Raw genomic sequence first — 170,378 nt, 5'->3', positions numbered from 1 at the left:
GAGTGATTCCGCGCTCAAAGTGAGTGATTCCGCGCTCAAAGTGAGTGATTCCGCGCTCAAAGTGAGTGATTCCGCGCTCAAAGTGAGTGATTCCGCGCCCAAAGCGAGTGATTCCGCGCTCAAAGCGAGTGATTCCGCGCCAAAGCGAGTGGTCCCGCGTCCAAAGCGAGGTATCCCGTGCCTCAAAACGGGATCCACGCCCTCTATTCTTCCACTGTTATCCATTTCCTCGACCAATCTTCAATCTCTTTCATTATCGGTGTCAAAGATTTTCCTTTCTCCGTCAATGAATACTCGATACGCACCGGTGTTTCTGGGTATACTTCACGGACGACGAATCCGCGCTGCTCCAAATCCTTTAACCGCTCCGTTAATGTTTTACCGCTAACTCCCAATTTATCGGTCATTGTACAGAAGCGCTGTGGACCAGACAAGAGCTGATATAAAATCAATGCAGTCCATCTTTGGCTCAAGATGGAAACAGCCTTTTCGAAGCGCGGGCAAAGTTCAAATTCATTCATATGCCAAAATCCTTTCACGTAAAATCATTGTTTGTTGACAAATCATAGTATAGCATATAAAGTTAGTTACATAAAGTGAGTAACTTACCAGGAGGGATAGAATATGAATTTTCATCAACCACCACAAATATATACAGGGGAAGTCGTTTTGAAAGTGACTGACCTCGACAAATTGACTAGCTTCTATACGGAGATCATCGGATTTCGCGTGTTAAAAAAGGAAGATAACCGCATTGTGTTAACAGCGGATGGCAAAAATCCGTTGCTCGTATTGGAACAACCAGAACATATAATTCCGAAGGAGCCGAGACGAACGGGGCTTTATCATTTAGCACTTCTATTGCCGACGCGAGCGGATCTTGGAAAAGCGATTAAACATTTTTCAAAGAACCAAATACCTCTCGGGGCGTCAGATCACCTCGTGAGCGAAGCGTTGTACCTGTCGGACCCTGATGGAAATGGCATCGAAATCTATCGTGATCGGGAACCGGAATCTTGGAAATGGCAAAATGATTTTGTCGCGATGAGCACCGACCCGCTCGACGCAAGGGCGATTGTTGAAGAAAGCGGTAATGAGGAATGGAACGGCTTGCCTTCAGGAACGATCATGGGGCACGTCCATCTCCACGTCGCAAGCCTTCCCGAAACGCAAGCTTTCTATGAAGCTTTAGGATTCCGAGTCGTCACTCATTATCCGCAAGCTTTGTTCATGTCGACGGGAAATTATCACCATCACCTTGGACTGAATACGTGGAATGGAGCGGGCGCACCTCGTCCATCCATAGAAAGTGCCGGACTCAAAGCATACACGCTTGTTTATCCTGACGAAGAGACATTGGCTGCTGCAATTGAAAGAATTGAAGGGCTTGGTGCAACGGTGGCATCAAAAGCAGGACAATTCGTGACGGAAGATCCGGCAGGAAATGGAATCATTCTTCGAATCCACGGATAAAAATAATAAAAGATAGTTTAACCAATAAAATTGAAACTTCTTTCGACACGATACGTAAAAAACCGTATACTTGTACTTACTAGTTATCGAACGGTAAAGGACGTGGGAAATTGACGAAGAAGCTCTGGTTCCAAGTTGGCGTCGGCATTTTGCTAGCCATATTAATCATTAAATATTTCATGGAGATCAGTTTCATATTTGCGCCGGTCATCATTATTATTAAAGCGATCATTTTACCGCTGCTGCTCGGCGGCGTGCTCTATTACATGACTGAACCGATTCAGCGCTTCCTGGAAGATCGAAACATACCACGCTGGGGGAGCATTTTGTTCATCTTGGTGGGCCTTGTCGTCGTACTTGGGATATTTATCTCCATCATAGGACCCCAAGTGACGAAACAGGTGAATAATCTCGTTGATAATGCGCCGACGTTGGCGAGGGACTTTGACGTCATAAAGGATAAGTTGTTGCGACAGAAGGAAGATTTGCCAGAAAATCTGCAGAAATCGATTGACAGTGCTGCCGATTCGCTACAGACGATTGCCGTGAATTTTAGTAAATGGATCGTCCAATTTCTGCAATCCTTTTTCCAAGCGATATTCCTGCTCGTATTGGTGCCGTTCTTCTTCATCTTCATGTTGAAGGATCATGAGAAATTCGCCCCCCTCATTTATAACTTCTTCAGCGGCGAACGTCGTGATTGGGTGAAGAAGACTTTGAGTGACATCGACAACGTGTTGCGCTCTTATATTCAGGGCCAATTTCTGATCAGTGCAATATTGGCAGCTCTCATTTTTATCGGATATTTGATCCTCGGTCTGCAATACGCATTGTTGCTAGCGATTTTCGCGCTTTTCATGAACTTAGTGCCATTTATCGGGCCATGGATTGCTGTCGCACCGGCACTCATCATCGCCTATATGGACAGCCCTAAACTTGTCATTGGCGTCGCGATCGTCACGCTTGTCGCCCAGCAGATCGACAGCAACCTTATCACACCGAACGTCATGGGCAAATCTCTCGACATCCACCCGCTCACAGTCATTACAATCATCTTGGCAGCGGGCAACATTGCTGGATTCGTAGGCATCATCGTCGGCGTGCCAGTGTATGCGGTCGGAAAAGTGATTGTACGGAATATTTATGAACAACGAAGAAAAATCAAACATGCCGCTACGAAAAACGTGTCGGGATAACGATAATAATTGCCGGTATTGGAATAAGCCAATACCGGCTTTTTCATTTCCTGCAGCATTAGAAATTTCAAATGATATAATAAAAGCAAATAGGGTGACGACTGGACGTGGGATGATGCAGCATGACGGCTATACGTTAAAAGATCTTCAATTTTGGAAAATCGTAATCGGTTTGGGATTCGCTTCTATTTTCATTTTCGCCTCGATGTACGCGATGCAACCGCTCCTGCCTTTATTCACGACAGAATTCGGCATATCGGTTTCATATGCAAGTATGGCAATGTCGATGACGACGATCGGCCTCATTGTCGGGCTCATTGTCCTCGGTTTCTTTTCGGATCGGAACGGGCGGAATGTATACATCTACCTTTCCTTGATCGGATCGGTCATTCCATTTATCATTATCGCAAATACGGATTCATTCCTGCTTATCGTCATTCTCCGCTTCGTGCAAGGGTTTGCGCTCGCTGGCGTGCCGGCTGCCGCGCTCGCGTATATTAGTGAGGAAATACATAGGCAGTTTACAAGTGTCGCAACAGCGCTCTACATATCTTTTAATGGACTTGGAGGCATGATCGGCCGTTTCATGACGGGGTTCATTGCCGAACAGGCTTCGTGGCAAATGTCTTTATACATACTGTCGATTTTCGGGACGGTTCTATTCATCATCCTGCTATTGACACTGCCAAAATCAAGGAATTTCGTGCCGACCGATACGACCTTCGCGAAAGATATTGAAGGGATCGTTTTTCATCTGAAGAATCCCGCTTTGCTCATCGTATTCGGTTTAGGAATCGTCCTTCAATTATCTTTTACAGGAGTGTGGACGTATTTACCGTTCCATCTAATTGATCCACCGTATTTCCTTTCACTCGAAACAATTTCATACTTATATTTGGCGTATGGGTTCGGAGTCATCGGTGCTCCACTCGCAGGGTGGCTTGCGGGAAAGTTCGGTCTGCGCAACGTCAGGTTTGCAGGGGTTGTTTTACTAGCCTTGGGGATTGGTCTGACAGCACTTTCACCGCTCATCCTTATCATTATCGGTCTCTGTATTGTCTGCTTAGGATTTTTCACCGCCCATTCCTTGACGGCGGCATCTGTCAGCAAGGAAGCGACCCATCATAAGGGCAGTGCGTCAAGCCTCTATTTAGTTTCTTATTATATCGGCGTGGCGATGGGGAGCACGTTGCTTAGCCCGCTGTATGAGACGTTCGGCTGGGCCGGCCTCATTGCACTCGCGGCGATTTTGCCGGTAGCTTATGTAGGGATGATCCGGTATCAACGAGCGAAGAAGGCGTAGGGAATAAAAAACAGGGCTGCCGTAGAATATGGCTAGCCCTGTTTTCAATTCATTCATTTAAACGATTCCGGAATAGTTGTAAGATCGATTCCCCATAGCAGCGGAAGCAAGAAGTAAATGGATGCTGTCACGAGGACAATACCAATAATATTGAGTGCAAATCCTGCCTTCGCCATATCGGGAATCCGTAAATAGCCGGAACCGAATACGACGGCGTTCGGCGGAGTGGCGACCGGCAGCATGAATGCACAAGAAGCAGCAACACCTGCAGCAATCATGAGTGCAAACGGATGGAATCCTAATGCGACGGCAAGTGAAGCCATGATTGGATACATCATGGATGCTGTTGCCGTGTTAGATGTAATTTCCGTCAAGAAGATAACGAGTGTCGCAACGATAATAATGACGACGAGTACATGTACGCCACTCAAACCTGACAATTGCGATCCGATCCAAACGGAAAGTTCCGAGCTGACGAATCCAGCCGCGATTGCAAGACCGCCCCCGAATAGCAATAGAATACCCCACGGCAATTTGACGGCTGTGTTCCAATCCAAAAGATGGTCGCCTTTCTTGTTGACCGAAGGGATGATGAATAAAATAATCGCAAATACCATTGCAATGACACCATCACTTAACCCATCAATGAACTTGGAAAGCAGGAACGTACGAGTAATCCAAGAGAAGGCGGCCAACACAAAAACGGTCAAGACAATTTTTTCTTCCGTAGAAGCTTTGCCCAGTTTCTGCTTTTCGCTATCAATGATGCCTCGTCCGCCAGGCAATGTCTTAATTTTTGACGGATAAGCGAATTTCACTAGATAGACCCAAGTGATTAATATGAAACTCCAAGCAAGTGGTACACCGAACATCATCCACTTCGCGAAAGATAGCTCGATGCCATACATTTTATCGATTGCCCCAGCCAGCAATGTATTCGGCGGTGTCCCGATTAATGTTGCGATGCCGCCCAGTGAAGCCGAATAAGCAATTCCCAACATTAGCGCCTTACCGAATCCGAAGTTCTCTTTCGACGTGTCGACTGAAGGGTCGTCCTTCAGCGCATCCGAGATTTGATAGATGATAGCTAGCCCGATCGGTACCATCATCATTGCCGTCGCCGTATTGGAAATCCACATGGAAAGGAATCCGGTCGCAACCATGAAACCTAAAATGATGCGGTCCATATTCGTTCCAATAGCCGAAATGATCGTCAATGCGATCCGGCGATGCAAGTTCCATTTTTCCATGGCAAGTGCAATCATAAAGCCACCCATGAATAAAAAGATCGTTTCATCTCCGTATGCAGATGCGGTCAATTTCACTTCCATTCCGCCCGACAAAGGAAACAGCACGAGCGGCAATAACGAAGTGACCGGAATCGGAATCGCTTCCGTAATCCACCACGTTGCTATCCACATCGTGCTCGCTAAAATGGCGACACCCGCAGGCGAAAGTCCTTCCGGCTTGAAAAATAATAAAGTAAGAAAGAATAATAGCGGTCCTAACGCTAACCCGACTAATTGTGCAGGTGAATAACTCCGCGGATCCCGCCCGCCCCCTGCATTCCCAACACCGACCTTCTGTCCGCCTCCGCCGCCGGACGCCATCTCTGACGAATCCGGACGGAAAAAGAAACGAAACAGGTCTTTCACCTGATCATGCATATGCCACAATCGATTCCATGTCGATGAAAACATGTCGAATTCCCCCTTTATGTAATTATTAAAATTTTTAATACATTACGAGTATACTATTCAACTAATTGGGGTACAAGACGGCAAAACGTATTCGGAGCTTAAGAGATATCGTACTCTTTGTAAATAAAAAAATGAAAACCCATTTATTGAGTTTTCACTTCGTTTTTATTTTCGAAATACAATCCCCAATGCAACCCACATCCCGGATTGAATTTCGCTTCGCAAGAAGGACAGCGATATCCGCTATTCTTGTATTGATCAACCGTCAACTCATATTTACATTTTCCACAAAGCACAGCCTTCTCACCGAACGTCTCTTTTGGCCATACCTTATGGTCCCCACATCCTGATTCCTCATGGCAAGAAAAGCAAGGATAATAAGTTTGGCAGCAATAAAACTTTATCGCTATAATATCGAGTTCTGAATGGTAATGTGTACACCTTGTTTCTTGGTCGATAATGTTCCCCATAACTTTAATCGCTTTCATTTATTCCTCCTGTAGTCGTGTATATTTAGCACAGAATGCACATCCTTATCTAAAAAAGGACTGATTTTATGCTGAATGAATATCCAATTATCCACACAAATATATGGGATGCAGTTTGGGCAGTGCCGGTTGTTTTGTTAATTGTACTGGCGGCCAAATGGTTATTTCATGTGCGTTCAAGCTGGCTGTCGACGGTTGCGACGGTGTCTGCATTGCTCTTATCCATTTTCATCAGCCACCGCGGCAATTTACCAGCAGGAATTTTCATGGGCTTTTTTTATTCCGGAGCAGCAATTGGCGTCTTATATTCCGTAAAGCAGAGCTTTTTGGCGATTCGTGAAAGTTGATTATTTCAACGGACAAAATCCGCATTGCATTAAACCAGGCACATCCTTGGATAAGCAACATGTCGTCCGGACTGTCGTGTTCAAAAGATCGGACGGCTTTCTTCCTTTTAGAAATGTCGAGAATAGTGAGCGTGGTGCAATACCTTGCCATGTATGGTCATCGTGTAAAATGTTGAAATCGCACTGTGCTTCCTCGCTCGTTCCAGGGTTTGAAAGCAGAACATGGTATTGCCATAATAAGAAACCAAATACATTTTCCCATAGCGTCAAAGGTGAGATAGATGCAACGGTTCGTAATTGGCGGATGACTTTGTCTGCGAACATGAGCAAGTTTCGGATGACTCCCAGGCGTTCGCTATCATCAACGGGGCGCCAGTCCGTTACATTAGCAAATGTACTGACGGTCCTATTTCCGTATTCCTCAACTGCTCCGAATGAAAGACTCTCATCATTTCCGTCCCAAATTGCATCGTAAACCGCCAAATTGTAAAGTTGTGTGTTAATAAACATCCCTAACCTTCGCATGAAAAAAGATGCTGCGACAGTTTTGTTCGGGCTACTGCTCACAGTTTGTATGGCTATCAAACAAGCCTCTGTCTTCTGCTCATCTAACAAATCCTGAAGAGTAAACAAGGGATGTTTGGGTATATCAATGTAAACACTATAACTATTCAATTGTATAATTTGATCGCTTGTTAATTTTGTCATGTTTTTATTATACGTATTGTCCCACTATTCAACAAGTTGAGCGAGCGCTCGGTCTGTAATATACTGAATAAAACAACAGCAGGGAAGTGTGACATATGACAAAGCGTTTGAGTCCGTTGGAGTTCATCGGTTTAGTTGATAAAAATATGGACATTATTATTCCTCTGGCGAATGGCGAGCCACACGGTTTGTTGGATCTACTTGAGGCGCATCATGAGAAGCTGGACAATGTTAAGGTGCACCAAATGTTAGCTTTGCGAAATCGTGATTATATAAATGGTAAGATGAAAGGTCATCTCTCACATATTTCATATTTTCTAAGCGGCGCAACAAGGAAGGCCTATTGGGAAGGCCATGTTGAATTAATTCCTAATGCGTTCCAAGAAGTGTATAGGTTGCTAAGGAAAACGACGAAGAAGCCGATTGTCATGGCAGTCGCTTCGCCGATGGACAAGTATGGCTACTTTTCGCTTGGTACGAACGCGGATTACGCGGCAGAATTCATCGGTGAAGTTCCGTTCGTTTTGGAAGTGAATAAGCATATGCCACGCACTTTTGGAGCGAATCAAATCCATATTAGTCAAATTGCCGGCTTTATTGAAAATGATTTGCCGTTGACTGAAGAGGTATCGCCGGTGATTACAGAGAAGGATCAGAAAATCGCGGAGTATATTACGGAGGACATCCAAGATGGCGATACGCTGCAAATCGGCATCGGCGCGATCCCGAATGCAGTCATGAAGATGCTGAAGGAGCGCAGGCATTTAGGCATTCATACGGAAATGCTGACGGATGGAGTAGTGGATCTTGTTGAAGCTGGTGCGGTGGATGGGATGAAAAAGTCCTCAAATAAAGGGAAGATTATTGCCACGTTCGCTTTTGGTTCCCAACGTTTATATGATTTTCTTGATAACAATCCTTCGGTAGAGTTTTTGCCTGTAAGTGTCGTCAATGCCGCATATGAAATTGCTAAAGAAGATCATATGGTGTCGATTAATGCGACGACGGAAGTCGACTTGTATGGGCAATGTGCTTCGGAAACGGTGGCGGGCAAATATTACTCCTCAAGTGGCGGCCAGGCGGACTTTGCGAGAGGTGTACGATTGTCGAAATACGGCAAAGGGTATGTATGCATGCATTCAACGGCGAAGGACGATACGATTTCAAGAATTAAACTCCATTTGGCGCCGGGTTCTGTTGTAACGACTTCGAAGAACGACGTGGATAATATCGTGACGGAGTATGGGATTGCCAGATTGCACGGGAAGTCGCTATCTGAGCGGGCGAAAGCACTAATCAACATCGCGCATCCGAAATTCAGGGAAGAATTATGGCATGAAGCAACAGAGTTTGGATTGATAGAGTAAGAGGAGGAGCCGATTGGGGCTTCTCTTTTTTTATTGAAACCGATCTAGTCGCTTCCTTTGGGCTGAGTTCAAGACGAATTGTCGTCGAACGGTGATCAATTCACTTAAATCGGTAATAAACAAAATTGTTGCCCTCTACATACCCTCGGAGGTATAGTAATTTACAGGAAGAATACCTCAGTGGGTATTTATTGATTATCAATGTCCCTGAAAAAAGAAGGAGTGACAACCGATGGAATGGATCATCATCATAGCAATTGTCGCATTCTTTGCATGGCGTATGATGCCGTCAAAAGGCGTGAAATCGGTATCGACCGACGAATTGAAGACGGTGTTGAAAGATAAGTCGAAGCAATTCATCGATGTCCGTACGCCGGCAGAATACAAAGGGCGCCATATTAATGAATTTAACAATATCCCTTTGAACTTGTTGAAATCCAAGTTGGATAAACTCGATAAGAATAAAGAGATTGTCGTCATTTGCCAGAGCGGCATGCGGAGTTCTCAAGCCGCAAATATCCTGAAAAAATCGGGATTCACAAATGTCACGAACGTCAGGGGCGGCATGAGCGCCTGGCGCGGATAAGGTAATAAAACACGAAAGCATCTGCTGTTGAAATCGCGGCAGGTGTTTTTTTGCGTCCAAAGCGAGCCATCCCGCGTCCAAAGCAGTCCGTCCCGCGTCCAAACCCACCCATCCCACGTGCCAAACCTCGCCCATTCGCTAAAAACCGCGCCATTTGCCCAACCAAACCCATAGGCATACACATATTATTGTTATGAAGAGGTGGTGAACGTTGAAAAAAGATAAGGCGACTATTGGACGCGATCCGTATGAGGTTGAACAGCGTGAATGGAAGCAGAGACAATCGAAGGAACGATATAAGCAGCTATTGACGATCGCTTCGCCAATCTTCCTTTTACTGTTGTGGGAAGTGATGTCAAGGACGGGAATAATGGATATCCGGTTTTTCCCTCCGCCCTCCGCCATTTTAGGCACATTTGGAAAAATGATTGCGAGCGGGGCGATGGCGGATCATATTGGGGTATCGTTGTACCGGATTTTTGCAGGGTTCCTCGCAGGAGTCATACCCGGGGTAGTCATCGGTTTACTGATGGGGCTTTATTCGCCGATCCGGCATTTTGTTCAACCAATCGTCATGGCGCTTATGCCGATTCCGACGCTTGCGTTGCTACCGATTATCATCATCCTATTTGGAATTGGTGATCTGTCGAAAGTTGTCACGATTGCGGGAAGCGTGTTTTTCCCGGTTGTCATTAATACGGCGGCTGGCGTCTTGAACATCGATCGAATTTATTTGGACGTTGCAAATAATTATGGAGCAGGTAAACTGCAGTTCTTCTTCAAAATTGCATTGCCTGGCTCATTGCCGGTCATGCTGGAAGGGATTCAAATGGGGCAGGCAATCGCCTTGTTGACGATTGTTGCTGCGGAAATGATGGGGGCAACTTCGGGTATTGGCTATTTGATCTGGACGTCGTATAAGGCCTTTCTGTTGAAGGAAATGTATGTCGGCCTCATCCTCATTTCATTTTTCGGCTATCTCTTCTCCTTGATGCTTCGCGGTCTTCAGAAAAAGTTGTTACCTTGGAGGTGATTGGATGAGAAAGAATGCGAAAATCGAAATTAGGAATCTGACGAAAGCATTTTACAAAAAACAATCGAGTGTGACAGCGCTCGACGATATTTCCCTTTCAATCGGAGAAGGGGAATTTGTCTGTATTGTCGGACCGAGCGGCTGTGGCAAAACAACATTACTACGTATACTGGCGGGTCTCGAACAGCCAAGTGTCGGTGAATTCGAAATCCGTTCGGAACAAGAAGGGCGTCCTCTCCAATCAATGGTATTCCAAGAAAGGGGAGTCATTCCCTGGCTGACTGTGAAGGAGAATGTCGCATTTGGGTTGAAAATGCGCAAAATGCCGAAGAATGTCATTCAGGAGAGGACGGACTATTATTTAAAAAAGACGGGTCTTGATCGGTTTGCACATCTTTTCCCGAAAGAACTTTCCGGGGGGATGAAACAGCGGGTGAGCATTGCCCGTGCGTTCGCAAATGACCCGGAAATCTTGCTGATGGATGAACCGTTCGCAGCACTCGATGAACAGAATAAATTCATCCTACAAGAAGAATTGCTTTCCATATGGTCAGAAACGAGAAAAACAGTCATTTTCATTACGCATAGCATCGATGAAGCGCTATTGCTGAGCGATCGGATTCTGCTCATGAGTGCACAGCCCGGTCAAATCATACAACAAATTAAAATCGACACACCGCGGCCTCGGACGATAGAAGATATCCGGAAAGATCCGAAGCTCGCGGAGCAATTTGTCGACATTTGGAAGCATTTGCAAGATGAAGTGCAGCGGTCTAGGAAAGAGAATAGATGAAATGGGGAGAAAAGGTGAAAGGGTTCAAATATGGTTGGATGATGATTTTGGCTGCAATGCTTTTACTTGCCGGAGCATGCGCCAAAAAAGAGCCCGCTCCGCAGACGAAAGTGGAAACACCTCCTGGCGATTCAGTCGTTGAGCCGCCATCCGGGGATTTGGCGCCGCTAGATAAAAGGGTGAAGGTGTTGATTGCCGAAGACGGTGCGGCTTCCGGAGCGGGGTTCTATATTGCGAAGGAAAAAGGGTATTTTGAGGACTATAATATTGAAGTGGAATTTGCCGATTTCGCCAATAGTGATGACATGCTGCCGGCACTTGCCGCTGGGGAAGTCGATATAGCTGGAGGAGTTTCGACCGCATCTTTCTTCAACGCTATCGCGCAAGGCATCGACGTTCGGATCATTGCGGATAAAGGGCATAATATGCCAGGAAAATCGTATTTCACTTTCGTAATCGGCAACCATATGGTAGATGAAATTAAGGATTATCCTGATTTCCGCGGGAAGAAGATTGCCGTGTCTTCCAGAAACTCGATTGATGGATATATTTACGAGGAAATGTTGAAACATGCGGGATTGACAGAGGATGACGTAGAGTATGTCCATATCGCGGATTTCGGTTCGATGCTTGGTGCGATTAACGCTGGAACAATCGACGCAGCGTTGAATATCGAGCCGCTCATAGCGCAAGGGGTCGCAAACGGCTTCCACGTCCGATTCAAAGATGCAACCGATTATGCACCTGAATCGCAGATTGCGATGGTTCTCGCTTCGCCAAAATTCATGGGTGATGAAGAAATTTCGCTACGCTTCATGGCCGCTTATTTGAAAGGTGTCCGGGATTACAACGACGCGTTCTTTAAAGGGGAAGGCAAGGAAGAAATCGTCGATATCATGGTGAAGCATACTGCTTTGAAAGATCCGGAGCTGTGGGATAAAGTGAATGTCACTGGTCTTGATCCGGACGGAAAGATGTTCGTGGATGATATTAAGAAGCAATACGAAACGTATAAAGCGAACGGCGCAATCTTGGGTGATATTGATTTTGATAAAGCTGTAGATACATCATTAGCCGAAGAGGCAGTGGAAATAATCGGGACATATGAGTGACAGGGAAATATGCCCTTCAATGTTGAGAATTTAACTAAAGGAGTGAAATTCCATGGGATATTTCCCGCTCGAGGGTACACCGAGTCCACAATCTCCTCCTCCAACATTCATACCACCAAAACCTTCTGTGTCCTATATCGTCGACTGTCTATATCAAAACACTTATGTATGGCTTATAAATGGCAACCAATTTTGGTTTTATCCTACTCGTGTGGAATTCGGAGAAGTGTCTGGATATAGGTGGAACGGTGCCTTCTGGCAATTCTACGGTATTGACCCCAGATTTATAGATGCTGTTGCCTGTTATCCTACTCCAACCCTATACTAAAATCCAAAAAGCCTTATGGTAATTAAAAACCACAAGGCTTTTTCCTTTGTAATTTGCATGCTTAGTGAGTGCTAATCGAATGTCAAATTGAGTAGGGCATTGTTAGGCAACAAAATAGGACATCAATTCATATGTGAATTGTGTCCCCAATTGGTTGATAGTAAAGTTTCTCTCCATCAACCGAACCTATGCAACGGGCATTTTTTTCTTTGCAATCGATGTATGGTAACTGTGCAGTCCCATGCCGATAATGATGACGGCGATTCCGAAAAGTGAGAGCGGGCCAGGTAGAGCGATATGTAAAATGAGCATTTCACCGATCATCGCGAAAATGAGCTCGGTCGATTGCGTCGCCTCTACGGCAGCGAGCTTGCCTTGGTCATGCTGGACAAGGTCAGTAGCCATGAAGAAGAGTGTAGTCGCAATGACGCCTGAACTGACAGCAACAATCAATGATTGGATCACTTGATTCCCGGATGGCAAGCCGACGGTCACCGTCGCGTAAATGGCAAATCCGATCCACACCGGTATCGTCATCAACGTCATCGCAAGGACCCGTTGAAATGTATCAAGTCTACCTTGCAGTAAATCCATCATCTTCCGATTTCCTAAAGGATAGGCAAAGGCGGCGATCAGCACCGGAAAAATGCCGAGCGACAAAGTTCGCATATCGACACTTTTCGCATTCGGAATTTGAATAAGGACGACGCCAACCAAAATGATCAATGAAATGGCTAATGAAATCAATGGGATCCGTTGTCGAATCTTCCTTTCACCATTCTCGGCCTTTACGACAATAACAAAGAACGGGGCCAATAAAACACCTGCCACAATCGTCAATTGCCATGTCCCAGCAAGCAACCATCCGGGACTATATGCTGCCGAAAAGGTTAAAGGGGCGTAGAAGAGGACGAATGCCACGACACTCCACCCGAAAAAGGGAAGGGGCTTCGTCGCCATTGCCTTGCCTGTATCCCGAAGCCCTTTACGATAAGCGACAATGGCAATTAAAAACGGAACCATGAAAAAATAACGGAGGGAAGCGCTCCATAACCAGCTGCCCCCCGAAATCTCCATCGACCTGTTCAAAACGAACGTCACCGCGAAAAACAAAGATGACAGGATCCCGATCCAAATGACTTTCACAGTGACGGCCTCCTCCTTATGCCCGCTCTTCGAAAAGCTTCACAGCCTCGATGATGACATTCGTCGCCTTCTCCATATTGTCGACGGAGATATATTCGTATTTTCCATGGTAATTCTCTCCGCCCGTGAAGATGTTTGGCGTCGGCATGCCCATATAGGAAAGCTGCGATCCGTCCGTACCCCCACGCACCGGCACAATATCCGGCTTGATGTCGAGCGCTTTGAATGCATCCGAAATAATATCGACAATTTCCATGACAGGCTCGATTTTCTCGCCCATGTTGAAGTATTGATCGTTAAGCTCAAGTTCAATAGCATTATCGCCATGCTCTTTTTTCAATTGTGTCACTGTATCAACAAACAATTGTTTTCGTGCTTCAAACGTTTCGCGATCGAAGTAGCGGATAATATAATGCAACTCGGTCTTCTCGACGGAGCCTTTCACATCCATCAAGTGAACGAATCCTTCATAGCCATCCGTCACTTGCGGAATTTCAACTGCTGGCATCGCCGCTTGGAATTGATTCGCAATCAAAATCGAGTTCACCATTTTATTCTTTGCGGACCCAGGATGCACATTCGTGCCGTGAAAAGTCACTTTCGCTCCGGCCGCATTGAAGCTTTCATACTGCAGTTCTCCAAGAGGTCCGCCATCCATCGTATAGGCGTATTTCGCACCGAACGCTTCCACATCGAATTTATGAGGTCCACGTCCAATTTCTTCGTCAGGCGTGAAAGCAACACGCAGTTTTCCGTGTTTAATTTCAGGATGCTGAATCAAATACTCCATCGCTGTCACGATTTCAGCAATTCCGGCTTTATTGTCCGCCCCTAACAACGTCGTGCCATCCGTTGTGATGAGTGTGTGACCGATATAATTCTTCAGCTCAGGGAAAGTAGAGACAGACATTGTCGTCTGTGCATTCAATTGGATGTCGTTGCCGTCATAATTGTCCACTCGTTGCGGATTGACGTTTTTGCCTGTATAGTCTGTCGCAGTGTCGACATGCGCCAAAAATCCGATTGTCGGGACCTCTTTATCCGTATTGGCAGGAAGAGTTGCAAATAAATAGCCGTTCTCATCCAATGTGATTTCTTCCATTCCGATGTCAACAAGCTCTTTTTCGAGTACATGCAACAGATCCCATTGGCCTGGTGTGGATGGTGTGGATGTACTATTTGAATCCGATTGTGTATCGATTTTCGCATAGCGTGTCAGACGTTCGATCAGTTTTTCTTTCATTCCAAATACCTCCAGTTAGTGAAAAACATAGTTTTACTTATCTTATCAGATTGTTTCGATTCACGGAATACTTGACGACCCGACTTCCGATGCTTGCTGCAATGAAAACTTGTGCAGCATAGTATGTCACCATGACGAAAACATCCCGATAAGGAATGTCGGTGATGAATCGGTCAATGGCGAGCACGGAATCAGAGGACATGAATAGCAATGCACCTATAATAGCGAGTGGCATTCTCGTACGAATCGCCATCCATCCCATCGTCAAAATGACTGCGATATAGGCAAGGATAGCAACGCCTAGAATTGATTGTCCATTTGCGAATTGGGATCCGGCAATCCAGATGGCCATTGCGGTACCGTAAAGCACAAGCAGGATTGCGGCCCACATCGGTACCCGTTTACGGCTAGCAGACTTGAATGCGGAGATGTAAAAAAGATGCCCGATGAAAAAGGTGATTAGCCCTGCCATGAACCAATAGATGACACCATCTGCAATCATGCAGACGAACAATCCGGCAATAACAATTCTTTTATATATCCGTGACACGAGCGGCAGAGTCATCGCAGCGAACATAATAATGAGTGCCATCGGGATGAGCTTCATGAAAATCTTGAAACCGACCGGATCCGGTGGAATGAAAAAAATATAAATGGCACCCATTATGATGATAGCTGTCAATAGAATATTCCTCACTGCATGTACAGCTCCTCTCCAACCCTTCATTTCGATAGGAGGAGGTGGAATCCCTTCTATTTTAGTGTCGTCAACAGCTTTTTTGTCCGTAGGATATCAATGAAAACCTCCAAAGCCTTCGTTTGGAACGGTGTGTTTGTCACAATCGAAAATTGGCGGCGATAGGGGAGTCCTGTAACATCCAGCACCCGTAAATCGCCGTTTTTCAGCTCTTTCTTTATAGACCAATGGGAAAGCAGGCTTATTCCGAGACCTGCCTCGACCGATTCTTTAATTGGTTGGGTGCTGCTGAAATTCATAAGCTTCATTGGTGAAATCCCATGCTGCTCGAATAAGTTATCCGTCGCCTCCCGAGTTCCGGAACCATGCTCACGGACAATCCAAGTCTCTTTCTCCAAATCAGCCATTCCGAGCGGTCCTTTCCTACTTGCAAGTGGATGGTCGACTGCACTGACAATTACCATGGCGTCTTCTGCAAAATCCTCAACGATGAGCCTCGCCGCATTGAATTTTCCTTCCACGATGCCGATATCGAGCTGATGGCTTGCGACAAGATCGGCAACGGTAGATGTATTGCCGATTGTAACTGTCGGTTGGATATCGGGATAAGTCTGTTGCAAATTGGCGATAATGCGTGGCAGCACGTATTCTCCAAATGTATAACTCGCTCCAATCGACAGCGGACCGCTCGCCTTATTCGCCAGGTCGTCGACAAGACTTTGCATTTTCGTATACAAAGCAAGAATTTCCTTTGCATGATGAAAGACGATCTCACCGGCTTTGTTGAGGCGTACGTATTTATTCGTGCGCTCCAAAATTCTTGCCCCAATCTGCTCTTCGAATTGGCGGATATATTGGCTCACAGCCGGCTGGGTCATATGAAGCTCTTCGGCAGCGCGTGAAAAGCTCTCTTTTTCCGCTACCGTAACGAACACTTTAAGTTGTTGGTCCATCTCCATCACTCCTTGCCACCAATTATAAGGGTTTACTTATCATAGTTATTATTATAATTTATTTTACTTATGGAAGGCCGCATATTACGCTTGTACAGGAGGTGTTATATATGAAAGAAAAGAAGAGCACCAGGGACAACGGCATGTGGATCGTAGGGATTGCTTTTACATTTTTTATTGCATTATTAGGTTTTTTATTGGCGAAAGTACCTGGATTCAACCATGTCGGACAATTAGCAAGTGCCATTATCATAGCTGTCGCATATAGACAATTATTCGGTTATCCTGAAGCACTTCGCAGCGGAATCACATTCTCCTCGAAAAAGCTTCTGAGGCTAGCGATTATTTTATACGGATTGAAATTAAACATTGATGTCGTTTTCCGCGACGGGCTCGGATTGCTGGCGCGCGATGTACTCGTCATTGCATTTGCCATCGGGCTTATGGTCCTTCTTGCCAAATGGCTGAAGGCGGATAAAAGCATCTCCATGCTGCTTGGGGTAGGAACGGGGGTATGCGGAGCTGCAGCAATCGCGGCGGTTGCACCGATCATTAAGGCGAAGGATGAAGATACCGCAATCGGAGTCGGCATCATCGCGATGCTCGGGACCGTGTTTGCAATCGGCTATACAGTATTGCGACCGATTGTCCCGTTGCTTCCGACTGAGTACGGGATCTGGTCGGGTATGAGTCTCCACGAATTGGCGCATGTTGCAATTGCAGCGGCTCCTGCAGGAGAAGATGCACTCGCAATTGCACTGCTTGCGAAACTCGGCAGGGTATTTTTATTAGTGCCGTTATGCTTCATTTTCATTTATTTCATGAAACGCAAAAGCAAGGGGGAAGAAGAGGGGCAGAACAAAATCGAATTTCCTTGGTTCCTCGTCGGGTTTATTGCAATGAGCTTATTCGGAAGCTATGTGCTAGGCCACTCGATTCCGGTATCTGACAGCGTAATGGCAGGAATCAGCACCGCAACGACGTGGCTATTGACGGCCGCCATGGTCGGACTCGGCTTGAACGTCAGCTTGAAAGACTTGCGTGAACGCGCGATGCGTCCGTTGATCGCGGTGACGATCACATCGATCTGCTTGTCTGTTTTGGTGTATTTCATAATATAAATAAAAAAGGGCACTCCTTGATGGAGATGCCCTTTTAGTATAAATTAATCTACAGAGTAGTTCTTATGAGAAACAACGGTGAGATTGGATGCGGCGCCGATACGGTCGGCGTCGTCCTCTGAAATTTTAACGATGACCGAGTTTTCAAGAATCTTATGAATCGTCCCATTCACCTCATGATCATTGCGGACGAATGAAATCTCCTCATCGATATGACGAGCTGCGACAAAATCTGAAACAGGTTTCTCCCTGCGTGGAAATGCCAAACGAATCACTCCTACTGTTTATTCTCATCATAATTTCTAATGAAAAATTGCTTAGGCACGTCCTAAGCAATCGAATCATGATGGAAAACAACTAGTTGAAACCGATCCCTATCAAGTTGTCTATAACTAGTATACCATAAATTGTCGAACTTTGCAGAATGCTGAATCGAAGAAGAACAACCGCTTGACATTATACCTGGAGGGGTATACAATCGGTATTGTAATCAACGTGAAAGGAGCTGAACGTAATTGCAATACGATGAGAAGGTCGTAAACCGTTTAAAAAGGATCGAAGGCCAAATCAAAGGAATTCTAAGGATGATTGAAGAAGGAAAAGACTGCAAAGAGGTCGTGACTCAATTATCAGCTTCCCGTTCAGCGATTGACCGTACGATAGGTGTCATTGTCAGCTCAAATATCATTGCATGTATGCAGAACATTGACGAGAACAATTCGATGTCCCCAGAGGATATCGTGAAGGAAGCGGTAGATCTTCTTGTAAAGAGTCGCTAAACAGTTGACTCTTTTCTTTTATCGTCTTAACATACCCCTAGGGGTAGAGGTAATTTAAAAGGAAAGGATGATTGTATTGTCAGAAACGAAAAAGACGACCATTGTTCTGTTCAGTGGTGAATACGATAAAGCAATGGCTGCGTATATCATTGCGAATGGAGCTGCAGCTTATGACCATGAAGTAACAATCTTCCATACGTTTTGGGGGTTGAATGCATTACGGAAAGAGGAACACGTTCCTGTAAAGAAAGGGTTCCTTGAAAAGATGTTCGGAAAAATGATGCCGCGTGGTGCTGATAAGATGGGCATCTCAAAAATGAATATGGCTGGAATGGGCCCTAAAATGATTAAGCACGTCATGAAAAAGCATAATGCGATGACGCTTCCGCAATTGATTGACTTGGCAAAGGAACAAGACATCAAACTCGTTGCATGTACCATGACGATGGATTTATTAGGTCTCGATCAAGTCGAATTGCTGGATGGCGTTGACTATGCAGGAGTAGCAGCTTATTTAGCTGATGCACAAGACGGCAATGTGAATTTATTTATCTAACCAAGGAGGAAATAACGATGAATGAAGTGACAGCAAAAGAAATCGAAGCAAAACTATCCGCGGGACAGCCGCTTAATCTTATAGATGTCCGTGAAGTGGATGAAGTCGCTGAAGGGAAAATCCCTGGCGCCATCAATATCCCACTTGGATTGTTGGAGTTCCGTATGAATGAATTGGATAAAAACGTTGAGTACACTATGGTTTGCCGTTCCGGTGGACGCAGTGGACAGGCGACGAAGTTCTTGGAAAGTTACGGATACAAAGCGGTGAACATGGCGGGCGGCATGTTAGCTTGGGAAGGTCCGACTGAGGGTTTTTTTACAAATAATAATACCCTCAGGGGCATGAAGGAAGATAGTGCAGTTAAACCGATGACTGCTGCAGAGGTCGCAGAAAAGGTTATTAATAAAGAGAGTTTTTTCATTTTGGACGTTCGGAATGAAGATGCATTCGCGGATTGGAAAATTGAAGGGGAAAATATTCATTACTTAAATATTCCCTATTTCGATTTATTGGATGGAGTCGAAGACATCCTCGATCAAATCCCGACAGATAACGATGTTCTTGTCGTCTGTGCGAAGGAAGGCTCTTCGATTTTTGTAGCGGAAATGCTAGCCGAGGCTGGACGCGAAGTTTCCTATTTGCAAGGCGGTATGAGAGCGTGGAGCGAACATTTGGAGCCGGTGAAAGTCGGTGACTTGAAAGGTGGCGGCGCAATTTATCAATTCGTACGAATCGGAAAAGGGTGCCTCTCTTATATGATCGTTTCGAACGGAGAAGCGGCCATTGTAGATGCAACACGAATGACGAATGTCTTCCTTGACTTCGCAAAAAAATTGGACGTAAACATTACGAATGTGCTCGATACACATCTGCATGCGGATCATATTTCCGGCGGACGTCAAATCGCCGAAGCTGTGAACGGAACGTACTGGCTGCCGCCAAAAGATGCAACAGAAGTGACGTTTGATTTCGAACCGTTGGAAGACGGCCGAGTCATAACAGTAGGTACGTCGAAAATTGATATTCAGGCGCTTTATTCGCCAGGCCATACGATCGGCTCCACATCGTTTATTGTGGATGATGCTTATTTATTGTCTGGAGACATATTATTCATCGATTCGATCGGGCGCCCAGACCTTGCGGGTTTGGCTGAAGATTGGGTTGGTGATCTGCGGGAAACATTGTATAGCCGCTATCGCGAGTTGGCGGAAGATCTACTCGTTCTTCCAGCACACTTCATGATCATCGAGGAATTGAATGAAGACGGAAGCGTTTCCGAGAAGTTAGGAGTGCTTTTTGCGAACAATCACGGTTTGAACATCGAGGATGAACAGGAATTCCGTCAATTGGTGACAGGAAATCTGCCTCCTCAACCGAACGCATATCAAGAAATCCGACAAACGAACATGGGGAAAATCACGCCTGACGAGGAAACGCAACGTGAAATGGAAATCGGACCAAACCGCTGTGCGGTCCGGTAATCATACAACAATATAAAGGAGCGATTTATAAATGAATGTATCAAAAGTATTGGACGCAAAAGGGTTGGCATGCCCAATGCCGGTTGTACGTGCAAGGAAGACAATGAAAGAAATGGAAACAGGTGAAATCCTTGAAATCCAAACGACTGACAAAGGCTCAGTGGCTGACTTGACAGCATGGGCAAAATCCGGCGGCCACGAAATGGTCGACCAAAAAGAAGATGCAGGTGTCTTCACGTTCTGGATTAAGAAAGGCTGATTGTAGGGGGGGTATCTGTGTGGATACCCTTTTCCTGATTAAGGAGGTAGGTGTTTTATGGATTTGGCATTTCTTATTACAATTTTCCTCATCGGATTTGTGGGGTCCTTCGTTTCAGGTATGGTTGGAATCGGCGGATCAATCATCAAATATCCGATGTTATTATACATTCCGCCATTGCTCGGAATTGCCGCATTTTCCGCACACGAAGTTTCTGGAATCAGTGCGATCCAAGTGCTATTCGCAACAATTTCCGGGGTCTGGGTGTATCGGAAAGGCGGATATCTCAATAAGACGTTGATCATTTATATGGGCAGCGCCATTTTGCTTGGTAGCTTTATCGGGGGCTATGGCTCCAATATGATTTCAGAAGGGTCTATCAACCTTGTGTACGGGATTTTGGCAACGATTGCGGCTATCATGATGTTCATTCCGAAAAAAGGATTGGATGATATCCCTGCCGATCAGGTGAGCTTCAATAAATGGCTTGCGGCTGTGTTAGCTTTCATCGTAGGGATTGCTGCTGGTATTGTCGGAGCTGCAGGAGCCTTCATCTTAGTTCCAATCATGCTCGTCGTCTTGAAAATCCCGACACGTATGACGATTGCAACTTCACTTGCCATCACATTCATCTCATCGATCGGATCGACCATAGGGAAAATTGTTACAGATCAGGTGCTCTATGGTCCGGCTGCTGTCATGATCGTAGCGAGCATCCTTGCCGCTCCATTAGGGGCAAAAGCGGGGCAGAAGATGAATACAAAAGTGTTGCAAGGCATATTAGCGGTATTAATCTTAGGAACGGCCGTGAAGATTTGGTTGGACTTTTGATTTGAATATAAAAAAACAGAAGCCTCACGCTGAGTGCTTCTGTTTTTTCTTGAATGATGCGCGAATACGAGGCTCCGTCCCTTTGAGAATCCGCTTGAAATTTTCAATATGCTTCCAGATCGACATGAAGAAAAGTATAATGGCAATTAATATTGGCCAATGTCCCTCAAGCCAAACGGCCATAACCAATAGAGTGATGTACAACATGATAACACCAAAGACTAGAATGTCCGATATGAGGGCCACAAGAATGAAGAGGATGAACCCGGCAAGTCCAAATCGCCAATCAATTGCAAAGAGCACCCCGATTACAGTTGCAGTTCCCTTTCCACCATTGAAGTTCATATGGAACGGAAAATTATGACCGAAAATAACGGCAGCTCCAATAGTGAAAAGTAATAAATTGATGTATTCCGTTTGCAGTCCGAAATGTTCGGCAAGCAATCTGACGGCAATGACCGCGAAAACGCCTTTGCCGATATCAATTAATGCAACAAGTGCGCCATACCGTTTCCCAAGAACGATCATTGCGTTTGATGCTCCGGCGTTTTTTACGCCAGTCTCTTTCAAATTAACCCCTGATATCCAATGCGCGACTGTCGATCCGTGCAGACAGCCGACTAAATATCCACAAACTATGGTAACTAAAATCCATAACGTCATAAGGATCCCCCAAAATTAATATATTCATATGAACCAGCGTCCAATGTTGGTTGAATCGCGTCCAAAGCGAGTGGTTGCGCGTTCAAAGAAGCCGGTCCCGCGCTCAAAGAGGCTGCACCCGCGCTCAAAGAAGTCCCTCACGCGCTCAATAAGGCTGCATCCACGCTCAAAGAAGTCCCTCACGCGCTCATCCACGCTCAAAGAAGTCCCTCACGCGCTCAAAAAGGCTGCATCCACGCTCAAAGAAGTCCCTCACGCGCTCAAAGAGGCTGCACCCGCGCTCAAAGAAGTCCCTCACGCGCTCAAAGAGGCTGCACCCGCGCTCAGTCCGACTTCTAAAACCATTATAACACCTCAGATAAAGCGCAAGTTTCAGAAAAAAATAAATTCACCCCTTGACTTTTAAAAAATAGTCTCCTATACTGTTCAACAAGATGAAAAACTGAATACCCAAACTCTTATCAAGAGCGGCGGAGGGACTAGGCCCTGCGATGCCCGGCAACCGGCAAGTGACGAACTTGCAAAGGTGCTACTTCCTACAGATTCGTGCAAACGGTCTGAAAGATAAGAGGAGGAATAAGCGAAAGCGTAACCCTTCTCTTAGCGAAAGGGGTTATTTTTTTATTCCAAAAACCCCCAACGCCTCCGCATTGCCTTTTCATCTTAAAAAATCCACTGGAGGTAATAAAAATGACAAACAAACAACTTCAACCAGAAACTCTTCTCTTACACGGAGGTCAAAAGCCGGATCCTATTACAGGTTCTCGTGCTGTACCGATCCACCGTACTACCGCATTCGTTTTCCGCGACACTGAACATGCCCAAAACTTATTCGGCTTGCAAGAAGCAGGCAATATTTACACACGAATCACAAATCCGACCGTTGCAGTTTTTGAAGAAAGGGTTGCACTACTAGAAGGTGGAACAGCTGCAGTCGCTCTTTCTTCCGGGATGGCCGCTATTGCTTTCTCCATTTTGAACATTGCGGGAGCAGGGGACGAAATCGTCGCTGCCGGCAATCTATACGGCGGTACGTATAATCTATTCGCCGTCACGCTTCCTCGCTACGGCATCAATGTGAAATTTGTCGATGCAGAAGACCCAGAAAACTTCCGCGCGGCAATTACGGACAAAACGAAAGCGATCTTCGCAGAAACGATTGGGAACCCGAGCTTACAAGTGCTCGATATCGAAGCAGTCGCAAATATCGCTCATGAGAATGAAATTCCGTTCCTCATCGATAACACATTCGCATCCCCATACGGATCGAATCCAATCGAGTTTGGAGCAGACGTCGTCATTCATTCCGCAACGAAATGGATTGGCGGCCACGGAACGACAATTGGAGGTGTCGTCGTCGACGCAGGGAAATTTGACTGGACGCGCGGCAAGTTCCCAGGCTTTACAGAGCCGGACGAAACGTACCACGGCCTACGCTACGGCGTTGACACTGCGGCAGCGGCATTCGCTACGAAGCTCCGCGTCCAATTGCTGCGTGACTTCGGGCCTTGCCTAGATCCGGACAGTGCTTTCAACTTCCTACAAGGGCTGGAGACGCTTCATTTGCGTGTGACACGCCATAACGAAAATGCCGTGAAAGTCGCTGAATTCCTACAGGCTCATCCGTCTGTTGAATGGGTTACTTACACAGGACTGGAAGATCATCCGACATATGAAAATGCTAAGAAATATTTGAAAAACGGCTTCGGCTCCATCATCGTCTTTGGCATTAAAGGCGGACGTGAAGCAGGGCGCAAAGTGATCGATAATATTACGCTATGGTCACATGTGGCAAATGTGGGGGATGCTAAATCTCTAATCATCCATCCTGCATCAACAACACATCAGCAATTGTCTGCGGAAGACTTGAAAAAGACGGGGACGCCGGAAGAATTGATCCGTCTGTCTGTCGGACTTGAGTCTACGGAAGATATCATTGCAGACTTGCAGCAGGCGATCGAAAAAGCCGCGCCGGTAGCAGTCCGCTAAGGGACATCATTACTAACATCTAGCTGCGGGCGCCAGACGCTTGGGTCATAAGTCGAAGCTAAAGTCGTAACGAAGAACGGCTTTTGCGAGTAAAAGCGTAGCGTTACGAGCAGCGGTAACAAAGCGCATCTTCGCCTTATGCCTGTCGCATCTAGGCAGGCGCCCTCCGCTTTAGAAATAGAGAGGGTGGTTTCATGCCGTCAATTAAAGTGGCCATACTCGGTTTCGGTACGGTCGGTGAAGGTGTTTACAGAATCCTGCAGGAAAAGCGGGAAGAGATTAAAAGGAGCACTGGTTTCGCCGTTGATGTCGTATCCATCCTTGTAAAAGACAAGGCAAAAGAACGTATGCCGATTACAGGCGCAAAATTTACAGATGACATTCAGGAAATATTGGGGAATCCCGAAATCGATATCGTTCTCGAAGCGATTGTCGGGGAAGAACCTGCGTATACGTATTTGTCGGATGCGATCGAGAAGGGTTGCCACATCATTACCGCGAACAAAAAGATGTTTGCTAAACACGGACCTGCGTTAATGAAACATGCCGAGTTCAGGGATGTGCAAGTTGGGTTCGAAGCGACGACAGCTGGCGGCGTCCCGGTCATCCGGACGGTGTCCAATTTGCTGGCAAGTGATCGTATCAAACGGATCCAAGGCATTTTAAATGGGACGTCGAATTTCATTTTGACGAAAATGCGCGATGAAGGATCTTCATTCAAACAGGCACTTTCTGATGCACAGCAAAACGGGTTCGCTGAAGCGGATCCTGCAGATGACGTGGATGGCACGGACGCCTTCCGTAAACTGATGATTTTGAGCTCGCTCGCTTTCGGCCAGCAGCCCGATTGGGAGGACGTCCCTGTCGTCGGAATCGATCATCTTGAGTCGATCGATATTATCGATGCATCGAAAGGCGATCTCCGTTATCGTCACGTGGCGGATATTTGGAAAGATGAAGAAGGGAAGTTGCAAGCGACTGTAGGGCCGGTTTTGATTGGCGCCGATCATCCGCTGTTCAGCATTGACGGTGTCGACAATGCAATCATTCTAGATACCGAATACCTTGGCTCATTAACTTTGGTTGGCCCTGGTGCCGGAATGTATCCGACTGGAAGTGCAATGGTTGCAGACCTGTTGCATATTATTCGTCAACACGAAGCGGTCATGGTACCGAATTGAAAAAGTGGAGGGGGGAATTTTTAATTCCGTCCTCCACTCAGCCTGTTGACAAACGCTCGCATCCGTTGTTGCTCGTCTCGCTCGTCCGCGCATGAACTTAAGTTCTATTCGCGTCTTCGCTTGACGTCGCGCCTAGGCTGACAAGCGTTTTCAATCAGGCTGAGGAGTTTCTTGCGCATCATGGCTTTCCTTAAAAAAGAGTGTAGACAAAGTCGAAAATTGACTTTGTCTACACTTTTTTATGTCGTTCAAACGTTGTCTTTCGCTTTCCTTCTTCTCGGCCGTTCACTTTTTGGCAGTTCGCTCTTCAACGCTTTGAGTAAAGATATAATCATTAGCAAAATGATGAAAGAGAAAGGCAAGGCGGCAATGATGATTGTATTTTGCAGTGCAGTCAATCCATTGACAGACAGCAAAATGATTGCGATTGCCGACTGGATGACACCCCAAATGATTTTCACGCTATTCGGCGGGGTCAATGAACCGTACGTGGACTGCATGCCTAACACAAATGTCGCCGAGTCTGCTGACGTAATGAAAAATGATGCAATGAGCAGTACAGCTACAATTGAAATAATAATTGACAATGGCATCGCATGGAACATTTCAAAAATCGTCAACTCAGTGTCTGTCTTCGCTAAATCTACAATCCCTTCACGTTGCATATTGATGGCGGTCGTTCCAAAAGCTGAAAACCAGATGGCGCTCAGGACGGTTGGCGCCAACATGACAACGACCATGAATTCCCTGATCGTTCTGCCTTTCGATACACGTGCGATAAACATGCTGACGAACGGTGCCCATGATATCCACCATGCCCAATAGAAGATTGTCCAGCTTTCAAGCCATTCACGATGTGCACCGTTTAATGGAGCCGTGCGAAAGCTCATCGATACGATATTGGCAAGATAGCCCCCGATTGAATCGGTAAACACATTGAAGATAAGCAAAGTCGGTCCTAAGATAAGGACAAAACCTAATAGGGCGAGGGCAAGTATTAGGTTTGCATTCGACAAATACTTAATGCCTTTGCTGAGCCCCGACCAAGCGGACATGACAAATAGCACTGTGACGACCGCGATAATGATCAGTTGTGAAGTGAACCCAATTGAAAAGCCGAACAAATAATTCAGCCCTGCGTTAATTTGAACAGCACCGAAGCCGAGAGAAGTGGCAACGCCAAAAGCTGTTGCAAATACGGCAAGTACATCGATGAGGACGCCCCATGGCCCCTCCATTTTTTTACCGAAAATCGGCTTCAATGTTGCTGAAATTAACCCGGGTTCCTCTTTGCGGAACTGGAAATATGCCAGAGCAAGTCCAACAATCCCGTACATTGCCCATACATGCAATCCCCAATGGAAGAATGTTTGTCGCATCGCTTCTTTAAAAGCAGCGTCCGTATTGGGCTCAGCTGTTGCAGGATTGATCGCATAGTGGGACAGCGGTTCGGCAGCCCCGTAAAAGACTAATCCGATTCCCATTCCGGCAGAAAAGAGCATGGCAATCCAAGTGATCATCGAAAATGATGGACGGTCTGTATCTTGCCCTAAACGCACTTTGCCGAACGGGCTGAAAATGAAGAAAAAGCTAAGCACTAGAAGAAATGAAAGCAGAAGCATGTAATACCATCCGAATGAAGATGAAACGAAGGATTTGATGGATGTTGTAACGGCTTCAAAACTTTCCGCCGCAGCAACCCCATATCCAACGGCCAATATAATTAGACCGATTGTGATATAAAATACATTTGATATTTTTCGCATGTTTCCCCCTATAAATAATGGTTTTTTGAGACGACTACAAACTATACCAATCATGTAGCGGGAATGCAAAGGTGGTGAAAATGTAAACACTTACAAAGATGGTTCGTTTTATTTTTTCATTAACACGTGCAAAATGCATTCTAAAGGTGTCTGTTAGGAATAAATCAAAACTTCTAAATTGTTAGTGATGATTAGATTGAATGAAAAAATTGTGTCTTTCTAACTATGGCGCATCCCTGTTTTCAGTTTACCCTTTACGGGATTTTTTAATCCTCATCTTTGATATCCCGATCCGGAGGAATTGGTTCATTCAAGTAGTCCTCAATCTGCCTTTTCAACGTTTCGAGTTGTGTGAAATAATTACTAAATTGATTTTGGTTGATGAAAAACTGTTCGCCGTCATGGACGGCGCGGATGCGTCCTTCCCATACATACTTTCGGACTTGCTCGGCAGGCATACCTAAATATTCTGCTGTTTCTTCAATCGTCATATACATCAAAAAAACCTCCTTCCGTTATTTATACATTATAATGCATCGATGAGCCTCCTCATATTTTGATCGTACTTGGGCAATGTTAAAAGAAGAGAATGGAGGCAATTATGATGAATGAGGAAACAAACGTGAACCACGGAAGGTCGCTTCTGATTAAAGCAATATTGATTTTTCCGGTTCTATGGATTGTGTTAACGGTTTTTAATGGCGTTTCTTTTTGGCACTCGACTATTTTAGGTATCGCTTTACTGTTAATTTCCTATCTGGGAGATTTGATGATCCTCCCAAGAGTGGGCAATATGACCGCGACGATTGGAGACTTGGCGTTATCGTTTATCGTTTTATGGGGTGGCTTGAATTTGCTTGGATATTCGGAAGCTATGGGAGAAGCATTTTTGGCAGGAGCTATTCTCGCTGTCGGGGAATACTTTTTTCACTCTTGGCTATTAAAAACACAGTACGGCAACACTTATGTATGAGTAAAAGAAAACAGAGAGCGGCGCTTTTAATGCCACTCTCTGTTTTTTAATCCTATATGAGTTTGCTGAAATTAAGTCGTTTATCCAATGCAGCCATAACAGGAATGCCGATTGCCATGACGACGAATTCGCCAACAGCGACGAATAGCCAAGTCAGTAAGAAAGGCCACTCCATTACAATGTTCAATTCCCATGCAATAATGAACATCGTGAACGTAAATACAAGTGTATTGAAAAACATCCGTCGGTATATCCCTTTGATGAATTTTGCGGATAGGATTGTAATTGATAAAGCGAGGATGGATTGTCCAACTCCAAATACGAGATCAATCGGACCTAACTCCGAAAAAAGCAGATTGGCGACAAAAACACCTAATACGACGCCGACGATATATTTTTTATTGAACACAACGAGATGATTGAACATCTCTGACAAGCGAAACTGAATGTTTGTGAACCCGAACGGGGCAATCAAAAACGTCACAGCAACATACAACGCAGCGATGATTCCGCTCGTTGCCATCGTTTTTACTTTCATATTCATTTCTCCTTAGTTTTTTTTCGTGGGATGGTTACGAACCACGCGGCAAAAAAGCCTGCCTATTAGTGTAGCATAGAGCTATTGGCCGTTCAATAGCCATTAATTTCAAGTGAAATTAAGGCTTGTATGATAAACTGAAGGAAACATTGCAACAGTACAGGAGGATACCATATGTCTGCGAATGAAATTAGGAAAACGATACTCATTGGGGCGACTATTGAAACGGTTTGGCCGTATGTGTCAACAGCGGAAGGAATCAGTGCTTGGTTCATGCCGAACGATCTGGAACCGGTCGAAGGGAAGGAGTTCACCTTGCAAGCGGGCCCCTGGGGAGAATCTCCATGTAAAGTGACGCAAGTTCAACCGCCGAACCGTTTGTCATTCAACTGGGGGAAGGATTGGCATGTTCATTTTCAATTGAAGGAAATCGATGGTCAAACCGAGTTGATGTTCATCCATGCTGGCTGGGAAGAAGGTAAGCAGACAGAGTTCGGTGAATCGCATGACGTCGTTCGACCGCGTATGTCTGAGGGCTGGAATGGACTTTTGGCAAAACTTAAAAATGTAATCGAATCAACAACCGAATAATTGAGAGAATTCATACACCCTTCTTCGATATCATGATATATTCATAATATCGGGGGAGGGGATTTCTTTGTCACAGCGAATTGCATTTATAGTTGTCTTATTAGGAGCGGTGCTTTGGGGAACGACGGGCACCGCGCAAACATTCATGCCGCAAACGGTGCACCCATTGGCGGTCGGAGCCTCAAGGCTTGCGGTCGGTGGTTTCACTTTGCTCATACTCATGCTTGCCCTTCGAAAAATTGACTTTCGGAACTGGCCATGGAAAGCGACGCTTCTTTCGGCGCTGGCGATGGCAATCTTCCAATATTGCTTTTTCACGTCAATCCGGTTGACGGGCATCGCCATCGGAACCGTAGTTGCGATCGGTAGTGCACCGATGTTTTCAGGGATTATTGAATGGTTGATCTTAAAGAAGCGCCCGACAAAAATATGGGTAACTGCAACATCCCTCGCCATTGTCGGCTGCGTATTATTGTTTTCGAATAAAGAGGGGCTCGTCGTCAATCCAATCGGCGTCTTGTTATCTTTATGTGCCGGACTATTATTTGCCTTTTATACGTTTTTCAGCAAAGAGGTGTTGGAGAAAGCGGAGGCGATCCCATCCGTCGCTGTCATTTTCTCAGTGAGCGCAATTATGCTAATGCCATTTCTATTCATCTTCGAAACGGAAGGGCTGCTTACTGTTCCTGGCATCTCGACAATGATCTATCTCGGCATCGCGACGACGAGTGTGGCATACGTCCTATTTTCCACCGGCTTACGGCATATCCCCTCGTCATCCGCGGTGACACTCTCGCTCGCCGAACCGCTGACTGCTGCGATTTTAAGCGTGCTCGTCGTCGGAGAAAGGTTGGATGTGATTTCATGGGCAGGAATCGCGCTTCTCTTAGGCGGAATCCTCGTTTTGACGCTAAGTGGTAGAACAGGAAAGGCTGCCGTTCAATAGGCAGCCTTACAAACGCATAAACCTATCAAATTCCGCATAAATTGCCGTATTTACGCATAAAACATCCCACTTCCGCATAAACCGCCGCAAAAGCGCATAAAACGCTAAATCAGCTCATAAATCAATAAAAGTACGCAAAAACTTCTCCAATTACGCATAAATTGCTGCAAACGCGCATAATCGTCTTACTCCGCCTTCATCTTCACATACATCCTCGTCGCGAAATACCCGAGAATAATAAGGAGCGTCGCTAGTAAGCCGCCTTCCAACCCGAACGCTCCGCCCGTCAGCCATGCATTCCCGTTCTCCGCCGAGACAGCATACATTCCATGCGGAGTCATTCCGCTCACCGCAAATCCGAAGACATTTCCTTGAAAGTAATTCCACGTGATGTGATAGCCGATCGGCAGCCATAAGCTTTTCGTTGCGTCAAACATATAGGCGAATAAAATCCCGACCAATGCAATGTTGATCAGTCCTAACACGCTGACGTTCGGATTCATGCCGTGCGCCAAACTGAACACGACAGCTGATACGACATAAATAAGCCACTTCGGATTTCCGCGACTTTCCATCGTCGACATGACATACCCTCGGAAAAAAATCTCCTCAGAAAAGCCGACAAAGATGAACATGACGAGAAATGATATTGAGAACAGAGAAAACTCGGGTTTAGTGAGTGAATTAAGTAACGTTATATTTCCGGTAGCCAATAGAATAAAGAAAATGATTGCAATTGACACCGCTCCAAGCAGGAGGCCGAAACCTAAATCTTTCAACGGACCCCTGAATCCAAGCTCTTTCAATGTCCCTTTATTCACAAAACGCCATAACAAAACCGTCGCGAGCATTCCGCCAACTGTCCCGCCGCCTTGCGTCAAAAGGAAAATCCATGGATGCCTGTCGAATGCGGCCATAATATCCATATCGTAATTTCCGTCTTGAAACGGGAAATCAATGAATGCCAACAAGACTGCGCCGGGCAAGGCGAAAATTTGCTGGGCGATGAACATCGCAACGAACGCCAAAAAAATTAGCCATCCTGCACGAACTTGGTTTGATTCGTTTTTGAACAAATGATAACCCCCTATAGTTCCTAATCTATGCCGCAAATAAGGCTCAAATGAGCGTATTCACCCGTAGTTGTTCGGGGCTGACTCGCCGTGTGGCTCCGACGAGCAATAAAAACAGAATGTCCATCACGAGCACGCCGATTAATGAAATTAATGCAAGAGCGACCCATCCGCCTCCATGTACATTCATGAAAAAGGATTGTATTGCCAAGGCGAAAAGATGGATCGCTACGTAAAATTTGAACGTGTTTTCCGTTCTTTTTTGCAACGCTCGGTCCCCAAAAGCTTTCACCACATCTTTTAACACAATGAACAAGTAATAACCCATAACCATTTTGAGGACTAATAGAAAACCGGAGTAAGTCGACCAGCCAAATGTAAGAGGTATCTCCGAAAGATTCACGAAGACGGAAGGCAATGAAACGAAAGCGCCGACCAATGCGACAAACTTCGCTTTTTTCGCTACTGGATACGCCTCAACAATTTTGGAACATCCTGAAAAAATTAGGATATAGCCGATTGGATCTGCTAATAGATCGATGCCGACATGGAGTCGGAAAAAGATGAATACATACCCCCAGAAGATTTGCCGCAATGCTTTATTCACCCGAATTCCTCCCCGTCTTTTCCTGTATAATCCTGTTGACATCCGCTTGTTTTAAATAAGGGTGCTGCCAATTGTAACCACCGTTGCTCGTGAATGGCTCGCCTGCCGCTGTCGTTCCCGATAGATGGATAGGGAAAGAAGAGGGGATTGAGGCAGCGGTTTGATCCAATTGCATTGCCACCGTGACATGTTCCGCTTCAGCTAAATGGATGGGAAGCTCAATGCCATCCAATGTTTTATCTTTTTGAATATGACTACCTGTAATGGATAGACGGAGCTCGTCTCCTAAGGCGTTGCGGAATGGGATTGAAATCTTTTGGATGGAAAGCGGTTCGGTTGCCCAAAATGTGTGTGAACTCTTGCCATCATTACTTCCCCCGCCTGATGATAGCTTGAGTGGAATCGGATCGTCCGAAGCAATAGATTCTGAAGGGTGGATGATGACTTCGCCGATGGATACGGTAGATGCCTTACCGTCTGAATAGTATACTTGCATCTCATTGAAAGAACGATCCTCGTCTGAATCATTTAATTGTCTTAATTCTACTGTTATACTTCTGAGCTCTTGATGTTTATAAGTGTCCACTGCGTGAGGGCTGGCCTCAGGATAGATAAAGTCACGCTGCGGCAGTCCTTCGACATCCCCTAGTACTATGTAATTGATGTAGGATTGATCATTTTTATTTGCCAAGTAATAAAAAGTGACATTGCTATGATGGCCAATTACCGCTTCAATATAATGATCGAGAAAAATAGGTTCTTTCAACTGTTTTGAGTAGGCGTACAATGAATTCGCAAGCCAACTAATTGAAATAAGACCGATTGCCACCCAGAAATAACGTTCTTTCATAGTCATTCCCCCTCCCATCCTTTTCTTTTGTTTGTTTATTGTCTCAAATGAAGGGAGAGATTGCACCATTTATTTGGAAGAGGAGAGTTTACCACCGCTCACACCATTGTTATCACCGCTCGGTAGGGGTTTATCACCGCTTAGAGTGAGTTTATCACCGCTCAACACGACTTTATCACCGTTCGACCATTTATTGGGTGTTTTCCCGCTGTTGGAAGGTAATTTTCCCTAGTGTACAAGTGGAAATAAATTTATCACCGACTCACTACAATTTCCCTCCACTTTCAAAAGAAAAAGCCCTCTCACAAGAGAAGGCCATAATTTATTTCACCTTAACAGATTGCTCCTTCAACCGTTCCAATTCCACGTCAATCTGCCCGACATCAATCCGTTCGAACAGCGGTTTGACGTCAACCAAAGCTCTACCGCTAAATTGAACTTCTCTCCATTCAAATTTCCTCACTCCTAACATCCTCCCCACGTCCTCACTCGAAAACGGCAGGAAAGGGGAGAGGAGCTGCGCCAAATTTGCAATGACGTAGACACACGTCGCCATTGTCCGCCCACACGCTGCTTCATCCTCTCTAATCTGAATCCAAGGCTTTTCGTCATCAAAGTATTTATTAGCCCGGCGGATAAAATCAAAAATCGTTTCGATTGCTTCTTTGGAATGGCCGTTTTCGATTTTGTCGCCGACAATACGGTAAAGGTCCACAACAGTCTTTTTAATATCCCCATTAACCTCGGCATCCGGCACAACCCCATCATACGATTTCTCGACAAACTTCAACGTCCGGTTAACGAAATTCCCGTAAGCGCCTAACAGCTCTGAGTTATGGCTATAAATGAACTCGCGCCATGAGAAATCGGCGTCCCTGCTTTCCGGAGCGTTCGCCGTTAAAAAATAACGCACTGAATCCGGATGATAGCGTTCCAAAATATCCGGCACCCAAACCGCCCAGTTTTGGCTCGTCGACAATTTTCGCTTTTCCAATGTCAAATATTCATTGGAAATGACATGAGTCGGCAATGCGTCTTCCTTGCCGATCCCCTTAAGGATGGCGGGCCAAATGATCGTATGGAAAGGGATATTGTCTTTGCCGTGCACGTAATAGGAAATCGTATCTTCATTCCAATACTCCTCGAAATCGACACGGTTCAAAGCAGCCCATTCCTGGCTCGCGGAATAATAGCCCGTCACCGCCTCAATCCATACATACACTTTCTTATCCTCATAACCTCTTACAGGTATTCCGACGCCGTTCGCCAAATCCCTTGAAGCCGCTCGGTCACGAAGTCCTTCCCGTAAATAACGTTCGGATTGGTGAATCGCGTTTTCACGCCATCTGCCTTCCGCCTTTGCGCTCCCGACATATTTTTCAAGTTCATTTTGGAAAGCACTTAATTTGAAATAAAAATGCTCCGTTTTCCGCACGGTCGGTTCATTCCCGCAAAGCTTGCACGTACGATCCGACAAATCAAGCGGATCTAAAATCGAGCCGCAACTGTCACATTGATCGCCTCGCGCCCGGCTTCCGCAATGCGGACAAATGCCCTCGACGAATCGATCCGGAAGAAAACGCTCGTCAAACTCGCAATACGTCTGTTCCACTTCCTTTTTGAAAATTAATCCGCGGTCCAATAACGTTAAAAATACATTGCGGACAACTTGATGATGAAACCTTCCATCTGTCCGCGTGTATATGTCATACGAGAATCCTAATCTAGAAAAACAAACGATGAATTCCGTGTGATAACGGTCCGCAATTTCCTTAACCGATATTCCTTCGGCATTCGCCCGGATCGAAATAGGGGTCCCGTTGCAATCACTACCTGAAGCATAAAGAACCTTCTCACCTTTTAACCGATAATACCTCGCCAAAATATCACCCGGCAATAGCGCTGCAATATGCCCAAGATGTAGCGACCCATTCGCATACGGCCAAGCCCCTCCGATAAAAATACTCATGTACCTTCCTCCTCTGAATAAAATAAAAAACCCCGCCCCTATCGATAAAAATCGATAAGGACGGGGTCTATCTCCCGTGGTACCACCTTACTTCACAACCAGCTTACGCTGATTGCCTCCAAAAGTACGCGCCAAAAAAAGCGTTATACTTTGACGTGGATAACAAGCGCCAACCCTCGGCGCATCCTACTAGTCCGAAGACGTTCAGTGCGCGGCTCAAGGATCATGTTCAAAAGATTGGTCCGCTTCATTTCCACCATCAGAAGCTCTCTAGGCGACATCCTCTTTCTACTTTTCCCTCTCATTGCCTTTTGTAAGATGTAATTGAAATAATTATAGTCGTTTGATTCAGAAGAATCAATAGTGTTTACCAATTCGTAGGCGGACGCTTTTGATCGTTGCGATCTTCTGTCGTTTTGTTGTTTTTATTTTTCACGTTGTCATTTTTCCCGATCACACCCAAATCATCGGGACTGATGTCATAACCGTAACCAAATTCCTCGCGATCCAGCGTGTTGTCTTTTTTAATTTTCTTCTCTTTTGCCATAGTCAATCACCTCCCGGTATATGGGAAGCATGGACAACTGGGAGATGATTATTCATTTTGCTTATTCCTCTTTCACCGACAATAAAAACGCATAAACCGCTTCGCCTTTCACATCGCCACTCCATATCGCTTTGACAGACATGAAATACCTTCCTTCAGCCGTGGGCACAATTAATACTTTGTTCTCCACTTCCGCGACCGTTATTTCGCCGTCTTTATGGATGAGCACTTCATATGCATCAGGCTGCGGAAACTTCGCCCATTCATCAGCAGCAAAAAGTCTGAAGTTGATTTCTTCCCCGGGCTTCACTTGATTAGCGCGTACATGTTCCAAAATCTCCTGCGCAGGCGTTGGTTCCAGTGAGCATTTTTTCTCTGCCGTTTCCCAGCAGTGCTTGTCGTAGAATGCCTGAATACTGTCTCTGTCATAGGTAACATTAATTTTAGGTTTCAAAGTGATTACAGTCTCCTCTGCATTCTCCAACTCGGTCGTTTGAGGCAAAGGAGCTGCTATTTCTTCCTCGTCTTTTTCATCATCCACACAGCCGACCAACAATAACCCTATTAGCAACACATATAATAACAACCATTTCTTTATTGCAATCCTCCCCTTTGCACGTTTTTACCGTGTCATTATCCATTTCTATCCACAGTCTATCATTCATACAATTCATAAACAATATGAATTATTTAGATAAATAAAGGGTTTCCTTGGTTTATGTAGTAGTAAGAAAGAAGGGGTAATTTGTAAAAAAATGTACGTGTGTCGAAAAGGAAAGGGCGTGGGGGAATGATTGTGCAAGTGGACGGTTTAAAAAAACGGTATAAGAAGGATTGGGTGTTGAAGGGGATTGATATTAAGATTGAGGAACCGCAGATCATAGCGCTTGTTGGACCGAATGGTTCGGGGAAGACGACGCTGTTGAACTGCATGACAAATCTATTGTCGTTCAACGAAGGAAGTGTCGAGGTTCTTGGGAAATCAAACAAGGATCCGTCCCTCTTCTATGAAATTTCCTATTTGCAGGACAACCGGATCCTTTACGGGAATTTGACGGCATACGATCATTTGAAATTCATTTGCCGTGTGCAAAAACTGCCGGTGTCCCGCATCCAAGAAGTTGCTGAAAGGGTAGGGATGACAAGTTATTTAAAAAGGCGTGTCCGCAATTTCTCGCTTGGAATGAAACAACATTTATTGCTTGCAATGGTCATTCTCAACAAACCGAAGCTGCTGCTCATGGACGAGCCGTTGAATGGCCTTGACCCGACAAGCGCCATCAATATGCGGACTATTTTATTGGAATTGTATAGGGAAGGGACGACGATAATCATCTCGTCTCATAATCTCGATGAAATCGACCGGTTGACGAATACGATCTACTTCATGAAGGACGGGGCTTTATTGAAGGAGTCGCTGGAAGAGATAACCGTCATCCATTACGAGCTGACTGTCAGCAATCTGGTGAAGGCGAAAGAGGTTTTAGAAGAAGCCGGACTACCATTTACGATGAATGAGGAAGGTCAATTGGGCTTCAAGGAAACGGATGTCCCGTTGCAAAAAATCATCGGTCTATTGTACGGAAATGGAATTGACATCCAACATATCGATAATCATAAAGCTGGAGCGGAAAAACGATATCGGGAGCTGTTTGAAGAGAGGGCAACAGTATGATGCAGTTTGCTTTTGAGCTGCGGAAGGTCATCTTCAGCAAGAAACTGCTGTATGTATACTTGTTCATCTTCTTGGGTGTCGCACTTCTTTTCATTCGGAATGTGACGTTCCAGCCGTATATTGAAAAAGAGGAAAATGAACGGATCGGTACACTCATTCAAAAATCGCAAAGTTTGAACAGGATGTATACGGCTGCCTTGGAAAACAACCCGGAAGACAAAGAGATGAACAAGTTGAAGCTGATTAACTCTTCCATGCTGACGAAATTGTACGAAATCCGGGCCATTAGCATGGAAAAATGGAAAAACAAATTACCGATAGAAAATGCTTTTTTAGAGGAAACGCTTCATTTCAAGGAGGAGGGGGGAGAGTATGATCTACCGGTTGGGGAAATCAATAAAATGCTTGCACTAAATCATAAGCACCTCACCGAAAATATTAAACCTCGTCATGCGACATATGGCATCGCCTTGCCGAATTTCTTGAAGCTTGTCGTAGATCTATTTATGAACTTCGGGGCGATCATCATTCTCATTATTCTAATAGGGGAAATCATGACTAGCGAGTTTGAAACCCACTCCATCAATTTCTTGTACACGCAGCCGGTCGAAAAAGGGACTATCATAACGGGCAAGTTTTTCAGTTCGATCCTTGTCTATTTCCTGACGGTTATTGTTTTACTGACGGCAACAGTGCTCGTCGGGCTGTTCGGATTTAAAGGGAAGTACAAGTATCCAATCATGATTGAAAGGAATGGGGAAATCGATTTTATTACGATTGTGCAGTATATAACGCAAGGATTGACGGTAATCAGTGTAACGGCAATTATGGTCGTCGCCCTTCTTTTGGTTTATAGCCTGCTGTTCAAGCATACGTTATCTACCATTTTCGCCTTGCTCGCGACGTTGGTAGCGGGCTATGGATTGTCCGCTTTCATTAAATGGCCATTCTTCTTCTGGCTGAACCCATTTCAATACTTGCTGCCGGAAGAGCGCCTGCTAGTGAGGAATGGAGCCGATTGGTACCAAGGAATCCCGGTCATTTTGCTAGTGACCGTCGTTTTATTTTTCATTGCGAGGAAGAAGATTGAAACGAGCCGGGTCAATTGAGGGAGGTTCTACTTGGAAGGCAAGGGGCAGAGACAGAACAGGTTTGGAGGGGAAAAGATGTTGCGGCTTATTCAGTTTGAGGCGATAAAGGCGTTCAAATCCATGTTTTTCAAAGTGATCTTGTTGGCTTTCACTATTTTCATCATCGCCTATTATGCATATGTCTATATGAATACAACCCGGGTGGAGGATTTGCTGACTGAATCTGAAGATAGTCTTTTCAGGGTCCAAAGTGAATTGGAGGAATTGGAGGCTTCGGTAGCTTCCGGTAAGTTTGACAAGGAAAGCAGGGAATATAAAAATCGGAAAAGTGACTTGGAGGATTTCTGGTTGCCGATGTATAGCAAAGAAGTAGAGGCATATCGAGCGGAAGATTACAACCGGATGCTGGATATGGAAATCGAGCATAGGGCACGATTCTTTCTGCCAAGGCTTGCTGAGGGGGATTTTTGGTCAAGGGAGTGGCGCACATTATTCACGGAACAAACGAGCTATGAACAGTTGAAATTGCTGCGGGAAAGGGAGATTCGCCCTCTTTTGCCGTTGACAATGTTTTCGGATCTGACGGTATATGATCAGTATTTTGGCGAGGATGGTTGGGACAAGTTTATAAAAAAAATGAGCACGAAATATTCGTCAGAAGGAGTCCATTATGCGAATCGTCTGTTGACCCTTCTGTTTAGTGTATTCGGTGCAGGAATATTCATCTTCCTGTTCGGTGATGTCGTGACGAGGGAAGGGCTTGGGGCAAACGGGCCGGTCCATCTGCTTCGGACCCAACCGATCCGTTGGTATCAAGTCATCATTAGCAAATTCATCATGGTTTTGGGCGGGACTCTTCTGTTGCTCGCATTATTCAGCGGCCTAGCTTTGCTGCTTGGAACGGTGTTTGACAGATTCGGAGAGTTAAATTACCCCGTGCTCATTTATGGTGAGGCGAACGGCTTCACTTTTATGGAGATGAGCACTTTCATCTTGAAGTCGGGAGCTCTCTTCTTCTTGGTGCTTGTTTTCTGTTATTCATTGCTCTTTTTATTTTCGCTTGTCGTAAGAAAAACGGCGATTGCCGTCGGGCTGATGCTCATCATTTTATTCGCTGGAGTGAAAATGTCCGAGCAATCGGTTGCGTCCCCTTGGGCGCCTTACCAGCCATTCCAATACTTCGCCGTTCCGAAAGTCGTGACAAATGAACTTGCTGTTATGGCGAAAAACTTTGCATTCTCCTTCTCGAATGGATTGATTGCGTTGGGGGTGGCGAGTGTAGTCGTTTGGATGGCGATTGCTGTTGTGTCGGTTGTGCAATATCGATTTGCACGGTAAGGATTGAATGTGCTGCTCATCGGATAAGGCCGATGGGCGGCTTTTTTTGCGTGGGGGAGTTTATCACCACTCGGAGGAGCTTTATCCACTTACACGACCGTTATCCCCACTCAACCATTTACCAGGCATAAATCTGAAGCATATCAACCACCCATCTTAAGAATTTCTTCATAATTCCCCTCATCGAATGTTAAGATTTAACCACTACAATTGGTATCATAGAGGAAAGTGAGGTGCGGATGATGGCGAAGTTCACAGTGCTCATGGCGGATGATGATAAGGAGATCCGCGATGGGATCGAGATTTATTTAAAAAATGAAGGATATGACGTCTTAAAAGCGGCGGATGGGAAAGAGGCGCTTGATTTGATTCAAACGAATGAAGTCCATCTGCTCATCCTCGATATTATGATGCCGAATATGGACGGGATTACAGCGACGTTCAAAATCCGCGAGGCGCAAAACATTCCGATCATCATGCTCAGTGCAAAGGCGGAGGATTCGGACAAGATTCATGGATTGTCGGTCGGCGCAGATGATTATGTGACAAAGCCGTTCCACCCGCTTGAGCTGATGGCGCGTGTTAAGTCACAGTTGCGAAGGTATGTACAGTTTGGCACATATGACGGCCAGAAAAAGATTGAGATTGACGGGTTGGCGCTCGATGAAGATGCAAAAGAGTTATCGGTCGATGGGAAACCGGTGAAGCTGACGCCGATTGAATATAAGATTACTGAATTGCTCATGAAAAACGCGGGGCGTGTGTTTTCGATAAATGAGATTTACGAGCGTGTGTGGAATGAAGAAGCGTATAATGCGGAAAATATTGTGGCGGTCCATATCCGCAAAATTCGCGAGAAGATCGAAGCGGACCCGAAAAATCCGAGATATGTAAAGGTGGTGTGGGGCATTGGATACAAAATCGAGAAGTGAGTGGGGTTCACTCATGTTATCAGTCATCGCTATTGGAATTGCGGTAGTTAGCATCGTCCTTTGCTCACCCCACATCATCGATATGATTGAAAGCGGATGGGAACGATCAACACGTGCCATCGCCTATTTTTCACGCATTATTAGAGGAGGCGCGGCATGATGAAAAATAAATTTCTCTTATTACTATGGGCTGCGCTAGTTACGATTGTGCTGCTCGCCAGTCTTTCATTTGCAAGGCAGGGTACGGGGCTGATTGGAAAGGGCTTTTCCGATTCGGATGATATGAAGTGGCGGATAAACGAATTTTATGATGTGATCGGTCCTTCCGTGCTAAACCCGATCAACATAGAAGAGGCAAAGAAGAAAATTACAGTATCCGAGAGCGAAATTGAAGAGCATCGGACTCGCTATGGCACACTGGCAGATCAGCTCGCCAATATCCATGATCAATACGCACAAAGAATTGCCGATGCAAAGGATGCTAGTAATGACTTAATAATGGAGACATTGATTGAAGAACGGGATATTAAATTGGAGGATATCCGAAAGAATTTTGAGGGAAATGGACATGTAGAGGCGAAAATCCGTAAAAAGAAAGAAAAGGTTTTAGAGAATTATTTGAATGAAAATAAAACCAAATCCTATTCATTACATGTCGCCTATGAATTAAAGAATGTAGAAACTGGCGAGACGTTTTCTCATGGTGATATTTCGAAGCCTGCTGTATATAAAAAGAGCTTCAATGCAAATAGTGAATACTTAAAGGCAAGCTCATTACCGGGACGCTATTCAGGATGGACAACGCCTTATATTAATTACTACGAAGATGCTCATGTGTCCGATGAAGAAATAACTGCCATGGCAAATCCCGTGCAATCTTTTGAAGGCGTTGTCATCGTTCCGAAGGTGGCCTTTGAGAAAGGCGGTGCTTTATATGCCCAATACAAGGATTTCAACAGAGGCAAATATGGCATGTATACTTTTTGGGTCCTTGGCTTGCTGGCGCTCATCTCCTTATTAACTGTCATGAAGTTTCAGAAGGAATGGGTAACAGGAACACCGATTGCAGATTGGTATTCTGAAGTGAAAATTGATGTAAAGGCAGCGGCATTTTTTATGTCAGCGCTGATTTTATTAGAATACATCAATGGCGAGTCCCACAATCTGTTGAACGTCCTTACGCACCAACGACTGGAAAGATGGGTTATTTGGTTTGGCACCTTCTTTATAGGTGGCGTCGCCATGACTGCATTGCTTGCATTCCAGCTTGTGAATGGCGTGGAGCGATGGAAGCAGGAAGGAGTATTTGCAAAGGATGTAAAAAACAGTTTCACACTTCAATTCTTAAGGGCATGGCGTGAAATGTTCTTGAAAAAGTCGATTGGCGTTCAGTCGTTCATCCTACTTATCGGATTTTTCCTAGCGGGAATCGGATTCTTAGTCGGCCTTATGAATGGGTCCTTATTCATCATCTACGTTTTTTGCGTCCTTTTCCTTGGCCTCCCAGCCCTTTATATTTTCGTCCGGCGTTCCGCGTACTTGAACCGGATCATCGTTGCGACGGAACAGATGGCAGCAGGACGTTTAAATGAAGATATAAAAGTGGAAGGCCGTTCACCGCTTGCGGATCACGCGAAAAACCTCAACAATCTTCGGGAAGGCGTGCGGGTTTCCATGACCGAGCAGGCGAAGAGCGAGCGGTTGAAAACGGAATTGATTACGAATGTGAGTCATGACCTACGGACGCCGTTGACATCGATCATCACGTACACCGACCTATTAAAGGATGAGACGATTACACCTGAAGAACGGGCGAAATATGTCGATATATTGGATAAAAAATCGCAACGGCTGAAGACGCTCATCGAGGACTTGTTCGAAGTGTCGAAAATGGCAAGCGGCAATTTGGAACTACACAAACAGCGTGTCGATTTGACGCAGTTGCTCCAGCAGGCGCTTGCAGAGCATGCCGAAGAAATCGCCGAATCGGGGCTCGATTTCCGGACGACATTCCCTGAAGATATGCTAATTGCCTACGTAGACGGCCAAAGATGGTGGCGCGTACTTGATAACCTGATCGTCAATGCAATCAAATACTCATTGCCTGGCACTCGCGTGTACGTAACGCTGCAAAAAGCAGGGGAGTCTGCAGAATTCGTCGTGAAAAACATTACGAAATATGAGCTTGGTGAAAATGTCGATGAACTGTTCGAACGTTTCAAGCGTGCAGACACATCGCGTAATACCGATGGCTCGGGTCTTGGGTTAGCCATTGCACAATCGATTGTCGATATGCACGGTGGAATCATGAAAATTGACCTGGACGGCGATTTGTTCAAAGTAACAGTATCCGTGTCGACAAAATAAACAATCCGCATGCAATGCCGAGAAAATTGGCAGGCATGCGGTTTTTCTACTTATCGTCATGCATTATTTCAGATTTTTAGGTGTTTCCAATCCGAATTTAATAGCAAGTTCTCGCAACCGGTCTGGATCTGGCTCTTTCAACCAATATTCATTCGTTGGCTGAGTGAGACTCTGTTCTATATTTGTTTCAGTTTCCGGACGATAGTGAAACACTTTTTCTTTGTTATGGAAAGTGATTGTTTCAAAGAACAGAAACCGCTTTTCATCTTCTTGATTCTCGGGAATTAGCTCTTTGAATCATTCTGCTTCAAGATCTTCTTCGTAGAATAAACCGACGGAATGTCCTTCTTTTATGATTAAATCCTCCATCAAACACCTCCTAGAAGAGTCCTGGAATCTGATCTAATTAGCTGGGAACCATTTGTTAAGGACTTGTGCTAAAAAGAAGCTCACCACTATCTTTAGCAATAATGTAATAGACGCGCTCCTTTACCCACCCGTCATCTCCCATAACCCCACCGCCTGTCAGTATGAAACTTTCGGGATTGGAAGGTTTCATTGAATAATAAAGAATGTACACTTTATCTAAGTCCTGATTCTCATGACTATATTCGATACTATCAATCGTAAACGCTGAAATCTCTTTGTCTTTTTTCAGGAAATCATTCGCTTGTGACTCTACTTCTTCCAGAACTGTCCTGTCAGCTTTCGGCTCCATCGACTTTTTTCGGGTGTCTTCCAATTTACTTTCCTGTGCGGATGTATTGTTTTCTTCATTAAAACCTGTTTCGTATTCAAACGTTTTACCATTCACTTCAAGATAAACTATTTCAACAGTCGTTACATCAATGGACGTTTTATCAGAAACAAAAAGAATTCTAACGCGTTCATTTTCCTTTAAATCAATTGGGAACTCGATTCTTTCACTTCTCTCAAAACTCTCCTCTGTATAATCGAGATTATATTCAATTGCCTGAGCTTTAATCCCATAACTCGGATCTAATTCCGAGTTGTTAATCGTAATTGGCTGATTAGGGTCGATGGTAATCCAAAAGTATGAAGTGCCGGCGTCATTTTTATAAATACCCATGTCTGTGACTCCAATGTCATCACGGACAATCTCTTTGTTACAACTAGTCAGAAAGATAAGGATAACCATAAAGACAAGTGCATTTTTAATTGATGAATGTCGTATGCTAATCACCCCTAAATGATTTTTAACCGAGACTGGACCATTCTCCGCTTCACTTCCCATTTTCATCCTAACACAATTAATAAAAATTACTATTCGGAAAATTAATACCCGCTATAATCCTCGGCAACAAAGGTTTACAACCGACCAACCAAAGGAATACAGATAGAAAAACTTTTGCTCGGAGGTGGCCGTTTTGTATAGCCGATGGATGGATTTGGATAGGCGATATAAGCGGGTCATTTTCTTGGTCGGAACAACGGCGCTTCTGCTCGTCGTTGCAACGTCCGGATTTATGTATTTCGAGCATTTATCGCCATTTAATGCATTATGGATGACGATCATTTCAGTTATGACGATCGGTTATGGGGACATTTACCCGACGACCGAGGAAGGCCGGTGGTTTGCACTCTTACTTGTACCGTTAGGAGCGGGAGTCGTGACATATGCACTCGGAATCGGGGCTTCCTATTTCATCGAGCAGCAATTATCGAATAGGGTGTGGGTGAGAAGGATGGAAAAGCAAATATCCAATTTAAACGACCATATAATCGTCTGCGGTTTCGGGCGCGTCGGAAAGCAAGTATATAAGCAGCTGAAGGAGGAAGGTGTTCAGATCTTATTCATTCATGACAATGAAAGCGATCTAATGGAATTCGTTGAACCTGGTACACTCCGAATCATCGGCGATCCGACCGACAAAGCCGTCTTGATGAAAGCCCGTGTAGATCAAGCGCGAGCTCTTATCACTGCACTTTCAAATGACGCCGATAATGTTTTCATCACTTTGACTGCAAAAAGCATCAACGAGGACATTGTCATCGCCGCTCGGGCGGAACGGGATGACTCGGAAGATATATTGGAAAAAGCCGGTGCCACTAGCGTCATCAACCCTTCCGTCATCGGAGGAAGGGAGTTGGCGATGTCTGTCATAAAACCGAACGGCACCGACTTCATAAATGACCTAATCCGTTCGGAGGAAAAAGAGTTCATGGTAGGGGAAGTAGCTCTGGAAGATACGGAACCGTTTATCGGCATGACGATCGAGGACGCGAACTTGCAGAAACACTATGAAATCACCCTCGTCGCGATTTTACGAAATGAAGAATTGTTCAGTAATCCGGATCTGAGTGAGAAATTCCAGCAGGGAGATACGCTGATTGTCATTGGAAATCCGAAAAAAATCGAGCATTTCCGTGTTAATAAAAATAAAGGACATACACCCCGATAAGTAATATACCGAGATCCGCAAACATATGGATGATCCAGGATGGCAGGATGGTACGGCATTTTTCATTCACAAGCTGAAAGATCAGCCCGCCTGCCCAAAGCCCTCCAACAGCTAGCAATAAAATCGGCAATGTAAACCATGGCAAGAAGATGGCGATATGGTATACGGCGAAAAAGAATGGCGGGTAGATGAACCGTATTCTTGATTCGTCAAAGATGTTAGGCAGCAGTCCGCGAAAAAAGAATTCCTCGACAATCGAGTTTCCAATCAAAATGTAAAGCGCGATGAACGGGAAGACGGCAGGCGTGATGCCGGATTGCAGCAAGTCGTCCCGCAAGGAAGCGATGTCGATGACCTGTTGCAATAAAAGGAAGGCTCCAATGATGAGCGCCATTATTGAAATTCCTAAAATGAAGGCAAGCCGAATGCTTTTTCGATCAGCTTTCCTGAACCGAAGAAAAGGAAACTTCGTTGCACGGAATAGCAACAAAGGGATTGCAAGAAATAGGATGACCTTCGCGACTGTTTTGACTCCATATGACACACCGACACTTTGTTCAATCCATAACAACAGTAAAATGCTCAGAATAGGAAAGAAAGTCCCAAACCACTTCTGCATATAATCACCCCGCAATTTTCTTCGTCAATTTCTATGTAACTTTGACGAATTTAATAGGTTGATGTTCCAATTATTTTGAAAAAAGAGGTTTATGGCTAATTATCGTAGGGTATAGATAAGAACTATCTCTCGCCACGCGCGGGATTTCCGTGTTTGATGAGAGAACAAGGAGGAATCCATATGACGATCGTTGATGGTAAATATCCGAATAAAAAGGACTTGGAGCCGAAAATCCTGCATCCGGGAAAAGGGGTAGGACCTACGTATGAACTGCCTTTAGCGGACCCTGCCGACTCGAACTGGACACATGAATTCCGCAAAAACGCGCAAGACAAAACGGGTATGGAAGATCCATCCGCTTATAGTGAAAATAAGCCGAAGGCCAATGAATTCCAAGTGATAGATAATGATTCGCCTGTGAAGTTGCAGTCAAATGAGAATCGGGAATTCAACAGCGTGACCCGTGAAAAATGGAACAGCCAAAAGAGAAACGACAAACCGATAGATCTAACATAAAGTGGACTCCGTAATGCGGATGTCCGCTTTTCCTTTTCCAATCCCTTTTATAGTATGATGAAGAAAAAGGGGAATTGGAAATGGCCACAATTGAACAGTTGAAATTTGCAAGGATGTATACGATGGGGCGTTTATCACAGGCGAAGGAAGATGCATGGGATAAGCAGCCGATGGGTTTCAATAATACGATCCGTTGGAATGTCGGGCATATTTATTGCACATTGGAAAGTTTCACGTCGACGGTTTTGCCGACTTATAAGCCGCAACACCAAGAATGGCAAGCACTCTTTGCTAGGGGAACGAGCCCTGTAAATTGGGAAGGTCAAGTTCCTTCGAATGAAGAATTGATTGCTGCTCTGGAGGACCAGATGCCTCGCGTCGTTGAAGCTTTAGAAGGCAATCTCGACCAAACTTTGCCTGAACCGCTTAAAATTGGCGATATGCTAACGATGGGGACAGTCGACGCGGTTATACAATTCGCTGTTTGGCACGAAGGACTGCATGCTGGGGTCATCCATGGATTGAATCGGGCAATTGGAGAGTAAGGAAAATATAGATAAAAACGCTCTGAAAGCTTGGACAGCTGACAAAGCGTTTTTTTGTTTACTTCATTTCAAAATGTCTCCGCAGTAAAAAAGCGACCCATTTGCAATGCGGGTGTTGGCGGATATTCTCCAATAAACCCTTTACAATCGCGGGATGCATCGACGGCTTCAACAATTCTTGCTTCAACAAGATCAACGACTCTTTTTCGATTGAATCCTCCATATCTTCAATATTCTTTTCCACGATCTCAACAATCTGATCCAATGTGCGCTCTTCATTCAAAGGCTGATCAATCATCTGGATCAAGTCATCGGAAATAAAGGAGATTGTCATGTTTTCAGCAAGCAGATTCGTCTTTTCGACGAGGGACTGCGCGAGCAAATCCAAGTCAATCGGTAATTTATACAGCAAGAATAACTCGGAATAGGTGTTCATGAAGCCTTTAATGCAAAACGCTAAATCATATTTTAAGTCATTGGCTTGTTTGCCATATAGTCGTTCAATCATTAATAAAATCACTTTTTCAAGAGATTTGTTGTAATTATGGAGCTTCGTGAATAGTTCTTCATTGAACGATTGTGTCGGTTCCTTCATTAGGATCTTGGCAAAATCAGAGTGTTTATTGAACGATTGAAATGTTGTGTAATAGAAATTATATAATAAATCCGCGTCATTCTTCTCATGATTGACCACGTAGTCAATGTCTGCGGTGAACTGTCTCATGAAGTGATCGATCAACGCGACAATCAGTTCGTCCTTCGACTTGAACGATAAATAGAAAGCCCCTTTGGATATGCCGCAATGGTCCGTTATTTGTTGGACAGACGTAGCTTCAAATCCTTGCTTTGCAAAGAGCTCCAAAGCCTTATCCATAATTAGTTGTTTTTTGGTCATATATTCAAATCTCTCCTTGTTATTTCTTGACAATTGACCGCATAGTCATTAGTATAAATATCTGAGTCAAAACTGTCAATGTAGGGGAAGGTGTAAGGGTGAAAGGGTTAGTCAATTTTGTTCTAAAGAATAAATTAGCAGTATGGTTGCTCACCATTATTATAACAGTGTCAGGGGTTTATTCGGCAACGCAGATGAAAACGGAGACGCTGCCGGATATTTCGATTCCGTACTTAATGGTGATGGGCGTCTATCCCGGTGCAACTCCGGAGCAGGTGATGGAGGAAGTCTCGATACCTATCGAGAGGGCGGTAGAGAACTTAGATCACGTGAAATCGGTCTACTCCAATTCCTATTCCAATATGTCTAGCATTCAAGTTGAATATGATTACGGTATTGATATGGACGAAGCGAAGCGAGAATTGGCGTCCGCAATGGATTCTTTATCCTTACCGGAAGGCGCGCAGGAACCGGTCATTACAGCAATTAGCATGAATATGATGCCTGTTGTAGCGCTAAGCGTGAGCAGTACAACCGAGGATATCGTTGATCTGACTTCCACTGTTGAAGATATTTTGCTGCCGAAAATCGATAAAATCGACGGGGTTGCTTCCGCGACCATTTCGGGTCAGCATATCGAGGAAGTCGAGCTGACGTACGACGAGGAAAAAATGGCTAAGCTTGGATTGCAGGTCGATTCTGTTAAGCAAATGATTCAAGCGAGCAATATGGAAGTTTCACTAGGTCTGTTTGAGTTTGAGGAAGGCGAGCAAGCAGTAGCTGTCGACGGCAAGTTCATGACGATTGATGAGCTGAAAGGCATGCTCATTCCTGTGACGCCGTCAGAAGCGAATCCATCGCCGTTCGTTAAGCTTGGCGATATTGCAACGATCGAAAAAGTCGGCAAAGTACAGTCCGTTTCCCGTACGAACGGTGAAAATGCGATTGCCATCCAAATCATTAAAGGACAGCGTGCCAACACGGTCGACGTCGTTAATGACGTGAAGAAGTTAATGAAAGATGAAGAAAAAGCAATCAACGGCTTAGTCGTTGATGTCTCACTCGACCAAGGAGAGCCGATTGAGACATCCGTTTCGACGATGGTTGAAAAGGCGCTTTTCGGTGGTTTGATTGCCGTATTGATCATTCTGCTCTTCTTGCGTGATTTCAAATCGACAATCATTTCGATCGTTTCAATTCCAGTGTCCATTTTCATGGCGCTCATGATTCTTCATTGGATGGATATAACGCTCAATATTATGACGCTCGGTGCAATTACTGTTGCTATCGGCCGCGTCATCGACGACTCCATCGTCGTCGTGGAAAATATATACCGGCGGTTGCATTTGAAAACTGAAAAACTATCGGGTCGCGCATTGATTCGTGAAGCGACGATTGAGATGTTCAAGCCGATCATGTCGTCGACGCTCGTCACAGTTGCGGTATTCGCGCCGCTCATCTTTGTAGGCGGCATGGTAGGGGAGCTATTTTTGCCGTTCGCGTTGACGATGTCGTTTGCGCTTGGCGCTTCATTGCTCGTCGCGATTACGATCGTGCCGGCATTATCCCATTTTTTATTCAAGAAAAAACTGTATGGGGAAAAGTCGGAAAGCCAGCATAAAGAAGCCGGTAAAATGGCGAATCGGTACAAAGGCGTTTTAAGTTGGTCATTGAATCATAAGATCATAACATCGATCATTTCTGTCGTATTATTGGCAGGCAGCTTGGCGCTTATGCCGTTAATAGGCTTCAGTTTCTTAGGTAGTGATGAAGAAAAGGTGATGTACATTACGTACACGCCGGCGACGGGTGAGCTTCCGGATGAAACGTTGGCGAACGTCGAAGTTGTCGAGAAGGAAATGCTGAAGCGCGATGATATTGACATTGTTCAATTATCCATTATGGACAGCGCCGACCCGATGACCGCGATGATGGGCGGCGGCTCGAATGGCGCGCTTATGTATCTCATCTTTGACAAGGACATGGAAGACTTCCAAGGAGCCCGTGCAGAAGTTGAAGACTATGTATTCAACATCGGCCAATCCGGAGAATGGAAGAGCCAAGATTTCAGTTCCATGGGGATGTCCACAAATGAAATTAGTTACACGCTATATAGTGAAGATTTAAGCAGCCTGAAGGAAGCTGTCCAACAGGTTGAAAAAGTCATGGGTGCAAACAAAGGCATTGAGGATGTCTCTTCAAGTGCCGAGGATGCATACGTTCAGTACACATTGAAAGCGACGCAGGATGAGTTGCTACAGTATGGGTTGACGACTGGACAGATCATCATGATGCTGAACCCGTCGAGGACGCAGGAAGTCGTCACGACGATCGGTAAGGATCGCAATGAATTGGAAGTTGTCGTGAAGCAGAAGGCAACTGAACAGCCGACATCGATCGATGAAATGCTGGAACAGGAAATTCCGACTGCGCTAGGAACGACAATGAAACTTTCAGATCTCGTGAAAGTTGAAGAAGGATCTACATTCAATACGCTGTCCCGAAGCAAAGGACAATATTATGCTTCGGTTTCCGGTAAGCTTGTTGACGCGGACATTTCGAAAGCAACTTCCGAAGTCGATACGGCGATTGCCGAATTGAAACTGCCAAAAGGTGTGGCGGTCGATACGGCTGGTGTCGCAGCCGATATGGAAGAAGCATTTACGCAGCTCGGAATTGCGATGCTTGCAGCGATTGCGATTGTTTACTTCATCCTTGTTGTGACGTTCCGTGAAGGCGTTGCACCGTTTGCGATTCTCTTTTCGCTGCCATTTGCAGTCATCGGTTCGTTCGTCGGCTTGCTTATCGCAGGCGAAACAATCTCCGTTCCGGTCATGATGGGTCTATTGATGTTGATCGGTATCGTCGTCACGAACGCGATCGTACTCGTCGACCGCATCATCCGGATGGAACGGACCGGTTTGAAAATGCGCGAAGCAGTACTCGAAGCGGGCGCAACACGTTTACGCCCGATCCTCATGACTGCGATCGCTACAATCGGCGCCCTCATTCCATTGGCGCTCGGTAATGGAGCAGGCAGCGGATTAATTTCGAAAGGTCTCGGCATCACGGTTATCGGCGGTTTGATCAGTTCCACATTGTTGACGCTGATCGTCGTGCCGATCGTGTACGAAATCTTGTCGAAAATGTTCAAGAAAAACCGTTTGGATTTGGAAGAGGATTAATAGGTAGAGCAGAAGAAGGAGCAGAAACTTGTTCCTTCTTCTGTTTTTTTGTGGAATCGCGAACGGATAACTCGCCCGGGTCCAATGAGAAGGCTCCCGCGCTCAAAGTGTGGCTCTCCGCGCTCAAAGTGTGGCTCCCGCGCTCAAAGTGAGGCTCTTCGCGCTCAAAGCGACGGCTCCCGCGCTCAAAGTGAGGCTCTCCGCGCCCAAAGCGTCGGCTCCCGCGCTCAAAGCGGTGGCTCTCGCGCTTAAAGCGGTGGCTCCCGCGCTCAAAGTGTGGCTCTCCGCGCTCAAAGCGACAGCCCTCGCTCCCAAAGATACGCATCCCGCGTCCAACCCAATAGATTAATAGGTTTAACCCTCCACGTTTATAGGAATAGTCCTTAAGAGACTACCTAACTGAATGGAGGACACGGAATGTTCAGAGATATGTATTTTGCCAATATGCTAAGCTGGCTGCCCGAATTGATTCTCGGATTAGTCATCTTGCTAATCGGGTTTTTCATTGCCAAAGCAGTGGAAAATGCGGTACACAAACGTTTGAGGAAATCGAGGGTCAATGAAAGGTTAGATGTAAAAGAAGGAAAATGGAATGTGGAAAAGATCATCAGCAAAGTCTTCTTCTTCGGTATCCTACTATTAGCATTCCTTCTCTTCTTTAACATTATGAATGCATCGATGATTGCAACGCCGTTCATGACGATGTATTCGGGAATCGGCGGGGCGGTTCTCAGCATCTTGAAAGCGTCGCTCATCTTGCTTCTCGCTTGGGTTCTTGCATTGATTGTCAAGAAGGTCATTTTGGCAGTCGGCGGTAAGATGAAGCTCAACAAGTTCGTTGCGAAAGTAGGGGGTTCCCCCGATGAAATCGACAAGTCGAAATGGGTCGAGACGGCTGCAAACATTGCGTTCTATGTCGTCTTGCTGCTATTTGTTCCGGCCGTCCTTCACGCACTTGGCTTGAGCGGCATTAGCGGGCCGTTCGAAGGTATGTTGGAAAGCTTCATGAACTTTATTCCGAAACTTGTCGGAGCGGCATTGATTTTTGCAGTTGGTTGGGTTATCGCGAAAATCGTCCGTACGATCGTGACGAAGTTGCTTGAATCGGTTGGTATCGATCGGTTTGCACATAAGCTGAAATCATCTTCGAACGCAAAAGGGACAAGCATCTCAGGAATTATCGGCACGATCGTTTTTGTTCTGATCATGCTACCGGTAACAATTTCTGCTTTGGAAGTATTGGATCTTGAAGGGATTTCACAACCGGCTATCGCCATGTTGAATGACATTATGACGATGCTTCCGAAGATCGCGGTTGCCATTGTCCTCGTTTTAGTCGGAATCTACTTGGCGAAATGGCTCAGGGGGATTGTCGTATCCCTCTTGGATAATCTCGGCATCAATTCAATTTCCGGAAAGATCGGTGTGCGTTCGAGCGCAACGATGCCAACGTTTTCTCAAATTATTGGCGCGATAGTACAAATTGTTGTCATTCTACTGTTCGTCGTTGAAGCGCTTCAAATACTCAACTTGAACTTCATGGTGACGCTCGCAACGGGTATCTTCGCATACTTGCCGATGGTCGTTGCGGCTGTTGTTATTTTGGCAATCGGCTTCTGGCTCGCGAACCTTGCTGAGAAATTTGTCGGAAGCATCATGACGACACAATCTGGTGCTCCTCACGTATTGCGCTACGTAGCGAAATATGCGATTCTCGCCTTCGCGTTCTTCATGGCATTGAGCCAGCTCGGCATTGCGCCGGCAATCATTAATGCGGCATTCATCCTCATTCTCGGAGGCGTCGCATTGGCGTTCGGACTTGCCTTTGGTTTAGGTGGACGTGAACATGCTTCACGCTATTTGACGAAAATGGAAAGCAGCTTGCAAAATGCGGATGTTTCCAAAGAGAAGTGGGAGCAGGAGAAGAGCGAGATGAAGCGTGAGGCGAAGCAATCCGTGAATAAAGCTCAACAGGCCGTGGATCAGACGGCAAATGAAAATCATATGCCTCCTGTTGGAAAAAGCGGAGAATATCCAACTGGTCGGGACTATGAACCGCGAACAGGCAACTTGCCATCGGATGAGCTGCCACTATCCGACCCGGCAGATTCGAATATGACAGAGGCTTTCGATGAAAATGATCCGTCTAGGTACAACCAAACGAACAAAGACGGCTACAATACGACGGATCCGGGCGAAGACTATCCATTCGATCCGAACCGCGGAAATAAATAAACGTAGAACTGCCCCATCCATCGGAAATCCGGTGGTGGGGCAGTTTTTTTATTGTATGAAGGAGGGGTAATGTTGCGCGAGTTCTCGTTTTTCCGTAGAAGTTATCGTTCCTAGGCAAGGAGTTCTCGTTGTTCGATGTAAAGTTCTCGTTTCTGTACAAAGAGTTCTCGTTCTTAGCCGGCAATTTCTCATTCCTGCGCACCAAGTTCTCGTTTACACCAAAAAGCCGCATGCCCATTTCGGAGCACGAGGCCATTCTTCATTCAACGAGATCATTTTTAAACGCATAAATGACAGCCTGCGTCCGGTCCTGCACTTCGAGCTTCGACAACAGATTGCTGACATGCGTTTTCACCGTCTTCAACGCAATGAACAAGTCATCGGCGATCTCCTGGTTCGTTTTCCCCTTCGCCAATAAAAGGAGGATCTCCAATTCCCGCTCCGTCAGCTCATCATGAAGCCTGTGCCCGTTGCCGGACCGCATTTTCTGCATCATTTTCGACGTCACCTCAGGCTCCAACACAGTTTGGCCCTTCAACGTTTCGCGTATAGCTTCCGCAATCCGTTTGGCATTTGAAGTTTTCAATATGTAGCTAATGGCGCCGGCTTCGAGTGCCGGGTACACTTTGTCGTCATCGAGGAAGCTTGTGACGATGACGATTTTCGCTTCCGGCCATTGCTTGATAATCTCGGCAGTCGCCTCCGCGCCGTTCATTTCCGGCATGACCATATCCATCAAAATGATATCAGGGCGCAATGCGAGCGCTTTTTCTACAGCTTCCTTCCCGTTGACCGCTTCGTCGATGACCTCCATATCAGGCTGCGTCTGCAAATAAGCGGACACGCCGATGCGCACCATTTCATGATCATCCGCCAATAGAATCCGAATCATCCGGTTCATCCCCCTTTTTAGTCGGCAATTTCACTTCCACAATCGTGCCTTGTGATGGAACCGAAACGATTTTGCATGTGCCGCCGATTTCAATCGCCCGTTCCTTCACGTTTTGCAGTCCATACGATCCGCCTTTGCCATCCGACTCCTCGAAACCGACCCCGTTATCCTGCACGCGGAAAATGGCGAGTCCGTCACGTTCGACGAAAAGGACATCGACCTCGGTCGCTTGCGCATGACGCAACGTGTTTGACAACGTTTCTTGCGCAATCCGGAATAGATGGTCCTCCGCGCCTTTTGACAAAGACACTTCCTCCAAGCGATAGCGAATATCGAACGAAACCTTCTCTTTCAATTCGACTAACAGCTCTTCAAGTCCTTCCGCGAGTGACTTGTCATTCAACGCGGCTGGACGTAAATGAAGAAGCAAAGCCCGCATTTCGAGCTGCGCCTGCTGCACCATCCGCTCTACTTGCAAAAGTGGTTTTTGCGTCGCCGGTTCGTGCTGCTGCTCATTGATGGCTGACATAAGCATCGAAGCGGCAAATAGCTGTTGGGAAACGGAATCATGCAGCTCCCGGGCGAGACGTTGCCGTTCCTGAACAATCCGTTCCTGTATCAATTTATCTTGCGCCTCTGCGCGTTCATCCGTAATCCGCTGCAAGCTTTTCCGCTGTGTTGTCAAAATGTTGGATACGTCTTCAAGTGTTCTATCAATCTTCGGGGAAAATGATTTTGAGATCTTCACAACCTCGTCATGTTGAATCAACCCTGTCAGTTGCTGTTCAATCGACTTCACTTTGGAACGACCGATGCCGCCCATCCATCCTGCAATGCCCGAACCGAGCGCAATGCACGTGATGAGGATCCAGGCGCCTAACGGTACGTTCGCATATTGGATTTCATAAAAGAAAAGCCAGCTTTCATTCAACGGAATATCAACGAGCGTGTAAAAGTACAGTGCCGCAATTCCGATGAAAATGAACGATAAAAAGAGGCTGCGACCAAAAAAGTTCTTCATTTCCGCACCACCTCGATATCCCCGATCCACGTAGAAAGGGAGATGATCAGCTCTGCCCGGTCCCCAATGTCCGCGTCATAGCCGTCCTTATAATGAAGCGTCTCATTAATCATCCGCTTTGGACTGATGTCGAGAATTTTCGCTTCACCAAATAATGTATTGTAGTGAATGCGGACTGGAATTTCGTAAGGCAGGTCGACTTTAATCCGCCCAAATCCTTGTCGTATGGCAATGAAAGACGTCCCTTTTGGAAGAACTGTGTCAGTCACATCAACATGGATATCTCCGAAAAAGCCTTGAATCTGCACATCTTCCCATTCATAAGAAGAGAAGGGGGAGGACTGTACGGAAAACCATTTATTTTTCCAAATGCCGTTCGGCGTCTCCTTTTGGAACTCTTTCAGCGGGCGCATCATCTGCTCCGCCGGAATTCCTTTCCACAAGTGGAATAAAACATAAATGAACAAGGCGAGCAACAGCATGCGCAAGCTCCACAACGTCATCAATGCCATGATAATGAAGAAGAGCCCTAATAAGGCCATCCATTTCGAACGTCTCTTGAAACCGAAATACGTAAATCCGGCACCAAGGAGGAGGAAGATGATATTGCCATTCGATAGGAAAGTGGCCTCGATGAAAAAGAGCGCAAGAAATGCCACAACCCAAAACGTCATCTTATTCGTATCCATTTGTTTCATTGCAATGCCCCCTTCTTGATGTCAGATGGAAGAGGGAAGGCGAACCTTCCCTGTTTTTGTTTTGCAAGTGATCATATATCGTTGCGAGTGATCATAAATCGTTGCAAGTGATCATAAATCGCTGCGAGTGATCATAAAACGTCGCAAGTGATCATATATCGTTGCAAGTGATCATATATCGTTGCAAGTGATCATAAATCGCTACAAGTGATCATAAAACGTTCCAAATGATCATAAAACGTTCCAAATGATCATAAAACGTTCCAAATGATCATATATCGTTGCGAGTGATCATATACCGCTGCAAGTGATCATAAATCTTTGCAAGTGATCATAAATTCTCGCAAGCGTCCTACGCACTTCTATTGTCCGTCTCCGAGTCGCAGCTAATCGCCACTCTTCGCACTTCTATCTTACACAATTTCCGTCTTAGTTGCGGAATTTTTTTCAAGCAATTCCAATCGACGTTCCATCGATGACACTTCGTACTCGCGATTGATCTTGCCGCCGAGATTTTCGATATACGCATTCATTTCCTCGACGCTTGAAACGTGCTTGTCGCCGTTTTCAGGTGAGATGAATTGGTCCATGCGGCGATGGGCCCGTGTGACGTTTTCTTTCCCCATCAATTGCAACTGGCGGACTTTCATGTCTTTCACTTTATGCTTCATTTCCTCGAATTTACGTTCCAGCGCAATCATTTCCTGCTCTGATTGTGTAATGCTTGTCGCCAACTCGTTTGCACGCGTCTCATAAGCTTGAATCTCATCTTGAGCGAACGCGACCAAATCCTCTTCACCTGTCGACTGGGCGAGCTCTAATTGACGGCGGCGTTTTACGAGCATCGTTTCTGCTTCTGTGAACTCCTTCTCAAGCTCCAGCTTCAACTTCCCTTGACGCTCCAAAAGCTTGCCGACCGATTCAGTTTGCTTTTCCGCTTCCTTTATATATTGATTCAACATTGCAATTGGATTTTTCGCTTCCTTCTTATCAAGCGCCGAATGCAAGTCTGCTTGCACCGTGTATTTCAATCTGTTCCATAACGTGTTCATCTTAGTTTCCTCCTTATTTTGTAATTTCATCCCATTGACGTTCGAAGTTGACGAACGGATCGTCCGAATACTTCGCGTCAATTACATTGTCGTTTGTACGTTCATTCCATTTGCGCCATACATAGTAGACACCGAGTAATGCGATGATGCCGATGAATGCCGGCACGTTTGAAACGGCTGTCACCAATCCGATGAGTAAAACGATCCCCCAGAACAGCTTAAGGAATGTCGAATCACTCTTCCTGTAATAGTGGAACCCTGCAAAAGCGATTGCACCGGAGATGGCAAGCGCCAAAATCGACCCTAAGTTTGCGAGAACAACGATTGCCGCCACTATGCCGAGAATCGCTAGACCAAATTTTTTCATATTGTTGTTCCTCCTTTCGTTGTATCTACATCTTACAATTTCCCGCGACTCCTCCAAACGGCCGCAATGCGGATTTCACTCTACGACTTGAGACCGATTCTGAGCTAGGTACACTCAAAAATGCTCTAGATATTGGGAACGCTTTCATGTAAGCTATAAATATACGAACTATCAATCAATTCAGAGAATGAGGTGCGAGATATGAAGGATGTTGTCATTGTCGAAGGGGTGCGGACCGCGGTCGCAAGACGAAAAGGGGGTTTTTCGGAATATCGTCCAGACGAGCTTGCGGCTGTCGTCCTTGAGGAATTAATTACTCGTGCGGGAATCGATAAAGGTGATGTGGAAGATGTCATTTTAGGCTGCGTCACGCAGTCGGGTGAACAAGGGGGCAATATTGCGCGTACAGCGGCTTTGATTGCAGGGTTTCCAGTCCGTGTTCCTGGCGTCACGATCGACCGGCAATGCGGTTCGAGCCAACAGGCCGTCCACTTCGCCGCACAAGCAATTGCTTCAGGTGACATGGACATCGTCATTGCAGGCGGCGTTGAAAGCATGACGAGGGCGCCAATGTTCTCGAACATGGGAGACGCCAGACCGAGTCCGAAGCTGACGGAGAAACACGAAATCATCAACCAAGGACTATCCGCGGAGCGCATAGCGGAACAATGGGGGCTATCTAGGGAAGAGCTCGACCGATTCGCGTATGAAAGCCATCAGAAAGCGATCCGGGCTATTGAAGAAGGCAAATTCGACGACGAAATTGTGCCGGTTTCTGTGAATCGCGTCGAAGGTGAAGTGGAAACCGTCGCTAGAGATGAAGGCCCGCGTCCAGATTCAACGCCTGAAGTGCTTGCCGGCCTGAAAACGGTGTTCGACGAAAACGGCGTCATTACCGCAGGAAATGCAAGTCAAATGAGCGATGGCGCATCCGCTGTTCTTCTCATGTCAAAGGAAAAGGCGGAAGAAATCGGATTGAAGCCGCTTGCGCGGATCGTCGCCCGTACGGTTGTCGGTTCCGACCCGACATTGATGTTAACCGGTCCGATTGAAGCGACAAAGAGGGTGTTGTTGAAGGCGGGGCTTACGATTGGTGATATGGATATATATGAAGTGAATGAAGCATTTGCACCGGTGCCGCTCGCCTGGTTGAAGGATACTGGGGCGGATCCGGAAAAATTGAACCCGAACGGAGGGGCGATTGCGCTCGGTCATCCGCTTGGAGCGACGGGAACGAAATTGCTCGTGTCGATGGTGAAGGAGCTACAGCGCACGAACGGTCGGTACGGACTGCTCGCCATTTGTGAAGGGATGGGAATGGCGAACGCGACGATTATTGAAAGGATATAACGTTTTACATAAAGGGGGACTGACAGATGGAAATGCATGAAATCATAGCGATTGTCACCGGGGGAGCTTCCGGTCTAGGGGAAGCAACGACGCGGCGGATTGTCGCAGCGGGAGGAAAAGTCGCCGTTTTTGACATGAATGAAGAACGTGGCAAGGCGTTGGTCGATGAGCTAGGGCAAGACCATGTTTTATTTCTGAAGACGGACGTGGCGAACGCTGAAAATGTGGAAGCGAATGTAGCGGAAGCCGCATCTGCATTCGGGAAGGTAAATGCCGTCGTCAACTGCGCTGACATCGCAACGCCCGGGAAAGTCGTATCGAAAGGTGGTCCGATGTTGCTCGACCGCTTCGAGCAAGTGATCCATGTCAATTTGACAGGCACTTTCAATGTCATCCGGGTGGCGGCTGCCGCCATGATGAACAATGAGCCGAATGCGGAAGGCGAGCGGGGCGTCATCGTGAACACCGCGTCCGTGGCGGCATTCGAAGGGCAGATCGGACAGGCGGCGTACAGCGCATCGAAAGGCGGTGTCGTCGGCATGACATTGCCGATTGCTCGTGAATTTGCGGGGTTTGGCATCCGCGTCATGACAATTGCGCCCGGCCTCGTTGAAACGCCGCTCTTCGCCGGACTTCCGGAGCCTGCGCGAAATGCGCTCGAGGAATTGACGTTATACCCGAAACGGCTCGGCCGTCCGGAAGAATACGCGAGGCTCGTCGAAAGTATCTTTACGAATCCGTTATTGAACGGAGAGACGATCAGACTGGATGGAGCAATCCGGATGCAGCCGAGATAAAGTGAAACTTCAATCAGTGGTGGTCTTCCACTGATTGTTAGTTGAAGCGGGATAAAGGGGGAGATAGCTATGAAGCGCTATCGTTATGAAACAGATGAACACGTTTTATTCAGGGAAACACTCCGGAAATTCCTGTCGAAAGAAGCGGTTCCTCATTACGATCAATGGGAAAAGGACCGTCTGATTCCCGTCAGTTTTTGGCGGAAGCTCGGGGAAATGGGGTTTCTTTGTCCGCAAGTGGAAGAACAATACGGCGGTCTCGGTCTCGACTTCAGCTATGGAGTCATCATTGGGGAAGAGATGGAACGGGTCGGAGCGGGCTTGACGGGGGTCGGCCTGCATAATGATATCGTCGTTCCGTACATCGAATCGTACGGGACGGAAGAACAGAAGAAGCGTTGGCTGCCGGGATGCATCACCGCCGATTTTATTACAGGAGTTGCGATGACAGAGCCCGGAACCGGTTCAGACCTTGCCAACATCCGGACGACCGCAATAAAAGACGGCGATCATTATGTCGTGAATGGGCAAAAGACTTTCATTACAAACGGTGTGAACGGAAATCTGTTCCTCGTCGTCGTGAAGACAGATCCGCACGCGGAACCGAAACACCGAGGCATCAGCCTGCTAATGATTGAAGAGGGGACGCCTGGCTTTACGAAAGGACGGAAGCTCGACAAGGTCGGCCTGCATTCGCAAGATACAGCCGAACTCTACTTCGAAAATTGCCGTGTGCCAGTCGGAAATCTGATTGGCGGGGAAGGGAAAGGGTTCAGCTATCTGATGGAAAAGCTCCAGCAGGAAAGGCTGCTCGTCGCATTATCAGCACAGACGGCTTCGGAAGATATGCTCGAAATGACGCTCGACTACGTGAAGTCACGGGAGGCGTTCGGCAAGCCGATCGGTTCATTCCAAAATACGCAGTTCAAGATTGCGGAAATCGCGACGAAGGTGGAGCTCGGCAAAGCGTTTCTCGAATCGCTCATTGAAGATCATTTGGCCGGGAAGGACGTCGTGACGAAAGTGTCCATGGCGAAATACTGGATTACCGAAACGGCGCGTGAAATCTCCGCGGAATGCATGCAGCTGCACGGAGGATACGGCTATATGGAGGAATATAAGATTGCACGGAGATACCGCGATATCCCGGTCGCTTCGATTTATGCGGGGACGAATGAAATCATGAAGATGATCATTGCGAAGAATATGGGGCTATAGGAGGGAATAGCAGGAAGTTTGTCCGCATATGATTGTGTGGGCACAAGCGACTGCTGGGGACGGTTGTAAATGTTTCACACTATAAAAGCGCAAAAGGGGAGCGATTCAAATGATGCAAACACCATTATTACTATCGTCGTTCATTAAAAGAGCCGAGCAATTTTTTCCGAACAAACTGATCATATCGCGTACAGGACCTGACACAATCCATCGCATTCCATATCGTGAATTTGCGAAGCGGACGAGGAAGTTGTCGAATGCTTTGACGAAGCTTGGGATGAAGCATGGAACGAAAGTGGGGACGTTTGGCTGGAACCATCACCGGCATTTGGAAGCGTACTTCGGAGTGCCGAGTACGGGCGCTATCCTTCATATGGTGAATATCCGCTTGGCGCCGGAGCATATTGCGTACGTCATCAATCATGCGGAAGATGAAATCCTGCTTGTGGATGATAATCTTTTCCCGCATCTTGAAAAGCTAGCGCCGATGCTCAAGACGGTAAAGCATTACGTCATCATGGGTGATAGCACGGACGTGCCGGAAACGACATTGGAAAATGTCCATTCCTACGAGGCGTTGCTTGCGGAGGCATCGGATCAGTATGACTATCCGGAGGACTTGGATGAAAATACACCTGCGGGAATGTGTTATACATCCGCAACGACGGGCAATCCGAAAGGGGTTGTCTATTCGCATCGCGGCATCGTGTTGCATAGCTATGCGCTCGGTTTGGCGGATGCGATGGGACTGAAGGAAAGCGACGTCATCATGCCGATCGTGCCGATGTTCCACGTCAATGCATGGGGGATGCCATTTGCGGCGGTCTTTTTCGGGTCGACCCAAGTGCTGCCGGGACCGGGCTTCAACCCGCAGCTGTTGCTTGACTTGATTGAACAGGAGAAAGTGACGCTGACGGCAGGCGTGCCAACGATTTGGCTTGCGGTTTTGAAAGAGCAGGAGCTAAATCCGCGAAATCTCTCCTCACTCCGTGGAATCGTAAGTGGCGGCTCGGCATCTCCGAAAGGGCTGATTCGTGCATTTGAAGAGAAACTCGGAGTGCCGTTCTATGTCGGATATGGCATGACTGAAACTTCGCCTCTCGTCAGCTTGTCGGTCTACACGTCCGGCATGGAGGATTTGCCGATGGACGAACGGATCGATATCCGGGCGTTGCAAGGGTTGATTATGCCGGGGCTTGAAGTGAAAGTCGTGAATGAAGACGGCGAAGTGCCTTGGGATGGTAAGACGATGGGCGAGCTTGCGGTGCGTGGTCCTTGGATTGCAAGTGAGTATTACAAGGACGACCGGACGGCGGAGGCATTCAAGGATGGCTGGCTTTACACGGGCGACATCGCAGTCATGACGGATATCGGGTATTTGAAATTGATGGACCGGACGAAGGATTTAATTAAGAGCGGCGGTGAGTGGATTTCATCCGTCGACCTCGAAAATGCCTTGATGACGCATGAAGCGGTATTTGAGGCGGCTGTCATCGCCATGCCGCATGAAAAATGGGTGGAACGCCCACTTGCCTGTGTCGTATTGAAAGAGGGCAAAACCGCGGACGATGCGTTGAAAGCCGAACTGCTAACCTATTTGGAAGGCCAATTCGCGAAGCTATGGGTTCCGGACGATGTCGTCTTCTTGGACGAAATACCGAAAACATCCGTCGGGAAATTCCTGAAAACCGCTTTGCGCGAACAATTGAAGGGCCATGTATTGGAAGTGTGAATGGATGCCACCCGCTCTTGCAGCGGGTGGTTTTTTATTGGCGTTTTCAAGGGGGAATCTCCATATTTACGGGGGATTGGTGGTAAACACCCTAAGTGGTGATAAAGTGTGCGTGAGTGGTGATAAACCATCTCTAAGTGGTGATAAACTCTCCCTGAGCGGTGATAAAGTTGCCGTGGACGGTGATAACCTCCAGCAAGTCGGTGATAACACCCCGAAAGTCGCTGATAAACTTTATTCGCACACCTTCGCATTAATTTCATCAGAAAAGGGAATAGCGTATAGGGAGCATATTTAATGGAAGAAGTGTTCAATCACATAGGAGGTATTAGCATGCTGAACAGAATTCCGAAATCCGAGACGACAGCTTGTTCCCTTACTGTATACAATGATGGCTTTGCGCTTGTGAAAGATACACGTTCCATTCCGCAATTCAACGAAAATGATTCTGTCCATTTTGTCGGGGTGGCGAAGAAGCTGAAGCCCGATTCCATCATTGTTGAAGGGGTGGACTTGTCGGAACTTGTCTATGAATATGACCTGATGGATGAATTGAGGATTTTTGAGAGATATTTAGGCCGTCAAATATTAATCAAAGATCCGTTCACGAAACAAGATCGGGCATACACATTGCTGCGAGCAAATGGACCGATCGTCATGCAGGACGTCGAGACGAAAGAGCTGATTATCAATCCGAAGGGCGAACTGCGTTTTCCGGAAATTGAAGGCGGGAATCATGTAGAGCCGACACTTGTCTGGAAAGTAGCCGGGCAGCGAAGTGATGAGGTGTGTGTCTCATACTTGACAGGCGGGGTATCGTGGGAGGCGGATTATGTCATTTCCATGCATGGTGACCGTTTCGATTTGTCGGGCTGGCTGTCGATGAAAAACTACTCCGGCGTCTCTTTCAATGATGCTCAACTTCGTCTCATATCAGGTAAGCTGAGCAAGGCGGGCAATGAAAACGAAGAGAAAAGCGCGGAGTTGTCGAGGCGTGAAAAGCAGAAGACGGAAGCTTTTTCCGATTTTCATACGTACACGTTCCCGAAGACTATCGATTTGGAAGACCGTCAACAAAAGCAGCTGCGACTTCTATCATCCACAAATTCAAAAGCACGCATAATCTATGAAATCAACGAACTGACGTCAAATCCGGATATCTTCATCGAATTTGACAATACGGTAGAGAACGGTCTCGGTTTTCCGTTGCCTGCTGGGGTTTTTAAGATGTATCGGACGAACCCGGATGATGGCAGTGCGGAATTCATCGGCGAATACGCGATTAAGCATACTGAAGTGAATGAAAAAGTCCGTTTGAAATCAGGAGAAGCTTGTGACATTGAAGTGAAGGCGAAAAAAGCGGGTAAATATAAAGAAGGCGGATATGAGTACACCGAATACGAATATAGTATTTGCAATACGAAAGGTACCCCGGTCGAAGCTGTCATCCGCCAACAAGTTCCGGGACATTTATGGACGGTGGATGAATCGACGCATGAATGGCAGAAGAAACGTGACAAGATCGTACTGCCTGTCCATGTTCCTGTCAATGTCGAGGAAAAGGTGAAGTTCACAATCCGACATGACCGCTCTGCGAGAAGGACAATCGGTTTCTAAAGAATAACATTCCTAGCTATGTTCATATCGAAAAAATGTGGAAAAGCACCCGGCGCCGGGGATAAAACTGGCCACTGGGTGTTTTTTATTCACATGTGGATAATATTCATTCAAAAACACTCCATAATTCAGAAATTATAAACATATAAACAATCTTACCCACAGCTTTCGGTGTATAAGTCCATTTCGCGCATACTTATCCACTACATTTTCATTCATACTATTCCTTTTTCATACGTACAATCCATCAGGACAGGTTGGAACTTCCAAGTGAATAGGTGCGTCTGATAATATGGATATATAATTGAATTTTTACGACCAGGGAGAGTGTCATGGATAATTGGATAACTGAATTCATAAGTGAGCACGGATATTTTGGAGTGTGCTTTCTGTTGTTGATTGAAAATATTTTCCCTCCGATTCCATCTGAAATCATTTTGACCTTCAGTGGATTTGCGACTGGGTTTACAACGATGACGAAAACAGGCGTCATCATCGCTGCTACAATTGGTTCGGTCGTCGGTGCGATGATTCTTTATAGTATCGGTTTGCTCATCGATGTACCGAGACTCGAGAGATTTGTAGAACGGCGGGGACGCTGGCTGCGTATAACGAAAAAAGATTTAAGGAGAGCTGATGACTGGTTCGATAAATACGGTCCTTGGACAGTGTTTTTTTGCCGTCTTATTCCGCTCGTCCGTAGTCTAATTTCGGTTCCTGCTGGGATGTCCCATATGAATTTTCCGCTGTTTCTTGCATTGACAATTCTCGGAAGCTTCATTTGGAACACCATTCTTGTTACAATAGGGTTTGCAGTCGGTGAAAATTGGGAATCGATCGTCCACTATATGGACGTCTATTCAAACATTGTTTATGTGATGTTAGCAATTGGTGGAATCGCGGTTTGTATTGGTTACATCCGATTCCGTAGAAAGAGGGCTTAGTGGATGGATTTATTTGAATTACTAAAGGCGTTGATCCTCGGTTTTGTGGAAGGGATGACAGAGTTTGCGCCAGTCTCCTCGACAGGGCATCTTATTATCGTGGATGATATGTGGTTGAAGACGGAGGAGTTTCTTGGAAAATATCCGGCCAACACATTTAAGATCGTCATTCAGTTAGGGTCGATTTTGGCGGTTGTCGTCGTGTTTTGGAAGAGGTTGCTCAGTTTGGTCGGTTTGTATAAAATCGATGGGAAGAAGATGACGAGCCGTTTCAATCTGATGCACGTCGTCGTTGGTATGCTGCCAGCAGTCGTTCTTGGATTTGCATTCAAAGACTTGATCGATGATTATTTATTTGGCGTTAAAACGGTCATCTTCGCACTCATCGCAGGGGCAATCCTCATGATAGCGGCAGATAAATTCGGACCGAAAAGACCGAAAGTCCAATCATTGGATCAGATCACATATCGGCAGGCATTCACAGTCGGGCTTGTCCAATGTTTATCGTTATGGCCAGGGTTTTCACGTTCAGGCGCAACGATTTCGGGCGGCGTCCTGTTCGGAATGAACCATAGAACCGCGGCGGACTTCACGTTCATCATGGCGGTGCCGATCATGGCGGGAGCTAGTCTCGTGTCGGTCCTGAAAAACTGGGAATATATGACGATGGATTACCTTTCATTTTATATCGTCGGCTTTATAAGCGCATTTGTCTTCGCGCTCGTTTCGATCCGCTTCTTCCTGAAGCTTGTATCGAAAATCAAGCTTGTCCCGTTTGCGTTGTATAGAATTTTCCTAGCAATCGTCTTAGCAGCAATCGTATTTTTATAATAAAGTTGACGACCCTATTATGGGTCGTTTTTTTATTCTCTAAAACGGTCTTCTGCTACACTAAAGAAAAAACGGCGGTGAGGAACTTGAGTGAGCAAGTACTGATTATCGAAGATGAAGAAGCGATCGCGCGCGTTCTTCAATTGGAGCTTGAGTTTGAAGGATATTCGGTCGGCGTCGCGCATTCAGGGACGGATGGCCTGATCATGTTCAGAGAGCGGGAATGGAATCTTGTGCTGTTGGATCTTATGTTGCCTGGTATGAATGGGTTGGATGTGCTGCGGAGGATCCGGGCGGCGGAAGATGGCACGCCCGTTATTTTATTGACGGCGAAAAGCGATGTGGAAGATAAAGTGACGGGGCTCGACTTGGGAGCGAATGATTACGTCACCAAACCGTTCGTAATCGATGAATTGCTTGCCCGCATAAGATCGGCTCTACGTACTTCTCAAAAGAAAACCGTCGTGAAAGATGAATTTCTTCACGAGTTCGCCGGTTTATCGATCCACGAGCAGTCCCGTGAGGTGAAGCGGAATGGCGAATCGATTGATTTGACACCTAGGGAATATGATTTATTGCTTCACTTGATTCGTCATCCGAATCAGGTGCTTTCGCGTGAACAGTTGCTCGATGCGGTTTGGGGCTTTGACTATTATGGTGACACGAACGTAGTTGACGTCTATATCCGATATGTCCGGAAGAAAATCGATCGACGGAATGAACCTTCCCTTATTCAAACGGTACGGGGCGTCGGTTATGTGTTGAAGGAACCGGTCCATGAAACTTAAAAAGAAGATTCATGTTTTTTCGACCCTATTGATGTTCATTCTTCTTATGCTTGCAAATATCCTCATCTATTTCCTATTCGAAAGGATGTCCCATAATACGGAATATGATCAACTGCTCGGCCGGACGAAGGAACTGACCGCGGCGTTAAGCCAATTGGAGACGGAGGTGGATGCGGGCATCATCCTGCGTGCATTCAACCCGGCGAATGGAGCCATCTCCATTGTCAATAGCAACAATAAGCCGCTCGTTATTGTCGAATCATTAACGGGGCTTAGTAAAGTCAAAGGTCATGTGAACCCGGGCAATTCATATACAATCAACCAATTCGAAGGGACAGAAGCGTTATCCACTTCGATGCCGATCATTTGGCCGACAGGTGAAGTCGTTACAGTGAAAATGACCCAACTGCTGACAGGCGTTGAGGAGAATATGAGGGTTCTGAAGTATGTATTGATTGGCGTTACTGCATTTGCGATGATTCCGATCACCCTTTCCAGCATGACGCTCGGTAGAATTGTCACCCAGCCAATCGAAAATCTCATAACGGCGATGAACAGAAGCCGGCAATCGGGGACGTATGAAAAGATGACCGGGGTCGTACATGGAAATGACGAGCTTGCACAAATGGAACGGACGTTCAATGAAATGATGGAACAATTAGGACAGAACTATATGAAGCAGGAGCAATTTGTCTCAAATGCCTCGCATGAATTGAAAACGCCGTTGACCGTGATCGAGAGCTACTCCCGATTGTTGGCAAGGCGTGGTTTTGAAAACCGGGAAGTCGTCGATGAGGCGTTGAATGCAATTATCTCTGAAACGGGCAGGATGAAGGAAATGATTGCGCAAATGCTCGACTTGGCAAAGAGCAGTGGTTCTCATGCGTTCGAATTCGCACAAGTCGATTTGACTTCCTTGCTGGAAGAGGCAGTCAAACCATTGAGGCAAGCGTACGGAAGGGAAATCATCATCGAAGCAGATGGGCCGGCAATCGTTGAAACGGACGGTAAGTTTGTGAAGCAACTATTGTTCATTCTTCTCGACAATGCACGGAAATATAGCGATCGGGAAATCTTCACTTCTATTGAAAACTTGCAGAACGTAGTGGAAATTACCGTGAAGGATTATGGAAAAGGAATTCCACAATCGGACTTGCCACATATTTTCGACCGTTTTTACCGTGTCGAATCGGACCGTAGCCGTAAGACTGGGGGAACAGGGTTGGGGCTCTCCATTGCGAAGGAGATAGCCGATGGACTTGGCGCCACCTTGACGATTGAAAGTGTCGTGGATATGGGAACTGTTACCCGCATTTTGATTCCGAAAAAAAGAAAGGTTCTCAGTGAATTTTAATGTTGGGGCAGTAAGATGAAGGAAAGGAGGATTTTTGCATGAATATATGGAAAAAACCTTGGTTCATCCCGATTGTCTTGACGATCATCATTGTCGTCGCTGGACAGCTGTATACGGCAGGAAAGCTGACGAAGGCGGAAGCTTTGCCAAAAGAAGAGATTCGCTCCCAAATAGCGATGATTTATGATGGAGAAGTGGAAGATCTCATGTTAGATGGATCTGTGTATAAAGCGATAGTTTCAAGAGCAGGGGCGGAATACGCCGTGGAAGTCGACGCAGGATCGGGCAAAGTCCTTTCGCTCATTCAGACTAAAGAAACATCGAAATCCAATGTCGTTACGGAGATTGATAAAGGAAAAAAAGCTCCAATTGAAGAAGCTACGCCTGACGAATCGGCATACAAGGCGGAAAGCGAAGTTACAGAAGTCCCGAAGCCGAGCGCCAACAAAACAGGCAAGCAGGAAAAACCGCGAAAAACGGTTCTCATCTCCGAGCAGCAAGCAAAAAAAATCGGATTGGCCCAATTGCCGGCTGGGGCGATCGGCGAAGTCGATGATGTGGACTTTGTGAATTCGGCAGACGGTGGTTACTATTTAGTACAAATCGATATCGATACAGAGGATGATATGGATGAAGTCACGTATCAAATCCATGCGATCTCAGGAAAAGTGATGACTGTCACTTGGGATGATTAAAATAAATAATTGATTCTCATCAATTTTAGGTAAAAACACGATAAATAGAACATATCCTCAGCCTGATTGAAAACGCTTGTCATCCTAGGCGCGAAGTGGAGCGAAGACGCGAATAGAACTAAAGTTCATGAGCGGACGAGCGACACGAGCAACAACGGATGCGAGCGTTTGTCAACAGGCTGAGAAATTGATTCTCATCAATTTCTAATATTCCTCTCAATGTCCTCTCATCTTCACAAGGTAGTATGAAGATAGAAGAAAAAAGGAGGAAAACAAATATGAAAAAATGGATGTTGATCCCTGCAATGGCAGGAGTCGTAGCTGTCGGAAGTGTTGCAATGGCGGAGGACTCGGTTCCGAGTGCTTCTAATAAAGCAGAAAACATGATCACTTTGAAGGAAGCAAAACAGGTTGCTACCGAGAAAGTGAAAGGCGGAAACGTGACGGAAATCGAGTTGGATGAAGACGACGGTCGTTACCATTTCGATATCGACTTGAAAGACGAAAAATTTGAGTATGACTTAGAAGTAGACGCGTACACAGGTGAAATCATTAAATTTGAAAAAGAAGTGGTCAAGAGCAGCAAGCAAGCAGTATCCGGCAAGCTGTTGACGGAAAAAGAAGCAATCGCCATTGCTAAAAAGAAGGCAACGGGCACAGTGAAAGAGATTGAGCTGGACACGGATGATGGACGTAAAGAGTACGACATCGAAATGAAAGACGCCAAGTTCAAATACGAAATCGAATTGGATGCTGTGACAGGCGAAGTATTGAAATTTGAAAAAGAGCGTCACAGTGGTGCGAATGACGCTGAACCGACAAAAGAAAAACAGGCAGCGAAATCGGTTGACAACAAGACGATGCTAACGAAGGATCAAGCGATTGCCATTGCGAGACAACATGCAAGCGGCGTAGTAACCGATTTCGAGCTGGACGACAATGTTTATGAAATTAAAATGGAAGACGGCAACATTGAATATGAGTTGGATATCGATGCCTTCACAGGCGCTGTCCTTTCATTTGAACAGGATGAAGATTGAGTAACTGAAAAAATCGTCAAAAACATAAAAACAGAGCGAGCAGCTGTCATACTGCCCGCTTTTTTTGTGCTTGTTTCGCTAACAATAGATGTCTGTTTATATAGTCTGTTCCGGTTCTTTGTCTGTCACATCGAGTATGTCTAGGAGGAAGACAAACACTGGAATCCCGATGATCAATCCCCAGACGCCAAAGAAGTTCTGCGAAAAGATGAGGACGATGAACGTATAAAATACCGGCAAATCCGTTTTGGAAGACATCAGCTTCGGGTTTAATATATAAGCTTCCACTGCATGAATAACCATGATAGCTATAAGCAAATAGACAACCGTTAAAATACCGCCTATCGTAAAACCGATAATCGTCAGTGGTACGAGAGAAATGATGACCCCGGCGACAGGAATGAGCCCCAAGAAGAAAATCATGATGGCCAATCCGATAATTTGCGGGAATCCAAGAATCATCAAGACGATGACAGACAGAAATGTATTGACGAGTGCAATAATGAACTGTGCTTCAATCACTTTGCCAAATGTACGTGAAAATTTCTTGCCGAAAAATTCAATTTCATAATAAAACGGAGCAATCTTACTGTTCTTAAACTTACCTGTGAATTCAATTAACCGAGGTTTTTCAAGAAGGAAAAACAAACTTAAAATGATTGCAAGAAGCACTTGCACACTTGTTTTACTAATGTCAGTAAAAGATTTAAGTAAATATGAAAATCCGTTTTCTACATAACTCTTAATTTGTTCACTGGAAATGACAGACTCAAGAAATCCGAGCAATTGGTTGTCATGTGACTGTGTGGAGAAGTTTTTAATTTGCCTAATGAGCTGGCTTATTTCAAGTGTGATGATCGGTAAATATTTGACGAGGCTGATCGTCAACAAACCGACAATCAATGTGTAGAGGAATATTACAATCAGTTTATGATTAAGTCGAACATACTTGGTTGTAAAACAGACAAGCCGATTCATTAAAAATGAAAAAATAAAGGTCAACAAGATTAAATTCATCATGCTTCTTACGCTAAAGAGAATGATGATGATCAAAGCGAAGATAATGAACCGTTTAACTCCTTTTTTCCGCAATACATCTGAAATCAAATCCATATAAACGAGTACCTCACATATTCAATTATTATGTAAATAATAGTACCATACTGTTAGTATCCACTTGGCATATTAAGATTACAAGCAGGAGCTCTTCGATAAAAAAAAATCGCGGCTCCTGCGCAAGATGGGTGGCTTTTGTTCTTTGTAATCATTGAGTCTAAAGTCTCGATATGATTATATTGGATTCAAACTCGCGCATAACCTTACAAATTAAACCTCATACACCTTTCCGACGACCGCCAATTCAGCATCTCCATCATAAACTCCCTTTGCTGCGTCCAAAATGTCCGTCGGATCGCCGTGCAAAGGCAAATGAGTCAATACTAGTCGGTTCGCGCCTGCCAGCTTGGCAAGTCGTCCTGCCTCACTGCCTGCCATATGTCCCGGTGCTTTGCCGAGATGCTCCTCGTATAAATTAGCCTCGCTAATCAACAGATCCGTCCCGCGTGCAAATTCCACGAGTTTGTCATGCCATTCCGTATCCGCGGTTAACGTGACGGAACGGCCTTTCACCGTGAATTTCATTGCTAAACAATAGACGGGGTGAACTGTTTCACAGAAGGAAACCTCAAAAGGTCCGATATGGACAATGTCCGTTTCCTGAATATCAACGCCAATTGTCTGCTCTTTATACGACAGCTTTTCAAAGTTCTCTTTGTCCTGGTCATGGCCGTAAATCGGCAATGCGGGCGATGGATTTCCAAGATAATAGTTTATGAGCCGGCTATATTGCAGGCTGCCGATGTCCGCGATATGATCCGCATGATAATGGCTGATCACGACTGCATCTAACTTTTCCAAAGGTACATAATTTTGCACGGAAGCGAGCACGCCGCTTCCGCAGTCAACGAGGCAATGGAACCCTTCATGCTCAATCAAAAATGACGAAGTGGCCCCATTTGCTTTCGGATGGCCACCCCAAATCCCAACCGGAATTACGTTCATATTTACCGAACCTCCATATAATCCATATGTTTGCTTTTATACCTAACGGGGTATATCATTGAATTGAGAACTAAACTTAAAAGGAGAGATGAAAATGACGACATCTACAGCTACAGTGTACACTACGAACACATGCCCATACTGCACAATGATGAAAAATTATTTGGATGAACAAAATATCCCATACCGTGAAGTGAACGTGCAAGAGGACGAAGAAGCAGGTCGGAAGCTCGTCGAAACGACAGGGCAAATGGGAGTACCGCAAACCGAATTGAACGGCCAATGGATTTTAGGCTTCGATACGCAAGCTGTGCAGGCAGCATTGAAAGGGTAAGCGGTTGAAAAGGGCCACTCTCATTTCCAGATCGTGCTCAATCAACACCTCTGAACATAAATATCCGAAAACCTGCATCGGCCATATTGCGCTCTTCCTCACAGGAGTTTTTCTTGTGATCATAGAGCTGACGAACTAAATTTACCCTCATTGACACGAAAAGTGTCAATGAGGGATTTTTTTTTGAAGAAATAGAGTACAAAAGGCTTTATAAACAAATAAAAAGAAGGTTCAGTAAAAGGTTACCCAATAGTCTTAGTTCGAGATATTTAGATGCGAGCTTGAAAAAAAGAATAGAAAGACCCAGCCAAAAGTGCCCCGCACCTAATTAGTATGCTATTCATCACGCTTTTTTACTTGGGATTAGCAGATAAGCATTCAATAGATGTACATACATGAAAGGTGGTGCCTTTATACCTAATGCCTATTATCCTGTTTGATGTACGAATTGCTCATGCCCTTTTTTGACAACGAAAAATTGAAATGGTAATCATATACATATAGTGTCAATTATCTATGAATCTTGCACGATGAAGTTGGAGGTAACTTACGATGAAAAAGTTAGTACTAACTGCAATGGCTTCTTTATTAATTGTAATTGCAGGATGCAATAGTGGCGAAAAATCAATAAAGGATATTGAAGGATCTGCAGAGGAAATAAATTCACCGAAGGATGAGGAGGTTGGTGCCGAGAAGGCGAATAGTGTACCGGAGTTCCCTCCAGCACCTACGGAAGCTAGTGACATTATCTCACTAGGAGCTGGAGAAAAGATGAAGGAAATCCAATCTGCAGCTAAGGGGAAATTGACGAAAGAAGACTTTGCGGCAATGAATGATCTACCGGTCGAGAATATGACTGTTGAAGAAATTTATAATGGCATCGTTGATTGGTATGCGATGGATTATTCAAGCGTCCACGATCCTCTCATCAACTTTGAACCGGATTACGGAGAATATGGAATCGATAAGAAAGAAAAGAAGCAATTGAATATTTCAGTGTTAATCGACGCGAGCGGCAGCATGAAAGCTTACGTTGGCGGGGAGCAAATGATGGCTCTTGCGAAGGATGCGGTAAAACGTTTTGGTGCAGGCCTACCGGAAGAATCCATCGTCTCCCTTCGTGTTTATGGACATGAAGGTACGGGGTCAACTGCAGACAAAGGGATGTCATGTGCAAGCAATGAGCTTTTTTACAGCCCGGATTTTTACGAGGAGCAATCATTTAATGAAGCTTTATCCCAATTCGATGCTGCAGGCTGGACTCCTCTTGCGGCTGCCATTGAAACTGGCGGAGAAGATCTACGGGTAAAGGCCTCTTCCAATACACAGAACGTGATTTTTGTAGTCAGTGACGGTGTGGAAACTTGCGGCGGAAATCCAGTAGAGGAAGCTAAGAAATTAGCGAATTCCGACTTGAATGCCGAAGTGAACGTATTAGGCTTCAATTTAGATAGTGAAGGGCAAAAGCAATTGAAGAAAGTGGCGGAAGAAGGCAACGGGAAATATGCCAACGTCAAATCGAGAGTCGACTTTCAAAATACATTCCAATCGATGCTAGCCGAAGCGAATGCCGTCGTTCGCGAATTGAACCAAAAAGCAGTGCATGGAATCGAAATTAACAACCGTACAATTCGCCTGAACGACCAAGTTCTTAAACTTCATTCCAGCTTCTTTGATTTTGCAGCAGAGGAAAACAGCATTATGAGAATGGCTGTAAATGTGCTACGCGACGAGGATCTAATCGACAACGAGACGCAGTTCGCTTTGTCGGATTTGATTGATGAACGCCGTAAAACGATGCGAGAGTACGGCGAATCCATTAAGAAAGAGAAGCTCGAACTCATTAAAAAGACCCGAGAGGAAATATTTAAAGCCCTGCATGAGGAGTGATGGATGGTGCATGTTCTAATCGATCAAACATTGGGGATTCCCGTCCCTCCGGGCATTTCCGCAAGCATACGGAAAATCAGCATGAAAAAAGGCCAGGAGCTGAGGGAATTCCTGTCTAAGAGAGAAAATAGTCTGCTGAAAGCGAAATTGCCTCTCGTTAAGCGGAACCTTGACGTCGAGGTGAAGGAATTAGGAGTTTACCTGAGAAAGCATGAGAGAGTGTTATACATCTTTGATGGCAATTCAACCGATGAGCAATTTCTGAAACGTGTACGGAATTGGTATTTACTCGAGTACGCCCTTCAATTGGTGGACGGTTCGGAACATCGGGCGTATGCCTACTATTTAATGAAGCTGCTGGATGAGGGGTATTCATTGTCATCTTCCCTTCCTCCGCCGAATGGCTACGTCATAAGCGGAAAAGGCAAGATCGGACATTCCTCCTATTACAAAGTAGGAAAGAAATCAAAGGAGAAGAATTTTTACTTTGTACATCCGACGACAAAGAAAATGCATAAAGCCCCGTCTCCGGAAGGGTTGCTAAATAACTTGGTGAATCATCATCCGGATACAGAGTTTGTTGCTGTCGGCAACGTAGACATTAAAGACAATGAAAATGTCAGTTACGAGCAGTTGCATAAGTGGGCTTTACCGAATGCAGTGAGCTATCTTTCCATCTTTCCACTCCCGGAAAGATCAGATGATAAATAGATTGAAAATTGGAGTGGGCGATTGATGATTGATTCAAAGAGAAAAGCAATCATATTTTTAACAATTTCATTCATATTGGCGATTGTGACGGCAGGCGTCGTACTTGTGCAGATCAGCCAAGCGCAAGATCGATTGGGTGAAATGATTGAAGTAGCCTCTGTTGGTAAGGAGGATATAAGTTCCTATTCGGAAATCAATCCGGACAATATCGAGTGGGTGAAGTTTCCGAAAACGAATGCGTACAGTTCATTCATTACGGATGCCAAAGACTTAGAAGACGTTATTTCCATCGTGAATTTGGAGTCTGGCGATATTTTGACAAAAAATCTAGTACGAAAAAAGCTGGATATCCCTGCAAATGAGAGGGTCGTTTGGTTGAACGCAACTGATATCGTCCTTATCGACCAGCAAGTGGCGGAAGGTGACCTTGTAGATGTGATAGTCTCAAGGGAAATTGAAAAAAGCGTGGAGACGAAGAGGCTGCTCTCTAACATAAAAGTTGTTCAAATCGAAAAAGGTAGCGAAAACACCGAAAGCATCAAAATTTCCTTGCCAATTTCGGAAGCTGAGCAATTGATTCATTATCAAAATTTCGCGAAGCAGATCCGGGTTCTCCGTGTCAATCAAGTCGGATATGATGCGAAATCCGATCAGAAATCGACCCCGATCGTCGAGGAAAAACCTGTAGAAAAGGATGCAGAGAAAAAGAAAACGGTCACAGATGTCGAGGTTGAACAGAATAAGGAAGAAAAGAAACAGTCCGAAAATGGCAAGGACGAATGATCATTGGTGAAAGAAGGTTAGAAGCGGATGTTCCAAGTGAATTCACTTTTACTGACAGGTGATGAAGAATGGCAAGCGTGGTTTTCGGAACATGCGAAACAACATGAGTTGAATATGACGATTACGCAGGACATCCGGAAACTGACTGGCCAGCAACATTACAATTTAGTTTTCATTGATGTAGATGCAATACCGCTTGAAGAAGTCGGACCGAAATTTACGTCGAAGAGTGTAGTTGTTGGTTTGACAAGGACGGAAGACTTCGAAAAGTCGAGAGAGTGGCTAGTGAACGGAGCGAAGGATATTATCGTGTTCCCGGCTGAGGAGACACGAGTTATGAGTCTTATCCAAGATGTCGTCCGTCAGTACAAACTTCAAAGAGAGACGGACATGGGGTTCGGCACAGGGGAAGTACATGCCTTTTACAGTGCGAAAGGTGGAAGCGGCTGTACGGTATTGGCAGCAATGATGAGCCAATCCTTGAGCGTCCATCAGTCGAAAAAAGTTTTACTCATTGACTTGAACGCCCAATATGGAGTAACAGATACGCTCTTTTCCATTCAACCACAGCGCACTTATTATGATTTGCTTCCGGTCGTGAACGAAATGGAATTACGTCATTTGCAAAACATTGCAAACGAGCATCCTGAAACAGGAGTCTTTATCATTTCCAGCCCTTCCGATCCGGAAAAGACAGAAGAAATTACAGACGAGCTGATTTCAAAATTAATTCGAGTGGCTCGTATGCATTTCGATCATGTAATCATCGATCTTCCTTCGGCAATGAATTCCATTACATTCACTGCGTTGAATACGGCAACGAATTTGCACTATATATTGACGCCGGATAGCCTTGGATTACGCTCCTACAAATATGCAGATGAATTGTTCAAACGTTTTTCAATCGGCAATGGCATTACGAAAACATTGTTGTTGAATAAAGTACACCCGAAAAATGAAATGACTTCATCGGATATTGAGAAGATCATTGGGCAGAAAGTTGACGCGACATTTACGGATGACTACTTCGGCATGCAGCCCAATATAAACATGGGCACTGGTTTTTTCAGAAGCAGGAAGCATAAAGGTGATTCCAAGGCAGCCCGGGACATGAAGAAATACATAGATTCCTTTGTCACGAAATCGAAGGAGTGATAAAACATGTCATGGATTGAAAAGGCAACAGTTAAAAAGCAGGACCAGAAATGGTCTGTATCCCAATCGCAAGTTGATATATGGGTCCGGCATTATAAAGGTCGTTTAATAAAAGAGGCTAACTTGGAGAGCATCATTGTCCTACAGCCGACAGAACGTAAACAAACGATTGAAAGACTCATCTTGCAAATGATTAATGAAGAAAAAGTAATTATCCCAAGTGAGCAGATAGAAGAAATTATCCAGCAGCTGATCAATGAATCGGTCGGTTATGGCCCTCTTGAGGAACTGCTGAAGGATGACGCCATTACGGAAATTATGGTAAACGGGCCATCTGAGGTGTTCATCGAGAAAAACGGAAAGTTGGAGAAATCTCCTGTCCGTTTTAATAATGAAGAACATATCCGGCACATTATCGATCGAATCATTGCTCCATTAGGGAGGCGAATTGACGAAAGTTCACCAATGGTAGATGCGCGGCTTTTGGATGGCAGCCGTGTCAATGCAATCATTCCTCCAATCAGTTTGGACGGGCCTTCCATTTCCATCCGTAAATTCAAGAAAGACCCTTATACGATTGATGACTTGATGTCGTTTGATAGTTTCTCAGAAGAGATGGGAGCATTCCTGAAAGCGGCGGTCGCGGCGAAAGCGAATATCCTCGTTTCAGGGGGGACTGGAAGTGGAAAGACGACTCTTTTAAATGTGTTGTCCGATTCTATTCCATCAGGCGAGAGAATTGTAACAATCGAGGATATGGCAGAACTTCGTTTTTCATACGAAAACCTTGTCCGATTGGAGGCACGCCCTCCAAATATGGAAGGGACCGGGGAAGTGAAGATCCGCCATTTGGTACGAAATGCACTCCGGATGCGCCCGGATCGAATCATCGTAGGTGAGGTCAGGGGATCCGAAGCAATTGACATGCTCCAAGCAATGAACACCGGACACGAAGGATCTTTGACAACGGTTCACGCTAACACACCGAAAGATGCTTTAGGGAGACTGGAAGCCATGGTGATCATGTCAGGTTTGCCGTTGACCGTCGATGTCATCCGAGGGTACTTTGTCGGGGCGTTGGACCTGATCGTCCAAACTTCTAGGTTCACGGACGGCAAGCGGAGAATCGTCAATATTTCAGAGCTTGTTGAAGAAGACGGCAACATCAAAGTGAAGGATATATTCGTATTCGACAGAACTGCAACTTTACAGGATGGAAGAATCGAAGGAAACTTCCGCTCGACAGGCTATATTCCGAATATGTTGGATCGCTTTAAAAGTTTCGGCATTCCTTTCGAAGAAACAGTCTTTAAGGAAGGTATGTACGTATGAGCTGGACACTGCCTTTATTGACTACGACGATATTTATGTTCTGTATTTCCGTGTACTATATAGCAAAAAGCAAAGGCCAGAAAAACGCCAAAAAGAGGGTCGATGACTGGTTCGATGTAGAGCTGGAGAAGGAGAGGAAAAGTGTCGTCCTTCTATTGGGCGGACTTTTCGACCGCTCCGAGCTTTCCGAAGACTTGCACAGCAAGTTGAAGCAAGCCAACCTTTCCCTCATGCCTTCGGAGTATATGGGAATCTATATATTGCTAATCGCTTTGCTAACTTTTATTAATAAATTTATACTCGGCCTCTACTTCATGATGGCCATTCTGATTGCTTACTTGATTGTGATGGGCAGCTCCAAAGCTTTCCTCAGTACGAGGAAGAACAAACGAACCGAGTCGTTTAACAATCAATTACCGGAAATCTGCCGGACGATGTCCAATGGAATAAAAGCGGGACAAACGATTCCGCAGGCGATTGAAATGGTCGCCCATTCAGTCAAAGCGCCTAACGGACCCGAATTTCAACGATTCAATCAGCGCCTGAAATTGGGCGACAGTCTTGAAAAAGTGTTGAATGAATTTCGTGAGCGTGTCCCGAGCAATGATGTATCCATATTTGTCAGTACGATCCTCATTCAGCAAAAAGTCGGCGGCAATCTATCTCAAGTTTTATCGAATATGGCCGAAACACTTGAGGAACGGAGTCGCGTCCATAAGGAAATTTCAACAGTAACGGCGGAAAGCCGCTCGATTGCATATATTCTCGTCGTCATGCCATTTCTGATGGCCATTATGATGAATTTGTTTATCAAAGGATTTCTAAATGTCCTCTTTAAACCGCTTGGGCTAATCTTGTTCATTATTTTCACGGCAATTGTACTATGCGGTTTCGTCTTGATTAGAAGAATTACGGATATAAGGGTGTAGTGTATGCAAATTATCGGTTTTTTTGCCATGTTGATGTTTACTTTAATATTAATTTTCTTGTTCATAAGCTTTGTCTACTTTTACCTCTATATCGCCAAAAAAGAGAACTTGCTTAAGGCGCAAGGTTATCGAAAAGGGAAAAAGAAGAAGTCATCGCTGAGAAATCGGATTGTAAATCCATTGGTAAGTTGGGGGACAAAAGCAGGTCCGGTCGGTATGAAGTATCCGCTCTTCCTGGACATGCCGAAGCATGAGAGATGGCTGAAAGAAGCGGGAAGACCATTGGGAATGACATTGGAGTCCTTTTTCGGTTTCCGGTTCGTGCTAATTCTGATCGGTTTGGGTTTTGGAAGCCTCTATACATTCCTTGGCATGCCTTTCGCCCTTCCGATCCTTCTTCTTTCCATACTGTCAGGGGTAATGGGGCCGTCCTTATGGCTTTATTTATCGGCGAAACGACGGCAAGAGGCAATTAGCATGATGATGCCGGATTTCCTTGATACTGTCAGCGTCACGCTGCAGGCGGGTGTAAGCCTTGACAGTGCACTCAGCCATGTCACGAATCAATTCGATGGACCGCTCAGCGAAGAAATCGATCGGTTCAATAAGGAAATCGAATTGGGTGTACAAAGGAAAACGGCTTATTTGAACTTGATCGATCGCAATTCTTCGAAAGAATTACAGACGTTAGTGAATGCCCTCATCCAAGGTTCTTCTCTTGGAGTCGCAGTGGCGAGGACATTCAAGCTTCAGGCTGAAGATTTGCGTTTGACACGCGGCTTCAAAGCGAAAGAAAAAGCGGCCAAAGCGAACCCTCAAGTGACACTTGTCACAACGTTTTTTATCGCACCAGCTGTCTTCGGCTTCATTATGGGATTGATTGTGTTGAATATCATTTATAACCCGGAAGCTTTCGGTTTAGATACGTTTTTTAAATAACATATAAAATTTATGGAGGTAAGGAAAATGATGAAGAAAATCTGGTGGAATTTGAATGAGAAGTATTTGACGTACGTAAAAAATGAGAGAGGGGCTCAAGCGTTGGAGTGGGTTGCGCTCGGCCTCGTCGTTATCGCGATTATGTCTGCAATCGCAATGGGAGTCGGGAAATCTGACATCGGAGGGACAATCGTTACGAAATTGGAAGAGATGATTAAAGGAATCGGTGCCGGTTCCTGATAAGTGAACATGGGGTGATGAAAGTGCGAACTCGATGGTTTTCCTATGTTAACAATGAAAGGGGAACGCAGGCCTTGCAGTTTTTAGGGCTTTTCCCCTTGATTTTACTCTCCATGCTGATCATTTGGCAGGTCGGTTTGATTTCCTATTCGGTCGTTGTGGCAGAAGCGGCGGCACGTGACGGTGCAAGGGCCGCTTCCGCACATGATGACAACTGGAAGGAAATTGCAAAGAACTCAGCTTACGGTCTCGAAGTGGAAGTGAGTGGCGGACCGGGAGAAGATGTCGCCACCGTAAAAGTGAAAGCGAAAGCTCCCATCATCAGCTTGCCTTGGATCGAAAACATGAAATTTGAATTTACAGCAGACGCCGTCATGCCAATGGAGAAAAAGAGGGAATGACGATGAAAGTAATGAAGCGATATTTGAACAATGAACGTGGAGATGGACTCATGCTCGTCATTATCGGCATGCTTTTTGTTTCCATCTTCATTTGTTTTCTCTTCTTCGACTTCTCAAATGTATTCATCAGTAAACGGGTGAGTCAAACAGGCGCTGACGCTGCCGCACTCGCTGGAGCGAGAAGCTCATCCGATCATATGAGCGAAGTGCTGAAGGAGAAAGTGGAAGATGAGCTCGACAGTTTAGCGGCCGCGTGGGAAGCCATTAAGGAAGCGTTTGAGCATGCTAGTGGAGATGACGAAGGCGAAACACGGTCTATCGGGGAAATTTTTGACGATTTCATCAGTGCGATTGAAAGCAGCAAAGGGAAATCGATGCCAGGTGATATAAGAAGCTATATTTGGAACGGATCTGGTGAAGTGGAGGGGACACCTGCACTCCTCTTTTTATTCAAAGATCCCCAAATAAGTGAAATGGCCTGCAAAGCGGTCCGTGATCATCTACATACATCACGCCAAGAGGCGGTTTCCTTCGCAGAGAAGAACCAAAATGATCGTCTCGTGGACTATCAATTTTTAGAGGATGAATTCAAAATTTATGCGAAAACGGAACGGGATGGAAAGTATATTACCGTGCCTGATTCATCGCTCAGTGGAATTAGCGCGTCGGCCGCTGTGCAAATTGGTTCGCCAAAAGGTGTAAAGATCAGTTGCTCGTAAGGTAAAGCTATATACTTTAAAAGTTTGTAGGTGAGGAATGAGTGAAGTATTCAACCGCAAGAAGGTTGACGATCATGTTTGCTTCAATTGCTGCTATTTTTATTACATCATATTTTTATTTGGATGCAAAGGATAGGATGATTCCGATTTTGCCTGTTATCATCAAACCGGTTGCAGTGGGAACACTGTTAGCTGCTTGCTTTATACTTATGGCAAACATAATGGCAACAAGAAAAAATGAAGATCGGATAACGAATCAGAACTTTCGGGGTGCGTTTATCGTTCTCATTTGTTTAATTGCCTTCCGGGTAATTACTCATTTTGTTTGAAGAAAATAGGAATCCGAATCAGGGGAGTATCGAAAGGGGTGAAGTTTTGAGGAGCAAGCTGAAAATAGGAGTCATCTTTACAGTCTTTTTGACTTTTTTTCTATTTGACTATTCAAAGCTAGCCATTGCCAATGTCTCTGAAATTGAATATGAATCTCCGTCGTTTGTAGATACGGAATATGACGGTGAGGGGAACAATGACTCTGAAGATACAGGGGACTCGCGTAGTTGGTTTGAAAAACTGTTGGATGATGTAAGGGGATGGGGCGGTGACGCCAGAGATTATGTCCTCGATCAATGGGGGGAATTCCAGGATTGGTCTTCTGACAGATGGGGTGAATTTACTGACTGGGCCGGGAATGCATGGGATACTTCGACCGAGTGGCTTGGGGATCGCCTGACGGATATAGGAGACTTCTTCGTATGGGTTTGGGAACATGAATGGGTGCAAGTTGTTGTCGGGGCAGTCATTTCAACTGGTGTCATACTCGGTGGGCTCTTTCTATTCGGCACACCGATTGGTTGGGGAATCGTTGCTGTTGTTGCGGCAGGCTCTCTCATAGGCGGCGGCATTTATTGGTTAATGTCGGGGGATAACTTCAATTTTTGGGGTTCACTCGCTTCGTCCTTCGGGGGCGGCTTGCTTGGATTGGGAATTTACGGAGGAGTGGTTTCGGGTCTGTTTGCAACAGCATGGAGATTTGCTGGTGGTATTGTCTCCAAGGCGGTCGTAGCTTCGAGGGCATTTATTGCGGATGCAATTGTAAAAGCCAGATTATACGGCCCGATTATTGCGACAAAATTCAGAACCGTAGTTGCGTCTATAGGTAGTTCAATCAAAGCCGTAGTTGGGGCGATAGGACGTGGACTAAGTAGAGCAGGTACATTTATATCAACAAAGTTAGCCAGTGTCCCATGGAAGACCTTCCTTACGAAGGCGGCGTGGGGAGCTGGGGGAGGGGTTGTATTCAATACGTTCAACTACCTCGCTGGAACGCCAGTAGATGAAATAGTATGGAGAGAACTATTTATTGAAGTAACAGTCGGTGCAGTATCAGGAGCGATCTTAAGTCCATTTTTGGCAGTTCAAAATATCACGAAGTGGGGAGTTGGCTTCATTACGGCGTACGCTGGTTTTGAAAACTTTTGGATAGAAGGATGGAAAAACGGCGAGTGGAAATGGGAGAATATCTTGACAGGAGCTGCAGCAGCAGCTGTTCTTGGTTTTGCCACGAAGTATGTAGATATAGGTAAATATTATGGCCGATTGAAAGATGCCATAATAGGTCGAAATGCACCACTTGAACTTGTCGATGAAGTGATTATTGACAATATAACAAACCCTATAGAAGATAGAATTAAGAGTGAGCTTGATAAGCTTGTAGATATGGATAAAGAACCAAACCTATCAGACTCACAACCTGATCCGGAACCGGATCCGAAGCCAGAGCCACAGCCGGATCCGAAGCCAGATCCGAAGCCAGAGCCACAGCCGGATCCGAAGCCAGAGCCACAGCCGGATCCGAAGCCAGAGCCACAGCCGGATCCGAAGCCAGAGCCGAAGCCAGAGCCACAGCCGGATCCGAAGCCAGAGCCGAAGCCAGAGCCACAACCTGATCCGAAGCCGGAACCGAATCCTGGTTCAGATTCAAAAACAGGAAGTGAACCAATTCCTGACTCTTCAAATGGCAGCGATAGCGTTAATGATTCTGAGGTTCATGATAAAAAAAGTAAACATCAGCCAAGACAAAAAAGTGGCAGGATTATTCATAATGAACCAAATCCATCTTTTTTTGATATATGAGAATGAGAGGTATCTATAATGAACTATTCAACCGCAAAATGGCTGATAGCTATACTATCTGTGATCGCGTTCGGGACAATTGCAACTTTGTATTTGTTTGATCAAAATGGGAGCGCACCTCCCCTTTTTATCACTCTATTTAAACCGATTATCTTTATTACATTACTCCCAACGCTTCTGTTGATCATTGGTCTTTTGATCGCGCAGGGAAGGAAGGAAGAAAAAATCTCTTCCAAAAGTCTCCGTCGGTCTACTATTATAATTGCAGCCCTTTTCGCATATCGATGGATGACGGGATATTTCGATTAATGGAAATGGTAATGTAATGTATTGAAGCAGTGCACCGATTACTTGGCGCATTGCTTCTCTTTTTTGGAGTTAAAATGTATTCAACTGATGATAAAGATTCTCTTAAAATAAACCAAATCCATCCTTAGTAGCTATATGGGAATGAGAGGTAACGATAGTGAACTATTCAACCGCAAAATGGCTGATAGGCATACTGGCTTCAGTCGTAATAGCGACAACCGTATTAGTGTTTTACTCGGATCACATAGGGGTTACGTATCCCCTTTTGGAAGTTTTATATAAACCAATTATTTTAATTACTGGGGTACCGGCGTTATTGTTGGCCATTGGTCATGTAATTGCAAAGGTAAAAAAAGAGGACAAAATAACTTCTAAAAGTTTAGGTCGGTCCGCCATCATTATCGCTGCCCTTACCACATACCGGTGGATGACTGGGTACTTTGATTAACGAAAGCGGTAACGAAAAATTGTTGAAGCAATGCACCGATTACTGGGCGCATTGCTTTTCCTTTTTGAAGGTTACTTGTAGTCCAACGGTGATAAATTCATCCGAGTCGGTGGTAACGTGTTGAAAGTCGGTGATAAACTTTGCCGTGCGTGACTTATAGTGACAAATAATGGTCAAACGGTGATAAAGTCCTTCTGAGCGGTGATAAACATGCTATGAACGGTGATAAATCCGGAATAAGCGGTGATAACCTCGCCCGAGTAGGTGATAATCCTGAAAAAATACCTCTTCACTCACTCCTCACTAGCAAGGCAATATGAAATAGGACCGCGTCGCGGAATCGGGTGGGGTTTAATGACGTCAACTCTTTCACTTTCTTCAATCGATAGGTCAGTGTATGGCGGTGGATCGCGAGAGCAGCTGCCGTTTCGCCGATCACTTGGTCGTTTTCGAAGAATGCTTCCAACGTTTCAATGAGCTGCTCGTTCAATCCGGCGAGGATCCGCCTGGCAAAGCGTTTCTTCAATTGGGATGGGCTGCTTTTCAAGAGGGCGATCAGTTCAATGTCATCATAGTAGTAATGGATTAGCTCATTCGAATGTCCGTATTCGATTGCGTATTTTGCGGTTTCATACGAATGGGAGATGCCTTCCAAGTTTTTGACAGGCAACCCGACGCCGATCTCGACGGAGGAATCCTTTTGGAATAAAGAAAGGATTTTCTGCAGCTTCAACTCAAGCACGGACATTTTCACGTCGGACAGAACGATGAACAACTCATTCAACTGTGAGTGTCCGATTAGAGCTGTGTTTCTCTCGAACTGCTCTTCCATCGTTTCAATTAATCGCTGAGGAGATTCAGGCAAATTATTTGTTTGCACTAATAGCGTCACATAAGGCCCGGTCATCTTGAATTCCAGTAAGGCAAGCCGGTCGATGACGATCGGTGTAAGCGGGCCGCTATCAATCAGCTCTTCAAAAACGAGCTCCTTGATCTTCCGTTTCCATTCAGCCTCCGATGTAATGAGTGCCTGATGGACCATCATCTCGGTCGTCAATTGTACGAGCGTTGCAATATCTTTCAATTCTTCAGGATTGCCGGTAATGCCGATGACGCCGATCAATCGGTCCTTATAATAGATGGGCATGTTCACGCCAGGCTTTGCTCCTTGCCAATCCGATGTATTCCCATCATCTATCCAAAGCGGTCGTCTCGTTTTAGCGACATGCGCGGCCCCTTCATGGATGCGGTCAATGCGTACTTTTTCCCCGGAAGCCAAAATCATTCCATTCGTATCCATCACATTCAAATTCCTGTCCAACCTGAACATCGTCTGTTCCACGATTTCCTCTGCCAGCTTCTTCGTAATCAAAAATTCACCCCCGTGTATAAAAAAAAACTTCGTTTTCACGTGAAACTTATACATCAAGTATAATATATTTTTGTTTTCAAAACATATAATTAAATGAAAGCGTTTTATTAACTACTTTGGAGGTGCTTCCCATGAAGGTGATTGTGGCACCTGATTCGTTTAAAGGAAGTTTGACAGCTATCGAAGAAGCAACCCGAACATCGTCTTTTCCACGATTTCCTCTGCCAGCTTCCTCGTAATTAAGAAACCACCTCCATGTATAAAAAACACCTTCATTTTCACGCGAAACTTATACATCAAGTATAATATATTTTTGTTTTCAAAACATATAATAAAATGAAAGCGTTTTAACTTAATCAATCAATTTCGAAGTGCTTCCCATAGTGGTGATTTTGGCACCTGATTCGTTTAAAGGAAGTTTGACAGCTATCGAAGAAGCAACCTGAACATCGTCTGTTCCACGATTTCCTCTGCCAGCTTCTTCGTAATCAAAAAACCACCCCAATGTATAAAAAACACTTTCGTTTTCACGTGAAACTTATACATCAAGTATAATGTATTTTTGTTTTCAAAACATATAATAAAATGAAAGCGTTTTATTAGTCTAGGAGGTGCTTTGATGAAGGTGATTGTAGCACCTGATTCGTTTAAAGGAAGTTTGACAGCAATCGAAGCCGCCGAGGCGATGGCTGCAGGTATACGTGATGTCGATCCGGATATCCAGACTGTGCTGCTGCCGGCAGCAGACGGCGGGGAAGGAACAATGAGAAGCTTGGTCGATGCGACAAAAGGGACATATGTGTCGGTAAGTGTGGAAGACCCGCTTGGCAGGCCGATTAGCGCAACATACGGCATTCTTGGAGACGGCGAGACGTGTGCAATCGAAATTGCTGAAGCATCAGGACTAATGAGGCTACAGGAAAATGAAAAGAATCCTCTTGCCGCCTCTTCCTACGGCACCGGTGAATTAATCAAACACGCATTGGACAATGGTTATCGAAAATTCATCATTGGCCTCGGAGGAAGCGCAACGAATGACGGAGGAGCGGGAATCCTCCAAGCGCTCGGCATGCGTCTGTTAAATAAAGAAGGGATTGAACTGCCGAAAGGGGGAGGCGGACTCGAGCATATTCATTCCATTGATCGTGAAAATTGGGATACTCGCATTGCGGAAAGTGAGTTTCTAATAGCGAGTGATGTGAAAAATCCGTTTGTCGGCGGCGACGGTGCATCGGCTGTTTTTGGACCTCAAAAGGGGGCGTCTCCAGCTGACGTGGACAGTCTTGACCGGAATTTGCGGAAATTCGCCGACGCGATTGAAAAGGAAACGGGCATTGCCCTTCATTCGAAAGAGGGTGCAGGTGCCGCCGGAGGAGCGGGAGGTGCGTTCCAAGCGTTCTTCAATTGTGAAATGCGGCAAGGGATCGATGTCGTGCTTGAAGCGATTGATTTTGAGAAGCATGTGAAAGATGCGGATCTGATCATCACGGGCGAAGGGAAGACGGATATGCAGACGTTTTCCGGAAAAACGCCATTCGGCATTGCGAAGGTTGCGCATCGGGAAGGGAAGCCGGTCATTCTAATTTCGGGAGCCGTGGATGAAGAAAGCCGTGATGCATTGACGCCGCTCTTTACGGAAGTCCACGCAATCATGGATGAACATGTGTCCGTGGAAGAAGCGATTGCAGATGCTTTCAATCTTTTGCGCAAGAAGACAAAAAAGGTGATGGAGTTCATTACAGAAAAAGGGGTGTAGGGAATGTTGTTTGCAATGATTGCGTTGAGTGTTGTCCTCATCGTAGTACTGACAGCTGTGTTCAAGGTCCATCCGTTTTTATCATTGTTAGCGGGAGCGTTTTTCGTCGGCATCACGTCCGGCATGCCGCTGTTGACCGTCGTAGATAATGTGAACGAAGGTTTCGGAGGATTGATGAAGGGAATCGGGCTCGTTATCGTGGCGGGTACGATTATCGGTGTCATTTTGGAGAAATCGGGAGCTGCGTTTCGGATGGCGGAAGTTGTGCTACGCCTGATTGGGGAGAAGCGTCCTCAATTGGCGATGTCCATTATCGGATATATCGTATCGATTCCAGTTTTCTGCGATTCGGGATTCATTATTTTATCCAGCTTGAAGAAAGCTTTGGCGAAGCGGGCGAAAGTTGCAATTGCGTCGATGGCTGTTGCGCTTGCAACAGGGCTTTATGCAACGCATACGTTAGTGCCGCCGACGCCGGGTCCGATTGCCGCGGCTGGTAATATTAATGCGGCAGATTATTTGGGTACGATTATTCTGATCGGCCTTATCGTCGCCATTCCTGCTGTCATTGTCGGTTATTTATGGGCAGTAAGGGTCGGAACGAAAATTTCCGTTCCGGAAGACGTTGAGGATAACGGTCTTGATTATGATGAAATCGTTAAGTCGTTCGGCGAAATGCCATCGACGTTCAAAGCGTTTCTGCCAATCGTTTTGCCAATCGTCCTGATCGGTGTTGGATCCGTTGCGAAGTTGACAATGGCGGATGGCGGGTTCAACAACTTCCTTCAATTTTTAGGGGCGCCTTCAGTGGCCTTATTATTAGGTGTTCTTGCAGCGTTCATGTTGTTGCCGAAATGGAATGAAGAGACGTTGACGAAGTGGATCGGGGAAGGGCTGAAAGAAGCGGCGCCGATATTGCTCATCACTGGTGCGGGCGGTGCGTTCGGAAGAGTCATTTCGAATTCTGGCGTCGCCGATTTAATCGGTGAAATGAATTTCGATGCATTGGCTGGCGGCGCACTCTTCCTTCTCGTTCCGTTCATCATTGCGGCTGCTTTGAAAACGGCGCAAGGTTCGTCAACTGCGGCTTTGGTCATCACGTCGACGTTGGTTGCTCCGTTGTTGCCGGCGATGGGAATCGAGGGAGCAATCCCACTTGCCCTCATCGTCATGGCGGTCGGTGCGGGTGCAATGACGGTGAGCCACGTGAACGATAGCTTCTTCTGGGTCGTCACGGAGTTCAGCGGTATGAAAGTGACGGATGCGTATAAGGCGCAGACGATGGCGACATTGCTGCAAGGCGTGACGACGATTGTCGTTACGATGGTTCTTTGGATGATATTAGTTTGATGGAAAGCGCTGATTCCTTTAGGGGAATCGGCGCTTTTGCATGGGCATGGTCGAATCGGTGGTGAAAGTTGCTTGAGTGGTGATAAACATCGCCTGAGTGGTGATAAAGGTCATCTAAGTGGTGATAACCTCTCCGTGAGCGGTGATAATGTTGCGAGTTGGTGATAACCCCCATCAGCATATGCCGGCCAATTGCATGCATATAGTAAATGCAAGAGTTGTCCATTTGAGCAATTTCAGCATACAACATTTACTGGAAAGGGGATGAACGGATGGGTGAATCGACGATGGATATACGGGAGCTGCGGAATTGCTTCGGGCGGTTTGCGACGGGGGTGACGGTCGTGACATGCAAGCATGCTCAAGGGAAGCATGGGATGACGGCCAATTCATTCACTTCGGTTTCGCTTGATCCGCCGCTTGTGCTCGTGTCGGTGGATCGGAGGACGAAAGCGTTGCCATATTTGAAGAATAATCATTTCACGGTCAATATTTTACGGGAGAGCCAGCAGGGCACGGCGATGCATTTTGCAGGCAGAGCTCAAGATCCCGCACCGTTTGAATGGGATGGCATTCGGATTAAAGGGTCGCTCGCCTATATCGAATGTGAACCTTGGGCGGAGTATGATGGCGGTGACCATGTGCTAGTTGTCGGCAAAGTAATTCGGTTTGAATATGAAGATGGGAATCCGCTTGCCTTTTATGGCGGAAAGTTCATGAAAGTGGCACCACAATAATGTTAATGGCTGGTTTTCGGTAGATAGTTCTATCGGAGAGCCAGCCATTTTTAATTCCAATCGGCATTTTTCCTATGAGACAGGCATACGTATAGGTGTAATGGGACAAGGAGGAGTGAATTCATGCCAGTTGAACAGGAAAAGAAGACGGTATTGCCTTTAACAGGCAAGGAGTATTTGGAAAGCTTGAAGGACGGACGTGAAATTTGGCTGCATGGCGAGAAGGTGAAGGATGTGACGACGCATCCTGCTTTCCGGAATGCTGCGCGGTCGATCGCACGGCTGTATGATGCGCTGCATGACGAGAAGACGAAGGACGTTTTGACGGTCGAGACGGATACGGGGAATGGCGGTTTCACGCAGAAGTATTTCCGTGTGGACAAGAGTGCGCAGGACTTATTGGAGTCCCGTGACGCAATTGCGCAATGGGCGCGCCTGACGTATGGGCAGATGGGAAGATCGCCGGATTATAAGGCGGCATTCCTCGCAACGCTCGGCGCGGACCCGGATTACTATGGGAAATACGCGGACAATGCGCGGCGATGGTACAAAGAAGCGCAGGAGCGGAATTGGTTCTTCAACCATGCGATCATCAATCCGCCAGTGGACAGGCATAAGCCGCTCGATGCTGTGGCTGACATTTTCGTCAGGGCAGTCGGGGAGACGGAGCAGGGGGTCATCGTCAGCGGGGCGAAGATGGTCGCGACGGGGTCTGCATTGACAAATTATAACTTTGTCGCCCATTACGGCGCTGCGCCGATCACGAAGGAGGAGTTCGCACTTGTTTTCGTGGCGGCGATGGATACACCGGGCGTGAAGCTTGTCAGCCGTGCGTCGTATGAAATGAACGCCGCCGTCATGGGAAGCCCGTTCGACTATCCATTGAGCAGCCGCTTCGATGAAAACGACTCGGTCCTCATTTTCGATAACGCGCTTATTCCATGGGAGAACATCATCATTTACAAAGACGTAGAGAAAGCGAACAGCTTTTTCGCGGACAGCGGTTTCCTCCATAGATTCACGTTCCACGGCGTGACGAGACTCGCGGTTAAGCTAGACTTCGTTTCCGGTTTATTGCTAAAAGCCGTCAAAATGAACGGTTCCGACCAATTCCGCGGCGTCCAAGTGAATGTCGGCGAGGTGCTTGCCTGGAAGAACATGTTCTGGGCGCTGAGCGACGCAATGGCGTTGAATCCGGATGAAGGACGGAACGGGACGAAGCTGCCGAATTTGAATTACGGGCTTGCGTACCGGATGTTCATGTCCGAAGGGTGGCCGCGAGTGAAGGAGATCATCGAGAACGTCGTCGCTGGTAGCCTTATTGCACAACCGTCCAGCTCAAGAGACTTCCAAAATCCGGAGCTACGCCCGCTGTTGGATAAACTCTATCGAGGTTCATACGGTATCGGAGCAGAAGAAAAGATCAAGCTCATCAAATTACTGTGGGATGCCCTCGGGACGGAATATGGCGGCAGGCACGAATTGTATGAGCGCAACTACTCCGGCAACCACGAAAACATCCGGCTCGAAAACTTGGTCGTCGCCAATATGAGCGGGCAAGCCGACCAGTTCGAGAAGTTCGCCGAGGAGTGCTTGAATGACTACGATCTGAACGGCTGGACGAACGATACGTGGATCAATCCGGACGATGTGAGCTATTTTAAAGAATGACAAAACGACAATACAAAGTGGAACTGGAAGGGCGTTATTTGCAAATCGTCGATTACCCGGGCGAAAAGGGGACGATCATCGCGCTTCATGGTCTTACCGGCACACATAAGAACATGCTTCATTATGCGCAAAGCTTGCAGGGCGATTATCGAGTCATCGCCTGCGATCTGCGGGGAAGGGGCGACAGTTCGGGGATGGATGTCGCCTCCATCTTTTCTCATGCCGAGGACATAAAGGAACTGATTGCCATTATGGGAATAAAAGACCCGATTTTGCTCGGCCATTCAATGGGCGCTTTCATTTCCGCACTAGTGGCTAGCGAAATGCCATCGGTGAAAGGGCTTGTCTTGCTGGACGGCGCCGCACGGATGTCGGGACGCCAGCACGATATTGTCAGGCCGTCGCTCGGGAGGCTTCGGAAGACGTATGAATCCAAACGGGCGTATGTCGAGGAGCTACGGCAACTTTACAAACGGCTCGGCATCAAATGGACCGATGCCGTACAAGAAATTGTGGAGTATGAAATCCACGGAACGGGCAACGGGTGGATGCATAAATCGGCGTATGAAAATATCGAAGACGACTTTGCGAGCTTTGATTTTTTCAACCCGATCGAAGTGATGGGAAAAATCGCTTGCGAAACGTTGCTTATCCAGGCGGACGGGGGAATTGGATCGTTCCCTCCGTTCTTCACGGATGCCGATTACGAAGAGACGAAAACACACACATCGAAACTGATAACGTTCAATTCGGATAGCAATCATTACACGATGGTCTTTGAAAAACAGGATGACATTTTGGCGGCAATCCGCGATTTCTTGGATGGGGTGATCTTGGATGAGTGAAGGATTGGCTTACTTCAAGGAAGTATATGGCGCAGTTCCTGGGTGGGTCGGAAAAATGCATGCCTACCGACCGGATGCGCTTGATCATTACACGGGCTTGCGCAGCGCCATCATGGGGGACGGGCTTTTATCCGGCAAGGAAAAAGACCTCCTTCTCATTGGAATCAATGCAGCAAGATGCTACGAGCGGAGCATGCTCTATCATACCAAAGGTGCCATCGAGGGCGGGGCTACGATTCCAGAGCTGATCGAGTATTTGCTCGTCGCGTACCGGTATGGTGGGCTCAATTCGATGCAAACCGGCATCCAATCCGTGAAGTATGCACTTTCATTGAAAGGATTGCCGGAAGGACAGCTGCCTTATGGGGTTTGTAACGAGCATATGTTAAGTTATTTTATCTCCATCTTAGATGAAGAGGATGCATGGTTTGTATCGAATATATTGAAGGCGCCGGAGGAACTGTGTAACGATTTACTGTTAGTAAATGGAAACGTCAGTGCGAAGATGAAATCTCTGCTGATGGTCGGCATCCATAGTACTTGCCTGCAAGGAACGGAAGCTGGGAAATGGATGGAGAAGGCGCGGGCGAATGGGGCGACTGAAGGAGAGTTGGCGGAAGTTGGACTTATCTGCCTGTTGACCGCGGGTATCCCGGCTTGGTTCGAGGCGAGCGATTCCTTGCGTGAAGGGGGCGGCTAATATGGCCATCGTCTATGAACGGGTTGAAAATGCTCTTTCGGCAATCAAAAGCGGGATGACAATCATGGTAGGGGGCTTCGGGCTCGTCGGCGCGCCGCTCACATTGATTGAAGGTCTGACGGGGAAAGACGTCGATGGGCTGACAATCATAAGCAATAATCTCGGCGAAGCGGGCGAGGGGCTCGGTGTACTGCTTCGTCAAAGGAAAATAAAAAAAGCGATCGGCTCCTATTTTACGAGCAACCGGGAAGTCGGCGAAGCGTTTCAGCGTGGGGAAATCGACTTGCAGCTGTTGCCCCAAGGGACGCTTGCGGAAGCAATGCGTGCGGGTGGTGCCGGAATCGGGGGCTTTTATACGAAGACCGGCGTCGGAACGGAGCTCGCGCGAGGGAAAGAGGTTCGGGAAATCAATGGGGAACCGTATGTTTTCGAACAGGCATTGAAAGCGGATGTGGCGCTGATCCGCGCACATAAGGCGGACACGCTCGGCAATCTCCTCTATTACAAGACCGCCCGGAATTTCAACCCGGTCATGGCGACCGCCGCAGATCTCGTCATTGCGGAAGTAGATGAAATTGTTGCAGCCGGAGCGCTGTCTGCGGAAGAAATCGTCACGCCGCATCTATTCGTCGACAGGCTGATCGTTGCGAAGAAAATCCTGACGAAGGAAGGTGTCGTCCATCGAAAACAATGTGCAAGAGCTGATTGCGAGGCGTGCTGCCAATGAACTGAAAGGCCCTTCTGTCGTGAACTTGGGCATCGGCATCCCGACAATCGTCGCGAAGTACGTTGAAGACGATCTCATCCACTTTCATACGGAAAACGGTTTGTTAGGCGTAACGGATGCGGCGGAAGAGGATCCGAACTTAGTGAACGCAGGAAAATTGCCGGTCGGCGAACGGGTCGGTGCTTCGTTTTTCAGCAGTGCAGAATCGTTCGGGATGATCCGCGGCGGACATGTCGATGTTGCGATCCTCGGCGCCCTGCAAGTCGATGAAACCGGACGCATTGCCAACTGGGCCATTCCCGGAAAAAGCATTATCGGAGTCGGCGGCGCGATGGATCTGCTCGTAGGTGCCAAGAAAGTGATCGTGACAACTTCCCATTTGACGAAAGACGGCAAAAGCAAGCTGATGAAAGCATGCACATTCCCGCTCACGTCAACCCGCAGCGTCGATATGATCATTACGGAGTTGGCCATTTTCACTGTCGTGAATGAACAGCTAGTGCTCACGGAACTCATGCCAGGCGTAACGATCGATCAAGTGCGGGAAAGTACGGAAGCCCGTTTCGTCGAGGGAGGTTTGAGCTATGAACATTCAAACGCTTGATGTCCTCATTGTCGACCTTCCGACAATCCGGCCCCATCAGCTTGCGATGCATACAATTGTCATGCAGACGATCATCCTCGTCCGGGTGACCGGGGATGGCGGGCTGGAAGGCTGGGGGGAAGTTGCGACGATCGGCGGTGCTTCGTATTGTGCGGAAACGCCGGAAGCGATCAAGATGAATATCGAAAAGTATATAAAGCCTCTCGTCATCGGACGCAATGCAGCCCATTTCGATGCGATTTCGCATACCGTTAACAAGCATGTCGTCGGCAACACGTTTGCGAAGGCGGCGGTGGAAGCGGCTGTAGTCGAGCTTGCGGCGAAGGCAAAGGGTATCCCTGTCCATGAATTGTTCGGCGGACAGATTCACGCGTCTTTGCCAGTCGCATGGACACTCGCGAGTGGGGAGACGTCAAGGGATATTGAAGAGGCGAAGGAAAGTTTGCATGCGAAACGACACAACATTTTCAAGTTGAAAATTGGCATGGGCGATCCGAAACGGAATGTCGCCCACGTGCTGAAGATCAAGGAAGCCGTCGGGGACGCGGCGAGTGTCCGGGTCGATGTCAATCAAGCATGGGACGAGACGACCGCGATGTATTGCATCGAAGCGCTGGAAGATGGCGGTATCGATTTGATTGAACAGCCATTGCCCGTTTGGAATAAAGAAGGGATGGCTCGTCTGACGACAAGGTTCAAAGTGCCGATCATGGCAGACGAGTCGCTTAGTTCGCTCGAGGAGGTTTATCAAGTGGCGAAGCACCGTGCGGGGAATGTGTTTTCCGTTAAGCCAGCGAACGTCGGAGGTTTGACCGCGACGAAAAAGGTGGCGGCAATCGCAGAAGCGGCAGGCATTTCGCTATACGGCGGAACGATGATCGAATCGTCGCTTGGGACAGCCATATCCGCGCATCTCTATTCGACAATCCCTGAAATGAAGTACGGCACGGAGCTGTTCGGCCCGCTTTTATTCACGGATACGGTGACAATAAATGCAATTGTCTATGAAGATTTTCAGTTGAAAGTCCCGAGCGGACCAGGCTATGGCATGGAGATGGATGTGGAGAAAATCTTCCATTACGCAAGAGATTACTAATAAAAACACATATTGAAAGGATGAAGAGATGAATCAAAAAGTGGTGGATGTTTACAATGGAATGGTCGTTAAATTTAAGGAGTTAATTCGGGAGCATGAGCTTGACCATAATGATTACCAAGCGCTCGTCAATTGGGCGGACGAACTTGGACGTGCTGGCGAAATTCCGCTGTTCATGGACGTGTTCTTCGAAACGCACGCCTTACAGGAAATGTATAAAAACGTAGAGGGGACGGAGCCGACGATCCTTGGACCATTCTATCTTGAAAACGCAACGGAAATCGAAAATCCAGGTGTTATGCCAATGCGAGACGATGAAAAGGGCGACGTGTTTTTCTTCAGTGGAACCGTTACAGACGTAGACGGCAACCCGCTGGCAAATACGAAAGTGGACATTTGGTCGGCGGATGCGAATGGCGAGTATTCAGGATTCGCGGAAGGCATTCCTGCCGAAAACTTGCGCGCGGTGCTGTTTACGGATGAAAATGGGAAGTTCGAAGTGCAAACGATCGTTCCAGGCGACTACTCGATTCCAACAGGCGGCCCGACAGGCAAATTCCTGACATGGATTGACTCCCATCCATTCCGCCCGGCCCATCTCCACTTCCTATTCAGACCGCAAAACGGCGATCCATTGATCTCCCAAGTATTCTTCGAAGGAAATCAATACTTGGACAACGATGTCGCAAATGGCGTTCGTGGAACGCTAATTACGAAATTGGAGAAGCATGATGGAGCGGAAAAAGGTCTGGAGACTGATTTCTACACTGCCCATTTGGATTTCAAGCTGCGCCTACAGGATAAGCCTGTTTATAGTTGATAGATGAATGGAGATGCACACAGCGGGGGCTGTGTGCATTTATTATTGCTTGATTGGTGAAAGGCATTTTGGCGTGAGTTGTTATGTTGGTCATAATGGTGTGTTGCCGAGATTATAGTTGTGCGGGATTGCATCATTGTCGCGCCAAATATGGACGAACGGTGATAAACATAGTCTAAGCGGTGATAAAGTACCGCTGAGCGGTGATAAACTCTCCATGAGCGGTGATAAAGTGCTCTTAAGCGGTGATAACCAATTTTAACAATCGCCCGTAGTCCTCTTTTTTTGTCATTTCGCATGCAAGGGATTTTCCATGTTGTGACGAATAGATTGGTAACGAATGAAAAGGGGGTACATTCATGATATTTGTCATTCATTTCACGACAGGTAAAGCATGGGAAGAAGGAAAGCCACATTGGGAGCAAGGGCTTGTTCCTCACCGGGAGTATGTGAGGGAAGCGTTGGCGAAAGGGATTTTGATTGCAGGCGGGCCGTTTATGGATCATACGGGTGGATTGATCATTCTGGATGTGGATAGCATGGAGGAGGCGCAGCGGTTTGCTGATAACGACCCCGCGGTAATTGATAAGAAGTTTGAAGCTATGATTTATCCGTGGGAGCCGTTAGAAGGGATTTTTAATGAATAGTCAGATTTTTATTGACGTTCAGTCGTTCGATTTGTTATGTTTCATTTATAACCAAATGGTTATATGATTTGGAGGCATAGACATGACGGATATTTATCGGGCAATTGCAGATCCGACACGAAGAAAAATACTAACATTATTGTCGTTGCATGAATATACGCAGTCTGAATTGGTTAATCGATTTACCATTTCGCAGCCTGCCTTGAAGAAGCACCTTGCGATTTTAGTCGAAGAGGATTTGGTGGCGGAGAGGAAAGAGGGGAGGTACCGTGTTTATCGTTTAAAAAGGGACAACTTCAAAACCCATTATGAAAAGCTTCAACAGGAAATCGGAAGCGTATTGGACAATAAATTGATGAAGTTGAAAACGTATTTGGAGGGAGAAAGCGATGGAGAAAGTCATTGATTTAGTGAAAAGGGAGATTTTTGTAAAGGCCTCTCCTGAGAAGGTATGGAAAGCGCTGACGATTCCTGAAGAGCGGAATCGCTGGGAAACAAGGCATTGCGAGCTGGATATCCGTATTGGCGGAACGGTTAGTCTCGATTACGGCTGGGGGGTCAGCTATGTCGGCACGATTATTGAACTTGAGGAAAATCGGAAGCTTGTCCTTGAAGGGGAAGACAAGGAATTGACTACTTGGACGATTGTGCCACAAGATGGCGGATCTGTTGTGTCGATTGAATATACAGGCATCTGGTCGGGCGATTTCAAAATGATGCAAGCGGATAATATGTCGTTCGGCACGTATCAGTTCATGAGAAATTTGAAATGTGTCTATGAAGGAGATGAAGATTTGCGCTCGCGCTTTTGGAGAAGCTGGATTGGCGTTTTGCATCGGACGAATCCGAACGGCATTCCCGGGGCAAAAGTGGTCAAAGTTCAACCGAATACTCCTGCAGACGGGTTAGTTGAAGTTGGTGATGTTATAACGAGTGTCAACAACCTCGAAACTGCTTCTTATGATGACGTGGAACTCATCGTTTCAGAAACAGAGCCTAACAAAATAATTATGCTTACCGTAATGAGGGATGGCCGACAGTTTGAGATTGAGCTTATGACTGTTCCCTATGGGCAGACGGTGCAGTGAGTAATGGAAGTTATAGGAGTAGTAAAATGGATAAATTAGAGGGAGTCTTCATAGACCGTGATGGAACAATAGGAGGAACAGGTCATTTTATTCACCCTAGAGACTTTACTCCCTATCCTTTTAGTGAAGAAGCTCTTAAGCTATTGAAGGAACATGATATTAAGACATTCGCCTGTACAAACCAGCACCGGATTAGCAAAGGACAAGCGAGCATTGAAGATTTTTATGAAGAATTCATGGCATTTGGTTTTGATGATGCATTCATATGCCCCCATAGTTCTGCAGAAGGCTGCGAATGTCATAAACCAAGCCCGGGTCTCCTTCGAGAAGCTGCGAAAAAACATGGTTTAGATCTTTCGAAAACGGCTTTCATCGGCGATGTCGGGTCGACAGATATGTTAGCAGCGCATGCAGTCGGTGCAATAAAAATTCTGGTTTTAACTGGGTGGGGTCCAAGTTCGTTAACCCATTATCGACATAAATGGGCAGACATAGAGCCGGATTACATCGCTGAAAACTTGTTGGACGCGGTGGAGTGGCTGCTTCAAAAGGTATAGCATCCAAAATAGGATGCTTTTTTACTTGTATACTTTTCCTCCTATTAGCAACCCTAATCTGAATAAAGGAGGGACTTATGCAATGTTTAATAAACTTTATCTTTTGATACCAGCCATCTTTATATTTCTTGCGAGCAAAGGAGCTGAACAAAATTCACCTCCTTCTTTCGATGAGCTATATAAAGAATTCGGATATACATCCATTGAAGAGGCAGTTAACGAATTTGAAAACCATTTTCACTGTAAGGTGGAGTTGCCTGAAATGACGTCACCGATTTCAATCACTCATCAATTCGGAAGGTTTTATGAAGATAAACGCTACAAGTTGAATGACAATCTTAGAATTATGTTTGTAAATGAAGACCAGAGAAGAAACATGTTCACAATTGATATTCGGCCAGTTCATAATAAATTAATATTCGATGGTAAAGAGTATGTGCTTCAATATGGCGGCAAAGGCATCTATATTGAAGCACATAACTTTCATTTTTATGTTTTCGAAAAAAACAACTTGCAATACTTGCTAAGCGTTCCATTAAAGGCATCTGACGTGGGGATGCCCGACAAGCTCGGGCGGATTGCTGATTCTGTGAAAGGAATTGAAGGGGAAAATGAATGTACAATTTATTGAATGCTGAACGTTAAGGGGCTTTCTTTGGAATAAAAAAACGTGGGAGCATAATCCACATTTTCAAGCCATATCTGTTCTTGTCCATCTAACGTATTTTTCACCCATACATCACCCGTAGCTTGCCCAGCTGTCCTCCGAAACCAAGTAAGGTAAGGTCCGACAACTTGAGGGTCCTCGTCAAGTTCATACTTCCCTGGAAAAGTGATTTGTTTTTGTTCTCCTGTTCTTATGTTTATAGAGTAAAGTGAGGTGAACATAGTCGGGGCAGGCCCTTCTTTCCACTCTTTGTTCTCTATCGCACGCGCTACGATCACCAAGTCTTTGGAATACCATTCAAGATCAAGGTCTACAAACCCTTTAGGTGTATATTCTTTTTGCTCTTGAAGTATCGGGATTTCGGCAATCGTCATTTTCTTGTTCTCGACAAAAAATCTTCCCTCGCCAGAAATATAAGCCAGTTCATTGGCGGAAGGAGCCCACTTAAACCAGTCTTTAAACCATAACATTTTCCCCACTGCTTGAAATTGTTTTCCTTGCGATGATAAAACACTTAATGTATTACTGTCCATGGCCCAAGAAGCGGTAGGAATCACTAAAAAGCTAACCCATTTCCCGTCAGAACTCCACTTAAAATAGTCGGCATTAACCCCGAATAAGTCAGGTATTTCAGTTTGAATCGTATAAAAAGGCTTCATTTTATCTTTATCAAGATTTGCATCTACCGGGATTCTAAAAAGTGGGATAGGACCCCAACCAGTTGGGAGTAAGTTGGAGGATGAGGAGACGATAAATTCTTTGCCATTCGGAAACCACTCAAAGCCACTAACGCCTAACGAAACATTTTCAAATCCATACGGTCGGCCATTCTTCATTTTTGTCACATTTAAGAGACCGTGATCCGTGTAAGCAATCTGATTTTTATCCGGAGCCCATTTAAAGTCCGACGCGACGGAATTAACATAGTGCTGGTAACTTTCCTTTTCCTTTGTGTCGTAAATGAATAAATCCGGTTTCTCTCCCTTTTCATCGCCGTCAATATAGCCGATGAAGCGACCGTCATATGACCACTTAGGACCATATACATAACGGTCCTTTGTAAGTTGTATTTCTTGCCCATCCTTTTTCATCCATAACTGATGATCACGGATAAAAGCAGCCGTTAACGGGGCTTCTGCACGTGCGATTGACGAAAAATGAAAACAGATGAGAGTGAGTAGTAACAAAATGCGAGTTTTCATTGTCAATGCCTCCTTAAAGATTTACGTCTTATTTTGCCCACATCGGTAACAGCTATCCTTAATCAAAAAAAGCGCGAATCCATGGTATGGATATGCGCAAGTTATTTATAGTCACATTCAGTTTCTGCCAATAAACATTTGAATCTCATCAGATAAAATTGAAGTATCCCATGGATTCCAAAAATAAGTGTCTCCATCGAACTGCATATAATATTTATAGGCGATTGGCTCATCAGTATAAAAAATCATTTCATAAAAAATAGGATCTGCGCTTGCACTGTTAGGTTGGAAATTAGGATTTTCTTCACTATCTACTAATAGTTGAAGGAATCCATTGATATCTTCGCTCTTTGTGAATTCAGAAATTAATTGATCGCCTGCTGGGGGATCAGTCTTGTAAACCTCGATCCTCTCGACTTTTTCCAATGGCATATCTCTAAAATGCCATTGGTATTCAATATCATCTCTAGAAAAGTAAACCCTGTATCCATTTACGGAATGAGTATCCTTGACTGCTATTAAATGCGGATGATCCTTGATTTGAAAAATCTCAGTTCCCTTCTCATGGAAGGCAGCATCACCATCTCTGATCTTATAACTTGGATTTTTCACATTGTCGGCCACTTTAAATTTAACCGTGCCAACCCTTTCTCCAATAAAACTTTCGTCGGCTAAAACTCCGGAATGGATTCCGTTGTATTCTTTTCCGTCTAAATGAATAAAATCAACCCAATCAATTACAACTTGAGCACCAAAAGCTGATGGCCGGCAACCCGATAATAATAGCAAAATCAAAATGAAAGTTAACATACTCCTTTTCTTCATTGACATCGCTCCCTTTATCCATAAGACGGAAATTCGGGTATTTCGTTACGACCACATATGTTTTTCTCATCATTCCGGTTTGTCATGCAGTAACGTATCCACTTTCTTTTCCAATTCTTCAATTCTGGATTCTTGTTTGATGAAAAGTGTAATAAACACTGCCAATACGAATGAGAAGACAGTAACAATGCCCCAAATGTTATCTAGAAAAAGGCCGCCAAAGAAAAGCATTGCTGCATAACAAATAACTAGACAAGCCAAAAATATACCTATAAATTCTCTCATCTTGAATCACTCCATAGCCTTTTCTTTAAAACCGGGCGCTACTACTTATTACAGCTGAGGCGATTACCCTTTCTTTCGACTCTTAATAATCAACGTCGTCGGCATCATCTTCGCCTTCTCATACGAATACCACCGATTCGCATGTCTTTCCCGATCCTCTTCCGTCAACGAAGCATCCTCGACGACCTTTTCAATTTCGAATCCACATTCAATCAATGTATTAACATATGTACTCACTTTATACTGCTGCATGATTGCGGGTGCATGCCAAGCTTCGTGATCATAGGCGCCTTCTTGGTGATAGGATTTATTGAAATGAAGTTCTTCACCTACCAAGCTTGCCCGGCTATGCAATGGATGCTCCCAGCTGAAAACAAAAATACCGCCCGGTTTCAAGTAATCGTGGACATTTGCGAGTGTTTGGTGCAAATCAGTCGTCCAACCTAAGGCAAAGATGGAATAGACAATATCAAAATATGCAAGAGGCAGCCCGGGGTTTTCCTCCATTGGCGATTCGAATAAATGAACAGGTGCGTTACAGCCCTTCAGCAACTCCTTTGCCGTTTCAATCTGTGTTTTTGAAAGGTCCACTCCCCATAGTTCCGCAGCATCCCGAGAGTCCATATATTGCAAAGAATGTCCGCTTCCGCAGCCAATATCCAATACCTTCATGCCAGCCACATCGCCAAGTAAATTCAGATCCTCTTCCCGAGGCGCAAGCGGCCCATATTCCGGAAGTGGATTCCGCCCGAAAAACCGCGGTGCCACCTCATCCCAACTTTTTTTATTCAATAATAACGATTCATTTCCCATGTCCATCCCTCCATGGGAATATACATTCGACATTTCAATCTTTTTCTCCTTTATTTAAAATGAAGGAATTAACAATCAATAAAGAGAATGAAGTAAGTGGGGAGGGGAGATAGGTGAATACATATGAGATCCGAAAGGCAACCGAGCAGGAAGCTCCGATTATTATTGCCTTATTAAAAGAAGTCGCTGCTTGTCTGAAAAAGAATGGCATTAACCAATGGGGGTACCTATTGGAAGGTGGAGAGGATGAGGAGATAAGGCAAGCGATAAGGGATAGCGCCACTTATGTCGCCTGTCAGGACGATGAAGTCGTTGCTACTTTTACGCTCTACTCACAGCAAAGTAAATGGGATCAGCATGTTTGGGGGAGTGAAGAAGATAGGGAGGTGCTCTATCTTCATCGATTGGCGGTTCGTCCGCAATATATGAAAAGTGGAATTGGAAGCGATATTTTGAGTTGGATAGATGAAAACGTGTATAAAACAATCAGGCTTGATTGCGTCGCTCATAACCTTAAGCTTTGTACGTACTATGAAGAGAATGGTTTTTCACTCATTGGAACGACAGCGGATGGGCATTGTAAATTTCAGAGAACCATTGGAAAGGAAGCAAAGGAATCAGCCTTCAGCTAATTTTTTCCTTCTTTTATGAAATAGAAACCAAGCAATAAAAATTGCCCATGACCCTATAGATTGGGATAAAGAAATATAAGTTCTAGGGATATCAGTTAAAAATATGAGAAGCGTCGCAAGAATGAAAGAAAGCGCCATGATGATTACCCAGACACGAACTACAGGATTCTTAAAGCTTAATTCAAACTCCATGTCCATCCTCCTTACTTTAATTATTTAATTATTATAACAATATAGGGCATATTATACAAGTAAACCATGGAGGAGATTCATTGAGAAAAGTTGAGGTCAAGCCGTACAGCGAGCTATGGAAAGTTGAATTCCATAAGGAGGCAGCTGTTTTACAGGAGATATTTTGCGCAGAAATGATTGGAATTCACCATATCGGGAGCACTTCTGTACAAGGATTATCTGCAAAACCAATTATCGACATCATGCCTATCGTGAAGGATATTTCGCAAGTCGACCAATATAACGAAAGGATGGCCGTTATCGGGTATGAAGCGAAGGGTGAGAATGGAATTGCGGGACGTCGCTATTTTCAAAAAGGTGGGACCGAGCGGACGCATCATGTTCATATTTACGAGAAAGGTTCTTCGGAAATCGATCGCCATCTTGCATTCCGCGACTTTCTGCGAGAGCATCCGGAGAAGGCAAAGGTGTATGGGGATTTGAAAGAGGAGCTAGCGAAGCAATTCCCCTATGATATTGCATCATACATAAAAGGAAAGGAACAATTTGCTTTGCAGATTGAACGGGAAGCAGTCGTATGGCATAGGGAAGTGATCGGAAAGGGGATGGATTAATGAAAGGGCAGCCTCGATTGCTGATCGATATGGAATTACCATTGATTGACCGGTCAGTTGGAATTCGGGTGGTAGGGCTAAGCAACGGACAGAAGGTGACGGTGAGATTCCAACGAAAATCCTATTGGGGAAAAACAGTATATTATATGGAATCTCATGGGACATATTTGGCGGATGAAGAAGGGATCGTTGATCTTCAGCAAGCTTCTCCTCTTGAAGGTACATATGAAGGTGTCGATGGAATGGGCCTATTTTGGTCTATGCAAGTTCAACGTACAGAGGAGAATTCTGAGGAGGTATTTAATAAACTGCAGCCTCAATCCCTTGCAATCTTGCTCGAGAGTGACGGTAAGGTGATTGACACGGAAGTCATTACTCGCAAGTGGATCGCTAATGACATAATGAGGACGCCGGTGAATGGAAAAGGAGTAGTGGGAACATTTTTTTATACTAGAAATTCCAATCCTAGACCTACGATCATCGTTGTCGGTGGATCTGAAGGTGGAATCTATGAATTTCCTGCTTCCTTATTGGCATCCCATGGGTTCAACGTATTAGCTTTAGGATATTGGGGACAGGCGCCTCTACCGAAACAACTAATTGAAATTCCCCTTGAGTACATAGAAAGCGCTATTCATTGGCTTCAATCCCGACCGGATGTCGCAAAGGGGTGGCTAGGGATTCATGGAACGTCTAAAGGTGGAGAACTTGCATTATTAGCCGCTACTCACTTTGAAGACATAAAAGCCGTCGTCTCGTTAAGTGGCTCACCTGTCGTATTTTGCGGCATTGTACCGTGGACAGAGCAAAAAGAATTGCCTCCTTCATGGACCTATAAAGGTAAAGCAATCCCCTATGCCCGTCCGGACAGTTCCGTTGAGATATCGAATAGATGTCTTGCAATGCGGAAAGCGGGGGAGAATCCGCTTCGAATTTGGTATGACTATCTTTCTTCTGATCCTCAAATAACGGAACAGGCGACCATTCCAGTTGAAAAGATAAATGGTTCGGTATTATTGATATCCGGAACGGATGATGCTTGTTTTGATTCTGTTCAATTGAATGAAATGGCGATGGAGAGGCTCCGGCGGTCTAAATTTGAGTATGAATACAATCATTTAGTATATAAAGGGGCGGGACATGAGATGGGCATCCCTTTCATTCCTGTAGCTGCCAATCAATTTACCGGCGGAACTAAATATGACACAGCTCAAGCGAGTAGGGATTCATGGCAACAGACGATTGGTTTCTTTTGGAGGAGTGTTTCTGAGCATATTGTAAATTATGAACAGGAGAGCGACTGTTGAAGATAGCATTTTTCGATAGGGATGGAACGATTATTAAAGACTATCCTGATGAAAATTGGTCCGCCATTACCCAACCGGAGTTTCTTCCCGGTGCCATTGAAACGTTGCAACAAGTTATGCAAAAAGGATTCAAAATCATTATTATCACCAATCAATATTTGATTAACGAAGGCTTTATTTCATTACAGCAATATGAAGAAATAAATAAAAAAATGTTGAAAGATTTAACAAGACATGAAGTAGACATTTTAGACGTTTTCTACTGTCGGCATGGGCGGCGGGAAGGCTGCAATTGCTGTAAGCCTCAATCGGGAATGATTCAGCAGGCGATTGAAAAGTATCCTGCAATCGATTTAAATGAGTCCTTCATAATAGGCGACTCGATTGTCGATATGGAATTAGCTATTCGAATGAATATTGTCGGTTTTGGAATTAACGTAGAGGTACCTGCCGAAGCTAAAGACATTTATAGAATCGAAGAGGTTATTGGAGTATTGCAGTTCATAAATTGATATTTCAAGAACGGGAATGTTGAATATGAAAATCTTCATAATGGGCATCGTCGCAAGCGGAAAAACGACATATGCAAAAGGCTTGTCGAAGCAAACGGGTTTGCCTTTTATCGAATTGGATGCGGTTGTTTACCATACGGTCGGCGGAGAGCGGATAAAGCGGACGCCCGATGAACAAGTGCAAGTCATTCACCAAATGGATGCCAAAGGAAGCTGGATTGCGGAAGGGGTATACCGCCCGTCTTATCACCTCCTTTTGGACTTGGCTGACATTGTCATTTGGCTGGATCCGCCTTTGTGGAAACGAAAATACCGGATTTTGAGCAGGCATGTGAAGCAGGTGATTGGTGTAGAAGAATGTGCGTATGAGCCGGATTTACAGATGTTGCGGAACATGTATAAATGGACGAAGCAATTTGAAGAGAAACGGGAAGAACTGGATGGGATTCTTCAACCTTATTTGGATAAGGTGCTTGTCGTACGGAATGATCCAGTGAGTAATCAGGCGCTTTCTGAAGCTATTGGTAACTTGAAAGAGAAAGGCAATTTGATTACCGAGTTACAGCTAAAATGATACGAAATGAGAAGAGTGAATGAGCCAAAATACATTTGAACGAAACCTAGAGAAATATGCAAATCCTGAAATGTATGATCATCTGTATGAAGGGTACAAGAAGGATTTGGATCTCATTTTAAAATGGGCGCATCCGGATCAAGTGATACTCGAACTAGCTTGCGGTACAGGCAGATTGACAATCCCAATGGCACAGCGTGGATTTCAAATGATTGGTGTTGACTTACATGAAGGTATGTTGGCACGAGCAAAGCTGAAGGCCGCAGAGCAAGGTGTGGCGATTAAATTTGTTCAGCAAGATTGCACGCAATTGAACATCCCTGTGAAAAGTTCGTTAGTTTTTATGACGGGAAATTCCTTTCAACATTTTTTAACGAATGAAGCACAGGATGCTTTATTGCAATCTGTCCGAAAGCATTTAGTGGATGAGGGTGTTTTCATCTTCGATACACGAAATCCGGTGCTGGGAGAGCTTTCGGATGTTGATGAGTATGAGGAGAAGTAAATGGCGACCTTGTGATTGAAAGCCACCGTGATGTCTATAATCATTTAACACAAATTTTGGATTGCCAAACGCAACGGCGGATCTATCGGAATGGTGCGCTCATAGCAGAGGAGCAAGATAGCATTTCCCTCCGCTATTCATTCCCTCAGGAAATGGAACGATTATTAGACTCAAATGGATTTGAAATTGTACAGGTATATGGTGATTGGGATGAGAATGAATTGCATGCGGAAAGTGTTTCGATGGTGTATGTATGCAGAGTGAAAAGGAGAAGCCATGTCTGAGTTCAAACACAGACATGGCTTTCTGTACTTAGCCTTTGTACTTATCCCTTTCGGCCGTCTCCCGATGATTTGGCGTCATCTTCTCATGATTCGGTTGAAGATTGCCGAGCTCAGCCAATTCCATCGAAATTTCTTCTCGAACTTCCTTGCGATTTCCTGGCGTCTTCGGATTGGAATATAAGTTGCTATGCGCACCTTGTTTCATTATGAAAACCTCCCATATTATTTTGCATTTGCATTCTTAATATGGTCTAGTTTGATTGTTTTGATGTGCCTATGAGGTTTCATTAATTACTTTCAGCAATTCTCTTCAATTCCTTTGCCCGATCAGCAATGAAATTCTTCATATACTTCTCTAAAAATAGGCGGTCAGCAATTTTTCCTATGAGGCCAAAAGGGGATTTATACGAAAAGGTATCTTTCATAATTGTCCCCGTTCCACTTTCAATGAATTCATGTGTGTGCGTAAAAGAGTGAAAAGCACCTTTCACCATGACGTCAGTGAATTTGTGTGGCCGATCCATCTCTATTATCTTTGCGGTCAATCTTTGTCTCACTCCAAGATGGACAGCTTCCCAAGTGACAGTATCACCGTTTTCCATCAGTCCAGTTGTAACTCCGGCAATGGCCTTCTCCTTCGTTTTAGCTGTAGTTTGCGTGTGGACCTCAACATTTCTGGTGAGGTCAAAACAGATATGGATAGGTGCATCGACATATATTTCATATTCAATGATAGGCATGATAAATCCCTTTCGAGAATTTCTCGTTTTTATCATTATAAGTTATAGGGCGTGCAGAATGGTGAATTCATATACTTTGTTGAATCCGACTCGCTACAAATGCCAAATCTTCAACGAATAATCGATAGAGATTGGGGCGACGTCTGACGGCAAATGGGTGGTAGGCGACGGTGGTCGGATATCCCTTAACGTCATGCCAGCTTCCACGCAAACCCTTAACATCCACTTCAGAGTTTTGGAAGAAGGATTGGACGGCTACATTTCCTAAACATAAGATGAGGGTGGGTTGCTGCAGCTGTATTTGTTCATCCAAATGTCGGTGCATGCAGATTTGGCGGGTCGATTCTTTATCATACGCACGAACTGGCCGTCTTTTTAAAATGTAAGTGACATAGATAAGTTCTTTATTCAAACCAACTTCATGAACGGCTTGCTGTAAAGTCTGCCGTGTGCCGCATACTATAGAATTTCCTTCACGATCTTCACGTGCGCCGGGATTATCAAGAATCACCATAATGGGTGCCTTTGGATTCCCTTCTCCCCAAACCATACGTGTTCCTTGCCGATAAAGTCCACAATCCTCGCAATGAATCTGGCTGGTAGGTGTCGGATCTTCCGGCCAACTTTCTGGGCAAAATGACGCCATTTTTATCACCTTCCTGACAGAATAGAATACCCTTTAGTGGATGAATCATGCAGGGTCATCCAATTTAAAATGATTTAAGGAACAGCTCTTACAGTAAATAAACAGCCACCGACTCGATTAAGAAGGTGGCTGTTTTATATTTTGATTCAATAAGAAATTTAATTACTCATCTCGGAGATTGAAGTCACTGGAGAAAATAGACTTTGGAATACTTAATCTATGATATTTTCAACTTTTATAATCGTGTTTGTTGCATCTAAATAAGTGAAACGATACTTCTCCCCTTTATATATTGGAAAATCCTCAAGATAGAGTGTCATTTCGCCTTTATCGGTGTCAATTAGTACAATATTAGAACGAAAAGATCCTTTATGTCCACGAGATCCTCTATATACATCCATAACTAATAAGTCTTTTACTTGCCATTCGCCATTTTCGTAATCCTTCATACTCTGGATAGACTTTTTAGCTTCAGTTCCACCGAAAGTTAATAAAACTATAGTAATAATTAAGGTAAATATCCCACCACATGCAAATTTGATGACCGATGATTTTTTTATCCTCTGAGGATTATAAACAGTAATCAAAAAGACGTGATACAGAATAAATAAACAGAATGTCAAACCAGCAGCAAACAAAAAGGACGTTCCAATAAAGTGATAGACGAACGCTGTATAAAGATCCGTCCCAAACGCATTTAATGTAATAAAACTGCCTCCTATTATAACCAAAACAGTAGTGACCATTAAAAAGAGAAAATGATTCGTAGTCGTTTTTCATTCTTTTCATTATTTAACTTTAAGGATTTCTTCTTCATAAACATCAACCTCTCGTTCGCCTATTGCCCTTAGGTATGGTCTATTGCCAATAAACTCTTACCTATTTTCATAGTGAATACGAATGAAAGCAGTATAAAGTTTCAATTGGAGAAGAATTGCTTGGGCAATCTTTTTTTATTCAACTAACGCAGTTGGTTAAATGAAAAAGGGGAAAATGTTTTTGTATAGAATTTATATATAGTAACACTCTTGCAATTTTGGAATTCGTAAAGGGGATGTACTTATGGTGGAGAGTTTTTTAAAAGTTCAAGACGCACTTGAAAATTACAAAACAGCGGTTTATGAAAAAAATGTTGAAAAGTTCTTATCCATGTATGCTCCCGATATTCATATTTATGATTGCTGGGGGAACTGGGAGGGCAAGGGCATTTCTTCATGGAAGGGAAGTGTGTGCGAGTGGTTTAATGGTTTGAGTGAGGATGGCGTTTTACTTGAAGTTGCCTTTAATGACCTAGTAGTTGAAGAGAATTCACATCTCGCATTTGTGCATTGTGCTGTAACATTTGCTGCCTACCAAGAGGAATCTGGCGAGAAACTTCGCCAATTGACGAATCGGTTCACGTACGGTTTGAAAAAAGTGAATGAATCTTGGGTCATAACTCATGAACATTCATCTCTGCCTATAAATATGGAAACTGGGAAGGGAATTTTTAACTTTAAGTAAAAATTAAACCAACGGCTACTCTAGTTGAATAAGACTTACTGCCGAGGTAAGGGGGAAGATTATGTTACCGCAGGAGTTGGCTGTTGAAAAAATTACTGCCAGTTTGGAGAAGGATCCGCTAGTGCAGGCAGTTTTTCTGAAAGGGTCGATGGGAAGAGGAGAGCATGACGAGCATTCAGACGTCGATCTTTATTGCTTTGTGAACGAGGAGGGGAAGAAGAAATTCCTCGCCAACCGGGTAGAGCATTTGCGGGCGTATCGCGACATTATTTTAATGGATGATATTTTCATCGTCGCCCCTCAAATAATCGCCGTTTTCGATGATCTGCTGCATATTGATTTATTCACGGTGACGAAAGAATCGTTCGTTGGCGGCGACCATTTTAAGGTGCTGTATGATCCTAATCGTTTGATGGATGAATTTGTGGAGACGCAAGGATTGACACTTTCGGAGAATGAATATCGGGATAATGTCATGGACGTAGGGTGGTTTTTATACCAGTACTCGCAGTCAGCGGCCAGGGGGAATGACATTTGGTCGGTGAGGATGCTGACGAACGTTGTGTATCATTTGGGGCGGGTTTTGCTTCATAGATATGCACCCGAACGCGCGAAGCTGGGGTTGAAGACGATTGAAAACTCGTTACCGGATTCTGTTGTATCCGAATTGACGAAAATTCTGGAGTTCATCACACCCGAAAAGCATGCGAAGGCAGTTGTTTTGATTAGCCGATTGCTTGACCGCGAGTATGAATGGATTCGGTTGCAGTGGAGTGAAGAAAGTCAGCAGATGAGGTTTGTGCGAAGGATGATTGATAAGTATGTTGAGGATAATTAACGAGAAGGTGTCTGAGTATTTGAATATTTATTTATGAGTAACTATGATAGACTATCTGCAAGCGGAATAATAGAAGAGGAGTTGAACCACATTCATTCATAAAGAAAGACAAGCGCCACTTTTATTGGAAGGGCTGGAGGCGGCGATGAGGCGATTGCCAAGTCATCATGAAGCGATTCCTTCTTTGCGCTCGAAGCATGCGGCGGTACAAGCCGGATTTGGCGGAGAGCAGGAATTAGACAAGATATTTGAATCGTATTCATTCACCATGAAGCATGGCATCTTTCATGATTTGTCACTAGCCTCCAGTACATATTTCCAAGTGGACACGCTATTCATCACCCCGTGGTATGCGGTTTTATTCGAGGTGAAAAACATTGCGGGTGAACTCACGGTGACGGAAAATCCACCGCAATTGATCCGCGTGCTCGATTCCGGACAAGTGAACGGGTTCAAAAGCCCGATAGCCCAATTGGAAAGCAACTGTGAACTGTTTCATGACTGGCTGTACAGCCGAAATCTCACGTTGCAAGTATACGGCTCCGTCGTCCTCGCGTATGCAAGGCAACGCATTGAAGTATTCGACACGAATATTCCTATTTTATTCCCAAGCGCGGTCCCCACATTTATCCGCAAACTGCCAACAACCTCCCCTATGTTGGATGACGTAACATTCGCCGACCTTTTATCGCAGCTTGGCAGCTCCCATCGTGATTTCATTCCTTCTCCTATTTGTGAAACGTATTCGATTCCACGCAGCGACATTCGTACGGGTGTGATTTGCCCGGGGTGTGGGTTTATTGGCATGGAAAGACATTCAAGAAGTTGGCATTGTAAAGCGTGCGGTCTTGCGGAGAGAGAGGCGCATAAGCAGGCGATTCGTGATTGGTTTTTGCTGTTCGGCGGGAAGATGAGCAATAAGGATTGTCGTGAGTTTCTTCAAATTGAGCGTCAACAAACGGCGAATCGAATTCTACGAGGAATGGGACTGCATAGTGAAGGGGCGAATCGAAACAGGACATATAGCATGCAATTTCTTTCGGAACGAAAAAAGCGCACATGATTTTGTGCGCTTTTTTCTATGAATCCTTTATGAGTTAACGTCGTTTGAACACCTAAAATATGGTCGAACGGTGATAAAGTGCGTCTAAGCGGTGATAAACTCATGCTGAGCGGTGATAAAGTGTGCTTAAGCGGTGATAAACTCCGCCCGAGCGGTGATAACTAGATCCTGAGCGAACACTCTCCAACTTACCTTGAAAAGTCGGTTCAGAAACCATTTTTTATGGATAAAAATGGTCGAACGGTGATAAAGTACGCCTAAGCGGTGATAAACACGTGCTGAGCGGTGATAAAGTCACTCTAAGCGGTGATAAACAGCCGCTGAGCGGTGATAAACCCTGCTCAAGCGGTGATATCGCCGCTCAGAAGCGCTCCCATCACTCCGCCCGAATCAACCCACTCTCCACCAAAAACTCCTCGGCGACCCTTTCAACCATCATGCCGTCGTTGTCGACTTTGGCGTTCATTTTTTGCATCGCTTCTTCGTCGATCATGCCTTCGAGCTGCTTCAGAACCGCTTCGATTTCAGGATACTCCTTCAGCGTTTCCTTCCGCACGAGCGGGAGCGCATGATACGGAGGGAAGTAGGATTTGTCGTCTTCCAACACACGTAAGTCGAATTCCTGCAATTGGCCGTCTGTCGTGTAGGAGTTGATGACGTCAACTTCGCCAGCGTTAATCGAGCGGTACATGATGCCGTGGTCCATGCCTCTTACATTCTTAAATTTCAACCCGTACTCCTTCTGGAAGCCGGGCAGTCCGTCCGGTCGGTCGATGAATTCGAAGACTGCGCCTAATGTGAAGTCTTCGGAATACGCAGCGAAGTCACTGAATGTGACGACGCCGAGTTCTTCCGCTTTTGATTCGTCCAACGCGAGGGTGTACGTGTTGTTGAAGCCGAACGTGTTGAAGGCGATGATGCCGTCTTCATCGACGAGGCGTCTTGTCATTTCCAACGTCTCCTCGGCGTTACCCGGCTCTTCGTGGTAATAGTTGACGACAATCGTCCCCGTGTAATCGGGAACGACGTCAATATTGCCGTTCAGCATCGCGTTCCACACGACGTTGGAGCCGCCGAGGTTCTCTTTATAGATGACTTTGATGTCTGTTTTATTCTCAATCAACTGCCCCATAACGTGGGACAAAATGATGCTTTCCGTATTGTTCCGTGAACCGAGCGTCAATGAGTCTTCTTCGATGAAAATGCATCCGGTCAGCATGCTTGAGACCACTGCAATAAGCAGCAATGAAATGAATTTCTTCCTCATTCCGCTTTCAATCCTTTCGGCGTTGTCCAACGCTCAACCGAGCCGAAGAACACTTCGAGAATGATAGCAAGCAGTGCTGCAGGGATTGCGCCAAGAAGAATCAATCCATCAATTCCACGTGTAATTCCGAGGAAAATGAAATCTCCAAGTCCGCCTGCGCCAATGAATGCGGCGAGGGTAGCGTTTCCGACGTTAATGACAGCAGCTGTCCGAATTCCGGCCATGATGACGGGAATCGCGAGTGGCAGCTCCACTTTGAAAAGAATTTGTGCGCTTGTCATGCCCATTCCTTTAGCAGCTTCCCGCGTAGCCGGGTCGACGTCGATGATTCCCGCATACGTGTTTCGGGCAATCGGCAGTAACGAATAAAGGAAAAGAGCTGCAATCGCTGTTTTCACACCAATTCCGAAAATGGGAATCATAAAGCCGAGCAAGGCTAGGCTTGGAATCGTCTGCATGACGCCTGCGCCGCCGAGTACGAGTGTCGTCAGTTTTGGAACACGCGTGACGAGGATTCCGAGTGAAACGCCGAGAATGATGGCGATCAACATCGAGAAGAACACGAGTTGGATATGGACGGATGTCGCTTCAAGAACTTCTCTCCAGCGCATCTGTGATTGTTCGGTCAATTGTTGCCAGATTGATAAATTATTCATATGGCAACCACCTCCGCTACCGATTCCGTCCATTGGCTGGACAATGCGGATAACAACGAGCCGCGTGTTACAAGACCGACGACCTTATTCTTTTCATCCACAATAGGAATCAGGCCGAATGGTGATTCATCCATCATGATGATGGCGTCTTTTGCGGAAGCGGTGTCTTGTAAGAAGTGTCCGACAGGCTGCATAAGTTCTTCAATGGTGCGGATGTTGTTCACACTTTTGATGACATCATAGGCAGACACGATGCCTTGCAAAGATTTTGAATCATCCACGATGATGAGATCCGTAATTTTCCTCTGACGGATAAGGGAGATTGCCTTTTCAGGAGAACTTTGAGGAAGAGACGTGACGACCGATTCGGACATAATGTCGAGCACCGGCATCAGTTCAGGGTTTTGGATAATTCGATGCTTGCCAATGAACTCCTCGACAAAACCGTGGGCAGGTTCATGAAGTAATTTTTCTGGAGTGTCCAACTGAAGTAGCTTGCCGTCTTTCATAATTGCGATGCGGTCACCCATTTTGAGTGCTTCGTCCATGTCATGAGTAACAAAAATGATTGTCTTATTCAGTTTTTTTTGTAATGAAATGAGTTCGCCCTGCAACTGCTCTCTTGTAATCGGATCCAATGCGCTGAACGGTTCATCCATCAATATGATTTCGGGATCGGATGCCAGTGCGCGAGCGATACCGACACGCTGCTGTTGCCCCCCGGAAAGTTCTTTCGGATAGCGGTTTGCGTAGATTTTTGGATCCAGCCCAACCATTTCAAGCAGTTCGTTGACGCGGGGTTTGATTTTGTCCGCGCTCCACCCATTTAACTCAGGAACGATGGAAATGTTTTTTTCAATCGTATAGTGGGGGAATAACCCGATCTGTTGGATCACATAACCGATACCTCTTCGAAGGTCGGAAGCGACATATGATTTGTTATCCTTTCCATTAATCGAAATCTTCCCGCTTGTATGCGGTTCCATCCGATTAATCATTTTCATCGTAGTTGATTTACCTGAACCACTCGGACCGATGAGAACGAGCAGCTCGCCTTTCGGAATTTCAAAGCTGACAGAATCAACAGCCTTGAACCCGTCTTCATACACCTTGCTAACGTTTTCAAACTTTAACATACGTACCTCCTGTGTTTTTTTACAAAACTGTGTGCCGTTGAATATGGGATGAAAATATTAAACAACGGCTAAAAAAAACAAGACATTATTCTCTCCTGAACGAGCAGGAGCAATGCCTTGATAATTATTATAGCATACTTCGCAGATGGAAGTATTGAAAAACTGGATATTCAGTAGGTTGTTAGTGTATATTTTGGGTGGTTCATAAGTCCTTGGAGGGGGTAATTTGGTGAAAACTTGCGATTCGTTGATAACCTAGGCTGAGTCGGTGATATAGTGCTGAAAGTCGGTAAAAAATTCGTCCAAGTCGGTGAGAAAGTACCGATAGTCGATGATAAAGGAAAACACCTAAGGAAATAATTCTTTTGGACTGTACGATGCGGCGGTATTTAGCGAGTCGGTGGTAAACGACAAACCATTGGAGGAAGTGTCCGATTTTTGCGGATATGGATTATAATACTAACTAGCGAAAGGGCGTGCATCGGGTGGAGATGAATATTTTCATTGTGGAGGATGATCGGGCGATTTTTGATTCATTGAAGGAAAGGCTTGGGCAATGGTCGCTTCATGTTTCGGGACCTGAAGATTTTCATGATGTGATGGGAGCTTTCGTTGAAGCAAAGCCGCATCTAGTTATTTTGGATATCCAGCTTCCCGCATATGACGGGTTCCATTGGTGCCGGGAAATACGAGCGGTCTCAAAGGTGCCGATCATCTTCCTCTCGTCGAGGGATCATCCGATGGATATGGTGATGGCGATGAATATGGGGGCGGATGATTATATTCAGAAGCCATTCCATACAGATGTTTTGCTTGCCAAAATACAAGCGACGCTCCGGCGTACATATGCGTACACGGAGGAGCCGGCGGATGTACTTGAATGGAACGGCGCGATGATTGATATGAAGCGTGGCGTCATTCGGCTCGATGGCAATGAAGTGGAATTGACGAAAAATGAATTTTTTATTTTAACGGTTCTTGTCCAGTCAAAGGACGAAATTGTATCGCGCGATGAGTTAATCCGAAGGCTTTGGGATGATGAACGGTTCGTCAACGACAATACGCTGACGGTCAATGTGACGCGGCTACGCCAAAAGCTTGCGGACATCGGACTTGGTTACGCGATTGTCACGAAAAAAGGTTTAGGTTATATGGCGGTCAGCCTGTAAGGGGGGATTTGATGTTCATTGCATACTTGAAGGATATGAAAAGCTGGATACTCCTGTTTGCAGGATTTCTCGCGGTCACTGACTTATTAATTTTGATTGATAAAGGGCTGGCAATGAGGCTGAGTTCCCTCATTTATCTCAACCTGCTGCTCATAGCGATTTTCATTTCATTCTTCATTTGGCGTTATAAAAAAGAGACACAATATACGAGGGGACTACTACATATATCAGAGGACCGTACGCGGGATTGGCAAGAAGGGCTACCAGAACCGCTTTTCACTGGTGACGAAAAGATCAATGATCTATTGCGGCATGTGGCGAATGACCATTTGAAAGAGTTATCGGAAATGAAAGCTGTAAACCTCATGGAAAGCGATTATATAGCAGCTTGGGTGCATGAAGTGAAGGCGCCGCTGACATCGATGAAAATGACGATTGATGCGAATCGGCAAGATCTGGCCATCCGAAAAATTGAGTCTGATTGGCTGCGTGTCCACTTGCTTATCGACCGGCAGTTATATATTTCGCGGCTGCCATCGCTTGGCACGGACTATGTGCTGGAGAAAATCGGGATGCATCAATTGATTACACCTGAAGTTCGCGAGCTGAGATCTTGGTGCATTGAAAGGAATATCGCGGTTGAAATTGAAGGCGACGATATAGAAGTGACAACGGACAGCAAATGGTGCCGCTTCATCATCCGCCAGCTGTTGACAAACGCTGTGAAGTACAGTCCAGATGGGGGCGTCATCTACATTCAAACCGGTCGATCGCCTGGTGGACATGCAGTTTTATCGGTCAAAGACGCAGGTCCGGGAATCCCGTCTCACGATTTACCCCGTATTTTCGACAAAGGGTTCACCGGGGGCACGGGAAGGCTTCATAATGCGGCGACCGGACTTGGTTTGTATCTTGCCCAACAAGTTGCATCGAAAATCGGGATTTCGCTGTCGGTTGAATCGGAAATGAACGAAGGAACGACGATGAACATGACGTTTTCAACCGAAAATGATTTTGATGCCACCATAACGTGACAAGAATGTCACATTGACCGCCCTGTTTGTCATCTACATCAAACGACCGGAAGAAATTCACACGTTAAGATAAGGATATAGCGAACAGGAGGGGTCAATGATGGAACAACATAAAACGGTTTTATATGCACAAAACGTCCGCAAGTCGTTCGGGGCTCGCGGCAATGTGCAGGAAGTATTGAAAGGGATCGACCTGCGGGTAATGGAGGGGGAGTTCGTCGGAATCATGGGAGCGTCAGGCGCCGGAAAAACGACGCTATTAAATGTCCTCGCGACGATCGACCGCACGACAGAGGGCTCGATTCTTATTGAAGGCGCTGATATTTCGAAGATGAAGGATCGTGAATTATCCGCATTCAGGCGCGATAAATTGGGGTTCATCTTCCAAGATTACAATTTGCTCGATACGTTGACGGTGAAGGAGAATATTTTGCTGCCGGTGTCGCTCGGCAAAATGAAAAAGCGGGTAGCGGAGGACCTATTCAAATCGATTGCTGACATTTTAGGGATCAAGGAATTGGCGTATAAATACCCACACGAAATTTCCGGCGGTCAAAAACAGCGGACGTCTGCAGCACGGGCACTCATCAACAAGCCGTCCATGGTGTTCGCGGATGAACCGACAGGCGCGCTTGACTCGAAATCTGCGTCTTCATTGCTCGGAACACTGGAGGAAGTCAATAAACAACGCGGCGTCACAATCATGATAGTGACGCATGACCCCGTCGCATCGAGCTACTGCAGCCGAGTCGTCTTCCTGAAGGACGGCAACATCTACTCGGAATTGTACCGTGGCGACAAATCGAGACAGGCCTTCTTCCAAGAAATCCTGAAAGTGCAAGGTGTCCTCGGGGGTGACAGCGTTGACGCTCTTTGACCTCGTGATCCGCAGCATGCGGAAAAATATCAAGCATTATTATCTATACTTTTTCGCGCTCATTTTAAGCGTCGTTTTGTATTTCGTTTTTGCGACTTTGCAGCATGCCCCTGCGGTCGAAGCGCGTTCCGGCGGTAGCATGGGCGCGGCCTTCAAAGTGGCGGGCATTCTTCTGTTATTCATTGCAGGAATTTTCGTCGTCTATGCGAACGCGATTTTCTTGAAAAGAAGAAGCCGTGAAATTGGACTCTATCAATTGATTGGACTGACGAAAGGATCTGTCTCGCGTCTGTTGATCATTGAAAACGCTTTGCTGAGCGCAGGTGCTTTGGCTATCGGGATTGGCGTGGGAATCCTCGTTTCGCGTGTGTTTTTATTGTTGTTAATGAAGCTCATCGGATTCGACGGGTTTATCGAAGTGACGTTTTCGACAGAAGCTGTCATCCAGACGGTGATTGTATTCCTTGGCATTACCATCCTCACATCGATGCAAATGCTCGTCGCGGTCTACCGCAACACGCTGCTTGAATTATTCAATGCAGAGAAGACCGGCGAGCATCCGAAAAAGCCGAAAGCATTGAGTTCAGCCATTCTTGCAATTTTAGGTATCGTGCTCATCGCGTTCGGTTATTGGTTGTCCGGCAGGATGTTGAATGCCTTGCTGCTCATTAATATGATCGTCGTTTTGGCTTCAACAATCCTCGGTACGTATTTATTGTTCCGCGTGGCGATCAGCTGGGTGCTTTATCAGATCCGCAAAAGGAAGCAAGGCCATCTTGGGCTGAATAACAGCTTGTCGTTAGCTCCGATCATGCATCGGATGAAGGGCAATGCGAATTCATTGACAATCATTACGGTATTGTCCGCAATGACGCTGACGATGTTGGCGGGCGTATATTCCTTTTATTACTCAACGGAAAAGGAAGTCCGGCTCACTTATCCGTTTGATTTTTCATTTGATGACTTTTGGTATGAAGACGGGCAAGGCTCCGCAGAGAAATTCATCAGCGAGCTTGATAAGCAAAACATTACGTATACGTATTCAACGGTTGAGACGCTAGAATTGGATGGGGAATTTGAAGGTGGCAGTGTATCGGAATTGATGTCCGATTCGTTTGGAGCAAAAGTAATAAGTGACAAACAATTGCAGCAAGCGGGGGGAGATATTCAAATTCCCGATTCCGATGCCGCGTACCTTTACGACGCAAGTATATATTGGCTATTGAGTACAATGGAAGCTCCATTCAATGTCAAGTTATCGAATGCAGAAATAGAATCTGACATGAAAGTTGTGAAAGTAAATGAAGGAAATGCATTAAATTCTGCAGCGGCGACACAACTTATTGTGAAAGATGCATTTTATCAAGAATTAAAAGATCTATTTCTGAATGATGGAAATGAGTGGCGCATTTCAAACACCTATGCCATCGATGTGCTGGACCGAGATCAGCTTGCCGAAGCTTCCGCGATTTTCAAGCAAATTAATGAGGAAGATGATCAGCGTGGATTTGATTACTATTCCCAATACACTTCGGGGATGGAGAATAATGGCCTATACATCTTCATCTCTGGCTTCTTAGGCCTCGTGTTCCTCGTTTCTACAGGCAGCATTTTGTATTTCAAGCAAATGACGGAGGCGGAGCAGGAGAAAAGCAGCTATGCAACGTTGCGCCAACTGGGCTTCACCGTGCAAGACATTATGCGCGGCATCGTCCGCAAGCAAGTATTTGTGTTCGGCTTGCCGTTGATAATCGGCTTGATGCACTCGATTTTCGCGATTAAAGCGGCGTCCTTCATGTTCATGTCCGATATTACATTGCCCGCATCCATCGCCATGGGCATCTACGCGCTCATTTATCTCATGTTCGCCTTTTTGACGGTTGGATATTATCGGAAAACGGTGAAGGCTGCGCTTTAATTGGCGAAATGCCTCTGAAAAAGGGCGAGTCGGTGGTAAAGTGCTGCGAGTCGGTGGTAACGCCCCGAGAGCCGGTGGTAAAGTCGCCTGAGTCGGTGGTCAACTTACGAGAGTCGGTGGTAAACGGGTTCAGGGGATAACCAATATTTTCTGGTAACACTCGATGCCTTTTTTCGAAAAAATAGGTTGAAAAACACAAAGTCGATGATAAAATAGTCAAGTCAGATTAAATATGAAGCGCTTTCACGAAAAGTGGACGATAGCTTCTAGACCGTCTGAGTCCATGTTGACTCAGCGGTTTTTCTATTTTTGAAATGTGAGTTTTTTCCGCGCGACTGGGTAAAGATAGAAAGTGAGTTACGATGATGAAGAAGGAGTGGATAGTGTGGGAGTAGTGGAGTGGCTCGTCGGACCGGCGAATGATTTTATTTGGACATACATATTGATTGGACTTTTATTGCTCATCGGTCTTTATTTTACGATTCGGACGAAGTTTGTCCAGTTCCGTTTATTTGGAGAGATGTTCAGACTCATTTTTGAGAAAAAAGAGGGCAACCGTGGGGTTTCGGCGTTCCAGGCGTTTACAATTAGTGCGGCGTCTCGGGTCGGTACAGGGAACGTAACCGGGGTTGCGCTGGCGATCGGGATTGGCGGGCCAGGCGCGGTCTTCTGGATGTGGGTCATCGCCATTATTGGCATGGCGACTGCGTTTATTGAAAGTGCGCTTGCACAAGTTTATAAAGTCCGGGACGGCGACACATTCCGCGGAGGGCCGGCTTATTATATGGAGAAGGCGCTAGGCCTTCGGAAGCTCGGCATCGTTTTCGCGATTCTCCTCACAATGTGTTTCGGTTTCATCTTCAACTCTGTTCAATCGAACACAATCAGTCAATCGTTCCATGATGTATTCAATCTTCCGTATTGGGTTGTCGGACTGTTTCTTGTCGTGCTGACTGGAATTATTATTTTCGGCGGCGTGCAGCGGATTGTTAAAGTGACACAATCAATTGTTCCGATTATGGCAGTGTTTTATTTGCTTATTGCACTTTACGTTGTTGCCATTAATATTACAGAAGTACCCGCAATGATTGCACTCATTTTTGAGCATGCTTTCGGCATTAAGGAAATGGCTGGCGGCGGTATCGGCGCAGCCATGTTGCAAGGGATTCGCCGTGGTTTATTCTCCAATGAAGCTGGTATGGGAAGTGTGCCGAACGCTGCGGCGACGGCGAGTGCGACGCATCCAGCAAAGCAAGGGCTTGTTCAAAGCCTTGGCGTATTTTTCGATACGATCATCATTTGTTCAGCGACAGCCTTCATCATCATCCTTGCAGGTCTGTATGATAAAGGGGAAGAGAGCGGCATTTTGCTGACACAATCTTCGATGGCTGTTCACGTTGGTTCATGGGCGCCATATTTTGTCGCAATCGCGATTATGTTCTTCGCGTTTAGCTCAATCGTTGGAAATTACTATTACGGTGAAACGAATATCGAATTCATCAACACACATAAGTCGTGGATGACGCTTTACCGAATTCTCGTCCTAGGCATGGTCATGTTCGGTGCTCTCGCGAAAGTGGATATCGTCTGGAGCATGGCGGACTTGTTCATGGGATTGATGGCAATTATAAATCTCCTCGTCATCTTGGCACTTGGAAAAGTCGCATTCCGTGTGTTGGATGATTATACGAAACAACGGAAACAAGGGAAAAACCCCGTGTTTAAAGCATCTCCTAGTTTAAAGGGTGCTGACTGTTGGAAAAATGAATGAAGAAAAGCAATTGTCCTGCCAGTGAATGGTGGGACAATTGCTTTTTTGAATTTACATTTCCTCGGGGGCCTTCATGCCTAACAGGCGTAATGATTCCTTCAATACAATGACGACGCACTCGGTAAGCGCAGTGCGGTACTGCTTGTTGGTTTCGTCGGATAGGACTTGCACATTCCCGTAAAACGAGTTGAACGCCTGGGCTAGGTCAACCGCATATTTTGCGATGACGGATGGATCCAATTCTTCCGCTGCACGTTTGACGGCTTGGGGAAATTGCTCTAGCTGCTTGATCGTATCCCATTCGTAATCATTCACTTCGTCAATCGCGAACTTGCTGGAAGTCCCCGCTTTGCGCAAGATGGAGTTCGCCCGCGCATGTGCATATTGAACGTATGGCCCAGTTTCACCTTCTGTCTGGAGCATCGATTCAAGATCGAATTCGATATCATGTTTCCGGTGCTGCTTCAAGTCGCTGAAAAGGATGGCGCCGACACCGACAGCTTCTGCCACTTCGGATTTGTTAGCTAGTGTCGGGTTCTTTTCCTCGATGTTTTTCTGTGCAAGTTCGATCGCTTCTTTCAAAACTTCCTCGAGCAAAACAATCTTACCTTTACGCGTCGACATCTTCTTGCCGCCTTGCAAGATAAGCCCGAACGGCACGTGCACGATGTCGCTTGCCCAGTCATGGCCCATTTTGCCAAGCACTTGCTTCACTTGAGTGAAGTGAAGGCTTTGTTCATTCCCGACGACGTAAATGGATTTGACGAAGTCGTACTTGTTTTTTCGATAGATGGCAGCTGCCAAATCGCGTGTTGCGTACAACGTCGCTCCGTCCGATTTCTTGATGAGACATGGCGGCATGCCTTCTTCAAGTTCCACGACCATGGCGCCGTCCGATTCGACCAATAGTCCTTTGTCTTGGAGCTCTTGCACGACAGGCTCCATTTTGTCGTTGTAATACGCTTCACCGTTATAGGAATCGAAAGTGACACCGAGCAGATCATAGATCCGTTGAAATTCTTTCAGCGACTCGGTTTTGAACCATTCCCAAAGGGCGAGCGCGTCGGCATCGCCGTCCTCGAGCGCTTTGAAAGCTGCGCGCCCTTCATCGTTCAAAGAAGGGTCTACCTCTGCTTCTTCATGGAATCGGATGTATAGCTTCAGCAATGTCTCGATCGGTGCTTGACGGACCTCTTCCTCGTTGCCCCATTTCTGGTAGGCTGTGAGGAGCTTCCCGAATTGCGTGCCCCAATCGCCGATGTGATTAATTTTCACCGGTTGGTAGCCATTTTTTTCGAGCAATAAAGCGATGGAATTTCCGATGACCGTGGAACGCAGATGCCCCATCGAGAACGGCTTCGCAATGTTTGGTGAGGACAAGTCAATCGTCACGACACCGCCGTTGCCTTCATTGGAGGAACCGTATGTGGCGGATTGATGCAGGACCGTTGGAAGGAGCGTATCTGCAATGACTTTCCGGTCCATGAATAGGTTGACGTACCCATTCACTGCTTCAGCTTTGCTGATTAATGGATGTTCAACGGAAGCTGCGATTTCTTCCGCGATGGTGACAGGTGACTTCCGTAAGATTTTTGCGAATGGAAAACAAGGTAATGCAAAATCGCCTAACTTTGAATTTGCTGGGCGCTCCAGCATATGCTCTTCCAATTGTATTGGGCTGACTGTCTGTAAAGCTTGCAAGATGTCCTTTTTCATTTGCACGAACTCCTTTTTAGGAAAAATAAAAAGCCTTCAATCTCAATAAATGAGACGAAAGCTTGTTCCGCGGTACCACTCAATTTGCCCCTGTTATGTTTGGATAGAGGCCCCTTTCTCCTAACGGCGAGACACCGGCTTCTCCTACTTCATTCAGAAAAGCATCTCAGAAGTGCGCTTCACGAATCTACCCCGCCAGGCTCCCACCAACCCCGGCTCGCTATAGAAGTAAGGAATCACTACTCTCTTCGTCATCGATATTGTAGTTGAATGTATCAAATCGTAGAAAGAGTGTCAATGGGTTTTAGTCGTAACTTTTAAACAAATCATCCGTCTAACTTAGTGAATGGGAGGTTTTGGAATGAAATATAGCGTGTCAATACTATTGGGTGCTGCTTTGATATTGGGAGGATGTGGAACGGATGCGTCCCCGCAAAATAGCTCTGTTGAAGATAGCGAATGGCCAACGTTGAAAAAAGTGAGTGGGCGCGAAATTATTGCCGAACTGAAGCAAACCGTTGAAGAGACGCCTAAGCGGGACAAGAGGGCCACTATAGAAACGCCCCCTGAGTTTGAGGAGCCTACGATAGAAACGGTGGAGGATTTGAACGTTAATACAATTGAGGGACCCGCTGCCATCGAGGCGGTGGAAAAAGTCTACGGCGAAGGTGGCATTCGTCAAGAAGGCGTCATCTTCTTTGAACTACAGACGAAAGGTGCTGAGCAATCCGGCGTGTGGATTGGAGTCAAAGAGCCGGATGAACGTGTTCATCAATTGCTTGATCAGCTGCAGCCGAAAGTGGATGCAGGCGAGATTTTGGCGGAACCGATCTATATATTCCGCAGTCCTCATACGGAAAAGGAGCTTTACGATTTGCAGGATGAAGTCGCGGAAGCGTTAAAAGGAATTGAATCGAAACGGGGTTCATTCGGTCTGTACGTCGATGTCATCACAGGCGATATTGAAGTTACCCATGATTTCCTGAAACCGGGGCAGCAACAGGAGCTACGTGAGCTTTTCGCCGATCATACAATCAATTTTACGCAAGACGGAAGGATGGTTGCGGAGCCGGGGGAATCGACTATCATTGCTCCTGAACAAACATACACGGATACTCCGGTAATAGATGGGGGATTCATCTTGGCCGCCGGTGATGGGAGAATTTTTGTCGCAGGGGGAACTGTAGACGTTGTGTATTATAAATTCCCGGAAGCCGACAAGCTGAAAATCGGCCAACGTGTAAAAGTGGAAAGGTCCGGTCCGATAATGGAATCGTATCCTGGACAGGGAAGCGCGAAGTTTGTCGAGATTATGCCGGACTATAAGCCGGTGAATGCAAAGCTTTCCGAGTCGCAGGCCGTTGCGAAGGCATTAGCATTGGCGGGTGAGAGATTATCCAATGGCTTTGTTGTTATCGAGGAAGTTTCTTTTGACGAGGAAGAAGGGAAGTGGGTTTTCAAGCTGCTGCCGGATGACGGGGAAGGACCGTTGGAAGTTGAGGACCGATAGAAGTTTGGGCAACCGTCTCTTGTAGGCGGTTGTTTTTTATGGGGAAAATCGGGCGAACGGTGATAAAGTCCGCTAAAGTGGTGATAAACGCCTTCCGAGCGGTGATAAACGTCGCTTAAGCGGTGATAAAGTGCATCTGAGTGGTGATAAAGTATGCTTGAACGGTGATAAACCTTTTTGGCATGGAAAAAATGCGCAAACGATAAGCAAATTCATTCAAAAACACCTTGAATTGTAGTCAATCGGTGATAAATTCACGAGAGTCGGTGATAAAGTGCCCCGAGTCGGTGATAAAGGCCCGAGAGTCGGTGATAACCTTTTTGCGCTGCGATGAACACTCCCCCGGTTTCCGACAAGACCCCATGGGTATGCTATTGATGAAGGAGGGATTGATTTGTCGAAAAAACTGATTTCTGCGATACAGGAGCATTCACTCCCGTTAAATGATAAAGCGCTCGATACTATTTTGGACAGAATTGGAGATGCCCGAATTGTCATGCTAGGTGAAGCGACGCATGGAACTTCAGAGTTTTACAAAGTTCGGGCGGCTTTATCCAAACGACTGATTCAGGAAAAAGGATTTACCATCATTGCGGTGGAGGGCGATTGGCCATCTGCTCAGTCGGTCAATCGATATGTGAAAGGGTTTGATGAAGAAGGGAGATCTGCTCGTCAAGTTTTGACGGAGTCCTTCAATCGCTGGCCGACGTGGATGTGGGCGAATGAAGAAGTCGAGGAGCTTGTTGAATGGTTGAAAGTCGATAATGACGGCAAGGAAGAAGCCGAAAAAACAGGGTTTTACGGCATCGATATGTATAGCTTGTATGAATCCATCGATGAAGTGCTTCGCTTTCTGCGGGAGAATCCACAGTATGAAATGGATCTAGAGTTGGCGAAAAAGGCATTCTCCTGTTTTGAGCCGTACAACCGGATGCCGGAGCACTATGCGCTGTCGACCGCCCATTTCACGGAGGAATGCATCCGGGAAGTTACAAACTTGCTGACTACGATCCGCAGTCATGAAGACCTTTATTCGAATGAACAGGAGAAAGACTTGAATGTGACGATGAATGCATTAGTTGCGAAAAATGCGGAATCGTATTATCGAGCGATGATGCAGGACGACGCCATCTCGTGGAATATACGCGATATGCATATGGTGGAGGCGATCGGTGAAATCTTGAATTATCACGGGGAAGACGCCAAAATTATTATTTGGGAACATAACACTCATGTCGGCGATGCGTCCGAAACATCGATGGCCGACCACGATATGATTAACGTCGGGCAGCTCGTCCGGGAGAAATATGGAATGGAAGACACATTTGCCATCGGCTTTGGGACGTATGAAGGGACCGTCATTGCCGGCGAAAGCTGGGGAGAACCGTTTCAAGAGATGAATGTGCCACCCGCCAAGTTCAATTCATGGGAAGGGCATATGCATGCGGCAAAAGCAGAGGATCAAGTCATTCTGTTTACAGAGGAGAACCGTCATTTATTCAACGAATGGATCGGCCATCGCGCCATCGGGGTTGTCTATAATCCGGAATTCGAAGCGTATGGTAATTATGTGTCATCGAGAGTCGGCAGCCGGTATGATGGTTTTGTTTTTATTAAAGAAACTAAGGCATTAACACCAATTGATTTGAGTAAATGAAAGACAGGCATCCGATAACGGGTTCGGTTGACGGGGAGAAAATCGCTATTTGAGTGTAAATAGGACCCTAATCGTTTCTACTACAACAGAAACTAACCAATAGAAATTAAAAACGCTCATAAATTGAACTTCACCCCAATTGTTGGACACCCATCTGACAATTGGAGGTGCAGTTTTACTATGACAATTTGATGATGAACTTCGGCTGTTAGCAGATCAACATTCTTCAAGTAATAAATGAATATCATATTAAATTATTCCCCATCCGCCTCGTTAACAGAATGAACATTCAATGTCTCGCTTGCTAGTGTTGCAAAATCGCTTCCCAAAGCCTGAACAGTAATATGGTCGTGGAATGTCCTATCGCCAAACTCCCATTCAATAGACCATCCATCATTTCCATCTATGTCGTGGCCAATAAGAGTTCTTTCCCCCCAAGTCCCTGTTCCTGTTGGGGTTATCCAAAATAGTATCGTTTCAACATTTTCTACTTCCGCAGAGATAGTCATTGTATGAACACCTTCTGGAGCAATATGCCATCCGTTTTTCACTTCTAAATCTGTATCAACCTTTAGGATTCGAGCCTTATTGTCTCTACCGTCAATTTGATCAGTTGAAGCATCAATACTTTCTTCTGGTTCATTATCGACTACATTATTACATGCAGAGAGAATTAGTATAATCAATAAAAAAGACACAGCTAATGCATTCTTCATATATAGCCTCCATTATTTCCACTAACCTACCTCTTTATTAAATAAAGAAGTGAAGCTATTCAGCGAGACAAGACCATTCCATCTTCGAGTGATTAACTGACCCTATATACACCGATTGTTCATTCGGATCATTGAAATAATGATTAAGCATATGACTAACGGTCAAAGGCATTTCTAAGTTTAAAATCTTCGAAAGGTCTATCCAATGCAGAGCACCTTCATCTGAATTTATAAAATTCAACTTTGATGTATTTCCGAAATAAATATAGTGTTGGCGAATTTCATCTTTGCTTCTTCGCATTAATATATAACGAAGTTTAAGTTGCTCTATTTCATTCCTTCTTATTCCCGTCTCTTCGAAAATCTCTCTTAAACAAGACTCTTCAGGATTATTATGTTCATTAGCTTCGACATGTCCACCAATTCCAGTCCATAAATTAGATGCTAATGCTCTATCTTTGGAACGTTTCAACATCAAAAGTTTATTGTCACAAAAAAGATAGGCCCCAGTCATTATTCGCATTTTTATCATACACACCCGACCTTTTGTTTCAGTTTATTTTTTGTGATAAACTCCATCTTCAACTAGTGTTGATGCAGTAGCAAAAATGAGACACCTAATTTATTTTTGAATTGTGTCTCCGAGTAGTTTGTTATTTGATTTTTTCTCCCTGACAAATGATCCCGTGGATCCAATTGCACGGCTCTGTCATTTAAAGTATGGCATTCGCTATGATTTTATCGAGTTTACGGACATCGACTTTTTTATTCAAATTCAATTTGAATTTTCCTGCCTTCGTCCACAATTCAATTTCAGCATTAAAATCGATCCGTCCTGCATTTTCAGTGGAATACATATTGATCGACTTGAATGGAATTGTGTAGATCTCCACCTTTTTACCTGTTAACCCTTGCTTGTCCGCGATGATAAATCGTTTGTTTGTCACAACCGCAACGTCCCGGATTGTTTTATAAGCAACCTCAGCCACTTCACCGTCAATGAGCAAATCCGTAATCTCGTCGGGAACAGCAACTTCTTCCGTAAACGTCCAAGCCATCATTGCAGTTAAATCAGCCATCATCAATACCTCCTTTTTATGTGTATCATTACATACTAGTCTATGGAAGTATAGAGTGAATTGTAAATTATTTTACTTTTGTAGGATTGAGTCGCAAGACTGCGACCAAAGCGACAGTGTTGGGAGAACCAGCAATACCGGAAATTCCTGTGGTCACCCGAAAATTTAATTAAAACTCATAAAATATCTTTCTACCTATTTACGATTAAAACACAACATGTTAGGGTAGTAGATGTACATAAGGCACAACATATAGTATTGAACGATGGAATGGTACCGTTATCGGTTTAATAGGGAATCCGCAAATCGGAGCTGTCCCCGCAACTGTAAACGCAGACGACCGTCTCAAAACCACTGCAGCTTTGGCTAGCGGGAAGGGAGACGGAAGGAGGAAGCGTTAGCCAGTAGACCTGCCGTCCATCGTCAAGCGACACTTTCTTCGGGGGTTGAGAGGTGGAAGCGAGCGGGTTCTTTGCTTTCATTTTTCAAGCGAATCCCGATCTGTTTCCTAATCAAAAACCATGAGCGATGACTCCACCGAAGAGGTGGAATCATCGCTTTTTTCATTTCAAAGCTAAAAGGAGATGGATTGAATGACACTCATTACTGAAAGAACAGACATTATGGACAAGCTGCAAGCTGAATTTGGGGCGGAGAAGTTGGAAGCGCTTATTTCAGCGAGTCGACGCTGGAGAGAGCGTCATCCTGAAGGTACCGACTCTGACTGGTCGAAAGCAATGATTTTGGAGGCGCTCAGCAATATTGACGAAGCCTCAGCGTACTGGACATTTGTAGCTGCGCGGATCTATTTGCAGGAAGTTTATTCTCGTCAGGAACAGTTGCGGGGCACGAAAGCTTACACGAATTTTGCCGAGCATGTGGAGAGGCTCGTTCAGAAAGGCTTGTATACAACAGAATTGCTTGAAAAATATTCACGTGATGAATTGGAGAAGCTTGGTCAAATCATAAAGCCAGAGCGGGACAAGCTATTCACTTACATCGGGTTGAAAACGTTGATGGATCGTTATGCTGCAGTTGATTTCAACAAACAGCCAGTCGAGCTTCCACAAGAACGTTGGCTCATTATTGCGATGACGCTCATGCAAAATGAAACGGAAAATCGTCTCGATAAAATTGCCGAGGCGTATTGGGCGATGAGCAATCTCTATATGACGGTCGCGACGCCGACGCTTGCGAACGCGGGCAAACCGCATGGACAGCTGTCGAGCTGCTTTATCGATACTGTAGATGATTCGCTGCAAGGCATTTACGACAGCAATACTGATATTGCCAATCTATCGAAATACGGTGGCGGCATCGGCGTTTACATGGGCAAGGTCCGTTCCCGCGGCTCTTCGATAAGAGGGTTCAAAGGGGCATCAAGCGGCGTCCTTCCATGGATCAAGCAACTAAACAATACGGCCGTCAGCGTCGATCAACTCGGCCAGCGTCAGGGTGCAATTGCCGTCTACCTGGATGTGTGGCATAAGGACATCTTCACATTCCTCGATCTCAAGCTGAACAACGGGGATGATCGCTTGCGTGCGCATGATATTTTCACGGGCGTCTGCCTGCCGGATATATTCATGGAGCAAGTCGAAGCACGAGACGACTGGCATTTATTCGACCCGCATGAAGTGCGGACTGTAATGGGGTATTCGCTTGAGGATCATTATGATGAAACTAAGGGAAGCGGTTCATTCCGTCAGAAGTATGAGGAATGTGTCAACCACCCTGAATTGACGAAGGAGACCGTGCCGGCGATTGAAATTATGAAACGTATCATGCGCAGCCAGCTTGAAACAGGGACGCCATTTATGTTTTACCGTGATGAAGTAAACCGCGCCAATCCGAATAAGCATGAAGGGATGGTGTATTCGAGTAACCTTTGCACAGAAATCATGCAAAATATGAGTCCGACTGAGTTTGAAACTGTAACGCTTGAGGACGATATTGTAGTAACACGCTCTAAACCGGGAGACTTCGTCGTTTGTAACTTGTCGTCCATCAACCTTGGACGTGCAGTACCTGCGGACGTATTGGGGCGACTCATCAAAATCCAAGTCCGCATGCTCGACAACGTCATCGATTTGAATAAAATTCCGGTCGTCCAGGCGCAACGGACCAATGGCCGATACCGCGGCATCGGGCTCGGAACATTCGGTTGGCACCATCTGCTCGCTTTGAAGAATATCCAATGGGAATCGGATGAGGCAGTTGACTATGCGGATGAACTATACGAGAAAATTGCCTATTTAACGATCAAAGCATCGATGGAATTGGCGAGTGAAAAAGGGGCTTACCCTTTATTCGAAGGATCGGATTGGCAAAACGGGATTTATTTCGAACAACGTGGATACGATTCGAAGGAATGGCGGGAATTGCGAATCGACGTGGCGACGAATGGCATCCGAAACGGTTATTTGATGGCGGTTGCGCCGAATAGCTCTACGTCCGTCATCGCAGGATCTACAGCTTCCATCGATCCAATCTTCAAAGCGTTCTATCACGAGGAAAAGAAAGACTACAAGCTGCCGGTCATTGCGCCGGATCTCGATCACAACACATATGATGTGTACCGCCGTTCCGCGTATATTGTCGATCAGCGCTGGTCCATCAAGCAGAATGCGGCAAGACAGCGCCATATTGACCAGGCAATTTCTTTCAACGTCTATGTGCCGAACAATATCCGTGCGTCCGTCCTCCTCGATTTGCATATGCAGGCTTGGAAATCAGGCATGAAGACGACGTATTACATGAGGTCGACAGCTTCCGATATCGAGGAGTGCGAATGGTGTCATTCCTGATTGCGTATGCATCGTGGAGCGGCAATACGGAGGAAGTGGCAGAAATAGTGGAGGAGACGCTGCTGTCGGAAGGAATGGACGTAACCATGCATCGGATTGGAACCGGCCCGTTGCCGAATCCACGCGAGGTCGATGCAATGATTCTCGGTTCATTCACATGGGACAAGGGTGCCACGCCTGACGAAGTGAAGGATTTTGTCGCGGATATTGGGTTCAAACCGAGAAACGTCTACGTCTTCGGAACCGGAGATACACAGTTTGGAGGGGATGAGCTCTTTTGCCATGCCGCTGTTAAACTGGCGCGGTTTTATGATTCTGAAGTTGAACCTCTTACAATCGAGCAAAGCCCTCGTGGTACGCAGGAACAAAAAGTCATTGAATGGTCGAAAGGAGTTTTACAACATTGGCGACACTTACACGCGTTAAAGTGCTGAACCCGGCACATCAAAATAAATCAACAGCGATATTCGGGGGGAAAGCGAGCGGCATTCTGAATTGGAATGACCTTGCCCATCCTCATTTCTACACATTGCGACAAAAAATCCGCTCCCTTTTTTGGACGGCGAATGAAGTCGATATGACGCAGGATGTGAAACAATTTCCGAATTTGTCGAAAGCGGAGCAGGAAGCTTTCCTTAAGATCATCGGATTGCTTGCGACATTGGACGGACCCCAAACCGTAATCGCCATGAAAATCGCGGATTTCGCAACCGATCCTTCGGTGAAATCCATCATGGCAACGATCGCCGATCAGGAAAGCGAGCATAACCATAGCTACGCGTACGTCCTGTCATCGGTAACGACGTTGGACAAGCAGATGGCTTCATTTGAAATGGGCCGCACCGATGAAGTTCTTATGAAGCGGAACGAGCGGATTGTCGACATCTACAACGAATTCGCAGAGAATCCAACGATTGAAACGGTGTTGAAGGCGATGGTGTACACGACATTGCTGGAAGGCTTGTTTTTCTACAGCGGCTTTGCATTTTTCTATAACCTTGCACGCCATCAGAAAATGGTTGGCACGTCGACAATGATTTCCTACATCAATCGGGACGAATTGCAGCACGGCAAGGCGATCAGTGACATTTTTCGCGCCGCGCTTGCTGAAAACCCTGCGTACAATACCCAAGCTTTCACGGAATGGATTTATGATCAATTCCGCCATTCGGTCGAGCAGGAAATCATTTGGAGCCGTTATGTGCTAGGGGAGATTGATGGAATCGACCTGGACGAAATGGCAGGCTATGTGAAGTACCGTGCGAATAAAATGCTTAGAATGCTTGGATTGAGTGAGATTTACCCGGAATTCACCGACAATCCGATGAAATGGATCCGAGCGTATGTCGATAACTTTGACGATACGAAAACGGATTTCTTCGAACAGACGTCGAGGCAATATGTGAAAACGAGTGATTTGAATGGCTTTGATGATTTATAATGAAAAAAGAACGCAGCTATTTTTAGTAGCTTGCGTTCTTACTTTTTCCGTCGTTAATGGCTTCAATGCCAGCCAGCCGCTTCAGAAACGTCTTTCTCCAGCTCTCCGATAACTCATCCAACTTCAGCAGATTTTGGATGCTTTCCATATTATCTTTATCATGATACATGAGACGGTTTGCCTCGGTCACAGAGATGGCTAAAGTGGGCCGCGAAATATGGACCAACTCGTCGGAAGGGGAGACGATACCTTCCTTCAGCACACGGAAATAATAACCTGTATAGCCTATGTTTTGCACAAGCACTGGCATGTCATTGCGTTCATGAACGATCGACAGCTTATAACAAGGTTGCCGCGGCTGGCTCACTTGCACGACAGCTTCGCCGATTTGAAATGAATCCCCGATGTAAACTTCATCCTCAGTTAACCCTCTTAAGGTCAAGTTTTCACCAAATGCTCCTGAATGCAGCGGCTTTTCCAATTCGCTCTCCCAATATGAATAATGCTCGAACGGATATACACAAACAGCCTTATCTTTTCCGCCATGATTGACGAGATCGCCTTGCCCATCACCGGTAAAATTCAGTGTAGATAAATAGATGGGCTCTGTAACCGGTTTTTTATTGATTCCGGTAGTTACTTCTTTTTTTCCGAACTGCAAGTCACGTGGCTTGCCTACATTCAATGAATGAATAACAATTCTCCCCACGGTTCATTCGCCCCTTACAATATTTTGTCAATCAAGCAAAAAACATTTTGTAGATGATGATGGCAAGCACACCGACAATGAACCCGACAATAAATCTGAGCGCTTGTTTCAGATTAATCGACCATCCGTTTTCGGTAGATGACAACCGTCGTTATAATAGCTGCAATGACCCATCCTAAAATGATAGCTAGTTCGATAAGCACGCCCGAGAAGCCAGCTCCCGCCTCTACTTTTTTCGCCAATTCGATTAATTGCAAGTTCGGCAAATAAGTAGCCGCTTTTAAAAACGGATATTCCGCCACAATCATCGGAATGAACGAGCCGAGCGAAAAGATGAGGATAACCGGCATGACGATGACAGACGCCTCCAAAACCGACTTCGAATAGAGGCCGAGCAGCGTCCCTAATGCAATATAGAAGAAAGAAGATAAGACGACCGCCACGACAATGACAGCAATATTAGCAGGTTTATATTCTGCCAAATAGGCAGTGAAAAAGACGATAACCATCGTGAAAATGAATGTCAACAAGCTTTTCCCGCCTAGGATTTCGGCTGTGCTAGCTGGGGATAGCATGAGACCGCGCAATGTGTTTTTCTCTTTCTCCTCAGCAATCAAACAACATTGGACAAATGCGGCTACCATTCCAAACGTCATATTGATAAGCATGTAATGGGATTCAATCGAGTCAACTCCCATTCGACCGTAAAAAGCGGCTAAAAACAGGGGGACGAAGATGACTGTCGATACCGCAAAATTCCGTGAAAAATCCTTAAAGTCTTTCTGAAATATCGCATTCATGCGTTTCAATGAAATCATCATGCCAACTTCCTCCCTGTCACTTGTACGAAAATGTCACCTAATGTCGGTTCGTTCGAATGGATTGTAACGACTTGATTCGTATTCATATACTCAAATAATTGATTTGCACCTTCAGAGCCTGCGGGCAAGATCACTTTTTCTTCATTTGTCAATTCTACTGTGATTGTCAAATCGGAATAGCTCTTTTTCAATTTATCCGGTGTGCCCAGAAGCTGGATTTTCCCTTTATTTAGGAAAGCGACCCTGTCACAGAGAGACTCTGCTTCATGCATATCATGCGTCGTCAGGAAAATCGTCGTTCCTTTTTCATTAAGAGCCCGCAAACCCTCATGGATATGAAGAGAATTCGTCGGGTCGAGCGCGGACGTCGGCTCGTCGAGGAATAGCAATTCCGGTTCGTGAATCAAAGTCCTCGCAAGTGTCACACGTTGAGTCATTCCTTTTGATAAAGTCGACACTTTCTTCGATTTCTCTTGTTTCAAATTAACAGCGTCAAGCACCTCATCAATTTTTGAGTGGGGCACTTCGTATAAATCACAATACAGTTTTAAGTTATCGTAGATCGATAGCCTTCCATATAAGCCGCTAGTATCTGTAAGCACCCCGAACCGCCTGCGGTAATCTGATTTCTTAAGCTGTGAAACGGGTTCTCCGAACACTTTCGCAATCCCGCTAGTAGGTGTTAATTGGCCGGTCAAAATTTTTATCGTTGTCGTTTTTCCAGAGCCACTTGGTCCTAGGAATCCGAAGATTTCCCCTTTCTTCACTTGGAAGTCGACACTTTCAATTGCTGTTTGGTTCGCAAAGACTTTTGCTAAACTGTTCACCTCAATAATGTTATCCATTCCCATCCTCCTATTTCTTATTTGTACTTTCAGAATAAGTGAAAATAAAATTAACAACATCAATTCTCGGATGAAAAGAGTCTAGCAGAGGGCGAATAGAGCGAAATTCCAGGTGAATGGATCGTGAATTGTATTCGATTTCCCGCTGCAAATAATGAACGGAGCATTTCCAAGGCTGAATCGTCGGATTCTGTCAAAATATTTCCGAGGAAATAATACAATTTTCTACAAATTCATAATCCAAGCATCTCTTTTAGCTCTACCATCTTTGTTTTCGATAAAGGAATTGTCGATTTATCATTGTTATCCAAAACAAGGCTGTAACTGTTTCTCGTCCAAGTGATTACCTCCCGAACTTTTTGCAAGTTCACGATGTACGATCGGTGGCAGCGGAAGAAGCCGAAGGGGAGTAAGCGCACTTCCAATTCATTCAACGTTGAAGGGGAAGGGAAGGATTCCCCCTTAATATGTAAAAAGGATTGTCCTTCATTGCTTTCAATATAATCTATTTCCGGCGGCTCGAATAAGACGATTTTTTCATTGACCTTCGTAGGAATCTTTTCGAAACGGACAGGTGATATGGATTCTGCGACGGGAGAAGAGTTTTCAATCTCCCTATTTGATTCTTCATCCGCTTCGATTTGGACGGTATGCAGCCCATTTTCGTCCAAGCGGAAGATGTGATCGGCAGCTGTGACTGCACTTTCCATATTTCCCGTTAATATGAATGCGCTGCGGCCCTCTTGTTTCAGCCGTTGCAGTACGGAAAGGAAAATCCGTTTTGATTCCAAATCAAGATTTTGGTCAGGTTCTTCAAAGATATGGATTGCTGCATTCTGCATGAGTGAGCAGGCAAGCTGGACACGTTTTCTTTCCGAATAAGATAAATGCTTTATTTTCACCCGGCGTTTTGAATCCAATTGAACGGTTTGGATAACTTCCCCGATTGGCTTGTTTGATAGGTAAAGCCGCTTCGTGAATTGAATCATTTCTTCAACGGATAACCGTTCATAGAGGCCATCGTGAAGAAAGTAAAAGCCGATTTTCGACTTGCTTTCTGAGATGCCGCTTTCCCCAATTCGAATTTCACCATTCGACAGCTTTGATTTTTCAAGCAACAGTTCAATTAGCTGCTCGCGGACGTTGACACTCGAATAAACGGCAACTAATTTTCCTGGTTCTATCGACAAATCAAATGCAGGAAAGACGACGGAATCATGAATCCGTTTTTCTGCATTAATAAATTGAAGTGACACCCAACATCCCCCGTTTATAAGTCTATTTAGTTAGAAGTATTATACCAGTTATTTCAATTATGAATGAGCAATCATTTAAAATGGACAACAATTTCGAATATGCCTCGATTTTACGGGAAAACCCTTATAAAACTATTCTGATTAGTAGATAACGTGTAGAATAAGGATAAAGAGGTTTAATCCTTATTTCTGTATAGAAGATTGTCCGTAAATACACGTAAAAGATAAAGAGTTGTCCATAGGGAGCAATGGTGATGAAAGATCAGGCAGGATTTAATTACGAGCAAGAAATTGAGCGTTTGAAAGAGTTATTCGGATTTGATTTCGTCGGCATCGCGCTCGTCCAATCGCCGGAACGTAGATTTGAATTGAGATGGACGTATGTGACGGGGAATCGGAACGAGCGCTATCGACGCATTACATTGCAATCGGGCAAAGGACTGGCAGGACTCGTTTTCAAGACGGGCAAGCCGGTGTTTGTCGGGGATGTGGATGAAGAATGGAGCGGCGACAATCTGTTTAATTATCCGATTGTCGCAACGGAAGGACTCAAAAGCTTCGGAGCGATACCCCTCTATAAACACAATCGTGTAAAGGGCGTATTACTTGTCGGATACCGGACGGGCGGGAAGCTGACGGATGTGCAGTTTGAGAAATTCAAGCAGGAGATCGGAGAGGAGTTCGGTCCATTTTACAATAAGGAGATGGTGAACGATGAGTCGGACTGAGAATGTGCAGTTGTCAGATCTGTTAATGAAACTATACGGGAATTCCGATGAAGCCATCTTCTTTTTTGATCGTCAAGGGAAAGTGTTAGCAATGAATTCTGCGGCGGAAGAGATCTTGGATAAAGATGTCTACGAACAGATGATAGCGGGCAGCGCAGGAGCGATATGCAAAGCGTGCAAAGGCTATACGAGCGCCGATGACCCGTTGACGTGTGTCGCGTGCTATATGGCCAACCCGGACGAGGACATCAGTTCCTTCCAAGTATATTTTGATACGAAAGGAAGGGGCGTCATCCCTTATTCCGGGAGCATCCAGACGATTGATGCAAAGACGGGAATCCGTGTATTCATGCTGAGGGATTTGACCCACCAATTCAAAACACAAGAGGAATTGAATCAGAAGCTGATGATGAAACGGGTGATCAAAGCCCAGGAGGACGAGCGAAAACGACTTTCGCGAGAGCTTCATGATAGCGTGGCGCAGGAAATGCTCAGTTCATTGGTCGATTTGCGCGTCTTGAAATATATGAACATCGAAGAGGAAGTCTTGAAGAAAGTGCAGCAGACGGAAGGCTCGCTCATGCGGTTATTGGATGACATCCGCCATCTGTCCGTCGAACTGCGGCCGGCCACGCTCGATGATCTCGGTTTGGAAGCCGCTTTCCGCACACACTTCAAATGGGTTGAAAAGAACTATGGCCTTATAGTCCATTTCCATCCGGAACTTGAATCCAAGCGGTATGAAGGCGAGATCGAGACAATCGTCTACCGCATCTGTCAGGAAGCGGTGTTCAACGCGCTGAAATATGCGGATGTCGATGAACTGGTTGTCCGCTTGTATGAAGCGGAAGGTCTGCTTCATTTAATTGTCATGGATGAAGGAAAAGGGTTCGACTTGAAAAATATGGACCCGAAAGGTACGGGGTTAGGCATCTATGGCATGAAAGAACGGGCGGAACTCGTTGACGGGCGCCTTCAAATCCGTTCCGAAATCGGGAAAGGGACTGTCATCCAGTTGGAAGTCCCGGTTGCTAAAGGAGGAGTTGACGATTGAAGATCATCATTGCCGATGATCATGCGGTCGTCCGCAGTGGTTTCATGCACATATTGAACTTTCAAGACGATATGGAAGTAGTAGCGACCGCGGCGGACGGATTGGAAGCGTATGAACAAGTGGCAAAGCACCGCCCCGACATTCTGCTCATGGATTTGAGCATGCCTCCCGGGGAGAGCGGTTTGATTGCAACAGGGAAGATCAAAGAGGATTTTCCCGAAACGAAAGTCGTCATCCTGACGATGTACGATGATGAAGAGTATCTTTTCCATGTATTGAAAAACGGAGCATCTGGTTATGTATTGAAAAACTCCCCGGACGAGGAATTGTTGTCGGCGATTCGGACGGTCTATGACGGAGGAACTTATATCCACCCTTCCATGGCAACCTCCCTCGTACGGCAATTCGTGAAAAAGGATGTCGATGAAGCCGAGACGGATCCGTATAAAATCTTGTCGCGAAGGGAAATCGAAGTCCTTCCGCTAGTCGCGAAAGGATATGGGAATAAAGAGATCGCTGAAATGCTTTATATTTCCGTCAAGACGGTGGAAGCGCACAAAGCGAAGATAATGGAAAAACTGAATTTGAAAAGCAGGCCGGAACTTGTGGAATATGCGTTACGAAAGAAGTTTCTGAACTTCTAACGTAGGGCGAGTTTGACGACAGGGATGTATGAAATGTGTATTGAAGCTAGATGTGTGAATTTGAAAGGGGATAATCAGGGTGGGTAAGAGATATTCGCGCCAGACGCTTTTCAAGCCGATTGGCGAGGATGGGCAAGCATTATTGAAGAACGCGCACGTAATCGTCATCGGCTGCGGGGCTCTCGGTTCCCCTATCTCTGAGACGCTAGTCCGGGCGGGGGTCGGCAAACTGACAATTGCGGATCGGGATTACGTAGAATTGTCCAATTTGCAAAGGCAACAACTGTTTACCGAACAAGACGCGCTAGAAGGGGTGCCAAAAGTCGTCGCTGCCGAGCGGAGGCTGAAAGAAATCCGGCAAGATTGCGAGATTCGGACAGTACTCGATCATGTGGACGGTTTTTTGCTTGAAAAGCTCGCGGAAGATGCCAATCTGATCATGGACGCGACGGACAACTTTGAAACGAGGCTTCTTATGAACGACGTCGCTTGGAAGAAGGGGATTCCTTGGATTCACGGCGCCTGCGTCGGCAGTTCGGGCACTGTCTTTCCGTTCGTCCCAGGTCGGTCGGCTTGTTTCCGTTGTTTGCTGCCGGTCCTCCCGTCGGTGAATGAAACGTGCGATACGGCTGGCATCATTGCGCCTGCTGTCCAAATCGTGGCGGCAAGGCAGTCCGCGGAGGCGTTGAAGTGGCTGACCGGCAATCATGACGCGATGATCACGAAGCTATTGCATTTTGATGTTTGGAACAATACCCAAGCGGAAGCGGGCATTTCGCGGATCCGGAACGTAAATTGTGAAACGTGTGGCGAGGCACCTACATATCCTTCATTGAATCAACCGGAAGGCACCCATTATGCTGTCCTTTGCGGAAGGGAGACCGTACAGATTATTCCAGACGGTGGAAGACCTTTGTCAGTCACGGACGGAGTACAAGTGGCCGAGCGATTGGGGACGGAATATCGGACGACCCCATTTTTTGTGGAATTCCATGCGGAAGGGTATCGTTGCGTTTTATTCCAAAACGGAAGGCTGCTCATTCATGGGTTGAAAGATATGAAGGAAGGCCGGAAACTGTATCATCAATTTTTTGGGTGAGGGGGTGGATAGGTTGTCACATCTAACAGAAGCGGAAAAGAAGAAATCGATTGGGATTGCCGTGTTGACGGTGAGCGATACGCGGGAAAAGGAAACGGATAAGAGCGGGGGGACGATCATCCGGATGGCGGAAGACGCTGGCCATCATATTGCAGGATACGAGATTTGTTCTGATGAGCGGGAGCAAATCGTGCGGCATGTGGAGCGGTGGCTCGGAAATCCGGCTGTCGAGGCGATCATCATAACGGGCGGTTCGGGAATCGGATATAGGGACATCACGATTGAAACCGTGAAGCCGTATTTTACGAAGACGATCGACGGGTTTGGTGAATTGTTCAGGTTTTTGAGCTATACGGAAGACGTAGGCTCGAAGGCATTGTTGAGCCGGGCAACTGCAGGGGCGATTGAGGAACAAGTTTTATTCGCATTGCCGGGTTCGTCTAAAGCAGTGGAATTGGCGATGGAAAAACTGATCCTTCCGGAGCTTCATCATATCGTCCATGAATTGACGAAGCATCGGAAGTGATCGGTTGGTCGTGAGTTCTCATTCAGCGCAAAAAAGTTCTCGATCTTGAGGTCGGAGTTCTCGTTTAACGCTGATGAGTTCTCGTTTCCGCGCCAGGAGTTCTCGTTTAACGTCGAAAAGTTCTCATTCAGCGTCAAAAAGTTCTCATTCACGCGCCGTCCGTTCGAAGTCGCCGTTTTTCCCGCCAGTCTTTTTCAGCAGCATCGTCGGGCCAATAACCATCTCTTTGCCGGCCGCCTTGCACATGTCGTAAATGGTGAGGGCCGCGGCGGAGGCTGCCGTCAACGCTTCCATTTCGACGCCGGTGACGCCTTTTGTCTTTACTTCCGCTTCGATGAGCACTTCATAATGCTGCTTAGATTCGTCAATTTTCCATTCGAAGCGGACATCTACGCCGGTAAGGGCAAGTGGATGACACATTGGAATGATGGACGATGTGTTTTTCGCAGCCATGACTGCAGCGACTTGCGCGACGGCGAAGACATCCCCTTTTTTATTGGTACCTTCGGTGATTTGCGAGTGGATCAGTTCATTTACAATGATCGATGAAGCGGCGATTGCGGTTCTCGTCGTCACCGCCTTGTCGGAAACGTCAACCATCTTGGCATGTCCCTGTTCGTTGAAGTGTGTCAATTCAGACAATGGATTCATTCCCTTCAAACATAGTAAATTTTAGTATATCAGAAGATAGGAGAGTGTTCGCAATGGTGGAAATGAGAAAACCGATTCCTGTCGCCGAGGCGGTCCAGTTAGTGATGGACCATGCCCAGCCGATCGGGACGGAAATGGTCAGCTTAGAGGTTGCTTACGGAAGAGTGCTGGCTGAACCGATCATCGCAAAGCACGATGTACCGCCTTTTGATCGATCGCCTTATGACGGATTCGCGATACGGTCGCTCGATTCTGCAGGTGCAGCGGGCGACAACCGGATTTCTTTCTCAGTCGTCGGGGAAATCGGTGCGGGTCATGTCGGAGAGAAGCCGATCGGTGAAAAGGAAGCATATCGGATCATGACAGGCGCGCAAATTCCGGAAAACGCGGATGCGGTCGTCATGCTCGAGCAAACGGTCGAAACGGATGGCGGATTCACATTGCGCAAGCCGTTTGAAGCGGGCGAGAATATTTCGTACAAAGGCGAGGATGCGAAAGCGGGCGAGCTGTTGATCGAAACGGGCTCGCTAATCCATCCCGGCACAGTCGCCTTGCTTGCGACGTTCGGCTATGCGGTAGTGAAGGTCGCAAAACGTCCGGTTGCCGGTATTTTATCGACGGGGACGGAGCTGCTAGATGTAGCGGATGAACTCGAGCCAGGCAAAATCCGGAATTCGAACGGTCCGATGATTCGCGGGCAATTGAAGCGGATGGGCATCGACTATAAGTCGTACGGGATGGCGGCGGACGATCTGGATGCTTGTACATCAATTGTTGAAAAGGCGATTGAAGAGACAGATCTCCTCATTACGACGGGCGGCGTTTCCGTCGGGGATTATGATTATTTGCCGGCGATTTACGAGCGGCTCGGCGCGAAGGTTTTATTCAACAAAGTGGCGATGCGCCCCGGCAGTGTGACGACTGTTGCGGTTCTCGGAGACAAGTTCTTATTCGGCCTTTCCGGTAATCCTTCCGCCTGCTTCACAGGGTTCGAACTGTTTACAAGACCCGCAATCCTTGCGATGATGGGGGGAACAACCCCTTATATGCCGCACATGACCGCAAAACTCGGCGAAGATTTCACGAAGCCGAATCCGTTCACACGTTTCATCCGGGCGACGTGGAAGTTGACGTCAGATGGAGTAATCGCAGTGCCTGCAGGATTCAATAAATCGAACGCCGTATCGTCGATCGCACGCGGGAATTGCCTAATCGTCTTGCCGAGCGGGACGAGGGGATATGTCGAGGGGGCCGAAGTCGATATTCTGTTGGTCGGCAGTGAGCAAGGTGTCAGCGAGTGGACGTTGTGAAGACATTACATGTCGTCGGCTATAAAAATAGCGGCAAGACGACATTGATTGCGAGATGGGTCCGTTTATTGAAGAAGAACGATTTGTCGGTTGCGGTGCTGAAGCATCATGGGCATGGCGGTAAGCCGGACTTGGGCGCAGCCTCGACCGATACGTCGCAATTTTTGGCAAATGGTGCGGATGCGACGCTCGTAGCGGGCGGCGGAGCAGTTCAATTCGTTTGGAACGAGGAACCGGAGTTTACCAGAATCAAAGAAATGGTCTCGATGGGCAATCCGGATGTGTTATTGATCGAGGGTTATAAAGGTGAAATTGGGGACAAAGTTGTTCTTCTGAAAAATGTGGAAGAGTGGGAAACATTGTCTCAGTTGGAAGGTAAGCTGCTCGTCATCGGGTGTCCTGAAATTGAGACAGATTGTCCCCATTTTCATTCGCGGGATCATGCGGAGCAGATCGACGAATGGTTTTTGCACTGGGTCGGAAAGGGAGATGGCGATGAAACAATATGAAATCGTTGAAACACCTATAGAGGTTCAAAAATATATGGATTATGTGCTTCATCCTTCAGCCGGCGCTGTCACGGTCTTTACCGGCAATGTGCGGGAGTGGACGCATGGAGTGAAGACACTCTATCTCTCCTACGAAGCTTACGTCCCGATGGCGGAAAAGAAGATGGCGGAAATCGGTGCGGAAATGGAAGTGAAATGGCCGGGCGTCCGCGTCGCGATGGCCCATCGAATTGGAGAGCTGCAAATTTCGGATATCGCCGTCGTCATCGCGGTCTCGTCGCCGCATCGGAAAGCGGCCTATGAGGCGAATGAATACGCCATCGACCGTATTAAAGAAGTCGTGCCCATCTGGAAGAAGGAAATTTGGGAAGACGGGGAAGAGTGGATTGGTGCTCAGAAGAAATATCCTGAAAAGGGGGTTGAACAAAATTGATCAAAGTGAATTATTTTGCGAGATTGCGTGAGTTGACGGGTAAAGGGGAAGAGACGCTCAACCGCGATTCGATGACGGTCGCTGAACTGCTTGATTGGGCGGAGGAATCGTACCCGGGATTCGGTGCGGACAATGTCCAAGTGGCTGTGAATGAAGAGTACGCTTTGAAAGATGACGTCATCAAGTCGGGTGATGTTTGTGCTTTCATTCCTCCGGTGAGCGGCGGTTGATGAAAACGGCTGGCATTGTTCTTGCTGGAGGGTTGTCGAGTCGATTCGGTTCCCCGAAGGCGTTTGCTGAATGGGAGGGGCGTTTTTTCTATGAATGGTCGCTTGCAGCTTTGTCTCCATACTGCGGAAAAATTGTCATCGTGACTCGTCCCGAACTGGTGGACCGTTTTCCTGAAGGCATGCTTGTGACGACAGATGTGGAGCCGTTTGCAGGGCAAGGACCGATAGCGGGAATATTGTCGGGAATGGAGAAGATGCGTGCTGAACGCTATATCGTTCTGCCTTGCGATATGCCTTTCATGACGGCCGACGTAATCGGCCGTTTGCTCGATTGTCATAGGTCGGGTGTGACGGCTGTCGTTTTGGACGGAAAATATCATCCGCTCGTATCGGTATGGGATGCCGCAGCACTTCCGGATTTGCAAGAAGCGCTTAAAAACGGAAAGCGACGGGTCATGGACGTTCAGGAGAAACATGGAGTCCGGTGGATTGAAGGCGAATTGCTGACGGAAGACGACGCTCATCGGATATTCATGAATGCGAATACTCCGGACATCTTAGAAAGGAGTTGACGAAAGTGAATCCGATTGTAGATAAATTAGGCCGGCCGATCCGGGATTTGCGGATTTCGGTGACGGACCGCTGTAATTTCCGTTGCACGTATTGCATGCCGAAGGAGATATTCGGGGATGATTATGTATTTTTGCCAAAAAGTGAACTGCTTTCATTCGAAGAGATGGAACGGTTCGCGAAACTGTTTGCGTCTCTCGGAGTGAAGAAGCTCCGGTTGACGGGCGGCGAGCCGCTAATGCGCAGGGGCCTTCCGGTTTTGATTGCCAAACTCACAGAAGTCGAAGGGATCGAGGACATCGGACTAACGACGAACGGCGTGCTGCTCGGTCAATACGCGCAAGCCTTATATGACGCGGGACTCCGTCGCCTCAACATGAGCCTCGACGCGCTCGATCCCGTCATTTTCGGTGAAATGAACGGACGTGGAATCAAACCCGATCTCATCCTTTCCAATATCGACCGGGCAAAGGATATCGGCTTTACGATCAAAGTGAATATGGTCGTGAAAAAAGGCGTCAATGAAAGTGAAATCCTTCCGATGGCGGCGTACTTCAAGGAGCGCGGCATTACATTGCGTTTCATCGAGTTCATGGACGTCGGCAACGATAATGGTTGGAGCTTCGACAGTGTCGTGACCAAAAAGGAAATCTATGAAATGTTGCGTGCGGAATATGAGATGGAGCCTGCTGAAGAGGACTATTACGGCGAAGTGGCGAAGCGATATCGTTATTTGGACAACGGGGCGGAAGTCGGCTTCATCACATCGGTTTCGGAATCGTTCTGCTCGACTTGCACGCGGGCAAGGCTGTCGTCGGATGGAAAGTTGTATACGTGCTTGTTTGCTTCTAGCGGGTTCGATTTACGGGAGTTGATCCGCAGCGGCAAGTCGGATGAAGAGTTGTTGGATGCAATTATCGGCGTATGGAAACACCGTGCGGACCGCTATTCTGACGAGCGGACGGAACAGACAGTGAAAAACCGGAAGAAGATTGATATGAGTTATATTGGTGGATGATTGAGGGGTGCTTCGCTAGAATGCGGGGCACTTTTTATTGTGTTAGAGATAGGTCAAAGGTCACAAAATGACGATAACTCTCGGGAAATAATCGATATATATTGGGAAATAAACGATAAGTCCGCCCGAATGATCGATAAATGTCGGGAAATGATCGATATCCGCCCGGAAATGATTGATAACTTTTCGGAGCGAAGGGCAAGGGGGAAAATGAACCGACTGAATTGTGCTAAAATAGGTAAAAAGAGAAACTGGAGGGGCTGGAATGAAACCGACTGTGTTTATTACAAGGAAGCTACCGGACGAAATCGTTGCGCCGCTAAAGGAGAAGTACACTGTCCGGATGTGGGATTCGGAAGAGGTGGCGGTGACAAAAGCGGTATTGAGGGAAGAAATTGCGCAAGTCGACGCGCTTTGGACGATGCTATCCGATACGATTGACAGGGGCATGCTGGAAAGTGCGACGAATTTGAAAGTAATTTCGAATTTGGCGGTCGGCTTCAACAATATCGATACGGAAGCGGCGAAGGAGAAAGGCATCATCGTGACGAATACGCCTGATGTGCTTACAGAAACGACGGCGGATCTCGCATTCGGACTACTACTTGCGACAGCGCGCCAGTTCAACTCTGCTGAAAAGGAGTTGCGGCAAGGTGGATGGCTGTCATGGACACCGATGGGCTTCGCCGGTATGGATGTGCATGGGACAACAATCGGCATCATCGGTATGGGCCGGATCGGTGAGGCGGTTGCACGTAGGGCGAATGGGTTCAACATGGATGTACTCTACCATAACCGTAACCGGAAGCCCGAAGCGGAAGAGGAGTACGGGTTTGAGTTCGCCGAATTGGACGACCTCTTGAAACGCTCGGATCATGTGGTGATTCTAGCCCCGTTCACGGAAGAGACAAAAGGGATGATCGGTGAACGGGAGCTGTCGCTCATGAAGAAAACGGCGACCCTCATCAGCGTGTCACGCGGAGGCATCGTCGATGAAGTGGCCTTATATGATGCGTTGAAAAACGAAACGATTTTCGCGGCTGGACTGGACGTCTTTGAAACGGAACCGATTCCGATCCGCCATCCATTGCTCACATTGCCGAACGTCACAGCGGTTCCGCATATCGGCAGTGCAAGCGTCAAAACGCGCCACGCCATGATGAAGTTGAATGTCGATGCAATCACGGATGTGCTGGAAGGAAAAGAGCCGAAAAACCGTGTCGTTTGAGTAAAAAAGCCCGCCGAGCAATCAATGGCGGGCAACTTCTTATCATTTATTTCATCAAACCTACAATCGCTTCATTCACAAAATGAGCGCCGAGCTTCACAGTACGTCCGCCTTCATCCAAAGCGGGATTCACTTCGCAAATATCGAAGGAACGCGTTTTCCCATGCCCAGCTACTTTCCGGATGATGGCGCGCACCGTGGACGGATCCAACCCGAACGGGGAAGGGGCGCTGACGCCGGGAGCGAATGCCGCATTCAACACATCCGTACATAACGTAAGCATCACCGCGTCATGCTGTGCCATGAAATCTTCGAGCGCTTCCATCAGCTTATCGAGATGCCCAGGAATCATTTCGTCTTCGTGCACGTATGTAACGCCTAACAAATCCGCCCGGTCAAACAGCTCCTGCGTGTTTCCGTATCGCTGGATGCCGGCGACGAAATAGCGGGCATTCGGATCGCTTTCTAAAATCTGTCTGAACATCGTACCGGATGAAGGCTGTTCGTCATACGGGCGCAAATCGAAATGCGCGTCGATGTTGATGATGCCGAGCGTTGCATCCTTGCCAATGGCTTTGCGGACACCGAGATAATGTCCATATAACGTTTCATGGCCGCCGCCGAGGATGACCGACTTAGCATCTTTCGCAAGGATTGCCGCCACCGCTTCGCCAAGTTGCTGTTGAGCAGACTCCAAGTCTTCGCCGTCGCAAGCAATATTGCCGACGTCGAAAATCCGAGCGTTTTCCGAGAAACGCCATGGAAGATTCGCAAGCCCGCCGCGCAATGCATTCGGAGCTTCCGCCGCGCCCAAACGCCCTTTATTCCGCCTGACGCCTTCCTCGCATTCGAACCCGATGATGGCGCATCCGCCAGAAACTTGCTCGATATTAGCCAGTTCAACGACTTGATGATAACGGAAACTCGCGCGGTCCCCCGTATCGTCAGTCCGACCCGTCCAAATAGATTCATTGACTTTATTCACGAAACCCATCCTTTCTGAAATGAAAGACTTCTTGCCATCAGTATAATGGCAGTTTCAAATAAATCAAACCCGGAAAAAGGTGATCGCATGAAAATACGACTGCTTATTAAAGATCCACTCGAAGCGCAAGGGCTAAAATGGCTGCTTACTTCTCAATGGAATGACGTCAAAGTGGAGATTGCGGAGGGGGCGGCCTCTGCTGACGACGCCTACCTCTACATCATCGACATGAACTACATCATGACAGCGGAATTCGAACTGCCACCACACGCAATTTGGCTCGGCATCTCCTCCGAAAGGACATTCCAAACAGTCTATAAAGCGCTTTCCCTGAAAGCGGAAGACATCCTCTTCCGGCCGTTCCAGCCCGATCGGCTCGTCAAACAAGTTCAGCAGATCCGTTTCCGCTGGCGGAATGAAAGGACGCAGCTAAAAGGTCCCATCCAACAGCGGGAGGCAGTCGTCACATACGAAGATTTTCTCATCGGCGAAACAAAAGCGGAAACCCCAGTGCTTTTAAGTTTAATCGCGCCATCACGGTTGGAAGAGCTCGACCATCTCGTCCGCGAACTCGAATTGCATGATTTTCCGACTGCATTTGACATCTTCCCGTTTTCGGATTTTGTACTCGTCGTCCATCAATTGAAAGATGTGCACGTGCTACAAGAAGCGTATTCGATCTTTTTCGCGCAATGGAAACGACAGTCGGACGCCTTGCTGACGGTTTATTTGCATGCGGATGAAAGCCAGAACCGTACGTATCGGGAACTTTATAAGAAAATGCGCAAGTATCACGAGCGTATTTTTTATGATGGTTACGATATTTTGACGATCGAACAAGAGGGTTTTCATTGGCGGGATATGGATCCGTTTTTATCGCCGCTCGAGCAGCGGAAGTGGGTGGAGATGCTTGAGAAACGGCAAGTGGCGGAGATCCGGGAGTGGATGGAACAGGATTTCCTTACACTTGAATCGCCATTCCCGGATCCTGAAATGGTCCGTGTCCGGCTGACGAGCATCCTTGCGCAAATCCGCCGGTATATGACGGCGAAATCCTTGAAATCGCAGAAGGTTGAGCACGATTACCATACGGTTTTTGAAACAGTTATCCGGGAGCCGGTCATGTATCATATCATTCGGTCATTCTTATCCTTCATTGCAGAGCTGCTTCAAAGTACTGAAGGAATTGTGGAAGGCAAGAGGTCACTCGCCGATAAAGTGCAAGAACGAATTGCGGCTAATTATTGGGATGCTTCTTGGAACTTGGAGGGATGTGCGGAAGAGTTGAGGATTCATAAAAGTACGTTGAGCAGGAAATATGCAGCGGAAGCGGGCGAATCTTTCAGCGTGGCATTGCTGAAAACCCGCATAGAAGAAGCGAAGCGTTTGTTAAAAGAGACTGATTTGCCGATTGCCGAAGTTTCCCACTCGACCGGTTTCACCCATGCGACTTATTTCAGCCGTCGGTTTAAAGAAGAGACAGACGTGACGCCTTATCAGTTCAGGATAAGATAGATCCTAATTGAAAGAAAAAGCAGCGAAGAAAAGAAATAACTTTTCTTCGCTGCTTTTCTATTTTAGTATTTCTTCCGGAAGAACGGTGTTTTTTTCAGCCCGATACAGAGCGGAATTGCTATCATCAGCCCGACAACGTTTTGAATGATGTCACCTGGTATGGATGCTAATGGCGCCACCCAGTTGTTATACATAATTCCTTGCCCGACATAGTACACCGCCAACATGACCGGCATCGATGCGATAGCTCCTACTATGTTGAGCTTGATGCTATCTCCCCGGCGTCCGTTCGACCAAGCGATTTTACCGACGATATAGCCTTGCAAGGCACGGGCGACAATGGTCGTTGGGGCCCAAATGAGCCAGCCTCCGAAGATATCGAATAAGCCCATTCCGATAGCTCCGGCCAACGCTCCCTTTTTTGGACCGAATAGAATGGCTATGATGAACAGCATAGCTGTCCCTAAATGGATTAGGCCGCCTTGGCCAATCGGAAGTTTAATATTAATGAACATCGTTGAAACAAGGACAAGCGTTGCCAAAATGGCCGTAAGTACTAAGTCAAATGTTTTAGCATGCGTCTTTGCATGGGTTTGGCGTTGTGTAATTTGCATTTGCGCTTCCTCTTCCTCACTAATTAGGATTTTTCGAATAACTTAACTTTATCAAATGACTGACCATCGAAAAAGTATCAGTTCAGGATAAATTGTAGGGGTCAGATGGATTTGTGAAAAAATGATTCGTCATTGATTCTGCGTCTTCCTTGTTGTGGTACGATGTAGAATATAAAAGAATCGACGAGTTAGGTGGGAATTCCAATGAAGAAAGTTGTGGTCATCCAAGATATGTCATCCTTCGGAAAATGCTCGCTCACGGCAGCGATTCCGGTATTGTCCGTCATGGGTGTACAGGCAGTTCCGCTGCCCACAGCCATCTTGACGTCGCAAACTGAGTATCCGAGCTATTATTGCGAAGATTTGACAGCGAAGATGAATCATTTCGTAGACGAGTGGAGCAAATTGGGCGCTGCTTTTGACGGTATTCATACGGGTTTCGTGACAGGAAAAGAGCAGATTGAAAATATCTTTTCATTCTTACATACGTTTTACAAGGAAGGGACATCGCTGCTAGTCGACCCGGTAATGGGCGATCGCGGAGAATTGTATGACGTTTTTACGGATGAGCTGATTGGCTATATGAAGGAACTCGTGAAGCGCGCGGATATCATTACGCCTAACGTAACGGAGTGTTGTTTGTTGACGGACCTTCCATATGACAAGTTGCAGAGTTATCAAGCTAACGAAGATTATATATTCGCGATTGAGGAGGCGGGGCGCCAGTTACAGTCAATGACCGACGCGAAAGTCATCATTACCGGCTTGAACCCGCCAGCCGTTACGGAATCAAGACAAGTTGGCAATATGTATATCGACGCGAACCGTTCGTTTCACAGTCTTCAGGAATATAACGGGGTGAGCTATTCCGGAACGGGTGATTTATTTGCATCCATCATCATGGGGGGCATGATGCGCGGCCAAGATGTTGCAGAGACGATGAAGCTGGCGGAGAGTTTCCTAACCGCTGCCATCGAAGCGACGGCGAAGGAACAGATACCGAGAGAGGCAGGCGTGAATTTCGAATCGTTTTTGAGGATGTTGCTATAACAATAAACAAAGCGGGCAGGTTCTTGATTGAATCAAGAAATGCTCGCTTTTTATTAATAATCATCAAAATAATTCACAAAACAACACGTTGATTGTCAATAAAGTATAAAAATACATTTAATTCATAAACAATTAACTGAACTTTCCTTATAGAATGATAGTAACGAAAGGGAGGTTGTTATAAAATGAAAGCGGATACAGTGGAGAAAGTCGTTCAATATACAGGCACGGAACTACATACGAAAGGGTGGCAGCAGGAGGCTGCGCTTCGGATGCTCATGAACAATTTGCATCCTGACGTGGCGGAGCATCCGGAGAAGCTTGTCGTCTATGGGGGGATTGGCAAGGCTGCGCGTAACTGGGAGAGCTTTGACGCGATTGTCCGTTCATTGAAAGAACTGGAGAACGATGAGACGTTATTGGTTCAATCGGGGAAACCGGTTGCCATTTTCAAGTCGCATTTAGATGCGCCTCGTGTGTTGATTGCCAACTCGAATATCGTTCCAGCTTACGCCAATTGGGATACATTCCATGAGCTAGACAAGAAGGGCTTGATGATGTACGGGCAAATGACGGCGGGAAGCTGGATCTATATTGGGTCGCAAGGGATTGTGCAAGGGACGTACGAAACGTTCGCGGAGCTAGCTAAGCAGCATTTCGGGCAGTCCTTGAAAGGAACGATTACGTTGACGGCGGGGCTCGGCGGCATGGGCGGTGCGCAGCCACTCGCAGTCACGATGGCTGGAGGCGTCTGCATCGGCATCGAAGTCGATGAAACGCGGATCGATCGCCGTATTGAAACACGTTATACCGACGTGAAGACAGATTCTCTTGATGAAGCGATCCGCCTTGCGGAAGAGGCGAAGGCGGAAGGGAAGGCGTTGTCCATCGGTCTTCTTGGGAATGCGGCGGATTTATTGCCAGAAATGATTGCACGCGGATTCAATCCGGACGTATTGACGGATCAGACGTCTGCGCATGACCCGTTGAATGGCTATATTCCATCCGGCATGTCGCTTGAAGAAGCGGCGGAGCTACGCGCTTCGAATCCGGATGAATATGTAAAACGGTCGAAAGCTTCCATGGCGAAGCATGTTTCTGCAATGGTCGAGATGATGGATAAAGGCGCGATCACGTTCGACTACGGGAACAACATCCGCCAAGTAGCGAAGGACGAGGGCGTTGAGCGCGCATTTGATTTCCCTGGATTCGTTCCAGCTTATATCCGTCCGCAGTTCTGTGAAGGGAAAGGGCCTTTCCGTTGGGTGGCGCTTTCCGGAGACCCGGAAGATATCCGGAAGACGGATGAAGTCATTTTACGTGAATTCAGCTACAATACACATCTTTGCAATTGGATCCGAATGGCGCAGGAGAAAATCCAGTTCCAAGGCCTGCCTTCACGGATTTGCTGGTTAGGGTACGGCGAGCGAGCGCGCTTCGGGAAGATCATCAATGACATGGTCGCAAGTGGCGAGCTGAGTGCGCCGATTGTCATCGGGCGTGACCACCTCGATTCAGGTTCTGTCGCTTCCCCGAACCGTGAGACGGAAGCGATGAAGGACGGCTCGGATGTCGTTTCGGATTGGCCGATTCTGAATGCGATGATTAACGCGGTAGGCGGAGCGACTTGGGTATCTGTCCATCATGGAGGCGGCGTTGGCATGGGCTACTCCCAGCACGCTGGCATGGTCATTGTTGCGGACGGAACGAAGGAAGCGGAAGCGCGCCTTGACCGCGTCTTGACGACAGATCCAGGAATGGGGATTGCACGTCATGTCGATGCAGGCTATGACTTGGCCATTCAAACAGCGAAGGAAAAAGGGGTTAACATCCCGATGATGGAAGGTGGAAATTCTTGAAACCAATTTGGATTAAACATGCAGCACAACTAGCGACGATTGCGGGAGAGAATAAGCCGCGTAAGCGCAAGGAAATGTCTGAACTAGGCATCATTGAAGACGGCAGTGTGTGGATTGAAAATGGAGTCATTACAGCGATCGGGACGACTGAGGAATTGGAGCGCCAGTACGGAGACCGGGCATCCGAAGCGGATGTTATCGATGCAACGGGACGTCTTGTGACGCCGGGTCTCGTCGATCCGCATACGCATGTCGTCTATGGGGGCAGCCGCGAGCGTGAGTTTGAAATGCGGCTCGAAGGCGCGACATACATGGAAATCATGAATGCGGGCGGGGGCATCCATGCGACGACGCGGATGACACGCGAGGCGACGGAAGATGAATTGGTGGAGCAATCTTCGCGCCGGCTCGATTCATTCCTGAAGCACGGAGTGACGACTGTCGAGGGGAAAAGCGGCTACGGTCTTGATCTGGAAACGGAGCTAAAGCAGCTTCGGGCAACGAAGCGGTTGAATGAAACCCATCCGATCGACATTGTGCCGACATTCATGGGCGCGCATGCCGTTCCACAAGAATATAAAGGCAATGAAGATGAATATATTAATAGTATTATTAACGACATGCTTCCTGTCGTGGCAGAAGAGAAGCTGGCAGTCTTCAACGATGTGTTCTGCGAAGTCGGCGTGTTCACGCCCGAACAATCGGAACGCATTTTGGAAGCCGGGAAAAAGCTCGGGTTGATTCCGAAAATCCACGCGGACGAAATCGAGTCGTACGGCGGGGCGGAGCTTGCGGCGAAAGTCGGCGCCATCTCGGCGGAGCATCTGCTGAAGGCGTCTGACGAAGGGATCAAGCAGATGGCGGAAGCGGGAGTAATCGCTTGTTTATTGCCGGCAACTGCTTTATTCCTGCGTGAGGAAGCGGCGAAAGGCCGTCAAATGGTCGATGAAGGCGTTGCCGTCGCCATTTCGACGGACTGCAATCCAGGCTCGTCGCCGACGACGTCAATGCCGCTCGTCATGAACTTGGCGTGCATCTCGATGCGGCTCACTCCGGCGGAAGCGCTCGTTGCGGCAACAATGAATGCCGCTTGTGCAATCCGGATGGAGGACAAAGTCGGTTCGCTCGAAGTCGGGAAGCAAGGGGACGTCGTCATGTGGAATATTTCGAACTACCAGGAGCTTCAATATTTATTCGGCGTAAATCATGTCGATAAGGTTTGGAAAAAGGGAGAACAGGTCGTAGGATAAGGCCTTGCCGTGAATGAACAGAGACAGAGTTTCATTCACGGCTTTCTTTCAATGGGAGTTGTTGGAACATTAGGAGAAGGGGGAAAGTTCATGGCACAAATAGGGGAGAAAGTGAAAACGCAATCGAATCCTGGTATGTGGAAGTTTTTTGTCTTTAGCGCAATTGGGGCATTCATGTTTTTCGTTCCGGTTACGATTGGTGAAAAGAATTCCATCATGCTGGATCATATTGTCACATGGATACAAACGCATTTTGGAGGGGCGCTGCCGTATTATGCATTGCTCGTCATCCTAGCCGGGGCGGTTTATCCGTTCGTTTCAGGCACGTGGAAAAAATCGACTGTCGATATGGTCTTTTCATTTTTTAAAGTGATCGGCTTAGTTGTCGGCATCATGCTCGTATTCAACTTTGGACCTGCATGGCTGTTTGAACCAAGCATGGGGCCATTCCTGTTGAATAAGTTAGTCATTCCTGTAGGCTTATTAGTCCCGATCGGTGCGGTATTCCTCGCTTTATTAGTAGGGTATGGCTTGTTGGAATTTGTCGGCGTCCTCGTGCAGCCGATTATGCGTCCTATTTGGAAGACGCCGGGCAGATCGGCGATTGATGCCGTCGCGTCATTTGTCGGTTCGTATTCATTGGGGCTTTTGATTACAAACCGTGTGTATAAAGAAGGGAAATATACGGCGAAGGAAGCCGCCATCATTGCGACAGGGTTCTCGACAGTTTCCGCAACATTCATGGTCGTCGTCGCAAAGACGCTCGACTTGATGAGCATGTGGAATTTGTATTTCTGGACGACATTGGTTGTCACATTTATCGTCACAGCAATCACTGTTCATTTATGGCCGTTGCGTTCAATCAAGAACGAGTATTATGAAGGTTCGACTCCGCAGCCGGAAGTGAAGCCGGAAGGGAAACGCTTCGCTGCTGCTTGGAATGAAGCGATGGAGACCGTTTCAAAGGCGCCGACGTTCGCGCAAAACATTGTTGCCAACGTAAAGGATGGGCTATTGATGGCAATGGCGATCTTGCCTTCCATCTTGTCGATCGGTCTTTTGGGGCTTGTACTAGCCGAATTCACGTCAGTATTCGACTGGCTTGGCTACATTTTCTATCCGTTCACATGGGCGCTGCAGTTGCCGGAGCCGATGTTAGTTGCGAAAGCAAGTGCGCTCGGAATCGCGGAAATGTTCCTGCCGGCGTTGCTCGTCGTGGAATCTGCATTGGTCGTCAAGTTCGTCATTGCGGTCGTATCAGTTTCTTCGATTATTTTCTTCTCGGCGGTCGTGCCGTGTATCGTATCGACGGAAATTCCGATTTCCATTCCACAGCTCATCGCAATTTGGGTGCAACGCGTCATTTTGACAATCGTAATTGTGACGCCGATTGCGTATTTATTGCTATAGGTGAGGTTCAAAACACCCGGTATGGTTCCGGGTGTTTTTATTATCGGTCATTTCCTGACAGTTATCGGTCAATTGAGGCGAGTTATCGGGACGTTTAAAAAGCAAAAACCAGAACGCCCATTTCGGGACGTTCTGGTTTTTTTATTTCCCGCCTAACATATTGAACAACCCGCCTGCAATGCTGCCTTCGTCACGTGATCCGCCGCCTGGAACTTGCGGTGCTGCAGCGAAGACGCGGCTTGCAAGTCTGGAGAATGGCAAGGATTGGATCCATACTTTACCCGGTCCTCTCAGCGTTGCGAAAAACAATCCTTCGCCGCCGAACAATGCCGTCTTGACGCCTTTCACCATTTCGATATTATAATTGACGTCCTGCGTCATGGCGACGAGGCAACCTGTGTCGACACGCAGTGTTTCGCCTGGGGAAAGTGTCTTCTCGATGATCGTTCCACCAGCATGGACGAAAGCCATGCCGTCCCCTTCAAGCTTTTGCATAATGAAGCCTTCGCCGCCGAAAAAGCCGACGCCGACTTTCCTTTGGAATTCGATTCCGACAGAAACGCCTTTTGCTGCCGCTAAAAACGCATCCTTTTGGCAAATGATCTTGCCGTTAAGTTGGCTTAAATCCATCGGGATAATTTTGCCGGGATATGGTGCAGCAAAAGAGGCATGCTTTTTACCGGATCCTTCATTCGTGAATGTCGTCATGAATAAACTTTCTCCGGTCAACAAGCGTTTTCCGGCTCCCATAAGCTTGCCCATAATTCCGCCGCCGGAATTACCTGAGCCGTCACCGAAAATCGTCTCCATTTCAATTCCGTCTTCCATCATCATTAAGGAACCCGCTTCTGCAACGACCGTCTCGCCCGGATCGAGTTCGACCTCTACAAATTGCATATCGTCTCCGTACAGCTTGAAATCGATTTCGTGATTGTTCATGAAATAGCCTCCTCAAGTTTAGTTGCTGACTAATTGTACGGCGGACTCCTTCGAAAGTTTCATCATTTTGTATTAATCAAATCGATATATTTCCATAGTAAATACAAGACTTCATTCACACGGTCGACCAGTTTCGTGCCGTTGCTAGCTTCGCGGAATGAACGGCCGACCGCTTCCAAGAGGGCCGCTCGTGGTTTTTCGGCTTGCAACTCTGTTAAGAGGAAGTCTGTGTATTCCAAGTTGCTTTCATCCAGCTCCAACTCACTTTTTAATGAGTGAAGTTCGTCATGGATTTTTTCCTTCAATTCTCCCGAAGGAACCCCTAAAGGTGTAATCATATGCTTTTCAAGCAAGACATCCTTCTGTTCAATCATATCGGATAGGAGGGCGTCCAACCGCCTGAACGTGAAGTGAACAAGCTTTTCGATGTCCAGTTCCTTAGAGGATCCGGCGGTCCAAAAATGGCGGAGTTGCTGAATCATTCCTAATGTCATGACGGAACAATCGAATGAATGGGGCTCCGCCTCCTTGCCGTAGACATCAACAATGCGGCCTGCAAGCCATTTCAATTCGCTGAGATGATACGTTTTGACAAAATTCCGGAGCTCCTGATCGTTGGAGAAAAAAACTGCTTCGTAGATCGGGAGTAAATTCAGTTCTCGATTTACTTGCATACGGACGAGGATCTGCTCAGCCAATATGTCTTTTTCCTTTTTATTACGCCCGACGAGCAGTTCACGCCTACGGATGACCGACTCGTTATGCGCATCTTCCAATATGGCCATAAGGCATTCGTTTTTGGAAGTGAAATAATTATAGAAAGTCCCTTTGGAGATTTTTGCTTCCTCCAAAATGTCTTGAATGGAAGTGGATGTGAATCCTTTCTCGATAAATAGTTTTTTTGCAATTAACATGACTTGGCGTTTACGATCATTCATTAATATCACCCTGTATAATTTCGATTTGAACCACGAGTATAAATTTATTTTATCAAATAAAGCACTGCAATGATAGCATGGGGAACTTTTTTATATGAAAACGGTTTCTGCATTTGATTATTTTAGACTGAGGGTATAAAATATGAAATTGTGTATAGAAAGAGATTGATTTGAATGGGGGAATTCTATTGGAAATGGATATTAAGAAGATGCACGAAAAGCCTCCTTACGGAATGATTGCGATTTTATTCTTTGGGGCGTTCGTCGCCATCTTGAACAATACATTATTGAATATTGCCTTGCCCGTCATTATGAATGAGTTTCAGGTGAAGCCTTCAGCCGTACAATGGCTAACGACCGGTTATATGCTCGTGAACGGCATTATGATCCCGGCAAGTGCCTTCTTTGTGCAGAAGTTTACGAACCGGAGGCTGTTTTTGACGGCGATGACGTTGTTCACGATCGGAACGGGTCTTGCCATCTTTGCACCGACATTCGGCTTGCTCGTTGCGGCACGTATGATCCAAGCATCTGGTTCCGCTTTGATGATGCCGTTGCTCATGAACGTCATGCTTGTCGCCTTCCCGATTGAGAAAAGGGGATCTGCGATGGGGATGTTCGGGCTTGTCATGTTCACGGCGCCTGCGATCGGACCGACATTATCAGGTTGGATTGTTGAACATTATTCATGGCGCACACTTTTTGAAATCGTGTTACCGTTTGCGATTCTGACAATCGTCTTTGCGCTTTGGAAGTTGAAGAACATTACGCCGAATGCGTCGGTGAAGCTTGACGTTTTCTCACTCGTATTATCGAGCATCGGTTTCGGCGGTCTATTATACGGATTCAGCTCAGCTGGGGATAAAGGATGGGACGCTCCAATCGTTTATGGAACGATTGCAATCGGGGCGGTAGCGCTGATCGCGTTCGTCATCCGGCAATTACAGATGGAAGATCCGATGCTGGACTTCAAAATTTACAAATACCCGATGTTCGCGCTCGCATCCGTCATTTCGATTGTTTTGTCAGTCGCAATGTTCTCAGGGATGATCCTGACGCCTCTTTACGTTCAGGAAGTGCGGGGCATTTCGCCGTTTGAAGCAGGGATATTGATGCTTCCAGGTGCGGTCCTCATGGGAATCATGTCGCCGATCACCGGCCGGCTGTTCGACAAATATGGTGCGCGGGTCCTTGCACTCGTCGGACTTGTCATCACGGTCGTTACGACGTTTTACTTGAGTAGACTGGAATTAGATTCAGGGTATTACTATTTAATGGCGCTATATACAATCCGGATGTTCGGGATGTCGATGGTCATGATGCCGATCATGACAAACGGCTTGAACCAGCTTCCGATGAAATCCAATCCGCACGGCACGGCGATGAACAATACGTTGCAGCAAGTGTCCGGTGCAATTGGATCTGCAATTCTGCTTACGATCATGACGAAGCGGATGGAGAAATCAGGCGCAACTCAAGTGCAGGATGCCATTGCAGCCGGTAATATGCCGACGGAAAAAGGCGAATTGGCCGTTATGGAGCATGCAATCGGCTTGAAGGCAATGCTGGACGGTATCAATTACTCCTTCCTGATTGCAACATTCATTTCTGTTGCCGCTTTGATTCTAACTCTCTTCATTAAAAGGGTCCGTCCTCTGAAACATGATGAAATGAAATTACCTGCTGCGGATGTTTCTGTAGAAACGAAGACTGTGCAGGAATAAAATAATTTACAAAGGTGTAGACAACTCGTCTACGCCTTTTTCTATATTTGCATTTCACCTTTTACGGATTATTCCGCATTTTATTTTAATTGAAGAAGGAATTCAGGTAGATAATGTCGAAATAGATAGATTGTAAGCGGTTGCGAAAAAAGTTCGTGTTGGAAAGGGGAAATGGAATCATGCAATTGAACAATTTTATTGGAGGTACTTGGCAAGATAGCGGGGGAGCGAAGTATACAGCTGTCACGAATCCGGCAAATGGGGAAGAGCTTGCACAAGTGCGTTTATCGACAAGCGAAGATGTGGATCTGGCTGTTAAGGCGGCGAAGGAAGCGCAGAAAAAATGGGCGCTCGTTCCTGCACCGAAGCGGGCGGATTATTTATATGCAATCGGCAATCTCATGAAGGAACGAAAAGAGCATTTAGCGCAAGTGTTAACACGTGAAATGGGGAAAGTCATCGAAGAAGGCCGCGGGGAAGTGCAGGAAGGAATTGACATGGCATTCTATATGGCGGGAGAAGGCCGCAGGTTGTTTGGGGAAACGGTCCCTTCCGAGCTGCAGGATAAATTCGCGATGAGCGTGCGTGCACCAATCGGGGTTGTCGGTTTGATTACGCCGTGGAACTTCCCGGTGGCAATTGCGACGTGGAAATCGTTCCCGGCGATTGTCGCGGGGAATACATTTGTTTGGAAGCCGGCTACAGAAACGCCGATGATGGCGTATGAAATGGCACGTATTTTCGAAGAGGTTGGACTTCCAGCAGGTGTTGCCAATATCGTATTCGGCTCGGGGACTGAAGTCGGAACGGCAATGATCGAGCATCCGGATGTCCGTGTCATTTCATTTACGGGGTCGACGGAAACAGGGCGTCATGTCGCTGAGACAGGCGGGCGTCATTTGAAGAAAGTGTCTCTTGAAATGGGCGGAAAAAATGCGGTCATCGTCATGGATGACGCAGATATCGACTTGGCGGTGGAAGGAATCCTTTGGAGCGCATTCGGAACGGCAGGGCAACGATGCACCGCATGCAGCCGAGTCATCGTGCATAAAGATGTTAAGGAAGAGTTGGAAACGAAATTATTGGAGTCGATGAAGCATTTGACGATCGGGGACGGGTTGGACGAGTCTGTGAAAATCGGGCCGGTCATCAACGGAAAGGCATTGGAGAAAATCCAGAGCTACGTCGAAATTGGAAAAGAGGAAGGTGCGAAGCTGTTGGCGGGGGGGAGTGTGCTGACAGAAGGTGATTTTGCGAAAGGCCATTACTTCGAACCGACGTTATTTACTGATGTGAAATGGGATAGCCGATTGGCGCAGGAGGAAATCTTCGGACCTGTCGTTTCTCTCATTGAAGTCGGCAGCCTGGACGAGGCGATCGAAGTGAACAATAGTGTCATTTACGGCTTATCTAGTTCCATCTTCTCGAAAGATGTGAATAAAGTATTCCGGGCGCAACGAGATCTCGATACGGGAATCGTCTATGTGAACGCCGGAACGACAGGGGCGGAAATCCATCTTCCGTTCGGAGGGACGAAGGGAACGGGCAACGGACATCGGGATTCCGGAGTCGCGGCGCTAGATGTCTTCACGGAGTGGAAGAGCATTTACGTCGATTTCAGCGGAAAACTGCAACGGGCGCAAATCGACACGGAATAATTTCGGAATAAAGGGGATGTTCACATGAAGGTGGTTGTATTAGGCGCAGGCTTAATGGGGAAAGAGGCAGTGCGTGATCTCGTGAAAAGCGACGACGTGACAAAAGTGTATTTGGCTGACTTGAATTTGAGGCCGGCGGAAGAATTCGCGGAGCAACTCATGTCGGATAAATTGGACCTCTTGCAGCTGGACGCGACAAATGACCTCCAGCTGCAGGAAGTAATGGCACTTGGGGATGTCGTCATCAATGCGCTGTTCTACACATTCAATGAAAAAGTTGCGCGAATTGCGGTGGATATTGGGGTTCATTCCATCGACCTCGGAGGACATATCGGCGGAGCGACCGACGCTGTATTGGGACTGGCTGAAAAAGCGTCAGCGAAAGGGGTGACGGTCATTCCGGATCTCGGGGTGGCGCCGGGCATGATCAACATTTTGACAGGCTATGGCGCAAGCAAACTCGACAAAGTGGAGAGCATCAAACTTTACGTAGGCGGAATCCCTGTTAAGCCGGAGCCTCCGCTGAATTACAATGTCGTGTTCTCGTTGGAAGGCGTTTTTGACCATTATACAGACCCTTCCCATGTCATCCGTAATGGGCAACTGCTTGAAGTCCCTTCGTTATCCGAAGTGGAAACGATCCATTTCGATGAATTCGGCGAGCTCGAGGCATTCCATACTTCCGGCGGTACATCGACGTTGACGAAGACATTCCCGGACGTGGAGACACTCGAATATAAGACGATCCGTTACAAAGGGCATGCTGAGAAATTCCAATTGCTTGTCGATCTAGGTTTATTGTCCCGCGAAAATGAAGTGGCAGTCGGCGATAAACAAGTGAAAGTGCGCGACGTCATGCGAGAGCATCTATCCCCACAATTACGATTGGGGGATAAATCGGATGCCGTCCTTCTCCGCGTTATTGTCAGCGGCGAAGCGCACGGGGTGCCGGCAACATACGAGTATAACATGGTGACGAAGAAGGATTTGACGGTGAATGAAACGGCGATGGCCCGTGCGACAGCGAATACGATCTCGATTGTCGCGCAAATGATTGGCAACGGCACGATCACGAAACGAGGGGTCCATCCACCTGAAAATATCGTGCCTGGCGCAGAATACATTGAAGAGATGAAAAAACGCGGCGTTGTCATTGAGGAAACGGTTAAAACACAAGAAGCTCACGTTTAATAGCTAGTAAGGGAAAGGGGTTGTGGGAATTGGATTTTGGATTTTCAGAAGAACAGCAAATGCTGCGCAAGACAGCGCGTCAATTCGTAGATGAAGAGATTATGCCGCATATTCAACGGTGGGATGCGGAGGGCGGATTCGATCCGGCGATTTGGAAAAAACTTGCGGACTTAGGATTCATGGGCGTCTGTGTACCGGAACAATATGGGGGAAGCGGGATGGATTACAACTCGCTTGCCATCCTTTGTGAGGAACTGGAGCGCGGTGATACGGCATTCCGAACAGCGGTTTCCGTCCATATCGGATTGAATTCGATGACGCTCATGCAATGGGGAACGGAAGAGCAGAAGCAAAAATTCTTGGTGCCGCAAGCGAAGGGTGAAAAAATCGGTGCATTCGGTTTGACGGAACCAGGAGCGGGCTCAGACGTTGCGGCGATGTCCACGACTGCCGTACGCGACGGGGATGAATACGTCATTAATGGACAGAAGACGTGGATTTCTCTTTGTGACGTAGCGGATCATTTCCTCGTTTTTGCGTATACGGATAAATCGAAGAAGCACCATGGCATCAGTGCATTCATTGTAGAACGCACGACGCCGGGCTTTTCATCGAAAGCGATCAAAGGCAAATACGGCATTAGGGCAGGCAATACGGGCGAGCTGTTTTTCGAAGATATGCGCATCCCTGCCGAAAACCTGTTAGGTCAAGAAGGCGAAGGGTTCAAAATTGCGATGTCCGCACTCGATAACGGACGCTTCACAGTGGCGGCGGGCGCGGTTGGTCTCATCATGGGCTGCATCGAGGAAAGCGTGAAATATTGCCATGAACGTGAAACATTCGGCAAGCCAATCGGCAAGCACCAGCTCGTCCAGCAAATGCTCGCCAATATGGAAGCAGGCTACCAAATGAGCCGCCTCCTCGTTTACCGTGCAGGTGAATTGAAGAATAAAGGGCTACGGAACACACGCGAAACGTCCCTCGCCAAATGGCAAGCATGCGATTTTGCGAATAAAGCCGCAGACGACGCCTTCCAAATTCACGGCGCATACGGCTATTCGGACGAATACCCGGTCGCCCGCTTCCTGCGCAACTCGAAAGCGCCTGTCATTTACGAAGGAACGCGCGAAATCCATACGATCATGCAGGCAGAATACGTATTGGGCTATCGAGAAGATAAGAAGTTGAGTAATATGCTGCCGGAATGGCCGTTTGACTAATGGAGTGGTGAAAAACGCCAGGAGCCTCATCGCTCTTGGCGTTTTATTATGGGGAACCGCCCGCCTATATGATCACTTGTGGTGGTATATGATCACTTGTTGCGATATATGATCACTTGTGGTGTTTTATGATCACTTGTTGCGATATATGATCACTTGTTGCGATATATGATCACTTGTGGTGGTTTATGATCACTTGTTGCGATATATGATCACTTGTCATGATATATGATCACTTCTGCGGTTAAGGTTCTATACGTTGATGATGACTGGAGGATGACATGTATAAATTAACAGCCACATTGGCGAAGATCATTTTTTTCTTCATCGCAAAAATTGAATTGAAAAATACTCAAAACCTGCCTGCGAGTGGGGGATATGTCATCACGTGCGCTCACCGTGGTTGGCTGGAAATTATTGCGCTTGGCATTTCATTGCCTCGGCCCATCCACTTTATGGCGAAGAAAGAGCTCTTTAGAAGGAGGATGGTTGCCGCTTTCTTAACGAGCATTAACGCTTTTCCTGTCGACCGAGAGAACCCATCACCTAGCAGTATTAAAACACCTGTAAAACTACTGAAGTCTGGGGAGGTTGTTGGGATATTTCCGAGTGGAACGAGGACAGCTGAGAATGCTCCGGTAAAGCGAGGAGCCATCACTATTGCTAGTTTGGCGAAAGTGCCGATTGTTCCGGTTACATATGAAGGGCCTGCAGATCTAAAAGATGTTTGGAAATACCGAAAAGCAACCATTACAATCGGTGATCCATTCATTATTGATAGTGCAAGTAAAGAAGAAATCAACGCTTATACGGAGAAATTAAATCGTGAAATCAATTCGGCTCATGATGAAAACTTGTAACCTTTTCCATCTCCGAGAAGTCTACGTGTACAAGGATGGTGATTGATATGAAAAGGAAAATTACCGCTTCTCTTGTGGGAATGAGCCTTCTACTGTCGACGACGGGATGTGGAACGTCGAATGAAGGAAATCTTGAAATTGCAGAAGGTGTTGAATTCGGCGATAAGGATTATGAAAAGATTGTAGCCCCCAATAATGAATTAGGATTTAAATTATTTAAGGAAATTGAAGCAGATGACGACGGAAATCTGTTCATTTCCCCTACTAGTCTATTGATGGCTCTAGCAATGGTGTATAACGGAGCGGACGGCACTACGAAGGAAGAAATCGCGAAAGTCTTGCAAGTAGAGGGGACTGATCCGAACGATGTGAATAAAGCGAATGCATCCCTCGTAACGATAATGAATAAGGATTCCAAGGCCATCCAACTACAAGTCGCCAATTCCATTTGGATTAACGAAGAATTTCATTTCCAAGAAGAGTTTGCTCAACGGACGAAGGATTATTTCAACGCGAAGATCGAGGAAATTGACATCAAGAGCAGCGATCCGGCGAAACAGATCAATGATTGGGTGGAGAAGGCCACCAAAGGCAAAATTGACAAAATGGTCGATGGTCCATTAGACGACAATCTCATTGTGATGCTGCTGAACGCCATTTATTTCAAAGGCGATTGGCAATATCCGTTCGATAAGAAGAACACGGAAAATCATGATTTTCAAATGACGGATGGAACCGAAAAAGAAGTGCCTTTCATGAAGCTTGAAAAAAAGTTGCCCTATATGGTCAACAATGAATTCCAAGCAGTTCAACTTCCGTACGGGGACGGCGAAATGAGCATGACAATCGTGCTTCCGAATGAACAGAAAAGCTTTGAAGAATTTCAAACTACGCTGTCGGCTGAAAAGTGGGATGAGCTCCGTTCCAATTTCGGAAGCATGAGAGGGACGCTTCTGCTTCCCAAGTTTAAAATCGAGTATGAAACGGAATTGAATGATGCACTCGAAGCCCTCGGCATGGAGAGTGCCTTCACAGACAGGGCTGATTTCAGCAAGATGGTTGAAGGCGATGACTCCCTATTCATTAGCAAGGTGAAGCAAAAAACATATATCGATGTGAATGAAAAAGGAACGGAAGCGGCTGCGGTCACTGGTGTACAAATAGAGGAAACTTCTGCACCGCCCGACGACCCTTTCGTCATGGATGTGAACCGACCATTTTTCTTTGTGATTACGGATAATGAAACGGGAGTTGTCTTGTTCATGGGGTTTGTCGTAAATCCTGAAATATAGAAAAATTCAATTGTGAAAAGAAATAACTCATGCTAAACTATTCTTACTACTATCGGACGGAGGTGAGGAATGATGTTGGACACTGTGTATGCACGTGAAAGTTTACTGGAATATTTATCCACTTCGTGTGCGATTACTCATGAAATTGCCATCAACGGGATACGTATGCCCTTTTTTAGCCAATTTCAGTAATCACACAGCTGTTTAGCACATCATTCCTTGCAATATTTCTTGGAGGAAGGCTGCTATAAAGCAGTCTTTTTTGTGCTTTCCTGAGCTGTAAAACAGAGAGGAAGCGGAAAATTATGATCTGTACAATACAACAAGTAAGCAAAATGCTTGGTGGCAACACCATTTTTGAAAATCTTTCATTGGACATTAAAACAGGTGACAAATTAGGCGTCGTCGGACGAAACGGAAGCGGGAAAACGACGTTATTCAAGCTCATTGCGGATGTCGAACGGCCGGATGCTGGGCGCATCCATTATAAAAAAGGTTCCAAAATCGGATATTTATCGCAAATCCCTTCATTCGATCAGCCGGTGACCGGATATGATGTACTCCAAAGTGCGTTTACAGAATTGAAGGTCATCCAACACCAGCTGTCTGAAATGGAATTGGAATTATCGAATCCGGATACAGCGGACATGGATCGCCTGCTTCTTCGATACGGACAATTGCAAGATGAATTTGTTCGTCGTGACGGATATGCAATGGACTCGGAAATTGAAAAGATCATCAACGGTCTGGAATTACGGGCATTTGTCGAACAGGAATTCAGTCAGATGAGCGGCGGGGAACAGACGAAAATCATGTTAGGGAAACTGCTGCTCACTCGTCCTGACTTGCTCCTATTAGATGAACCGACGAATCATTTGGATTTATTCGCGGTGGAATGGCTGGAGGCGTATTTGACGGACTACACAGGGACGGTCGTCATCATTTCACATGACCGCTATTTTCTCGATAACGTCGTGAAAAAGATAGCGGATCTTGAAGATGGGGATCTGCATCTGTATACCGGCAATTACAGTTCATTCGTCCAAGAAAAAGAAGAGCGTCTTCTGCGCGAATTCCAGGACTATGAAGAACAGCAGAAGAAAATCAAGAAAATGAAAGAAGCGATCAAGCGGCTTCGGATCTGGGCGAATGAAGCGAATCCGCCGAATGCGGGACTTCATCGGCAAGCGAGGAATATGGAGCGGGCGCTGGAACGGATGGAGAAGTTGCGTAAGCCGTTGATCGATCCACGGAAAATGGCTTTGTCCTTTGAGGCGGCACCGAGAAGTGGCAAGGAAGTCGTCATCATGCAAGAAGCCGTGAAATCATTCGGAGCAAACAAATTGTTGCGTTGCGCAAATCTGCAAGTGTACTGGAAGGACCGGGCGGCGATTGTTGGAAGGAATGGAAGCGGAAAATCGACTGTCCTGAAGATGCTTCTTGGCGAGCTTGCCCCTGATGCAGGAGTATGCAAGTTGGGAAGCAATGTGAAGGTAGGATTCCTCTCACAGCATTTTGCTATCGAGGATCCGAAAGTACGCCTGCTTGACGTATTCCGGAAAGAGGTCGGCGTGGAGGAAGGCGAAGCGCGGCATATTCTCGCGAAGTTCATGTTTTACGGACCAGATGTGTTCAAGCGGATTGGCGATTTGAGCGGCGGGGAACGTACACGGCTGCGGCTCGCACAATTGATGCATCAGGACGTGAACTTTCTCATATTGGATGAACCGACGAATCATCTGGACATTGAATCACGGGAAGTGCTGGAAGACGCATTGGAGGATTTTCCGGGAACGCTTCTCGCCGTTTCGCATGACCGGTACTTCTTGAATAAATTATTTACCCGCACAGCATGGCTGGAAGACGGTGAAATGACGATGTTCGAAGGCCCGTTCGACTGGGCGAGGCAGAAATGGAACGAAATGCAACAAACGCAAGTTGCTGAGCCTTCAAAGAAAATGATTGTCGATAAGAAGCCTAAGCTGAAAAAAGAAACAAATGTGGAAGAAGAAATCGCGGCGTTAGAACTTCAAATTGAGCAATTGGAAAAGAAGTTATCGAGCGAAACAGACTGGAATGACTACGAATCAACTGAAGAGAAGATTAAATCGTTGCAGGAAAAACTGAATGCCTATTATGAGAAATGGTTGATTGAAAATGAATGAAAAATAAATTCTCTACTACACAAAAGGTGAAGGGGCATGAAAATCTCCCTCGCCTTTTTATTTTTCATTCAATAATTAAGAATAATAATAAAATCCAACTTAGGAATTAAGATTATTAATAATCAAGTTGAAATAATTAATATCATGCTTGCTTTTTTTAAATGATTGGGATATGATGGATTCAAATGAAAGGGGAATTCAGATTATTATGGCATATCCCGTTATTAGTCATTGCCCTGTCTGCAGGGAAACGCTGAAAGTTACGAAGCTACATTGCACCCGATGCCATACATCCATTGAGAATGAGTTTGAACTGTCCAAGTTGGCTGCGTTGTCGGGGGAACAGCTCCATTTTGTCGAAGTGTTTTTGGCGTGCAGGGGAAATATTAAAGAAGTTGAAAAGGAACTCGGAATTTCATATCCGACTGTTCGAGGCAAACTGAATGAGGTTGTCAGTTCACTCGGATATGAAATGAAAAAGAAGAGTGAGGTGGATGAGAAGAAAGTAGTCGCCATGTTGGAAAGAGGGGAAATCACGACGGAAGAAGCAATCCGGCTGTTAAAAGATGAATAGGGGGAGTTCATGTTGAAAACGGAAATTGAAAAAGTGTTGACGATGGTGCAAGAGGGGAAAGTTGACGCCGCGAAGGCATCTGAGCTGATCGGAGTATTAAAAGACAGGGAATCCGGTAGTGGACCGTCATCCAAACCGACTGCATATACGGATAAGACATTGAAAATCCGTGTCGTTTCAGCGGATAACGATAATGTTTCTGTCAATTTGCCGATCAAGCTCATCAAAGTTCTATTGAAGGCGGGCCATAACATTGCGGGGAACATTCCTCAATCCGAAAAATACGTGAAGGACATTGATATTGATGTGCTCATCGAGGCGATTGATAATGAATTGGACGGACAAATCGTCGACGTCAAGTCGGCAGACGGCGATACAGTTTCCGTTTTTATCGAATAAATGATGCGCGTCAAAGTGAAGACAGATAAGGTGCGGTTATTCATCCCGATTCCTTATGTGTTTCTGACAATCGGCATTATGATCATGTCTTCTGAGCGCCTTCAAAAACTCATTAACAAATGGATTGTGGAGCATTCGGAAGATAAGGAAAAGGTTTTTGCCATTCCGCCAATCGATAAAAAGGAATTGAGAGCCATTGTTACCGAGTTGAAAAATCATAAGGGATTGGGTTTAGTAAACGTCAAGGCGAAGGACGGCACAGAAGTTATCGTGAAACTATGATAACTTCTTTTTTTGTTGCAATCCGCTAGGGATAGGAGTATTATAATGACTAGATGACCGGAATGGTATTTTGGTCAGTGAAGTGGGGTGGGGAAGTGGATCGCAGGCAAGAAATCATGGAGGCAGCTGCCAAATCGTTTTCGCTATTCGGTTATAAAGCGACAACGATGGACCAAGTCGCCAAAATAGCAAATGTCGGCAAAGGAACGATTTATACGTTTTTCGCGAATAAAGAAGAGCTGTTTAACGCAATCGTCCTGCAAATGGTCGAAGAGATGCGGGTGGCATCCGATGCGGTGACAGTCGAAGGCGCTTCTTTCGAACAAAATGCGCATGCGCGGCTCATGCAAATGTTGAAATTCCGGGAGACTCATCAATTGTACGCCAAAATGATTGATGAAGGAAAAGAATTGCGCACACCGGCAGTCATTGAAGTGCTCGCCGAAATTGAAAATGAAATTGTATCTTATATAAAAGCGAAAATTGAACGGGCGGTCAATAAAGGTGAACTGAAGCCATGCGACAGTGAACTTGTTGCATACCTATTGTTCAAGTCGTATATGGCACTTGTCGTCGATTGGGGGAAAACCCATGAGGGCGAAGAGCTGTCCGAAGAACGGATTGCGGAATTATTACGCAGCACCATTTTTACAAGTCTCTTAGTTTGAGACTCTTTTTTTATTCACAATTGACCAAATGAGGATTTTAGTCAGTCAGTACAAATGGAGGAATGATGAATGAAGAAATCAATGATATTCGCGGAATGGAAGCAGCTTCTTCGTACAAGGAAGTTGCTTGTGCCGATGATTGCCATCCTTTTCATCCCGGTGTTATATGCGGGCATGTTCCTATGGGCGTTTTGGGATCCATACGCCAATATGAGCGCATTGCCTGTGGCGATCGTCAATTTGGATGAAGGAGCCGAAATGAATGGCGAACAGCTTGCTCTAGGGAACGAATTAGTCGACAAGCTGATGGAAGGCAATAATTTCAATATCCAAGAGGTATCGAAGGCGGACGCGGAGGCAGGCTTGAAAAATCAGGACTACTATATCGCGATTGAAATACCGAAGAACTTTTCGGAGCACGCTACAACTTTGCTCGACGAGAACCCTGAGAAGTTGACGATTGTATACAAGCCGAATGAGGGCTTCAACTTCTTGTCTGCTCAAATCGGAGAGACGGCGATGGAGCGGATTCGTGCGGAAGTGAATGACAAGGTCGCTTCGACGTATGCGGAGCATTTGTTTGATTCGCTTCAAGAGATGGGGGAAGGGTTCGGCGAAGCTGCGGATGGCGCAGGCGAATTGCATGATGGTGCAAGGGAGCTTGCAAAAGGCACAGATGAGTTGAAAGGCTATTTGGAAACATTGGCGTCTAGCACAGTGACATTGAAAGATGGTTCGGACCGTTTAGCGAAGGGGACTGCGGATGCTGCGAAAGGTGCTGCTGATTTGAATAAAGGAATCGGCGCTCTTTCTACGGGGGTTGCGGATCTCCATAAGGGAGCGGTTCAAGCATCTGAAGGTGCTGTGAATTTGAAAGACGGCATTTCCAACTATACGGCTGGTGTTCAGCAGTTGAGGGATAGCTATGCTCAAATTGCACAAAAGGAAGTCGAGTTCGGGCAAGCGGTTGGGACCATGAATGAAAAATCGGCTGCGTTGAACGGGGCTGCCCAAAAGCTTGCGGAAGGCTCAGTAAATGTGAATGCGGGCATCAACGACCTATCCGAGAAATTGGCCCCGGTTTTAGCTTCATTGCCGGAGGAACAGCAAGCCGGATTACAAGCGGCGTTAAGCCAATTGCAACAGGGAAGTGCGGAACTTTCAGGCGGCATGGCTGAGCTCTCGTCGGGAACGGCTGCGCTTCATGAAGGGGCTGCCCAATTGGACGGCGCTGCAGGTCAACTACGCGACGGGCATGCACAAGCATTTGCGGGCGTTGATCAATTGAACGGTTCTTCCGCTAAGTTAATGGAAGGTGCTTCTGCTCTTGCGCAAGGCAATGGAGATTTGTCTTCCGGGCTTGCACAGCTTTCGGAAGGTGTTGCGAAAGCGCAAAAAGGTTCATCCGACCTTTCATCCGGATTGAATGAGTTGAATGCCGGCACAGGTACGTTGAAAGAAGGAACCGGCACGCTCGCTTCGAAATCGAAGGAGTTGGCGGATGGCTCGGCGAAATTGACAGACGGCATGAAGGCGTTGGATGAAGGAACACTTACGTTGCAGGAAAAACTTGCGGAAGCGAATGCGACTGCGAGTGAAGTGCATCCGAATGAGAAAACGTATGAAATGGCGGCATCTCCTGTCGATGTTGAAAAAGAGGGCATCAATGAAGTGCCGAACTACGGTACCGGATTTGCACCATACTTCTTATCGCTCGGCTTGTTTGTGGGGGCTTTGTTACTGTCGATCGTCTTTCCGCTCGTTGAACCGGCGATTAAGCCGACCGGCGCTTTTGGATGGATGGCGAGTAAGGTATCGGTCCTTGCAATTGTCGGGCTCGTCCAAGCTCTTGTTGCGGTCAGCATTATCAAGTGGGGACTCGGAATGGAGACGGTTAACTTGCCGTTGTTCATTTTGACAGCGATTATTACAAGCTACACATTCATCGCAATTGTTCAAATGCTGGTGTCGCTATTTGCTGACCCGGGCCGCTTCATGGCGATCATCGTCTTGATTTTGCAATTGACGACGAGTGCGGGAACGTTCCCGTTGGAATTAATTCCTGAACCTCTTCAAGTGTTCAATACGTTGCTGCCGATGACGTATTCCGTCCAAGCTTTCAAGGCGGCAATCTCCACTGGGGATATGGCGCATCTATGGACGAGCAACGGTGTGCTGATCGGCTTCATGGTCGCATGCTTGGCGATTACGTTTGGCTATTTTGCATTGGTGTTCAAGAAACGGTATTCACGGGATACTGTAGAGGCATAAGAAAAGGCGAACCGCGGGTGATTATCCGTGGTTCGCTTTTTTATTTTGAGTGGAGTTGCTGGCGCGCCCAAAGTCGACGGTTTCGCGCTCAAAGAGTCGAGTTCCGCGCTCAAAGAGTCGAGTTCCGCGCTCAAAGAGTCGAGTTCCGCGCTCAAAGAGT

180 protein-coding genes, 1 pseudogene, 3 riboswitches and 2 other annotated features are annotated in these 170,378 nt (G+C 46.2%); of the genes and pseudogenes, 123 read left to right on the top strand and 58 right to left on the bottom strand.

Annotation, left to right across the window (positions count from 1 at the left end; translation table 11 throughout):
• A partial coding sequence (locus tag AB1K89_RS13695) for a hypothetical protein (RefSeq protein ID WP_413055274.1) occupies positions 1-198 on the bottom strand: 198 nt, incomplete at its 3' end.
• 5 nt (positions 199-203) lie between these two features.
• Positions 204-521, bottom strand: a complete 318-nt coding sequence (locus AB1K89_RS13690) for a winged helix-turn-helix transcriptional regulator (RefSeq protein ID WP_413055273.1) — start codon at positions 519-521, stop codon at positions 204-206.
• Positions 522-624: 103 nt separating this feature from the next.
• Here AB1K89_RS13690 and AB1K89_RS13685 point away from each other — a divergent pair, with 103 nt between their 5' ends.
• The 3 genes from AB1K89_RS13685 to AB1K89_RS13675 all read left to right on the top strand — a co-directional run bounded on the left by AB1K89_RS13685 (position 625) and on the right by AB1K89_RS13675 (position 3,972).
• The gene (locus AB1K89_RS13685; protein ID WP_413055272.1) at positions 625-1,473 is read left to right on the top strand and encodes a VOC family protein; all 849 of its coding nucleotides are present in this window, start codon (positions 625-627) and stop codon (positions 1,471-1,473) included.
• A gap of 110 nt (positions 1,474-1,583) precedes the next feature.
• On the top strand, positions 1,584-2,669 hold the full coding sequence (locus tag AB1K89_RS13680; protein WP_413055271.1) for an AI-2E family transporter: 1,086 nt from the start codon (positions 1,584-1,586) through the stop codon (positions 2,667-2,669).
• A gap of 115 nt (positions 2,670-2,784) precedes the next feature.
• The gene (locus AB1K89_RS13675) at positions 2,785-3,972 is read left to right on the top strand and encodes an MFS transporter (protein WP_413055282.1); all 1,188 of its coding nucleotides are present in this window, start codon (positions 2,785-2,787) and stop codon (positions 3,970-3,972) included.
• A gap of 53 nt (positions 3,973-4,025) precedes the next feature.
• Here AB1K89_RS13675 and AB1K89_RS13670 read toward each other — a convergent pair whose 3' ends face one another.
• Entirely contained in the window at positions 4,026-5,672 is a 1,647-nt protein-coding gene (locus AB1K89_RS13670; RefSeq protein ID WP_413055270.1) for an SLC13 family permease, read from the bottom strand.
• Positions 5,673-5,815: 143 nt separating this feature from the next.
• The gene (locus AB1K89_RS13665; RefSeq protein WP_413055269.1) at positions 5,816-6,160 is read right to left on the bottom strand and encodes a CHY zinc finger protein; all 345 of its coding nucleotides are present in this window, start codon (positions 6,158-6,160) and stop codon (positions 5,816-5,818) included.
• A 68-nt stretch (positions 6,161-6,228) separates the two neighbouring features.
• On the opposite strand from AB1K89_RS13665, the gene AB1K89_RS13660 reads away from it, so the two are divergent.
• The gene (locus AB1K89_RS13660) at positions 6,229-6,507 is read left to right on the top strand and encodes a hypothetical protein (protein ID WP_413055268.1); all 279 of its coding nucleotides are present in this window, start codon (positions 6,229-6,231) and stop codon (positions 6,505-6,507) included.
• Here the strand turns inward: AB1K89_RS13660 and AB1K89_RS13655 are convergent, their stop codons facing one another.
• The gene (locus tag AB1K89_RS13655) at positions 6,508-7,017 is read right to left on the bottom strand and encodes a hypothetical protein (protein ID WP_413055267.1); all 510 of its coding nucleotides are present in this window, start codon (positions 7,015-7,017) and stop codon (positions 6,508-6,510) included.
• 293 nt (positions 7,018-7,310) lie between these two features.
• On the opposite strand from AB1K89_RS13655, the gene AB1K89_RS13650 reads away from it, so the two are divergent.
• The 5 genes from AB1K89_RS13650 (at position 7,311) to AB1K89_RS13630 (ending at position 12,106) form a co-directional block, all read left to right on the top strand.
• The gene (locus tag AB1K89_RS13650; protein ID WP_413055266.1) at positions 7,311-8,582 is read left to right on the top strand and encodes an acetyl-CoA hydrolase/transferase family protein; all 1,272 of its coding nucleotides are present in this window, start codon (positions 7,311-7,313) and stop codon (positions 8,580-8,582) included.
• 232 nt (positions 8,583-8,814) lie between these two features.
• Positions 8,815-9,168, top strand: a complete 354-nt coding sequence (locus tag AB1K89_RS13645; RefSeq protein WP_413055265.1) for a rhodanese-like domain-containing protein — start codon at positions 8,815-8,817, stop codon at positions 9,166-9,168.
• A gap of 211 nt (positions 9,169-9,379) precedes the next feature.
• Complete coding sequence (locus tag AB1K89_RS13640) at positions 9,380-10,201, top strand: ABC transporter permease (protein ID WP_413055264.1); 822 nt, start codon at positions 9,380-9,382, stop codon at positions 10,199-10,201.
• Between the two features lie 4 nt (positions 10,202-10,205).
• Complete coding sequence (locus AB1K89_RS13635; RefSeq protein WP_413055263.1) at positions 10,206-10,994, top strand: ABC transporter ATP-binding protein; 789 nt, start codon at positions 10,206-10,208, stop codon at positions 10,992-10,994.
• Positions 10,995-11,032: 38 nt separating this feature from the next.
• Positions 11,033-12,106: an ABC transporter substrate-binding protein gene (locus tag AB1K89_RS13630; RefSeq protein ID WP_489686570.1), complete on the top strand. Its 1,074-nt coding sequence runs from the start codon at positions 11,033-11,035 to the stop codon at positions 12,104-12,106.
• A gap of 514 nt (positions 12,107-12,620) precedes the next feature.
• Here the strand turns inward: AB1K89_RS13630 and AB1K89_RS13625 are convergent.
• Genes AB1K89_RS13625 through AB1K89_RS13610 form a run of 4 tightly spaced genes read right to left on the bottom strand, consistent with a single transcriptional unit; the run spans position 12,621 to position 16,473 of the window.
• Complete coding sequence (locus tag AB1K89_RS13625) at positions 12,621-13,580, bottom strand: DMT family transporter (RefSeq protein WP_413055261.1); 960 nt, start codon at positions 13,578-13,580, stop codon at positions 12,621-12,623.
• A gap of 16 nt (positions 13,581-13,596) precedes the next feature.
• On the bottom strand, positions 13,597-14,823 hold the full coding sequence (pepT, locus tag AB1K89_RS13620) for a peptidase T (protein ID WP_413055260.1): 1,227 nt from the start codon (positions 14,821-14,823) through the stop codon (positions 13,597-13,599).
• Between the two features lie 37 nt (positions 14,824-14,860).
• The gene (locus tag AB1K89_RS13615) at positions 14,861-15,520 is read right to left on the bottom strand and encodes a lysoplasmalogenase (RefSeq protein WP_413055259.1); all 660 of its coding nucleotides are present in this window, start codon (positions 15,518-15,520) and stop codon (positions 14,861-14,863) included.
• Between the two features lie 56 nt (positions 15,521-15,576).
• Positions 15,577-16,473, bottom strand: a complete 897-nt coding sequence (locus AB1K89_RS13610; RefSeq protein WP_413055258.1) for a LysR family transcriptional regulator — start codon at positions 16,471-16,473, stop codon at positions 15,577-15,579.
• A gap of 110 nt (positions 16,474-16,583) precedes the next feature.
• On the opposite strand from AB1K89_RS13610, the gene AB1K89_RS13605 reads away from it, so the two are divergent.
• Positions 16,584-17,594 carry a YeiH family protein gene (locus AB1K89_RS13605; RefSeq protein ID WP_413055257.1) on the top strand — a complete coding sequence of 337 codons (1,011 nt, stop codon included), beginning with the start codon at positions 16,584-16,586 and terminating at the stop codon, positions 17,592-17,594.
• A gap of 44 nt (positions 17,595-17,638) precedes the next feature.
• Here AB1K89_RS13605 and AB1K89_RS13600 read toward each other — a convergent pair whose 3' ends face one another.
• Positions 17,639-17,869: a DUF2187 family protein gene (locus AB1K89_RS13600; protein ID WP_252501684.1), complete on the bottom strand. Its 231-nt coding sequence runs from the start codon at positions 17,867-17,869 to the stop codon at positions 17,639-17,641.
• A gap of 240 nt (positions 17,870-18,109) precedes the next feature.
• Here AB1K89_RS13600 and AB1K89_RS13595 point away from each other — a divergent pair, with 240 nt between their 5' ends.
• The 6 genes and pseudogenes from AB1K89_RS13595 (at position 18,110) to AB1K89_RS13570 (ending at position 21,503) form a co-directional block, all read left to right on the top strand.
• A complete protein-coding gene (locus tag AB1K89_RS13595; RefSeq protein ID WP_413055256.1) occupies positions 18,110-18,373 on the top strand; it encodes a metal-sensitive transcriptional regulator in 264 nt (87 codons plus the stop codon).
• Positions 18,374-18,449: 76 nt separating this feature from the next.
• Positions 18,450-18,929 (top strand): DsrE/DsrF/DrsH-like family protein, encoded by a 480-nt coding sequence (locus AB1K89_RS13590; protein WP_413055255.1) that lies wholly within the window; start codon positions 18,450-18,452, stop codon positions 18,927-18,929.
• 17 nt (positions 18,930-18,946) lie between these two features.
• Positions 18,947-19,216, top strand: a pseudogene (locus AB1K89_RS13585) (rhodanese-like domain-containing protein); the annotation flags it as partial.
• A gap of 57 nt (positions 19,217-19,273) precedes the next feature.
• Positions 19,274-20,413, top strand: a complete 1,140-nt coding sequence (locus AB1K89_RS13580) for an MBL fold metallo-hydrolase (protein WP_413055281.1) — start codon at positions 19,274-19,276, stop codon at positions 20,411-20,413.
• Positions 20,414-20,444: 31 nt separating this feature from the next.
• Entirely contained in the window at positions 20,445-20,672 is a 228-nt protein-coding gene (locus AB1K89_RS13575) for a sulfurtransferase TusA family protein (RefSeq protein ID WP_413055254.1), read from the top strand.
• A gap of 57 nt (positions 20,673-20,729) precedes the next feature.
• Complete coding sequence (locus AB1K89_RS13570) at positions 20,730-21,503, top strand: sulfite exporter TauE/SafE family protein (protein WP_413055253.1); 774 nt, start codon at positions 20,730-20,732, stop codon at positions 21,501-21,503.
• A gap of 24 nt (positions 21,504-21,527) precedes the next feature.
• Here AB1K89_RS13570 and AB1K89_RS13565 read toward each other — a convergent pair whose 3' ends face one another.
• Together AB1K89_RS13565 and AB1K89_RS13560 are read right to left on the bottom strand one after the other, a co-directional pair.
• Complete coding sequence (locus AB1K89_RS13565; protein WP_413055252.1) at positions 21,528-22,166, bottom strand: glycerol-3-phosphate acyltransferase; 639 nt, start codon at positions 22,164-22,166, stop codon at positions 21,528-21,530.
• Positions 22,163-22,294: a hypothetical protein gene (locus tag AB1K89_RS13560; RefSeq protein WP_413055251.1), complete on the bottom strand. Its 132-nt coding sequence runs from the start codon at positions 22,292-22,294 to the stop codon at positions 22,163-22,165. The genes AB1K89_RS13565 and AB1K89_RS13560 overlap by 4 nt, the downstream gene beginning before the upstream one ends.
• Before the next feature lie 327 nt (positions 22,295-22,621).
• Positions 22,622-22,737, top strand: a riboswitch (SAM riboswitch).
• Positions 22,738-22,856: 119 nt separating this feature from the next.
• Here AB1K89_RS13560 and AB1K89_RS13555 point away from each other — a divergent pair.
• Both AB1K89_RS13555 and AB1K89_RS13550 read left to right on the top strand, forming a co-directional pair.
• The gene (locus AB1K89_RS13555; RefSeq protein WP_413055250.1) at positions 22,857-24,155 is read left to right on the top strand and encodes an O-acetylhomoserine aminocarboxypropyltransferase/cysteine synthase family protein; all 1,299 of its coding nucleotides are present in this window, start codon (positions 22,857-22,859) and stop codon (positions 24,153-24,155) included.
• Positions 24,156-24,349: 194 nt separating this feature from the next.
• On the top strand, positions 24,350-25,336 hold the full coding sequence (locus AB1K89_RS13550) for a homoserine dehydrogenase (RefSeq protein ID WP_413055249.1): 987 nt from the start codon (positions 24,350-24,352) through the stop codon (positions 25,334-25,336).
• A gap of 248 nt (positions 25,337-25,584) precedes the next feature.
• Here AB1K89_RS13550 and AB1K89_RS13545 read toward each other — a convergent pair whose 3' ends face one another.
• Both AB1K89_RS13545 and AB1K89_RS13540 read right to left on the bottom strand, forming a co-directional pair.
• Entirely contained in the window at positions 25,585-27,102 is a 1,518-nt protein-coding gene (locus AB1K89_RS13545; protein ID WP_413055248.1) for a glycine betaine uptake BCCT transporter, read from the bottom strand.
• Positions 27,103-27,368: 266 nt separating this feature from the next.
• Complete coding sequence (locus tag AB1K89_RS13540) at positions 27,369-27,599, bottom strand: excisionase family DNA-binding protein (protein ID WP_252501695.1); 231 nt, start codon at positions 27,597-27,599, stop codon at positions 27,369-27,371.
• Between the two features lie 107 nt (positions 27,600-27,706).
• Between AB1K89_RS13540 and AB1K89_RS13535 the strand changes: the two genes are divergently transcribed.
• Positions 27,707-28,075, top strand: a complete 369-nt coding sequence (locus AB1K89_RS13535) for a DUF2512 family protein (RefSeq protein WP_413055247.1) — start codon at positions 27,707-27,709, stop codon at positions 28,073-28,075.
• Positions 28,076-28,127: 52 nt separating this feature from the next.
• On the opposite strand, the gene AB1K89_RS13530 is transcribed toward AB1K89_RS13535, so the two are convergent.
• The gene (locus AB1K89_RS13530) at positions 28,128-28,613 is read right to left on the bottom strand and encodes a QueT transporter family protein (RefSeq protein WP_413055246.1); all 486 of its coding nucleotides are present in this window, start codon (positions 28,611-28,613) and stop codon (positions 28,128-28,130) included.
• 6 nt (positions 28,614-28,619) lie between these two features.
• Positions 28,620-28,664: riboswitch (PreQ1 riboswitch) on the bottom strand.
• A gap of 123 nt (positions 28,665-28,787) precedes the next feature.
• Here AB1K89_RS13530 and AB1K89_RS13525 point away from each other — a divergent pair.
• A complete protein-coding gene (locus AB1K89_RS13525; protein ID WP_413055245.1) occupies positions 28,788-29,204 on the top strand; it encodes an SRPBCC family protein in 417 nt (138 codons plus the stop codon).
• Between the two features lie 67 nt (positions 29,205-29,271).
• On the top strand, positions 29,272-30,150 hold the full coding sequence (locus AB1K89_RS13520; RefSeq protein ID WP_413055244.1) for a DMT family transporter: 879 nt from the start codon (positions 29,272-29,274) through the stop codon (positions 30,148-30,150).
• Between the two features lie 185 nt (positions 30,151-30,335).
• Here the strand turns inward: AB1K89_RS13520 and AB1K89_RS13515 are convergent, their stop codons facing one another.
• From AB1K89_RS13515 to AB1K89_RS13490, 6 genes are all read right to left on the bottom strand, one after another.
• The gene (locus tag AB1K89_RS13515) at positions 30,336-31,226 is read right to left on the bottom strand and encodes a CPBP family intramembrane glutamic endopeptidase (protein ID WP_413055243.1); all 891 of its coding nucleotides are present in this window, start codon (positions 31,224-31,226) and stop codon (positions 30,336-30,338) included.
• Between the two features lie 43 nt (positions 31,227-31,269).
• The gene (locus AB1K89_RS13510; protein WP_413055242.1) at positions 31,270-31,830 is read right to left on the bottom strand and encodes a hypothetical protein; all 561 of its coding nucleotides are present in this window, start codon (positions 31,828-31,830) and stop codon (positions 31,270-31,272) included.
• A complete protein-coding gene (locus tag AB1K89_RS13505) occupies positions 31,823-32,680 on the bottom strand; it encodes a hypothetical protein (protein ID WP_413055241.1) in 858 nt (285 codons plus the stop codon). The genes AB1K89_RS13510 and AB1K89_RS13505 overlap by 8 nt, the downstream gene beginning before the upstream one ends.
• 322 nt (positions 32,681-33,002) lie before the next feature.
• On the bottom strand, positions 33,003-34,649 hold the full coding sequence (metG, locus tag AB1K89_RS13500; RefSeq protein WP_413055240.1) for a methionine--tRNA ligase: 1,647 nt from the start codon (positions 34,647-34,649) through the stop codon (positions 33,003-33,005).
• A 53-nt stretch (positions 34,650-34,702) separates the two neighbouring features.
• Positions 34,703-34,963: a binding site (T-box leader), on the bottom strand.
• Positions 34,964-35,016: 53 nt separating this feature from the next.
• Positions 35,017-35,196: a hypothetical protein gene (locus tag AB1K89_RS13495; protein ID WP_413055239.1), complete on the bottom strand. Its 180-nt coding sequence runs from the start codon at positions 35,194-35,196 to the stop codon at positions 35,017-35,019.
• 61 nt (positions 35,197-35,257) lie between these two features.
• Positions 35,258-35,770, bottom strand: coding sequence for a hypothetical protein (locus tag AB1K89_RS13490; RefSeq protein ID WP_413055238.1), 513 nt, complete (start codon positions 35,768-35,770; stop codon positions 35,258-35,260).
• A 216-nt stretch (positions 35,771-35,986) separates the two neighbouring features.
• Here AB1K89_RS13490 and AB1K89_RS13485 point away from each other — a divergent pair, with 216 nt between their 5' ends.
• The 6 genes from AB1K89_RS13485 (at position 35,987) to AB1K89_RS13460 (ending at position 42,599) form a co-directional block, all read left to right on the top strand.
• Positions 35,987-36,871 (top strand): ATP-binding cassette domain-containing protein, encoded by an 885-nt coding sequence (locus AB1K89_RS13485; RefSeq protein ID WP_413055237.1) that lies wholly within the window; start codon positions 35,987-35,989, stop codon positions 36,869-36,871.
• On the top strand, positions 36,868-37,980 hold the full coding sequence (locus tag AB1K89_RS13480; RefSeq protein WP_413055236.1) for an ABC transporter permease subunit: 1,113 nt from the start codon (positions 36,868-36,870) through the stop codon (positions 37,978-37,980). Before AB1K89_RS13485 ends, AB1K89_RS13480 begins: the two co-directional genes overlap by 4 nt.
• Before the next feature lie 57 nt (positions 37,981-38,037).
• On the top strand, positions 38,038-39,300 hold the full coding sequence (locus AB1K89_RS13475) for a hypothetical protein (RefSeq protein ID WP_413055235.1): 1,263 nt from the start codon (positions 38,038-38,040) through the stop codon (positions 39,298-39,300).
• 242 nt (positions 39,301-39,542) lie between these two features.
• Positions 39,543-40,232: a response regulator transcription factor gene (locus AB1K89_RS13470; RefSeq protein WP_413055234.1), complete on the top strand. Its 690-nt coding sequence runs from the start codon at positions 39,543-39,545 to the stop codon at positions 40,230-40,232.
• A complete protein-coding gene (locus AB1K89_RS13465; RefSeq protein ID WP_413055233.1) occupies positions 40,210-40,392 on the top strand; it encodes a hypothetical protein in 183 nt (60 codons plus the stop codon). Before AB1K89_RS13470 ends, AB1K89_RS13465 begins: the two co-directional genes overlap by 23 nt.
• Entirely contained in the window at positions 40,392-42,599 is a 2,208-nt protein-coding gene (locus AB1K89_RS13460) for a sensor histidine kinase (protein WP_413055232.1), read from the top strand. Before AB1K89_RS13465 ends, AB1K89_RS13460 begins: the two co-directional genes overlap by 1 nt.
• Before the next feature lie 424 nt (positions 42,600-43,023).
• Here the strand turns inward: AB1K89_RS13460 and AB1K89_RS13455 are convergent, their stop codons facing one another.
• The gene (locus tag AB1K89_RS13455; RefSeq protein ID WP_413055231.1) at positions 43,024-43,854 is read right to left on the bottom strand and encodes a hypothetical protein; all 831 of its coding nucleotides are present in this window, start codon (positions 43,852-43,854) and stop codon (positions 43,024-43,026) included.
• A 133-nt stretch (positions 43,855-43,987) separates the two neighbouring features.
• Here AB1K89_RS13455 and AB1K89_RS13450 point away from each other — a divergent pair, with 133 nt between their 5' ends.
• Positions 43,988-45,022, top strand: coding sequence for a potassium channel family protein (locus AB1K89_RS13450; protein ID WP_413055230.1), 1,035 nt, complete (start codon positions 43,988-43,990; stop codon positions 45,020-45,022).
• Here AB1K89_RS13450 and AB1K89_RS13445 read toward each other — a convergent pair.
• Positions 44,991-45,641, bottom strand: a complete 651-nt coding sequence (locus AB1K89_RS13445; RefSeq protein WP_413055229.1) for a CPBP family intramembrane glutamic endopeptidase — start codon at positions 45,639-45,641, stop codon at positions 44,991-44,993. The two genes, AB1K89_RS13450 and AB1K89_RS13445, sit on opposite strands and share 32 nt — an antisense overlap.
• A 180-nt stretch (positions 45,642-45,821) precedes the next feature.
• On the opposite strand from AB1K89_RS13445, the gene AB1K89_RS13440 reads away from it, so the two are divergent.
• Both AB1K89_RS13440 and AB1K89_RS13435 read left to right on the top strand, forming a co-directional pair.
• Positions 45,822-46,157, top strand: coding sequence for a hypothetical protein (locus tag AB1K89_RS13440; protein ID WP_413055228.1), 336 nt, complete (start codon positions 45,822-45,824; stop codon positions 46,155-46,157).
• Between the two features lie 80 nt (positions 46,158-46,237).
• Complete coding sequence (locus AB1K89_RS13435; protein WP_413055227.1) at positions 46,238-46,702, top strand: DinB family protein; 465 nt, start codon at positions 46,238-46,240, stop codon at positions 46,700-46,702.
• A 58-nt stretch (positions 46,703-46,760) separates the two neighbouring features.
• On the opposite strand, the gene AB1K89_RS13430 is transcribed toward AB1K89_RS13435, so the two are convergent.
• Positions 46,761-47,597: a TetR/AcrR family transcriptional regulator gene (locus AB1K89_RS13430; protein ID WP_413055226.1), complete on the bottom strand. Its 837-nt coding sequence runs from the start codon at positions 47,595-47,597 to the stop codon at positions 46,761-46,763.
• 98 nt (positions 47,598-47,695) lie between these two features.
• Here AB1K89_RS13430 and AB1K89_RS13425 point away from each other — a divergent pair, with 98 nt between their 5' ends.
• The gene (locus tag AB1K89_RS13425) at positions 47,696-50,782 is read left to right on the top strand and encodes an efflux RND transporter permease subunit (RefSeq protein ID WP_413055225.1); all 3,087 of its coding nucleotides are present in this window, start codon (positions 47,696-47,698) and stop codon (positions 50,780-50,782) included.
• A 123-nt stretch (positions 50,783-50,905) separates the two neighbouring features.
• On the opposite strand, the gene AB1K89_RS13420 is transcribed toward AB1K89_RS13425, so the two are convergent.
• Positions 50,906-51,097, bottom strand: a complete 192-nt coding sequence (locus AB1K89_RS13420; protein ID WP_413055224.1) for a hypothetical protein — start codon at positions 51,095-51,097, stop codon at positions 50,906-50,908.
• 102 nt (positions 51,098-51,199) lie between these two features.
• Here AB1K89_RS13420 and AB1K89_RS13415 point away from each other — a divergent pair, with 102 nt between their 5' ends.
• On the top strand, positions 51,200-53,017 hold the full coding sequence (locus tag AB1K89_RS13415) for a mechanosensitive ion channel (protein WP_413055223.1): 1,818 nt from the start codon (positions 51,200-51,202) through the stop codon (positions 53,015-53,017).
• Between the two features lie 259 nt (positions 53,018-53,276).
• On the opposite strand, the gene AB1K89_RS13410 is transcribed toward AB1K89_RS13415, so the two are convergent.
• From AB1K89_RS13410 to AB1K89_RS13390, 5 genes are all read right to left on the bottom strand, one after another.
• Positions 53,277-53,909 carry a response regulator transcription factor gene (locus AB1K89_RS13410; protein ID WP_413055222.1) on the bottom strand — a complete coding sequence of 211 codons (633 nt, stop codon included), beginning with the start codon at positions 53,907-53,909 and terminating at the stop codon, positions 53,277-53,279.
• On the bottom strand, positions 53,884-54,930 hold the full coding sequence (locus AB1K89_RS13405; RefSeq protein ID WP_413055221.1) for a sensor histidine kinase: 1,047 nt from the start codon (positions 54,928-54,930) through the stop codon (positions 53,884-53,886). The genes AB1K89_RS13410 and AB1K89_RS13405 overlap by 26 nt, the downstream gene beginning before the upstream one ends.
• Positions 54,927-55,628, bottom strand: a complete 702-nt coding sequence (liaF, locus tag AB1K89_RS13400) for a cell wall-active antibiotics response protein LiaF (RefSeq protein WP_413055220.1) — start codon at positions 55,626-55,628, stop codon at positions 54,927-54,929. The genes AB1K89_RS13405 and liaF overlap by 4 nt, the downstream gene beginning before the upstream one ends.
• A gap of 413 nt (positions 55,629-56,041) precedes the next feature.
• Positions 56,042-56,680, bottom strand: a complete 639-nt coding sequence (locus tag AB1K89_RS13395; RefSeq protein WP_413055219.1) for a PspA/IM30 family protein — start codon at positions 56,678-56,680, stop codon at positions 56,042-56,044.
• A 13-nt stretch (positions 56,681-56,693) separates the two neighbouring features.
• A complete protein-coding gene (locus AB1K89_RS13390; RefSeq protein WP_252501724.1) occupies positions 56,694-57,047 on the bottom strand; it encodes a lmo0954 family membrane protein in 354 nt (117 codons plus the stop codon).
• Between the two features lie 201 nt (positions 57,048-57,248).
• Between AB1K89_RS13390 and AB1K89_RS13385 the strand changes: the two genes are divergently transcribed.
• The 12 genes from AB1K89_RS13385 to AB1K89_RS13330 all read left to right on the top strand — a co-directional run bounded on the left by AB1K89_RS13385 (position 57,249) and on the right by AB1K89_RS13330 (position 69,413).
• Positions 57,249-58,397: a thiolase family protein gene (locus AB1K89_RS13385; protein WP_413055218.1), complete on the top strand. Its 1,149-nt coding sequence runs from the start codon at positions 57,249-57,251 to the stop codon at positions 58,395-58,397.
• Between the two features lie 26 nt (positions 58,398-58,423).
• Complete coding sequence (locus AB1K89_RS13380) at positions 58,424-59,194, top strand: SDR family NAD(P)-dependent oxidoreductase (protein WP_413055217.1); 771 nt, start codon at positions 58,424-58,426, stop codon at positions 59,192-59,194.
• Positions 59,195-59,263: 69 nt separating this feature from the next.
• The gene (locus tag AB1K89_RS13375; RefSeq protein ID WP_413055216.1) at positions 59,264-60,412 is read left to right on the top strand and encodes an acyl-CoA dehydrogenase family protein; all 1,149 of its coding nucleotides are present in this window, start codon (positions 59,264-59,266) and stop codon (positions 60,410-60,412) included.
• Positions 60,413-60,521: 109 nt separating this feature from the next.
• Positions 60,522-62,144: a long-chain fatty acid--CoA ligase gene (locus tag AB1K89_RS13370; protein WP_413055215.1), complete on the top strand. Its 1,623-nt coding sequence runs from the start codon at positions 60,522-60,524 to the stop codon at positions 62,142-62,144.
• A 4-nt stretch (positions 62,145-62,148) separates the two neighbouring features.
• Complete coding sequence (locus AB1K89_RS13365) at positions 62,149-62,442, top strand: hypothetical protein (RefSeq protein WP_413055214.1); 294 nt, start codon at positions 62,149-62,151, stop codon at positions 62,440-62,442.
• A 35-nt stretch (positions 62,443-62,477) separates the two neighbouring features.
• Entirely contained in the window at positions 62,478-63,761 is a 1,284-nt protein-coding gene (locus AB1K89_RS13360; RefSeq protein ID WP_413055213.1) for a DUF4139 domain-containing protein, read from the top strand.
• 332 nt (positions 63,762-64,093) lie between these two features.
• Positions 64,094-64,705 (top strand): DedA family protein, encoded by a 612-nt coding sequence (locus tag AB1K89_RS13355; RefSeq protein ID WP_413055212.1) that lies wholly within the window; start codon positions 64,094-64,096, stop codon positions 64,703-64,705.
• A gap of 3 nt (positions 64,706-64,708) precedes the next feature.
• Positions 64,709-65,536 (top strand): undecaprenyl-diphosphate phosphatase, encoded by an 828-nt coding sequence (locus tag AB1K89_RS13350; RefSeq protein ID WP_413055211.1) that lies wholly within the window; start codon positions 64,709-64,711, stop codon positions 65,534-65,536.
• A gap of 86 nt (positions 65,537-65,622) precedes the next feature.
• Positions 65,623-66,324 carry a response regulator transcription factor gene (locus tag AB1K89_RS13345; RefSeq protein ID WP_413055210.1) on the top strand — a complete coding sequence of 234 codons (702 nt, stop codon included), beginning with the start codon at positions 65,623-65,625 and terminating at the stop codon, positions 66,322-66,324.
• A complete protein-coding gene (locus tag AB1K89_RS13340; protein WP_413055209.1) occupies positions 66,314-67,678 on the top strand; it encodes an ATP-binding protein in 1,365 nt (454 codons plus the stop codon). The genes AB1K89_RS13345 and AB1K89_RS13340 overlap by 11 nt, the downstream gene beginning before the upstream one ends.
• A 38-nt stretch (positions 67,679-67,716) precedes the next feature.
• Entirely contained in the window at positions 67,717-68,373 is a 657-nt protein-coding gene (locus AB1K89_RS13335; RefSeq protein ID WP_413055208.1) for a PepSY domain-containing protein, read from the top strand.
• A gap of 278 nt (positions 68,374-68,651) precedes the next feature.
• The gene (locus AB1K89_RS13330) at positions 68,652-69,413 is read left to right on the top strand and encodes a PepSY domain-containing protein (RefSeq protein ID WP_413055207.1); all 762 of its coding nucleotides are present in this window, start codon (positions 68,652-68,654) and stop codon (positions 69,411-69,413) included.
• A 96-nt stretch (positions 69,414-69,509) separates the two neighbouring features.
• Here the strand turns inward: AB1K89_RS13330 and AB1K89_RS13325 are convergent, their stop codons facing one another.
• Together AB1K89_RS13325 and AB1K89_RS13320 are read right to left on the bottom strand one after the other, a co-directional pair.
• Positions 69,510-70,526 (bottom strand): AI-2E family transporter, encoded by a 1,017-nt coding sequence (locus AB1K89_RS13325; RefSeq protein ID WP_413055206.1) that lies wholly within the window; start codon positions 70,524-70,526, stop codon positions 69,510-69,512.
• A gap of 213 nt (positions 70,527-70,739) precedes the next feature.
• Positions 70,740-71,474 (bottom strand): MBL fold metallo-hydrolase, encoded by a 735-nt coding sequence (locus AB1K89_RS13320; protein WP_413055205.1) that lies wholly within the window; start codon positions 71,472-71,474, stop codon positions 70,740-70,742.
• A gap of 94 nt (positions 71,475-71,568) precedes the next feature.
• On the opposite strand from AB1K89_RS13320, the gene AB1K89_RS13315 reads away from it, so the two are divergent.
• The 14 genes from AB1K89_RS13315 to AB1K89_RS13250 all read left to right on the top strand — a co-directional run bounded on the left by AB1K89_RS13315 (position 71,569) and on the right by AB1K89_RS13250 (position 83,349).
• Complete coding sequence (locus AB1K89_RS13315; protein WP_413055204.1) at positions 71,569-71,808, top strand: glutaredoxin family protein; 240 nt, start codon at positions 71,569-71,571, stop codon at positions 71,806-71,808.
• Positions 71,809-72,360: 552 nt separating this feature from the next.
• Complete coding sequence (locus tag AB1K89_RS13310) at positions 72,361-73,698, top strand: vWA domain-containing protein (RefSeq protein WP_413055203.1); 1,338 nt, start codon at positions 72,361-72,363, stop codon at positions 73,696-73,698.
• A gap of 3 nt (positions 73,699-73,701) precedes the next feature.
• Positions 73,702-74,409 carry a hypothetical protein gene (locus AB1K89_RS13305; RefSeq protein WP_413055202.1) on the top strand — a complete coding sequence of 236 codons (708 nt, stop codon included), beginning with the start codon at positions 73,702-73,704 and terminating at the stop codon, positions 74,407-74,409.
• Between the two features lie 24 nt (positions 74,410-74,433).
• Positions 74,434-75,192: a CpaB family protein gene (locus AB1K89_RS13300; protein ID WP_413055201.1), complete on the top strand. Its 759-nt coding sequence runs from the start codon at positions 74,434-74,436 to the stop codon at positions 75,190-75,192.
• 27 nt (positions 75,193-75,219) lie between these two features.
• Positions 75,220-76,347 (top strand): CpaE/TadZ family protein, encoded by a 1,128-nt coding sequence (locus tag AB1K89_RS13295; protein ID WP_413055200.1) that lies wholly within the window; start codon positions 75,220-75,222, stop codon positions 76,345-76,347.
• 6 nt (positions 76,348-76,353) lie between these two features.
• Positions 76,354-77,679, top strand: coding sequence for a TadA family conjugal transfer-associated ATPase (locus AB1K89_RS13290; RefSeq protein WP_413055199.1), 1,326 nt, complete (start codon positions 76,354-76,356; stop codon positions 77,677-77,679).
• Entirely contained in the window at positions 77,676-78,608 is a 933-nt protein-coding gene (locus AB1K89_RS13285) for a type II secretion system F family protein (RefSeq protein ID WP_413055198.1), read from the top strand. Before AB1K89_RS13290 ends, AB1K89_RS13285 begins: the two co-directional genes overlap by 4 nt.
• Positions 78,609-78,611: 3 nt before the next feature.
• The gene (locus AB1K89_RS13280) at positions 78,612-79,547 is read left to right on the top strand and encodes a type II secretion system F family protein (RefSeq protein ID WP_413055197.1); all 936 of its coding nucleotides are present in this window, start codon (positions 78,612-78,614) and stop codon (positions 79,545-79,547) included.
• 27 nt (positions 79,548-79,574) lie between these two features.
• Positions 79,575-79,787 (top strand): hypothetical protein, encoded by a 213-nt coding sequence (locus AB1K89_RS13275; RefSeq protein ID WP_413055196.1) that lies wholly within the window; start codon positions 79,575-79,577, stop codon positions 79,785-79,787.
• Between the two features lie 23 nt (positions 79,788-79,810).
• A complete protein-coding gene (locus AB1K89_RS13270) occupies positions 79,811-80,188 on the top strand; it encodes a TadE/TadG family type IV pilus assembly protein (RefSeq protein WP_413055195.1) in 378 nt (125 codons plus the stop codon).
• Between the two features lie 2 nt (positions 80,189-80,190).
• A complete protein-coding gene (locus tag AB1K89_RS13265; protein WP_413055194.1) occupies positions 80,191-80,907 on the top strand; it encodes a pilus assembly protein TadG-related protein in 717 nt (238 codons plus the stop codon).
• 41 nt (positions 80,908-80,948) lie between these two features.
• Positions 80,949-81,236 (top strand): hypothetical protein, encoded by a 288-nt coding sequence (locus AB1K89_RS13260; RefSeq protein WP_413055193.1) that lies wholly within the window; start codon positions 80,949-80,951, stop codon positions 81,234-81,236.
• Positions 81,237-81,282: 46 nt separating this feature from the next.
• On the top strand, positions 81,283-83,040 hold the full coding sequence (locus AB1K89_RS13255) for a hypothetical protein (RefSeq protein ID WP_413055192.1): 1,758 nt from the start codon (positions 81,283-81,285) through the stop codon (positions 83,038-83,040).
• Positions 83,041-83,058: 18 nt separating this feature from the next.
• Positions 83,059-83,349, top strand: coding sequence for a hypothetical protein (locus AB1K89_RS13250; RefSeq protein ID WP_413055191.1), 291 nt, complete (start codon positions 83,059-83,061; stop codon positions 83,347-83,349).
• Between the two features lie 737 nt (positions 83,350-84,086).
• Here AB1K89_RS13250 and AB1K89_RS13245 read toward each other — a convergent pair.
• Positions 84,087-85,169, bottom strand: a complete 1,083-nt coding sequence (locus AB1K89_RS13245; RefSeq protein WP_413055190.1) for a CdaR family transcriptional regulator — start codon at positions 85,167-85,169, stop codon at positions 84,087-84,089.
• A 619-nt stretch (positions 85,170-85,788) separates the two neighbouring features.
• On the opposite strand from AB1K89_RS13245, the gene AB1K89_RS13240 reads away from it, so the two are divergent.
• The 15 genes from AB1K89_RS13240 (at position 85,789) to AB1K89_RS13170 (ending at position 98,398) form a co-directional block, all read left to right on the top strand.
• Positions 85,789-86,925, top strand: coding sequence for a glycerate kinase (locus AB1K89_RS13240; RefSeq protein WP_413055189.1), 1,137 nt, complete (start codon positions 85,789-85,791; stop codon positions 86,923-86,925).
• A 3-nt stretch (positions 86,926-86,928) separates the two neighbouring features.
• Entirely contained in the window at positions 86,929-88,275 is a 1,347-nt protein-coding gene (locus AB1K89_RS13235; protein WP_413055188.1) for a GntP family permease, read from the top strand.
• Between the two features lie 272 nt (positions 88,276-88,547).
• Complete coding sequence (locus AB1K89_RS13230; protein WP_413055187.1) at positions 88,548-89,012, top strand: flavin reductase family protein; 465 nt, start codon at positions 88,548-88,550, stop codon at positions 89,010-89,012.
• A gap of 123 nt (positions 89,013-89,135) precedes the next feature.
• Positions 89,136-90,683, top strand: coding sequence for a 4-hydroxyphenylacetate 3-hydroxylase family protein (locus AB1K89_RS13225; protein ID WP_413055186.1), 1,548 nt, complete (start codon positions 89,136-89,138; stop codon positions 90,681-90,683).
• Positions 90,680-91,528, top strand: a complete 849-nt coding sequence (locus AB1K89_RS13220) for an alpha/beta fold hydrolase (protein WP_413055185.1) — start codon at positions 90,680-90,682, stop codon at positions 91,526-91,528. Before AB1K89_RS13225 ends, AB1K89_RS13220 begins: the two co-directional genes overlap by 4 nt.
• The gene (locus AB1K89_RS13215; RefSeq protein WP_413055184.1) at positions 91,521-92,228 is read left to right on the top strand and encodes a carboxymuconolactone decarboxylase family protein; all 708 of its coding nucleotides are present in this window, start codon (positions 91,521-91,523) and stop codon (positions 92,226-92,228) included. The genes AB1K89_RS13220 and AB1K89_RS13215 overlap by 8 nt, the downstream gene beginning before the upstream one ends.
• Position 92,229: 1 nt before the next feature.
• The gene (locus tag AB1K89_RS13210; RefSeq protein WP_413055183.1) at positions 92,230-92,955 is read left to right on the top strand and encodes a CoA transferase subunit A; all 726 of its coding nucleotides are present in this window, start codon (positions 92,230-92,232) and stop codon (positions 92,953-92,955) included.
• Positions 92,909-93,559 carry a 3-oxoacid CoA-transferase subunit B gene (locus AB1K89_RS13205; protein WP_413055280.1) on the top strand — a complete coding sequence of 217 codons (651 nt, stop codon included), beginning with the start codon at positions 92,909-92,911 and terminating at the stop codon, positions 93,557-93,559. The genes AB1K89_RS13210 and AB1K89_RS13205 overlap by 47 nt, the downstream gene beginning before the upstream one ends.
• Complete coding sequence (locus AB1K89_RS13200; protein ID WP_413055182.1) at positions 93,540-94,655, top strand: muconate cycloisomerase family protein; 1,116 nt, start codon at positions 93,540-93,542, stop codon at positions 94,653-94,655. Before AB1K89_RS13205 ends, AB1K89_RS13200 begins: the two co-directional genes overlap by 20 nt.
• A 28-nt stretch (positions 94,656-94,683) precedes the next feature.
• A complete protein-coding gene (locus tag AB1K89_RS13195; protein WP_413055181.1) occupies positions 94,684-95,475 on the top strand; it encodes a dioxygenase family protein in 792 nt (263 codons plus the stop codon).
• Between the two features lie 359 nt (positions 95,476-95,834).
• Positions 95,835-96,122 carry a YciI family protein gene (locus AB1K89_RS13190; protein WP_413055180.1) on the top strand — a complete coding sequence of 96 codons (288 nt, stop codon included), beginning with the start codon at positions 95,835-95,837 and terminating at the stop codon, positions 96,120-96,122.
• A gap of 82 nt (positions 96,123-96,204) precedes the next feature.
• The gene (locus AB1K89_RS13185) at positions 96,205-96,528 is read left to right on the top strand and encodes an ArsR/SmtB family transcription factor (RefSeq protein ID WP_413055179.1); all 324 of its coding nucleotides are present in this window, start codon (positions 96,205-96,207) and stop codon (positions 96,526-96,528) included.
• The gene (locus tag AB1K89_RS13180; protein ID WP_413055178.1) at positions 96,512-97,210 is read left to right on the top strand and encodes an SRPBCC domain-containing protein; all 699 of its coding nucleotides are present in this window, start codon (positions 96,512-96,514) and stop codon (positions 97,208-97,210) included. The genes AB1K89_RS13185 and AB1K89_RS13180 overlap by 17 nt, the downstream gene beginning before the upstream one ends.
• Positions 97,211-97,236: 26 nt before the next feature.
• Positions 97,237-97,767, top strand: coding sequence for an HAD-IIIA family hydrolase (locus AB1K89_RS13175; RefSeq protein ID WP_413055177.1), 531 nt, complete (start codon positions 97,237-97,239; stop codon positions 97,765-97,767).
• Between the two features lie 82 nt (positions 97,768-97,849).
• Positions 97,850-98,398, top strand: a complete 549-nt coding sequence (locus AB1K89_RS13170) for a carbon monoxide dehydrogenase (protein WP_413055176.1) — start codon at positions 97,850-97,852, stop codon at positions 98,396-98,398.
• On the opposite strand, the gene AB1K89_RS13165 is transcribed toward AB1K89_RS13170, so the two are convergent.
• The 4 genes from AB1K89_RS13165 to AB1K89_RS13150 form a co-directional block, all read right to left on the bottom strand.
• Positions 98,392-99,636 (bottom strand): TolB-like translocation protein, encoded by a 1,245-nt coding sequence (locus AB1K89_RS13165; protein ID WP_413055175.1) that lies wholly within the window; start codon positions 99,634-99,636, stop codon positions 98,392-98,394. The two genes, AB1K89_RS13170 and AB1K89_RS13165, sit on opposite strands and share 7 nt — an antisense overlap.
• 117 nt (positions 99,637-99,753) lie before the next feature.
• Positions 99,754-100,461 (bottom strand): hypothetical protein, encoded by a 708-nt coding sequence (locus AB1K89_RS13160; protein WP_413055174.1) that lies wholly within the window; start codon positions 100,459-100,461, stop codon positions 99,754-99,756.
• A 69-nt stretch (positions 100,462-100,530) separates the two neighbouring features.
• On the bottom strand, positions 100,531-100,746 hold the full coding sequence (locus AB1K89_RS13155) for a hypothetical protein (protein WP_413055173.1): 216 nt from the start codon (positions 100,744-100,746) through the stop codon (positions 100,531-100,533).
• Between the two features lie 63 nt (positions 100,747-100,809).
• Positions 100,810-101,559 carry a class I SAM-dependent methyltransferase gene (locus tag AB1K89_RS13150; protein WP_413055279.1) on the bottom strand — a complete coding sequence of 250 codons (750 nt, stop codon included), beginning with the start codon at positions 101,557-101,559 and terminating at the stop codon, positions 100,810-100,812.
• Between the two features lie 113 nt (positions 101,560-101,672).
• Between AB1K89_RS13150 and AB1K89_RS13145 the strand changes: the two genes are divergently transcribed.
• Positions 101,673-102,191, top strand: coding sequence for a GNAT family N-acetyltransferase (locus tag AB1K89_RS13145; protein WP_413055172.1), 519 nt, complete (start codon positions 101,673-101,675; stop codon positions 102,189-102,191).
• Here the strand turns inward: AB1K89_RS13145 and AB1K89_RS13140 are convergent.
• Positions 102,177-102,383 carry a hypothetical protein gene (locus tag AB1K89_RS13140; protein ID WP_413055171.1) on the bottom strand — a complete coding sequence of 69 codons (207 nt, stop codon included), beginning with the start codon at positions 102,381-102,383 and terminating at the stop codon, positions 102,177-102,179. The two genes, AB1K89_RS13145 and AB1K89_RS13140, sit on opposite strands and share 15 nt — an antisense overlap.
• Positions 102,384-102,463: 80 nt before the next feature.
• On the opposite strand from AB1K89_RS13140, the gene AB1K89_RS13135 reads away from it, so the two are divergent.
• From AB1K89_RS13135 to AB1K89_RS13110, 6 genes are read left to right on the top strand one after another with little or no spacing between them, the layout of a single operon-like run.
• On the top strand, positions 102,464-102,997 hold the full coding sequence (locus tag AB1K89_RS13135; RefSeq protein ID WP_413055170.1) for a GrpB family protein: 534 nt from the start codon (positions 102,464-102,466) through the stop codon (positions 102,995-102,997).
• Positions 102,997-104,304: an acyl-CoA thioesterase/bile acid-CoA:amino acid N-acyltransferase family protein gene (locus AB1K89_RS13130; protein ID WP_413055169.1), complete on the top strand. Its 1,308-nt coding sequence runs from the start codon at positions 102,997-102,999 to the stop codon at positions 104,302-104,304. The genes AB1K89_RS13135 and AB1K89_RS13130 overlap by 1 nt, the downstream gene beginning before the upstream one ends.
• A complete protein-coding gene (locus AB1K89_RS13125; protein ID WP_413055168.1) occupies positions 104,301-104,816 on the top strand; it encodes a D-glycero-alpha-D-manno-heptose-1,7-bisphosphate 7-phosphatase in 516 nt (171 codons plus the stop codon). Before AB1K89_RS13130 ends, AB1K89_RS13125 begins: the two co-directional genes overlap by 4 nt.
• Positions 104,817-104,841: 25 nt before the next feature.
• Positions 104,842-105,390 carry a P-loop NTPase family protein gene (locus AB1K89_RS13120; protein WP_413055167.1) on the top strand — a complete coding sequence of 183 codons (549 nt, stop codon included), beginning with the start codon at positions 104,842-104,844 and terminating at the stop codon, positions 105,388-105,390.
• Positions 105,391-105,409: 19 nt separating this feature from the next.
• Positions 105,410-105,895 carry a class I SAM-dependent methyltransferase gene (locus AB1K89_RS13115; protein ID WP_413055166.1) on the top strand — a complete coding sequence of 162 codons (486 nt, stop codon included), beginning with the start codon at positions 105,410-105,412 and terminating at the stop codon, positions 105,893-105,895.
• 11 nt (positions 105,896-105,906) lie between these two features.
• Positions 105,907-106,179: a hypothetical protein gene (locus AB1K89_RS13110; RefSeq protein ID WP_413055165.1), complete on the top strand. Its 273-nt coding sequence runs from the start codon at positions 105,907-105,909 to the stop codon at positions 106,177-106,179.
• Between the two features lie 28 nt (positions 106,180-106,207).
• Here the strand turns inward: AB1K89_RS13110 and AB1K89_RS13105 are convergent, their stop codons facing one another.
• The 4 genes from AB1K89_RS13105 to AB1K89_RS13090 all read right to left on the bottom strand — a co-directional run bounded on the left by AB1K89_RS13105 (position 106,208) and on the right by AB1K89_RS13090 (position 108,203).
• Positions 106,208-106,384 (bottom strand): hypothetical protein, encoded by a 177-nt coding sequence (locus tag AB1K89_RS13105; protein ID WP_413055164.1) that lies wholly within the window; start codon positions 106,382-106,384, stop codon positions 106,208-106,210.
• Positions 106,385-106,466: 82 nt separating this feature from the next.
• Positions 106,467-106,919 (bottom strand): SRPBCC family protein, encoded by a 453-nt coding sequence (locus AB1K89_RS13100; protein WP_413055163.1) that lies wholly within the window; start codon positions 106,917-106,919, stop codon positions 106,467-106,469.
• A 67-nt stretch (positions 106,920-106,986) separates the two neighbouring features.
• A complete protein-coding gene (locus tag AB1K89_RS13095) occupies positions 106,987-107,565 on the bottom strand; it encodes a uracil-DNA glycosylase (RefSeq protein ID WP_413055162.1) in 579 nt (192 codons plus the stop codon).
• 212 nt (positions 107,566-107,777) lie between these two features.
• Positions 107,778-108,203, bottom strand: coding sequence for a hypothetical protein (locus AB1K89_RS13090; RefSeq protein WP_413055161.1), 426 nt, complete (start codon positions 108,201-108,203; stop codon positions 107,778-107,780).
• A 424-nt stretch (positions 108,204-108,627) separates the two neighbouring features.
• Between AB1K89_RS13090 and AB1K89_RS13085 the strand changes: the two genes are divergently transcribed.
• The 3 genes from AB1K89_RS13085 (at position 108,628) to AB1K89_RS13075 (ending at position 110,969) form a co-directional block, all read left to right on the top strand.
• Positions 108,628-109,068: a YybH family protein gene (locus AB1K89_RS13085; protein ID WP_413055160.1), complete on the top strand. Its 441-nt coding sequence runs from the start codon at positions 108,628-108,630 to the stop codon at positions 109,066-109,068.
• A gap of 61 nt (positions 109,069-109,129) precedes the next feature.
• Positions 109,130-109,906, top strand: coding sequence for a nucleotidyltransferase domain-containing protein (locus AB1K89_RS13080; protein WP_413055159.1), 777 nt, complete (start codon positions 109,130-109,132; stop codon positions 109,904-109,906).
• Between the two features lie 145 nt (positions 109,907-110,051).
• Positions 110,052-110,969, top strand: coding sequence for an NERD domain-containing protein (locus tag AB1K89_RS13075; RefSeq protein WP_413055158.1), 918 nt, complete (start codon positions 110,052-110,054; stop codon positions 110,967-110,969).
• A 376-nt stretch (positions 110,970-111,345) separates the two neighbouring features.
• Here AB1K89_RS13075 and AB1K89_RS13070 read toward each other — a convergent pair whose 3' ends face one another.
• The 3 genes from AB1K89_RS13070 to AB1K89_RS13060 are packed head-to-tail and all read right to left on the bottom strand — an operon-like array spanning position 111,346 to position 114,028.
• Entirely contained in the window at positions 111,346-112,236 is an 891-nt protein-coding gene (locus AB1K89_RS13070) for a glycine betaine ABC transporter substrate-binding protein (RefSeq protein WP_413055157.1), read from the bottom strand.
• The gene (locus tag AB1K89_RS13065) at positions 112,233-112,892 is read right to left on the bottom strand and encodes an ABC transporter permease (protein WP_252501780.1); all 660 of its coding nucleotides are present in this window, start codon (positions 112,890-112,892) and stop codon (positions 112,233-112,235) included. Before AB1K89_RS13065 ends, AB1K89_RS13070 begins: the two co-directional genes overlap by 4 nt.
• Positions 112,889-114,028: a betaine/proline/choline family ABC transporter ATP-binding protein gene (locus AB1K89_RS13060; RefSeq protein ID WP_413055156.1), complete on the bottom strand. Its 1,140-nt coding sequence runs from the start codon at positions 114,026-114,028 to the stop codon at positions 112,889-112,891. Before AB1K89_RS13060 ends, AB1K89_RS13065 begins: the two co-directional genes overlap by 4 nt.
• Before the next feature lie 491 nt (positions 114,029-114,519).
• Here AB1K89_RS13060 and AB1K89_RS13055 point away from each other — a divergent pair, with 491 nt between their 5' ends.
• The 5 genes from AB1K89_RS13055 to AB1K89_RS13035 all read left to right on the top strand — a co-directional run bounded on the left by AB1K89_RS13055 (position 114,520) and on the right by AB1K89_RS13035 (position 120,797).
• The gene (locus AB1K89_RS13055; protein WP_413055278.1) at positions 114,520-115,197 is read left to right on the top strand and encodes a response regulator; all 678 of its coding nucleotides are present in this window, start codon (positions 114,520-114,522) and stop codon (positions 115,195-115,197) included.
• An 11-nt stretch (positions 115,198-115,208) separates the two neighbouring features.
• Positions 115,209-116,231 (top strand): sensor histidine kinase, encoded by a 1,023-nt coding sequence (locus tag AB1K89_RS13050; RefSeq protein WP_413055155.1) that lies wholly within the window; start codon positions 115,209-115,211, stop codon positions 116,229-116,231.
• A gap of 100 nt (positions 116,232-116,331) precedes the next feature.
• The gene (locus AB1K89_RS13045) at positions 116,332-117,108 is read left to right on the top strand and encodes an ABC transporter ATP-binding protein (protein ID WP_413055154.1); all 777 of its coding nucleotides are present in this window, start codon (positions 116,332-116,334) and stop codon (positions 117,106-117,108) included.
• Entirely contained in the window at positions 117,086-119,026 is a 1,941-nt protein-coding gene (locus tag AB1K89_RS13040) for an FtsX-like permease family protein (protein WP_413055153.1), read from the top strand. The genes AB1K89_RS13045 and AB1K89_RS13040 overlap by 23 nt, the downstream gene beginning before the upstream one ends.
• Before the next feature lie 385 nt (positions 119,027-119,411).
• Positions 119,412-120,797 (top strand): alanine/glycine:cation symporter family protein, encoded by a 1,386-nt coding sequence (locus AB1K89_RS13035; protein ID WP_413055152.1) that lies wholly within the window; start codon positions 119,412-119,414, stop codon positions 120,795-120,797.
• A 51-nt stretch (positions 120,798-120,848) separates the two neighbouring features.
• On the opposite strand, the gene argS is transcribed toward AB1K89_RS13035, so the two are convergent.
• Positions 120,849-122,513: an arginine--tRNA ligase gene (gene argS, locus AB1K89_RS13030; RefSeq protein ID WP_413055151.1), complete on the bottom strand. Its 1,665-nt coding sequence runs from the start codon at positions 122,511-122,513 to the stop codon at positions 120,849-120,851.
• Positions 122,514-122,560: 47 nt separating this feature from the next.
• Positions 122,561-122,777: a binding site (T-box leader), on the bottom strand.
• A 97-nt stretch (positions 122,778-122,874) separates the two neighbouring features.
• Here argS and AB1K89_RS13025 point away from each other — a divergent pair.
• On the top strand, positions 122,875-124,023 hold the full coding sequence (locus tag AB1K89_RS13025; protein WP_413055150.1) for a DUF3221 domain-containing protein: 1,149 nt from the start codon (positions 122,875-122,877) through the stop codon (positions 124,021-124,023).
• Positions 124,024-124,417: 394 nt separating this feature from the next.
• Positions 124,418-125,680: an erythromycin esterase family protein gene (locus AB1K89_RS13020; RefSeq protein ID WP_413055149.1), complete on the top strand. Its 1,263-nt coding sequence runs from the start codon at positions 124,418-124,420 to the stop codon at positions 125,678-125,680.
• 254 nt (positions 125,681-125,934) lie between these two features.
• On the opposite strand, the gene AB1K89_RS13015 is transcribed toward AB1K89_RS13020, so the two are convergent.
• The 3 genes from AB1K89_RS13015 to AB1K89_RS13005 form a co-directional block, all read right to left on the bottom strand.
• The gene (locus AB1K89_RS13015) at positions 125,935-126,396 is read right to left on the bottom strand and encodes a hypothetical protein (protein WP_413055148.1); all 462 of its coding nucleotides are present in this window, start codon (positions 126,394-126,396) and stop codon (positions 125,935-125,937) included.
• Positions 126,397-126,451: 55 nt separating this feature from the next.
• Positions 126,452-126,928, bottom strand: coding sequence for an NUDIX domain-containing protein (locus tag AB1K89_RS13010; RefSeq protein ID WP_413055147.1), 477 nt, complete (start codon positions 126,926-126,928; stop codon positions 126,452-126,454).
• Positions 126,929-127,109: 181 nt separating this feature from the next.
• On the bottom strand, positions 127,110-127,475 hold the full coding sequence (locus tag AB1K89_RS13005; RefSeq protein WP_413055146.1) for a PH domain-containing protein: 366 nt from the start codon (positions 127,473-127,475) through the stop codon (positions 127,110-127,112).
• Positions 127,476-127,728: 253 nt separating this feature from the next.
• Positions 127,729-127,907: riboswitch (cobalamin riboswitch) on the top strand.
• 161 nt (positions 127,908-128,068) lie between these two features.
• Between AB1K89_RS13005 and AB1K89_RS13000 the strand changes: the two genes are divergently transcribed.
• The 3 genes from AB1K89_RS13000 to AB1K89_RS12990 are packed head-to-tail and all read left to right on the top strand — an operon-like array spanning position 128,069 to position 131,723.
• A complete protein-coding gene (locus tag AB1K89_RS13000) occupies positions 128,069-130,282 on the top strand; it encodes a ribonucleoside-diphosphate reductase subunit alpha (RefSeq protein ID WP_413055145.1) in 2,214 nt (737 codons plus the stop codon).
• Entirely contained in the window at positions 130,267-130,716 is a 450-nt protein-coding gene (locus AB1K89_RS12995) for a flavodoxin (protein WP_413055144.1), read from the top strand. Before AB1K89_RS13000 ends, AB1K89_RS12995 begins: the two co-directional genes overlap by 16 nt.
• On the top strand, positions 130,662-131,723 hold the full coding sequence (locus tag AB1K89_RS12990) for a ribonucleotide-diphosphate reductase subunit beta (protein WP_413055143.1): 1,062 nt from the start codon (positions 130,662-130,664) through the stop codon (positions 131,721-131,723). Before AB1K89_RS12995 ends, AB1K89_RS12990 begins: the two co-directional genes overlap by 55 nt.
• A 22-nt stretch (positions 131,724-131,745) precedes the next feature.
• Here AB1K89_RS12990 and AB1K89_RS12985 read toward each other — a convergent pair whose 3' ends face one another.
• The 4 genes from AB1K89_RS12985 to AB1K89_RS12970 all read right to left on the bottom strand — a co-directional run bounded on the left by AB1K89_RS12985 (position 131,746) and on the right by AB1K89_RS12970 (position 135,354).
• On the bottom strand, positions 131,746-132,432 hold the full coding sequence (locus AB1K89_RS12985; RefSeq protein WP_413055142.1) for an MOSC domain-containing protein: 687 nt from the start codon (positions 132,430-132,432) through the stop codon (positions 131,746-131,748).
• A 113-nt stretch (positions 132,433-132,545) separates the two neighbouring features.
• Entirely contained in the window at positions 132,546-133,253 is a 708-nt protein-coding gene (locus AB1K89_RS12980) for an ABC transporter permease (protein WP_413055141.1), read from the bottom strand.
• Entirely contained in the window at positions 133,250-134,098 is an 849-nt protein-coding gene (locus tag AB1K89_RS12975; RefSeq protein WP_413055140.1) for an ABC transporter ATP-binding protein, read from the bottom strand. Before AB1K89_RS12975 ends, AB1K89_RS12980 begins: the two co-directional genes overlap by 4 nt.
• 233 nt (positions 134,099-134,331) lie before the next feature.
• Positions 134,332-135,354 (bottom strand): LytTR family transcriptional regulator DNA-binding domain-containing protein, encoded by a 1,023-nt coding sequence (locus tag AB1K89_RS12970; protein WP_413055139.1) that lies wholly within the window; start codon positions 135,352-135,354, stop codon positions 134,332-134,334.
• Between the two features lie 254 nt (positions 135,355-135,608).
• Between AB1K89_RS12970 and AB1K89_RS12965 the strand changes: the two genes are divergently transcribed.
• The 5 genes from AB1K89_RS12965 (at position 135,609) to AB1K89_RS12945 (ending at position 139,405) form a co-directional block, all read left to right on the top strand.
• Positions 135,609-136,082: a GAF domain-containing protein gene (locus AB1K89_RS12965; protein WP_413055138.1), complete on the top strand. Its 474-nt coding sequence runs from the start codon at positions 135,609-135,611 to the stop codon at positions 136,080-136,082.
• Positions 136,069-137,136, top strand: coding sequence for a sensor histidine kinase (locus AB1K89_RS12960; RefSeq protein WP_413055137.1), 1,068 nt, complete (start codon positions 136,069-136,071; stop codon positions 137,134-137,136). The genes AB1K89_RS12965 and AB1K89_RS12960 overlap by 14 nt, the downstream gene beginning before the upstream one ends.
• Positions 137,133-137,780 (top strand): response regulator, encoded by a 648-nt coding sequence (locus tag AB1K89_RS12955; protein ID WP_413055136.1) that lies wholly within the window; start codon positions 137,133-137,135, stop codon positions 137,778-137,780. Before AB1K89_RS12960 ends, AB1K89_RS12955 begins: the two co-directional genes overlap by 4 nt.
• Before the next feature lie 79 nt (positions 137,781-137,859).
• A complete protein-coding gene (locus tag AB1K89_RS12950) occupies positions 137,860-138,879 on the top strand; it encodes a ThiF family adenylyltransferase (RefSeq protein WP_413055135.1) in 1,020 nt (339 codons plus the stop codon).
• A 13-nt stretch (positions 138,880-138,892) separates the two neighbouring features.
• Positions 138,893-139,405 carry a MogA/MoaB family molybdenum cofactor biosynthesis protein gene (locus tag AB1K89_RS12945; RefSeq protein ID WP_413055134.1) on the top strand — a complete coding sequence of 171 codons (513 nt, stop codon included), beginning with the start codon at positions 138,893-138,895 and terminating at the stop codon, positions 139,403-139,405.
• Positions 139,406-139,549: 144 nt separating this feature from the next.
• On the opposite strand, the gene moaC is transcribed toward AB1K89_RS12945, so the two are convergent.
• The gene (gene moaC / locus AB1K89_RS12940; RefSeq protein WP_413055133.1) at positions 139,550-140,047 is read right to left on the bottom strand and encodes a cyclic pyranopterin monophosphate synthase MoaC; all 498 of its coding nucleotides are present in this window, start codon (positions 140,045-140,047) and stop codon (positions 139,550-139,552) included.
• Positions 140,048-140,109: 62 nt separating this feature from the next.
• Between moaC and AB1K89_RS12935 the strand changes: the two genes are divergently transcribed.
• From AB1K89_RS12935 to AB1K89_RS12905, 7 genes are all read left to right on the top strand, one after another.
• Positions 140,110-141,366: a molybdopterin molybdotransferase MoeA gene (locus tag AB1K89_RS12935; protein WP_413055132.1), complete on the top strand. Its 1,257-nt coding sequence runs from the start codon at positions 140,110-140,112 to the stop codon at positions 141,364-141,366.
• Positions 141,363-141,875, top strand: a complete 513-nt coding sequence (gene mobB, locus AB1K89_RS12930) for a molybdopterin-guanine dinucleotide biosynthesis protein B (protein WP_413055131.1) — start codon at positions 141,363-141,365, stop codon at positions 141,873-141,875. Before AB1K89_RS12935 ends, mobB begins: the two co-directional genes overlap by 4 nt.
• Positions 141,862-142,308, top strand: a complete 447-nt coding sequence (locus tag AB1K89_RS12925) for a molybdenum cofactor biosynthesis protein MoaE (RefSeq protein ID WP_413055130.1) — start codon at positions 141,862-141,864, stop codon at positions 142,306-142,308. Before mobB ends, AB1K89_RS12925 begins: the two co-directional genes overlap by 14 nt.
• Positions 142,305-142,538, top strand: coding sequence for a molybdopterin converting factor subunit 1 (gene moaD / locus AB1K89_RS12920; RefSeq protein ID WP_252501804.1), 234 nt, complete (start codon positions 142,305-142,307; stop codon positions 142,536-142,538). The genes AB1K89_RS12925 and moaD overlap by 4 nt, the downstream gene beginning before the upstream one ends.
• Positions 142,538-143,110: a molybdenum cofactor guanylyltransferase gene (gene mobA / locus AB1K89_RS12915; protein WP_413055277.1), complete on the top strand. Its 573-nt coding sequence runs from the start codon at positions 142,538-142,540 to the stop codon at positions 143,108-143,110. The genes moaD and mobA overlap by 1 nt, the downstream gene beginning before the upstream one ends.
• Before the next feature lie 5 nt (positions 143,111-143,115).
• The gene (moaA, locus tag AB1K89_RS12910; RefSeq protein ID WP_413055129.1) at positions 143,116-144,126 is read left to right on the top strand and encodes a GTP 3',8-cyclase MoaA; all 1,011 of its coding nucleotides are present in this window, start codon (positions 143,116-143,118) and stop codon (positions 144,124-144,126) included.
• Between the two features lie 265 nt (positions 144,127-144,391).
• Positions 144,392-145,354 carry a 2-hydroxyacid dehydrogenase gene (locus tag AB1K89_RS12905; RefSeq protein WP_413055128.1) on the top strand — a complete coding sequence of 321 codons (963 nt, stop codon included), beginning with the start codon at positions 144,392-144,394 and terminating at the stop codon, positions 145,352-145,354.
• 46 nt (positions 145,355-145,400) lie between these two features.
• Here AB1K89_RS12905 and hutG read toward each other — a convergent pair whose 3' ends face one another.
• Positions 145,401-146,348 carry a formimidoylglutamase gene (gene hutG, locus AB1K89_RS12900; RefSeq protein ID WP_413055127.1) on the bottom strand — a complete coding sequence of 316 codons (948 nt, stop codon included), beginning with the start codon at positions 146,346-146,348 and terminating at the stop codon, positions 145,401-145,403.
• 78 nt (positions 146,349-146,426) lie between these two features.
• Between hutG and AB1K89_RS12895 the strand changes: the two genes are divergently transcribed.
• Positions 146,427-147,854, top strand: coding sequence for a helix-turn-helix transcriptional regulator (locus tag AB1K89_RS12895; RefSeq protein ID WP_413055126.1), 1,428 nt, complete (start codon positions 146,427-146,429; stop codon positions 147,852-147,854).
• A 62-nt stretch (positions 147,855-147,916) separates the two neighbouring features.
• Here AB1K89_RS12895 and AB1K89_RS12890 read toward each other — a convergent pair whose 3' ends face one another.
• On the bottom strand, positions 147,917-148,468 hold the full coding sequence (locus AB1K89_RS12890; RefSeq protein ID WP_413055125.1) for an ECF transporter S component: 552 nt from the start codon (positions 148,466-148,468) through the stop codon (positions 147,917-147,919).
• 204 nt (positions 148,469-148,672) lie between these two features.
• Here AB1K89_RS12890 and AB1K89_RS12885 point away from each other — a divergent pair, with 204 nt between their 5' ends.
• From AB1K89_RS12885 to AB1K89_RS12870, 4 genes are all read left to right on the top strand, one after another.
• Positions 148,673-149,518, top strand: coding sequence for a pyridoxamine kinase (locus tag AB1K89_RS12885; protein ID WP_413055124.1), 846 nt, complete (start codon positions 148,673-148,675; stop codon positions 149,516-149,518).
• Between the two features lie 185 nt (positions 149,519-149,703).
• Positions 149,704-151,377 carry a urocanate hydratase gene (gene hutU / locus AB1K89_RS12880; protein ID WP_413055123.1) on the top strand — a complete coding sequence of 558 codons (1,674 nt, stop codon included), beginning with the start codon at positions 149,704-149,706 and terminating at the stop codon, positions 151,375-151,377.
• The gene (gene hutI, locus AB1K89_RS12875) at positions 151,374-152,627 is read left to right on the top strand and encodes an imidazolonepropionase (protein WP_413055122.1); all 1,254 of its coding nucleotides are present in this window, start codon (positions 151,374-151,376) and stop codon (positions 152,625-152,627) included. Before hutU ends, hutI begins: the two co-directional genes overlap by 4 nt.
• Before the next feature lie 90 nt (positions 152,628-152,717).
• Complete coding sequence (locus AB1K89_RS12870) at positions 152,718-154,037, top strand: YjiH family protein (protein ID WP_413055121.1); 1,320 nt, start codon at positions 152,718-152,720, stop codon at positions 154,035-154,037.
• A gap of 141 nt (positions 154,038-154,178) precedes the next feature.
• Here the strand turns inward: AB1K89_RS12870 and AB1K89_RS12865 are convergent, their stop codons facing one another.
• Positions 154,179-154,976, bottom strand: a complete 798-nt coding sequence (locus AB1K89_RS12865; RefSeq protein WP_252501818.1) for a TIGR00266 family protein — start codon at positions 154,974-154,976, stop codon at positions 154,179-154,181.
• A 62-nt stretch (positions 154,977-155,038) separates the two neighbouring features.
• Entirely contained in the window at positions 155,039-155,914 is an 876-nt protein-coding gene (locus tag AB1K89_RS12860; RefSeq protein ID WP_413055120.1) for a TetR/AcrR family transcriptional regulator, read from the bottom strand.
• Positions 155,915-156,108: 194 nt separating this feature from the next.
• Here AB1K89_RS12860 and AB1K89_RS12855 point away from each other — a divergent pair, with 194 nt between their 5' ends.
• The 13 genes from AB1K89_RS12855 to AB1K89_RS12795 all read left to right on the top strand — a co-directional run bounded on the left by AB1K89_RS12855 (position 156,109) and on the right by AB1K89_RS12795 (position 170,218).
• Complete coding sequence (locus AB1K89_RS12855; protein WP_413055276.1) at positions 156,109-157,638, top strand: DHA2 family efflux MFS transporter permease subunit; 1,530 nt, start codon at positions 156,109-156,111, stop codon at positions 157,636-157,638.
• Positions 157,639-157,817: 179 nt separating this feature from the next.
• Positions 157,818-159,296 carry an aldehyde dehydrogenase family protein gene (locus tag AB1K89_RS12850; RefSeq protein WP_413055119.1) on the top strand — a complete coding sequence of 493 codons (1,479 nt, stop codon included), beginning with the start codon at positions 157,818-157,820 and terminating at the stop codon, positions 159,294-159,296.
• A gap of 24 nt (positions 159,297-159,320) precedes the next feature.
• The gene (locus tag AB1K89_RS12845) at positions 159,321-160,487 is read left to right on the top strand and encodes a saccharopine dehydrogenase family protein (RefSeq protein ID WP_413055118.1); all 1,167 of its coding nucleotides are present in this window, start codon (positions 159,321-159,323) and stop codon (positions 160,485-160,487) included.
• A 29-nt stretch (positions 160,488-160,516) separates the two neighbouring features.
• The gene (locus tag AB1K89_RS12840; protein ID WP_413055117.1) at positions 160,517-161,707 is read left to right on the top strand and encodes an acyl-CoA dehydrogenase family protein; all 1,191 of its coding nucleotides are present in this window, start codon (positions 160,517-160,519) and stop codon (positions 161,705-161,707) included.
• A gap of 281 nt (positions 161,708-161,988) precedes the next feature.
• Positions 161,989-162,567 (top strand): lysophospholipid acyltransferase family protein, encoded by a 579-nt coding sequence (locus tag AB1K89_RS12835; protein WP_413055116.1) that lies wholly within the window; start codon positions 161,989-161,991, stop codon positions 162,565-162,567.
• Positions 162,568-162,614: 47 nt separating this feature from the next.
• A complete protein-coding gene (locus AB1K89_RS12830; RefSeq protein ID WP_413055115.1) occupies positions 162,615-163,859 on the top strand; it encodes a serpin family protein in 1,245 nt (414 codons plus the stop codon).
• 69 nt (positions 163,860-163,928) lie between these two features.
• On the top strand, positions 163,929-164,051 hold the full coding sequence (locus AB1K89_RS12825) for an RAxF-45 family protein (RefSeq protein ID WP_413055114.1): 123 nt from the start codon (positions 163,929-163,931) through the stop codon (positions 164,049-164,051).
• Between the two features lie 113 nt (positions 164,052-164,164).
• Positions 164,165-166,024: a ribosomal protection-like ABC-F family protein gene (gene abc-f / locus AB1K89_RS12820; RefSeq protein ID WP_413055113.1), complete on the top strand. Its 1,860-nt coding sequence runs from the start codon at positions 164,165-164,167 to the stop codon at positions 166,022-166,024.
• A gap of 208 nt (positions 166,025-166,232) precedes the next feature.
• Positions 166,233-166,598 (top strand): DUF2089 domain-containing protein, encoded by a 366-nt coding sequence (locus AB1K89_RS12815; protein ID WP_413055112.1) that lies wholly within the window; start codon positions 166,233-166,235, stop codon positions 166,596-166,598.
• Positions 166,599-166,610: 12 nt separating this feature from the next.
• Positions 166,611-166,997: an SHOCT-like domain-containing protein gene (locus AB1K89_RS12810; RefSeq protein ID WP_413055111.1), complete on the top strand. Its 387-nt coding sequence runs from the start codon at positions 166,611-166,613 to the stop codon at positions 166,995-166,997.
• 15 nt (positions 166,998-167,012) lie between these two features.
• Positions 167,013-167,279, top strand: coding sequence for a hypothetical protein (locus AB1K89_RS12805; RefSeq protein WP_413055110.1), 267 nt, complete (start codon positions 167,013-167,015; stop codon positions 167,277-167,279).
• 95 nt (positions 167,280-167,374) lie between these two features.
• Positions 167,375-167,947 carry a TetR/AcrR family transcriptional regulator gene (locus tag AB1K89_RS12800; RefSeq protein WP_413055275.1) on the top strand — a complete coding sequence of 191 codons (573 nt, stop codon included), beginning with the start codon at positions 167,375-167,377 and terminating at the stop codon, positions 167,945-167,947.
• Between the two features lie 69 nt (positions 167,948-168,016).
• Complete coding sequence (locus AB1K89_RS12795; protein ID WP_413055109.1) at positions 168,017-170,218, top strand: YhgE/Pip family protein; 2,202 nt, start codon at positions 168,017-168,019, stop codon at positions 170,216-170,218.
• Positions 170,219-170,378 lie beyond the last annotated feature (160 nt).

It is taken from the genome of Sporosarcina pasadenensis (genome assembly GCF_047228845.1).
Lineage (GTDB): Bacteria > Bacillota > Bacilli > Bacillales_A > Planococcaceae > Sporosarcina.
Note: the sequence above shows the minus strand (reverse complement) of the source record. Positions and strands in the feature narration are given on the sequence as shown.

What these genes read in the sequence shown, in the direction of transcription:
- AB1K89_RS13320 (WP_413055205.1), bottom strand. Translation starts at nt 71,474, where the DNA reads ATGAACGTAATTCCGGTTGGGATTTGGGGTGGCCATCCGAAAGCAAAT.
- AB1K89_RS13120 (WP_413055167.1), top strand. Translation starts at nt 104,842, where the DNA reads ATGAAAATCTTCATAATGGGCATCGTCGCAAGCGGAAAAACGACATAT.
- AB1K89_RS13175 (WP_413055177.1), top strand. Translation starts at nt 97,237, where the DNA reads ATGGATAAATTAGAGGGAGTCTTCATAGACCGTGATGGAACAATAGGA.
- AB1K89_RS13055 (WP_413055278.1), top strand. Translation starts at nt 114,520, where the DNA reads ATGAATATTTTCATTGTGGAGGATGATCGGGCGATTTTTGATTCATTG.
- AB1K89_RS13360 (WP_413055213.1), top strand. Translation starts at nt 62,478, where the DNA reads ATGCTGAACAGAATTCCGAAATCCGAGACGACAGCTTGTTCCCTTACT.
- AB1K89_RS12855 (WP_413055276.1), top strand. Translation starts at nt 156,109, where the DNA reads ATGGATATTAAGAAGATGCACGAAAAGCCTCCTTACGGAATGATTGCG.
- AB1K89_RS13575 (WP_413055254.1), top strand. Translation starts at nt 20,445, where the DNA reads ATGAATGTATCAAAAGTATTGGACGCAAAAGGGTTGGCATGCCCAATG.
- AB1K89_RS13645 (WP_413055265.1), top strand. Translation starts at nt 8,815, where the DNA reads ATGGAATGGATCATCATCATAGCAATTGTCGCATTCTTTGCATGGCGT.
- AB1K89_RS12980 (WP_413055141.1), bottom strand. Translation starts at nt 133,253, where the DNA reads ATGATGATTTCATTGAAACGCATGAATGCGATATTTCAGAAAGACTTT.
- AB1K89_RS13655 (WP_413055267.1), bottom strand. Translation starts at nt 7,017, where the DNA reads ATGTTTATTAACACACAACTTTACAATTTGGCGGTTTACGATGCAATT.
- AB1K89_RS12925 (WP_413055130.1), top strand. Translation starts at nt 141,862, where the DNA reads ATGAAACAATATGAAATCGTTGAAACACCTATAGAGGTTCAAAAATAT.
- AB1K89_RS13280 (WP_413055197.1), top strand. Translation starts at nt 78,612, where the DNA reads ATGCAAATTATCGGTTTTTTTGCCATGTTGATGTTTACTTTAATATTA.
- AB1K89_RS13460 (WP_413055232.1), top strand. Translation starts at nt 40,392, where the DNA reads ATGAAAAATAAATTTCTCTTATTACTATGGGCTGCGCTAGTTACGATT.
- AB1K89_RS12845 (WP_413055118.1), top strand. Translation starts at nt 159,321, where the DNA reads ATGAAGGTGGTTGTATTAGGCGCAGGCTTAATGGGGAAAGAGGCAGTG.
- AB1K89_RS13310 (WP_413055203.1), top strand. Translation starts at nt 72,361, where the DNA reads ATGAAAAAGTTAGTACTAACTGCAATGGCTTCTTTATTAATTGTAATT.
- AB1K89_RS13235 (WP_413055188.1), top strand. Translation starts at nt 86,929, where the DNA reads ATGTTGTTTGCAATGATTGCGTTGAGTGTTGTCCTCATCGTAGTACTG.
- AB1K89_RS13130 (WP_413055169.1), top strand. Translation starts at nt 102,997, where the DNA reads ATGAAAGGGCAGCCTCGATTGCTGATCGATATGGAATTACCATTGATT.
- AB1K89_RS13355 (WP_413055212.1), top strand. Translation starts at nt 64,094, where the DNA reads ATGGATAATTGGATAACTGAATTCATAAGTGAGCACGGATATTTTGGA.
- AB1K89_RS13475 (WP_413055235.1), top strand. Translation starts at nt 38,038, where the DNA reads ATGTTGCGGCTTATTCAGTTTGAGGCGATAAAGGCGTTCAAATCCATG.
- AB1K89_RS13185 (WP_413055179.1), top strand. Translation starts at nt 96,205, where the DNA reads ATGACGGATATTTATCGGGCAATTGCAGATCCGACACGAAGAAAAATA.
- AB1K89_RS13550 (WP_413055249.1), top strand. Translation starts at nt 24,350, where the DNA reads ATGCCGTCAATTAAAGTGGCCATACTCGGTTTCGGTACGGTCGGTGAA.
- AB1K89_RS13470 (WP_413055234.1), top strand. Translation starts at nt 39,543, where the DNA reads ATGGCGAAGTTCACAGTGCTCATGGCGGATGATGATAAGGAGATCCGC.
- AB1K89_RS13225 (WP_413055186.1), top strand. Translation starts at nt 89,136, where the DNA reads ATGCCAGTTGAACAGGAAAAGAAGACGGTATTGCCTTTAACAGGCAAG.
- AB1K89_RS13630 (WP_489686570.1), top strand. Translation starts at nt 11,033, where the DNA reads ATGATGATTTTGGCTGCAATGCTTTTACTTGCCGGAGCATGCGCCAAA.
- AB1K89_RS13570 (WP_413055253.1), top strand. Translation starts at nt 20,730, where the DNA reads ATGGATTTGGCATTTCTTATTACAATTTTCCTCATCGGATTTGTGGGG.
- AB1K89_RS12935 (WP_413055132.1), top strand. Translation starts at nt 140,110, where the DNA reads ATGGTGGAAATGAGAAAACCGATTCCTGTCGCCGAGGCGGTCCAGTTA.
- argS (WP_413055151.1), bottom strand. Translation starts at nt 122,513, where the DNA reads ATGAAAAAGGACATCTTGCAAGCTTTACAGACAGTCAGCCCAATACAA.
- abc-f (WP_413055113.1), top strand. Translation starts at nt 164,165, where the DNA reads ATGATCTGTACAATACAACAAGTAAGCAAAATGCTTGGTGGCAACACC.
- AB1K89_RS13000 (WP_413055145.1), top strand. Translation starts at nt 128,069, where the DNA reads ATGACACTCATTACTGAAAGAACAGACATTATGGACAAGCTGCAAGCT.
- AB1K89_RS13065 (WP_252501780.1), bottom strand. Translation starts at nt 112,892, where the DNA reads ATGAATAATTTATCAATCTGGCAACAATTGACCGAACAATCACAGATG.
- AB1K89_RS13210 (WP_413055183.1), top strand. Translation starts at nt 92,230, where the DNA reads ATGGCCATCGTCTATGAACGGGTTGAAAATGCTCTTTCGGCAATCAAA.
- AB1K89_RS13455 (WP_413055231.1), bottom strand. Translation starts at nt 43,854, where the DNA reads ATGGGAAGTGAAGCGGAGAATGGTCCAGTCTCGGTTAAAAATCATTTA.
- AB1K89_RS13370 (WP_413055215.1), top strand. Translation starts at nt 60,522, where the DNA reads ATGATGCAAACACCATTATTACTATCGTCGTTCATTAAAAGAGCCGAG.
- AB1K89_RS12860 (WP_413055120.1), bottom strand. Translation starts at nt 155,914, where the DNA reads ATGAATGATCGTAAACGCCAAGTCATGTTAATTGCAAAAAAACTATTT.
- AB1K89_RS13325 (WP_413055206.1), bottom strand. Translation starts at nt 70,526, where the DNA reads ATGGATTTGATTTCAGATGTATTGCGGAAAAAAGGAGTTAAACGGTTC.
- AB1K89_RS13530 (WP_413055246.1), bottom strand. Translation starts at nt 28,613, where the DNA reads ATGAAAGTAAAAACGATGGCAACGAGCGGAATCATCGCTGCGTTGTAT.
- AB1K89_RS13170 (WP_413055176.1), top strand. Translation starts at nt 97,850, where the DNA reads ATGTTTAATAAACTTTATCTTTTGATACCAGCCATCTTTATATTTCTT.
- AB1K89_RS13670 (WP_413055270.1), bottom strand. Translation starts at nt 5,672, where the DNA reads ATGTTTTCATCGACATGGAATCGATTGTGGCATATGCATGATCAGGTG.
- AB1K89_RS12870 (WP_413055121.1), top strand. Translation starts at nt 152,718, where the DNA reads ATGGCACAAATAGGGGAGAAAGTGAAAACGCAATCGAATCCTGGTATG.
- AB1K89_RS13155 (WP_413055173.1), bottom strand. Translation starts at nt 100,746, where the DNA reads ATGAGAGAATTTATAGGTATATTTTTGGCTTGTCTAGTTATTTGTTAT.
- AB1K89_RS12885 (WP_413055124.1), top strand. Translation starts at nt 148,673, where the DNA reads ATGAAGAAAGTTGTGGTCATCCAAGATATGTCATCCTTCGGAAAATGC.
- AB1K89_RS12835 (WP_413055116.1), top strand. Translation starts at nt 161,989, where the DNA reads ATGTATAAATTAACAGCCACATTGGCGAAGATCATTTTTTTCTTCATC.
- AB1K89_RS13050 (WP_413055155.1), top strand. Translation starts at nt 115,209, where the DNA reads ATGTTCATTGCATACTTGAAGGATATGAAAAGCTGGATACTCCTGTTT.
- AB1K89_RS13485 (WP_413055237.1), top strand. Translation starts at nt 35,987, where the DNA reads ATGATTGTGCAAGTGGACGGTTTAAAAAAACGGTATAAGAAGGATTGG.
- AB1K89_RS13605 (WP_413055257.1), top strand. Translation starts at nt 16,584, where the DNA reads ATGAAAGAAAAGAAGAGCACCAGGGACAACGGCATGTGGATCGTAGGG.
- AB1K89_RS12890 (WP_413055125.1), bottom strand. Translation starts at nt 148,468, where the DNA reads ATGCAAATTACACAACGCCAAACCCATGCAAAGACGCATGCTAAAACA.
- AB1K89_RS12865 (WP_252501818.1), bottom strand. Translation starts at nt 154,976, where the DNA reads ATGAACAATCACGAAATCGATTTCAAGCTGTACGGAGACGATATGCAA.
- mobA (WP_413055277.1), top strand. Translation starts at nt 142,538, where the DNA reads ATGAAAACGGCTGGCATTGTTCTTGCTGGAGGGTTGTCGAGTCGATTC.
- AB1K89_RS13100 (WP_413055163.1), bottom strand. Translation starts at nt 106,919, where the DNA reads ATGCCTATCATTGAATATGAAATATATGTCGATGCACCTATCCATATC.
- AB1K89_RS12905 (WP_413055128.1), top strand. Translation starts at nt 144,392, where the DNA reads ATGAAACCGACTGTGTTTATTACAAGGAAGCTACCGGACGAAATCGTT.
- AB1K89_RS13195 (WP_413055181.1), top strand. Translation starts at nt 94,684, where the DNA reads ATGAATCAAAAAGTGGTGGATGTTTACAATGGAATGGTCGTTAAATTT.
- AB1K89_RS13220 (WP_413055185.1), top strand. Translation starts at nt 90,680, where the DNA reads ATGACAAAACGACAATACAAAGTGGAACTGGAAGGGCGTTATTTGCAA.
- AB1K89_RS13660 (WP_413055268.1), top strand. Translation starts at nt 6,229, where the DNA reads ATGCTGAATGAATATCCAATTATCCACACAAATATATGGGATGCAGTT.
- AB1K89_RS13535 (WP_413055247.1), top strand. Translation starts at nt 27,707, where the DNA reads ATGAATGAGGAAACAAACGTGAACCACGGAAGGTCGCTTCTGATTAAA.
- AB1K89_RS13610 (WP_413055258.1), bottom strand. Translation starts at nt 16,473, where the DNA reads ATGGACCAACAACTTAAAGTGTTCGTTACGGTAGCGGAAAAAGAGAGC.
- AB1K89_RS13505 (WP_413055241.1), bottom strand. Translation starts at nt 32,680, where the DNA reads ATGAAAGAACGTTATTTCTGGGTGGCAATCGGTCTTATTTCAATTAGT.
- AB1K89_RS13635 (WP_413055263.1), top strand. Translation starts at nt 10,206, where the DNA reads ATGAGAAAGAATGCGAAAATCGAAATTAGGAATCTGACGAAAGCATTT.
- AB1K89_RS13080 (WP_413055159.1), top strand. Translation starts at nt 109,130, where the DNA reads ATGTTACCGCAGGAGTTGGCTGTTGAAAAAATTACTGCCAGTTTGGAG.
- AB1K89_RS12815 (WP_413055112.1), top strand. Translation starts at nt 166,233, where the DNA reads ATGGCATATCCCGTTATTAGTCATTGCCCTGTCTGCAGGGAAACGCTG.
- AB1K89_RS13005 (WP_413055146.1), bottom strand. Translation starts at nt 127,475, where the DNA reads ATGGCTGATTTAACTGCAATGATGGCTTGGACGTTTACGGAAGAAGTT.
- AB1K89_RS13015 (WP_413055148.1), bottom strand. Translation starts at nt 126,396, where the DNA reads ATGAAGAATGCATTAGCTGTGTCTTTTTTATTGATTATACTAATTCTC.
- AB1K89_RS13555 (WP_413055250.1), top strand. Translation starts at nt 22,857, where the DNA reads ATGACAAACAAACAACTTCAACCAGAAACTCTTCTCTTACACGGAGGT.
- AB1K89_RS13665 (WP_413055269.1), bottom strand. Translation starts at nt 6,160, where the DNA reads ATGAAAGCGATTAAAGTTATGGGGAACATTATCGACCAAGAAACAAGG.
- AB1K89_RS13380 (WP_413055217.1), top strand. Translation starts at nt 58,424, where the DNA reads ATGGAAATGCATGAAATCATAGCGATTGTCACCGGGGGAGCTTCCGGT.
- AB1K89_RS13085 (WP_413055160.1), top strand. Translation starts at nt 108,628, where the DNA reads ATGGTGGAGAGTTTTTTAAAAGTTCAAGACGCACTTGAAAATTACAAA.
- AB1K89_RS13200 (WP_413055182.1), top strand. Translation starts at nt 93,540, where the DNA reads ATGAACATTCAAACGCTTGATGTCCTCATTGTCGACCTTCCGACAATC.
- AB1K89_RS13300 (WP_413055201.1), top strand. Translation starts at nt 74,434, where the DNA reads ATGATTGATTCAAAGAGAAAAGCAATCATATTTTTAACAATTTCATTC.
- AB1K89_RS13070 (WP_413055157.1), bottom strand. Translation starts at nt 112,236, where the DNA reads ATGAGGAAGAAATTCATTTCATTGCTGCTTATTGCAGTGGTCTCAAGC.
- AB1K89_RS13025 (WP_413055150.1), top strand. Translation starts at nt 122,875, where the DNA reads ATGAAATATAGCGTGTCAATACTATTGGGTGCTGCTTTGATATTGGGA.
- AB1K89_RS13340 (WP_413055209.1), top strand. Translation starts at nt 66,314, where the DNA reads ATGAAACTTAAAAAGAAGATTCATGTTTTTTCGACCCTATTGATGTTC.
- AB1K89_RS13410 (WP_413055222.1), bottom strand. Translation starts at nt 53,909, where the DNA reads ATGATTCGGATTCTATTGGCGGATGATCATGAAATGGTGCGCATCGGC.
- AB1K89_RS13365 (WP_413055214.1), top strand. Translation starts at nt 62,149, where the DNA reads ATGCCACCCGCTCTTGCAGCGGGTGGTTTTTTATTGGCGTTTTCAAGG.
- AB1K89_RS13390 (WP_252501724.1), bottom strand. Translation starts at nt 57,047, where the DNA reads ATGAAAAAATTTGGTCTAGCGATTCTCGGCATAGTGGCGGCAATCGTT.
- AB1K89_RS13335 (WP_413055208.1), top strand. Translation starts at nt 67,717, where the DNA reads ATGAATATATGGAAAAAACCTTGGTTCATCCCGATTGTCTTGACGATC.
- AB1K89_RS13180 (WP_413055178.1), top strand. Translation starts at nt 96,512, where the DNA reads ATGGAGAAAGTCATTGATTTAGTGAAAAGGGAGATTTTTGTAAAGGCC.
- AB1K89_RS13440 (WP_413055228.1), top strand. Translation starts at nt 45,822, where the DNA reads ATGACGATCGTTGATGGTAAATATCCGAATAAAAAGGACTTGGAGCCG.
- AB1K89_RS13330 (WP_413055207.1), top strand. Translation starts at nt 68,652, where the DNA reads ATGAAAAAATGGATGTTGATCCCTGCAATGGCAGGAGTCGTAGCTGTC.
- AB1K89_RS13650 (WP_413055266.1), top strand. Translation starts at nt 7,311, where the DNA reads ATGACAAAGCGTTTGAGTCCGTTGGAGTTCATCGGTTTAGTTGATAAA.
- AB1K89_RS13430 (WP_413055226.1), bottom strand. Translation starts at nt 47,597, where the DNA reads ATGACCAAAAAACAACTAATTATGGATAAGGCTTTGGAGCTCTTTGCA.
- AB1K89_RS13265 (WP_413055194.1), top strand. Translation starts at nt 80,191, where the DNA reads ATGAAAGTAATGAAGCGATATTTGAACAATGAACGTGGAGATGGACTC.
- AB1K89_RS13690 (WP_413055273.1), bottom strand. Translation starts at nt 521, where the DNA reads ATGAATGAATTTGAACTTTGCCCGCGCTTCGAAAAGGCTGTTTCCATC.
- AB1K89_RS13010 (WP_413055147.1), bottom strand. Translation starts at nt 126,928, where the DNA reads ATGATAAAAATGCGAATAATGACTGGGGCCTATCTTTTTTGTGACAAT.
- AB1K89_RS13060 (WP_413055156.1), bottom strand. Translation starts at nt 114,028, where the DNA reads ATGTTAAAGTTTGAAAACGTTAGCAAGGTGTATGAAGACGGGTTCAAG.
- AB1K89_RS13415 (WP_413055223.1), top strand. Translation starts at nt 51,200, where the DNA reads ATGTTCAGAGATATGTATTTTGCCAATATGCTAAGCTGGCTGCCCGAA.
- AB1K89_RS13095 (WP_413055162.1), bottom strand. Translation starts at nt 107,565, where the DNA reads ATGGCGTCATTTTGCCCAGAAAGTTGGCCGGAAGATCCGACACCTACC.
- AB1K89_RS13480 (WP_413055236.1), top strand. Translation starts at nt 36,868, where the DNA reads ATGATGCAGTTTGCTTTTGAGCTGCGGAAGGTCATCTTCAGCAAGAAA.
- AB1K89_RS13190 (WP_413055180.1), top strand. Translation starts at nt 95,835, where the DNA reads ATGATATTTGTCATTCATTTCACGACAGGTAAAGCATGGGAAGAAGGA.
- AB1K89_RS13385 (WP_413055218.1), top strand. Translation starts at nt 57,249, where the DNA reads ATGAAGGATGTTGTCATTGTCGAAGGGGTGCGGACCGCGGTCGCAAGA.
- AB1K89_RS12850 (WP_413055119.1), top strand. Translation starts at nt 157,818, where the DNA reads ATGCAATTGAACAATTTTATTGGAGGTACTTGGCAAGATAGCGGGGGA.
- liaF (WP_413055220.1), bottom strand. Translation starts at nt 55,628, where the DNA reads ATGAAACAAATGGATACGAATAAGATGACGTTTTGGGTTGTGGCATTT.
- AB1K89_RS12995 (WP_413055144.1), top strand. Translation starts at nt 130,267, where the DNA reads ATGGTGTCATTCCTGATTGCGTATGCATCGTGGAGCGGCAATACGGAG.
- AB1K89_RS13215 (WP_413055184.1), top strand. Translation starts at nt 91,521, where the DNA reads ATGAGTGAAGGATTGGCTTACTTCAAGGAAGTATATGGCGCAGTTCCT.
- AB1K89_RS13375 (WP_413055216.1), top strand. Translation starts at nt 59,264, where the DNA reads ATGAAGCGCTATCGTTATGAAACAGATGAACACGTTTTATTCAGGGAA.
- AB1K89_RS13115 (WP_413055166.1), top strand. Translation starts at nt 105,410, where the DNA reads ATGAGCCAAAATACATTTGAACGAAACCTAGAGAAATATGCAAATCCT.
- AB1K89_RS13285 (WP_413055198.1), top strand. Translation starts at nt 77,676, where the DNA reads ATGAGCTGGACACTGCCTTTATTGACTACGACGATATTTATGTTCTGT.
- AB1K89_RS13350 (WP_413055211.1), top strand. Translation starts at nt 64,709, where the DNA reads ATGGATTTATTTGAATTACTAAAGGCGTTGATCCTCGGTTTTGTGGAA.
- hutG (WP_413055127.1), bottom strand. Translation starts at nt 146,348, where the DNA reads ATGGGTTTCGTGAATAAAGTCAATGAATCTATTTGGACGGGTCGGACT.
- metG (WP_413055240.1), bottom strand. Translation starts at nt 34,649, where the DNA reads ATGAGTATTTTTATCGGAGGGGCTTGGCCGTATGCGAATGGGTCGCTA.
- AB1K89_RS13525 (WP_413055245.1), top strand. Translation starts at nt 28,788, where the DNA reads ATGTCTGCGAATGAAATTAGGAAAACGATACTCATTGGGGCGACTATT.
- AB1K89_RS13160 (WP_413055174.1), bottom strand. Translation starts at nt 100,461, where the DNA reads ATGAAGAAAAGGAGTATGTTAACTTTCATTTTGATTTTGCTATTATTA.
- AB1K89_RS13495 (WP_413055239.1), bottom strand. Translation starts at nt 35,196, where the DNA reads ATGGCAAAAGAGAAGAAAATTAAAAAAGACAACACGCTGGATCGCGAG.
- AB1K89_RS13240 (WP_413055189.1), top strand. Translation starts at nt 85,789, where the DNA reads ATGAAGGTGATTGTAGCACCTGATTCGTTTAAAGGAAGTTTGACAGCA.
- AB1K89_RS13445 (WP_413055229.1), bottom strand. Translation starts at nt 45,641, where the DNA reads ATGCAGAAGTGGTTTGGGACTTTCTTTCCTATTCTGAGCATTTTACTG.
- AB1K89_RS13275 (WP_413055196.1), top strand. Translation starts at nt 79,575, where the DNA reads ATGATGAAGAAAATCTGGTGGAATTTGAATGAGAAGTATTTGACGTAC.
- AB1K89_RS13395 (WP_413055219.1), bottom strand. Translation starts at nt 56,680, where the DNA reads ATGAACACGTTATGGAACAGATTGAAATACACGGTGCAAGCAGACTTG.
- AB1K89_RS13305 (WP_413055202.1), top strand. Translation starts at nt 73,702, where the DNA reads ATGGTGCATGTTCTAATCGATCAAACATTGGGGATTCCCGTCCCTCCG.
- AB1K89_RS13545 (WP_413055248.1), bottom strand. Translation starts at nt 27,102, where the DNA reads ATGCGAAAAATATCAAATGTATTTTATATCACAATCGGTCTAATTATA.
- AB1K89_RS12895 (WP_413055126.1), top strand. Translation starts at nt 146,427, where the DNA reads ATGAAAATACGACTGCTTATTAAAGATCCACTCGAAGCGCAAGGGCTA.
- AB1K89_RS12965 (WP_413055138.1), top strand. Translation starts at nt 135,609, where the DNA reads ATGAAAGATCAGGCAGGATTTAATTACGAGCAAGAAATTGAGCGTTTG.
- AB1K89_RS12830 (WP_413055115.1), top strand. Translation starts at nt 162,615, where the DNA reads ATGAAAAGGAAAATTACCGCTTCTCTTGTGGGAATGAGCCTTCTACTG.
- AB1K89_RS13685 (WP_413055272.1), top strand. Translation starts at nt 625, where the DNA reads ATGAATTTTCATCAACCACCACAAATATATACAGGGGAAGTCGTTTTG.
- AB1K89_RS12990 (WP_413055143.1), top strand. Translation starts at nt 130,662, where the DNA reads ATGGTCGAAAGGAGTTTTACAACATTGGCGACACTTACACGCGTTAAA.
- AB1K89_RS13165 (WP_413055175.1), bottom strand. Translation starts at nt 99,636, where the DNA reads ATGAAAACTCGCATTTTGTTACTACTCACTCTCATCTGTTTTCATTTT.
- AB1K89_RS13230 (WP_413055187.1), top strand. Translation starts at nt 88,548, where the DNA reads ATGGGTGAATCGACGATGGATATACGGGAGCTGCGGAATTGCTTCGGG.
- pepT (WP_413055260.1), bottom strand. Translation starts at nt 14,823, where the DNA reads ATGAAAGAAAAACTGATCGAACGTCTGACACGCTATGCGAAAATCGAT.
- AB1K89_RS13250 (WP_413055191.1), top strand. Translation starts at nt 83,059, where the DNA reads ATGAACTATTCAACCGCAAAATGGCTGATAGCTATACTATCTGTGATC.
- AB1K89_RS13045 (WP_413055154.1), top strand. Translation starts at nt 116,332, where the DNA reads ATGGAACAACATAAAACGGTTTTATATGCACAAAACGTCCGCAAGTCG.
- AB1K89_RS13405 (WP_413055221.1), bottom strand. Translation starts at nt 54,930, where the DNA reads ATGAAGAACTTTTTTGGTCGCAGCCTCTTTTTATCGTTCATTTTCATC.
- AB1K89_RS13540 (WP_252501695.1), bottom strand. Translation starts at nt 27,599, where the DNA reads ATGTATATGACGATTGAAGAAACAGCAGAATATTTAGGTATGCCTGCC.
- AB1K89_RS12825 (WP_413055114.1), top strand. Translation starts at nt 163,929, where the DNA reads ATGATGTTGGACACTGTGTATGCACGTGAAAGTTTACTGGAATATTTA.
- hutU (WP_413055123.1), top strand. Translation starts at nt 149,704, where the DNA reads ATGAAAGCGGATACAGTGGAGAAAGTCGTTCAATATACAGGCACGGAA.
- AB1K89_RS13295 (WP_413055200.1), top strand. Translation starts at nt 75,220, where the DNA reads ATGTTCCAAGTGAATTCACTTTTACTGACAGGTGATGAAGAATGGCAA.
- AB1K89_RS13140 (WP_413055171.1), bottom strand. Translation starts at nt 102,383, where the DNA reads ATGGAGTTTGAATTAAGCTTTAAGAATCCTGTAGTTCGTGTCTGGGTA.
- AB1K89_RS13565 (WP_413055252.1), bottom strand. Translation starts at nt 22,166, where the DNA reads ATGACGTTATGGATTTTAGTTACCATAGTTTGTGGATATTTAGTCGGC.
- AB1K89_RS13105 (WP_413055164.1), bottom strand. Translation starts at nt 106,384, where the DNA reads ATGAAACAAGGTGCGCATAGCAACTTATATTCCAATCCGAAGACGCCA.
- AB1K89_RS13315 (WP_413055204.1), top strand. Translation starts at nt 71,569, where the DNA reads ATGACGACATCTACAGCTACAGTGTACACTACGAACACATGCCCATAC.
- AB1K89_RS13675 (WP_413055282.1), top strand. Translation starts at nt 2,785, where the DNA reads ATGCAGCATGACGGCTATACGTTAAAAGATCTTCAATTTTGGAAAATC.
- AB1K89_RS13435 (WP_413055227.1), top strand. Translation starts at nt 46,238, where the DNA reads ATGGCCACAATTGAACAGTTGAAATTTGCAAGGATGTATACGATGGGG.
- AB1K89_RS13580 (WP_413055281.1), top strand. Translation starts at nt 19,274, where the DNA reads ATGAAGGAAGATAGTGCAGTTAAACCGATGACTGCTGCAGAGGTCGCA.
- AB1K89_RS12960 (WP_413055137.1), top strand. Translation starts at nt 136,069, where the DNA reads ATGAGTCGGACTGAGAATGTGCAGTTGTCAGATCTGTTAATGAAACTA.
- AB1K89_RS12795 (WP_413055109.1), top strand. Translation starts at nt 168,017, where the DNA reads ATGAAGAAATCAATGATATTCGCGGAATGGAAGCAGCTTCTTCGTACA.
- AB1K89_RS13075 (WP_413055158.1), top strand. Translation starts at nt 110,052, where the DNA reads ATGAGGCGATTGCCAAGTCATCATGAAGCGATTCCTTCTTTGCGCTCG.
- AB1K89_RS12975 (WP_413055140.1), bottom strand. Translation starts at nt 134,098, where the DNA reads ATGGATAACATTATTGAGGTGAACAGTTTAGCAAAAGTCTTTGCGAAC.
- AB1K89_RS13150 (WP_413055279.1), bottom strand. Translation starts at nt 101,559, where the DNA reads ATGGGAAATGAATCGTTATTATTGAATAAAAAAAGTTGGGATGAGGTG.
- AB1K89_RS13290 (WP_413055199.1), top strand. Translation starts at nt 76,354, where the DNA reads ATGTCATGGATTGAAAAGGCAACAGTTAAAAAGCAGGACCAGAAATGG.